The sequence below is a fragment of the Pseudomonas sp. S8 genome, assembly GCF_050473925.1.
In the GTDB taxonomy this organism is placed as follows: Bacteria; Pseudomonadota; Gammaproteobacteria; order Pseudomonadales; family Pseudomonadaceae; genus Aquipseudomonas; species Aquipseudomonas parakoreensis.
The window spans coordinates 3,912,172-4,139,254 of record NZ_JBFDVZ010000016.1 but is presented as its reverse complement, the minus strand read 5'-3'; the positions used below and the strand labels follow the sequence as shown (position 1 = coordinate 4,139,254).

At 60.7% G+C, this 227,083-nt stretch carries 209 protein-coding genes, 3 tRNA genes and 4 pseudogenes (2 of these 216 running past the window's edge); 127 read left to right on the top strand and 89 right to left on the bottom strand.

Translation table 11 applies throughout. From position 1 onward, the window contains the following. The 4 genes in view from AB1J88_RS19845 to AB1J88_RS19830 are tightly spaced (each overlapping or abutting the next) and all read left to right on the top strand, a layout consistent with a single transcriptional unit that may run on beyond the window. Nucleotides 1–734, top strand: partial view of a TolC family protein gene (locus tag AB1J88_RS19845; protein ID WP_430291796.1) — the end only. 784 nt of this gene lie to the left of the window's left edge; the window shows 734 of its 1,518 coding nt (coding positions 785–1,518); the start codon falls outside the window, past its left edge; it ends in the stop codon at nt 732–734. Continuing rightward, nucleotides 718–1,323 carry an adenylyl-sulfate kinase gene (gene cysC, locus AB1J88_RS19840; RefSeq protein WP_222017390.1) on the top strand — a complete coding sequence of 202 codons (606 nt, stop codon included), beginning with the start codon at nt 718–720 and terminating at the stop codon, nt 1,321–1,323. Before AB1J88_RS19845 ends, cysC begins: the two co-directional genes overlap by 17 nt. Next, nucleotides 1,320–2,105 (top strand): aspartyl/asparaginyl beta-hydroxylase domain-containing protein, encoded by a 786-nt coding sequence (locus tag AB1J88_RS19835; protein ID WP_198759188.1) that lies wholly within the window; start codon nt 1,320–1,322, stop codon nt 2,103–2,105. Before cysC ends, AB1J88_RS19835 begins: the two co-directional genes overlap by 4 nt. Then, nucleotides 2,093–3,037: a sulfotransferase family protein gene (locus tag AB1J88_RS19830; RefSeq protein ID WP_430292703.1), complete on the top strand. Its 945-nt coding sequence runs from the start codon at nt 2,093–2,095 to the stop codon at nt 3,035–3,037. Before AB1J88_RS19835 ends, AB1J88_RS19830 begins: the two co-directional genes overlap by 13 nt. A gap of 80 nt (nt 3,038–3,117) precedes the next feature. Here AB1J88_RS19830 and AB1J88_RS19825 read toward each other — a convergent pair whose 3' ends face one another. Together AB1J88_RS19825 and AB1J88_RS19820 are read right to left on the bottom strand one after the other, a co-directional pair. Then, complete coding sequence (locus tag AB1J88_RS19825) at nt 3,118–3,876, bottom strand: slipin family protein (RefSeq protein WP_041070974.1); 759 nt, start codon at nt 3,874–3,876, stop codon at nt 3,118–3,120. A 2-nt stretch (nt 3,877–3,878) separates the two neighbouring features. Next, the gene (locus tag AB1J88_RS19820; RefSeq protein WP_430291795.1) at nt 3,879–4,430 is read right to left on the bottom strand and encodes an NfeD family protein; all 552 of its coding nucleotides are present in this window, start codon (nt 4,428–4,430) and stop codon (nt 3,879–3,881) included. A 154-nt stretch (nt 4,431–4,584) separates the two neighbouring features. Between AB1J88_RS19820 and AB1J88_RS19815 the strand changes: the two genes are divergently transcribed. The 15 genes from AB1J88_RS19815 (at nt 4,585) to pgaD (ending at nt 20,359) form a co-directional block, all read left to right on the top strand. After that, the gene (locus AB1J88_RS19815; protein WP_041070977.1) at nt 4,585–5,046 is read left to right on the top strand and encodes an aminoacyl-tRNA deacylase; all 462 of its coding nucleotides are present in this window, start codon (nt 4,585–4,587) and stop codon (nt 5,044–5,046) included. Nucleotides 5,047–5,173: 127 nt separating this feature from the next. After that, a complete protein-coding gene (locus AB1J88_RS19810) occupies nt 5,174–5,419 on the top strand; it encodes a DUF2789 domain-containing protein (protein ID WP_108591740.1) in 246 nt (81 codons plus the stop codon). A gap of 82 nt (nt 5,420–5,501) precedes the next feature. Beyond that, on the top strand, nt 5,502–5,747 hold the full coding sequence (locus AB1J88_RS19805) for a type II toxin-antitoxin system Phd/YefM family antitoxin (RefSeq protein ID WP_222017386.1): 246 nt from the start codon (nt 5,502–5,504) through the stop codon (nt 5,745–5,747). Next, nucleotides 5,737–6,018 (top strand): type II toxin-antitoxin system RelE family toxin, encoded by a 282-nt coding sequence (locus AB1J88_RS19800; RefSeq protein ID WP_430291794.1) that lies wholly within the window; start codon nt 5,737–5,739, stop codon nt 6,016–6,018. The genes AB1J88_RS19805 and AB1J88_RS19800 overlap by 11 nt, the downstream gene beginning before the upstream one ends. Before the next feature lie 146 nt (nt 6,019–6,164). After that, on the top strand, nt 6,165–6,593 hold the full coding sequence (locus AB1J88_RS19795; RefSeq protein WP_047290742.1) for a MarR family winged helix-turn-helix transcriptional regulator: 429 nt from the start codon (nt 6,165–6,167) through the stop codon (nt 6,591–6,593). Next, nucleotides 6,590–8,653 (top strand): FUSC family protein, encoded by a 2,064-nt coding sequence (locus tag AB1J88_RS19790; protein WP_430291793.1) that lies wholly within the window; start codon nt 6,590–6,592, stop codon nt 8,651–8,653. Before AB1J88_RS19795 ends, AB1J88_RS19790 begins: the two co-directional genes overlap by 4 nt. Continuing rightward, a complete protein-coding gene (locus AB1J88_RS19785; protein WP_007957657.1) occupies nt 8,650–8,859 on the top strand; it encodes a DUF1656 domain-containing protein in 210 nt (69 codons plus the stop codon). Before AB1J88_RS19790 ends, AB1J88_RS19785 begins: the two co-directional genes overlap by 4 nt. After that, nucleotides 8,856–9,743 carry an efflux RND transporter periplasmic adaptor subunit gene (locus AB1J88_RS19780; protein ID WP_041070994.1) on the top strand — a complete coding sequence of 296 codons (888 nt, stop codon included), beginning with the start codon at nt 8,856–8,858 and terminating at the stop codon, nt 9,741–9,743. Before AB1J88_RS19785 ends, AB1J88_RS19780 begins: the two co-directional genes overlap by 4 nt. Beyond that, a complete protein-coding gene (locus AB1J88_RS19775; protein WP_222017379.1) occupies nt 9,740–11,182 on the top strand; it encodes an efflux transporter outer membrane subunit in 1,443 nt (480 codons plus the stop codon). Before AB1J88_RS19780 ends, AB1J88_RS19775 begins: the two co-directional genes overlap by 4 nt. A 93-nt stretch (nt 11,183–11,275) precedes the next feature. After that, entirely contained in the window at nt 11,276–11,911 is a 636-nt protein-coding gene (locus AB1J88_RS19770) for a hypothetical protein (RefSeq protein WP_047290746.1), read from the top strand. Between the two features lie 316 nt (nt 11,912–12,227). Then, the gene (locus AB1J88_RS19765; RefSeq protein ID WP_430291792.1) at nt 12,228–13,733 is read left to right on the top strand and encodes a YdgA family protein; all 1,506 of its coding nucleotides are present in this window, start codon (nt 12,228–12,230) and stop codon (nt 13,731–13,733) included. A 248-nt stretch (nt 13,734–13,981) separates the two neighbouring features. Continuing rightward, nucleotides 13,982–16,462 carry a poly-beta-1,6 N-acetyl-D-glucosamine export porin PgaA gene (gene pgaA, locus AB1J88_RS19760; RefSeq protein WP_430291791.1) on the top strand — a complete coding sequence of 827 codons (2,481 nt, stop codon included), beginning with the start codon at nt 13,982–13,984 and terminating at the stop codon, nt 16,460–16,462. 12 nt (nt 16,463–16,474) lie between these two features. Beyond that, nucleotides 16,475–18,472 (top strand): poly-beta-1,6-N-acetyl-D-glucosamine N-deacetylase PgaB, encoded by a 1,998-nt coding sequence (gene pgaB, locus AB1J88_RS19755; RefSeq protein ID WP_430291790.1) that lies wholly within the window; start codon nt 16,475–16,477, stop codon nt 18,470–18,472. Nucleotide 18,473: 1 nt separating this feature from the next. Continuing rightward, nucleotides 18,474–19,829: a poly-beta-1,6-N-acetyl-D-glucosamine synthase gene (pgaC, locus tag AB1J88_RS19750; protein ID WP_041071010.1), complete on the top strand. Its 1,356-nt coding sequence runs from the start codon at nt 18,474–18,476 to the stop codon at nt 19,827–19,829. Further along, a complete protein-coding gene (gene pgaD / locus AB1J88_RS19745) occupies nt 19,826–20,359 on the top strand; it encodes a poly-beta-1,6-N-acetyl-D-glucosamine biosynthesis protein PgaD (RefSeq protein WP_430291789.1) in 534 nt (177 codons plus the stop codon). The genes pgaC and pgaD overlap by 4 nt, the downstream gene beginning before the upstream one ends. Before the next feature lie 102 nt (nt 20,360–20,461). Here the strand turns inward: pgaD and AB1J88_RS19740 are convergent, their stop codons facing one another. Next, on the bottom strand, nt 20,462–21,985 hold the full coding sequence (locus tag AB1J88_RS19740; RefSeq protein ID WP_430291788.1) for an FAD-dependent oxidoreductase: 1,524 nt from the start codon (nt 21,983–21,985) through the stop codon (nt 20,462–20,464). A gap of 139 nt (nt 21,986–22,124) precedes the next feature. Here AB1J88_RS19740 and AB1J88_RS19735 point away from each other — a divergent pair, with 139 nt between their 5' ends. From AB1J88_RS19735 to AB1J88_RS19715, 5 genes are all read left to right on the top strand, one after another. After that, nucleotides 22,125–22,685, top strand: coding sequence for a YbhB/YbcL family Raf kinase inhibitor-like protein (locus AB1J88_RS19735; protein ID WP_041071019.1), 561 nt, complete (start codon nt 22,125–22,127; stop codon nt 22,683–22,685). An 89-nt stretch (nt 22,686–22,774) separates the two neighbouring features. Beyond that, nucleotides 22,775–24,460: a vWA domain-containing protein gene (locus AB1J88_RS19730; protein WP_430291787.1), complete on the top strand. Its 1,686-nt coding sequence runs from the start codon at nt 22,775–22,777 to the stop codon at nt 24,458–24,460. Nucleotides 24,461–24,489: 29 nt separating this feature from the next. Beyond that, the gene (locus AB1J88_RS19725) at nt 24,490–25,071 is read left to right on the top strand and encodes an RNA polymerase sigma factor (RefSeq protein ID WP_430292702.1); all 582 of its coding nucleotides are present in this window, start codon (nt 24,490–24,492) and stop codon (nt 25,069–25,071) included. Further along, on the top strand, nt 25,068–25,667 hold the full coding sequence (locus tag AB1J88_RS19720) for a hypothetical protein (RefSeq protein WP_430291786.1): 600 nt from the start codon (nt 25,068–25,070) through the stop codon (nt 25,665–25,667). Before AB1J88_RS19725 ends, AB1J88_RS19720 begins: the two co-directional genes overlap by 4 nt. Nucleotides 25,668–25,723: 56 nt before the next feature. Then, complete coding sequence (locus AB1J88_RS19715) at nt 25,724–25,972, top strand: hypothetical protein (protein ID WP_430291785.1); 249 nt, start codon at nt 25,724–25,726, stop codon at nt 25,970–25,972. A 75-nt stretch (nt 25,973–26,047) separates the two neighbouring features. On the opposite strand, the gene AB1J88_RS19710 is transcribed toward AB1J88_RS19715, so the two are convergent. Next, a tRNA-Arg gene (locus AB1J88_RS19710) sits at nt 26,048–26,124 on the bottom strand. Between the two features lie 443 nt (nt 26,125–26,567). Between AB1J88_RS19710 and gabD the strand changes: the two genes are divergently transcribed. From gabD to AB1J88_RS19695, 3 genes are all read left to right on the top strand, one after another. Beyond that, on the top strand, nt 26,568–28,010 hold the full coding sequence (gene gabD, locus AB1J88_RS19705; RefSeq protein WP_430291784.1) for an NADP-dependent succinate-semialdehyde dehydrogenase: 1,443 nt from the start codon (nt 26,568–26,570) through the stop codon (nt 28,008–28,010). A gap of 185 nt (nt 28,011–28,195) precedes the next feature. After that, entirely contained in the window at nt 28,196–29,476 is a 1,281-nt protein-coding gene (gene gabT, locus AB1J88_RS19700) for a 4-aminobutyrate--2-oxoglutarate transaminase (protein ID WP_108181327.1), read from the top strand. A 131-nt stretch (nt 29,477–29,607) separates the two neighbouring features. Further along, nucleotides 29,608–30,819 carry a response regulator gene (locus tag AB1J88_RS19695; protein WP_198760131.1) on the top strand — a complete coding sequence of 404 codons (1,212 nt, stop codon included), beginning with the start codon at nt 29,608–29,610 and terminating at the stop codon, nt 30,817–30,819. Between the two features lie 130 nt (nt 30,820–30,949). Here the strand turns inward: AB1J88_RS19695 and AB1J88_RS19690 are convergent, their stop codons facing one another. After that, nucleotides 30,950–31,939: a GGDEF domain-containing protein gene (locus AB1J88_RS19690; protein ID WP_430291782.1), complete on the bottom strand. Its 990-nt coding sequence runs from the start codon at nt 31,937–31,939 to the stop codon at nt 30,950–30,952. Between the two features lie 247 nt (nt 31,940–32,186). Further along, nucleotides 32,187–33,371: a delta-9 fatty acid desaturase DesA gene (desA, locus tag AB1J88_RS19685; protein WP_131670850.1), complete on the bottom strand. Its 1,185-nt coding sequence runs from the start codon at nt 33,369–33,371 to the stop codon at nt 32,187–32,189. 147 nt (nt 33,372–33,518) lie between these two features. On the opposite strand from desA, the gene dibA reads away from it, so the two are divergent. The 6 genes from dibA (at nt 33,519) to AB1J88_RS19655 (ending at nt 40,028) form a co-directional block, all read left to right on the top strand. Next, complete coding sequence (gene dibA / locus AB1J88_RS19680) at nt 33,519–35,438, top strand: phosphodiesterase DibA (RefSeq protein WP_430291781.1); 1,920 nt, start codon at nt 33,519–33,521, stop codon at nt 35,436–35,438. Between the two features lie 307 nt (nt 35,439–35,745). Further along, nucleotides 35,746–35,928, top strand: coding sequence for a sulfur starvation response protein OscA (gene oscA / locus AB1J88_RS19675; RefSeq protein ID WP_003220508.1), 183 nt, complete (start codon nt 35,746–35,748; stop codon nt 35,926–35,928). A 146-nt stretch (nt 35,929–36,074) separates the two neighbouring features. After that, nucleotides 36,075–37,088, top strand: coding sequence for a sulfate ABC transporter substrate-binding protein (locus tag AB1J88_RS19670; RefSeq protein WP_108181331.1), 1,014 nt, complete (start codon nt 36,075–36,077; stop codon nt 37,086–37,088). A 242-nt stretch (nt 37,089–37,330) separates the two neighbouring features. Continuing rightward, nucleotides 37,331–38,149 (top strand): sulfate ABC transporter permease subunit CysT, encoded by an 819-nt coding sequence (cysT, locus tag AB1J88_RS19665; RefSeq protein WP_027611147.1) that lies wholly within the window; start codon nt 37,331–37,333, stop codon nt 38,147–38,149. Nucleotides 38,150–38,162: 13 nt separating this feature from the next. Continuing rightward, a complete protein-coding gene (gene cysW / locus AB1J88_RS19660) occupies nt 38,163–39,035 on the top strand; it encodes a sulfate ABC transporter permease subunit CysW (RefSeq protein WP_007952817.1) in 873 nt (290 codons plus the stop codon). A gap of 3 nt (nt 39,036–39,038) precedes the next feature. Next, nucleotides 39,039–40,028, top strand: a complete 990-nt coding sequence (locus AB1J88_RS19655) for a sulfate/molybdate ABC transporter ATP-binding protein (RefSeq protein ID WP_430291780.1) — start codon at nt 39,039–39,041, stop codon at nt 40,026–40,028. 87 nt (nt 40,029–40,115) lie between these two features. Here AB1J88_RS19655 and AB1J88_RS19650 read toward each other — a convergent pair whose 3' ends face one another. Continuing rightward, a complete protein-coding gene (locus AB1J88_RS19650) occupies nt 40,116–40,643 on the bottom strand; it encodes a DUF962 domain-containing protein (RefSeq protein WP_430291779.1) in 528 nt (175 codons plus the stop codon). Between the two features lie 85 nt (nt 40,644–40,728). Between AB1J88_RS19650 and AB1J88_RS19645 the strand changes: the two genes are divergently transcribed. Further along, entirely contained in the window at nt 40,729–41,406 is a 678-nt protein-coding gene (locus AB1J88_RS19645) for a Crp/Fnr family transcriptional regulator (RefSeq protein ID WP_430291778.1), read from the top strand. Between the two features lie 171 nt (nt 41,407–41,577). Here AB1J88_RS19645 and uraH read toward each other — a convergent pair whose 3' ends face one another. Both uraH and AB1J88_RS19635 read right to left on the bottom strand, forming a co-directional pair. Continuing rightward, on the bottom strand, nt 41,578–41,988 hold the full coding sequence (gene uraH, locus AB1J88_RS19640) for a hydroxyisourate hydrolase (RefSeq protein WP_086794832.1): 411 nt from the start codon (nt 41,986–41,988) through the stop codon (nt 41,578–41,580). A gap of 11 nt (nt 41,989–41,999) precedes the next feature. Continuing rightward, nucleotides 42,000–42,491 (bottom strand): GlcG/HbpS family heme-binding protein, encoded by a 492-nt coding sequence (locus AB1J88_RS19635; protein ID WP_430291777.1) that lies wholly within the window; start codon nt 42,489–42,491, stop codon nt 42,000–42,002. Nucleotides 42,492–42,627: 136 nt separating this feature from the next. Here AB1J88_RS19635 and AB1J88_RS19630 point away from each other — a divergent pair, with 136 nt between their 5' ends. Together AB1J88_RS19630 and AB1J88_RS19625 are read left to right on the top strand one after the other, a co-directional pair. Next, nucleotides 42,628–43,308: a heavy metal response regulator transcription factor gene (locus AB1J88_RS19630; RefSeq protein ID WP_430291776.1), complete on the top strand. Its 681-nt coding sequence runs from the start codon at nt 42,628–42,630 to the stop codon at nt 43,306–43,308. Further along, complete coding sequence (locus AB1J88_RS19625) at nt 43,298–44,683, top strand: heavy metal sensor histidine kinase (protein WP_430291775.1); 1,386 nt, start codon at nt 43,298–43,300, stop codon at nt 44,681–44,683. Before AB1J88_RS19630 ends, AB1J88_RS19625 begins: the two co-directional genes overlap by 11 nt. Nucleotides 44,684–44,814: 131 nt before the next feature. On the opposite strand, the pseudogene AB1J88_RS19620 reads toward AB1J88_RS19625, so the two are convergent. Further along, nucleotides 44,815–45,827: pseudogene (locus tag AB1J88_RS19620) on the bottom strand (AraC family transcriptional regulator). A 100-nt stretch (nt 45,828–45,927) separates the two neighbouring features. On the opposite strand from AB1J88_RS19620, the gene AB1J88_RS19615 reads away from it, so the two are divergent. Beyond that, nucleotides 45,928–47,001 carry a fatty acid desaturase gene (locus AB1J88_RS19615; protein WP_430291774.1) on the top strand — a complete coding sequence of 358 codons (1,074 nt, stop codon included), beginning with the start codon at nt 45,928–45,930 and terminating at the stop codon, nt 46,999–47,001. A 130-nt stretch (nt 47,002–47,131) separates the two neighbouring features. Here AB1J88_RS19615 and AB1J88_RS19610 read toward each other — a convergent pair whose 3' ends face one another. The 3 genes from AB1J88_RS19610 to AB1J88_RS19600 are packed head-to-tail and all read right to left on the bottom strand — an operon-like array spanning nt 47,132 to nt 51,167. Beyond that, nucleotides 47,132–48,742, bottom strand: a complete 1,611-nt coding sequence (locus AB1J88_RS19610; protein ID WP_041071083.1) for an arylsulfatase — start codon at nt 48,740–48,742, stop codon at nt 47,132–47,134. 14 nt (nt 48,743–48,756) lie between these two features. After that, nucleotides 48,757–49,572, bottom strand: coding sequence for an ABC transporter ATP-binding protein (locus tag AB1J88_RS19605; protein WP_430291773.1), 816 nt, complete (start codon nt 49,570–49,572; stop codon nt 48,757–48,759). Beyond that, nucleotides 49,569–51,167 carry an ABC transporter permease gene (locus tag AB1J88_RS19600; protein ID WP_430291772.1) on the bottom strand — a complete coding sequence of 533 codons (1,599 nt, stop codon included), beginning with the start codon at nt 51,165–51,167 and terminating at the stop codon, nt 49,569–49,571. The genes AB1J88_RS19605 and AB1J88_RS19600 overlap by 4 nt, the downstream gene beginning before the upstream one ends. A 396-nt stretch (nt 51,168–51,563) precedes the next feature. Here AB1J88_RS19600 and AB1J88_RS19595 point away from each other — a divergent pair, with 396 nt between their 5' ends. Next, nucleotides 51,564–52,577, top strand: coding sequence for an ABC transporter substrate-binding protein (locus AB1J88_RS19595; protein ID WP_430291771.1), 1,014 nt, complete (start codon nt 51,564–51,566; stop codon nt 52,575–52,577). 77 nt (nt 52,578–52,654) lie between these two features. On the opposite strand, the gene AB1J88_RS19590 is transcribed toward AB1J88_RS19595, so the two are convergent. After that, nucleotides 52,655–53,575 (bottom strand): LysR family transcriptional regulator, encoded by a 921-nt coding sequence (locus AB1J88_RS19590; RefSeq protein ID WP_041071095.1) that lies wholly within the window; start codon nt 53,573–53,575, stop codon nt 52,655–52,657. Between the two features lie 181 nt (nt 53,576–53,756). Between AB1J88_RS19590 and AB1J88_RS19585 the strand changes: the two genes are divergently transcribed. After that, a complete protein-coding gene (locus AB1J88_RS19585) occupies nt 53,757–54,677 on the top strand; it encodes a TauD/TfdA dioxygenase family protein (RefSeq protein WP_430291770.1) in 921 nt (306 codons plus the stop codon). A gap of 107 nt (nt 54,678–54,784) precedes the next feature. Here AB1J88_RS19585 and AB1J88_RS19580 read toward each other — a convergent pair whose 3' ends face one another. Both AB1J88_RS19580 and AB1J88_RS19575 read right to left on the bottom strand, forming a co-directional pair. Then, nucleotides 54,785–56,401 (bottom strand): alkaline phosphatase family protein, encoded by a 1,617-nt coding sequence (locus AB1J88_RS19580; RefSeq protein WP_430291769.1) that lies wholly within the window; start codon nt 56,399–56,401, stop codon nt 54,785–54,787. A 213-nt stretch (nt 56,402–56,614) separates the two neighbouring features. After that, the gene (locus tag AB1J88_RS19575; protein ID WP_430291768.1) at nt 56,615–57,559 is read right to left on the bottom strand and encodes a LysR family transcriptional regulator; all 945 of its coding nucleotides are present in this window, start codon (nt 57,557–57,559) and stop codon (nt 56,615–56,617) included. A 165-nt stretch (nt 57,560–57,724) separates the two neighbouring features. Between AB1J88_RS19575 and AB1J88_RS19570 the strand changes: the two genes are divergently transcribed. The 3 genes from AB1J88_RS19570 to AB1J88_RS19560 all read left to right on the top strand — a co-directional run bounded on the left by AB1J88_RS19570 (nt 57,725) and on the right by AB1J88_RS19560 (nt 61,960). Continuing rightward, nucleotides 57,725–60,085: a TonB-dependent receptor gene (locus AB1J88_RS19570; protein WP_430291767.1), complete on the top strand. Its 2,361-nt coding sequence runs from the start codon at nt 57,725–57,727 to the stop codon at nt 60,083–60,085. Nucleotides 60,086–60,108: 23 nt separating this feature from the next. Continuing rightward, a complete protein-coding gene (locus AB1J88_RS19565; RefSeq protein WP_430291766.1) occupies nt 60,109–61,452 on the top strand; it encodes an aryl-sulfate sulfotransferase in 1,344 nt (447 codons plus the stop codon). 181 nt (nt 61,453–61,633) lie between these two features. Further along, nucleotides 61,634–61,960 (top strand): hypothetical protein, encoded by a 327-nt coding sequence (locus AB1J88_RS19560; RefSeq protein ID WP_003220553.1) that lies wholly within the window; start codon nt 61,634–61,636, stop codon nt 61,958–61,960. Here the strand turns inward: AB1J88_RS19560 and AB1J88_RS19555 are convergent. Then, nucleotides 61,950–62,177: a hypothetical protein gene (locus AB1J88_RS19555; protein ID WP_430291765.1), complete on the bottom strand. Its 228-nt coding sequence runs from the start codon at nt 62,175–62,177 to the stop codon at nt 61,950–61,952. The genes AB1J88_RS19560 and AB1J88_RS19555 overlap by 11 nt on opposite strands. A 160-nt stretch (nt 62,178–62,337) precedes the next feature. On the opposite strand from AB1J88_RS19555, the gene AB1J88_RS19550 reads away from it, so the two are divergent. The 10 genes from AB1J88_RS19550 (at nt 62,338) to AB1J88_RS19505 (ending at nt 70,726) form a co-directional block, all read left to right on the top strand. After that, nucleotides 62,338–63,153: an energy transducer TonB gene (locus AB1J88_RS19550; RefSeq protein ID WP_145595763.1), complete on the top strand. Its 816-nt coding sequence runs from the start codon at nt 62,338–62,340 to the stop codon at nt 63,151–63,153. A gap of 44 nt (nt 63,154–63,197) precedes the next feature. Beyond that, entirely contained in the window at nt 63,198–63,923 is a 726-nt protein-coding gene (locus AB1J88_RS19545) for a MotA/TolQ/ExbB proton channel family protein (protein ID WP_041071117.1), read from the top strand. 1 nt (nt 63,924) lies between these two features. Beyond that, nucleotides 63,925–64,326 carry an ExbD/TolR family protein gene (locus AB1J88_RS19540; protein WP_003220570.1) on the top strand — a complete coding sequence of 134 codons (402 nt, stop codon included), beginning with the start codon at nt 63,925–63,927 and terminating at the stop codon, nt 64,324–64,326. Nucleotides 64,327–64,597: 271 nt separating this feature from the next. Further along, on the top strand, nt 64,598–65,179 hold the full coding sequence (locus AB1J88_RS19535) for an alpha/beta hydrolase (protein WP_041071127.1): 582 nt from the start codon (nt 64,598–64,600) through the stop codon (nt 65,177–65,179). Between the two features lie 59 nt (nt 65,180–65,238). After that, the gene (locus AB1J88_RS19530; protein WP_430291764.1) at nt 65,239–66,159 is read left to right on the top strand and encodes a sigma 54-interacting transcriptional regulator; all 921 of its coding nucleotides are present in this window, start codon (nt 65,239–65,241) and stop codon (nt 66,157–66,159) included. A gap of 260 nt (nt 66,160–66,419) precedes the next feature. Beyond that, nucleotides 66,420–67,217: a MetQ/NlpA family ABC transporter substrate-binding protein gene (locus tag AB1J88_RS19525; RefSeq protein ID WP_041071133.1), complete on the top strand. Its 798-nt coding sequence runs from the start codon at nt 66,420–66,422 to the stop codon at nt 67,215–67,217. Between the two features lie 555 nt (nt 67,218–67,772). Next, nucleotides 67,773–68,438 carry an amino acid ABC transporter permease gene (locus AB1J88_RS19520; RefSeq protein ID WP_430291763.1) on the top strand — a complete coding sequence of 222 codons (666 nt, stop codon included), beginning with the start codon at nt 67,773–67,775 and terminating at the stop codon, nt 68,436–68,438. Next, complete coding sequence (locus tag AB1J88_RS19515; protein ID WP_024011159.1) at nt 68,419–69,078, top strand: amino acid ABC transporter permease; 660 nt, start codon at nt 68,419–68,421, stop codon at nt 69,076–69,078. Before AB1J88_RS19520 ends, AB1J88_RS19515 begins: the two co-directional genes overlap by 20 nt. Continuing rightward, nucleotides 69,075–69,857: an amino acid ABC transporter ATP-binding protein gene (locus AB1J88_RS19510; protein WP_430291762.1), complete on the top strand. Its 783-nt coding sequence runs from the start codon at nt 69,075–69,077 to the stop codon at nt 69,855–69,857. Before AB1J88_RS19515 ends, AB1J88_RS19510 begins: the two co-directional genes overlap by 4 nt. Beyond that, complete coding sequence (locus AB1J88_RS19505; protein WP_041071145.1) at nt 69,854–70,726, top strand: transporter substrate-binding domain-containing protein; 873 nt, start codon at nt 69,854–69,856, stop codon at nt 70,724–70,726. The genes AB1J88_RS19510 and AB1J88_RS19505 overlap by 4 nt, the downstream gene beginning before the upstream one ends. Nucleotides 70,727–70,845: 119 nt before the next feature. Here the strand turns inward: AB1J88_RS19505 and AB1J88_RS19500 are convergent, their stop codons facing one another. After that, nucleotides 70,846–72,042 carry an AAA family ATPase gene (locus AB1J88_RS19500; protein WP_430291761.1) on the bottom strand — a complete coding sequence of 399 codons (1,197 nt, stop codon included), beginning with the start codon at nt 72,040–72,042 and terminating at the stop codon, nt 70,846–70,848. 202 nt (nt 72,043–72,244) lie between these two features. On the opposite strand from AB1J88_RS19500, the gene AB1J88_RS19495 reads away from it, so the two are divergent. From AB1J88_RS19495 to AB1J88_RS19485, 3 genes are read left to right on the top strand one after another with little or no spacing between them, the layout of a single operon-like run. Continuing rightward, a complete protein-coding gene (locus AB1J88_RS19495; protein WP_430291760.1) occupies nt 72,245–73,348 on the top strand; it encodes an efflux RND transporter periplasmic adaptor subunit in 1,104 nt (367 codons plus the stop codon). Beyond that, on the top strand, nt 73,345–74,409 hold the full coding sequence (locus AB1J88_RS19490) for an efflux RND transporter periplasmic adaptor subunit (protein WP_430291759.1): 1,065 nt from the start codon (nt 73,345–73,347) through the stop codon (nt 74,407–74,409). The genes AB1J88_RS19495 and AB1J88_RS19490 overlap by 4 nt, the downstream gene beginning before the upstream one ends. Then, nucleotides 74,406–77,459 (top strand): efflux RND transporter permease subunit, encoded by a 3,054-nt coding sequence (locus tag AB1J88_RS19485; RefSeq protein ID WP_041071156.1) that lies wholly within the window; start codon nt 74,406–74,408, stop codon nt 77,457–77,459. Before AB1J88_RS19490 ends, AB1J88_RS19485 begins: the two co-directional genes overlap by 4 nt. 84 nt (nt 77,460–77,543) lie before the next feature. On the opposite strand, the gene AB1J88_RS19480 is transcribed toward AB1J88_RS19485, so the two are convergent. The 12 genes from AB1J88_RS19480 to AB1J88_RS19425 form a co-directional block, all read right to left on the bottom strand. Then, nucleotides 77,544–78,173: a class I SAM-dependent methyltransferase gene (locus AB1J88_RS19480; RefSeq protein WP_430291758.1), complete on the bottom strand. Its 630-nt coding sequence runs from the start codon at nt 78,171–78,173 to the stop codon at nt 77,544–77,546. A gap of 136 nt (nt 78,174–78,309) precedes the next feature. Continuing rightward, entirely contained in the window at nt 78,310–78,954 is a 645-nt protein-coding gene (locus tag AB1J88_RS19475; RefSeq protein ID WP_027611182.1) for a methionine ABC transporter permease, read from the bottom strand. After that, the gene (locus AB1J88_RS19470; RefSeq protein WP_430291757.1) at nt 78,944–80,065 is read right to left on the bottom strand and encodes a methionine ABC transporter ATP-binding protein; all 1,122 of its coding nucleotides are present in this window, start codon (nt 80,063–80,065) and stop codon (nt 78,944–78,946) included. Before AB1J88_RS19470 ends, AB1J88_RS19475 begins: the two co-directional genes overlap by 11 nt. Before the next feature lie 2 nt (nt 80,066–80,067). Then, nucleotides 80,068–80,877, bottom strand: coding sequence for a MetQ/NlpA family ABC transporter substrate-binding protein (locus AB1J88_RS19465; protein ID WP_041071164.1), 810 nt, complete (start codon nt 80,875–80,877; stop codon nt 80,068–80,070). A 126-nt stretch (nt 80,878–81,003) separates the two neighbouring features. Beyond that, entirely contained in the window at nt 81,004–82,356 is a 1,353-nt protein-coding gene (locus tag AB1J88_RS19460; protein WP_315438577.1) for an LLM class flavin-dependent oxidoreductase, read from the bottom strand. Beyond that, nucleotides 82,356–83,549: an SfnB family sulfur acquisition oxidoreductase gene (locus AB1J88_RS19455; RefSeq protein WP_222017311.1), complete on the bottom strand. Its 1,194-nt coding sequence runs from the start codon at nt 83,547–83,549 to the stop codon at nt 82,356–82,358. Before AB1J88_RS19455 ends, AB1J88_RS19460 begins: the two co-directional genes overlap by 1 nt. 36 nt (nt 83,550–83,585) lie before the next feature. Next, on the bottom strand, nt 83,586–84,827 hold the full coding sequence (locus tag AB1J88_RS19450) for an SfnB family sulfur acquisition oxidoreductase (RefSeq protein ID WP_430291756.1): 1,242 nt from the start codon (nt 84,825–84,827) through the stop codon (nt 83,586–83,588). Nucleotides 84,828–85,220: 393 nt separating this feature from the next. Beyond that, complete coding sequence (locus AB1J88_RS19445) at nt 85,221–85,985, bottom strand: hypothetical protein (RefSeq protein WP_430291755.1); 765 nt, start codon at nt 85,983–85,985, stop codon at nt 85,221–85,223. 469 nt (nt 85,986–86,454) lie between these two features. Further along, nucleotides 86,455–87,204 (bottom strand): L-cystine ABC transporter ATP-binding protein TcyN, encoded by a 750-nt coding sequence (tcyN, locus tag AB1J88_RS19440; RefSeq protein ID WP_047290800.1) that lies wholly within the window; start codon nt 87,202–87,204, stop codon nt 86,455–86,457. A gap of 3 nt (nt 87,205–87,207) precedes the next feature. Continuing rightward, nucleotides 87,208–87,873, bottom strand: coding sequence for a cystine ABC transporter permease (tcyL, locus tag AB1J88_RS19435; protein WP_003220607.1), 666 nt, complete (start codon nt 87,871–87,873; stop codon nt 87,208–87,210). Next, entirely contained in the window at nt 87,873–88,673 is an 801-nt protein-coding gene (gene tcyJ / locus AB1J88_RS19430) for a cystine ABC transporter substrate-binding protein (protein WP_041071182.1), read from the bottom strand. The genes tcyL and tcyJ overlap by 1 nt, the downstream gene beginning before the upstream one ends. A gap of 332 nt (nt 88,674–89,005) precedes the next feature. Continuing rightward, a complete protein-coding gene (locus AB1J88_RS19425) occupies nt 89,006–90,004 on the bottom strand; it encodes a D-cysteine desulfhydrase (RefSeq protein ID WP_430291754.1) in 999 nt (332 codons plus the stop codon). A gap of 186 nt (nt 90,005–90,190) precedes the next feature. Here AB1J88_RS19425 and epsC point away from each other — a divergent pair, with 186 nt between their 5' ends. Next, entirely contained in the window at nt 90,191–91,117 is a 927-nt protein-coding gene (gene epsC / locus AB1J88_RS19420) for a serine O-acetyltransferase EpsC (protein WP_041071188.1), read from the top strand. A 414-nt stretch (nt 91,118–91,531) separates the two neighbouring features. Next, nucleotides 91,532–93,493: a choline transporter BetT gene (gene betT / locus AB1J88_RS19415; RefSeq protein WP_430292701.1), complete on the top strand. Its 1,962-nt coding sequence runs from the start codon at nt 91,532–91,534 to the stop codon at nt 93,491–93,493. Between the two features lie 24 nt (nt 93,494–93,517). Here betT and AB1J88_RS19410 read toward each other — a convergent pair whose 3' ends face one another. Then, nucleotides 93,518–93,778, bottom strand: a complete 261-nt coding sequence (locus tag AB1J88_RS19410) for a hypothetical protein (RefSeq protein WP_003220613.1) — start codon at nt 93,776–93,778, stop codon at nt 93,518–93,520. A gap of 396 nt (nt 93,779–94,174) precedes the next feature. Here AB1J88_RS19410 and AB1J88_RS19405 point away from each other — a divergent pair, with 396 nt between their 5' ends. Together AB1J88_RS19405 and AB1J88_RS19400 are read left to right on the top strand one after the other, a co-directional pair. After that, entirely contained in the window at nt 94,175–94,357 is a 183-nt protein-coding gene (locus AB1J88_RS19405) for a type II toxin-antitoxin system HicA family toxin (protein ID WP_027611194.1), read from the top strand. After that, on the top strand, nt 94,354–94,818 hold the full coding sequence (locus AB1J88_RS19400) for a type II toxin-antitoxin system HicB family antitoxin (RefSeq protein ID WP_430291753.1): 465 nt from the start codon (nt 94,354–94,356) through the stop codon (nt 94,816–94,818). The genes AB1J88_RS19405 and AB1J88_RS19400 overlap by 4 nt, the downstream gene beginning before the upstream one ends. A 93-nt stretch (nt 94,819–94,911) precedes the next feature. Here AB1J88_RS19400 and AB1J88_RS19395 read toward each other — a convergent pair whose 3' ends face one another. Next, nucleotides 94,912–95,949, bottom strand: coding sequence for a LacI family DNA-binding transcriptional regulator (locus AB1J88_RS19395; protein ID WP_430291752.1), 1,038 nt, complete (start codon nt 95,947–95,949; stop codon nt 94,912–94,914). Between the two features lie 205 nt (nt 95,950–96,154). Between AB1J88_RS19395 and AB1J88_RS19390 the strand changes: the two genes are divergently transcribed. From AB1J88_RS19390 to mgrA, 3 genes are all read left to right on the top strand, one after another. Beyond that, complete coding sequence (locus tag AB1J88_RS19390) at nt 96,155–98,380, top strand: TonB-dependent receptor (protein ID WP_430289910.1); 2,226 nt, start codon at nt 96,155–96,157, stop codon at nt 98,378–98,380. A 1-nt stretch (nt 98,381) separates the two neighbouring features. Then, nucleotides 98,382–99,701, top strand: a complete 1,320-nt coding sequence (locus AB1J88_RS19385; RefSeq protein WP_430289909.1) for an LLM class flavin-dependent oxidoreductase — start codon at nt 98,382–98,384, stop codon at nt 99,699–99,701. Nucleotides 99,702–99,872: 171 nt separating this feature from the next. After that, nucleotides 99,873–100,910, top strand: a complete 1,038-nt coding sequence (mgrA, locus tag AB1J88_RS19380) for an L-glyceraldehyde 3-phosphate reductase (RefSeq protein ID WP_430289908.1) — start codon at nt 99,873–99,875, stop codon at nt 100,908–100,910. A 156-nt stretch (nt 100,911–101,066) separates the two neighbouring features. Here the strand turns inward: mgrA and tauD are convergent, their stop codons facing one another. The 7 genes and pseudogenes from tauD to AB1J88_RS19345 all read right to left on the bottom strand — a co-directional run bounded on the left by tauD (nt 101,067) and on the right by AB1J88_RS19345 (nt 109,484). Then, a complete protein-coding gene (gene tauD, locus AB1J88_RS19375; RefSeq protein WP_430289907.1) occupies nt 101,067–101,909 on the bottom strand; it encodes a taurine dioxygenase in 843 nt (280 codons plus the stop codon). Nucleotides 101,910–102,046: 137 nt separating this feature from the next. After that, nucleotides 102,047–102,880, bottom strand: a complete 834-nt coding sequence (tauC, locus tag AB1J88_RS19370; RefSeq protein WP_430289906.1) for a taurine ABC transporter permease TauC — start codon at nt 102,878–102,880, stop codon at nt 102,047–102,049. Further along, the gene (tauB, locus tag AB1J88_RS19365) at nt 102,877–103,671 is read right to left on the bottom strand and encodes a taurine ABC transporter ATP-binding subunit (protein WP_430289905.1); all 795 of its coding nucleotides are present in this window, start codon (nt 103,669–103,671) and stop codon (nt 102,877–102,879) included. The genes tauC and tauB overlap by 4 nt, the downstream gene beginning before the upstream one ends. 16 nt (nt 103,672–103,687) lie before the next feature. Then, nucleotides 103,688–104,665: a taurine ABC transporter substrate-binding protein gene (gene tauA / locus AB1J88_RS19360; RefSeq protein WP_430289904.1), complete on the bottom strand. Its 978-nt coding sequence runs from the start codon at nt 104,663–104,665 to the stop codon at nt 103,688–103,690. A 280-nt stretch (nt 104,666–104,945) separates the two neighbouring features. After that, nucleotides 104,946–106,530: pseudogene (gene gshA, locus AB1J88_RS19355) on the bottom strand (glutamate--cysteine ligase). Nucleotides 106,531–106,776: 246 nt separating this feature from the next. Further along, nucleotides 106,777–107,160 carry a PaaI family thioesterase gene (locus AB1J88_RS19350; RefSeq protein ID WP_086793980.1) on the bottom strand — a complete coding sequence of 128 codons (384 nt, stop codon included), beginning with the start codon at nt 107,158–107,160 and terminating at the stop codon, nt 106,777–106,779. Beyond that, a complete protein-coding gene (locus AB1J88_RS19345) occupies nt 107,160–109,484 on the bottom strand; it encodes a Tex family protein (RefSeq protein ID WP_086793978.1) in 2,325 nt (774 codons plus the stop codon). Before AB1J88_RS19345 ends, AB1J88_RS19350 begins: the two co-directional genes overlap by 1 nt. A 358-nt stretch (nt 109,485–109,842) precedes the next feature. Between AB1J88_RS19345 and ompR the strand changes: the two genes are divergently transcribed. Together ompR and AB1J88_RS19335 are read left to right on the top strand one after the other, a co-directional pair. Further along, complete coding sequence (gene ompR, locus AB1J88_RS19340) at nt 109,843–110,583, top strand: two-component system response regulator OmpR (protein ID WP_003220637.1); 741 nt, start codon at nt 109,843–109,845, stop codon at nt 110,581–110,583. Nucleotides 110,584–110,697: 114 nt separating this feature from the next. Then, nucleotides 110,698–112,011 (top strand): ATP-binding protein, encoded by a 1,314-nt coding sequence (locus AB1J88_RS19335; protein ID WP_027611205.1) that lies wholly within the window; start codon nt 110,698–110,700, stop codon nt 112,009–112,011. Nucleotides 112,012–112,141: 130 nt separating this feature from the next. On the opposite strand, the gene rimK is transcribed toward AB1J88_RS19335, so the two are convergent. Beyond that, complete coding sequence (rimK, locus tag AB1J88_RS19330; protein ID WP_007949201.1) at nt 112,142–113,047, bottom strand: 30S ribosomal protein S6--L-glutamate ligase; 906 nt, start codon at nt 113,045–113,047, stop codon at nt 112,142–112,144. Then, on the bottom strand, nt 113,044–113,505 hold the full coding sequence (locus tag AB1J88_RS19325) for an ATP-dependent zinc protease family protein (protein WP_174377334.1): 462 nt from the start codon (nt 113,503–113,505) through the stop codon (nt 113,044–113,046). Before AB1J88_RS19325 ends, rimK begins: the two co-directional genes overlap by 4 nt. A 234-nt stretch (nt 113,506–113,739) precedes the next feature. Here AB1J88_RS19325 and AB1J88_RS19320 point away from each other — a divergent pair, with 234 nt between their 5' ends. Then, on the top strand, nt 113,740–114,144 hold the full coding sequence (locus tag AB1J88_RS19320; protein ID WP_401281855.1) for an RNA-binding S4 domain-containing protein: 405 nt from the start codon (nt 113,740–113,742) through the stop codon (nt 114,142–114,144). 89 nt (nt 114,145–114,233) lie between these two features. Here the strand turns inward: AB1J88_RS19320 and AB1J88_RS19315 are convergent, their stop codons facing one another. Then, entirely contained in the window at nt 114,234–115,034 is an 801-nt protein-coding gene (locus AB1J88_RS19315; protein WP_430289903.1) for a phosphatase PAP2 family protein, read from the bottom strand. Nucleotides 115,035–115,137: 103 nt separating this feature from the next. On the opposite strand from AB1J88_RS19315, the gene hslO reads away from it, so the two are divergent. Both hslO and AB1J88_RS19305 read left to right on the top strand, forming a co-directional pair. Beyond that, nucleotides 115,138–116,040, top strand: a complete 903-nt coding sequence (gene hslO, locus AB1J88_RS19310; protein ID WP_041071252.1) for an Hsp33 family molecular chaperone HslO — start codon at nt 115,138–115,140, stop codon at nt 116,038–116,040. Nucleotides 116,041–116,221: 181 nt separating this feature from the next. Next, nucleotides 116,222–117,763 (top strand): phosphoenolpyruvate carboxykinase, encoded by a 1,542-nt coding sequence (locus AB1J88_RS19305; RefSeq protein WP_041071255.1) that lies wholly within the window; start codon nt 116,222–116,224, stop codon nt 117,761–117,763. A 149-nt stretch (nt 117,764–117,912) separates the two neighbouring features. On the opposite strand, the gene AB1J88_RS19300 is transcribed toward AB1J88_RS19305, so the two are convergent. Then, a complete protein-coding gene (locus AB1J88_RS19300) occupies nt 117,913–119,040 on the bottom strand; it encodes a hypothetical protein (RefSeq protein ID WP_430291751.1) in 1,128 nt (375 codons plus the stop codon). Between the two features lie 94 nt (nt 119,041–119,134). Then, nucleotides 119,135–119,422: a hypothetical protein gene (locus tag AB1J88_RS19295; RefSeq protein ID WP_108181383.1), complete on the bottom strand. Its 288-nt coding sequence runs from the start codon at nt 119,420–119,422 to the stop codon at nt 119,135–119,137. Between the two features lie 290 nt (nt 119,423–119,712). Between AB1J88_RS19295 and AB1J88_RS19290 the strand changes: the two genes are divergently transcribed. Next, nucleotides 119,713–120,216, top strand: a complete 504-nt coding sequence (locus AB1J88_RS19290; RefSeq protein ID WP_108181384.1) for a polysaccharide deacetylase — start codon at nt 119,713–119,715, stop codon at nt 120,214–120,216. A gap of 19 nt (nt 120,217–120,235) precedes the next feature. Here AB1J88_RS19290 and AB1J88_RS19285 read toward each other — a convergent pair whose 3' ends face one another. Beyond that, complete coding sequence (locus AB1J88_RS19285; protein WP_260687873.1) at nt 120,236–120,364, bottom strand: hypothetical protein; 129 nt, start codon at nt 120,362–120,364, stop codon at nt 120,236–120,238. 246 nt (nt 120,365–120,610) lie between these two features. Between AB1J88_RS19285 and AB1J88_RS19280 the strand changes: the two genes are divergently transcribed. The 3 genes from AB1J88_RS19280 (at nt 120,611) to AB1J88_RS19270 (ending at nt 124,407) form a co-directional block, all read left to right on the top strand. Next, the gene (locus tag AB1J88_RS19280; RefSeq protein ID WP_430291750.1) at nt 120,611–122,539 is read left to right on the top strand and encodes a RecQ family ATP-dependent DNA helicase; all 1,929 of its coding nucleotides are present in this window, start codon (nt 120,611–120,613) and stop codon (nt 122,537–122,539) included. A 148-nt stretch (nt 122,540–122,687) separates the two neighbouring features. Then, nucleotides 122,688–123,914, top strand: a complete 1,227-nt coding sequence (locus tag AB1J88_RS19275) for a 3-hydroxyacyl-CoA dehydrogenase NAD-binding domain-containing protein (RefSeq protein WP_430291749.1) — start codon at nt 122,688–122,690, stop codon at nt 123,912–123,914. A 61-nt stretch (nt 123,915–123,975) separates the two neighbouring features. Then, the gene (locus AB1J88_RS19270) at nt 123,976–124,407 is read left to right on the top strand and encodes an acyl-CoA thioesterase (RefSeq protein ID WP_430291748.1); all 432 of its coding nucleotides are present in this window, start codon (nt 123,976–123,978) and stop codon (nt 124,405–124,407) included. Nucleotides 124,408–124,471: 64 nt separating this feature from the next. On the opposite strand, the gene AB1J88_RS19265 is transcribed toward AB1J88_RS19270, so the two are convergent. The 3 genes from AB1J88_RS19265 to fdhD all read right to left on the bottom strand — a co-directional run bounded on the left by AB1J88_RS19265 (nt 124,472) and on the right by fdhD (nt 128,346). Next, nucleotides 124,472–124,951, bottom strand: a complete 480-nt coding sequence (locus AB1J88_RS19265) for a glycine zipper domain-containing protein (protein WP_041071273.1) — start codon at nt 124,949–124,951, stop codon at nt 124,472–124,474. 210 nt (nt 124,952–125,161) lie between these two features. Next, complete coding sequence (locus tag AB1J88_RS19260; RefSeq protein WP_430291747.1) at nt 125,162–127,510, bottom strand: FdhF/YdeP family oxidoreductase; 2,349 nt, start codon at nt 127,508–127,510, stop codon at nt 125,162–125,164. After that, nucleotides 127,507–128,346: a formate dehydrogenase accessory sulfurtransferase FdhD gene (gene fdhD, locus AB1J88_RS19255; RefSeq protein WP_430291746.1), complete on the bottom strand. Its 840-nt coding sequence runs from the start codon at nt 128,344–128,346 to the stop codon at nt 127,507–127,509. The genes AB1J88_RS19260 and fdhD overlap by 4 nt, the downstream gene beginning before the upstream one ends. Nucleotides 128,347–128,581: 235 nt before the next feature. Between fdhD and lysM the strand changes: the two genes are divergently transcribed. Then, nucleotides 128,582–129,022 (top strand): peptidoglycan-binding protein LysM, encoded by a 441-nt coding sequence (lysM, locus tag AB1J88_RS19250; protein ID WP_027611221.1) that lies wholly within the window; start codon nt 128,582–128,584, stop codon nt 129,020–129,022. 102 nt (nt 129,023–129,124) lie between these two features. Here the strand turns inward: lysM and yrfG are convergent, their stop codons facing one another. Further along, a complete protein-coding gene (gene yrfG, locus AB1J88_RS19245) occupies nt 129,125–129,787 on the bottom strand; it encodes a GMP/IMP nucleotidase (protein WP_430291745.1) in 663 nt (220 codons plus the stop codon). 88 nt (nt 129,788–129,875) lie between these two features. Here yrfG and nudE point away from each other — a divergent pair, with 88 nt between their 5' ends. Continuing rightward, nucleotides 129,876–130,442 (top strand): ADP compounds hydrolase NudE, encoded by a 567-nt coding sequence (gene nudE, locus AB1J88_RS19240; protein WP_041071285.1) that lies wholly within the window; start codon nt 129,876–129,878, stop codon nt 130,440–130,442. 11 nt (nt 130,443–130,453) lie between these two features. Beyond that, a complete protein-coding gene (gene cysQ / locus AB1J88_RS19235; protein WP_430291744.1) occupies nt 130,454–131,281 on the top strand; it encodes a 3'(2'),5'-bisphosphate nucleotidase CysQ in 828 nt (275 codons plus the stop codon). Nucleotides 131,282–131,367: 86 nt separating this feature from the next. Here the strand turns inward: cysQ and AB1J88_RS19230 are convergent, their stop codons facing one another. The 4 genes from AB1J88_RS19230 to rfbC are packed head-to-tail and all read right to left on the bottom strand — an operon-like array spanning nt 131,368 to nt 135,598. Beyond that, entirely contained in the window at nt 131,368–131,823 is a 456-nt protein-coding gene (locus tag AB1J88_RS19230; protein WP_041071291.1) for a thioesterase domain-containing protein, read from the bottom strand. Beyond that, nucleotides 131,820–133,205, bottom strand: coding sequence for a sigma-54-dependent transcriptional regulator (locus AB1J88_RS19225; protein WP_041071294.1), 1,386 nt, complete (start codon nt 133,203–133,205; stop codon nt 131,820–131,822). Before AB1J88_RS19225 ends, AB1J88_RS19230 begins: the two co-directional genes overlap by 4 nt. Further along, on the bottom strand, nt 133,202–135,010 hold the full coding sequence (locus AB1J88_RS19220; RefSeq protein WP_041071297.1) for a sensor histidine kinase: 1,809 nt from the start codon (nt 135,008–135,010) through the stop codon (nt 133,202–133,204). Before AB1J88_RS19220 ends, AB1J88_RS19225 begins: the two co-directional genes overlap by 4 nt. A gap of 42 nt (nt 135,011–135,052) precedes the next feature. Then, nucleotides 135,053–135,598, bottom strand: coding sequence for a dTDP-4-dehydrorhamnose 3,5-epimerase (rfbC, locus tag AB1J88_RS19215; protein ID WP_222017265.1), 546 nt, complete (start codon nt 135,596–135,598; stop codon nt 135,053–135,055). Nucleotides 135,599–135,744: 146 nt separating this feature from the next. Here rfbC and AB1J88_RS19210 point away from each other — a divergent pair, with 146 nt between their 5' ends. From AB1J88_RS19210 to AB1J88_RS19170, 9 genes are all read left to right on the top strand, one after another. Then, nucleotides 135,745–138,657 (top strand): aminotransferase, encoded by a 2,913-nt coding sequence (locus AB1J88_RS19210; RefSeq protein WP_430291743.1) that lies wholly within the window; start codon nt 135,745–135,747, stop codon nt 138,655–138,657. A gap of 228 nt (nt 138,658–138,885) precedes the next feature. Next, nucleotides 138,886–139,992, top strand: a complete 1,107-nt coding sequence (gene aguA, locus AB1J88_RS19205; RefSeq protein ID WP_047290833.1) for an agmatine deiminase — start codon at nt 138,886–138,888, stop codon at nt 139,990–139,992. 244 nt (nt 139,993–140,236) lie between these two features. Next, complete coding sequence (locus tag AB1J88_RS19200) at nt 140,237–140,449, top strand: hypothetical protein (RefSeq protein WP_041071305.1); 213 nt, start codon at nt 140,237–140,239, stop codon at nt 140,447–140,449. 237 nt (nt 140,450–140,686) lie between these two features. Beyond that, a complete protein-coding gene (locus AB1J88_RS19195) occupies nt 140,687–141,355 on the top strand; it encodes a DsbA family protein (RefSeq protein ID WP_430291742.1) in 669 nt (222 codons plus the stop codon). A 296-nt stretch (nt 141,356–141,651) separates the two neighbouring features. Further along, nucleotides 141,652–142,938 (top strand): OprD family porin, encoded by a 1,287-nt coding sequence (locus AB1J88_RS19190; protein WP_041071313.1) that lies wholly within the window; start codon nt 141,652–141,654, stop codon nt 142,936–142,938. Between the two features lie 230 nt (nt 142,939–143,168). After that, complete coding sequence (locus tag AB1J88_RS19185; protein ID WP_041071315.1) at nt 143,169–143,915, top strand: 2OG-Fe dioxygenase family protein; 747 nt, start codon at nt 143,169–143,171, stop codon at nt 143,913–143,915. Nucleotides 143,916–143,994: 79 nt separating this feature from the next. Further along, complete coding sequence (locus AB1J88_RS19180; protein ID WP_008080517.1) at nt 143,995–144,372, top strand: GNAT family N-acetyltransferase; 378 nt, start codon at nt 143,995–143,997, stop codon at nt 144,370–144,372. After that, on the top strand, nt 144,369–145,085 hold the full coding sequence (locus AB1J88_RS19175; protein WP_027611235.1) for an AzlC family ABC transporter permease: 717 nt from the start codon (nt 144,369–144,371) through the stop codon (nt 145,083–145,085). Before AB1J88_RS19180 ends, AB1J88_RS19175 begins: the two co-directional genes overlap by 4 nt. Further along, on the top strand, nt 145,064–145,381 hold the full coding sequence (locus tag AB1J88_RS19170) for an AzlD domain-containing protein (RefSeq protein WP_007952614.1): 318 nt from the start codon (nt 145,064–145,066) through the stop codon (nt 145,379–145,381). Before AB1J88_RS19175 ends, AB1J88_RS19170 begins: the two co-directional genes overlap by 22 nt. Here AB1J88_RS19170 and AB1J88_RS19165 read toward each other — a convergent pair. Further along, nucleotides 145,298–146,224, bottom strand: a complete 927-nt coding sequence (locus tag AB1J88_RS19165; RefSeq protein WP_007961685.1) for a LysR family transcriptional regulator — start codon at nt 146,222–146,224, stop codon at nt 145,298–145,300. The genes AB1J88_RS19170 and AB1J88_RS19165 overlap by 84 nt on opposite strands. A gap of 470 nt (nt 146,225–146,694) precedes the next feature. On the opposite strand from AB1J88_RS19165, the gene AB1J88_RS19160 reads away from it, so the two are divergent. The 4 genes from AB1J88_RS19160 (at nt 146,695) to AB1J88_RS19145 (ending at nt 148,489) form a co-directional block, all read left to right on the top strand. Further along, nucleotides 146,695–146,985 (top strand): type II toxin-antitoxin system RelB/DinJ family antitoxin, encoded by a 291-nt coding sequence (locus tag AB1J88_RS19160; RefSeq protein ID WP_430291741.1) that lies wholly within the window; start codon nt 146,695–146,697, stop codon nt 146,983–146,985. Next, nucleotides 146,951–147,265, top strand: coding sequence for a type II toxin-antitoxin system YafQ family toxin (locus AB1J88_RS19155; RefSeq protein WP_430291740.1), 315 nt, complete (start codon nt 146,951–146,953; stop codon nt 147,263–147,265). The genes AB1J88_RS19160 and AB1J88_RS19155 overlap by 35 nt, the downstream gene beginning before the upstream one ends. A 136-nt stretch (nt 147,266–147,401) precedes the next feature. Next, complete coding sequence (locus AB1J88_RS19150; protein ID WP_145595861.1) at nt 147,402–147,812, top strand: MbcA/ParS/Xre antitoxin family protein; 411 nt, start codon at nt 147,402–147,404, stop codon at nt 147,810–147,812. Next, entirely contained in the window at nt 147,809–148,489 is a 681-nt protein-coding gene (locus AB1J88_RS19145) for an RES family NAD+ phosphorylase (protein ID WP_430291739.1), read from the top strand. The genes AB1J88_RS19150 and AB1J88_RS19145 overlap by 4 nt, the downstream gene beginning before the upstream one ends. 51 nt (nt 148,490–148,540) lie before the next feature. On the opposite strand, the gene AB1J88_RS19140 is transcribed toward AB1J88_RS19145, so the two are convergent. After that, complete coding sequence (locus tag AB1J88_RS19140; RefSeq protein WP_115985254.1) at nt 148,541–148,816, bottom strand: DUF3077 domain-containing protein; 276 nt, start codon at nt 148,814–148,816, stop codon at nt 148,541–148,543. Between the two features lie 487 nt (nt 148,817–149,303). On the opposite strand from AB1J88_RS19140, the pseudogene AB1J88_RS19135 reads away from it, so the two are divergent. Beyond that, a pseudogene (locus AB1J88_RS19135) lies at nt 149,304–149,405 on the top strand (transcriptional regulator); the annotation flags it as partial. A gap of 128 nt (nt 149,406–149,533) precedes the next feature. Here the strand turns inward: AB1J88_RS19135 and AB1J88_RS19130 are convergent. The 7 genes from AB1J88_RS19130 to AB1J88_RS19100 form a co-directional block, all read right to left on the bottom strand. Next, entirely contained in the window at nt 149,534–150,523 is a 990-nt protein-coding gene (locus AB1J88_RS19130) for an Abi family protein (RefSeq protein WP_430291738.1), read from the bottom strand. Between the two features lie 270 nt (nt 150,524–150,793). Beyond that, a tRNA-Thr gene (locus AB1J88_RS19125) sits at nt 150,794–150,869 on the bottom strand. A 419-nt stretch (nt 150,870–151,288) separates the two neighbouring features. Next, a complete protein-coding gene (locus AB1J88_RS19120) occupies nt 151,289–152,524 on the bottom strand; it encodes a methyltransferase (RefSeq protein WP_430291737.1) in 1,236 nt (411 codons plus the stop codon). Further along, nucleotides 152,505–153,194: an ABC transporter permease gene (locus AB1J88_RS19115; protein ID WP_003220713.1), complete on the bottom strand. Its 690-nt coding sequence runs from the start codon at nt 153,192–153,194 to the stop codon at nt 152,505–152,507. Before AB1J88_RS19115 ends, AB1J88_RS19120 begins: the two co-directional genes overlap by 20 nt. Beyond that, entirely contained in the window at nt 153,191–153,886 is a 696-nt protein-coding gene (locus AB1J88_RS19110) for an ABC transporter permease (RefSeq protein ID WP_007961693.1), read from the bottom strand. The genes AB1J88_RS19115 and AB1J88_RS19110 overlap by 4 nt, the downstream gene beginning before the upstream one ends. 77 nt (nt 153,887–153,963) lie before the next feature. Next, complete coding sequence (locus AB1J88_RS19105; RefSeq protein WP_430291736.1) at nt 153,964–154,713, bottom strand: ABC transporter substrate-binding protein; 750 nt, start codon at nt 154,711–154,713, stop codon at nt 153,964–153,966. A 13-nt stretch (nt 154,714–154,726) separates the two neighbouring features. After that, the gene (locus AB1J88_RS19100; protein ID WP_174377159.1) at nt 154,727–155,500 is read right to left on the bottom strand and encodes an ABC transporter ATP-binding protein; all 774 of its coding nucleotides are present in this window, start codon (nt 155,498–155,500) and stop codon (nt 154,727–154,729) included. Between the two features lie 551 nt (nt 155,501–156,051). On the opposite strand from AB1J88_RS19100, the gene gabP reads away from it, so the two are divergent. Beyond that, nucleotides 156,052–157,443: a GABA permease gene (gene gabP / locus AB1J88_RS19095; protein WP_041071354.1), complete on the top strand. Its 1,392-nt coding sequence runs from the start codon at nt 156,052–156,054 to the stop codon at nt 157,441–157,443. Nucleotides 157,444–157,539: 96 nt separating this feature from the next. On the opposite strand, the gene AB1J88_RS19090 is transcribed toward gabP, so the two are convergent. From AB1J88_RS19090 to AB1J88_RS19075, 4 genes are read right to left on the bottom strand one after another with little or no spacing between them, the layout of a single operon-like run. After that, nucleotides 157,540–157,704, bottom strand: coding sequence for a hypothetical protein (locus tag AB1J88_RS19090; RefSeq protein ID WP_430291735.1), 165 nt, complete (start codon nt 157,702–157,704; stop codon nt 157,540–157,542). 44 nt (nt 157,705–157,748) lie between these two features. Continuing rightward, nucleotides 157,749–158,201, bottom strand: a complete 453-nt coding sequence (locus AB1J88_RS19085; RefSeq protein WP_003220723.1) for a hypothetical protein — start codon at nt 158,199–158,201, stop codon at nt 157,749–157,751. A gap of 6 nt (nt 158,202–158,207) precedes the next feature. Beyond that, a complete protein-coding gene (locus AB1J88_RS19080; protein ID WP_041071360.1) occupies nt 158,208–158,621 on the bottom strand; it encodes a hypothetical protein in 414 nt (137 codons plus the stop codon). Nucleotides 158,622–158,649: 28 nt separating this feature from the next. Next, nucleotides 158,650–159,600: an alpha/beta hydrolase family protein gene (locus AB1J88_RS19075; protein ID WP_430291733.1), complete on the bottom strand. Its 951-nt coding sequence runs from the start codon at nt 159,598–159,600 to the stop codon at nt 158,650–158,652. A gap of 243 nt (nt 159,601–159,843) precedes the next feature. Between AB1J88_RS19075 and AB1J88_RS19070 the strand changes: the two genes are divergently transcribed. Beyond that, nucleotides 159,844–160,284 carry a carboxypeptidase regulatory-like domain-containing protein gene (locus AB1J88_RS19070; protein WP_430291731.1) on the top strand — a complete coding sequence of 147 codons (441 nt, stop codon included), beginning with the start codon at nt 159,844–159,846 and terminating at the stop codon, nt 160,282–160,284. A 91-nt stretch (nt 160,285–160,375) separates the two neighbouring features. Here AB1J88_RS19070 and AB1J88_RS19065 read toward each other — a convergent pair whose 3' ends face one another. The 6 genes from AB1J88_RS19065 to AB1J88_RS19040 all read right to left on the bottom strand — a co-directional run bounded on the left by AB1J88_RS19065 (nt 160,376) and on the right by AB1J88_RS19040 (nt 165,113). Next, nucleotides 160,376–160,726 carry a hypothetical protein gene (locus AB1J88_RS19065; protein WP_430291729.1) on the bottom strand — a complete coding sequence of 117 codons (351 nt, stop codon included), beginning with the start codon at nt 160,724–160,726 and terminating at the stop codon, nt 160,376–160,378. 166 nt (nt 160,727–160,892) lie between these two features. Further along, nucleotides 160,893–160,968 (bottom strand) — tRNA-Phe (locus tag AB1J88_RS19060). A 103-nt stretch (nt 160,969–161,071) separates the two neighbouring features. Continuing rightward, nucleotides 161,072–161,344, bottom strand: coding sequence for an oxidative damage protection protein (locus AB1J88_RS19055; protein WP_008024947.1), 273 nt, complete (start codon nt 161,342–161,344; stop codon nt 161,072–161,074). Then, a complete protein-coding gene (mutY, locus tag AB1J88_RS19050) occupies nt 161,341–162,408 on the bottom strand; it encodes an A/G-specific adenine glycosylase (RefSeq protein WP_430291728.1) in 1,068 nt (355 codons plus the stop codon). The genes AB1J88_RS19055 and mutY overlap by 4 nt, the downstream gene beginning before the upstream one ends. Continuing rightward, a complete protein-coding gene (locus AB1J88_RS19045) occupies nt 162,405–164,630 on the bottom strand; it encodes an AsmA family protein (RefSeq protein ID WP_430291726.1) in 2,226 nt (741 codons plus the stop codon). The genes mutY and AB1J88_RS19045 overlap by 4 nt, the downstream gene beginning before the upstream one ends. 78 nt (nt 164,631–164,708) lie before the next feature. Further along, nucleotides 164,709–165,113, bottom strand: coding sequence for an acetyl-CoA sensor PanZ family protein (locus AB1J88_RS19040; RefSeq protein ID WP_430291725.1), 405 nt, complete (start codon nt 165,111–165,113; stop codon nt 164,709–164,711). A gap of 319 nt (nt 165,114–165,432) precedes the next feature. Here AB1J88_RS19040 and AB1J88_RS19035 point away from each other — a divergent pair, with 319 nt between their 5' ends. The 7 genes from AB1J88_RS19035 to AB1J88_RS19005 all read left to right on the top strand — a co-directional run bounded on the left by AB1J88_RS19035 (nt 165,433) and on the right by AB1J88_RS19005 (nt 171,250). Further along, on the top strand, nt 165,433–167,097 hold the full coding sequence (locus AB1J88_RS19035) for an OFA family MFS transporter (protein WP_041071385.1): 1,665 nt from the start codon (nt 165,433–165,435) through the stop codon (nt 167,095–167,097). A gap of 271 nt (nt 167,098–167,368) precedes the next feature. Further along, nucleotides 167,369–167,962: an imidazoleglycerol-phosphate dehydratase HisB gene (gene hisB / locus AB1J88_RS19030; RefSeq protein ID WP_007909204.1), complete on the top strand. Its 594-nt coding sequence runs from the start codon at nt 167,369–167,371 to the stop codon at nt 167,960–167,962. Next, nucleotides 167,962–168,600 carry an imidazole glycerol phosphate synthase subunit HisH gene (hisH, locus tag AB1J88_RS19025; protein ID WP_108181408.1) on the top strand — a complete coding sequence of 213 codons (639 nt, stop codon included), beginning with the start codon at nt 167,962–167,964 and terminating at the stop codon, nt 168,598–168,600. Before hisB ends, hisH begins: the two co-directional genes overlap by 1 nt. Beyond that, nucleotides 168,601–168,861, top strand: a complete 261-nt coding sequence (locus AB1J88_RS19020) for a DUF2164 domain-containing protein (RefSeq protein WP_007952545.1) — start codon at nt 168,601–168,603, stop codon at nt 168,859–168,861. Between the two features lie 42 nt (nt 168,862–168,903). Then, nucleotides 168,904–169,641, top strand: a complete 738-nt coding sequence (hisA, locus tag AB1J88_RS19015; protein ID WP_115988409.1) for a 1-(5-phosphoribosyl)-5-[(5-phosphoribosylamino)methylideneamino]imidazole-4-carboxamide isomerase — start codon at nt 168,904–168,906, stop codon at nt 169,639–169,641. Nucleotides 169,642–169,650: 9 nt separating this feature from the next. Beyond that, the gene (hisF, locus tag AB1J88_RS19010) at nt 169,651–170,421 is read left to right on the top strand and encodes an imidazole glycerol phosphate synthase subunit HisF (RefSeq protein WP_007909211.1); all 771 of its coding nucleotides are present in this window, start codon (nt 169,651–169,653) and stop codon (nt 170,419–170,421) included. Nucleotides 170,422–170,494: 73 nt separating this feature from the next. Continuing rightward, the gene (locus AB1J88_RS19005; RefSeq protein WP_430291722.1) at nt 170,495–171,250 is read left to right on the top strand and encodes a substrate-binding periplasmic protein; all 756 of its coding nucleotides are present in this window, start codon (nt 170,495–170,497) and stop codon (nt 171,248–171,250) included. On the opposite strand, the gene AB1J88_RS19000 is transcribed toward AB1J88_RS19005, so the two are convergent. From AB1J88_RS19000 to gpmI, 5 genes are all read right to left on the bottom strand, one after another. Then, entirely contained in the window at nt 171,231–172,526 is a 1,296-nt protein-coding gene (locus tag AB1J88_RS19000) for a Vps62-related protein (protein ID WP_430291721.1), read from the bottom strand. The genes AB1J88_RS19005 and AB1J88_RS19000 overlap by 20 nt on opposite strands. A gap of 113 nt (nt 172,527–172,639) precedes the next feature. Further along, complete coding sequence (locus tag AB1J88_RS18995; RefSeq protein WP_041071406.1) at nt 172,640–173,416, bottom strand: divergent polysaccharide deacetylase family protein; 777 nt, start codon at nt 173,414–173,416, stop codon at nt 172,640–172,642. A gap of 2 nt (nt 173,417–173,418) precedes the next feature. Then, nucleotides 173,419–174,738 (bottom strand): S41 family peptidase, encoded by a 1,320-nt coding sequence (locus tag AB1J88_RS18990; RefSeq protein ID WP_041071409.1) that lies wholly within the window; start codon nt 174,736–174,738, stop codon nt 173,419–173,421. Between the two features lie 31 nt (nt 174,739–174,769). Beyond that, nucleotides 174,770–176,056 carry a murein hydrolase activator EnvC family protein gene (locus tag AB1J88_RS18985; RefSeq protein ID WP_086793950.1) on the bottom strand — a complete coding sequence of 429 codons (1,287 nt, stop codon included), beginning with the start codon at nt 176,054–176,056 and terminating at the stop codon, nt 174,770–174,772. 252 nt (nt 176,057–176,308) lie between these two features. After that, nucleotides 176,309–177,835, bottom strand: coding sequence for a 2,3-bisphosphoglycerate-independent phosphoglycerate mutase (gpmI, locus tag AB1J88_RS18980; protein ID WP_222017157.1), 1,527 nt, complete (start codon nt 177,833–177,835; stop codon nt 176,309–176,311). 153 nt (nt 177,836–177,988) lie between these two features. Between gpmI and AB1J88_RS18975 the strand changes: the two genes are divergently transcribed. Genes AB1J88_RS18975 through secB form a run of 3 tightly spaced genes read left to right on the top strand, consistent with a single transcriptional unit; the run spans nt 177,989 to nt 179,201 of the window. After that, nucleotides 177,989–178,402, top strand: a complete 414-nt coding sequence (locus tag AB1J88_RS18975; RefSeq protein ID WP_041071418.1) for a rhodanese-like domain-containing protein — start codon at nt 177,989–177,991, stop codon at nt 178,400–178,402. A gap of 1 nt (nt 178,403) precedes the next feature. Further along, nucleotides 178,404–178,658: a glutaredoxin 3 gene (grxC, locus tag AB1J88_RS18970; RefSeq protein ID WP_041071421.1), complete on the top strand. Its 255-nt coding sequence runs from the start codon at nt 178,404–178,406 to the stop codon at nt 178,656–178,658. A 57-nt stretch (nt 178,659–178,715) separates the two neighbouring features. Further along, nucleotides 178,716–179,201: a protein-export chaperone SecB gene (gene secB / locus AB1J88_RS18965; RefSeq protein WP_025110924.1), complete on the top strand. Its 486-nt coding sequence runs from the start codon at nt 178,716–178,718 to the stop codon at nt 179,199–179,201. A gap of 173 nt (nt 179,202–179,374) precedes the next feature. On the opposite strand, the gene AB1J88_RS18960 is transcribed toward secB, so the two are convergent. Then, a complete protein-coding gene (locus tag AB1J88_RS18960; protein ID WP_041071426.1) occupies nt 179,375–179,830 on the bottom strand; it encodes a tRNA (cytidine(34)-2'-O)-methyltransferase in 456 nt (151 codons plus the stop codon). On the opposite strand from AB1J88_RS18960, the gene AB1J88_RS18955 reads away from it, so the two are divergent. After that, entirely contained in the window at nt 179,829–180,269 is a 441-nt protein-coding gene (locus AB1J88_RS18955) for a hypothetical protein (RefSeq protein WP_108181413.1), read from the top strand. The two genes, AB1J88_RS18960 and AB1J88_RS18955, sit on opposite strands and share 2 nt — an antisense overlap. Before the next feature lie 508 nt (nt 180,270–180,777). On the opposite strand, the gene ntrC is transcribed toward AB1J88_RS18955, so the two are convergent. The 5 genes from ntrC to glnA form a co-directional block, all read right to left on the bottom strand. Further along, entirely contained in the window at nt 180,778–182,214 is a 1,437-nt protein-coding gene (gene ntrC, locus AB1J88_RS18950; protein ID WP_007961729.1) for a nitrogen regulation protein NR(I), read from the bottom strand. Then, on the bottom strand, nt 182,211–183,296 hold the full coding sequence (gene glnL / locus AB1J88_RS18945) for a nitrogen regulation protein NR(II) (RefSeq protein WP_007961730.1): 1,086 nt from the start codon (nt 183,294–183,296) through the stop codon (nt 182,211–182,213). The genes ntrC and glnL overlap by 4 nt, the downstream gene beginning before the upstream one ends. A 231-nt stretch (nt 183,297–183,527) precedes the next feature. Continuing rightward, nucleotides 183,528–184,145, bottom strand: coding sequence for a DUF4124 domain-containing protein (locus tag AB1J88_RS18940; protein ID WP_430291717.1), 618 nt, complete (start codon nt 184,143–184,145; stop codon nt 183,528–183,530). Next, nucleotides 184,142–184,654 carry a DUF4124 domain-containing protein gene (locus tag AB1J88_RS18935; RefSeq protein ID WP_430291716.1) on the bottom strand — a complete coding sequence of 171 codons (513 nt, stop codon included), beginning with the start codon at nt 184,652–184,654 and terminating at the stop codon, nt 184,142–184,144. The genes AB1J88_RS18940 and AB1J88_RS18935 overlap by 4 nt, the downstream gene beginning before the upstream one ends. A gap of 230 nt (nt 184,655–184,884) precedes the next feature. After that, nucleotides 184,885–186,291, bottom strand: coding sequence for a glutamate--ammonia ligase (gene glnA / locus AB1J88_RS18930; RefSeq protein ID WP_003220788.1), 1,407 nt, complete (start codon nt 186,289–186,291; stop codon nt 184,885–184,887). 328 nt (nt 186,292–186,619) lie between these two features. Between glnA and thiI the strand changes: the two genes are divergently transcribed. Together thiI and typA are read left to right on the top strand one after the other, a co-directional pair. Then, nucleotides 186,620–188,074, top strand: a complete 1,455-nt coding sequence (gene thiI / locus AB1J88_RS18925; RefSeq protein WP_027611269.1) for a tRNA uracil 4-sulfurtransferase ThiI — start codon at nt 186,620–186,622, stop codon at nt 188,072–188,074. A 139-nt stretch (nt 188,075–188,213) separates the two neighbouring features. Beyond that, nucleotides 188,214–190,034, top strand: a complete 1,821-nt coding sequence (typA, locus tag AB1J88_RS18920; protein ID WP_007961739.1) for a translational GTPase TypA — start codon at nt 188,214–188,216, stop codon at nt 190,032–190,034. Between the two features lie 215 nt (nt 190,035–190,249). Here typA and AB1J88_RS18915 read toward each other — a convergent pair whose 3' ends face one another. After that, nucleotides 190,250–190,687: a YkgJ family cysteine cluster protein gene (locus AB1J88_RS18915; RefSeq protein WP_007961740.1), complete on the bottom strand. Its 438-nt coding sequence runs from the start codon at nt 190,685–190,687 to the stop codon at nt 190,250–190,252. A 259-nt stretch (nt 190,688–190,946) separates the two neighbouring features. Here AB1J88_RS18915 and AB1J88_RS18910 point away from each other — a divergent pair, with 259 nt between their 5' ends. From AB1J88_RS18910 to AB1J88_RS18890, 5 genes are all read left to right on the top strand, one after another. Then, nucleotides 190,947–193,397 carry a glycogen/starch/alpha-glucan phosphorylase gene (locus tag AB1J88_RS18910; RefSeq protein WP_108181416.1) on the top strand — a complete coding sequence of 817 codons (2,451 nt, stop codon included), beginning with the start codon at nt 190,947–190,949 and terminating at the stop codon, nt 193,395–193,397. 168 nt (nt 193,398–193,565) lie between these two features. After that, nucleotides 193,566–197,162: a DUF2339 domain-containing protein gene (locus AB1J88_RS18905; RefSeq protein ID WP_430291714.1), complete on the top strand. Its 3,597-nt coding sequence runs from the start codon at nt 193,566–193,568 to the stop codon at nt 197,160–197,162. Then, nucleotides 197,159–198,523 (top strand): DUF3999 domain-containing protein, encoded by a 1,365-nt coding sequence (locus tag AB1J88_RS18900; protein WP_430291713.1) that lies wholly within the window; start codon nt 197,159–197,161, stop codon nt 198,521–198,523. The genes AB1J88_RS18905 and AB1J88_RS18900 overlap by 4 nt, the downstream gene beginning before the upstream one ends. Before the next feature lie 340 nt (nt 198,524–198,863). Further along, nucleotides 198,864–199,874 (top strand): class 1 fructose-bisphosphatase, encoded by a 1,011-nt coding sequence (locus tag AB1J88_RS18895; RefSeq protein WP_003220797.1) that lies wholly within the window; start codon nt 198,864–198,866, stop codon nt 199,872–199,874. Between the two features lie 3 nt (nt 199,875–199,877). Then, nucleotides 199,878–200,480: a DUF924 family protein gene (locus AB1J88_RS18890; RefSeq protein WP_430291712.1), complete on the top strand. Its 603-nt coding sequence runs from the start codon at nt 199,878–199,880 to the stop codon at nt 200,478–200,480. Between the two features lie 10 nt (nt 200,481–200,490). Here AB1J88_RS18890 and AB1J88_RS18885 read toward each other — a convergent pair whose 3' ends face one another. The 4 genes and pseudogenes from AB1J88_RS18885 to AB1J88_RS18870 form a co-directional block, all read right to left on the bottom strand. Beyond that, complete coding sequence (locus tag AB1J88_RS18885) at nt 200,491–200,823, bottom strand: type II toxin-antitoxin system RelE/ParE family toxin (protein ID WP_131670914.1); 333 nt, start codon at nt 200,821–200,823, stop codon at nt 200,491–200,493. After that, nucleotides 200,820–201,092, bottom strand: coding sequence for a type II toxin-antitoxin system Phd/YefM family antitoxin (locus AB1J88_RS18880; protein WP_047290864.1), 273 nt, complete (start codon nt 201,090–201,092; stop codon nt 200,820–200,822). Before AB1J88_RS18880 ends, AB1J88_RS18885 begins: the two co-directional genes overlap by 4 nt. A gap of 205 nt (nt 201,093–201,297) precedes the next feature. Further along, on the bottom strand, nt 201,298–202,062 hold the full coding sequence (locus AB1J88_RS18875; RefSeq protein ID WP_371260421.1) for a methyl-accepting chemotaxis protein: 765 nt from the start codon (nt 202,060–202,062) through the stop codon (nt 201,298–201,300). Between the two features lie 93 nt (nt 202,063–202,155). Continuing rightward, a pseudogene (locus tag AB1J88_RS18870) lies at nt 202,156–203,178 on the bottom strand (cache domain-containing sensor histidine kinase); the annotation flags it as partial. 294 nt (nt 203,179–203,472) lie between these two features. Between AB1J88_RS18870 and AB1J88_RS18865 the strand changes: the two are divergent. Both AB1J88_RS18865 and AB1J88_RS18860 read left to right on the top strand, forming a co-directional pair. Then, nucleotides 203,473–203,727, top strand: coding sequence for a hypothetical protein (locus AB1J88_RS18865; RefSeq protein WP_003220802.1), 255 nt, complete (start codon nt 203,473–203,475; stop codon nt 203,725–203,727). 31 nt (nt 203,728–203,758) lie between these two features. After that, a complete protein-coding gene (locus tag AB1J88_RS18860) occupies nt 203,759–204,328 on the top strand; it encodes a lipocalin family protein (RefSeq protein WP_041071454.1) in 570 nt (189 codons plus the stop codon). 120 nt (nt 204,329–204,448) lie between these two features. On the opposite strand, the gene AB1J88_RS18855 is transcribed toward AB1J88_RS18860, so the two are convergent. Next, nucleotides 204,449–205,813: a formimidoylglutamate deiminase gene (locus AB1J88_RS18855; protein WP_430291711.1), complete on the bottom strand. Its 1,365-nt coding sequence runs from the start codon at nt 205,811–205,813 to the stop codon at nt 204,449–204,451. 188 nt (nt 205,814–206,001) lie between these two features. On the opposite strand from AB1J88_RS18855, the gene hutC reads away from it, so the two are divergent. The 17 genes from hutC to mdoH form a co-directional block, all read left to right on the top strand. Next, nucleotides 206,002–206,670, top strand: coding sequence for a histidine utilization repressor (gene hutC / locus AB1J88_RS18850; RefSeq protein ID WP_430292700.1), 669 nt, complete (start codon nt 206,002–206,004; stop codon nt 206,668–206,670). After that, nucleotides 206,667–207,239, top strand: a complete 573-nt coding sequence (locus AB1J88_RS18845) for a HutD/Ves family protein (RefSeq protein WP_430291710.1) — start codon at nt 206,667–206,669, stop codon at nt 207,237–207,239. The genes hutC and AB1J88_RS18845 overlap by 4 nt, the downstream gene beginning before the upstream one ends. Before the next feature lie 458 nt (nt 207,240–207,697). After that, on the top strand, nt 207,698–209,383 hold the full coding sequence (gene hutU, locus AB1J88_RS18840; protein ID WP_430291709.1) for a urocanate hydratase: 1,686 nt from the start codon (nt 207,698–207,700) through the stop codon (nt 209,381–209,383). A gap of 153 nt (nt 209,384–209,536) precedes the next feature. Continuing rightward, complete coding sequence (locus AB1J88_RS18835; RefSeq protein WP_430291707.1) at nt 209,537–211,009, top strand: purine-cytosine permease family protein; 1,473 nt, start codon at nt 209,537–209,539, stop codon at nt 211,007–211,009. Nucleotides 211,010–211,078: 69 nt separating this feature from the next. Further along, entirely contained in the window at nt 211,079–212,047 is a 969-nt protein-coding gene (locus AB1J88_RS18830) for an ABC transporter substrate-binding protein (protein WP_041071468.1), read from the top strand. An 83-nt stretch (nt 212,048–212,130) separates the two neighbouring features. After that, on the top strand, nt 212,131–212,982 hold the full coding sequence (locus tag AB1J88_RS18825) for an ABC transporter permease (protein ID WP_007949591.1): 852 nt from the start codon (nt 212,131–212,133) through the stop codon (nt 212,980–212,982). Next, the gene (locus AB1J88_RS18820) at nt 212,979–213,809 is read left to right on the top strand and encodes a quaternary amine ABC transporter ATP-binding protein (RefSeq protein WP_222017140.1); all 831 of its coding nucleotides are present in this window, start codon (nt 212,979–212,981) and stop codon (nt 213,807–213,809) included. Before AB1J88_RS18825 ends, AB1J88_RS18820 begins: the two co-directional genes overlap by 4 nt. Nucleotides 213,810–213,987: 178 nt before the next feature. Continuing rightward, nucleotides 213,988–215,511: a histidine ammonia-lyase gene (hutH, locus tag AB1J88_RS18815; protein ID WP_430291706.1), complete on the top strand. Its 1,524-nt coding sequence runs from the start codon at nt 213,988–213,990 to the stop codon at nt 215,509–215,511. Nucleotides 215,512–215,627: 116 nt separating this feature from the next. Next, a complete protein-coding gene (gene hutH, locus AB1J88_RS18810) occupies nt 215,628–217,160 on the top strand; it encodes a histidine ammonia-lyase (protein WP_086793939.1) in 1,533 nt (510 codons plus the stop codon). An 89-nt stretch (nt 217,161–217,249) separates the two neighbouring features. Then, nucleotides 217,250–218,455 (top strand): imidazolonepropionase, encoded by a 1,206-nt coding sequence (gene hutI, locus AB1J88_RS18805; RefSeq protein WP_041071479.1) that lies wholly within the window; start codon nt 217,250–217,252, stop codon nt 218,453–218,455. Nucleotides 218,456–218,465: 10 nt separating this feature from the next. After that, a complete protein-coding gene (gene hutG, locus AB1J88_RS18800) occupies nt 218,466–219,269 on the top strand; it encodes an N-formylglutamate deformylase (RefSeq protein WP_430291704.1) in 804 nt (267 codons plus the stop codon). A gap of 253 nt (nt 219,270–219,522) precedes the next feature. Then, nucleotides 219,523–220,470: a choline ABC transporter substrate-binding protein gene (locus tag AB1J88_RS18795; protein ID WP_222017133.1), complete on the top strand. Its 948-nt coding sequence runs from the start codon at nt 219,523–219,525 to the stop codon at nt 220,468–220,470. Continuing rightward, on the top strand, nt 220,470–221,387 hold the full coding sequence (locus AB1J88_RS18790) for an alpha/beta hydrolase (RefSeq protein WP_430291702.1): 918 nt from the start codon (nt 220,470–220,472) through the stop codon (nt 221,385–221,387). Before AB1J88_RS18795 ends, AB1J88_RS18790 begins: the two co-directional genes overlap by 1 nt. Nucleotides 221,388–221,491: 104 nt before the next feature. Then, on the top strand, nt 221,492–222,463 hold the full coding sequence (gene pip / locus AB1J88_RS18785) for a prolyl aminopeptidase (protein ID WP_003220824.1): 972 nt from the start codon (nt 221,492–221,494) through the stop codon (nt 222,461–222,463). Next, nucleotides 222,460–222,897 (top strand): D-aminoacyl-tRNA deacylase, encoded by a 438-nt coding sequence (gene dtd, locus AB1J88_RS18780; RefSeq protein ID WP_430291701.1) that lies wholly within the window; start codon nt 222,460–222,462, stop codon nt 222,895–222,897. Before pip ends, dtd begins: the two co-directional genes overlap by 4 nt. Before the next feature lie 307 nt (nt 222,898–223,204). After that, entirely contained in the window at nt 223,205–224,989 is a 1,785-nt protein-coding gene (locus tag AB1J88_RS18775; RefSeq protein WP_161794907.1) for a glucan biosynthesis protein G, read from the top strand. Next, nucleotides 224,982–227,083 carry the 5' portion of a glucans biosynthesis glucosyltransferase MdoH gene (gene mdoH / locus AB1J88_RS18770; protein WP_086793917.1) on the top strand. 469 nt of this gene lie beyond the right edge of the window, so 2,102 of the gene's 2,571 nt are visible here — the first part of the coding sequence; the start codon lies at nt 224,982–224,984; the stop codon falls past the right edge of the window. The genes AB1J88_RS18775 and mdoH overlap by 8 nt, the downstream gene beginning before the upstream one ends.

The following is a 227,083-nucleotide window of genomic DNA, read 5'->3' as shown; positions in this document are numbered from 1 at the left end:
ACCTGACGCTGGCCACTGACGACGGTTATCAGATCCCGGAACTCAAGGTCGATATTTCCAGACTGGAGCAGGAAGCCCTGACCAGCCGTCCGGAACTGCGCGAGCAGGATTACCAGACCCGGATCAGTGCTGCTGAAACCCGCAAGGCGATGTTGCGCATGTTGCCGGGCCTGGAGTTTTCTGCCGGCGGACACTACGACAGCAACTCGTTCCTGGTGAACGATCGCTGGGCCGACTATGGGGTGAAAGTCACCTGGAACCTGTTCAATGTGATCTCCGCCCCGGCGGCCATCGATGTGGCCAAGGCTGGCGAAGAAGTCGCCACCGCACGTCGTCAGGCGATGTCGATCGCGGTGCTGGCGCAGCTGTATGTGGCCAATGCCAACTATCAAGAGGCGCTGCGTCAGTTCAAGACCAACCAGCAACTGTCGGACATCGACGGGCAGATCGTCGGTCAGTTGCGCAATCGGCACCAGACCGCCGGCATCGGCGAGCTGGAGTTGATTCAGGGTGAACTGAACAACCTGCAAGCGGATCTGCGCCGCGACCTGTCGTATGCCGATCTGCGCAATGCCTATGGGCAGATTTTCGCCAGCGCCGGCCTCGATCCGCTTCCGGATCAAGTGCAATCCACCGCGGTGCAGTCGATCGCCACGGCCCTGGCAAACCGCGAATCGGCCTGGGCGTCGGGGGATATCTCGGTGCCGGTGGTGGCCCATGCCGGCGCCAAATAATCTGCAGGCGCCCGTCGCCAGCATCAGCCGCTCGCAACGCGAGGCCCGCAACGGCCATCGCGGTGCGGCGATTTTGCTCACCGGTCTGCCGGCGGCGGGCAAATCGACTCTGGCTCAGGCGTTGCACGCCGAGTTGTTTGTCCTTGGATTGCAGAGCGTGGTCCTCGATGGCGACGGTTTGCGGGTCGGGCTCAACCGCGATCTGGGGTTTGGCGACGCCGATCGTCTGGAGAACATTCGCCGGGCCAGTGAGCTGGCGGCATTGCTGGTGGAAAACGGGCAGATCGTGGTTCTGGCGATGATTGCGCCATTGCTGGAGCTGCGCGAGGTGTTCGCCCAGCGTTTGGGTGAGGACTATCGAGAAGTCTGGTGCAGTGCATCGCTGGCGGTGTGCGAGCAGCGGGATCCGAAGGGGCATTATGCCCGCGCAAGACGTGGCGAAATGGCCGGTTTCACGGGGGTGTCGGCGCCGTATGAGCCGCCCCTGCAGGCGTCGTTGATACTCGACACTGGCGTGCAATCGGTTGAGGCCAGTCTGGATCGGTTGCTGACCTGGCTCGGCGAGTCTGCGGTGTTACCCAAGGCATGAGCCGCCCGGTCTGTTCGCGTCTACCGGTGGCGGTGGATCTGCCGTTGCTGTTGCAGGCGCTGCAGGCGATTGCCGAAGAGGCATGGCGCGGCCACTTCAACACGGACTACTTCACGGGCGACTGGAGCGGCGTGGCGCTGATTTCGGCTGCCGATGCACTGAGTGAGTTAGCCCCAGGACGCGGTTTGCCGCTGCAGCGCACGCCATGGTTGCGTGATGAACGCTGGCAGCGGGGGTTGCGCGAGCTGGCGCTGGATATCGTCAGCGCACGCTTGCTGCGACTGGGGCCCGGCGGGCGAATTCATGAGCACCGTGATTACGATCTGGAGGGGCCGGACGCCGATCTGCGCCTGCACATTCCGTTGCTCAGCCCGCCCGCCGCAGACTTCTGGCTCGAGGGGCAGCGTGTGCCGATGACGGCGGGCGAGTGCTGGTTTCTCGATCTTGCTCGTGCGCATCGGGTGGATAACTTCGACACGTCGGCACGGATTCATCTGGTGCTCGATTGCCGACCCGGCGCCTGGCTTGCGCAGAAAATCGTCGAAGGTGTGAACGACACCCCCGCAACGCAACGGCCAGACTCGGCGTTGCAGCAATTCCAGCGATGGGTGGCGGGCGATGCCACGTTGGCGGCGACGTTGCAGGACATGACGGACCCCGAATTATTCATCGAGCGTACTCTTGAGCTGGCCGCCGAACACGGCTTGCCCTTCTCCCGGGAAGAGTTGCGTGCGGCGATGCGCCAAGGACGTCGGCAATGGAACGCGCAATGGAGCGGCTGAATTTCGACGGCTGGCTGCCGATCCGGGTATGGCCGGTTGCGGGGCTTTGGCAGGTCGATTGGTGCTGGTTCGGTGATAGACCTTTGCAGCAGCCGTTTTTTCGCGATGCGGTCGAGGACGCGTTGCGTTTGCCGTTCAATCAGGTCTTTCGGCGCCAGACGCCGCTGTCGGCGCTGACGCAGTGGCACAGGCAAAGCCCGGGACTGGCGCCGAGTGCCTTTATCCTGCACGCCTCGCGTTGCGGTTCGACATTGATCAGCCAGATGCTCGCGCGGCTCGATGACCACATCGTAGTCTCGGAGCCACCGCCGCTTGATGCGCTTTTGCGAGGTGAGCTACCCGAAACCGAGCGGCGGGCAGCGATCAGTGGACTGCTCTCGGCCTACGGTCAACGTCGACGCGGTATCGAGCAGCGACTGGTGATCAAGCTCGATGCCTGGAACATCGGCGAATGGCCGTTGTTGCAGGCATGCTTTCCCGACACGCCGTGGCTGTTCGTGTATCGCGATCCGCTGGAAATCGCCGTATCGCACGTGCGTCGTCCGGGGATGCACATGGTGCCGGGGATGCTTGGTGATTGTGTGCTCGACGATGGTTTGCCATTTACCGGCAGTGAAGACTTCATTGCACGACGACTTGGACACTTGCTGGCGTCGGCGTATCTGCACTGCCGCGAGGGTGACGGACTGCTGGTGAACTACAGCGAGTTGCCCGAGGCCATGGCCGGACGATTGGCGAAGTTTTTTCGTTTGAATGTCGAGCAGCGGCAGCAGGTGTTGGCGGCGACGATGCAGCATGCCAAGCAGCCGTCTCAGCGCTTTGTTGCCGATGGCGAAGACAAGCGTCGCGAGGCTTCGCCGTGGTTGCGCGAACGGGTTCGGCAATGTGCCCAGGATGCCTTTCTGAATCTTGAATTGCTGCGCAACGCATGAAAGATCGCAGCCTTCGGCAGCTCCTACAGGGTGTACGCATAACCGATGCAGGAGCTGCCGCAGGCTGCGATCTTTTGCTGTCAGGTTTTTCCCGACAGATCCGCCATCCCCTTGAGCAGCTCGATGGGTAGGGGAAAGACAATCGTCGAACTCTTGTCACCCGCAATCGAACTCAAGGTCTGCATGTAGCGTAACTGCATGGCGCCGGGTTGGCGGCCGAGCATTTCGGCGGCCTGCATGAGTTTTTCCGAGGCTTGCAGCTCGCCTTCGGCGTGGATCACCTTGGCCCGGCGTTCACGTTCGGCTTCGGCCTGTTTGGCGATGGCACGGACCATCGATTCGTTGAGGTCTACGTGCTTGATCTCGACGTTGGCGACCTTGATGCCCCAGGCGTCGGTCTGGGCGTCGAGCACTTGCTGGATATCGATATTCAGTTGCTCGCGTTCGGCCAGCAGTTCATCCAGCTCATGTTTGCCGAGCACCGCGCGCAGGGTGGTCTGCGCCAGTTGGCTGGTGGCCGAAAGAAAGTCTTCGACCTGAATGATCGCCTTCTGCGGGTCAAGCACGCGGAAGTACAGCACCGCATTGACCTTCACCGAGACGTTGTCGCGGGTGATCACATCCTGTGGCGGCACGTCGAGCACCACGGTGCGCAGATCGACCCGGACCATTTGCTGCACCACCGGTATCAACAGGATCAGCCCCGGCCCTTTGACCTGCCAGAAGCGCCCGAGCTGGAACACCACGCCGCGCTCGTACTCACGCAGGATGCGGAAGGTCGACCCGGCGAGGGCGATCACCAACAGCAGCAGTGCAACAAAACCGATTTGCAGACCCATGATCACTCTCCGTGTCGCACCGCGTCAGTCGCGGCGACTTTCAGCAATAAGCCCTTGCGCCCTACCACGCGCACCGATTGCCCGGTGTGCAAGGGTGTGGCGCTGTGCACTTGCCAGTGTTCACCCTGCAAATGCACCCAGCCGTTGTGGGCGTTTTCCGCTTGCACGGTGGTCACCGCCGTCACGCTGCCGACCAGCCCGGCGTCGCCGCTGACGGCGTGGCGCGGGCGGGTTTTCAGGGCGCGGATGATCAACGCGATCAGCAGCAGAGCGCTGAGCAGGCCGAGGCCGATGATCATCGGTACCGGCACCTCGGCGTTGCTCAGGATCAGCGCGCCGATGACGAACATGATGATCCCGCCAAGGCCGATGACCCCGTAGTTGGGCAGCGCGGCTTCGGCTATCAGAAAGGCAATGCCAAGGGTGATCAGCCACAGGCCGACCGCATTGACCGCCGTCAGCGGGACGTCAGCCGCGAGGGCCGGGCCGCTGGTCAGCAGTATCAGAAAAAACAGACAACATCGGCTGTTCACGTGACCCTCCGGGAGAGTCATGGGGGTGTTTCCTTAAGTCTAGTTGAGCCTGGCGCTGAATGAATTCTGCTCAATGAGCAGATGTGTCCAGTGAGCGGATTTCCCTTCGCCTGAGCCTCGCCGAACTAGACTCAGCAGAACAGGCACAACGTTCCGCGTGACACCGAGGTGCAGCATGCGTATGGCAAAAAAAGTGCAAAGCAGCCTGAACCGGGCGCATTGCGAATATGACATCGTGGCCCACCGCCACTCCGCCAGCAGTCTGGAAACCGCACGGGTTTCCGGGGTGCCCGCCGAGCGCGTGGCCAAGTCGGTGATTCTCGACGACCACCACGGGCATTACCTGATGGCCGTGCTGCCGGCCAGCCGGCACCTGGATTTGAGCAAAGTGCGCAGCCGCGGCGAATGGCAGATCACCCGGGAAAGCAACCTGGCGCACATCTTCGATGACTGCGAACGCGGCGCGGTGCCGCCGCTGGGTGATTCCTACGGCCTGGACATGGTCATCGACCCGCTGCTGACCCGGCAGAAAGACATCTACCTGGAAGCCGGCAACCACAACTACCTGCTGCACATGAGCATGCCCGAGTTTCTGAAAATGGTGCCGCATGCCGAGGTGCGGGAGTTGAGTCAGTAGGTTCTGTAGCGCTTTCGCGGACGCCTTCGCGAGCAAGCTCGCTCCCACAGGTTGAACGCGTTCTCCTGTGTGAGCGAGCCTGCTCGCGAATAATCTCCCACTCACCGCATTCTTGAAGGAGCCCCCCATGGAGCAGCCCACCCACAGCCTGCCGTCCCTGTTCAAGCAACTGGGCCTGGACAGCGACCCGACCAGCATTGACCAATTCATCGCCACCCATTCACCGCTCAAACCCGAGCTGCACCTGGCGGATGCGTTTTTCTGGAGCAAAAGTCAGGCGGATTTCTTGCGAGGCGAGATTCTTGATGATGCGGATTGGGCGGAGGTGGTGGATCAGCTGAACGTGCTGTTGCGCAAGGGGCGGGAGGGATGACCACTTGGCGGCTGAGCACATTTTCGGTTGTATGGAAGGTATAAATAGACCAATATCACGACCTCAATTGAGGTCTTTTATTATGCAAAGTGTTCTTGCCGATATGGCGGTCAGTGTTTCCGAATTGAAGAAAAATCCATCAGCAGTGCTGAGTGGCGCACATGGTGGTGCTGTGGCTGTGCTGAACCATAATCGCGTCATGGGTTACATGGTGCCAGCCGATGTTTACGAAGCCATGATGGAGCGGCTTGATGATTTGGAACTGGTCGAGATCGTCCGTTCCCGCAGTCATGAAACACCCATTTCGGTAAGCCTGGATGACCTATAAGCTCGAATTTCTGCCGTCTGCTCATAAGGAGTGGAACAAGCTGGGTCATACGTTGCGAGATCAATTCAAGAAAAAGCTCGCTGAAAGGTTATCGCTACCAAGGGTATCGGCTGATGCGCTTCATGGAATGCCTGATTGCTACAAAATCAAACTGAAGGCTTCTGGTTACCGTTTGGTCTATCAAGTGATAGATGAGCGAATCGTCGTTTCGGTAGTCACTGTGGGAAAACGCGAGCGCAGCAGTGTCTATGAGAAAGCCAAAAAACGCTGAGTCGTCCAGACCTCGGCGCTTTTTCTTCTCCCCTGACAACCTATTTGTTTCAAAACTTGACTGAAATTCCCCGCCAATGCGATATTGATAGTTAGCAAACTAACAGTGTGCATTTTCCCGTGGCGAATTCCCTCGACGCTCTCCAGATGAACATCAGCAGTGCCATGGTGGTGGCCGCCAGGCATTGGCGGAAGATCTGCCAGACCACGCTGGTCAACTATGGAATCTCCGAAGCCTGCGCCGTGCCGTTGTTGATGATCGGGCGGTTGGGCGAGGGCGTGCGTCAGGTGCAGGTGGCGCAGGCCGCCGGGATGGAAAGTCCGTCGCTAGTACGCCTGCTCGACCAGTTGTGCCACGCCGGCTACGTCTGCCGCACCGAAGATGCGCAGGATCGTCGGGCCAAGTGCCTGAGCCTGACCGACACCGGCCGTGAGCTGGTGCAAGCGGTGGAAAGCGAACTGGTGCGTCTGCGTCATGAAGTGCTCGAAGGCATCGACCAGAGTGATCTGGAGGCTACGCTTCGAGTACTGCGAGCTTTTGAGGCGGCCAATCCGCCTGTGGTGATCAATTCTTGAACGGTTTTTTCTCCGGCATTCCTCCGGCCCGCGACTGGTTCTACGGGGTCCGCACCTTTGCAGCGTCGATGATCGCGCTGTACATCGCCTTGCTCATGCAAATGCCGCGTCCGTATTGGGCGATGGCCACGGTGTACATCGTCTCCAGCCCGTTTCTCGGCCCGACCAGTTCCAAGGCGCTGTACCGCGCCATCGGCACCTTTCTCGGGGCGGCGGCGGCGGTGCTGTTCGTGCCGATGTTCGTGCAGAGCCCATATGTGCTGGTGGTGGTGATTGCCTTGTGGACGGGGATTTTGCTGTTCCTGTCGCTGCACCTGCGCACCGCCAATAACTACGCGCTGATGCTGGCCGGTTACACATTGCCGCTGATTGCCTTGCCGACCGTGGATAATCCGCTGGCGGTGTGGGACGTGGCGGAAGCGCGCACCGAAGAGATTTTTCTCGGCATCGCCGTGGCGGCGGTGGTCGGCGCGATGTTCTGGCCGCGGCGTCTGGCGCCGGTGTTCAACGACGCGGTGGGCAAATGGTTCGCCGACGCCACCACCTACAGCTTGAAGTTCCTCAGCCGTGACGTGCAGCCTGAACAGATCGCCGCGCTGCGCATGGCCATGGTCGCCAACTTCAACAGCCTCGAATTGATGATCGGCCAGTTGCCCCACGAAGGCGCCCGGCCGCAAACCGTGCGCAACACCAAGGAGCTGCGCGGGCGGATGATCCACCTCTTGCCGGTGATCGACGCTCTGGAAGACTCGCTCTACGCCCTCGAACGGCGTACCCCGGAACTGGTGGAAAAGTTTGCCCCGCTGCTGACCGCGACCCAGCAATGGCTCGGCCATAACGACGCCGATCTTGATCGGTGGCAGGCGCTCAAGGATCAACTCCAGGCCCTGCAGCCAAGCTGCGAGGCGCTGGAAGATCGCAAGCAGTTGCTGTTCTCCAACGCGATTTATCGCCTCGGTGAATTCATCGATCTGTGGCAAGACTGCCGCAGTCTGCAGGACGCGATTCTCTGCGAGCGCCAGGATAGCTGGCGTGCGGTTTACCGGCACTGGCGCCTCGGGCGGCTGACGCCGTTTCTCGACCGCGGGATGATGCTGTATTCGGTGGCCTCGACCATTCTGGCGATCATCGTCGCCTCGGTGCTGTGGATCCTGCTGGGTTGGCCGGACGGCGGCAGTGCGGTGATTCTGGCAGCGGTGGCGTGCAGTTTCTTCGCCTCAATGGACGACCCGGCGCCGCAGATCTACCGGTTCTTTTTCTGGACCGGGATGTCGGTACTGTTCGCCAGTCTCTATCTGTTCCTGATTCTGCCGAACCTGCACGATTTCCCGATGCTGGTACTGGCGTTTGCGGTTCCGTTCATTTGCGTCGGCACCCTGACGGTGCAGCCGCGTTTCTACCTCGGCATGCTCCTGACGCTGGTCAACACCTCGTCGTTCATCAGCATTCAGGGCGCGTATGACGCGGACTTTTTCGCCTTTGTGAACTCCAACCTGGCCGGCCCGATGGGTTTGCTGTTCGCGTTCATCTGGACCCTGATCGCCCGCCCGTTTGGCGTCGAGCTGGCCGCCAAACGTCTGACCCGTTTCAGCTGGAAGGACATCGTGCACATGACCGAGCCGGCCAACCTTGCCGAACATCGGCAGTTGGGCGTGCAGTTGCTCGACCGTCTGATGCAGCACTTGCCGCGTCTGGCCATGACCGGCCAGGACACCGGGATTGCCATGCGTGAAGTGCGTGTCGGGCTCAACCTGCTTGATCTGCTGGCCTACACCCCGCGGGTGGAGGGCGCGCCGAATGCCCTGCTGCAACAAGTGGTGGCCGAGGTCGGTGAGTATTTTCGCGCTTGCCTCAAGGCCGGCGAACGCTTGCCGGCACCGAGTCCCTTATTGATGACCATGGATCGCGCCCGCCGCGCCCTCAAAGGCCACGGCGACGAAGAAACCCGGCTAAACCTGTTGCATGCCCTGAGCGGTTTGCGCCTGGCGCTGTTGCCCGGCGTGGAATTTGTCAGCACCGGCGATGCCGAAGAACCGCTGCCCGATGGAGCGCCCCTATGATTGGTGATCTGGATATCAGCGGCATTTTCCTGCCGACCCTGCTGGTGTTGATGGGCATCACCTATGTGTTGTTTGTGCTGGTGCACGGCGTGCTCACGCGCCTGCACTTTTACCGTCTGGTCTGGCACCGGGCATTGTTCAACGTGGCCCTCTACGCCGTGATGCTGTACGGCGTGGACTCACTCAGTCGATACCTGATGACATGAAAAAACCGTTTCTGACTATCGGTCGCGTGGTCCTGACCCTGCTGATCGTGACTTTTGCCGTCGTCCTCGTCTGGCGCATGGTGATGTATTACATGTTTGCGCCATGGACCCGTGACGGCCACATTCGCGCTGACATTATTCAGATCGCCCCGGACGTGTCCGGGCTGATCCAGCAGGTCGAGGTCAAGGACAACCAGTTGATCAAACGCGGCCAAGTGCTGTTCAGCATCGACCAGGACCGCTTCAAACTGGCCCTGCGTCAGGCTAAAGCGGCGGTCGCCGATCGCGAAGAAACCCTGGCCCAGGCGCAGCGTGAAGCCAAGCGTAACCGTGGTCTGGGTAATCTGGTGCCGGCCGAACAGCTGGAAGAAAGCCAGTCGAAAGTTGCCCGCGCGCAATCGGCGCTGGCCGAAGCGCTGGTGACGGTGGACAGCGCGCAGCTCAATCTGGATCGCTCGGTGATCCGCAGCCCGGTGGACGGTTACGTCAACGACCGTGCGCCGCGTGTGCAGGAATTCGTCACCGCCGGGCGTCCGGTGTTGTCGGTGGTCGACAGCAACTCGTTCCACATCGACGGCTACTTCGAAGAAACCAAACTCGATGGCATTCATGTCGGGCAGTCGGTGGATATCCGTGTGATCGGCGACAAGGCCAGGCTGCGCGGGCATGTCGAAAGCATCGTCGCCGGTATCGAAGACCGCGACCGCACCAGCGGCAATAACCTGCTGCCGAACGTCAACCCGGCGTTCAGTTGGGTGCGGCTGGCGCAGCGGATTCCGGTGCGCATCGCCTTTGACGAGGTGCCGGAAGACTTCCGCATGATCGCCGGGCGGACCGCGACCGTGTCGATCATCGACGACAAAACGCAGGAGCCCGCGCAATGAACAGGGCCCTGATGATCGCCGGGTTGGGCCTGATGCTCTCGGCCTGTCAGATGGTCGGGCCGGACTATCACCTGCCCGCTGACGCGGCGGTGCAGCGCAAGGATTTTCAGGGCGAGCTGGCGGTGGACGGCAAACCAGTGGTGTCGGCGCCGGTGCCGGCGGACTGGTGGCGGCTGTATCAAGACCCGCGTCTGGATCAACTGGTACAGCAAGCCATGGCTTCCAATACGGATTTGCGCGTGGCGGCGGCCAACCTGTCGCGGGCGCGTGCCCAGGTCGATGAAGCCGAAGCGGCCGGCGGCTGGAGCGGCGGCGTGAAGATGGGCGCGCAGCGCTTGCAGGAATCCGGACAAGCATTCCTGCTGCCGGAAAAAGTCCCGGTGGCCAACGTCGCTGACATCGGTATCAGCGCGTCTTACCAGTTCGATCTGTGGGGCACGCTGCAACGCGGGATCGAAGCGGCGAAAGCCAACGCCGATGCCACGCAAGCGGCGGCCGACACCGCGCGCATCACCCTCGTCGCGGACGTGGTCCGTGCCTACACCCAAGTGTGCGCCGCCAACGAAGAACGGGAAATCGCTCAGCATTCCCTCGACCTGCAATCGCAGAGCACCACGCTGATCCAGCGCTTGCGCGATGCCGGGCGTGGTGACGAGACCCAGGTCACTCGTTCGCAAACCCAATTCAAATCCTTGCGGGCTGACCTGCCGCGCTACGAAGCGGCGCGTCAGGCCGGATTGTTCCGCCTGTCGATGCTGCTGGCCAAACCGCTCGACCAGTTGCCTGCCGGCACCGCGACCTGTGCCGAACTGCCGAAAATCGCCCAACAGTTGCCGGTGGGCGACGGTGCGACGCTGCTCAAACGTCGTCCCGATGTGCGGCAAGCCGAGCGTCGTCTGGCCGCCGCGACCGCCGGCATCGGCATTGCAACCGGTGAGCTCTACCCGGACATCAGCATCGGCGCGACCATCGGCACCGTCGGCATCGTTTCCGACCTTGGTGATCCGTCGACCAACCGCTGGGGCTTTGGCCCGTCGCTGAGCTGGAAGGTGCCGACCAACGGCGCCCGCGCACGGATCCGTGAGGCCGAAGCCAACACCCAGGGCGCGCTGGCGCATTTCGACGGCGTGGTGCTCAACGCCATCCGCGAAACCCAGACCGGTCTGGCCCAGTACAGCGCGCTGCTGCAACGCCGCGACGCCCTGGCCGATGCCGAGCAGTCGGCGAAACTGGCGGCGGACCAGACCCACCGCTTCTTCCAGGCCGGGCGCGAGTCGTTCCTCGCCGACCTGCAGGCGACCCGCACCTACACCGACGTCACTGCGCAACTGGCCGCCGCCAACACTCAGGTTGCCATGAGCCAGATCGATTTGTTCCTCGCCCTGGGTGGCGGCTGGGAAAGCGGACGAACGCAAGCCTCAAGCGCCAGCAAACCCTGAAGCCGTTGCTATGCTTTGAAGTGTTGAAAGGGTGCCCCGTGCAACGCACCCTTTCAGCGCACATCGCTAGCGCTGGTCTAGGGGAAACCAATAATGAAAAACCCTTACGCTCTCGGCTTCTGGTGCGCCCTGGTAGCGCTGGTGCTGCTGTCGGCCACCTATTTCTACGGCATCATGCTGGCCCATCAGATCGACAAGGCCATGGTCTTCCTCGACAGTGCCACGGCGTTGATCGCGGTGATGGCCATCGTCGTCGTGGCGTGGGCCTCGGTTCAGGTGCAGCGGGTCAAGAAACGCCAGTTGGAACAGGGCAAGACCCTGGTGCTGATCTGGGACACCAAAGTCGCCCTGCGCCGGGTCGAAACCGTGTTTGATCGCTACTTCTGGGGCAGCTACTGGCAACCGGGACGCACCTTCGCCGAAGTCATGGGCGAACTGACCGGCACCCCGCTGGAAAAAAGCCTCGAAGCCCTGAAAAAACAGTGCCTGGAACTCGACAAGCAGATTGCCGATGAAGGCTGGCACTGGCTCAACAATGCCCGCGAACTGTCGGATGTCGCCACGGCCATGGCCCGTGAGCGCTATCAACTGGATTTCTGCGATCCCCGGGCTGACGGGCCGGGCGGGGCGGTGATTGATCGCGACTTTGAAGTGCTGGTGTATACCTGGACGGCGCGGTTGAAGAGCTTTGATCATCAGCTCGATGAGATCGAGGTTCAGTATTCCTGATCTTCTGGGAGTCCTCTGGCCCCATCGCTGGCAAGCCAGCTCCCACAGTTTTTGTGGTGTTCTCGGATTTTGTGAACACAACCAATCCTGTGGGAGCTGGCTTGCCAGCGATAGCGTGCTCAAAAACACTGCAACTCTCCCCGCCTGTCAGCTGTCCACACTCCCCATAGACACTCTTTAACCTTTAAACATTGGGCCGCCTCGCGCTGCCAGTGCTAATCTCCACCGCTAATTTCAGCGGAGTCGAGCCGCGACCCGGTCACGGGTTCAGGGAAGACGACCACACTTTCAGCCACGGACATTGATCAGGTCATTCATGAATAAATCAGCAGGCGTGCTTCTCGGGATTGTTGTTGCCATCGGTGCGATCAGTGCCGGCGGGGCCTGGTATACCGGGACCAAGATCGAAGGCGTGCTGAACAACGCCGTCAGCAACGCCAACAAAGAGCTGCAGACCGCGATGGCCGGCTCCAATGGCAGCGCGTCGTTGGAGCTGGTGTCGCTGGAGCGCCACACCTTCACCAGCACCGCGCACTACCGCCTCAAGGGCGAAGGCGAGATGTTCGGTGACCAGCCGGTCGAGCTGCTGTTCGTCGATCACATCGAACACGGCCCGCTGCCGTTCTCGCGCCTGGTTTCGCTGAAGTGGCTGCCGGTCATGGCCACCAGCAATTACGAGCTGGAAAAGAGCCCGGCCACCGAAAAATGGTTTGCCGCCACCAAAGGCGCCGCGCCGCTCAAAGGTGTGACCAACATCGGCTACGACGAATCCACCACCAGCAGCCTGGAACTGCTGCCGCTGGAAACCGCGCTGGACGAACAGTCGAGCCTGAAGTTTTCCGGCCTGACCATGAACATCTCCGCCAGTGCCCAGGCGCAGAAGGTCAAGGCTGACGGCTACATGGACAGCCTGAAACTGGTCACCGTGGCGCAGGATCAGGCACCGGTGCAGGTCGAACTCAACGGTCTGACCCTGGCCAGCAACCTCAACAAGAGCAGCTACGGCTACTACACCGGGGAAAACACCCTGGAGCTGACCAGCAGCAAAACCACCTTCGGTCCCAAGCAGTCGGTGCTCGGCGTGAAGAACTTCGAAATGAAGAACCTCACCGAAGAGAGCGGCAGCAATGCCTCGGGCCGCGCTGATTACAAGGTGGGTGAAGTCACCCTCAACGACAAGAAAATCGGTTCGGCCAACATGGCCATGAGCCTGAAGAACCTCGACATCCCGTCGACGATGTCGCTGATGCAGATCTACCAGACCAAATTGCAGCCGTACGAGAAGGAAGCGGCGGCCGCTGCCGAGGCCGGTCTGCCGGCACCGGAACTGAACCTGACCGAAGCCGAGTCGGCACAGGTCAAGGCTGACCTGCAGAAACTGCTGGCCGCCAGCCCACAGATCGCGCTGGAAAACCTGTCGCTGAAAACCGCCAACGGTGAAAGCCGCGCCAGCCTGGTGATTGATCTGACCAAGCCGCAATCGATGGATCTGCCGCCGGATCAACTGGGCAAGCAATTGATCGCGCTGCTGGACCTGAACATTCAGGTGTCCAAGCCGATGCTGATCGATCTGCTCAGCGTGCAGGCGCAGCTCGACGGCCAGACTGACGCCAAAGCCATCGTCGATCAGGCCAGCGCCGGCGCCGACATGTTCTCCGGCATGGCAGTCGGTTCGCAGTTGGCGACCGTCGACGGCACCAATGTCGTGACCAAGCTGCATTACGCTGCCAATCAGGTGGAGTTCAACGGCCAGAAGATGACCGTCGAGCAGTTCGTCGGCTTCCTGATGAGCAAGTTCGCTGGCGTCACGCAAGTGCAGTAATCCTGCGCTCTAAATAGCAACGCCCGGCCTCTGGATTCGCGGACGCCGGGCGTTTTGCTGTCTGGCGTTCGGGTTTTGCACTGAGCCGGCGGCACGATTCTGAACAATTATTGTGTTCTGAATATTCGACTACGCTTGCATGCAAGACTGCCTGACTAAGCTTGGCTGGGTCTTTATTGGCTCAGCCTCCGTTACGAATGGGCAAGGGGGGCATTGCGACCCGGCTGGCCATGTAAGGATGCTGACGAATGCCGCGTATTGATGTGCCTGTTCTACATCGTGGTTTACGCCCGTTGTTTCGTGTTGCGCTGTGCAGCCAGTTGCTTTGGCCGGCACTGGCGTTTGCCGATACGCCCTATGATCAGATGGTGCGTGATGCCCGTGCCGGCCAGACCACGCCTGCGCTGAACGTGCTGCGCCAGGTGCCGCCGGGGCAGGCGACCACTGGCCAGATCAGCGATCACCTGCAGATCGCCAGTTGGGCCGGCCTCGATGCCGAAGTGGTGCAGGTCTATGAAACCCAGGGCCGTGACCGGGTGCTGCCGGTGCAGGCACTGACCGCCACCGCACGCGCCTATCGCAACCTCAAGCGTTGGGAGCAGGCGACCCAGGTCTACAACAAGGCCCTGGCGCTGGAGCCGGACAACGCTGACCTGCAATTGGGGCTGGCCCTGACTCAGGCTGACGCGGGCAAACCCGACGAAGCCGTGACCCGCGCCAAGGCGCTGGTGGCCGCCAAACCCGACGATCCATCGCGCCGCCTCGCCCTGGGCTATGCCCTGACCCGCGCCGGCAAGCAGTACGACGCGTTGTTTGAATACGATCAAGCGTTTATCCGTGCCGGCAGCAAGCCGGAAGTCGCCCGCGAATACGTGGTCGCCCTGCAAAAGGCGCGGCTGCCGGAACCGGCGCTGCGTCTGGCCAATCAACGTCCGGGGCTGATCGACCCGGTCACCTTGCGTCGACTCGAAGGTGATCTGGCCGCCGAACGCGTGCGTCTGGCCGAACTCGCCACCCGCAGTGAAAAAGAACGCTACGTGATCGCCGACCGCGCGCTGGCCGATTACGACAAACTGCTCGCCACCTGGACCCCGGATGCCAGCGCCCATGATGACGTGATTCGCTGGCGTATCGACCGCATGGGTGCACTCAAGGCCCGGGCGCGCACCGCCGACGTGATCAATGAATACCAGAAGCTGCAAAGCGAAGGCGTGAGGATTCCGACTTACGCCTTGCGCTGGGTCGCCGCGTCGTATCTGGATCAGCGCCAGCCAGAAGTCTCTACCGACCTGTATCGCCAGGTGTTGTCGGCCCCGGACGCCGATGTCGGTGATCGCCTCGAAGACACCACCGCGTTGTACTACTCGCTGCTGGAAAGCGACCGCGCCGATGAAGCGCGCAAACTCGCCGAGGATCTGGCCAAGACCCAGAAACCGCGCGTCGAACTCAAGGGCTTGCCGATCGGCAACCCCAATGATGAGTGGATGGACGCCCAGCAACTCGCGGCGCAGGCCGGCACCTACGGCTCCGACCTGCCGCACGGCGAAGAGCGCCTGCAGACACTGGTCGATCAGGCCCCGGGCAACATCGGCCTGCGCCTGGCGCAGGCCGATCTGTACCTGGCCCGGCAATGGCCACGCCGCGCGGAAAATCAGCTCAAGGAAACCGAGAGCATGGTCCCGCGCGACATGGGCCTGGAACTCGCTCAGGCGCGCACCGCGATGACCCTGCAGGAATGGCGGCAAATGGATGCGCTGACCGATGACGTGGTCGCGCGTTTTCCCGACAACCGTCAGGTGCAACGAGCGGCCCGCGAGCGCGAAGTGCACGACATGTCCGAACTGCGCGTCGAAGCCTATGGCGGCAAGGCCAACGGAGGCGGCGGCAGTGGTGCGGGCGCGGTCAGTGGCAGCCGCGATTTCGGCATCCAGAGCACGCTGTACAGCCCGCCGATCGATGAAGACTGGCGGGTGTTCGTCGGCGCCGGTTATGCCACCGGCGACTTCGCCGAAGGCACGGGCACCGACCGCTTCCAGCGTGTCGGTCTGGAGCGCCGTACCCGCGACATGAGCCTGGAAGCCGAGGTCTCCAACCACGATTACGGTTACGGCGCCAAACAGGGCGCGCGCATCGCGATTGCCCGCGACATCAACGATCACTGGCAGTACGGCGGCAGCTTCGCCTATCTGTCGGCCGAGACGCCGTTGCGGGCGCTCAACAGCGACATCAAGGCCAACGGCGGCAACGCGTTCATTCGCTGGCGCGCCAACGAAAGTCGCGAGTGGCGGCTGTCGGTCAGCCCGTCGCACTTCAGCGACGGCAACAACCGCGTCGAAGCCTTGCTCACCGGGCGCGAGGGCGTCTACAGCGCGCCGAACGTGCAGGTCGATGCCGGTCTGGAAGTCGGTACCAGTCACAACTCCAAGTCCGAGGATGTGCCGTACTTCAACCCGAAGGCGGACTTCAGCGTGATGCCGACGGTCAACGTCAACCATGTGCTCTACCACCGTTACGAAACCTCGTGGAGCCAGCAGTTTCAGGCCGGGGCGGGCACCTACAGCCAGCGTGACCACGGCACCGGCGGCATGGCGATGCTCGGCTACGGCCAGCGTTATGCCTGGAACGACGTGTTCGAGGTGGGCGGTTTGTTCAGTGTGATCAACCGGCCCTACGACGGTGATCGGGAGACCGATCTGCGTCTGCTCGTCGACCTCACTTTCCGCTTCTAGAAGAGTTTGAAGATGCCTTTGATGACGCGTTTCATCCTTCTGCTGGGAGTGCTGCTGATCAGCGCCTGCGCCCAGCAAGCCCCGGCTTTCGCGCCGCCGTCGCAACGTCCGGTGGCGGCCAATGAAAAACCCTGGCCGAAAAACCATGTGCTGGGCATTGCCTATCACGATATCGAAGACCGCGACCCCGATCAGGCCGTGGTGGCGGTGCGCACCGAGCGCATGATCGAGCAGCTCGCGTGGCTGCGCGAGAACGGCTACCAACCGGTCACCGTCGATCAGATCATGGCGGCGCGCAAGGGCGGCCCGGAACTGCCGGCCAAAGCGATCCTGCTCAGCTTCGACGATGGTTATTCAAGCTTCTACACCCGCGTGCTGCCGGTGCTGCGCGCCTACAACTGGCACGCTCTGCTGGCGCCGGTCGGCGTGTGGATCGACACGCCGCTCAATCAACCGGTGGATTTTGCCGGTGCACCCCGCGCACGCTCCGACTTCTTGACCTGGGATCAGGTGCGGGAAATCTCGCAGTCAGGGCTGGTGGAAATCGCCGCGCACACCGACGCCAGCCACAAAGGCATCCTCGCCAACCCGCAAGGCAACATGCAGCCGGCGGCGGCCACCCGACGCTACGATCCGCTCACCAAGCGCTATGAGTCCGAAGAACAGTTCCGCGCTCGAATCAGCAATGACGTGGCGACCATCTCGGAAAAAATCCGCAAAGTCACCGGCAAGAAACCGCGCATCTGGGTCTGGCCGTACGGCACGGCGGACGGCACATCGCTGGCCGTGATCGGCGAGCAGGGCTATGAAATGGCCCTGACCCTGGACGACGGTCTCGATGCCCTCGACAACCTGATGAGCAGCCCGCGCTTTCTGGTGGCCTCGGATCCTGACGGCGAGCATTTCGCCAACAGCATCGTCGGCGTGCAATCGGATTTCGCCATGCGTGTGGTGCACGTCGATCTGGACAACGTTTACGACCCAGACCCGGCGCAACAGGAAATCAACCTCGGCAAGCTGATCCAGCGCATGGCCGACATGGGTGCCAACACCGTGTTCCTGCAGGCCTTCGCCGATCCGAAGGGCGACGGACTGGTGCACTCGCTGTACTTCCCCAACCGTCACCTGCCGGTGCGCGCCGACATTTTCGACCGCGTTGCCTGGCAACTGCGCACTCGGGCGCACGTGAAAGTCTTCGCGTGGATGCCGGTGCTGAGTTTTGGCCTCGATGCGAAACTGCCGCGTGTCACGCGCTGGGATCCGAAGACCGGCACCACCTCGGTCGATCCGGGCCAGTATCAGCGCCTGTCGCCGTTCGATCCGCAAGTACGGCGGATCATCGGTGAAATCTACGAAGACGTGGCGCGCCTGACCTCGGTCGACGGCATTCTGTACCACGACGATGCGGTGCTCTCGGACTTCGAAGACGCCAGCCCCGAGGCTCTGAAAGCTTATGCCGCGCACGGCTTGCCCGGGTCAATCGCTGCGCTTCGAGATGATCCGGCGGCGATGCAGCGCTGGACGCGCTTCAAGAGTCAATACCTGATCGATTTCACCAATGAGCTGACCGCCAAGGTGCGTGCGATCCGTGGCCCGCAGGTGCTGACCGCACGCAACATCTTCGCCGAGCCGGTACTCAATCCTGAGAGCGAAGCCTGGTTTGCGCAGAACCTCGACGACTTCCTCGTGACCTACGACTGGACGGCGCCGATGGCCATGCCGCTGATGGAAAAACAGACCCAGGCGCAATCCGGCCCGTGGCTTGAAGAGCTGGTGGCGAAGATCAAACAGCGCCCCGGTGCACTGGATCGCACGGTGTTCGAGCTGCAGGCCCGCGACTGGACGAAAAAGGATCAGGCCGACATCGACGGTGCGCAACTGGCGGACTGGATGGGCCGGCTCAAGCGTCAGGGGGCGACCAGTTTCGGTTACTACCCGGACAACTTCCTCGACAACCTGCCGGACCTGAAAACCGTAAGGCCTGCGCTCTCCAACAAATGGAACCCATGACATGCTGGATAGACTGTTAGCCCTGCTTGTTCTGGCGCTCGTCCTCGGCGTGCCGCTGGGGTTGATCTTCCTGGTCACCGGGCAGTTCCTGATGGACTTCGTGTTCTTCTACCCGTTGTTCATGTCCGGCCTGTGGATTTCTGGCGGCCTGTATTTCTGGCTGCACTGGGAGCGTCACTGGCCATGGCAGGACGACACCCTGCCGCCGCCACTGGAAGGCGAGCCACTGATCTCCATCCTGATCCCTTGCTACAACGAAGGCGAAAACGCCGCCGATACCATTCACGCGGCGCTGGCCCAGCATTACCCGAACATCGAAGTCATCGCGATCAACGACGGTTCCAAGGACAACACCGCCGAAGTGCTCGACCGGCTCGCCCAGGAAGACCCACGCCTGCGGGTGCTGCATCTGGCGGAAAACCAGGGCAAGGCCGTGGCCCTGCGCATGGGCGCCATTGCCGCGCGCAGCGAATATCTGGTGTGCATCGACGGTGACGCGCTGCTGGCACCGAACACGGCGGCCTATCTGGTGGCGCCGATGCTCGACAACGCGCGCCTCGGCGCAGTGACCGGCAACCCGCGTATCCGTACACGTTCGACATTGGTCGGGCGGGTGCAGGTCGGCGAGTTCTCGTCGATCATCGGTCTGATCAAGCGCACGCAACGGGTGTTCGGGCGGATCTTCACCGTGTCCGGGGTGATCGTCGCGTTCCGCCGTACCGCGTTGAACCGGGTCGGCTACTGGAGCCCGGACATGATCACCGAAGACATCGACATCAGCTGGAAGCTGCAACTCGATCACTGGAGCATTTTTTACGAGCCGCGCGCGCTGTGCTGGATCCTGATGCCGGAAACCCTGCGTGGTCTGTGGAAGCAGCGCCTGCGCTGGGCCCAGGGCGGTGCCGAGGTGCTGTTCAAGAACATCCGCGGCATCTGGCAGTACCGCCATCGTTACCTGTGGCCGCTGCTGTTCGAGTATTGCCTTTCGACCGGTTGGGCCTTCACCTTTCTGCTGTCGGTAATCTTCTGGGCCGTTGGCAAGTTCGTGGTCATGCCGGAATCGATTGCCGTGCATCACCTGATGCCTCCGGCGTTCACCGGCCTGTTGCTGGCCTTCGTCTGTCTGGTGCAGTTCGCCGTCAGCATCATTATCGACCGGCGCTATGAGCCAGGTCTGGGCCGAACCATGTTCTGGGTGGTCTGGTATCCGATCGCTTTCTGGCTGGTCAGTCTGCTCACGACCTTGGTCAGCTTCCCCAAGGTCTTGTTTGGCCAACATCAGAAGCGTGCGCGCTGGGTCAGTCCTGATCGGGGCATCAAACCGGTCGGCGACGACGAAGAGGAGGTCATCAAATGAAAATCATCCGGACCCGCCAGCGACCGTTCCTGGTCGTGATCGACGTGATTCTCACCGTGCTGGCCTGGGTCGGCCTGCTGTTCCTGCTGATACGCGGGCTGTGGCCGCTGATCGAAACCCACGCGGGTGGGCCACGCATCGACAACTCGGCATTCGAGGCCCTGGGTACGTTGCAGATCTACCTGTGGGTGGCGCTGGTCAACGCGGTGATCCTGATTGGTTGGGCGCGTTACCAACAGCGCAAAAGCAGAAGCTTCGCCCAGCGTCGATTGCCGGCACCGGTGGTCGATGATGAAGGGCTGAGCAAGAGCTTCCGCCTGTGCGATGAGCGCTTGCAGAAACTGCGCACGCCGGGGGTGATGACCATCCACAACGATCAGGAAGGTGACATCAGCCATGTGGTGCTGAACTTTCGGCCACTGGAGCCGGCGGAATTGCCGCCACCGCTGGCGCCGCTGGAGCATCCGCGGGTGATCTTTCTGCACGCCGAGGATGACGATAATCGCGACCCGATGAATCGCCTCACCTGAAAGATGTCCCCCTGTAGGAGCTGCCGAAGGCTGCGATCTTTTAATCTTTAAAATCAAGATCAAAAGATCGCAGCCTTCGGCAGCTCCTACATTGTTCAGCATTCAGCAGCGAATCAGCTCCCAAGCTTCTTCCATCGCCAGTGGTTGTTTCATTCGCTCCGCGAGCATCGCCATGGCCCGCTCCTCCTCGCAGGCCACCGCGGCGACCACCACGCCGTTGTGGCCGAACAGGCCGATGAACGGCGGATGCTCGGGTTCGCCCCTGAACTCGATTTCATCCCACTGACTGGCATGGCCAAGGTAGTCGTAGTTCCTGCCGAAGTGCCAGGTCCAGAAAAACGGCACATCCAGATAATGCTCATCGGCGCCCAACATGTTGGCGGCAGCAATGCGTGCGTGCTGCTGGGCCAGGCGCCAGTGCTCGATGCGTTGCGGCTGGCCGCTCAGGGGGAACGTGGCGATATCGCCAATCGCCCACAGCCCGTCGCAAACACGCAGGCCGGCGTCGACTCGCAGTGACTGGTCTTTCTCCCTCGGCAGCGACGCAAAAGCCTCGGTGGTCGGATGCACGCCGACCCCGGCCAGCACCAGATCCGCCGAGACGCGCAAACCGTTGTCCAGCAGCACCGCTTCGACTTTGCCGTCGCCAATGATTTCCCGGACTTCGTGATCGGTGATGAATTTCACCCCGTGTTGTTCATGCAGCGCACGGATCGCTTTACCCACGGCTGTGCCGAATTGCGCGGCAAACGGAATGGCGTGGCGGGCGCTGACCGTCACGTCGAGCCCGAGCTGGCGCAGGGCCGAGGCGCATTCCAGGGCGATAAAGCTGTCGCCGATGATCAGCGCCCGCTGTTCGGGTTTGGCGGTGCGCATGATCTGTTCGGCCTGGGCTTTCGAACGCAGGACGAACACTTGCGGCAGATCAGCGCCGGGCAGTTGCAGCGGATTGGGCTCGCCGCCGGTGGCGAGCACCGCGGCGTCGTAACGCAGGGATTGGCCGTCGTGCAAATGCAGGGTTTTCGCTGAGGCGTCGAGGGCGGTGATTTCGCCTTGTCGGCGTTCGATGCGCTGCTCTTGATAAAAATCTTCATCGCGCAGCGGCGGGGTTTCCTGCGCCGATATTTCGCCGGCGAGGACAAATTTGCTCAGCACCGTGCGGTCGTAACCGGCTTCCGCTTCGCGGTCGAGCATGATGATCCGGCCACCGAAACCTTTCTCCCGCAGTGCCGCCGCACATGCCGTGCCCGCTGCACCTGCGCCGACAATCACGAAGGTGCGCGAATCATCGGCCGGCGGCGTGTGCCCATCCGGTAGCGGTTGATCATCGACCCAGACCTCATCGCCACGTAACTCCAGCGGATAACGCTTGAGGCTGTCGAGGGCCGGCGGCTCGCACAGCGCACCGTCTTCGACACGAAACGCGGCTTTGTGCCACGGGCAGATCAGGCGTCCGTTGCACAACGCGCCGTCAGCCAATGGCGCGCCGGCGTGTGGGCATTCGCCCTGAAACGCGCGCAGTTGGCCGTTAGCGCGCAACAGGACAATCTTGCGCTCGCCGATTTCGACTTGCAGGCCACGGTATTCGGGGACATCGGCGACACGGGCGACACGGTGCAGGCTCATGGTCGTGCTCCTGACAGGCATTTCTCTTACGAGTTTGCGCCGCAGTGCGAGGTTCAGCCAATTGCCACTGCCACGGCACGAACGGTACGGCTATAGTTTGCAGGCCGACGAAGGCCCAACTGCACAAGGTGCTCCCGGAATGACCCGATTGACCTCTCTCAACCCTTGGCTGGCGGCCGTTGCCGTCGCCCTTTGCGTGCAGTTTCCGGCGCAGGCGGCCGAGCGCTTTACCCTCGATATCCCCGGTGTCTCGGACAACCGCCTGTTCACCTCCGCCGCCGCGAGCGATGCGGCCGGTTGCGGTGGCAAGAACCAGTCTCCGGCACTGGCCTGGAACGCGGGGCCTGCCGGCACCCAGAGCTACGCGATCGTCATGCACGACCCGGACGGCCAGAAAGGGGCTGGCGTCGATCACTGGATTCATTACGGCATCAAAGCCACCACCCGGCAGATCCCGGCCGGTGTCGGCGCCAAATCCAGTCTCGAAGGCGTAGGCGGCACCAACAGCAAAGGCACCACCCATTACATCGGGCCATGCCCACCGGTTGGCGACAGCGCACACCACTACATCATTCAGATCTACGCCCTGGATCTGGCTCCGGATGCCTTGCCCGCCGGCCTGACCCGCGCCGAGCTGATGGACAAGATCAAAGGCCACGTACTGCGTAACAGCAGCGTGGTGCGGCGTTATCACCGCTAAAAAATTTTTTTGGCGGGGTTTAACCCGATCTGAAGGGGCTGCCCGTCTCAGTGGATGAATGGATCACTTTCATCCCGAGGTCAGCCCCCATGTCCCGCTCCCTGCCTTTTCTGCGACCCGTTGCTGTCGGTATGTTGTTGACCGTCGCCGGTTGCGGCGTGTCTTCCAATCCCGAATCGGCTGTTGTCCCGGCGCCGGCCCAGCCACAGGCGTCGATTCAGCATGAAGCGCTCAGCGTCGATGGCGCCATGGCCAAGCGCAGTGCGCGACCGGCGCCAATGGCGAGTTTCGCGGCGATGCCGGCCCCGGAAAGTTATCCACAAGGCTATCGCGACGAGCAGCGCGAGCAATATCAGGCGCTGGCCGATAATCCGATCCACAGCGTGGCCGAGGCCCCGGTCTCAACCTTCAGCGCCGACGTCGATACCGGCGCCTACGCTAACGTCCGGCGTCTGCTCAATCAGGGACGCCTGCCTCCGGAAGGTGCGGTGCGGCTGGAAGAGATGGTCAATTACTTTCCCTACAACGATGCGCAGCCCAGCGATGGCTCGCCCTTCGGCGTGACCACCGAACTGGCCGTCACCCCGTGGAATCAGCACACGCGCCTGCTGCGGATCGGCATCAAGGCCTCCGACCGGGCCGTGGCGGAACTGGCCCCGGCCAATCTGGTGTTTCTGGTGGACGTGTCCGGTTCGATGGATCGCCGCGAAGGCCTGCCGCTGGTCAAAAGCACGCTGAAACTGTTGGTTGATCAGTTACGCGAGCAGGACCGGGTGTCGCTGGTGGTGTATGCCGGCGAATCCCGCGTAGTGCTGGAGCCAACGTCTGGCCGGGAAAAAGCCAAAATTCGCACAGCCATCGAGCAATTGACCGCTGGCGGCTCAACTGCAGGTGCGTCGGGCATCGAACTGGCCTATCAAATGGCACAACAGGCGTTCATTCCCAAAGGCATCAACCGCATCCTGCTGGCCACTGATGGTGACTTCAACGTCGGCATCAGCGACTTCGACAGCCTCAAGCAAATGGCTGTGGATAAACGCAAAACCGGGATTTCCCTGACCACCCTGGGTTTCGGTGTGGATAACTACAATGAACACTTGATGGAACAGCTGGCCGACGCTGGCGACGGCAACTACGCCTATATCGATAACCTGCGCGAGGCGCGCAAGGTGTTGGTGGATCAGCTCGGTTCGACCCTTGCCGTGGTGGCGAAAAACGTCAAATTGCAGGTGGAGTTCAACCCGGCGCAGGTCAGTGAATATCGCCTGCTCGGCTACGAAAACCGTGCGCTTAAGCGTGAGGATTTCAGCAACGACAAGGTCGATGCCGGTGAAGTTGGCGCAGGACACACGGTGACCGCGCTGTATGAAATTGTCCCGGCAGGTGAGCAGGGCTGGCTGGAACCGCTGCGCTACGGTAAATCGGAAGCGGCGGTTTCGGCGAAAAACGGGGAATTGGCGATGCTGCGTGTCCGTTATCAACAGCCAGAAGGTGGGAAAAGTCTGCTGATCGAGCGGCCGATTACCGATCAAGTCGCACCGGCCAGTGACGATCTGCGTTTCGCAGCGGCGGTGGCGGCGTTTTCCCAGCAGCTCAAGGATGCTCGCTACACCGGCGACTTCAGCCTGAAAGACACCGAAGCGCTGGCCCGTGGCGCTCGCGGCGACGACCGCTTCGGTTTGCGCAACGAGTTCGTGCAACTGGTGGAACTGGCGCAAAGCCTGCGCAGCTCAACCGCATCGAATGCGATGCCCACTGAGCGACGGATCGAATAGTGAGCCGATTCAAAGGCTTCATCAGTCAGCTGTTTGCTACGCCAGACGGCCCGACCGCCAGCAGCGATGAAACGCTGCTGGCGCGTTATCGCGAAGGCGACGGCGCGGCGTTCGAGATTTTGTACGCCCGTCATCGGCAAAGTCTGTATCGCTTTTTGCTCGGGTTGAGCGGCAAACCGGAACTGGCTGACGAGGTGTTTCAGGACACTTGGCTGAGCCTGATCCGCAGCACCAGTCAGCCACAAGGACGGGCGACGTTTCGTACGTGGCTGTTCCAGATTGCACGCAATCGGCTGATCGATCACTGGCGCAAACACGGCGCATATCAGCCGCTGCACGACAGTTACGACGAACAACTGCACGCGGTCGGTGACGAGACCCACGATCCCGAGCAACTGCTGAACCTCAGCCGCGACAGCCAGCGCCTGGAAAGCGCCCTGCAAACCCTGCCCGCCGAGCAGCGCGAAGTGTTTCTGCTGCGCGCCCACGGTGACCTCGACCTGGCACAAATCGCCAGCCTCACCGAAACATCGCTGGAAACCGTCAAAAGCCGCTTGCGCTACGCCCAGCAAAAACTGCGTCGGCTGCTGGCCGAGGAGGTACTGACATGACTGACGCCCGCCAGACGCCGGAAGAGCAACTGCTCAAACATTATCGCGAGCAACACACCGGCGAGCCGTCAGAACAGCTCGATGCGCTGATTCTCGCCGCTGCGCACCGCGCAGCTCCGGCGCCCAAGCCAAGCCTGTGGCAACGCTGGTGGCACTTCTGCCAGAAACCGCGCTGGCAGGTCGCCTTCGCCAGCCTGGTCGGTGTGGCACTGATGCTGTCGCTGGTGCAACGTGCGCCCGAGCCGCCAGCGCAATTCGACTTCACCCCGGCCGCCAAACCGGCCGCGCCATTGGCGCGCAAGCAAGCGCCGGAAGCGCAGTCACTGGCCGCCCCGCCCGCTGCGGCCATGCCCGCACCGGCACCGATGATGGAAATGGCCGAGCCGATGCAAAGCGACGCGATCAGCGCCGACGAAGCCAGACTCAGCAAACGCGCCGCCGCCCCGGCCAACGGCCTGGATGAGCAACTGCGCGAAGTCCTGCGCCTGCGCGAGGCCGGCCAGTCGCAAGCCGCGGATGCGCTGTACAACAATCTGCACAAACGCTACCCCGGGGTGAACCTCGACCTGCGACTTGAGCGCATCCGCCAGAACTGACCGCTTGTTCACCCAGCCATTTGGCATTGCCCGGCAAAAACGCGCACTATCGAGCCATGGCTGAAGCGCTGGAGAACAAAGTGGCAGCAAAAATTGACCGCATCGCCCAACTCCTCAACTGCCCGCAGAAGGGCGAGGAGATGCGGCGCGCGATTACCGAGGCGCGCAAGGAGTTCCTGCTGAACCAGTCGGAAGACGACGTCGTGGAAGAAGACGAGGTTTTTGAGGAGGCTGCGGAAGAAGAGGAAGACGACGATTACGACGATTACGACGATTACGACGAGTTTGACTGGACGACGGAGTGACCGTCGTTGCATCTAACACCGCGCCCACAAAAAAGCCCCGGACCATCACAGTCCGGGGCTTTTCGTTTCAATTCATGGCGCACCAGGCGGGATTCGAACCCACGACCCCTGCCTTCGGAGGGCAGTACTCTATCCAGCTGAGCTACTGGTGCAGCGGGCGACATCATACCTAGGTCGGCTCGGGGCGTCCATGCCGGGTTTTGGCGGGTTTTGTCAGGGCGCGTGTCGGTGTGAAACGCTGCATTCCTTAAAGCTGTAACGTCCTGCAAAACCCTCGCTTGGCGCTTTTTCCCGGCTGATCTATGGTTTGGCTGCGGCCGGGGCTTTTTGCGCGTTGATCTGAAAAATCCAGCAAACGCAGGGTTTTTGTTCTTTTTTTCGAACGACCTATTGTCCTTTAACCCCTTTGCTCCTACGATCCGTTTGAGATTTCAAACGCTCTTTGACGGGGTGTGGAAGCGCAGGTGCGGTGAATAACGCACGATCACTGCGCCTCACCCGGTAGATGATTTCCCTGACGGCAGCCTTGCGAGGCGCCTTTCTACAATCATAATTTTGCTCCGCGCAGGCCGCGGTGCTGTTAAGGAAAGCCGACATGCAGCTTAAAGATACCCAGTTGTTCCGCCAGCAAGCCTTCATTGATGGCGCTTGGGTCGATGCGGACAACGGTCAGACGATCAAGGTCAACAACCCGGCCACCGGCGAAATTCTCGGCACCGTGCCGAAGATGGGCGCCGCCGAAACCCGCCGTGCCATCGAAGCCGCCGACAAGGCGCTGCCGGCCTGGCGTGCACTGACCGCCAAAGAGCGTGCCGGCAAGCTGCGTCGCTGGTTTGAACTGATGATCGAGAACCAGGACGACCTCGCTCGCCTGATGACTCTTGAGCAGGGCAAGCCGCTGGCCGAAGCCAAGGGCGAAATCGTTTACGCCGCGTCGTTCATCGAGTGGTTCGCCGAAGAAGCCAAGCGCATTTACGGTGATGTGATTCCGGGCCACCAGCCGGACAAGCGCCTGATCGTGATCAAGCAGCCGATCGGCGTGACCGCCGCGATCACTCCGTGGAACTTCCCGGCGGCGATGATCACCCGTAAGGCCGGCCCAGCGCTGGCCGCCGGTTGCACCATGGTGCTCAAGCCGGCTTCGCAAACTCCATTCTCCGCGTTCGCCCTGGCTGAACTGGCGCAGCGCGCCGGCATCCCTAAAGGCGTGTTCAGCGTGGTCTCCGGCAGTGCTGGCGACATCGGCAGCGAGTTGACCAGCAACCCGATCGTGCGCAAGCTGTCCTTTACCGGTTCGACCGAAATCGGCCGTCAGCTGATGTCGGAATGCGCCAAGGACATCAAGAAAGTATCGCTGGAACTGGGCGGCAACGCGCCGTTCATCGTGTTCGACGACGCGGACCTGGATAAGGCCGTCGAAGGCGCGATCATTTCCAAATACCGCAACAATGGCCAGACCTGCGTCTGCGCCAACCGTCTGTACATTCAGGATTCGGTCTACGACGCGTTCGCCGAGAAGCTGAAAGTCGCGGTGGCCAAGCTGAAGATCGGCAACGGTCTGGAAGAAGGCACCACCACGGGTCCGCTGATCGACGAAAAAGCCGTGGCCAAAGTGCAAGAGCACATTGCTGACGCCGTGGCCAAAGGCGCCATCGTGCTGGCCGGTGGCAAGCCGATGGAAGGCAACTTCTTCGAGCCGACCATTCTGACCAATGTGCCGAAAGACGCGGCTGTGGCCAAGGAAGAAACCTTCGGCCCGCTGGCGCCGCTGTTCCGCTTCAAAGACGAAGCCGAAGTGATCGCGATGTCGAACGACACCGAGTTCGGTCTGGCCTCCTACTTCTACGCCCGCGACCTGGGCCGCGTGTTCCGTGTGGCGGAAGCGCTGGAATACGGCATGGTCGGCGTCAACACCGGGTTGATCTCCAACGAAGTCGCGCCGTTCGGCGGCATCAAGGCGTCGGGCCTGGGCCGTGAAGGCTCCAAGTACGGCATCGAAGATTACCTGGAAATCAAATACCTCTGCCTGGGCATCTAAGCCGGGAAAGGGATCGCTGCAAACGCAAAGGGCACGAGAGCGCTGTCCCTTTGCGTCGTTTCAAACCGGAATTTTCTCTGCGGCCGGGAACGCCGTGGCAGTCGATCATCGCATGCTGTCACCGCCGATTCCTCCCGCTTAATCCTTGAACCACGCCGCCCGATGAGCGGTGAATGAGGACTGTAATGAGCAAGACTAACGCTGAACTGATGGCCCGTCGTACCGCAGCTGTTCCACGTGGTGTTGGCCAGATTCACCCGATCTTCGCCGAATCGGCGAAGAACGCTACCGTGACTGACGTTGAAGGTCGTGAGTTCATCGACTTCGCCGGCGGTATCGCGGTACTGAACACCGGCCACGTGCACCCGAAAATCATCGCCGCCGTGACCGAACAGCTGAACAAGCTGACCCACACCTGTTTCCAGGTGCTGGCCTACGAACCGTACGTAGAGCTGTGTGAAAAGATCAACGCCAAGGTGCCTGGTGATTTCGCCAAGAAAACCCTGCTGGTGACCACCGGTTCCGAAGCCGTGGAAAACGCCGTGAAGATCGCCCGTGCCGCCACTGGCCGTGCCGGCGTGATCGCCTTCACCGGCGCCTACCACGGTCGCACCATGATGACCTTGGGCCTGACCGGTAAGGTCGTGCCGTACTCGGCCGGCATGGGCCTGATGCCAGGCGGCATCTTCCGCGCGCTGTACCCGAACGAGCTGCACGGTGTGAGCATCGACGATTCGATCGCGTCCATCGAACGCATCTTCAAGAACGACGCCGAGCCGAAAGACATCGCCGCGATCATCATCGAACCGGTGCAGGGTGAAGGTGGTTTCTACGTCGCGCCGAAAGAGTTCATGAAGCGTCTGCGCGCCCTGTGCGACCAGCACGGCATCCTGCTGATCGCTGACGAAGTGCAGACCGGCGCTGGCCGTACCGGCACCTTTTTCGCTATGGAACAGATGGGCGTTGCGGCCGACCTGACCACCTTCGCCAAATCCATCGCTGGCGGCTTCCCGCTGGCCGGTGTCTGCGGCAAGGCCGAATACATGGACGCCATCGCTCCAGGCGGCCTGGGCGGCACCTACGCCGGTAGCCCGATCGCTTGCGCTGCGGCCCTGGCCGTGATGGAAGTGTTCGAAGAAGAACACCTGCTGGACCGCTGCAAGGCTGTCGGCGAGCGTCTGGTCACCGGCCTGAAGGCCATCCAGGCCAAATACCCGGCAGTGATCGGCGAAGTGCGTGCGCTGGGCGCGATGATCGCGATCGAGCTGTTCGAAAACGGCGACAGCCACAAGCCGAACGCGGCCGCCGTGGCATCGGTGGTGGCCAAGGCACGTGACAAGGGGCTGATCCTGCTGTCTTGCGGCACCTACGGCAACGTGCTGCGCGTTCTCGTACCGCTGACCTCGCCGGACGAGCAACTGGACAAAGGCCTGGCGATCATCGAAGAGTGCTTCTCGGAGCTGTAATTCCGGGCACTGTGTGATCGGATCGAGAAAAAACCCGCTTCGGCGGGTTTTTTTATGCCTCGGAAACCCTTTTGCGCTGTATCGAAGGGCCAGCATTGGCTAAGGTTCAGGCATTGCAAGGGAGAGCGCGCATGACCGCCGTTGATTTACCCGCCGTACCCCGAGTGCTGATTGCCGAGGCCGATCCGTGGTCTCGTGACCTGCTTAAACAAGTGTTGCTCAACGTGCGCTGTGATGCGCGGCTGGACTTGTGTGCCGATGGCCAGCAAGCCATGTCGTTACTCAGCGAAGTGCCTTATGACCTGGCCATTGTCGATTGGGAGTTGCCCGGTATCGATGGCTTGAGCGTGCTGCGCAGCGTGCGCCAGCGCAAACGCAATCCGCCGCTGCCGTTCATTCTGATGAGCAGTCGCAACGACAGCGCCAGCGTGCGCGAAGCCATCCCGTTGGCTCCGACGGCCTATCTGACCAAACCGCTGAACATGGAAACCCTGACCGAGCGGCTGCAGGGTTTGCTGCTGAACGCGGGTGAAGAGGTGTTCTGCGAAGTGCCGACGCTGGCGCCGGGCATGACCCTATCCGTGTTCCTCGAGCGGCGCCGCGAGCAGGCCGATGGCGCGCCGTTGATGACCGATGTGCAGGTGGCGGTCAAACGCAGCCTCAACCCCAATGGCCTCGACCTGAAACTGCTGGAAGAAGAGATCCGTACCGATCCGCAGATCACCGCCGTGCTGATCGCCGCCGCCAACAGCGCGGCGCAGCATCATGGCGCGGCGGTACAGACCCTGGGGCAGGCGCTGCATCGCCTCGGCACCGGGCAGAGCATGAACCTGATTCTCGGCCTGGCGCTCAAGCGCAGCGCCAAACTCAGCGACCCGTGCCTGGCGGATTACGCCGAGCGCTATTGGGGGCTGTCGCTGCACACTGCCGAATACGCCCGCACCCTGGCGCGCCTGCTCGACCTGGATCAGGAACGCTGCTATTGCGCCGGCATGCTGCATCGCCTTGGCGATCTGGCGCTGTTGCGCTGTCTACAGGAGTGGAAGCAGGCCGGCGGCGAGCTTGATGAGTGGGAGGAAGTCGGTGACGCGCTGGCGGAATTCGGCGCGGCTTACGGTTCGGCGTTGCGCACGCGCTGGCGCCTGCCGCTGGAGCTGCGCGAGTTGATTGCGTCGGTCTACCAGCTCGGAGGCGGGGTTTATTCCCGTGAGGCGCTGGTGATGAACATGGCGGCGCAAATGGCACGCCTGACCGAACATGAGGGCGTTGAGGAACTGGCAAAGAGTCGCACGGCGCGGCTGCTGAAGATCGGGTTGCCGGAACTGATGCGGATGCGTAAATAACCGGATTCACGAGCATCCCCCTCTAGGAGCTGCGGCACGCTGCGATCTTTTGATCTTGTCTTTTAAAGCAAAAATCAAAAGATCGCAGCGTGCCGCAGCTCCTACAGGGGAGGTAAATCGGAGGGTGGATTCAGCTTGAGATAATCCGGTTCTTGCCCTGCCGTTTGGCCTCGTACATCGCTGCGTCCGCCCGGGCGAACAGGCTGTCGAGGCTTTCATCATCGTCCCTGAGGCTGGTCAGTCCCTGGCTGACGGTGATGCCGAAGGTCTGGCCTTCGACATTGAAGACCATCCGCTGAATCTCCTGCTGCAGCCGCTCGGCCACTTGCATCGCCATGTCCGGTGCACAACCGGGGAACACGGCCGCGAATTCTTCTCCGCCGATACGTCCGAACAGATCACCCCGACGTAACGAGGTGCGCCCGCATTCGGCGATGCGTTGCAGCACGTTGTCGCCTTCCGGGTGGCCGTAGCTGTCGTTGATCTGCTTGAAGTCATCAATGTCCAGCAGCAGGAAGGCCAGTGGCGAACCGTGCAGGCGCGCGTCGTCGAATTCGCGGTTGGCGCATTCGAAGAAGTGGCGACGGTTGCTGCTTTGGGTCAGTACGTCGGTGGTGGCCAGCCGATGCAGTTCGGTTTCCATGCGCTTTTTGTCGGTGATGTCTTCGGCGATGCCGACGATGATCACCGGTTGCCCGGGCTCGTCCTGACGGTTGATGAAGCACTTGTCGCTGAGCCAGCGAACCTGGCCGTCGGCGGCGATTATCCGGTATTCGCGGTCTTCCACCGCGCCTTTGTGCAGCACTTCGGCCAGGCTGCGCTCGGCATAGTCGAGGTCGTCGGGGTAGATGCTGTCGCGCCATTGGTTGTAGTCAGCCAGCAATAGGCCTGCGGAACGACCGAAAATCCGCTCGTAGGCAGGGCTGACATAGAGCACCTGACGGGTTTCCCAATTGAACGCCCAGAGCACCGCGTTGACGCTCACCAGCAATGAACTGAACAGTTGTTCGCGCTCGCTCAGCCGGGCGACTTCGCCTTGGGCGTGCATCAGCGCCATCAGGGTTTGCGCGGCCTCGGGCCACTGCGCAAGGGATGAGTCTTGTTGATTGTTGTTGACCATCGGCACATTTCTCAAAGGGCGTGCCGCGATTTCGACAACGGCCACAGTACAGCCCGCCGGGATGGCGAAGTGTCTTTGAGATAGGGCTTTCGGTGCTAAGTTCCGCGCTTTTGTAGAGAGGAAGCTTGCTCCCGCCGGGCGGTAGAGATGACGCGTTTCAGCAATGAGAACGCGTCGACACATTTGCGGTAGCTGCGCTACCGATCGGGGATGAATCCCCTCGCCACAGGGGATTCATTCATGGCGGTCAGGCTGCGGCGGGGCGCAGCGAGTAGGTTTTCAGCTGGTCGGCGAATTCACGCAGGGACTGGATGCCGCTGGCTTCGGCCTCGTGCACCCATTCCTTGATGGCGGCGAGCATGTCGTGGCCATTGGCGCTGGTCTTGACCCAGATCTGCTGCAGGGCCAGGCGTTTTTCGTAAATGACCTTCAGCGCCTGGCTGTGCTCGAGCATGTTCTGGATGCGCAAGTGATGACGGTCTTCCAGCAGGCTGGTTTCCCGCGACAGCAGGCGTTTGGCGCGATGGAATTGATGGCGTACCGAATGATCGACCTTGTCCAGCTCCTGCTTGACCAGCGGGCCGATCACCAATTTGCGGTACTGGGCCATGATCTGGAAGCGGTTGTTGAGGATCGCCATGGCGGTGTCCATGTCCAGATGGCCCTTGCCTTCGACGCGGTGGGCAATCGGCGCCACACGCTGCACCTTGGCCAGTCTGAAGAAGCTGAAGACTTTGATCCACGCCCAGCCGAGGTCGAATTCCCACTTCTTCACCGACAGCTTGGCCGAGTTGGGGTAGGTGTGATGGTTGTTGTGCAGTTCTTCACCACCGATCAGGATGCCCCACGGCACCAGATTGGTCGCCGCGTCGCGGCATTCGAAGTTGCGGTAGCCGATGGCATGGCCCAGGCCGTTGACCACGCCGGCGGCCCAGACCGGGATCCACATCATCTGGATCGCCCAGATGGTGATGCCAATGGTGCCGAACAGCAGGAGGTCGATGATGCCCATGATCGCCACACCCAGCAGCGGATAGCGGCTGTAGAGATTGCGCTCGATCCAGTCTTCCGGGCAGTTCTTGCCATAGATGCGCAGGGTCTCCGGATTCTCGGCTTCGGCGCGATACAGCTCGGCGCCTTTGCGCAGCACGGTGGACAGACCCTTGATCACCGGGCTGTGCGGGTCATCTTCGGTTTCGCACTTGGCGTGGTGTTTGCGGTGGATGGCAGTCCACTCGCGGGTGTTCTGCGCCGTGGTCAGCCACAGCCAGAAGCGGAAAAAGTGTTTCAGGCCGGCATTCAGCTCAAGTGAGCGATGGGCCGAGTAACGGTGCAGATAGACCGTGACGGCGACAATTGTCACGTGGGTCATCAGCAGGGTGACCGCGACCAGTGACCAGGCCGACAAGCCAAGAAAACCTTCGTACCACATAGGCTATAGGGCCCTCGATAAAGATAAAAACAGCCGTTGCATTATCACCAAGCACACAGATAAAACCAGTCGCCCTTTCAGATAAGAGTCGCTGGATGTTTCTTGACCTATAATTCCAACCTTTTTTGTAGGGACATGGACAGCCGAATGCCTGCCACTTACCGCGATGCCCTGCGTGCAGCGCTGCTTTACCTCTTGCTTGCTGTTGTCTGGCTGCAGGGCACTGGTTACTTATTGAACAGTTTCTTTGATGAGTCTGTCGATCTGCAGCGATGGCAACTGATCAACGGTTACGTCTGGGCTGCCGTCAGCGCGTGCCTGATCTTCCTCGCGCGGGCCAGATTGTGCGAATTTCTCGGTATCGGTGCGCGGTTACGCGAGCGGCAGGCCGACCGTGAACGACTGCGCCAGGCCGCTGCGGTATTCGACTGCACCCGCGAGGGCGTGCTGGTGACCAACCGCGAGGGCCTGATCGTGCACGTCAACCGTGCGTTCATGGAAATCACCGGCTACCAGTACGAGGAAGTTCTCGGCCACCAGCCGAGCCTGTTCAAGTCCGGCCACCATCCGCCGGGCTTCTATCAGGCGATGTTCGCCACGCTGGAGAGCGAGGGCGAATGGAGCGGGGAGATCTGGAACCGGCGCAAGAGCGGCGAGATTTACCCGCAGTGGCAGACCATTCGCGTGATTCACGATGATCAGGGCCACCTCAGCCACTACGTGGCGGTGTTTTCCGACATCAGTGCGATCAAGGACTCTGAGCACGAACTCAAGCACCTCGCCCACCACGACCCGCTGACCGACCTGCCCAATCGCCTGTTGTTCAGCGACCGCGCCGCGCAGGCGCTGGCGTCGGCGCAGATCCACAAGCGCGGCTGCGCCTTGCTGATGATCGATCTGGACCACTTCAAGATGATCAACGACAGCCTCGGCCATAACGTCGGTGATCGCCTGCTCAAAGCCGTGGCGGCACGCCTGCAGGAACTGTTCGGCCCCGGGATTACGCTGGCGCGGCTAGGTGGTGACGAATTCGCGGTACTGGCGGAGAGTTGTCCGCAACTGGTTCAAGCCGCGGCGCTGGCCCAGCGCATTCTCGATGCGCTCAAGGAGCCGTTCGGCATCGACCGGCATGAGCTGTTCATCAACGCCAGCATCGGCATCAGCCTGTTCCCCAGCGACGCGTTGAGTGCCGATCAGTTGTTGCGCAATGCCGACGCCGCACTGTTCAAGGCCAAGAGCAGCGGGCGCAACGGTTACGCGTTGTACACCGAAGAGCTGACCGCGCACGCGCAGCAACGGGTCGAGATCGCTTTCGAGCTGCGCCGTGCGCTGGAGCAACAGGAACTGCGGGTCTACTACCAGCCGGTTCACGATTTGCGCAGCAGTCGCCTGATTGGCGTCGAAGCGCTGGTACGCTGGCAGCATCCGCAGCGCGGGCTGGTGTCGCCGGCGGAATTCATTCCGATTGCCGAGCGCACCGGGATGATTGCTGAAATCGACGCCTGGGTGATGCGCCAGGCGTGTTCGCAGATGTGCCAATGGCAGCAGGCCGGGGTCGTGCTGTCGTTCGTCGCGGTGAACGTGTCGTCGCGGTTGTTCGCCCGGCGTGAGCTGTACCAGCAGGTGGCGCAGGTGCTGCACGAGACCGGTCTGGATCCGGCCTTTCTGGAACTGGAAGTCACCGAGAGCGCGGTGATGGATGATCCGGAAGTGGCGCTGGAGCAGATGCATCATTTGCGTGAACTGGGGATTCGCCTGGCCATTGACGATTTCGGTACCGGCTACTCATCGCTGTTGCGGCTCAAGCGCCTGCCAGTGCAGAAGCTCAAGATCGATCAGGGTTTTGTCGCCGGGTTGCCCTGGGACGAGGACGACGCCGCGATCGTCCGGGTGATCATCGCGCTGGCCCGGAGCATGGGCATGCAGGTGCACGCCGAGGGGATCGAGCAGGCCGAGCAGGCGGCGTTTCTGCTGGAGCAGGAATGTGATCTGGGGCAGGGCTACTGGTTTGGGCGGCCAGTGCCGGCGGGGGAGATTGATTGGGCCAAAGCCCCTGTTATCGGTTAGCAGTCCTGTTATGGCGACACAAAACCTGTGGCGAGGGGATTTATCCCCGATGGGTCGCGCAGCGGCCCTGAAAAACAGGGACTGCTACGCAGTCCATCGGGGATGAATCCCCTCGCCACAGGGTTTCATACAGGCTTCAAACTCAGTGAACACCGCGCAAACCCTTGGCCTGTCAGATAATGTTTTCTAGTTATATAAACATTCTTAAATAGTCTTTTTAAGAATATCTGCGCCTCTCTTATATTGCTCCCACGCCGAACGCAGTGCCGCCCACTGCCAGGCATATCCCATTCAAAGGAGCAGCACCATGAGCGCATCCCTTCGCAGCGTTGACGGTCAGGACGAAACCACCATCTTGCGGGAAATCCAGAGCGCCCTGCGCGATCTGCGTTTCGGCGCGGTGGAGATCACTGTGCACAACGCCCAGGTCGTGCAGATCGAACGCAAAGAGAAGTTCCGTCTGCAGCAGCCGGGTAACAAACCGAGCTGATTTGAAGATCAAAAGATCGCAGCCTGCGGCAGCTCCTACAGGGGCCGTGTGTAGGAGCTGCCGCAGGCTGCGACCTTTGAACCGGCACCCCGATTTCCGAAATACATAAGAAAAAGCCACCACCAAGAATTCCAGGAGCTTTCACCATGTCGTCGATTCGCCGTTACGCTTTGGCCGCGCTGGCCAGCGCTGTGTTTGCCGGTTCCGCGGTTGCCAAGGATTACGAACTGCTCAATGTGTCGTACGACCCGACGCGCGAGCTGTATCAGGACTACAACGCCGAATTCATCAAGTTCTGGCAGAAAGATCACGCCGGCGACACCGTGAAAATCCAGCAATCCCATGGCGGATCTGGCAAGCAGGGCCGTGCGGTGATCGACGGTTTGCGCGCCGACGTGGTGACCCTGGCACTGGCCGGCGACATCGACGAAATCGCCAAGCTCGGCAAGACCCTGCCGGCCGACTGGCAGAAGCGCCTGCCCGAGGCGAGCACTCCATATACCTCGACCATCGTGTTCCTGGTGCGCAAGGGCAACCCGAAAGGCATCAAGGACTGGGGTGATCTGGTCAAGAATGACGTTTCGGTGATCACCCCGAACCCGAAAACCTCCGGCGGTGCGCGCTGGAACTTCCTCGCCGCGTGGGCCTATGGCCTGAAAGCCAACGGCGGCAGCGAAGAAAAAGCCAAAGAGTACGTGCAGACCCTGTTCAAGCACGTTCCGGTACTGGACACCGGCGCTCGTGGCTCGACCATCACCTTCGTCAACAACGGTCAGGGTGACGTGTTGCTGGCCTGGGAAAACGAAGCGTTCCTGGCGTTGAAAGAAGACGGCGGCGCTGACAAGTTCGACATCGTCGTGCCGTCGCTGTCGATTCTGGCCGAGCCACCGGTGGCGGTGGTCGACAAGAACGCCGAGAAAAAGGGCAACGAACAGATTGCCGAAGCTTACTTGAAGCACCTGTACAGCCCGGCCGGTCAGGAGATCGCCGCGAAGAACTTCTACCGTCCACGCGACAAGGACGTGGCGGCGAAGTACGCCCAGCAGTTCCCGAAACTGGAACTGGTGACCATCGACAAGGACTTCGGCGGCTGGAAATCCGCACAACCGAAGTTCTTCAACGACGGTGGCGTGTTCGACCAGATCTACCAGGCGCAGTAATCTGACCCACAATGAGCCTGAAGTTCAGGCACTTGAGATGTGGGAGTGAGCCTTTGTGGTGAGGGGATTCATCCCCGATGGGTTGCGCAGCAGCCCCAATGCCGACCTTTGCGGTGAATCAAATCTACCGCGAACTCTGGTTTTGCGACTGCTTCGCAGTCGGTCGGGGATAAATCCCCTCACCACAGGGCTTGCTCCCACATTGATGCGTTCAGCGGAATGCTTTTTAACCAAGGACTTTTATGTCGCGTCGTATCTCCCCCGTCATACCCGGCTTCGGGCTGACGCTGGGTTACACCTTGGTGTACCTCAGCCTGATTGTGCTTATCCCGCTGGCGGCGATGTTCGTCCACGCCGCCCAACTCACCTGGGATCAGTTCTGGACGATCATCACCGCGCCACGCGTACTGGCAGCCTTGAAGCTGAGCTTCGGCACCGCGCTGTGTGCGGCGATCATCAACGGCATCATCGGTACGCTATTGGCCTGGGTGCTGGTGCGCTACACCTTCCCCGGGCGCAAGGTGATCGACGCGATGATCGACCTGCCGTTCGCCCTGCCGACGGCGGTGGCCGGTATCGCCCTGACCGCGCTGTACACCCCGACCGGATTGGTCGGCCAGTTCGCCGCCGACCTCGGTTTCAAGATCGCTTACACCCCGTTGGGCATCACCCTGGCGCTGACTTTCGTGACGCTGCCGTTCGTGGTGCGCACGGTGCAGCCGGTACTGGCTGACATCCCGCGTGAAGTCGAAGAAGCTGCCGCTTGCCTCGGTGCGAAACCGTTGCAGGTGTTCCGCCATATCCTCCTGCCAGCGCTGTTGCCAGCGTGGCTGACCGGATTTGCCCTGGCCTTTGCCCGGGGTGTCGGCGAGTACGGTTCGGTGATTTTCATCGCCGGCAACATGCCGATGAAAACCGAAATCCTGCCGCTGCTGATCATGGTCAAACTTGACCAGTACGATTACACCGGCGCCACGTCCATCGGTGTGCTGATGCTGGTGGTTTCCTTCGTCCTGTTGCTGCTGATCAACCTGCTGCAGCGGCGCATCGAAACCCCATAAGGAGGCGCGAACCATGTCCCAATCGTCTATTGCGGCCGCGTCCTCGGCCAACGCTGCGCGGCGTGGCAGTGCCACTTCGCGCAGAATCCTGATCGGCCTTGGCTGGCTGATCTTTTTCCTGTTTCTGGTACTGCCGCTGTTCATCGTGGTGTCGCAGGGTTTGAAGAATGGCCTCGGCGCATTCTTCACCGCGATCTTTGAACCGGACGCCTTGTCGGCGCTGAAACTCACGGTGATCGCCGTGCTGATTTCGGTGCCGCTGAACCTGGTGTTCGGTGTTAGCGCCGCATGGTGCGTGAGCAAATATTCGTTCCGCGGCAAGAGCATGCTGGTGACGCTGATCGACCTGCCGTTCTCGGTGTCGCCGGTGATCGCCGGTCTGGTCTACGTGCTGATGTTCGGTGCGCAGGGCCTGTTCGGGCCGTGGCTGCAGGATCATGACATCCAGATCGTCTTCGCCCTGCCGGGCATTGTGCTGGCGACGATCTTCGTCACCGTGCCGTTCGTGGCCCGTGAGCTGATTCCGCTGATGCAGGAGCAGGGCACACAGGAAGAGGAGGCCGCGCGGCTGCTTGGCGCCAACGGCTGGCAGATGTTCTGGCACGTCACCGTCCCCAACATCAAATGGGGCCTGATCTATGGCGTGGTGTTGTGTACCGCGCGGGCCATGGGTGAGTTCGGTGCGGTGTCGGTGGTTTCCGGGCACATTCGCGGGGTGACCAACACCTTGCCGCTGCACGTCGAGATCCTCTACAACGAATACAACCACGTGGCCGCGTTCGCCGTGGCGAGCCTGTTGCTGATCCTGGCGCTCTTCATCCTGCTGCTCAAGCAGTGGAGCGAAAACCGTATCAACCGCCTGCGCGCCAGCGCCGCGGAGGAATAATTCATGTCGATCGAAGTGCGTAACGTCAGCAAGAATTTCAATGCGTTCAAGGCGCTGGACAACATCAGCCTGGACATCCACAGCGGTGAACTGGTGGCGCTGCTCGGCCCGTCCGGCTGCGGCAAGACCACCTTGCTGCGCATTATTGCCGGTCTGGAAACCCCGGATAACGGCAATATCGTATTCCACGGCGAAGACGTCTCCGGCCACGACGTGCGTGATCGCAACGTCGGTTTCGTGTTCCAGCACTACGCGCTGTTCCGGCACATGACGGTGTTCGACAACGTCGCGTTCGGCCTGCGCATGAAACCGAAAAACCAGCGCCCGAGCGAAAGCCAGATCGCGACCAAGGTCCACGAACTGCTGAACATGGTGCAACTGGACTGGTTGGCCGATCGCTACCCGGAGCAACTGTCCGGCGGCCAGCGTCAGCGTATCGCCCTGGCTCGTGCTCTGGCGGTGGAGCCGAAAGTGCTGCTGCTCGACGAACCGTTCGGCGCCCTCGACGCCAAGGTGCGCAAAGAGCTGCGTCGCTGGCTGGCGCGCCTGCACGAAGACATCAACCTGACTTCGGTATTCGTGACCCACGACCAGGAAGAAGCGATGGAAGTCGCCGATCGCATCGTGGTGATGAACAAAGGCGTGATCGAACAGATCGGCTCACCGGGTGACGTCTACGAAAACCCGGCCAGCGACTTCGTTTATCACTTCCTCGGCGACTCCAACCGCTTGTTGCTCAGCGACGACAACCACGTGCTGTTCCGTCCGCACGAAGTGTCGTTGTCCAGACATGAGCTGGAAGATCACCATGCCGCTGAAGTGCGTGATATTCGCCCATTGGGCGCGACCACGCGGGTGACGTTGAAGGTGGAAGGGCAGACGGATCTGATCGAGGCGGAAGTGGTGAAGGACCACGACAGCCTGATCGGACTGGCCAAGGGTGAAACCCTGTTCTTCAAGCCGAAGGTCTGGCAGAAAGTCGCCAGCCTCTAAAGTCAAAAGATCGCAGCCTTCGGCAGCTCCTACAGGGACATGCATTCCAATGTAGGAGCTGCCGCAGGCTGCGATCTTTCAAGCGGCCTAAGCCGCCGCTTTGCGATTCGGATTGACCCGCACCACCCCCGCCCGCGCCTCGATCTGCGCTTTCAACTCGTGGCGCATTCCCAGCAGGAACGCCACTTCGGCCACGACAAACAGCGGCCCGACAATTAACCCGCTGACATCATCGACAAACGCCGGTTTGCGCCCCTCGTAGTGGTGCCCGACAAACTGAATCACCCAGCCAATCACAAACATCGCCAGCCCGCTGCTCAGCCAGACCATGGTGCTCTGCTGCGCCAGCGCATGCCCGGCCCAGACCGACAGGCCCATCAACAGCGTCATCAGCACGCCGAGCTTCAGTTCCAGGCGCAGGTAGAACCACGCCGACGCCAGCGCCAGCAGGACCGCCGGAGAGATCCACAAGCCGCCCAGTGACCATTCTGGTCGCGACAACAATACCGCCACCGCCACCACGATCAGCGGAATGCCGATAAAGTGGCTGGCGATGTTGCGCGGGTCGCGGTGGTAGGCGGCGTATTGACTGAGATGGTCGACGAGGCTTTTCATTGTTGTTCCTCCTGTAGGGTGCGTGCAGCATGCCTCGGGTTCGGCGTTGGCTCTGTCAGGCAGGCGACAGTTGGGAGTGATCATGATGGATAAGCGTTCACGGCTGCTGACCGGGCAATGGTTCAGTCACCTGCCGACATCCTTTCAGGATAGTCTGCTGGCGGCGGGCCGGGAGCGGCGGCTGACGGCGGGGCAGCGCTTGTTCCAGCGCGGTGATCCGCCCTGCGGCCTGTACGCGGTGCTCGACGGCGCGATCCGTATCGGCGCGGTGAGCGAGCAGGGCAAGGAGGCGTTGCTGAGCCTGGTGGAGGCGCCGCACTGGTTCGGCGAAATCTGCCTGTTCGACGGTCAGCTACGCACTCACGATGCGTATGCAGTCGGGCCGTGCACGCTGCTGAATATCCCGCAGGCCACGCTGCTGAAAATCCTCGATGAACAGCCGGTTTACTGGCGCCATCTGGCATTGCTGATGAGCCACAAACTGCGCCTGACCTTCATCAATCTCGAACAGTTGAGCCTGCTGCCGGCCCCGGCTCGCCTGGCCCATCGCTTGCTGATGATCGCCGAGGGCTACGGCGAAATCGATGCGCCACGCCGGGTCCTGCAATTGCCTCAGGAACAACTGGCGTCGATGCTGTCGCTGTCACGCCAGACCACCAACCAGATCCTCAAGGATTTGCAGGGGCAGGGGATTATCGGGTTGGGGTATGGCGAGATCGAGATTCTCGATGCCAAGCGATTGCGCGCCGTCGCCACGCTCTAAAACTTCACACCGATCCATTTTAGGAGTGAGCCTCTGTGGTGAGGGGATTTATCCCCGATGGGTGGCGCAGCCGCCCCAAACCTGTGATGAAGTCCGGCGACTGCTGCGCAGTCGGTCGGGGATAAATCCCCTCACCACAAGGCTCACTCCTACAGGGTATTTGTGCGGTAGTCAGGAGCCGCGATAGGTCGAGAACCCATAAGGGCTGAGCAGCAGCGGGATGTGGTAGTGCTGGTCAGTCTGCTTCACCTGGAATATCACCGGGATCTCCGGGAAAAACGTCTCGCGCTTGTTCTTCTCGAAATACTCGCCGGTCTTGAACACCACCCGGTATTCGCCAGCCTCGAAAGGCTGTTTGGCCGGGAACAGTTCGGCGATGCGCCCCTGTTCGTTGGTGGTGCCCTGAGCCAGTGGCTGCCAGTTTTCGCCGACGTGTTTTTCCAGCGTCACATTGACGCCCGGCGAGGGCAGGCCGTTTTCCAGGTTGAGCACGTGCACGCTCAGTGGATTGCCGGCGGCCAACGCCAGGCTGGATAGGGCGCTCAGGCCGAGTGCGGCGAAGGTCATGCGCAGGGTGGTCATGGTCAGTCTCCTTATTGGGAACGGGTAAGGGTCAGGCCGGTCTTTTCGGCGGCCTTGATCGCACAGCTTTCGTCCTGCTCGCCGCCGCCGGAACCGGCCACGCCCATGGCGCCGACCAACTCATTGCCGGCGAACAACGGAATCCCGCCGCCGAGCAACAGCAGCTCGTCGAGGGTGTTGAGATTGGCGGTTTCCGGGTTGCTGCGGGCGCGCTCGGCGAACAGCCGGGTCGGGGTTTTCGTCGACAGCGCGGTGTAGGCCTTGCGCTGGCTGGCCGCGGTGTTGTGCGGGCCGATGCCGTCGCCGCGCAGGGTCACCAGCACGTTGCCGCCACGGTCGAGCACCGATACCGTCGCGGTGCAATGACTCAGCGCGGTGTCGGCCAGCAGGCGTGCGGTTTTCAGATCGAGGTCAGCGTGGCGAGGCAGTTCAGGGGCGGCGAAAGCGCTGGCGCTGAGGCCGAGGGCGAGGGCGAGGCTGGCTGCAAGGTATTTGAAGGTCATGGACAGGCTCCAAAAGCTAAGGTCGTCACCTTAATCGCCGGTCTTCGTCAGAACCCCGTCAGTCGGATTACAAGTTTGTAATGGGCAACGCCGTCGAAGGCGCCTAGCCTGTGTGCCTGATCAATCGAGGTGTGCCATGCGTTTGCTGGTCGTAGAAGATGAAGCCAAAACCGCGAATTTCCTGGCCAAGGGCCTGGGCGAGTCGGGTTTTGCCGTGGACGTGTCGCTCAATGGCCTCGATGGGCGCTATTTCATCGAGCAGCAGGCCTACGACCTGATCATCCTCGACGTGATGCTGCCGGGCCTCAATGGCTGGCAACTGCTGCAACTGATCCGCCAGCGCGGCGCCACGCCGGTGCTGTTCCTGACCGCCAAGGATGCCATTGAAGACCGCGTACGCGGCCTCGAACTCGGCGCCGACGACTATCTGCTAAAACCTTTCGCGTTCGCCGAATTGCTCGCGCGGGTGCGCACGCTGCTGCGGCGCGGGCCACTGCGCGAGGCCGAGTCCTACAGCATCGCCGATCTGGAAATCGACGTGCTGCGGCGTCGAGTCAGTCGCGGCGGTCAGCGCATTGCCCTGACCAACAAGGAATTTGCCTTGCTGCAATTGCTCGCCAGCCGTCAGGGCGAAGTGCTGTCGCGCACGCTGATCGCCTCGCAGGTGTGGAACCTGAATTTCGACAGCGACACCAACATGGTCGAAGTTGCAGTGCGCCGCTTGCGGGCCAAGGTCGATGATCCGTACATGCCGAAACTGATCCACACCGTGCGCGGCGTCGGCTATCAGCTGGAGGCGCCCGACGATGCGGTCTAGGTCGATCGCCTGGCGTCTGGCGCTGGCGTTCGCCGTGGTTTGCGCGTTGGTGTTGAGTGCGATCGGTGTGTTTCTCTACCGCTCGCTCGACTCGGAAATCGCCTACCGCGACGACCTCGCGTTGCTCGGCCGTCTGGAGCAGGTGCGCGCCTTGCTAGCCGACAGTGACAGCCTCGGCGCCTTGCAGGCGCGGCCACGTCTCTATCAGAACATGCTCGGTAACCTCGACAGCCTGCTGCTGGTGCGGCGCGCCGATGGCTCGAACGTGATTGCGATCAACCCGCGCCAGCGTGAGTTGCCGCCATTGAACGCAATCGCACGCGAGCAAACGCCGCAGCGTCGCGATGTGCTGACCTGGCAGGCGCCGGACGGCGCCGAGCTGGCGCTGTTGTCCGGTGAAGCCCAAGGCCCGAACGGCGAGCCGCTGACGGTGATCGCCGGCAAGGTGCTCACTGAACGGGAACAGATGCTCGCCAGTTATCGCTTGCGCCTGTACCTGGCCGTCGGGCTCGGTGCGTTGCTGGCGTTCGCGCTGGGGCTGGTGCTGCTGCGCCGTGGCCTGCAACCGTTGCGCCAGCTAAGCGCGGCGGTGCGCGGCATTGATCTGCGCAGCCTCGATCAGCGTCTGCCCGCCAGCGGCACCCCCGCCGAACTGCTCGAACCGGTGCAGGCGCTCAACGGCATGCTCGCGCGGCTGGACGACAGCGTGCAGCGGCTGTCGCAGTTTTCGGCCGATCTGGCCCATGAGATCCGCACGCCGTTGCACACCTTGCTCGCCAGCAACGGTCAGGCGCTGAACCATCCGCGCAGCACGGCGGAGTATCAGGAGCTGCTGGCCTCGAACATGGAAGAGTTCGAACGCCTCAAGCGCATGGCCGAAAACCTGATGTTCCTCGCCCGCGCCGAGCAGGCGGAGCGCGCGCTCGACTTGCAAACACTGGATCTGCATAACGTCGGCAGCGAGCTGTGCGATTACTTCGAAGCCTTGGCCGATGATCGTCAGTTGCGCCTGGAAAACCAGCTGCACGGCGAACTGTTGGCCGACCAGCAACTGCTGCAACGCGCCCTGGGTAACCTGCTGGCCAACGCGGTGCGCCACGCCGATGAAGGCTCGCTGATCAGCCTGGGCCGCCGTGATGAGGCGGGTGTGTGTTGGTTACAGGTACACAACCACGGCCCGGTGATTGCGCCAGAACATCTGGGCAAACTGTTCGACCGCTTCTATCGCGTCGACCCTTCACGGGCGCAGCCTGGAGATTCGGGTGGGCTGGGGCTGGCGATTGTGCAGTCGATCATGCAGTTGCATGGCGGGCGGGTGCGGGTGAGCAGTGATGCTGCAGGTACGGTGTTCGAGCTGGGTTTTGAGGTTGTCTGACGGGCGCCTTCGCGGGCAAGCCCGCTCCCACAGGTTATCGGGCGTACATGAGCTTTGAGTACGACACGGACACTGTGGGAGCGGGCTTGCCCGCGAAGAGTCCAGTAGGTTCAGCACACATTCCGGATCAATCAGCGCAACTGATCGCGAAACTGCCCCGGCGTCATTCCCGTCCAGCGTTTGAACGCGCGGCTGAAGCTGCTGGTGTCGGCAAACCCCAGCAGGTAACTGACCTCACTCAACGAACATTGCGGATCGCGCAGGTGCAGCAGCGCGAGGTTTTCGCGGCTTTCGTTGAGCAGCGTGTCGAAGCGACAGCCCTCATCCGCCAGGTGCCGTTGCAGGCTGCGCAGGCTCAGGTGCAGGGCCTGGGCGATGCGTTCGGCGCTGGGTTCGCCTTCGGGCAGTTGCTCTTCGATGGCGTCGCGCACCTTGCGCTCCCAGGTCAGCGGTTGGAGCTGAGCCAGGGTGCGCTTGAGCACCGCCTCGTTGTGTTCGGCCAGTTCCGGGTTGGCGTCGTCGAGGTGGCTGTCGAAGTCGGTAAGGGAGAACTCCAGGCGATCCTCGGCGCAGGAAAAATGCACCGGGGCGCGGAACACTTTGTGCCACTGATGTGCATCGGAGGGTTCCGGGCGGCGCAGGTAGACCGCCAGCGGCGCGTAATCGCGACCGAGGCGATTGCGGCAGGTGCGCACGTAGATCGCGGCAAACGCATCGATGGCTTCGAAGGCCGGCGCCGGATTGCCTGACGGAATTTTCAGACGAAACAGATAACGGTCGTCGCTGCGGCTCAGCTCCAGCTCCAGCGCATCGCTGACCACCGGGTGATAACGCACGATGCGCTCGAACACCTCACGCAGGCTGCCGCTGGCCACCAGCGCGTAACCGAGCGCATGGAACGTGGTCGGGCTGACGAACCGCGACACTCGCAGACCGATCGCCGGATCGCCGGATCGCCGCTGAACTGCACTGCCAGTTGCCACAGGCGCGTGGTGCCGGACAGCGGATAACGCGCATTCGGGTCGTCCATCAACTGCGGGTCGAGCCCGGCCTGTTGGCACAGGCCGAGACTGTCCAGCCCCAGCGCATCGAGTTGCTTGCGCAAGGCACGGGTCCAGCTGGCGAGCGAGGTCGGTTCCTTCATGCTGATTGGCGCTTCCGGTCAACAGGTTGGCGTTCACGGCTACCATCAATACAGCTTTCGCAAGGCAGGATGCGAACATCAATAACCAGAGGATGGAAGCATGGACCGTACTTCTGCAAGTCCCCAGCGACACAATGCTGCCCAGCGATCAGCGCATATTCGCGAAGTGGTGCTGGCCAAGGGCGTCGAGTTGCGTCAGCGCTACCCGATTTTGCAGCACCAGGACGCCCTCGGCGCGGGGATTCTGGCCTTTGCTCTGGCCGGGATGATCGGTTCGGCGACGCTGTACATCACTGGCCACATGGCATGGTGGGTGTGTCTGTTGCTCAACGCGTTTTTCGCTTCCCTGACCCACGAGCTGGAACACGACCTGATCCACAGCATGTATTTCCGCAAGCAGCGCGTGCCGCACAACCTGATGATGGGCCTGGTGTGGCTGGCGCGGCCGAGCACGATCAATCCGTGGATCCGTCGCCATCTGCACCTCAATCACCACAAGGTTTCCGGTACCGAAACCGATATGGAAGAGCGCGCAATCACCAACGGCGAACCGTGGGGTTTTGCGCGGCTGCTGATGGTCGGCGACAACGTGATGTCGGCGTTCATCCGCATGCTGCGGGCCAAGACCTGGGCACACAAATTCAGCATCATCAAACGTACCCTGAAGGTTTACGCGCCACTGGCGCTGGTGCATTGGGGCGCGTGGTACGTGTTCCTCGGCTTCCATGCGGCGAATGGCATCGCCTACCTCATGGGTTCGCCGATTGAATGGTCGGCGACCACGCTGTCGGTGATGCAGGTGATCGATATCGCGGCGGTGGTGATCATCGGCCCGAACGTGCTGCGCACCTTTTGCCTGCACTTCATCAGCTCGAACATGCATTACTACGGCGACATCGAGGCGGGCAACGTGCTGCAGCAATGCCAGGTGTTGAATCCCTGGTGGTTGTGGCCGCTGCAGGCGTTCTGCTTCAACTTTGGCAGCAGCCACGGGATTCATCATTTTGTGGTGAAGGAACCGTTTTACATCCGGCAGATGACCGTGCCGGTGGCGCACAAGGTGATGCGTGAGATGGGCGTGCGGTTCAATGATTTCGGCACGTTTGGGCGGGCTAACCGGTTTGTTCGGCGGGATGAGGTGGTGCAGGAAGAGGTGCGTGCTGCCCGGGCTTGATGGCTGAGTTTGAGGGCCGCATCGCTGGCAAGCCAGCTCCCACAGGTTTCAGCGTCATTCAAAGGATTTGTGAACGACATTGAACCTTGTGGGATGTGGCTTGCCAGCGATAGCGGTGGTTCTGGCCGTTTCAATCCGGCTGAAACGGCGAAGCACTGAGAATCACCCCAGTCTCCTCCACATATTTCTGCCAATGCCCGATCAAGGTGTTGAGCTTGTCCGGCTGACTCGACGCCAGATCATGAATCTCCCCCGGATCACTGCTCAAGTCATACAGCTGCCAGGTCGCCGGCCCCACCGGCCCGGGGATCCACACCGCCTTCCACGACCCTTGGCGAATCGCCCGGCGGCCAAACAATTCCCAGCCAGTGACGGTGTGCTCGTCATGCACCTGCGCCGTCTCGCCAGACAAAAAGCCCAGCCATGATTTGCCGCGCAGCGGCGCCACCGGTTTGCCGTGCCATTGCTTGCCCGGATGGCGCACGCCGGCCAGATCGAGAATCGTCGGGGTGATGTCCATCACCGTACCGAAACCGTGGCTGATCTGCCCTTTGATTGGCAATTGCGGATAGTGCAGCAGCGCTGGTACGCGAATCCCGCCTTCGGTGGTGAACGCCTTGAACAGCCGCGATGGCGCGGTCGCCACTTGCGCCCAGCTCGGCCCGTACCAGACATAGGAATTGGCACGACCGATGTTGTCGAGGCTGTTGTCGTAATGCTGGTTGAGGTACGTCAGCAGTTCCGGGCCGAACTTGGGGAACGCTTCCAGCAGCGCACCCTCGGCGCCGTTGTCGGACATGAACAGGATGAAGGTGTTGTCGAGTTGGCCCTGCTGGCGCAGGTAATCGACCACCCGGCCAATGTTCCAGTCCATGCGCTCGACCATCGCCGCGTAAACCTCCATGGCCCGCGCGGAAATCTGTCGTTGCTCAGCGCTCAGCGCAGCCCATTGCGCATTCAGTTGAATCAGCGGATGCGGCTCGACATCCGGCTCGATCAGGCCCAGCGCCTTGAGTTTTTCCAGGCGTTCCAGACGCAGGACTTCGGGACCGGCGTCATAGCGACCACGGTATTTTTCGACAATGTCAGCCGGTGCCTGCAACGGCCAGTGCGGTGCGGAGAATGGCAGATAAGCGAAGAATGGCCGGCTCTGATCGCGCTCCTTGAGGTACTGCAGCAGCTTGTCGCCGAAGGCGTCCGACGAGTAGAAATCCTTGGGCAGCTCATCGATAAAGGTGTCGTCTTCGATGTACAGCGCTGGCGTCGATTTCAGCAGGCCCGGGGTGTGTTCGTCGTAGGTCGGCTCGAAACCATAGTGGTTGGCCGCCCCCGGCAGCAGCGAGAACGAACGCTCGAACCCGCGCGCCTGCGGCGCCAGCTCAGCCGTCAGGCCGAGGTGCCATTTGCCGCTCATCAGGGTTTGATAGCCGGCCTCGCGCAGCAGCTCGGGCAGGGCGACGACGCGGTCGTTGAGATAGCCCTCGTAACCCGGTTTTCCGATCAACTCCGGGGTCAGCGCTTCGGCCATGGTGCCGATGCCGGCGATGTGGTGGTCGGTGCCGGTCAGCAGCATCGAGCGGGTTGGCGAGCAGGTTGGCGCGGTGTGGAAATCGGTCAGGCGCAGGCCGTTATTGGCCAGCGCATCAAGGTTCGGCGTGGCGATTTCGCCGCCGAAAGCGCCGATATCGGAGAAGCCGAGATCGTCGGCCAGAATCACCAGAAAGTTGGGGCGTTGCGGCATCGATACAGCTCCTCTCAATAGGCAATGAACGACAGCGGCAGATCGCGGATCTGCACCGGCAGGCTCGGTTGGTAATGGTCGTCACTGGTCAGTTCGTGCAGCAGTTCTTCACGCAACTGATGGAAGTCGAAACTGCTGCGCTGACGCGGGTGCGGCAGGGCGATGTCGACCACCTGCTTGATCCGTCCCGGACGCGGCTCCATCACCACCACACGGTCGGCGAGGAAGATCGCTTCCTCGACGTCGTGGGTGACCAGAATCGTGGTGATTTTCGCCCGGTCGCGGATCGCCAGCAGTTCGTCCTGCATCTGCTGGCGAGTCAGCGCATCGAGTGCGCCGAACGGTTCGTCGAGCAACAGAATCCGTGGGCTGGCGACCAGTCCGCGAGCAATCGCCACGCGCTGGGCCATGCCGCCGGAGAGCTGGTGCGGATAGGCACGGGTGAAATCGCGCAGGCCGACCAGCTCGATGAAATCGTTGATGCGCTGCTGCTTTTCGGCGGTGCTCAGCGGTTCGTTGACCAGGCCCAGACCGATGTTGTCGGCCACGGTCAGCCACGGGAACAAACGGTGTTCCTGAAACACGATGCCGCGCTCGCTACCGATGCCGCTGACGGCTTTGCCATCGACGCTGATCTGCCCGCGAAACTGCGTGTCGAGGCCTACCAGCAAGCGTAGCAAGGTGGATTTGCCGCAACCGCTGGACCCGACGATGGCGACAAATTCGCCCTCGGCGATGTCAAGGTTGAATTCACGAATCGCCTCCAGTTTGAAACCGTCGACGTCGAAGGATTTGCCTACGTGGGTGAAGCTGACAATCGGTGCGTTCATGCGTGTCTCCAGCGAGTGGCGCGAATTTCCAGGCGTTGGCCGATGAGGTTGAGCAGGGCGCCGGTGAGGCCGACCAGCAGCATCCCGGCCATGATCAGGTCCATGCGCAGCAGTTGTTGGGCGCCGATCATCTGGCTGCCGATGCCGCCGTTGGACGGCATGAAGTATTCGGCGCCGATGGTGCCGAGCCAGGCGTAGATCAGGCTCAGGCGCAGCCCGGCGAAAATCCCCGGCGCCGCACCCGGAAGCACCAGACGACGCAGGCGCTGGCCGAGGCCCAGGCGCAGCACCTGCGCGGCTTCGTTGAGTTGTGGCGAGAGGTTGGCGACGCTGCGCTGAGTGGCGATGAACAACGGAAAGAACGCGGCGAGGGCAACGAACACCCACTTCGCCAATTCACCCAATCCGAACCACGCGGTGAGCAGCGGCACCCAGGCGAAAATCGCGATTTGGCGGATGGCGGCGAGGGTCGGGCCGAGCAGTCGTTCGCTGGTGCGTGAAAGCCCCAGCAGCAAGCCGAGGGCGAAACCGAGTCCGCCGCCCAGTAGCAAGCCGCCAAGGGTACGACCGAGACTCAACGCCATGCCGCTGATCAGCGTGCCGTCGAGCAAGCCGTTTTTTGTTGTTTCCAGCACCGCGAACGGGCTGACCAGAATGTTCGCATCGACCCACTGCTGATCGCTCGCCACTTGCCACAAACCGATCAGGCTCAGCGGCAACAGCCACGGTTGCAGCCGCTGCCAGCCTTCATAGCGCGGGCCACTGCGGATTTCTGCGGTGGCCGGGTGCGGCCAGTGCACCAGTTTGCGGTCGAGAAAGCCGATACCGCGATCCATCGCCACGCCGAGCACACCGATGACCACGATGCACACGAACACGATGTCGAGCATGAACAGTTGCCGTGCCCAGACCATCAGGTATCCGATGCCTTCGCTGGACGCCAACAGCTCCACCGCCAGCAAGGACGTCCAGCCAGCGGCCAGGGCCAGGCGTACGCCGGCCATGAATGCTGGCAGTGCGGCGGGCAGCACCAGACGCCGGATCAGCAAGTACGACGGCAGGCGCAACACGGCGGCGGCTTCGCGCAGTTTCGGTTGCGCATCACGAACGCCGACCAAGGTGTGCAGGGTTACCGGCACCACGATGGCCTTGATCAGCACCACCAGTTTCAGCACTTCGCCGATGCCGAAAAACACCATGAACAGCGGAATCCACGCCAGCGTCGGCACCTGTGCCAGACCGGCGAAGGTCGGAAACACCAACCGTTCGAGACGCCGGCTGAAACCCAGTGCGGCGCCCAGCACCGCACCCACGCAGATGCCGGCCAGCAAGCCCCAGAGCAGCCGTTGCAGGCTGATCCACAAATGACTCCATAGCTCGCCCTGGGACAGCTCGACGGCGCTGTTCCACACCAGCGACGGCGCCGGCAAGATCTGCTCGCTCATCCATTGATTGCGCGCGGCCAGCCACCACAGAGCGAACAGGCTGATCGGCAGCAACCATGGCAAAAGGCGTTGGTTGAGACTTGGCCACACCCGTCGACTTTTCAGAGGTGGCGCGGGAAGCGGCAGGCTGAGCAGGGAATCACGGGCCATGGGTGACCTCCGTTGTCGGGTTGGATCGGGAGCAGGATCAAAAGATCGCAGCCTTCGGCAGCTCCTACAGGGGATGCGTTGGTGAATTCGCCCCTGTAGGAGCTGCCGAAGGCTGCGATCTCTAGCGGCATTAGCTAAGAACAAATCGTTATAAGTAAGATGAAAAACATTAGATTTGGAGATAAGTACCGCCATTTAAGGCCTGCAGCCCAACGCGCATCCAATGCATTCGAAGAATATTTTCGATGCTGTTAATGCATACGCCGCTGCAGCCCGCGTTGTTGCTTGCTTAGCGTTAATGGCTATAAAAATGTGCATTTATAGTATTTAAGCGAAGGTCACGCTTCGGCCTACTTTCGGCTCCTCAACGCCCGTCGTGATCAAGGAGCTACATCCATGACCCTTCCCTTCAAACGAGTTTTCAGTCTGTTTGCCATTCCGGCACTGGCGGGCCTGCTGGCGTTTACCGCACAGGCCGGCGAGCTCAAGGAAATCAGGATCGCTGTGCCTGACCTGAGCGCCGGCACCCAGCACAGCGGCGGCGGTGTGGTGGATGTGCTGCGTGATCGGCAGATCTTCGAAAAAGCCTTCGCCGATCAGGGCATCAAGATTCAATGGAGCTTCTTCAAGGGCGCCGGACCGGTGATCAACGAGGCGTTTGCCAACGGTCAGGTCGATCTGGCGTATCTGGGCGACCTGGCGGCGATCATCGGCAAGTCCAACGGCCTCGACACACGCTTGCTCAGCGCCAGTGCGCGCGGGGTGAAGCAATATCTGGGCGTGGTGCCGGGTTCGGGGATCAAGACCCTGCAGGATCTGAAAGGCAAGCGCGTGGCGATCTTCCGTGGCACCGCCACGCAGTTGTCGTTCGATGCGGCGCTGGCCAGTCAGGGCCTGAGCGAAAAGGATCTGAAGGTAATCAACCTCGACTTCAATGCAGCGGTCGCGGCATTGGCGGCTAAACAGATCGACGCATCGTGGGGCAGTTCAGGGCTGACGGCCCTGCAAGCCAAGGGGCTGGCGGAATTGCCGCTGAACACCAAGGATCTGGGTGGCGCCGGCAGTGTGCAGTCAGTGCTGGTGGGCACCGGCAAGTTTGTCGACGGGCACCCGGAAGTCGTCGCGAAACTGCTCAAGGCGCAGCAGCAGGCGGTGGATTGGCTGACCCAGGACAGCAACAAGGCTGCCTACGTGCAACTGGTGTCGGGGCTGGCAAGTTATCCATCGGTGATCCTGACCCAGGACCTGCAGGATCAGAAACTCAGCGAAGTGTTCCCATCGACGCTGGACCCGGTGTTCCTCGGCAAATTGCAGGACTCGGTGGATCTGGCGGCGCAGCAGAAACTGATCCGCAAACCGTTCAAGGTCAGCGATTGGGTGGCGCCTGAGTTGGCGGCGGCCAAGCTTTAAAATCACAAGATCGCAGCCTTCGGCAGCTCCTACAGGGGAATGCGTTCTCTGTAAGAGAGGCTGCGATCTTTTGATCTTCAAACCGCGACGCTGACTTCCTGCTTATCCACCGCCACCAACGTCTCGATCATCGCCCGCGCTGCGGGCGACAGGCGAAACCCAGTACGACTGACAATCCCGCAGCGCGCATTCATGCTCTCCAGATTCTGTGGCAGGTTGCGCCAGTGCAGCAGCGCCAGTGAGCCTTGGGCAATGTCTTCGACGAACGCCTCTTCCGTGCCCACGCCAATCGCATTGGATTGCAGCACCACTTTCACCAGCGCCGGGAAATGCTCGGTCTCGATGGTCGGCGAAAAATCGATCCGGCCGCTGAGATTCGCCAGCAGTTTGCGAATCCCTGGCGGGATCAGCGTGGTCGCCAGCGGGTAGTCGAACATGTCGTTGGTCGACAGGCTTTCCTTGGCCAGCAGCGGGTGCCCGGGCCGGCAGAAAAACACCCCGCGCTTGGGCGTCAGGGCCTGGGTCTGGAAGTTTGGATCGGCCTCGAAATGGCGGATGTCGGCGATGAAGAATTCGATCTCTTCGCGGCTCAGCGCGCGGCTGAGCTTTTCCCAGTTATCCACCTGAAAACAGGTGCGTACTTTCGGGTGCGCGTTGATGAATTGCGCCACCGCATCCGGCACCAGTTTCACCGCTGGCGCCGGGCCGCAACCAAAGTGCAGCTCTCCGGCATCAAGCTTGGTCATTTGCGTCACTTCGGCGCTGAGCAACGCCGCGCCCTGCACCAGAGTCAGGGCGTGTTGCAGCACCACCTGGCCTTCGGGGGTGGGGCGCAGATCCTTGTTGCCGCGATCCACCAGCACGCAGCCGAACTCTTGCTCCAGCCCTTGGATGCTGCGGCTGAACGCCGGTTGAGTGATACCCATTGCGTCCGCCGCACGGACAAAGCTGCGGTGTTCGTTGAGGGCGATGAAGTAGCGCAACTGGCGAAGATCCATATGCTTTCCCGGCATCCTAAAAATAGCTCGAAGGCATTTGCGACGAGGGTTGCTTGAGGTTTTAAATGCAAGCTCTTATTCCGTCAACGAAGCATGTGAATATCTATTAGATGTAAATGGAATATAGATAGAGCCATGTTTCGCTGTCGCCCAACCGCAAGCAGTCGATGAGGGTCTACCCATGAGCAATGCCGCACTCGCTGTAAAACCCGCTGTCCACGCGCTGGAAATCCATCCGGTGGCCGGTCGTATCGGCGCCGAGATTCGTGGCGTGCACCTGTCCGGAGAACTGGACGCCGCCACGGTTGAAGCCATTCAGCAGGCGCTGATCCAGTACAAGGTGGTGTTCTTCCGCGAGCAGACTCAACTCGACGATCAGCGCCAGGAAGCCTTCGCGCATCTGCTCGGCGAGCCCGTGGCGCATCCGACTGTACCGGTGCGCGAGGGCACGCGTTATCTGCTGGAGCTGGACGGAGCCGAGGGCCAGCGCGCCAACTCCTGGCACACCGACGTGACCTTCGTCGACGCCTACCCGAAAGCCTCGATCCTGCGCTCGGTGGTGGCCCCGGCCTTCGGTGGCGACACCTTGTGGGCCAACACCGCGACCGCCTACAACGAACTGCCGAGCGAGCTGCGCGAGCTGGCGGACAAACTGGTCGCCGTGCACAGCAACGAATACGACTACGCCGGGGCCAAGCCAGACGTGTCGCCGGAGAAGCTCGAGCGCTATCGCAAGATCTTTACCTCGACGGTCTACGAGACCGAGCACCCGGTGGTGCGTGTACACCCGATCAGCGGCGAGAAGAGCTTGTTGCTGGGGCACTTCGTCAAACGCATCAAGGGTTATTCGCAAGCCGATTCGGCGCACCTGTTCGGCTTGTTGCAGAGCCATGTGATTCGTCAGGAAAACACCGTGCGCTGGCGCTGGAAAGCGGGCGATGTGGCGATCTGGGACAACCGGTCGACGCAGCATTATGCGATTGATGATTACGGCACTCAGGATCGCATCGTGCGGCGAGTGACGCTCAAGGGTGAAGTGCCGGTTGGGGCTTCGGGGCAACGTAGTCAGACCATTAAAGGCGCGGATATCGTCGGCGTTTGATAAGGCTCCATCGCTGGCAAGCCAGCTCCCACAGAGATTGGTGTCGGACACAAAGGATGTGAACAACGCAAAACCTGTGGGAGCTGGCTTGCCAGCGATGCTTTTAACTACCACACACCGATTTGCACCACCTTCTCGGTCTCCGGCTCGCCATAGCGAAACCGCTGTCCGCGCAAATCGATCTCCTGATGACTGATCGTGGTCCGCCGCTTCAACCCGCGCACCCACTCGAACAGATACCCCGCATGCTCTTCGCGCACCGGCGCGTACGCCGGGTCGTCACCCAAATCGCGCAACTCCTGCGGATCATTCAACAGGTCAAACAGTTGCGGCCGGAAGCCGTCGTACGCCAGGTATTTCCAGCGCTCGCTGCGCACCATGGTCATGCGGCAGCGGTCGATCGGCTGGCCAAGTCGCTCGCGTGCCGGAGCCTGAAAGGCGTAGTCATATTCGCTGATGGCGTAGCGGCGCCAATCAGGTTTTTCGCCGTGCAACAGCGGGATCAGCGAGCGGCCCTCCAGCCGATGCTCGGCGCCCGGCAAACCCAGGGCCTGGAGAAACGTCGGCAATGCATCGATTGTCTCCGCCAGCCGCTCATCCACCGTGCCGCGAGTGATATCCGCCGCCGCACGGGGGTCGCGCACGATCAACGGCACGCCCACCGCTTGCTCGAGCAAAAACTCCTTCTCGCCCAGCCCGTGGTCGCCCAAAAAGTCGCCGTGATCGCTGGTGAACACGATCAGCGTGTCATCCCAACGTCCGTTGCTCTGCAGGTAATCGAACAGCCGCCCGAGCTGGTCATCCACTTGCTTGATCAGGCCCATGTAGGTGGGGATTACATTCAATCGTACTGAATCACGGGAGAAGTTGAGGCTTTCCTCATGCTGGCGAAACGCCGTGTATACGGGATGTTTGCTGGCTTCGGAGGGCGTCGCGCGGACCGCTTCGAGAATCGATTTCGTACTGTACAAGGCGTGGTATGGCGCCGGTACGATATAGGGCCAGTGCGGTTTGATGTAGGAGAGGTGTAAACACCAGGATTTCTCACCTTGCTCGGTGATGAAGTCGATGGCTCGATTTGTAGTGTAGACAGTCTCTGAGAACTGCTCGGGAATTCGCGCTGGCAAATGCGCATGACGCATCTGCCAGCCGCTGAGGATTTCGCCGTTCTCGCCTTCGGCGGCGTTGGCCCAGTCGTGCCAGGGATTGCGCCCGTCGAAACCCTGCTCGCGCAGGTAATGGGTGTAGGGCGCGGATTCGCGTTTGTCGTCGAACAGCGGGTCATCGGGGAAGATCCCGTCGTGGCGAAAGTACGGCTCGAAACCGACCTCGTTGAGCACCTCGGCCTGCGCGCTGTCCGGGTTGATCGCCAGACGCTGCAGGGCATCGACATTGGCCGTGGCGTGGGTTTTGCCGACCAGCGCAGTGCGAATGCCGTGCGGGCGCAGATAATCACCGATGGTCAGTTCTTCCAGCGGCAACGGCACGGCGTTCCATGCGACCTGATGGCTGCTGACGTAGCGTCCGGTGTAGGCCGACATCCGCGACGGCCCGCAGATCGTGCCCTGGGTGTAGGCGCGGCTGAAGCGCACGCCAGCGGCGGCCAGGCGATCGATGTTCGGCGTGTGCAGATGCGGATGGCCGTAGCAGGACAGGTAATCGCGGCGCAGTTGATCGCACATGATGTACAGCACGTTGCGCACGGGGTTTTGCGGGTTGGACATGGGGTTCACCGGTCAGAGAGACAGGCGAGGGTTTTCGCTTTCGGCGGGGGTGTTCGGCAAGTGCATTTGGGGAATGGGTTTTATGCAGTGGATGCATCGGTGACTGTTTCGGCACAATCGCTGGCAAGCCAGCTCCCACAGGATTTGCGCCAAGCCAATATGATGTGAACACCCGCAACTTGTGGGGGCTGGCAAGCCAGCGATAGCGGTAGCTCAGACAGCTAAATTTTCGAGTGAACAAACCTCCTCATCCACCGCATCAATCGCCTTGATCTGCTCAATCATCGCCTCAGCCAGCGGCGACAACCGATACCCCGCCCGACTGACAATCCCATAACGGGTGTACAGCTCCTCCAGGTCATCGGCCAAACCCTCGATCCGCAAACACACCAGCTCGCCCTTGGCCTGATGCAGTGCGTCGGAATACGCGCCAACAATGCCGATGGCATCCGAGCGCAGCACCACGCCGAGCAGGCTTGAGCTGTTTTCGCATTCGACATTGGGGGTGAAATCCGGGCGGCCGCTGAGGTCGACGATGACCTTGCGCAGGTTCGGCGGGCGGATGCTTACGGCCAGTGGATAACTCATCAGTTGCTCGGCCGAGACCCGTTCGAATGCCGCTAATGGATGCTCGGCGCGGCAGCAGAAATGCCATTTGCGCGGTCGCAAACGGTACGTCAGGTAATCCGGATCGGCTTCGAATTGCCGGGTGTCGGCGACGAAGAACTCGAACTCTTCGCTGAGCAGGCGTTTGCTCAGGCTCTGCCAGTCATCGACCTGAAATTGCACCCGCGCTTTCGGGTAGCGCCCGATGAACGCGCCGATCGCGCGCGGGATCAATCCGGCTGCCGGCGCCGGGCCGCAACCGAAGCGCAACTCGCCCGCCTCCAGCCCATTGAACTGACTGATCTCGTTGGCCATCTGCTGCGCGCCACTGACCAGTCGCCGCGCATGTTCGAGCAACACCTGACCCTGCTTGGTCGGCGGTAATTCCTTGCGCCCGCGATCAACCAACTGACAGCCGACGCTGTGCTCCAGCGCCTGAATGCTGCGGCTGAACGCCGACTGCGACAGGTTCACCGCCTGCGCGCCGGCGACGAAGCTGCGTTGTTCGGCGAGGGCGATGAAGTGTCGAAGTTGGCGCAAGTCGATATGCATTTTTCACATAAAAAATATCCGGGAAATGCATTGGATATGCATTAGGTCGACTCCTTATAAAGGCAATCTCTTATGCAGTAAATATTTGTAAATCCATAAATAAATAACTGAAAAGAATATGCAGCACTGAAGATGTCTGTGTGTTTTTTGACCAGGAGCCGCGCCATGAGTCCGTTGAACCTTGCGTCACCCTTAACGCCACGACGGCTCAAACGCCTGCCTCTGGCCCTGTTGCTGGCGGGGAGTGCCAGCTGGACTCAGGGTTACGCCGCGGACGCCGAAACACCGCCGCCGGCTCCCGCCGGCAAGCCCGCGGCCAACAGCTCGCAGCTGGAAACCGTGACCGTCACCACCCGCCGTCGCGAAGAAAGTTCGCAAGACGTGCCGACGCCGATGAGCGTGGTCAGCGGTCAGACGCTGGAGACGCAGCGGGTCTACCGGATTCAGGATTTGCAGCAACTGGTGCCGAGCGTCAACGTCGCCTACATGCACGCGCGTCAGTCCAGCGTGTCGATTCGTGGCCTGGGCAACAACCCGGCCAGCGACGGTCTGGAAGGCAGCGTCGGTCTGTACATCGACAACGTCTATCTGGGCCGTCCGGGTATGGCGGTGTTCGACCTGATGGACATCGAACAGCTCGAAGTCCTGCGCGGGCCGCAGGGCACGCTGTTCGGCAAGAACACCACCGCCGGGGTGATCAACATCAGTACCCGCGCGCCGACCTTTACCCCGGAACGTAGCATCGAAACCTCGGTTGGCGAGGACGGGTATTTCCAGACCAAGGGCACCATTTCCGGGCCGCTCAACGATCAACTGGCCGGACGTTTTTCGGCCTATCGCACCCGCAGCGACGGCGACATCAAGAACGAATACAACGGTCATGACCTGAACGGTGGCTCGCGCGATGGCTTCCGTGCGCAGTTGCTGTTCAAGCCCAACGAAGATTTCAATCTGCGCTGGATCGGCGATTACAACGAAGAGGACTCCAGCGCCGGCACCCGCGTGCTGTACAACACCGGACCGACCATCAACGGCGTCAACCTCTACCAATCGCGGGCCAATGCCGCCGGCGCGACGCTGGTCAACGGCTCGCACCGCAAGGTCAATCTGGACAACGACCAGCACGTCACCGTGCATCAGGGCGGCACGTCGGTGGAGGCCAACTGGACGCTGCCGAGCGATTTCACCCTGACCTCGATCAGCTCGTATCGCTTCTGGAATTTCACCCCGGCCAACGACGACGGTCTCAACGTCGCCGCGACTTACAACGCCGGGGTTTCTGTCGAAGATAAACAGTACTCGCAGGAATTTCGCCTCGCCTCGCCCAAGGGCGAGTTCTTCGATTACGTGGTCGGCGCGTACTACTTCGGCTCGGATCTGGACAACAAATCCTTTGCCTATTACGGCCCGCAGGCCGACATCTGGAACGGCACGCCACGCGGCGCGCTGGCCAGCGTCGGCAGCGTCGGCAACGGCCACATCAAGACCGACAGCTTCGCCCTGTTCGCCCAAGGCACCTGGCACCTCACCGAGCGCCTGGACTTCACTGCCGGCGTGCGTGGCACCTATGAAGAGAAGAACGCCTGGGTCACCCGCGATGCGCCGGTTGGTGGTGCCACGGTCACCGGCGCAGCGGCCACGGCACGCCGCGGACGGACTGGCGCCTACGACTCCGGCGATCTGAATCAGTACAGCTCCAGCCCGTCCGGACTGCTCAACCTCAGCTATCGCATCACCGATGACCTGCTCGGTTACGCCACGCTGTCCCACGGGGAAAAATCCGGTGGCGTGAACCTCGCGGTGGGTTCGGCGCCAACCGCCGGCGCCGACTCGCTGCTGATTGGCACCGAACGCGCCAACAACGCCGAACTCGGCTTCAAAAGCACGCTGTGGGACCGGCGTTTGCAGCTCAACGCCAACGTGTTCTGGACCCAAGTCAACGCCTACCAGACCAACGCCTACGACGACGTCAACCGCGTGCAATACCTGACCAACGCCGGTTCGGTGCGCTCACGCGGCGTCGAATTCGAAAGCACGGTGATCCCGTTGCGCGGCCTGACCCTGAACTTCAACGGCTCGTACAACGACGTCAGCTACCTCTCGTACAAAGATGCACCGTGCCCGCCGGAAGTCAGCCAGGCACCGGGCGCACCAGCCTCTTGCGACCTCAGCGGCCACCAAGTGGTCGGCGCGTCGAAATGGATCGGCAACGCCAACGGCAAATACGAATGGAATCTGGCCAACGGTCTGCAACCCTACGTCACCGGCAGTTACGCATTCCGCTCCAAAGCGGTGGGCACGGTCGAGGACTCCGATTACGGGCAGATCCCGAGCTACGCCGTGGTCAACCTGTCCACCGGTCTGCGTGGCGATTTCAATCAGGGCCAGTGGGACGTTTCGCTGTGGCTGAAGAACGCCTTCGACAAGACCTATTACACGACGCTGTGGACCGGCGGCAACGGCGGTTATGAAGGCCTGCTCGGTACGCCGCGCACCCTCGGCGTTACCGGTCGCTACGACTTCTGATCTGTCATTCAAGGAGCTGTATCATGTTGCCAGGCAAAACCGCTTTAGCCCTGTTGTTATCCGGCGCAGTCTCAAGCACCGGGGTGTTCGCCGCCCCCAGCGTGTACCCGACCGGCGTCACCCGCTATGACCCGAACAAAGCGTTCAACCAGTACGTGATCTTCAGTGGCGCCGACAAGCAGACCCACTTGATCGACATGAACGGCAACGAGGTGAAAACCTGGCCACAGGCGGGTTTCCCGTCGGCGATCATCGACCCGCAACTGGTCGGCGGCGCGCGCGGGCATGTGCTGTTGCAACTGAGTGACAAGGATCCGGGCAAGCTCGGCTCCGCCGGTAACGGTCTGGGCAATCAGAGCGTCGGTGAACTGGACTGGAGCGGCAAAGTCGTTTGGCAGTGGGGCGACAAGGCCCCTGACGGCGCAGCACAGCAACACCACGATCAGCGCCGGTTGAGCAACGGCAACACGGTGGTGCTGGCGAACAAGGTGCATAAGGTCAAAGGCTTCAAAGTGCCTGAGGTGATCGACGATGTGATCTATGAAGTCAGTCCTGACGGTGCGGTGAAATGGCAGTGGCTGGCCTCGGAGCACCTGAACGAATTCGGCTTCACCCCGGAGCAATTGAAACTGGTGCGCGCCAGTGATAATCCGGATTACTTGCACGTCAACAACCTCAGCGTGGTCGGGCCGAACAAGTGGTTCGATGCCGGCGACAAACGCTTCAATCCGGACAACCTGTTGCTCGATTCGCGCAACGCCAACTTCATTGCGATCATCGATAAGCACAGCGGCAAAGTGGTGTGGCGTCTCGGCCCGAACCTGCCGCTGATCAGCCCGAAAACCGCGCAGAAATTACCGCGTCCGGTGGATCAGTTCGTCGGTCAGCACGACGCGCACATCATCCCCGCCGGGCTCCCCGGTGCGGGCAATCTGCTGGTGTTCGATAACCAGGGTTCGGCGGGCTATCCAAACGTCCCCCTCGGGCTGATTTCCGGTTCGCGGGTGCTGGAAATCGACCCGCAGAAAAATCAAATCGTCTGGCAATACAGCGCAGCGAATTCGAAGCAGCCGGGTTGGGCCTTCTACAGTTCATTCATCAGCAGCGCGCGACGCTTGCCCAACGGCAATACGCTGATCGACGAAGGCATGAACGGGCGGTTTTTCCAGATCACGGCCAGCGGTGAAAACGTCTGGGAATATGTCAGCCCGTATCTGGGCAAGGCGCCGGGCAGTGATGCAATCAGCAACTGGGTCTATCGTGCGCTGCCTGTGAGTTATGACTGGGTGCCGGCGGGAACGCCGCGTTCGGAGACGGCAGTCCTGATGCCGGCTGTCGGTGTGCAACAAACCCAAGTCAGCCGTTAGTTATTAAGGTTCTTCCGATTCGAAATAAGTTATGAACGACATGAATAGTGCCTATAGCAATATCGTTGACAAGTACCGTGGACAATAAGTCAATGGACAACCATCCTGTGTGTCGTGAGTTTCCAGGAGGAAACTTGCTCTCATCGGAAGACACTTATCCAACGATAAAGGAAATCACGTTATGTCGAGCATTAATGGCAATTATGTAAACGCTAACGCTGGCGCCAAACTGACGATCACCGATGGTAACGATTCCAACGGCACCTTCAGCGGCAAGTTCAGCCAGAACGGCGTGAACTACGACATCGCCTACGGGCATTACCATTTCCAGAACAGTACCGGGCAGCCGACGATCATCACGTTCGCGGCGCTGAATGATGGCACTGGCTATCAGTCCTGGACGCTGTTCTCGCCGGACCACAACTATTCGAAAGTTCGTGCGGTGGGTTCGCGTACTAACTTTGATGGTGATGTTGTGGGGCTGGCAGGAGAGTTCATCAAGCAATAATTGTTCGGTCAATTAAACAGGCCGGGGCACGAAAGTGCTCCGGCCTTTTTGTTGGCGGAGTTTTATTGGCAACTATCGATTTTGTATTAGTTGTCCCATGAAACCGGGTCAGGCGAATTTGATGCGTTGCATGAATACCTTCAATGCCTGAAAAGCATGCGTTTTGCAGCGTAACGCTGCAGCCCTTGTGGCGCGCGGCTTTGGCGGAATTGATCAACTCGTATATTCCATAAAGGCCTATGCATAACATTAAAGATTACTTTCAGAGATAAGCGACAAACCCAATGATTCACCCATCGACTCGCCGTGGGGGATTCAACAAACGGCGGATCGGCTGTTGTGTAGAAAACGCAAAAAAGACCGCAGGGAGTGAATCAATGGGCAATGTCCAGACCGCCGCCAGTGCACAAGAGGTGCTGTGGCGCCAGGCACCGAGTGGCGAATTGGTCGATCTCGGCCGGCCCCATCGTGTGCCGTTGGGGCAGTTGCGTTTGCAACGCGCGCCCAAGGGCATTCTGAGCCGTCGTGAAGCGATCCTGCTCGGCGTGCTGGCGCTGTTGGTGCATGGTGCGGTGATCTACTGGATCAATCAGCATCCGACACCGGCATTGCCGATCGTGCCGCCGGAAATTCCGCCGATGACCATCGAGTTTTCGCGGCCGGCACCACCCGCGCCGCCCGTGGTTGAACCGCCGCCGCCCGCGCCGGTGGTCGAACCTCCGCCACCGGTTGAAGACGAGTTGGCGGTGAAGCCGCCACCGCCTAAACCGATCCCCAAACCCAAGCCGAAACCGGTGGTTAAGCCGGTGCCGAAGCCAGCACCCAAAGCCGTGGAGCAACCACCGGCGCCGCCGCAACCGGCCGCCCCGGTCGCTGCGCCAGCGCCACCTGCACCCGCGGCTCCGGCTCCGGTAACGCCGGCCTCGGCCAACGCCGCGTATTTGAAGAACCCGGCGCCGGAGTATCCATCGCTGGCCCAGCGTCGCGGCTGGGAAGGCACGGTATTGCTACGGGTGCACGTGTTGGCCAACGGCAAACCGGGCGAGATCCAGATTCAGAAAAGCAGTGGCCGGCAGCAGCTCGACGACGCAGCGCTCAACGCCGTCAAACAGTGGAGCTTCGTGCCGGCCAAGCAGGGTGATGTCGCCCAGGACGGCTGGGTCAGCGTGCCCATCGATTTCAAGATTCATTAAACCGAAACCTATTCGCGCTAAATGTTTACACGAGGGAACACATCATGACGTTACTGGCCTCTCCACTGGAATCCATCGAAAGTGCGGTGATCTGGCTGCTGGTGGTTTTTTCCGTTGCCACCTGGGGACTGGCGCTGCTCAAGGCTGTGCAGTTCGGTCGTCTGAAGGCGCAGGATCGCAAGTTTCATAAACGCTTCTGGGCGGCGTCGAGTCTCGACTCCGCCGCTGAGTTGAGCGAAACCCAACCCGGCGCTGCGGCCCGGGTGGCACAGGCCGGTTACGCGGCGATTCAGGTGGGTGAGGCGCCGCAGGCCAATGACCTGAGCCAGGCGATCAACCATCAGGATCGTCTCGAACGTGCCTTGCGCCAGCAGATCGTGCGCGAACGGCGTTCGCTGGAAACCGGTCTGGCGGTGGTCGCGAGTATTGGTAGTACGTCGCCGTTCATTGGTCTGTTCGGCACGGTGTGGGGAATCATGGAGGCGCTCAAAGGCATCAGCGCGGCAGGCTCGGCGAGCCTGGAAACCGTCGCCGGTCCGATCGGCGCGGCACTGGTTGCCACCGGTGTGGGGATCGCGGTCGCGGTGCCGGCGGTGCTGGTTTACAACTACTTTTTGCGGCGTCTGAAACTGACGGCGGCGGATCTGGATGACTTCGCCCACGACTTCTACAGCCTGGCGCAGAAGAGTGCGTTCCGCGTGTTGATCCACCCGACTGCAAACAAGGTGTCGGCACCGGGCAACGCGACAAAAGTGAAGGAGGCGTCCTGATATGGCCTTCTCCACGCAAGACAGCGACGAGGTGCTGAGCGAGATCAACGTGACGCCGCTGGTTGATGTGATGCTGGTGCTGCTGGTGGTGTTTATCGTCACCGCACCGCTGCTGACCAATGCGATCCCGATCAATTTGCCGAAGACCGAAGCCGTGGCGCCGGTCGAGCAGAAAGACCCGCTGGTGGTGAGCATTGACGGTGCCGGCAAACTGTTTATCAACAAGGATGAAATCCAGCCGGACCTGCTGGAATTCAACCTCAAGTCGGCCAAGGCGAAAGACCCGGAAGTCCGCGTGCAACTGCAGGCCGACGACGGGGTGAACTACGGCGAAGTGGCGCGGGCCATGGCTTCGATCGAGCGAGCGGGGATTACCAAATTGTCGGTGATCACCGCGCGGTAACAGGATTTACGTTTTTCCGGGGCCGTCTCCTTGGCAGGGTGCGGCCCTTTTTTTATCTCGCAAAAACTACCCCTGTAGGAGCTGCCGAAGGCTGCGATCTTTTGATTTTGATTTTAAGAACAAGCGCAAAAGATCGCAGCCTTCGGCAGCTCCTGCACAAAACAATTGATATTTCTTTTGAGTCTTAATAAATAGCTTCTTATTCCTTAACGAATATAAATCCCGTCCCTATACTCGATCAGGAACAGACACGACGCAGGAGAGCTCCCCCATGCGCAACGAATCAATCCGTTACCTGATTGTGCCGGGCTGGCAAGGATCGCCAGAAGATCATTGGCAAACTCATTGGCAGAACAGCCTGCCCAACAGCGCCCGGGTGGAGCAGGCCGACTGGCTGACGCCGCGCCGTGAAGACTGGGTCGCGGCGCTGGCCGAAGCGATTGCCGCCGACAGCACGCCAGTGATCCTGATTGCTCACAGCCTGGGTTGCGTCACCGTTGCGCATTGGGCGGCTACCGCGCCCGTGCAATACCTGCGGCAGGTGCGCGGGGCGTTGCTGGTCGCACCGGCGGATGTCGAGCGCCCGACTTGCGCACCGGCGCTGCGTAACTTCGCACCGATCCCGACTGACCTGCTGCCGTTCCCCAGTCAGGTCGTGGCCTCCGACAACGACGCCGCGGTCAGCGCGCCACGTGCGCTGGAGCTGGCGCGCGATTGGGGCGCCGAGGCGGGGATTCTCGCCGGGGCCGGGCACATCAACGTCAAGTCCGGGCACCAGCGCTGGGAGCAGGGTTTCGCTTACCTCTATCGCCTGCAAAACCGCCTGGAACACCACGCGCGGCGTCGCGCTTGAGTGGTATTTTTTCTTTTTGATCGCCCCCGTCTCCCGGCGGTTGTGGGCGGGAGTCTGCCATGAGTTTTGAAGCGTTCGGTCAGCCGTTGCTGACCTTTCCCGATGCGGAAAAAAGCCCCCTGAGCATCCGCGCCAAGGCGCTGGTCTTCGTTGATCCACGTTCGCGGCAACTGCGTGAAGAGCTGGAGCACCTGGCACCGCGGACAATCTCGGTATTGATCCGTGGCGAGACCGGTACCGGTAAAGAGTTGCTCGCGCGCCACATCCACCGCGCCAGTGATCGCAGCGGTCTGTTCGTCTCGGTCAACTGCGGCGCGATCAGCCCGACCTATGCCGATGCCGAACTGTTCGGCTATGCCGCCGGCAGTTACACCGGTTCGGCCAGCAGTCGTGCCGGCTGGTTCGGTTCGGCCAACGGCGGCACGTTGTATCTGGACGAGATTGGCGACTTGCCGCTGCCGATTCAGATCAAACTGCTCGCCGCCCTGGAAAATCATGAAGTCACCCGCGTCGGCGCCCATCAGCCAAGTCCGTTAGATGTGCGGCTGGTGGCGGCAACCAGCATCGATCTGGCGCAAGCGGTGGACGCGGGGAAATTCCACGAACGGCTCTATCACTACCTCAGCGAAGGTCAGCTGGAATTGCCGGCCCTGCGCGAGCGGATCGGCGACATCCTGTCGTTGGCCGAATACTTTCTCGGCATCTACAGCCAACGCCTTGATCTGCCGGTGCCGTTGATCAGCGAAGCCGCGCAGCACCTGCTGGAACGCCACAGCTGGCCGGGCAACACCCGCGAGCTGGAAAATGTCATTCACTTCGCGCTGCTGGTCAGCACTGGCGAGGAAATCCTCCCGGAGCACCTGAACCTGCCACAGACGCTGGTGCAGATCGAAAGCCAGATCAAACAAATCCTGGAAAATGGCACCGCCGCCGATCAGCAGGCGCTAAAGCAGTTACTGAAAAGCGCAGGCCTCGTGTAGGAGCTGCTGCAGGCTGCGATCTTTTGATCTTGCTTTCAGCGCTTTTAAACCATTGAAAATCAAAAGATCGCAGCCTGCGGCAGCGCCTGCATGTCTATCTCGCGTGTATGAACAAAATGGAATATCAACGTGAATAAACGTTATTGTCCGGGAATAAAAAATCCCGGTATTGTCCGCTTCACGCCAGAGATAGCACTTCACTGGCACACGTATTAATAGCCGTCGCCATTCGCGACCGTGATTCTCGATAAGGACACTGCATGAAAAAGGTTCTGTTGTTTACCGCATTGGCGGCTGCTCTGACTGCTTCCCTGGCCCAGGCCGGCGAGAAACTGGTGGTGGCGGCGACTCCGGTGCCGCACGCGGAAATTCTCGAGCTGATCAAACCGACCCTGGCCAAAGAAGGCGTGGATCTGGAAATCAAGGTCTTCACCGACTACGTGCAGCCGAACGTGCAGGTTGGCGAGAAGCGTCTGGATGCCAACTACTTCCAGACCAAGCCCTACCTGGACAGCTTCAATGCCGGCAAATACAAGGACGACAAGGCCAAGTACCTGGTGACCGTGCAAGGCGTGCACGTTGAACCGTTCGGTGGCTACTCGAGCAAGTACAAGAAACTGGCTGATCTGCCTGACGGCGCGACCATCGCGATCCCGAACGAAGGCAGCAACAGCGGCCGTGCCCTGATCCTGCTGCAGAAGGCGGGCCTGATCGAACTGAAAGATCCGAAAAACGCCTTGGCGACCCCTAAGGACATCGCCAAGAACCCGCACAACTTCAAGTTCAAGGAACTGGAATCGGCGCTGCTGCCACGTGTGCTGAAGGAAGTTGATCTGGACATGATCAACACCAACTACGCGCTGGAAGCCAAGCTGAACCCGACCAAGGATGCGCTGGTGATCGAAGGCGCTGACTCGCCTTACGTGAACTTCCTGGTCGCCCGTGAGGACAATAAGAACAGCGATGCTATCAAGAAACTGGCCGCTGCCCTGACCAGCCCTGAAGTCAAAGCGTTCATCGAGAAGAAGTACAACGGCGCGGTGCTGCCGGCGTTCTGATCCGCCGCTTGAACCACCCCTTCAAGGTATGAAAACGCCGATGGCCAGTGAGGGTCATCGGCGTTTTTGTGTGTGCTCGATTTATGGGACCGCCACAGGATCTAAAGCCAGAATCAAAAGATCGCAGCCTGCGGCAGCTTCTACAGGGGAAAGCGATCTTTTGATCTTGATGTGTGGTAACTCAGGCCACCTGAGCCTTCAACGCCCGGCGCAACGCCACGAGCAATTTCACGATGTCCTGCGGGTCCAGTCGCTGCGGCACTTTTACGTCCATGTTGTCTTCCTTGTAATGGTTTGGCCGGGGGAGTCTGGCCAAAAGCTGTTCGTCCTTGGAGGGCTTTCACGCAAAAAAGATCCTTCCTACAGCGCAAGGGAAAATAGCCTTCTTATTCCTTCCCGGCAAACCCACAGGGTAGTTTTTTGGGTGATATCAATATGCTTTAACAGTATTTAAATTCTTGTTTTTATACCTATAAAGTCAGCACCTGCCGGACAGTTACCCGCTGTCCATGGACTGCATGACCGTCGCTTACCGAGCGACGTCCAGGATGCTTCATGACTTTCGATTACGCATTTATCCTCAGTACCCTGCCGGCCTTTCTCAAGGCTGTGGGCGTGACGCTGCAAGTCGGGTTCATCGCCATCGGCACGTCGCTGCTGGTGGCGCTGCTCAACGCGACGATCCTGGTGTTCCGTACGCCTTACCTGCAACGCGCCGTCGGCCTGTATGTGGAGCTGGCGCGCAACACGCCGCTGCTGATTCAACTGTTCTTCGTCTACTTCGCCTTGCCGGCGCTGGGAATCAAGGTTTCCGGATTCTCCGCGGCGATTATCACCATGACTTTTCTCGGCGGCGCCTACCTCACCGAAGTGCTGCGCGCCGGTGTCGATGCGGTGCCGCAGGCGCAACTGGAGTCGGGCCGCTCCATCGGTCTGTCCCACGGCCAGTTGCTGCGCTACGTGATCCTGCCGCAAGCGGGGATTCTCAGCTTGCCGTCGCTGTTCGCCAATTTCATTTTCCTGCTCAAGGAAACCACCGTGGTCTCGGCGGTGGCGGTGCCGGAAATCCTCTACACCACCAAAAGCTACATCGCGCTTTACTACAAAACCTACGAAATGCTCGCCGTGCTGACGCTGATCTGCGTGCTGTTGTTCTTGCCGCTGTCGCTGTTGCTCAGCCGTCTGGAAAGGAGGCTCCAGCATGGCCAGTTCGGGTCTTGAACTGCTCTGGGTGTCGTTGCCGCAATTGGCAAAAGGCGCCGGGCAAACCTTGTCGATTTCGTTCCTGAGCATCGCCATCAGCACCATTGGCGGGGTGCTCTACGGCGTATTGCGCACGCTCAACGTGACGTGGCTGAATGCGATCCTGCGGATCTATCTGGAACTGTTCCGGGCGATTCCGGTGCTGGTCTGGCTGTACCTGCTGTTTTTCGGCTTGCCGATTTTCTTCGGACTGAGCCTGCCGAGCTTCTGGTGCGCGGTGCTGGTGCTATCGCTGTGGGGCGCCAGCGAGGTTGGCGAAGTGGCGCGCGGTGCGTTGCATTCATTGCCGCGCGGGCAGCGTGAAGCGGGGCTGTCGATCGGCCTCAATGCGGCGCAACTGTACGGCTATGTGCTGCTGCCGCAGGCGCTGAAACGCATGACGCCACCGACCATCAACGTCTACACACGGATCATCAAGACCAGTTCGCTGGCGGTGCTGATTGGCGTGGTCGATGTGATCAAGGTCGGCCAGCAGATCATCGAGCGCACCTACGAATCGGTGCTGATCTACGGCGCGCTGTTTCTGTTTTTCTTTTTCATCTGCTACCCGCTGTCGGCCGCCTCGCGCGTGCTGGAGCGGCGCTGGACGCAAGCATGAGCGCATTGATCGAGTTTCAGGGTTTCAACAAATTCTATGGCGAGCAGCAGGTGCTCAAGGGCATCGACCTGCAAGTGCGCAGCGGCGAAGTGATCGTCATCCTCGGCCCCAGCGGTTGTGGCAAAAGCACGTTGCTGCGTTGCCTCAACGGCCTGGAAGAAGCGCACAACGGCAGCCTGAAATTTGTCGGTCGTGAACTGTTGGACAAAGCCACCGACTGGCGCGAAGTGCGCCAACAAATCGGCATGGTGTTCCAGAGTTATCACCTGTTTCCGCACATGAGCGTGCTCGACAATTTATTGCTTGGCCCGCTCAAGGTGCAAAAGCGCCAGCGCCGTGAAGCGCAGCAGCAAGCCGAAGCGCTGCTCGAACGCGTGGGCCTGGCGGATAAACGCGATGCCTTCCCGCGCCAGCTCTCCGGTGGCCAGCAGCAACGCATCGCCATCGTCCGCTCGTTGTGCATGACCCCACGGGTCATGCTGTTCGATGAAGTCACCGCGGCCCTCGACCCGGAAATGGTCAAGGAAGTGCTGCAAGTGATTCAGGGCCTGGCCCGCGAGGGCATGACCCTGCTGATCGTCACCCACGAAATGGCCTTCGCCCGCGCAGTGGCCGACCGTATTGTGTTCATGGATGCCGGGCGCATCCTTGAGCAGAACCCGCCCGAGATTTTCTTTACGAACCCGCAAACCGCACGCGCGCAGCAGTTCCTGGAGAAGTTCTCCTTCGTTGCAACACTGCCAAAAACGAATCCGACAAAGGAACTGGAACCGCTATGAAAACTGCCGCTTTTTTACTGCCTCTGCTCAGCCTTGCCTTGCTTGCCGGTTGCAGCAAAACCGAAGAACCGCCGAAGCCGAAAGTCGCCAGCGAAAGCGCCGCGCCAGCCGGCTATCTGGACAAGATCAAGGCCCGCGACAAACTGATCGTCGGCGTGTTCACCGACAAGCCACCGTTCGGTTTCGTCGATGAGGCCGGGCGCTACGTCGGTTTCGACACCGACATCGGCCGGCGTTTCGCCAAGGATCTGCTCGGTGACGAGAACAAAGTCGAGTTTGTTGCCGTGGAGCCGGCGAGCCGCATTCCGTTCCTGCAGAGCGACAAGGTCGACCTGATCCTCGCCAACATGACCGTGACCCCGGAGCGCAAGGAGGCGGTGGAATTCACCAACCCGAACCTCAAGGTTGCGGTGCAGGCATTGGTGCCGCAAAGCAGTGCGGTGAAAAAACTGGATGACCTGGCCACCCGCACCACCATCGTGACCACCGGGACTACCGCCGATATCTGGCTGACCAAGAACCATCCGGACTGGAAACTGCTGAAGTTCGAGAAAAACTCCGAGTCGTTGCAAGCCCTGGCCAATGGCCGTGGCGATGCCTACGCGCAGGACAATCTGGTGCTGTTCAGCTGGGCCAAACAGAACCCGGGCTACCGTGTGCTGGAGGAAAAACTCGGCGCCGAAGCACCGATTGCCCCGGCGGTGAAGAAGGGCAATGTCGAGCTGCGTGACTGGGTGAACAGCGAACTGGCGAAGCTGGGTGAAGAGAAGTACCTGCTCAAGCTGTACGACCAATACGTGCGCAAAGAGCTGAGCGATGACACCCGGCCTGAGAGTGTGATTGTCGAGGGTGGCAAGTGGCAGGGTTGATTAATTAAGGCGCAAAAGATCGCAGCCTGCGGCAGCTCCTACACGGACAGCGCCTGTCGCCCTATCACGGCGCGACGCGAAACCTGTAGGAGCTGCCGCAGGCTGCGATCTTTTCGCTTTCAATCCGGCCAGTTCCACGCCGGCTCATCCAGTACCCGCTGCCCGACAATTCCGGTCTGGCCGAAGGTTTTCTCCAGCACGATGCAGTTGCACTCCGGATCTTCCTGCAACGCTGAAATCAACCGTCGTGCATGGGACACCACCCACACCTGACACTGTTCCGAAGCGCGAATGATCAAGCGCGCCAGCGCCGGCAAAAGATCCGGGTGCAGGCTGGTTTCCGGTTCGTTGAGCACCATCAATGACGGTGGTCGTGGCGTCAGCAATGCGGCAATCAGCAACAGATAACGCAACGTCCCGTCCGACAGCTCCGCCGCCGACAAGGGTCGCAGCAACCCCTCCTGGAAAAACTCGATGGCAAAGCGTCCACCGGCCAGCGGTGCGATGTTCAGCCGTGCGCCGGGAAACGCGTCGCTGATCGCCGCCTGCAAGGCCTCGGGGTCGCCGATTTCATTGATGGTCTGCAACGCGGCGGCCAGATCGCGGCCGTCGTGGTGCAGCACCGGCGTGCGCGTGCCCAGTTGCGGCTGGCGCACCGGGGCGTCGGCGTCGCTGCGAAAGTGATCGTAGAAGCGCCAGCGGCGGATGAACTCGCGCATCTGGAACACCTCTGGCGAACTGCGCAGGCTGCCGATTTGATCGAACAGGCTGTCGAAATTCGGTGTGTGCTGCGCCAGCACGTCCCAGCTGCGGGCTTCGCGGGCGCGGATCATCGCACCGTTGCGATCCACCAGCAGGCTCGCCGGGCGATAGAGCGGGCCGGCCCAGATGCATTCGCGCTTGATCTGCGGATCGAGGCTGAAACGCGAGGGGCTGGGCTGAGTGTCTCCCGGCAATATGAAGTGGCCGTTGGAGTCGGGCAGGCCGAGGCTGATGGAGTAGCTGAAATCCTCCCCGGCAAACCCCAGGCGCAGCCGTTTGACGCCCTGACGCACGGTCGGCTCGACCGCCACTTCGCCGCTGCGCATGCGTCGGCTGATGGTTTCCGGCCCGGCCCAGAACGTCGAGTCCAGCCCGCCCTCGCGGGCCAGTGCATTGACCACGCCACCCTGAGCGGTCTCCGCCAGCAGGCGCAAGGCGCGGTAGAGATTGGACTTGCCGCTGCCGTTGGGGCCGGTGATCAGATTCAGCCGGCCCAGCGGAATCACCAGTTTGTTGATCGAGCGGTAATTGGCCACCGCGAGGGTCTTGAGCATGAAAATCCTTCTCTTGAGGCGACCATTGTAGGAGCTGCCGAAGGCTGCGATCTTTTGATCTTGCTTTTGTAAAGTCAAAAGATCGCAGCCTGCGGCAGCTCCTACAGGGGAAATAAAGAGATCACGCAGGCGAACGTTGAACCCTGTTCTAAGCTCACAGTCGTATCGTCACTTGCACGTTCGTACACAGGAAGGAGTCTGCATGGCGAGTCCCGGATTGAAAACAGTTGTCGTGCTGAGCCTGTTCACGTTGTTGACCGCTTGCGGCAAGAAAGAAGCCCCGGCGGAGTACCTGCCACGGGTCTTTGTGCAAGAGGTCAAACCCGCCGATTACGCGGCTGCCGTGACCCTGACCGGCGATGTGCAGGCCCGGGTGCAGACCGAACTGTCGTTCCGGGTCGGTGGCAAGATCATCCAGCGCATGGTGGATGTCGGCGACCGGGTCAGCGCCAGGCAAGTGCTGGCCAAACTCGATCCCAAGGATTTGCAGACCAACGTCGATTCCGCTCAGGCCCAGGTCATCGCCGAGCAGGCACGGGTCAAACAGAGCGCGGCGGCGTTCGTGCGTCAGCAGAAACTGTTGCCCAAGGGTTACACCAGCCAGAGCGAATTCGACTCCGCCCAAGCCGCTTTGCGCAGCAGCCAGAGCGCCCTGAGCGCGGCGCAGGCGCAACTGGCCAATGCCAAGGATCAACTCAGTTACACCTCGCTGATCGCTGACGCCCCCGGCATTATTACCGAGCGCCAGGCTGAAGTCGGCCAGGTGGTCCAGGCGACCGCGCCGATTTTCAAACTGGCCCGCGATGGCGATCGCGACGCGGTGTTCAACGTCTACGAATCGCTGCTGGCCGAACGTCCTGCCGATCGCTCGATTGTCGTCAGCCTGCTCGATAATCCCGCGATCAAGACCACCGGCACGGTGCGCGAAATCACTCCGGCAGTGTCGGCGCAGTCTGGCACGGTACAAGTCAAAGTCACCCTCGACAGCCTGCCGCAGGGCATGCAGCTCGGCTCGGTGGTCAGCGCCACGGCCAAGGGCAGCGGCAAGTCGGCGGTGGAATTGCCATGGTCGGCGCTGACCAAAAACATCAGCGATCCGGCCGTGTGGATGGTTGACGACAAGGGCGAGGCGCAGTTGCACAACGTCACTGTCAGCCGCTACCTGATCGGCAAGGTGATCATCAGCGACGGTCTCAAAGGCGGGGAAAAAGTCATTGTCGCGGGTGGGCAGTTGTTGCATCCCGGAATGAAAGTCGAGATCGCCGAAAACACCTACAAGGATCTGCAACCGGGAGCACAGCCATGAAGCGTCTCGGGTTGTTATCCATCAGTGTGTTGCTGGCCGCCTGCTCGAAAAGCGAGCCGCCTTCGGAGCCGGTACGGCCTGTGCTGTCGATCAAGGTACAGGCGCTGAACGAGGAAACCCTCGGGCGTTTCGCCGGCAGCATTCAGGCGCGTTACGAGAGCAACACCGGTTTCCGCGTCGGTGGACGTATTGCCAGCCGTAACGTCGATGTCGGCACCGAGGTGCAAAAGGGTACGTTGCTCGCCACGCTCGACCCCTCCGATCAACAGAACCAGTTGCGTTCGGCCCAGGGTGATCTGGCCAAGGTGCAGGCGCAACTGATCAACGCCCAGGCCAATGCCCGGCGTCAGCAGGCGCTGTTTGATCGTGGGGTGGGCGCGCAGGCACAACTGGACATCGCCATCACCGATCTGAAAACCACCCAGGCCTCGCTCGATCAGGCCCGGGCGGCGGTCGATCAGAGCAAGGATCAGCTCGGCTACACCGAGCTGCGCGCCGACCACAAAGCCGTGGTCACCGCATGGAATGCCGAAGCCGGCCAAGTGGTGACCGCCGGCCAGCAAGTGGTGACTCTGGCGCAACCGGACATCAAGGAAGCGGTGATCGACCTGCCGGACACACTGGTTGATCAGATCCCCGCCGACGTGGTGTTTCTGGTGGCCGGGCAACTCGACCCGAGCATCAATACCACCGCGACCATTCGCGAGATCGAACCGCAGGCTCAAAGCGCCACGCGCACCCGCCGCGCGCGGCTGACCCTGGCCAGCACCCCGGAGGGGTTTCGCCTCGGTACGGCGATCAGCGTGACCCTCAGTTCGGCGATCAAGCCGCGTATCGAGTTGCCTGCCACTGCCCTGCAGGAAGCCGATGGCAAGACCCGCATCTGGGTGGTCGACACCTCCAGCAAAACCGTCGCGCCCCGTGACGTCAGCGTGATCAGCCGTACCGACGGCACCGTGGTGCTGGCCGACGGCGTCAAATCTGGCGAGCGCGTGGTCAGCGCAGGCGTCAACAGTCTTAAACCCGGACAAGCCGTGAAACTCGACGAGGACAGTCAATGAAAGGCTCTTTCAATCTCTCCGAATGGGCCCTCAAGCATCAGTCGTTCGTCTGGTACCTGATGTTCGTCGCGTTGCTGATGGGGGTGTTCTCTTACTTCAATCTGGGGCGTGAAGAAGACCCTTCGTTCACCATCAAGACCATGGTCATCCAGACCAAATGGCCGGGCGCGACCCAAGAGGAAACCCTCAAGCAGGTCACCGACCGCATCGAGAAAAAACTCGAGGAGCTCGATTCACTCGACTACGTGAAAAGTTACACGCGCCCCGGTGAATCGACGGTCTACGTGTACCTGCGCGACACCACCAGCGCCAAGGACATTCCGGAAATCTGGTACCAGGTGCGCAAGAAGATCGATGACATTCGCGGACAGTTTCCCCAAGGGATTCAGGGGCCCGGATTCAACGATGAGTTCGGTGACGTCTACGGCTCGGTCTACGCGTTTACCGCCGACGGCCTGACCATGCGCCAGTTGCGCGACTACGTGGAACAGGCCCGCGCCGAGATCCGCAACGTGCCGGGTCTGGGCAAGATCGAGATGATCGGCCAGCAGGACGAAGTGATTTACCTGAACTTCTCCACCCGCAAGCTCGCGGCATTGGGCATCGATCAGCGTCAGGTGGTGCAGAGCCTGCAATCGCAGAACGCCGTGACTCCGGCGGGTGTGATCGAGGCCGGGCCCGAGCGTATCTCGGTGCGTACTTCAGGGCAGTTCGCCTCGGAGAAGGATCTGGCCGAGGTCAATCTCAAACTCAATGAGCGCTTCTATCGTCTGGCCGATATCGCCGACATCAGTCGCGGTTATGTTGACCCGGCCACGCCGGAATTCCGTTTCGACGGCAAGCCGGCAATCGGTCTGGCGATTGCCATGCAGAAGGGCGGCAACGTTCAGGAATTCGGCAAGGCGTTGCACCAGCGGATCGACCAGATCACCGCTGATCTGCCGGTTGGCGTCGGCGTCCATACGGTGTCCGATCAGGCCGTGGTGGTGGAAGAGGCGGTTGGTGGCTTCACCAGCGCGCTGTTCGAAGCGGTGATCATCGTGCTGGTGGTCAGCTTCATCAGTCTTGGTGTGCGCGCCGGGCTGGTGGTGGCGTGCTCGATTCCGCTGGTGCTGGCGATGGTGTTTGTGTTCATGGAATACAGCGGTATCACCATGCAGCGGATTTCCCTCGGCGCGCTGATCATCGCCCTCGGGCTGCTGGTGGACGACGCGATGATCACCGTGGAGATGATGGTCACGCGTCTGGAAATGGGCGAGACCAAAGAGCAGGCGGCTACGTTTGCCTACACCTCGACGGCGTTCCCGATGCTCACCGGTACGCTGGTGACCGTTGCCGGCTTCGTGCCGATCGGCCTCAACGCCAGCTCCGCCGGTGAGTACACCTTCACCCTGTTTGCGGTGATCGCGGTGGCAATGCTGGTGTCGTGGATCGTCGCGGTGCTGTTCGCACCGGTAATCGGCGTGCACATCCTCAGCACCAATGTGAAACCTCACGAGGGCGAGCCGGGACGCATTGGTCGGGCATTCAACCACGGTTTGCTGTGGTCGATGCGCAACCGCTGGTGGGCGATCGGCATCACCGTGTTGTGCTTCGTGCTGGCGGTGTTCTGCATGCGCTTTGTGCAAAATCAGTTCTTCCCGTCCTCCGATCGCCCGGAAATCCTCGTCGATCTGAACCTGCCGCAAAACGCCTCGATCGACGAAACCCGCAAGGCCGTGGACAAGCTCGAAGCCACGCTCAAGGGCGACCCGGACATCGTGCGCTGGAGCACTTACATCGGTCAGGGCGCGATCCGTTTCTACTTGCCGCTCGACCAGCAATTGCAGAACCCGTACTACGCGCAACTGGTGATCGTCAGCAAAGACTTCGAGGCCCGCGAAGCCCTCAGCCAACGCTTGCGTGAACGCTTGCACAAGGATTTCGTCGGCATCGGCAGTTACGTGCAGGCGCTGGAAATGGGCCCGCCGGTGGGGCGCCCGATCCAGTATCGGGTCAGCGGCAAGGACATCGATCAGGTGCGCAAGCACGCCATTGATCTGGCGACCGAGCTGGACAAGAACGAACACATCGGCGAGATCATTTACGACTGGAACGAGCCGGGCAAAGTGCTGCGCATCGACATTGCCCAGGACAAGGCGCGTCAGCTCGGGCTGTCCTCGGAAGACGTGGCGAAGCTGATGAATAGCATCGTCAGCGGCTCGCCACTGACCCAGGTCGATGACGATATCTACCTGATCAACGTCGTCGGCCGCGCGGTGGATTCCGAACGCGGCACCCCGGAAACCCTGCAGAACCTGCAGATCGTCACACCCAACGGCACGTCGATTCCGCTATTGGCCTTTGCCACCGTGCGGTATGAGCTGGAGCAACCGCTGGTGTGGCGTCGTGACCGTCTGCCGACCATCACCATCAAGGCCTCGGTGCGCGACGAGATCCAGCCGACCGACCTGGTGAAACTGCTCAAGCCGTCGATTGATGCTTTCGCTGAAAAACTCCCGGTCGGCTACAAAGTCGCCACGGGCGGTACGGTCGAGGAAAGCGGCAAGGCCCAGGGACCGATCGCCAAGGTGCTGCCGTTGATGCTGTTTTTGATGGCGACCTTCCTGATGATCCAGTTGCACAGCGTGCAGAAGATGTTCCTGGTGGCAAGTGTCGCGCCGCTGGGTCTGATCGGTGTGGTGCTGGCGCTGGTGCCGACCGGTACGCCGATGGGCTTCGTGGCGATCCTGGGGATCCTTGCACTGATCGGTATCATCATCCGCAACTCGGTGATTCTGGTGACGCAGATCGATGAGTTCGAGCAGAAGGGCTATACGCCGTGGGATGCGGTAGTGGAAGCGACCGAGCACCGGCGTCGGCCGATCCTGCTGACGGCTGCGGCGGCGAGCATGGGCATGATTCCGATTGCCCGGGAAGTGTTCTGGGGGCCGATGGCCTACGCGATGATTGGCGGGATCGTGGTTGCGACGTTGCTGACCCTGCTGTTTCTGCCGGCGTTGTATGTGGCCTGGTACAAGATTCGCGAGCCGAAGAAAGAGACCGCATAAGGCAAAAGCAAAAGATCGCAGCCTGCGGCAGCGCCTACAGGAAATCCCATGCAGGCGCTGCTGCAGGTTGCGATCTTTTGATCTTCAGCCAACCCTCCGCCAGACACTCGCCAGCCAAGGCTGCTGCTCGCGCGGCAATCCCGCCGGCCGGTAGTAATGCTCAAGCTCGACAAACCCCGCCGCCGTCAGCAACCCGCGCCACGCGTCCAAGTCGTGATATGAGCCGTAGCGTGGCCCATTCCAGCCCTCGCGGTTATCCCCGCGAGGATTGGAACTGAACAACACCCCGCCCGGTTTCAGCGTGCCATGCAGCTGCTTGAGTACTCGCGGCAACTCCTGCAACGGCACATGAAACAGCACCGCGTTGGCGAAGATGCCGTCGAAGTGCTCGGCCGGCAGATCGAGTTTCAGAAAGTCCTGCTGCCAGACCTCGCAATCGCTGTCTTCGCGGGCCATGCGCGCAAATTCCTCTGAGCCATCGAGACCGACCGCGACATGGCCCATGCGGGTGAACGTCTGCAAATCACGGCCGGGGCCGCAGCCGAAATCGAGCAGGGTGAACGGCGCAGTGCCGTGGATATGCCGTAGCAGCGCGTCGATGTTCTGGCTGACATCGTGATCGCGGGTGCCTTCGCGGAAGTCTTCGGCCACCGAGTTGTAGTGGCCGAGGGTGGTGGCGGTGATCTGTTCCAGATCGGTGGGAGTCTGTTTCATGGGGCGGACTGTTTGGGGGAATTGAGCAGACTATAAGCGCTTTCGCGCTTTAAAAGATCGCAGCCTTCGGCAGCTCCTACAGAAGATCGCATTCCCCTGTAGGAGCTGCCGAAGGCTGCGATCTTTTGATCTTGCTTCAGCGCTTGTTCAGACCTCTGGCGAGGCGATCGCCCCCGAGCTGAATCACCGCCACCAACGCCACCAGCAACACAATCACCGTCAGCATGATCTGGCTGTCGAAACGTTGATAACCGTAGCGGTAAGCGATATCGCCCAAACCGCCGGCACCAATCGCCCCGGCCATGGCTGACGAGTTGATCATCGTCACCAGCGTAATCGTGAACCCGCCGACGATCCCCGGCAGCGCTTCCGGCAACAGCACATGCCAGACGATGTGCCAGCGCCGGCAGCCCATGGCTTGCGCCGCCTCGATCAAGCCGTGATCGACCTCACGCAGACTCACTTCGGCAATCCGCGCAAAGAACGGCGTCGCGGCGATGGTCAGCGGCACCACCGCCGCCCACACACCGTACGTGGTGCCGACAATCAGCCGGGTGAACGGAATCAGCGCGACCATCAGAATCAGAAACGGGATCGAGCGGAACAGATTCACGAACGCGCCCAGCGCCCGGTTGAGCAGCGGCGCCTGATAGATCCCGCCCTTGTCGCTGGTGACCAGAATCACCGCCATCGGGATCCCCACCAGCAACGCGATCAGCGACGACACGCCGACCATCAGAAAGGTGTCAATGAAACCCTGGAGCAAGCGATCAAACCACATAACCCGATACCTCCACCCGTTGCGCCCACTGCCCGGCGCGCTCGCGCAACTGTTCGGCGCTCAAGGATGAGCCGCTGACCGCCAGCAACAGTTGTCCCAGCGCATGCCCCTGAATCCGTTCGACGCCGCCCTGCAGCCATTTCACGCGTCCGCCGAGGGCGGCAAACAACGCGGCCAGATCCGGCTCGTCGTTGGCACTGCCAGTGAACTGCAAACGCAATACCACCGTCGCGCCCGGGGAGGGCGGCTGGGCATGCAGGCGACTCTGCAGTTCTTCCGGCAGTGCGTGCTGCAGCGGCGCGAGCAAGGTCTGACTGACCTCGTGTTGCGGATTGCCGAACACTTCCCAGACCGGGCCTTGCTCGACGATTCGCCCGTGTTCCAGGACCACCACGCGGTCGCAGATTTCGCGGATCACCGCCATTTCGTGAGTGATCAGCACAATGGTCAGGCCCAGGCGCTGATTGATCTCGCGCAGCAGGCCGAGGATCGACTGAGTGGTCTCGGGATCGAGCGCCGAAGTGGCTTCGTCGCACAGCAGAATGTCCGGGTCATGCACCAATGCGCGGGCGATGCCGACACGCTGTTTCTGCCCGCCGGAAAGCTGCGCCGGGTAAGCCTTGTGCTTGGCTTGCAGGCCGACCAGTTCGAGCAGTTCACGCACCTTCTGCTCGCGTTGCGCCTTCGGCACGCCCGCGACTTTCAGCGGCAGTTCGACGTTCTGCCACACGGTTTTGGCCGACATCAGGTTGAAGTGCTGGAAGATCATGCCGATCCTTCGGCGCAGCGCGACCAGGCGATCCTCATCGAACTCGCCGATGTCGACCTGGTCGATCAGCACCCGTCCCGCAGTCGGTTGTTCCAGACGATTGATCGTGCGGATCAGCGACGATTTGCCGGCGCCGCTGCGGCCGATGATGCCGAACACCTCGCCGCGCTGGATCGCCAGGTCGATGCCTTGCAGGGCCGCCACCGGGCCTTGCCGACCCGCGTAGGTTTTACCCAGGCCGATGAAGCGCACGTGGGCACGATTCAGCTCGGGATGCAGTTCGGTTTTTTCAGCATGTTTTGGCTCTGGAATCTCCAGTCGCCGTTGGATCGCGGCGGTCATGTTCAGCTTTCCCAACCGGCCTGATACAGCTTGCCGTGAGCCTTATCCAGCGCAGCTCGAACGGCCGGCGAGTGCTGGTAGATGTCGACGAATTTGATCAGGCGCGGGTCGTCCTTGCTCTTCGGCTGGATGACGAACTGGATCACGTATTCCTTGTGGTCGAGACCGTCGAACAGCAGCGCTGAGCCTGCGTCAAAAGTCTTCGCCAGACGAATATAGGCCGGGTAGCCCTGAACCAGATCGGCGTCATCGTAGGCGCGCACCAGTTGCACGGCTTCGACTTGGAGGATCTTGATCTTCTTCGGGTTGGCGACGATGTCGTCTTCGGTGGCCTTGTAGCCGACTCCAGGTTTGAGGGTGATCAGACCGGCCTTGGCCAGCAGTTGCAGACCGCGACCGCTGTTGATCGGGTCGTTGGCGATGGCGACGCTGGCGCCTTCAGGCAACTCGTCGAAGCTTTTGTATTTTTTCGAATAGAGGCCGACGTTGTTGATGATCCCCGGGGCGAACGGCACCAGGTCAAAACCGGAGGCCGCCTTGGCGTTTTCGAGGAACGGGATGTGCTGGAAGTAGTTCACGTCGATGTCGCCGGCGGCGAGGCTGACGTTCGGTGCGATCCAGTCGGTGAACTCCACCAGCTCGACTTTCAGGCCTTGTCTGGAGGCTTCCTCGACGGCGGCTTCCAGCGGAATCGCGAAGGCGGCGGTGGTGCCGATTTTAAGGGGTGCATCGGCGGCGAACACCGCCGAGCTGAACAGGCCGAAGGCCAGGGCCAGTGCTTTGACTGGGTGGGACAGGAATTTCTGGGTCATGGTGATTTTTCCAGTCAGTGCATGAATTTTGTGGTGTCTGGTCGGGCCTCATCGCTGGCAAGCCAGCTCCCACAGGTTTTGTGAACGCCACAGACCCTTGTGGGAGCTGGCTTGCCAGCGATGCTTTTAGCGGCGGTACGAAGATCCGGTATGTTGCTCAGGTAACTGCGCCCCTGCGTGAAACAGTTTTTCGCGCAAGCTGCCGCTGTCATACGCAGTCTTGTACGACCCGCGCCGCTGCAACTCCGGAATCACCAGCTCGATGAAATCGACATAGCTTTCCGGGGTCACGATGCGCGTCAGGTTGAAGCCGTCGAGACCGGTTTCAGCGATCCACGCTTCCAGTTCATCGGCCACTTGCTCGGGCGAGCCGACCACGGTGATGTAGCGGCCACCGAGGGCGTGCTGGTCGAGCAACTTGCGCCGAGTCCAGTCGTTGTTCTGCAGGTTCTTGGTCGCGGACTGGATGGCATTGCTCTTGACGTACTGGATCGGCTCGTCGATTTCGTATTGGGAAAAATCGATGCCGGTGGACGCCGAGAAGTGCGCCACACCGGCCTCGGCACTGGCATGACTCAAGTACTCGGCGTGCTTGGCCCACGCGGCTGCTTCGGTGGCGCCGACGATCACGTTGAGGCCCATGAACACCTTGATGTCTTCGGGATTGCGTCCGGCTTCGACGGCGCTGGCGCGGACCTTGTCCACCTGCACTTTGGTCGATGGCTTGTTCTGGCCGCTGATGAACACGCACTCGGCGTGACGCCCGGCGAACAGCAATCCACGATCGGAACTGCCAGCCTGGAACAGCACAGGCGTGCGCTGCGGCGACGGCTCGCAGAGGTGATAACCCTCGACTTGATAGAATTCGCCGTGGTGCTCGACCTTGTGCACCTTCTCCGGCTGGGCGTAGATGCGCTGCACGCGGTCATTGAGTACCGCACCGTTTTCCCAACTGCCCTCCCAGAGTTTGTAGAGCACTTCGAGGTACTCGTCGGCCTGATCGTAGCGACGGTCATGCTCGACCTGTTCGCGCAGGCCCATGGCCTTGGCGGCGCTGTCGAGGTAACCGGTGACGATGTTCCAGCCGACCCGACCGCGGCTCAGATGATCGAGCGTGGACATGCGGCGGGCGAACAGATAGGGCGGTTCATAGGTGAGGTTGGCGGTGAGGCCGAAACCGAGATTTTTCGTCACCGCAGCCATGGCCGACACCAGCAGCAGAGGATCGTTGACCGGCAACTGGATCGACTCTTTCAGCGTGACGTCCACCGAGTTCTGGTAGACGTCGTACACGCCGACGATGTCGGCGATGAACAGTCCGTCAAACAGCCCGCGCTCCAGCAACTGCGCCAGTTCGGTCCAGTATTCGATGGTGTTGTAGCGGGTCGAGGTGTCGCGCGGGTGTGTCCACAAACCGTGGTTGATGTGGCCAATGCAGTTCATGTTGAACGCATTGAGCAGAATCTTTTTCTTGCTCATCAAATGGTGCCCCGCAGTGGCGGCTTTTCATCGTTGAGGTAGTAATTGCCCACCGCGTGATACTTCCAGCGCACCGGGTCGTGCAGGGTGTGCACCCGAGCATTGCGCCAGTGACGGTCGAGGCCGTGTTCGATCAGGGTCGCCTGGCTACCGGCCAGTTCGAACAGGGTGCTGCCGGCCGCCAGCGAGATTTCAGTGCTGATCGCCCGCGCTTCGGCGACGGCAATCGAGGCAGCAGCGACGGTTTCGGCGTTGGTCTCGGCCTGGGCTTTGTCGAGGGATTCGCCGGCGCGTTCCAGCAGTGCTTCAGTGGCGTGCAGACGAATGCTCAAGTGGCCGAAGCTCTTCAGGGTCAGCGGGTCTTCGGTGGCCTTGTCATTACCGGAGTCGATCCACGGCCGGGTTTTGCTGCGCACGAAGTGCAGGGCATCTTCGTAAGCGGCGCGAGCGATGCCAGTGTCGATGGCGGCGTGAAGGATCTGTGCCAGCGGGCCGACCGTGGTTGGACGCTCGAAGGCGCTCTGGAACGGGATCACGTCGTCGGCGGCAACGTAGACGTCTTCGAACACCACCGAACCACTGCCGGTGGTGCGCTGGCCGAAACCGCTCCAGTCGTCGATCACCGTCAGGCCTTTGCTGTCACGCGGGACGAAGGCCAGTTGCTGCACGCCATTTTCATCGACCACGGAGGTCGGGATACGCTGCGCGTAGATCGCGCCGGTCGCATAAAACTTGCGCCCGTTGATGCGATAGCCGTTGCCGTCACGCTCGAGGCGGGTGACGCGGTCGTGGGCGGTTTTGGTACCGAGTTCCGCCAGGGCGTTGCCGAAGCGCTGGCCGGCCAGCACCTCGGCGTACAGCCGCTGTTTCTGCTCGTGGCTGCCGTTAACGCGCAGCACTTCGAGGGCGTAGAAATGGTTCTGCGGAATCTGCCCAAGAGAGCCGTCAGCCTGAGCGATCAGGGCGATGACTTTGGCCAGGGTCACGTTGGACACACCGGCGCCGCCATACTCCTTGGGCACGCTGATGCCCCACAGGCCAGAGCGGGAAAATACGTCGAGCTCCGGCAGTGGCAGGCGGCGTTCACGGTCGCGCACGGCACTGTCGCGTTTGAAATCTTCGGCCAGATCGCTGGCGACGATCAGGGCTTGCTCATCGCTGGTGATGACCGCGACGGGGTGGGAAAAAGTCATGGTTCTCTCCAATGCCTTTGAGAAAGTGTGCGGTCGTCAGATCCAGGAATGGCGGGCCGGCAAAGTACCGTTCAGGCGATAGGCGCCAACCGCGTGATATTTCCAGCGCACCGGATCGTGCAGGGTGTGCACCCGGGCGTTGCGCCAGTGGCGGTCGAGGTTGAATTCGGCGAGGGTCGCGCGGCTGCCGGCCAGTTCGAAAAGCTTCTCGCTGGCGAGCAAGGAAATCTCGGTAGTCAGCACTTTGGCTTCGGCCACCGCAATCGAAGCGCGGGCGGCGGACTCGGCGGTGAGCGGTGCGGCGTGCACCTGATCCAGCACTTGCCCGGCCTTGCGCAACAATGCCTCGGCGGCGTGCAGTTCGATTTTCAGTTTGCCGATGTCGGCGATCACGTAGAGGTCATCGCTGGCGCGCTCGGCCTTGGCGTCGATCCAGGGCCGCGCGCGGGTTTTGACGAATTCAATGGCATCGTCGATGGCGCCACGGGCAATGCCGGCGTCGATGGCTGCCTGAATCAGCTGCGACACGGCGCCTTGGGTGTTTGGCTTCTCGTTGATCTTCCAGTTGTCGACCACCAGGCTCGACTCAACCCGCACGTTGTTCAGCACAATCGTGCCGCTGGCGGTGGTGCGCTGACCGAAGCCCGACCAGTCATCAACAATGCGCAGGCCCGGGGTGCCACGACGGACGAAGGCCAGCACCTGCTTGCCGTCGTCATTGAGCGCCTTGACCGCCACCCAGTGCGCGAACAGCGCGCCGGTGGAATAAAACTTCTGGCCGTTGATCACGTAGTCATCGCCGTCGGCGGTGATGCGCGCTTTCAATTCCAGGGTGTTTTTGGTGCCGCGCTCAGGGCCGGCGTTGCCGATGCGCCAGCCTTCCAGAACACTCTGGAACAGCTGTTTTTTCTGCGCCTCGGTGGCGCTGCCGAGCACCAGATTGATGATGCCGAACTGGTTCTGCGGGATCTGTCCCAGCGCCGGGTCGGCCGCGGAAATGATCGCGAACACCTCGGCCAACGTGACAAACGAAACCTGTGGGCCGCCGTATTCATGGGGGATGGCAATGCTGCCCAGACCGCTGCGGGTGAACTGTTCGATTTCCGACCACGGCAGCTTGCGCTGGCGGTCGCGCCTGGCGGCCTGCACGCGGGCGACTTGCGCCAGCTCATGGGCGGCCTTGATGGCTTGGGTGTCGTTGCGCAAGACCTGCGCGGGCAACAACAACGGGGCGATGTCCAGATCCGACTGGACGTTTGCATCGGCCAGACTGGACATCAGTGCCGCTCCCTGGCTGCACGCAATGCCCTGGCGATCTGCACTGGGGTGATTGTGTTCCGGACCATACTACCTACCTCACATCTCATGAAAAACGCCGCAAAAGTGCGGCGAACGAAAGAATGTCCGGTGGTCCGGTTCATATACCCTAAGCGTGTATAAATATTAAATAAACTAACTTTTAGGAATATGTATAGAAGGGGCGGTGGTCGGGTTGGTTAACAGTCTCTCAGCCGTGGCAATACAACCTGTGGTGAGGGGATTTATCCCCGACAGGCCGCGCAGCGGCCCTTTCTGAATCATAAAAAATGGGACTGCTTCGCAGTCCGTCGGGGCGGTACGACTTCCCTGGATCCCCTCACTACAAAGCCCCATGAGTACAGGAATGCGGCATCAATCCTTGGTCGATTCAGCGGCCTTCAGATCCTGGCGCAGCGGCACCTTCAGATAAGGATTCACGCAACCGATCTTCAGCGTCCGTGGCGGTGCCCAGCGTGAGTTGTTGCCGACCCAGTCGATGACGCAGTAGGTCACGTCGAGGCGCAGATCCTCACCGCCCTCGACGATCACTGCCGGTGGCACCCAGACCTGAATCGGCAGGCCGACATCGGCAGCGGTGATTCGGGCCAGATCCATGCGCACATCGCCCCAGCGCAAGGTGATGGCGTCGTCCTCGGCCATGTTCAGGTAGGGTTCGATGGTCAGGGGCACACCGCGTTTGATCTGATTGGGGTTCACGCCCTGGCGGCGGATGGTATCGGGTACCGCGACCGGCGCCAGTTGCTGATTCTCGTCACCGCACAACGCCGAAGGCTGGCCGCCTGGGCAGTCGAGCTTGACTTGAACCCGGGTTGCCGCCGACAGCGCCGGTCCCTGCCCGATTTGCATGACCCGATAGTGAATCCGTGCGGTACCGCTGGCGATGAAGCTCTCCGGCACTCGCAGACTGACCGATGTGCCGAGGTCTTCACTGGTCAGGACGCGTGAGGCGACGTAGCAGTTGTTCCAGAACAGTTCGATCAGATCGCCGGCGTCCATACCGGGGTACGGCAGAACATCGATCAGCAGATGCGCGGCCGCGGCCAGGTTGACGGCGTTTTTCTGCGCGGCTGCCAGGTGTGGGGCTGCCAGTTCGGGGGTATGCGAAGTGCGGATCATCGGGCTCTCTCCTTGAAATCTTGCGGCGAATTCCGTTTCTTGAAAAAACAAAAGGCGTGATGAATCGGTTATGCAGCCTGAACTTTTGTTCAGACTGAGTGCGAATTGATTCAACTAGTGGGTGCCGGTTGACGACTAGATAAGAGTGTGCGGGAAAGAGTGTCAATAGAGTGTATTAGTTAATCCGTGAATTACCGATTAATCAGAAGATTCCTACGTTGTGCAGTCACGCTGCCTAGCCGCAATGGCGAATGGAACTACGGTTTTTTGGCAGTTTTTATTGTTTTAGTGCAGGCGAGTTTGGATCGTTTCGCAGGCAAAGAGATGCGCAACGGATTAAGCCCAACGGCTGCAGAACATGTATGTATTGTTTTGACAGGTTTTAGAATGGAGGGGCTTAGATGTCTGTGTAGGCGGGAAAAGTATAACTTCCATCCGTGGAAGTTAATGACTCCAGACAATAAGCTTCTCAGGCGTGATTCAGAAACTTGCTGAGAAACTGTTTGGTGCGCTCTTCTTTCGGGTTGGCAAACAAGGCTTTGGCTTCGCCTTGCTCGACGATCACGCCCTTGTCAAAAAACACCACACGGTTGGCCACATCGCGGGCGAACCCCATTTCGTGAGTGACGATGACCATGGTGCGTTTTTCTTCAGCCAGACCACGAATGGTCGCCAACACTTCGCCGACCAGTTCCGGGTCGAGCGCCGAGGTCGGTTCGTCGAACAGGATCACTTCCGGTTCCATCGCCAGCGCCCGGGCAATCGCCACGCGCTGTTGCTGACCGCCGGAGAGACGACGCGGATACGCATCTTCCTTGCCGGCCAGACCGACCTTGGCCAACAGCTTCATGCCCAGGGCAACGGCTTGTTCGCGCGGCATCTTCTTGACCACGATCGGCCCTTCGATGACGTTTTCCAGGGCGGTGCGGTGCGGGAACAGGTTGAAGTTCTGGAACACGAAACCTACGTGCTGGCGCAGGTTGCGCACCAGGCTTTGTTGCTGGCTCAGAGGACGGCGGGTATCGATCTCGATATCGCCGACCTTGATCCGGCCGCTGGTGGGCTCTTCAAGGAAATTCAGGCAGCGCAGGAACGTGGTTTTACCCGAACCGCTGGGGCCGATGATGGCCACGACCTCGCCTTCCTTTACTTCAAGATCGATGCCTTTGAGCACCTCTTGACCCTTGAACTGCTTTGTCAGTTTTTCCACGACAATCATGGGTCAGGACTCCTGGTCGTGCCGATTGGCCCGCTCTTCCAACTTGTTCTGCAGGTGCGAGAGCACCGTGGCCAGAATCCAGTAGATCAGCGCGGCGGCAAGATACATGGTGAAGACTTCGAAAGTCCGGGCGGTAATCAGTTGCGCCTGGCGGAACAGTTCCGGCACCTGAATGGTGGCGGCCAGTGCCGTGTCCTTGACCAGCGAAATGAAGCTGTTGCCCAACGGCGGCAGCGCCGTGCGCATGGCCTGCGGCAGGATGGCCCGGCGCAGGGTTTGCGCACGGGTCATGCCGATGCTGGCAGCGGCCTCCCATTGACCACGTTCGATCGAACCGATCGCCGCGCGGAGGATTTCACAGGCGTAGGCGGCCATGTTCAGCGAGAAGCCGATCAGCGCCGCCGGCAGCGGATCCAGTTCCAGACCCAGTTGCGGCAAGCCGTAATAGATCACGAACAGTTGCACCAGCAACGGCGTGCCGCGGAAGAACGACACGTAGATGCGGGCAATCCAGCTCACCAGTTTGAAGCGCGACAGGCGCATCAAGGCCAGGCCGAAGCCCAGCAGCAAGCCGAAGAACATGCCGCCCAGGCTGAGGATAACCGTGTAGTACGCGCCCTTGAGCAGAAAGGGCGCGGAGTCCAGTGCGAGTTGGAAAGCTTCTTCCATTATTTGGTGACGTCAGCGTTGAAGTATTTCTTCGACAGCTTCTCAAGGGTACCGTCGGCACGCAGCTCGTCGAGGGCTTTGTTCACCGCAGCCAGCAGCTCAGGCTCGCCTTTGCGCAGGGCGATACCGGATTCCTGACGGGAGAACGCTTCACCGGCAGCCACGGTTTTCGGGGCTTTCTTGGCGTATTCCAGTGCGGCCAGACGGTCGATCAAAATGGCGTCGGTGCGGCCGTTGTTCAGGTCGGCGAACTTGGTCGGATCATCGTCGTAGGTGCGCACGTCAGCGCCCGGCACGTTGGCGCGAACCCATTGTTCGTAGTTGGTGCCCAAGCCGACACCGACTTTCTTGCCAGACAGGTCGGCAGCGGTCTTGATGTTCAACTTGGCTTCCTTGTCCTTCAGCACCAGCGCCTGGATCCCGGAAACGGTGTACGGCTCGGAGAAGTCATATTTCTTCTTGCGCTCGTCGGAGATGGTCACTTGGTTGACCACGACGTCCAGACGCTTGGATTCCAGCGCGGCGAGGATACCGTCCCACTTGGTCGGCTGAATCTTGGCTTTCACGCCGAGTTTCTGCGCCAGGGCTTCGGAGAGCTCGACTTCGAAACCGGACAGTTTGCCGTCGGCGTCAACGAAGCTGAACGGTGGGTAAGTGCCTTCCAGGCCGACGTTGATGACGCCTTTGTCCTTGATCTGTTGCAGCTGCTCACCGGCGGTTGCCTGGCCGATCAGGCCGGCGCTCAGTGCAAGGCCCAGCGAACCTACCAGCAGAGTGCGACGTAGTGCGGAAAAATTCATGACAAGCCCCTGTGTTTTCTTATGGAAGACGCTTAAGGAAAGTTGGCGAATCCGGGAGTTCAACGACTGCGTTATCGTGCCCTAAAGCAGCTTATGCGTCTTGCCCGAAATTCGCCTGCGGCGAGACTATAAGATGTCTGCTTTAGACTTGAAAATACTTAATGATCTTTCTGTTATTCCAATTTCGAATATATGTGATTAATTGTGGCGAGGGGATTTATCCCCGATGGGGCGCGAAGCGGCCCTCTCTTCTGACTTGAAGAGCAGGGGACTGCTGCGCAGTCCAACGGGGATAAATCCCCTCACCACAGAAATTCTTGCAGCAGGGAGGATCAGCTTGTCAGCGAATCCTTGTAGGCAAACAACGCCGGCGCCCCACCGGTATGCAGGAAGATGATCGGGCCCTCGTCGAAACGCTGGCGGCCGATCCCGTCGAGCAACCCGGCCATGGCCTTGCCGGTATACACCGGGTCGAGCAACACCGCGTCCTGACTGGCCAACAGCTTCACCGCCGCCAGTGTTCCGGCATTCGGCTCGCCGTAACGCGGACCGAAGTATTCGTCCCACAACGCGACCTTGAAGTTCACTGGCAATTTCACACCCAGCAGCTCCGCCGTGCGTTCGGCCAGACCCTGCACTTTCGGGCGCTGATCTTCTTCGCTGCGCGAGACGGTCACGCCGATCACCGGCAATTGCGGCAGCGCTTCGCTCAACGCCAGCGCCAGACCACTGTGGGTCCCGGCGCTGCCCGAGGCCAGCACCACGGCGGCGAATTCCAGGCCGGTGTCCTTGATCTGCTCGGCCAGTTCCAGACCGGCACGCACGTAGCCCAATGCACCGAGAGCATTGGAGCCACCGATCGGCACCAGATACGGTTTCTTGCCATTGCTGCGCAGGCGCACGGCGAGTGCGGCGAGTTGTTCGTCGGCGTTGTCGAGGTTGTCCACCAACTCGACCTTGGTGTCGAACAGATCGAGCAGCAGGCGGTTGCCGTTGCCGGTGTAGTTGCTGTCGTCGGTGCCCAGCGGATTCTCCAGCAACGCCACGCAACCCAGGCCGAGTCTGGCCGCCAATGCGGCGGTCTGGCGTACGTGATTCGATTGCAAGGCGCCGGCGGTGATCAGCGTGTCGGCGCCCTGAGCGAGGGCATCGGCGGCGAGGTATTCGAGTTTGCGCAGCTTGTTGCCGCCCATGGCCAGCGGCGTCAGGTCATCGCGTTTGATGTACACATCGCGACCCAGCCAGGCGGACAGGCGTTCGAGTTTTTCCAGAGGCGTCGGTTGGCCGAGCAGGTCGAGACGGTTAAAGCGATCCAGCTGTTGTTTGATCATGAGCCCGTACTGGCGGAGGAAGATGACAGGACTATAGGCAGGCCGTTTTAACGGGGCAACCGTGAATTGCTTATAGCCAAATGTGCTTAGGCCAGCACTATCGGTTCTTAATTCGTCCTTGCGGGCATGTCGTAAAGTAGTCGCCGTTGACGCGGCCAGACCGGCCGCCTGTGAGGAGTCTTTACCGTGAGTGAGCGTTCCAGCCATTGGCAATTGCAGACCATCGTCAGCCAACTGCGTACCGCGCGGGATCAGTGGCGTACCCAGAATGGCCGGGCCAGTGGCGAGCAGGGTGGTCGCGAGTTGCCGTCCCGCGCGGCGATGGCCGAGATTCTCGAGGCGCTGTGTGGTGCGTTGTTCCCGATGCGGCTGGGACCGGTGGATCTGCGTGAGGAAAGCGAAGACTTCTATGTCGGCCACACCCTCGATACCGCGTTGAATGCCTTGCTGGCGCAGGCGCGGCTGGAATTGCGGTATGTCGCCCGGCACAGCGCGCAAGGCGATGCTGATGTCGAAGCGCAGGCGATCCGCATCATTCAGGACTTCGCCCTGGCCTTGCCGGGCCTGCGCAGCCTGCTCGATACCGACGTGCTGGCGGCCTATCACGGTGACCCGGCGGCACGCAGCGTCGATGAGGTGCTGTTGTGCTATCCGGGGATTCTGGCGGTGATTCACCATCGTCTGGCGCACCATCTGTATCGTGCCGGGTTGCCGTTGCTGGCGCGGATCAGCGCGGAAATTGCGCACTCGGCCACCGGCATCGACATCCATCCGGGCGCGCAGATCGGCCGCAGTTTCTTCATCGACCACGGCACCGGTGTGGTGATCGGCGAGACCGCGATCATCGGCGAGCGGGTGCGGATTTATCAGGCCGTGACCTTGGGCGCCAAGCGCTTCCCGGCCGATGAAGACGGGCAGTTGCAGAAGGGCCATCCACGCCATCCGATTGTCGAGGATGATGTGGTGATTTATGCCGGAGCGACGATTCTGGGGCGGATCACCATCGGCCAGGGTTCGACCATTGGCGGCAATGTCTGGCTGACCCGCAGTGTGCCGGCGGGGAGCAACCTGACCCAGGCCAATCTGCAGCATGATGACGGGACGCAGAAGTAAGATTTCCAGTTCGTTTGTGGAGAGGGAGCTTGCTCCCGCAGGACTCCCAATTGCGACTGACGCCGGATTGGGACTGCTGCGCAGTCCAGCGGGAGCAAGCTCCCTCGCCACAATTTTCGCATCGAACCAGGTTGATGGCATTCAGCCAATTCTCCATTGAACGAATCCCTTCAAACCCGCGTCATACCCCTCCTTGGGCTGCTGTACGAAAACTACCGCCTGGCCCCGCGATTAGTCCTTACCACCCTATCCATGTTTAACTTGAACGTTCATTCAAGTTAAACCGGTGGTTCGCTGCCCGCTCACAACAGGAGGCTTGCCTTTGCTGAGTCCGATCATTTCAGCCACGATTCAACCCCTCGAGGTGCACGTTTCATGAGTGCATCGTCTACCCCCGCCAGCGGTCTGGTACGCATGAATCCGCCGGTGTTCTACTTCGCCGCGACGGTGATTCTGCTGTTTGGTCTGGTTGTCATCGCCATGCCGGAGCAGGCAGGAGCCTGGTTGCTGGCTGCGCAAAACTGGGCGGCCAATACGGTCGGCTGGTACTACATGCTTGCGATGACGCTGTATCTGGTCTTCGTGGTGGTCACCGCGTTATCGGGCTACGGCAAGATCAAACTCGGTGCCGACCACGACGAACCCGAGTTCAGTTACCTGTCCTGGGCCGGCATGCTGTTCGCCGCCGGGATCAGCATCACGCTGTTCTTCTTCTGCGTGTCCGAACCGCTGACCCACATGCTGCAACCGCCGCAAGGCGAGGCCGGCACTGCCGATGCGGCGCGGCAGGCGATGCAGATTCTGTTTCTGCACTGGGGCCTGCATGGCTGGGGCGTGTTCGCCTTTGTCGGCATGGCGCTGGCCTATTTCGCCTACCGGCATAACCTGCCGCTGGCCTTGCGTTCGGCGCTGTACCCGCTGATCGGCAAGCGCATCAACGGCCCCATCGGTTACGCGGTAGACGGCTTCGGCATTATCGCTACGGTGTTCGGCCTGGGTGCCGACATGGGTTTTGGTGTGCTGCACCTCAACTCGGGTCTGGACTACCTGTTCGGCATCGCCCACACCCAATGGATTCAGGTCGGCCTGATCACGCTGATGATGGGCGCGGCGATCATCGTCGCCGTCTCCGGTGTGGACAAGGGCGTGCGAGTGATGTCCGACATCAACATGTTGCTGGCCTGTGCGCTGCTGCTGTTCGTGTTGTTCGCCGGTCCCACCCAGCATCTGCTCAACACCCTGATCCAGAACCTCGGCGACTACCTCGGCGCGTTGCCGATGAAGAGTTTCGACCTCTACGCCTACGACAAACCAAGCGACTGGCTCGGCGGCTGGACCGTGTTCTACTGGGCCTGGTGGATCGCATGGTCGCCGTTCGTGGGCCTGTTCATCGCGCGGATTTCCCGTGGCCGCACCATCCGCGAATTCGTCTTCGGCGTGCTACTGATTCCGCTCGGTTTCACCCTGGCGTGGATGTCGATCTTCGGCAACAGCGCCATCGATCAGGTGCTCAACCACGGTATGTCGGCGCTGGGCATGTCGGCCCTCAACAACCCGTCGATGAGTCTTTATCTGCTGCTGGAAACCTACCCGTGGAGCAAAACCGTCATCGCGGTGACGGTGTTCATCAGCTTCGTGTTCTTCGTCACTTCTGCCGATTCCGGCACCGTGGTGCTTTCGACCTTGTCGGCGAAGGGCGGCAATCCGGACGAAGACGGGCCGAAATGGCTGCGCGTGTTCTGGGGCGCGATGACCGCGCTGGTGACCAGTGCGCTGCTGTTCTCCGGCAGCATCGACGCGCTGAAATCGGCGGTGGTGCTGACCTCGTTGCCGTTCTCGATGATTTTGCTGCTGATGATGTGGGGCCTGCACAAGGCGTTCTATCTGGAGTCGCAGAAGCAGATCGCGCAGTTGCATTCGCTGGCACCGGTCTCCGGTTCGCGGCGTGGCACGGGCGGCTGGCGCCAGCGTCTGAGTCAGGCGGTGCACTTCCCGTCGCGCGACGAGGTGTACCGCTTCATGGACACCACGGTGCGTCCGGCGATTGAGGAAGTGACGGCGGTCTTCGTCGAGAAAGGCTTGAACGTGGTCACCCAGCCGGATCCGGCGCACGACAACATCAGCCTGGAAATCGGCCACGGTGAGCAGCATCCGTTCATCTACCAAGTGCAGATGCGCGGCTACTTCACACCGTCGTTTGCCCGGGGTGGCATGGGTTCCAAGCAACTCAACAACCGCCGCTACTACCGCGCTGAAGTGCACTTGAGCGAGGGCAGTCAGGACTACGATCTGGTCGGCTACACCAAGGAACAGATCATCAACGACATCCTCGACCAGTACGAACGCCACATGCAGTTCCTGCATCTGGTGCGTTGATCGGCAACTGAGCGCCGGGACGTTTCACGACTCGGCGCTCAGTACCATGAACAACACCATCGCCGCCATCGGCACCCCGAACACTGCGCTGCCCACCGCGATCTCCGAACCCAGCGGTTGCCCGGCATGCACCACCCCCACCGCACCATTGATCACCGTCAACGCCAGCCACAGCGCGGCGAAGCTGTAGGCCAACGTCTGCCGGCTGAAACCGACGCGCTCGCCGATGTAGAGCATCAGGGCGAGCAGGACGAGGCCGAAGAAGATGATGATGGCGGTGTGCATGGGTGTACCTGCGAGTTATGCGTTGCTTGATCGGACGCCTTCGCGGGCAAGCCCGCTCCCACAGTGATCTCGGTCATTCACAGATTCTGCGTACAACCAAAGTCCTGTGGGAGCGGGCTTGCCCGCGAAGGAGCCACCTCGGTGTCATTAAGAGCATAGCCACGTCAGCCCGCATCAATACAAGCCAACCATTCTCGATCAGACACATTTCGCGACGCATTCAAATGTATCTGGACGGCAAGGCCCTTTCTCGCTGGCTCGCGCCTGCCGTTGGTCGAACCAATTACCGAGCGTTTGTTCACCCAGCTAATATTTCTCAGAGTGTGTATCGTGTGTATAAATCGGTTGCTTACGCCCTGAAGTGACCTGCTCTTGCTGTCGAACAGGGCGAAGGAAATGCGTAGTCGGGAAATGATCAGGATGATCGAGGAGGATGGTTGGTATCTGGTTGCAGTGAAGGGTAGTCACCATCAGTACAAGCATCCGCGCAAGCCGGGTCGGGTGACGATCAAGCATCCGGATTCAGACCTTCCCAAAGGGACGATCAACAGCATTTTGAAACAGGCGGGGTTGAAATGAAGCCCGTTATTGGAAGTGAAAGTCCTTTTATGGACACGTCAGACGAAGGATTCACGTTTATGAAATTCCCGGTTGTTTTGCACAAGGATGCCGACTCGGACTACGGAGTGATTGTCCCGGATGTACCGGGGTGCTTCTCCGCAGGTACCACGGTAGCCGAAGCTTTTGAAAACACTCAGGAGGCTCTGGCCCTGCACTATGAGGGGCTGGTGGCTGATGGTGCACCGTTGCCTCGAGTTCGGGACATTGATGCACATCTCGACAACCCGGATTATGCGGGTGGAATCTGGGGTGTCGTCGACTTTGATATCACACCCTATTTCGGCAAGTCGGTACGCTTCAACGCCACGTTGCCCGAGCAACTGCTGGAGCGTATAGATCAAACAGTCAGGCGTGATCAACGCTACAGTTCCCGCTCCGGATTTCTGGCCGCCGCTGCGTTACGCGAATTGTCGGCATAACCTGTAGGAGCTGCCGCAGGCTGCGATCTTTCGCTTTTAAAAGCCAGAATCAAAAGATCGCAGCCTGCGGCAGCTCCTACAGAAGCATGTTCGTCAGGTGCTCTCGCGCTCGATCATTTGGCACTGCAACAGATTCAGCCGCTGCACATCATCGCTCGGCAGCACCCCAAGGCTTTCCAATACCCGCGTTGCCGCCAGCACGCCGATCTCCAGTGCCGGTGGCTTGATCGTGCTCAGGCTCGGCAACAGCATCTCGGCGAACGGGTAATCGCCGAAGCCGAGCACGGCGCAGTCTTCGGGAATTCTGAGGCCGGCGCGTTGCCCGGCGAGCAGGCCGCCGGCGGCGAGGTTGTCGTTGGCGAAGATGATCGCGTCTGGGCGCGGAGCGGCGTTCATCAGCGCTTCCATCGCTTGCTTGCCGGCTTCGAACGGCGCGCGGTCGGCGTCGGGGGCGAATACCCAAGGCTCAAGGCCGAACTCGCGCACGGTGGCGGCATAACCGTCGCGACGTTCGAGGGCGCTGAGGTCACCGAGTGCGCTGTTCTGCACGAAGGCGATGCGGCGATAGCCTTTGTCATGCAGATAACGCGCAGCGCTCACGCCGACTTCATAGTGCGAAAAGCCAATCTGCATCGGCTCGCGATCCGGCTGGTAATCCCAGGTTTCGATCACCGGAATATCCGCTTCGGCGATCATCTTTTCCGTGCCCGAACTATGGAAATGACTGGTCAGCACCAACGCGGCCGGCGACCAGCCAAGAAATGCGCGTACGGCGTTTTCTTCCTGTTCGGTGCTGAAGTAACTCGACGCCAGCAGCAGCTGATAACCGTGGCGGCTGAGGGTGTCGCTGAAGCCCTGAATGGTGTTGGCAAAAATCGGCCCGGAGATGTTCGGAATCACCATGCCGACGATTTTCCCTCGCGCCGAGGCCAGGCCACCGGCCACCAGATTCGGCACATAACCCAGCTCGGCCACTACCGCTGCAATGCGCTCGCGACGTTCCGGCGAGACGGTTTCCGGCTGATTGAAATAGCGCGACACGGTAATCGCCGAGACGCCAGCCTCGCGCGCCACTGCATTCAGGGTCACGCGTCCGGCGCCACGGCGTTTGCGAGGCTTTTCCTGGCTCAAGTCTCGATCCTTCTTAAAAACAAAAACGCATATAAAAGTAATTTTTCAGTATTGGACGCTCTATGCCGAGCTTGCCAATACTGGCGATGTTAGCGCTAACAAAGCGCATTGTCTGCTACTCGCTCGAGCGAATGCCCAAGACACCGATTCAGGCGCTGTCGTCGCAGAACGGCAGCGGTTCAGGGCCAATTTCGAGCGGGCAACCATGCACAACACTCCTGGGGCGACACACAAACTGGCGCAATCGATTCGCGCCGCTGGCTGGATCTTTACCGGGCTGGCGGCGTTGCCGCTGCCCACGGCTTTCGCCGCCGACAGCAGCGAACAAGAGCCGACCCTCAAGTCCGTCACGGTGACCGCTACCCGCCGCGAAGAGTCGCTGCAAAAAGTGCCGGTGGCAGTGTCGGTGATCGATGGTGAACAACTGGAGCGCGACAACCGTAACGGCGTGGCAAGCATCGTCCAGCAAGTGCCGTCGCTGAATTTCCGCACTGGGGCGTCGAACAAGGACACCTCGTTGTTTGTGCGGGGCGTCGGCACGATTTCCACCTCGCCCGGCGTCGAGCCAACGGTGGCCACGGTGATCGATGGCGTGGTCTATGCGCGTCCCGGTCAATCGACGCTCGACCTGCTGGATCTGGAGCGCGTCGAAGTGCTGCGTGGCCCGCAAGGTACGCTGTTCGGCAAGAACGCCTCGGCCGGTGTGCTCAACATCACCAGCAAGGCGCCGACCAACGAGACCCACGGCTACATCGACCAGTCGTACTACAGCGGTAACGAAAGCCGCACCCGCTTCGGCATTGGCGGCAGCCTGATTCCGGACACGCTCAAGGGGTCGATCAGCACCCTATTCGGCACGTACGACGGCAACGTCGATAACCAGCACAACGGCCAGGAGGTCAACGGCTACAACCATCGCGGGGTGCGCGGCAAACTCGAATTCACCCCGAACGACGACGTCACCTTCACCTTGATTGCCGACTACATGCAGTCCCACGACGACGGCCCCAACGGCGTGATCAGCAAGTCGCTGACCCCGGCCTTCGCCAACGCGCTGGGCCCGGTCTACGCCAGCAGCCACAACCGCGACATCAACACCGACACCCGCAGCCATGTCGAGGATACCAACAAGGGCCTGTCCGGCCAGCTCGACTGGCAACTGGGTGATTACACCCTGACGTCGATTACCGCGTGGCGTGGCTGGGACAATACGCAGTATCAGGACGGCGATCGGCTGAGCACGATCACGGCAGCGTTCCCCGGCACCGCCGACAAGGGCGATCTGGCCTTCGACCAGTACTCGCAGGAGCTGCGCCTGGCTTCGCCGAAAGGTGAGTTCCTCGAATACGTCGGCGGCCTGTTCTACATGCACGGCAAGGATGACGAGACCTATCAGCGCACCTTGACCACCACCACGCGCACCGACCGTGGCGTCGCCGATTACAGCACCACCAGCGACAGCTACGCGGCGTTCGGCGAAGCCACACTGAACTTCACCTCGGACTTTCGCGGCATCGCCGGCCTGCGCTACACCCACGATGATCTGGAATACGAACACCGCCGCGTCTCGACCTCGGCGAACACGGTCATCGGCATTCAACCGGCCACCAGCAGTTCCGGTTCGGTGGACGAGGACGGCTGGTCCGGTCGGCTCGGCGTGCAGTACGACCTCAGCGATGCAGTCACCACGTACCTGACCTATTCACGCGGCTACAAAGGCCCGGCCTACAACGTGTTCTTCAACATGCAGCCGCGTGACACCGAAGCGCTGAAACCGGAAACCTCCAATACCTGGGAGGCGGGAATCAAGGCCACCAGCTGGAACAACCGGCTGACCACCAACCTCGCGGTGTTCCACAGCGATTACGACAACTACCAGGCGAACTTTTTCGACACGGTCGCCGGGCAAGTGGTGACGCGCCTGATCAACGCCGGCAGCGTCAGCACCGAAGGCGTCGAACTCGATTACGCCTTGCAGGCGACCCAGCAACTGAAGTTCTCCGGTGCGCTGGCCTACACCCGTGCGCGCATCGACCAGTTCAGCTGCCCGGTGGGCGCGGCGGCGTCGTGCAACGTCAATGGCAAACCGCTGCCGTTCAGTCCGGACTGGAAAAGCTACGTGCGCGCCGACTACAGCATCCCGCTGGACAACGGCCTCGATATCGAACTCGGCACCGACTACAGCTGGCAGAGCGAAGTGCAGTACGACATCAGCCAGAACGCCGACACCAAACAAGGCGCTTACGGCATCTGGAACGCCAGCGTCGCGCTCGCCGATTACAGCAACGGCTGGCGTGTGGCGCTGCTGGGCAAGAACCTCGCCGACAAGTCCTACTCACCGTTGCTGGCCAACGGCGGCAGCTACATCTACCGCGCCGTGCCACGGGATGACGAGCGCTACTTCGGCGTGCAACTGCGCAAGGATTTCTGAGATGAGCAGACAGCTGAAACTTGGCGCCTTTCTCATGGCCACCGGGCACCACGTCGCCGCGTGGCGGCACCCGCAGGTACCGGCCAATGCCGGTCTGGATTTCGCCCACTACAAGCGTCTGGCGCAGCTTGCCGAGGCGGCGAAGTTCGACACGCTGTTCGTCGCCGACAGCGTCGCCGCGCCGACCCAGGACATCGCCAGCCGCATGGCGCGCTCGGATCACTTCGAACCGCTGACCTTGCTCTCGGCCCTGAGCGCGGTGACCGAGCACATCGGCCTGATCGCCACGGCGACCACCAGCTACAACGAGCCGTACCACGTGGCGCGCAAATTCGCCTCGCTCGATCATCTGTCGGGCGGCCGCGCCGGGTGGAATCTGGTGACCTCGGACAACGCTGCCGAGGCACTGAACTTTGGTCGCGATGAGCACATCGGCCACGCCGAGCGCTACAGCCGCGCCCGGGAGTTTCATCAGGTGGTCAGCGGGCTGTGGGACAGTTGGGAGGATGATGCGTTTGTCCGCGACAAGGCCAGTGGCGCCTATTACGACCCGTCGAAGCTTCACGTGCTGGATCACGTCGGTGAACACTTTCGGGTGAAAGGCCCGCTGAACGTCGCACGCTCGCCACAGGGACAACCGGTGATCGTGCAGGCCGGCTCGTCCGAAACCGGGCGTGAGCTGGCGGCACAAACTGCTGAAGTGGTGTTCACCGCGCAGACTTCACTGGCTGGCGCGCAGGCGTTCTACGCCGACCTCAAGGGACGTCTGGCCAAGTACGGACGCAGTGCCGATTCGCTGAAAATCATGCCGGGAGTGTTTGTCGTCGTCGGGCAGACAGAAGCCGAAGCGCAGGAAAAATGTGAAACGTTTCAGCAATTGGTCGAACCGGAGGTTGGCGTCGCCTTGCTTGGGCGTATGCTGGGCAACTTCGACTTGTCGAAGTACCCGCTGGACGGACCGCTACCGGATTTGCCACTGACCGACAGCGGCCAGCAGAGCCGGCAGAAACTGCTCACTGAGCTGGCGGGGCGGGAGCATCTGACCCTCGCCGAATTGGGCCGCAGGATTGCCGGTGGACGCGGGCATTACAGCCTGGTGGGCACGCCGACGCAGATCGCCGATCACTTGCAGGCGTGGTTCGAACGAGGCGCGGCGGATGGCTTCAACGTGCTGGTGCCGCACCTGCCGGGCGGTCTCGAAGACTTCGCCCATGGTGTGGTCCCGGAACTGCAGCGGCGCGGGCTGTTCAGAACCGAGTATGAGGGCCGGACGTTGCGCGACAACCTGGGCCTGGCCCGACCGCAAAACAGATTTGTGTAAACACCCTGTGGTGAGGGGATTTATCCCCGATGGAGGGCGTAGCCGTCCCAAAAATTCGCCACAGAGAACGCAGATTCTAGGGCGGCTTCGCCGCCCATCGGGGATAAATCCCCTCACCACAAAGTTGGGATTCACCCTCAAATTGCTGTTAATCAAACAAGAGAGGATTCGATGACGTACTCCGCTGCCGAAAACCGCTACGACTCCATCCCTTACCGCCGCGTCGGCCGCAGCGGTCTGGTGCTGCCGGCGCTGTCGCTGGGCCTGTGGCACAACTTCGGCGACAGCACGCCGATCGACACCCAGCGCGCCCTGCTGCGCACCGCGTTCGACCTGGGCATCAACCACTTCGACCTGGCCAACAACTACGGTCCGCCATACGGCAGCGCCGAAATCAATTTCGGTCGCCTGCTGCGCGAAGATTTCAAGCCGTACCGCGATGAGCTGATCATCTCGAGCAAGGCCGGTTGGGACATGTGGCCCGGCCCGTATGGTCAGGGCGGCGGCTCGCGCAAATACGTGCTGGCCAGCCTCGACCAGAGCCTGCAGCGCCTCGGTCTGGACTATGTGGATATCTTCTATTCGCACCGCTTCGACCCGGACACCCCGCTGGAAGAAACCGCCAGCGCCCTCGCCACCGCCGTGCAGCAGGGCAAGGCGTTGTACATTGGCATCTCGTCGTACTCCGGGGTGAAAACCCGCGAGATCGCTGCGCTGCTCAAGGAATGGAAAGTGCCGCTGCTGATTCATCAGCCGGCGTACAACCTGCTCAATCGCTGGGTGGAAAAAGACCTGCTCGACACCACCGAAGAACTCGGCACTGGTGTGATCGCGTTCACGCCGTTGGCCCAAGGTCTGCTGACCGACAAATACCTCAATGGCGTGCCGGCGGATGCGCGGGTCAATCGTCCGGGCGGTGGTTCGCTGCAGGCGTCGCACTTGTCCGAGGCCAACATTGCGCACGTGCGTGCGTTGAACGAGATCGCCAAACGTCGCGGCCAGAGCCTGGCGCAACTGGCACTGGCCTGGACCCTGCGTGATCCACGGGTGACCTCGGCGCTGATCGGCGCGAGCCGGCCGGAGCAGATCATCGAGAACGTCGGGGCGTTGAAGAATCTGAGCTTCAGTGCTGAGGAACTGGCGGAGATCGACCGCTTTGCCCAGGAGGGCGGGATCAATCTGTGGGAGAAGCCGTCGACCGCTGAATAAGTGACTGGCGCCGAATTATTCGGCGCCTGCTCTGACGCTTTCGCGGGCAAGCCCGCTCCCACAGGGTTCCAGTCGTACACAAAGTCTGTGAACGGTGCTGTACCTGTGGGAGCGGGCTTGCGAAGGGGCCAGTTCAGGCAATGAGGAAATCGGGCCTCATTTGAAGAACGGCACATCCCCCAACACCGTCGCCCGCTGCATCACCCGCCGCGCCGGACGGTAATCATCCACCGCGTAATGCTGGGTCACGCGGTTATCCCAGAACGCAATGTCATCCTTCTGCCAGCGCCAGCGAATGGTGAATTCGGGCCGCGTTGCATGAGCGAACAGGAATTTCAGAATCGCTTCGCTCTCGGTGTCCGACAGTTCGTTGATCTTCGAGGTGAAGCCTTCGTTGATGAACAACGAACGGCGTCCGCTCACCGGGTGAGTGCGGATCACTGGATGTGACAACGGTGGGTTCTTGCGTCGTGCCTCTTCCCACTGTGCCAGGGCTTCCGGCGTGTTGCCGTAGCGCTCCAGCGGAAACGAGCGGGTGAAATCGTGAGTTGCAGTCAACCCTTCGAGCAAGGTTTTCATCGGCGCCGACAGCGCTTCATAGGCGGCAATCCCGCTGGCCCACAACGTATCGCCGCCGAACTCCGGCAGCAGCTTGGCGCTGAGTACCGCGCCCATCGCCGGGGTCGGCAGGAAGGTCACGTCGGTGTGCCAGATCGCGTTGTCGCGCACGTCGGTGACGGCGGTGTCGAGGATCAGCACCTCGGGCTGCTCCGGCACGTTCGGGTAGATCGGATGGATGTGCAGGTCGCCAAAGTACGCCGCGAAACGCGCCTGTTGCGAAGGCTCGATCGGCTGGTTGCGGAAGAACAGCACCTGGTACTTGAGCAGCGCCTGCTCGATGGCATTGCGCTGTTCCAGGTTCAACGGCTGGCTGACGTCGACGCCGCTGATCTGCGCGCCGAGGGCCGAGCTTAAGGGGGTGATGGTCAGGCTGCTCATGATGGTTCTCTTCAATTCCGGGTAACCGCGCCCCTGTAGGAGCTGCCGCAGGCTGCGATCTTTTGATTTGTTTTTTAAAAGCCGATCAAAAGATCGCAGCCTTCGGCAGCTCCTGCACGGGAGGATTCACAAATGCTTTAGTGGGTTTGGCCGTGCCACGGCACCAGTTTGCGCTGCAGGGCGCGCAGGCCCATTTCCATGGCGAAGGCAATCAGGGCGATCACCAGAATCCCCAGCACCACCACATCGGTGACCAGAAATTGCGCGGCCGACTGCACCATGAAACCCAAACCGCTGGTGGCGGCGATCAGTTCGGCGGCGACCAGGGTCGACCAGCCAACGCCCAGACCGATGCGCACACCGGTCAGAATATCTGGCAGGGCGCTGGGCAAAATCACATGGCGGATCAACTGTGCGCGGGTCGCACCGAGCGACTGAGCAGCGCGCAGTTTCGCCGGGTCAACGGTGCGCACGCCGGTCGCGGTGGCAATGGCAATCGGCGCGAAAATCGCCAGGTAGATCAGCAGCACTTTCGACAACTCGCCGATGCCGCACCAGATCACGATCAGCGGCAGATACGCCAGCGGCGGAATCGGCCGATAGAACTCGATCAGCGGGTCAAGCACACCACGGGCAATACGGTTGGCGCCGATGGCGATGCCCACCGGCACTGCGGTCAGAATCGCGAAGCCGAGGCCCAGACCGATACGGCTCAGGCTCGCGCCCAGGTGCTGCCACAGGGTCGAATCCATGTAACCAGTGGTCGCCAGCAACCAGCCTTTTTGCAGCACGGCGGACGGTGGCGGCAGGAACAGCGGTTCGATCAAGCCGGTGGCAGTCACGGCCCACCAGATCACCAGCAAGGCGAACAGGGTCAGCAGGCTGATCCAGCGGGTGCTGAGGCTGCGCCGGATTGGAATTGCCACCGACGGGGTTTTCACAGCGGGGGCGGAAACGTCGTAACTGCTCATGCGCGCTCCTGCCGTTGCACGGCGCTGCGTTGCGAGAACACTCTGCTCAAAACGTGCTCGCGGGTTTCGATAAAACGCGGGTCGGATTTGATCGCTCGCGCCGACTCACCGGCGGCGTAGCGTTGGCCGAAATCCAGATGCAGACGCTCGACGATCTGCCCCGGATTCGGCGCCAGCAGAATCAGGTCAGTGGCGAGGAATACCGCTTCTTCGATGTCGTGGGTAATCAGGAACACCGGTTTGGCGGTGCGCTGCCAGACTTGCAGCAACAGCTCCTGCATCTGCTCGCGGGTGAACGCATCGAGGGCGCCGAAGGGCTCGTCCATCAGTAGCACACGCGGGTCGGCGGCGAGGGCGCGGGCCAGGCCGACGCGCTGTTTCTGGCCGCCCGAGAGCTGCCAGATACGGCGGTGTTCAAAACCTGAGAGATCAACCAGCGCAAGCATTTCCCGGGCGATCTTTTCGCGCTTGTCCTTGGCGACGCCGGCCAGCTCCAGACCGAACGCGACGTTGGCCAACACATCCTGCCAGGGCAGCAGGGCGTCATCCTGGAACACCACGCCGCGTTCGGCGCTCGGGCCTTTGACCGGCACGCCGTCGAGGGTGATACGCCCGGCGCTGGGTTCGACGAAGCCGGCAATCAGGTTCAACAGCGAGGTCTTGCCACTGCCGGACGGGCCGAGGGCGACCAGCAATTGCTGAGGCCCGAGGGTCAGGGAAATGTCCGCCAGCACCGGTTCCGGGCTGCCCGGGTACTGTGCGCTGATGCGCTCCAGCTGTAGCAAGGCCATCGCAGTCAACTCCCGATCAATTGGTGATGTATTTGGCGCTGACGTACGGCGCGTAGTCCGGCAGTACGGCTTCGACCTTGCCTTGTTCCTTGAGGAACGCGGCGGTGTCGGTGATGGCTTGGGTGGTCGGCGCGCCGAGGCTGATCACCTGATCAGCCGCCAGCGGGTAGACGTTGCCCTGCAGCAGCAATGGAATGTCGCTGGCCTTGGCGCCGGAAAGCTTCACCAGCTTGTCGACGTGGGACTGGTCGGCGAGCCAGGCTTTGGGATCCTTGCGGTAATCGGCGTAGGCGTCGAGGGTGACCTTGGCGAACGCGGTGACGATTTCCGGGTGTTTCTCGGCGAAGTCTTTGCGCACGATCCAGGCATCGAAGGTCGGCGCGCCGAACTTGGCCAGTTCGCCGGAGGTGATCAGCACTTTGCCGTTTTCCTTGGCCACACCGAGGGCCGGATCCCACACGTAAGTGGCGTCGATATCACCGCGTTTCCACGCGGCGATGATCGCTGGCGGGGCGAGGTTGAGCACGGTGACTTTCGACGGATCGATGTTCCAGTGTTTCAGCGCGGCGAGCAGGCTGTAGTGACCGGTGGACACGAACGGCACGGCGATTTTCTTGCCGATCAGATCCTGTGGGGTCTTGATCCCGGAACCGTCGCGGGCGACCAGTGCTTCGGCGGCGCCGATCTGGGTGGCGATGAGGAAAGTTTCCACCGGGACTTTGCGGGTGATCGCAGCGGTCAACGGGCTGGAACCGAGGTAGCCGATCTGCACATCACCCGAAGCAATGGCGGCGATGATGTCGGCGCCGTTGTCGAACTTGCGCCAGCTGATGTCGGCTTTGGTGGCTTTCTCGTAGGTGCCATCGGCCTGGGCGACTTTCGCCGGGTCGACGGTGGTCTGGTAAGCGACGGTGAGGTCGGCGGCCTGCGCCAGAAAGCTCGCAGCAGCCAGAGAGGCCACGGCCAGCAGGCGAAGCGGGAAATTCAGTTTCATGGGGAGTGCTCCAAATCAGGCGACCGACGATCGGCGTGAAAGGAGACTAAATGATCTAAGAAACTAAAAATAAATAACTTTTTAGACTTAGCTTATGAGCGGAAAAATCTAAGCGGAGGGATTGCTGGTGAGGCCATTGTGGCGAGGGAGCTTGCTCCCGCTGGAGTCCGGAGGACTCCCATATCAATTCATCACGGTGCTGCTGATGCACCGGGGGACTGAGATTGCGACTGCTGCGCAGCCGAGCGGGAGCAAGCTCCCTCGCCACAGGGAATAGTGGTTAGTTACTGATCGCCAGAATGCTCGCCTGATACGACCCGACAAACACATCGAAATCACCGACCTCGTTCTGCTCCAGCTCCGCCTGTTGCGCCAGCGACGAGCGCGCCAGTTCCTCGAACTTCGCCTGCTCATCCGCCGTCAACGGCTCGCGGCGGAAGAACTCGGCATGCGCCTGGCTCTGACGCAGGGAGAATTGCGCAAAGCTTTCCTTGTGCTCGGCCATCGCGGCCAGCACCTGCGCCGACGGGGTCAGGGACGGGTCGCTGACTTTGGCCAGTTGCGCATCCAGCGCCTTGCTATGCGTGTCGCCGCCGTGGCTTTGATCAAGCAACGCCGCCAGCGGTGCGATTTTTTCCAGCAGCTCGGCTGCCCAAACCTTCAGCTCGACCGCTTCGCCGTCACGCTGCAACTGCAGGCCCGGACGCCGGCCTTCCTTGACCACGCTGAGGAAGTTCGAAGTGGCATTGCCGCACGAAGTGTTGGTCAGCAGCGGACTGTCGTTCAGCGCGCAATACAGCAGGAACGCGTCGAGGAAGCGCGATTCGGTGACGTCGATGCCCATCGGCAGGAACGGGTTGATGTCCAGGCAACGCACTTCGACGTACTGAATGCCGCGGGCCATCAGGGCCTGGATCGGCCGCTCGCCGGTATAGGTCACGCGTTTCGGGCGGATGTTGGAGTAGTACTCGTTTTCGATCTGCAAGATGTTGGTGTTCAGTTGAACCCACTCGCCATCCTTGTGTGTGCCGACCTCCACATACGGCGGATACGGCGTGGCCACAGCTTTGCGCAGGCTGTCGGTGTAGCTCGCCAGGTCGTTGTAGCACGGCGTCAGGCCAGCCTGGGCGTTGCTCTGGTAACCGAGGTCGCTCATGCGCAGGCTGGTGGCGTACGGCAGGTACAGCGTGTCCGGGTCCAGTTGTTCCAACTGATGCGAACGGCCGCGCAGGAAGCCTGCGTCCAGCGCTGGCGAAGCACCGAACAGGTACATCAGCAGCCAGCTGTAGCGGCGGAAGTTACGGATCAGCGCGATGTACGACGACGACTGGAAATCGCGGTCGGTGCCGACGAAACCTTCGGCTTCGCGCAGCAGCGGCCAGAGCTTTTCCGGCAGGGAAAAGTTGTAGTGAATCCCGGCGATGCACTGCATGGTCTTGCCGTACCGCAGGGCCAGGCCCTTGCGGTAGACGTATTTGAGCTGACCGATGTTGGAGGTGCCGTAATAGGCGATCGGGATGTCTTCCTCGGCCGGCAACGGGCACGGCATCGACGGACTCCACAGGTACTCGTTGCCGAGCTTGCTGTAGGCAAAGCGATGAATCTTGTCCAGGCTCGCCAGCGTATCGGCCGGATCGGGCAGGGCGGGGGTGATGAATTCCAGCAGCGACTCGGAATAGTCGGTGGTGATCTGTTCATTGGTCAGCGCGGAACCCAAGGCTTCCGGGTGCGGCGTTTGCGCCAGACGACCTTCACTGGTCACAGCGCAGGCATTCACGTTCGATACCGTGGAGGCACTGTTCGAGCAGAGAGAGGTTGGCGCGCTCGCCGAGCAGAGCCAGGCGGCGGTTGAGAAGTTCGCTCAATTTGGATTCCTTCACGCGTCAGTCGCCCCAATATGGGGGTGGGCAGGACGGTCTACAAGGGTGAAGTTGAAACTGGCGTTTTCGCCTGGTTTTCTAGCCGGTCAGCCACACACATAAACTGTAGGAGCTGCCGCAGGCTGCGATCTTTTGATTTTGTTTTTCAATAGCAAGATCAAAAGATCGCAGCCTGCGGCAGCTCCTACAGGATTCATTGCGCCGAAATTAACTCAAAATGATGAACAACATCTACAGGACTGCGAACGTGCCTTGCGCTTTTGCGACCAGTTTGTCGCCCTGCATCACGTCGGCCTCGACCACCAGCGTGCGGCGGCCCGGGTGGATCACCCGCGCCGTGCACAGCACCTCGCCGTCGGATACGGCGCGGATATAGTTGATCTTGCACTCGATGGTCGCGCTCTGCTGATCGAAGCCGTGGGTGCTGGAACAGGCCAGCCCCATGGCGATATCGACCAGACTGAACAGCGCGCCACCGTGCAATTTGCCGCCGCGATTGCGCAGTTGCGGTTCCAGCACCAGGGCGACTTGCGCCACCCCGGTTTCCAGGCTGTGCAGGCGGCAGCCCAACAGCTTGAAAAACGCGCTCTCGACGAGCCCGGCCGGAATCTCCATCAGCGTTTCTTCAACTGCTTGGCGTTGGCGAACAGCGAAGCCATGGCGTTGTTCACCGGTGCGGCTGTGGCCGTTTCCTTGCGTGGCGCGTTGTTGGACGACTGGCGCGGTGCCGAGCCCGGACGCGAACCACGGGCACCGTCGATTTTCTCGCCCGGGGTGTCGCTCATGCGCATCGACAGGCCGACGCGTTTGCGCGGGATGTCGACTTCCATGACCTTCACTTTCACCACGTCACCGGCCTTCACCGCTTCGCGTGGGTCCTTGATGAACTTCTCCGACAACGCCGAGATGTGCACCAGACCGTCCTGATGCACGCCGATGTCGACGAACGCGCCGAACGCGGTCACGTTGGTGACGACGCCTTCGAGGATCATCCCCAGTTGCAGGTCTTTCAGGTCTTCGACGCCTTCCTGGAACTCGGCGGTCTTGAACTCCGGACGCGGGTCGCGACCCGGTTTTTCCAGTTCTTGCAGAATGTCGGTGACGGTGGGCAGACCGAAGGTCTCGTCGGTGAACTTCTTCGGGTCCAGACGCTTGAGGAACGCGGCGTCGCCGATCAGCGAGCGAATGTCGCGGTCGGTTTCAGCGGCGATGCGCTGTACCAGTGGATAGGCTTCCGGGTGAACGGCCGAGGAATCCAACGGGTTGTCGCCGTTCATCACGCGCAGGAAGCCTGCGGCCTGTTCGAAGGTTTTCTCGCCCAGACGCGCAACTTTCTTCAGCGCTGCACGGGTCTTGAACGCGCCGTGCTCGTCACGGTGAGCGACGATGTTCTGCGCCAGGGTCGCGTTGAGGCCGGAAATCCGCGCCAGCAAGGCCACCGAGGCGGTGTTTACATCGACGCCGACGGCGTTTACGCAGTCCTCGACCACCGCATCCAGACCACGCGCCAGTTTCAGCTGCGAGACGTCGTGCTGGTACTGGCCGACACCGATGGATTTCGGATCGATCTTCACCAGTTCGGCCAGTGGATCCTGCAGACGACGGGCGATGGACACCGCGCCACGGATCGACACGTCCAGATCCGGGAATTCCTTGGCAGCCAGTTCCGACGCCGAGTACACCGATGCACCGGCCTCGGAGACCATGACCTTGGTCATCTTCATTGCTGGGTATTTTTTGATCAGCTCGATCGCCAGTTTGTCGGTTTCGCGGCTGGCGGTGCCGTTGCCGATGGCGATCAGGTCAACCGAGTGCTTGGCGCACAGGGCGGCCAGAATGGCGATGGTCTGATCCCACTTGTTGTGCGGCACGTGCGGGTACACCGTGGCGTGATCGAGCAGCTTGCCGGTGGAGTCGACTACCGCGACTTTGCAGCCGGTACGCAGGCCCGGGTCGAGGCCCAGGGTGGCGCGCGGGCCGGCCGGCGCGGCCAGCAGCAGGTCGTGCAGGTTGTGGGCGAAGACGTTGATCGCCTCGGTTTCGGCACCGTCGCGCAGCTCGCCGAGAAGGTCGGTTTCGAGGTGGGTGTAGAGCTTGACCTTCCAGGTCCAGCGCACCACTTCACCGAGCCATTTGTCGGCCGGGCGGTTCTGATTCTGGATGCCGAATTGCTGGCCGATCATGCCTTCGCACGGGTGCATGGTGCCCGGCAGCTCGTCGCCGACTTTCAGCGCGGAGCTGAGGATGCCTTCGTTGCGGCCACGGAAAATCGCGAGTGCGCGGTGCGACGGCATGCTTTTCAGCGGCTCGTCGTGTTCGAAGTAGTCGCGGAACTTGGCGCCTTCTTCTTCCTTGCCAGCGATCACGCGGGCGCTGATGGTCGCTTCCTGCTTGAGGAAGTTACGCAGCTTCTCCAGCAGACTGGCGTCTTCGGCGAAGCGCTCCATCAGGATGTACTTGGCGCCTTCCAGCGCAGCTTTCACGTCGGCTACGCCTTTCTCGGCGTCGACGAAGCGTGCGGCTTCGGTTTCTGGCGATAGATTCGGGTCGTTGAACAGGCCGTCGGCCAGCTCGCCGAGGCCGGCTTCCAGGGCAATCTGGCCCTTGGTTCGGCGCTTCTGCTTGTACGGCAGGTACAAGTCTTCGAGGCGGGTCTTGGTGTCGGCGAGTTTGATGTCGCGCTCGAGGGCGGGGGTGAGTTTGCCCTGCTCCTGGATGCTGGCGAGGATGCTGATGCGCCGTTCGTCGAGTTCTCGCAGGTAGCGCAGACGCTCTTCCAGATGACGCAGCTGGGTGTCATCGAGGCTGCCGGTGACTTCTTTCCGGTAACGGGCGATGAAGGGAACGGTAGAGCCTTCATCGAGTAGCGCGACGGCCGCTTCGACCTGTTGCGGGCGTACGCCGAGTTCCTCGGCGATGCGGCTGTTGATGCTGTCCATAAAACCACCTGACATAGTGTGAAAGCAGGCTCGCAGGCACGGAAATAAAGGCCCGGAGTCTGGTTGAGCGGCTAGAAAATTGCCGCTGCCTGGGTCAAAAGGCTCCCCATTGACCCGTGAAATCGAACAATTACTGCGGCCACCGGTAAAAAAGCCCGGCCACCTGCGGTAACGATTCAGACGTTGCCTGGCACAAAACGCCGCGCATTATAACCAGCGTTCTGTCATTCGGGGGTGTAGCAGTCTGTAGGCACAAACCCCGGTTTTCTGGCAGTGAAGGAAAAATCTGCTAACAATGCACACGGTGCGTATAACGGCAGCTACGCCATAATGCGCGCCGAGCTAAAAGGAGCATCCAATGAGCAGCACTGCAAACAATGCTGAAGGCGAAAAAATTCTTATTGTTGACGACGATCCAGGGCTGAGCAGCCTGCTGGAACGCTTTTTCGTCAGCAAGGGCTACCGCGCCCGTGCCGTACCGAACACCGAGCAAATGGACCGTCTGCTGTCGCGTGAAGTGTTCAATCTGGTCGTCCTCGACCTGATGCTGCCGGGCGAAGACGGCCTGACCGCGTGCCGTCGCCTGCGGGCGGCGAACAATCAGATTCCGATTATCATGCTCACCGCCAAGGGCGATGAGATGAGCCGCATCAAGGGCCTGGAACTGGGCGCCGATGACTACCTGGCCAAGCCGTTCAACCCGGACGAGCTGATGGCTCGGGTCAAAGCGGTTCTGCGGCGTCAGGCCGCACCGGTGCCGGGCGCACCGGGCAGTGAAGACGAAAATGTCACCTTCGGTGATTACGTGCTGTCGCTGGCGACCCGCGAGCTGAAACGTGGCGAAGAAGTGCACATGCTCACCACCGGTGAGTTTGCGGTACTCAAGGCGCTGGTAATGAACGCGCGTCAGCCGCTGACCCGCGACAAACTGATGAACCTGGCCCGTGGTCGCGAGTGGGATGCCCTTGAGCGTTCCATCGATGTGCAGATCTCCCGTCTGCGCCGGATGATCGAACCGGATCCGTCGAAACCGCGCTACATCCAGACGGTCTGGGGCGTGGGCTACGTGTTCGTACCGGATGGCGCCGCTACCAAGTGATCGGCGATTTGTAGGAGCGGGTCTGCGCAGACCGGGTTGATCGACCCTCTACGCAGACTCGCAATCCGCAATATGCGAGCATGGCTCGCTCCTGCAAGTGTGTAACGGTTATCGATGAAAACCCCCGTCTGGTTCCCCCAAAGTTTTTTCTCCCGCACCCTTTGGCTGGTGCTCATCGTCGTGCTGTTTTCCAAGGCGCTGACCCTGGTTTATCTGTTGATGAACGAGGACGTGCTGGTGGATCGCCAATACAGCCACGGCGTCGCCCTGACGCTGCGTGCCTATTGGGCGGCCGATGAAGAAAACCGCGCGAAGATCGCCGATGCCGCGACGCTGATCCGGGTGGTCGGCGCCGGTGTGCCGGAGGGCGAACAGCACTGGCCGTACAGTGAAATTTATCAGCGGCAGATGCAGGCGGAGCTGGGCGCCGATACCGAAGTGCGTTTGCGCATGCACTCGCCGCCGGCGCTGTGGGTGCGTGCACCGAGTCTGGGTGATGGCTGGCTGAAAGTGCCGCTGTACCCGCATCCATTACGCGGCCAGAAAATCTGGAACGTGCTCGGCTGGTTCCTCGCCATCGGTTTGTTATCGACCGCGTCGGCATGGATTTTCGTCAGTCAGCTCAACCAGCCGTTGAAACGCCTGGTGTATGCCGCCCGACAACTCGGTCAGGGCCGCAGCGTGCGTCTGCCGATCAGCGATACACCGAGCGAGATGACCGAGGTGTATCGCGCCTTCAACCAGATGGCCGAAGACGTCGAACAGGCCGGGCGCGAGCGCGAGCTGATGCTGGCCGGGGTGTCCCATGACTTGCGTACGCCGCTGACCCGTTTGCGGCTGTCGCTGGAGCTGATGGGCGATCGCAATGACCTGACTGACGACATGGTCCGCGATATCGAAGACATGGACGCGATTCTCGACCAGTTCCTCGCGTTCATTCGTGACGGTCGTGACGAGTCGGTGGAAGAAGTGGACCTGAGCGATCTGGTGCGTGAGGTGGCCGCACCCTATAACCAGAGCGAAGAAAAAGTACGCTTGCGACTGGAACCGATCCAGCCGTTTCCACTGCGCCGGGTGTCGATGAAACGCCTGCTGAACAACCTGATCGGCAACGCCCTGAACCATGCCGGTAGTGGCGTCGAGGTCGCGGCTTATGTGTCTGGCGATACCAGCGCGCCGTACGTGGTGTTGAGCGTGATGGACCGTGGCGCGGGGATTGATCCGTCAGAGCTTGAGGCGATCTTCAACCCGTTCACCCGTGGCGACCGTGCCCGGGGTGGCAAAGGCACCGGGTTGGGGTTGGCAATTGTGAAGCGGATTGCTTCGATGCATGGCGGCAATGTCGAACTGCGCAACCGCTCCGGGGGCGGGCTGGAAGCGCGGGTAAGGTTGCCGTTGGGGTTGATGTTGCCGCGGGATGCGGTCTAACAGTCGGGATGTTCAGCGGGGTTGATGGCCCCTTCGCGAGCAAGCTCGCTCCCACAGGGGAACGCATTCCAAAATGTGGGAGCGGGCTTGCCCGCGAAGGCGGCCTGTCAGCCGCCACATTTCAAACGGATCAACCCTTGCCCTTTGTCCGGGTCATGTTCGGCCCGCCATTCTTCTCAAGGTGTTCGATGATGATCCCCGCCACGTTCTTGCCGGTGGTGGTCTCGATGCCTTCCAGGCCCGGCGACGAGTTCACTTCCATCACCAATGGCCCGTGGTTCGAACGCAAGATATCCACACCCGCCACCGCCAGGCCCATGACCTTGGCCGCACGCAACGCGGTCATGCGTTCTTCCGGGGTGATCTTGATCAGGCTGGCGCTGCCGCCACGGTGCAGGTTGGAGCGGAACTCGCCCGGTTTGGCCTGACGTTTCATGGCAGCGATCACCTTGTCGCCGACCACGAAACAGCGGATATCCGCACCGCCGGCTTCCTTGATGTATTCCTGAACCATGATGTTCTGCTTCAGGCCCATGAACGCCTCGATCACCGATTCGGCTGCGGTTGCGGTTTCGCACAGCACCACACCGATGCCTTGAGTGCCTTCCAGCACCTTGATCACCAGCGGCGCGCCGTTGACCATGTCGATCAGGTCGGGAATGTCGTCCGGCGAGTGAGCGAAGCCGGTGACCGGCAGGCCGATGCCGCGACGCGACAGCAGTTGCAGCGAACGCAATTTGTCTCGCGAGCGGGCGATGGCCACCGATTCGTTGAGCGGAAACACCCCCATCATTTCGAACTGGCGCAACACGGCGCAACCGTAGAACGTTACCGACGCCCCGATTCGCGGAATCACCGCGTCGAAGCCTTCCAGCGGTTTGCCGCGATAGTGGATCTGCGGCTTGTGGCTGGCAATGTTCATGTAGGCGCGCAAGGTGTCGATCACGACCATTTCATGCCCGCGCTCGGTGCCGGCTTCGACCAGGCGACGGGTGGAATACAGACGCGGATTCCGCGACAGCACAGCGATCTTCATGCAACACCTGTGGAGGAGGTAGATACCGGGAACACCGGCTTGTCTTGTACATATTTGATGCCCGGATTGACCACCAGCTGGCCGTCGATCAAGGCTTTGGACCCGAGCAACAGGCGATAGCGCATGGACTTGCGGCAGGCGAGGGTGAACTCGACCTGCCAGACCCGATCACCGAGGGCCAGGGTGGTGCTGATCACATAGCGCACCTGCGCCTGGCCGTTGGAGCTTTTGATGGTTTTGCGCGTCACCAGCGGTGCTTCGCAACGCCGATGACGCAACTGCACCACCGTGCCCAGATGCGCGGTGAAACGCACCCACTTCTCGCCATCGCGTTCGAACGGTTCAATGTCGGTGGCGTGCAGGCTGGAGGTGCTGGCGCCGGTGTCGATTTTCGCCCGCAGGCCCGCGACTCCCAGATCCGGGAGCGCCACCCACTCGCGCAGACCGACAACGGTCAAATGGTCAAATGTCTTCAAAAAAATGCTCAACCGTGGCAACCGCTCAGCCCGCAAGGGCCGGATTCGCGGTATTCACGCAGAATAAGGGTTAAAAGGCGACAGATTTCTACGGCCCGGATCGCCGACGCCTCAAGCGGGTGTCGGCTGGTGCGCATTGTAATCCGCGGCGGCGTCATTCATGGCACGACAGAAACGGTAGTACAGTTCATCAATATTTCAGAATGAGGAAATTCCATGGCACAAAAAAGCGAAGAGGACGACAAGGTCCGTCTCGACAAGTGGTTGTGGGCGGCGCGCTTTTATAAAACCCGGGCCCTGGCCAAAGCAGCCATCGAAAGTGGCAAGGTGCACTGCCGAGGGGAGCGCTGCAAGCCTGGCAAAGAGCCACGCATTGGCGATGAATTCGAGATTCGTACCGGTTTTGAAGAGCGCACGGTGAGGGTCGACGCCTTGTCGATCGTACGTCGTGGCGCACCCGAGGCGCAGACGCTGTATACCGAGACCGAGGCGAGCATTGCCAAGCGTGAAGCGGCAGCGGCGATGCGCAAGGCCGGAGCGTTAGGTGTGAGTACCGACGGCAAGCCGAGCAAGAAGCAGCGGCGGGATCTGTTCAAATTTCGTGGCAGCAGCCACGAATAAAAAGATCGCAGCCTGCGGCAGATCCTACATGGGAATACATTTTCCTGTAGGAGCTGCCGCAGGCTGCGATCTTTTCAGCATTCAACCCATTAACGGGCAGACACCACACTCATCCGCGAAACCACCGGCAGCTTGCCCAGCAGATTGAAAACCGGCGCAGTGACCTTCAGCCAGAAGTTGGCGGCGTGATAAGCGAACGGTGTGTAGTAACCCCAGCCCAACGCCCACACCGCCAGCAGCATGCCGCCGATGTAATCATCCTGGCCCCAGTGCGCGCCGGCCACCAGACGCGGCAGCATGAACAGCAGCGCCAGGCCCCAGACCGTGAGGAACTGGCCGATCGAGCGGCTGAACACGCCCATGAACAGTGCCCAGATCAGCAACACCGAAGCGTGGTCACCGGGGAAGCTCTGACTTGAGCGATCCTTCAGTTCCCAGGCTTTTTCCAGGTGCGGGAAGTAATCACTCAGGTGCACCGCGCCTTCCAGCACCATCGATGGACTGCTGTGCTGCCAGTCCATGTAGTCGGCGAATTTGGAAAACAGCGCGCGAATCACCACCATCAACAGCAGAATCGAGAAAAAACCGAAAAAGGCGCGACGTACATCAATCGCCTTGAACACCCAGTCACCCTTGATCAGCAGCGTCAGCAGAATCAGACCTACAACGATGTCGAACGGGCGCAGACTTGCAATTGCCCAGATGTGGAGCCATATGGGGTTGCTGGCCAGTGGTGCATTGAGTGAGCGAAACAGCCACTCGTCGAAAATCACACACAGCATCTGGCCCGTAGGCCATAACCAGAAAGCCAGTAGCGCCAACGGCACCACGTTACACAGAACCAGCCGGCCGAGGTTCCACCTTGATTGGAACAAACCCGGATTGTTCATAAAATGCCTCCCGTGGCTGAACATTCGCACCAAATGGGTGCGGAGAAGCGCGGGATTTTCATCTTTTGTAACCATTTTGTCATCAATTCAGATACCCAGACCTATGACTGATCTCCCGGATACCGATTACACCCAACGCTTCATCTTCGATGACAGCGACACTCGCGGCGAGCTGGTTGCGCTGGAACGCAGCTACGCCGAAGTCCTCGCCAAGCACCCGTACCCGGAGCCGGTCGCGCAATTGCTGGGCGAATTGATGGCGGCCGCTTCGTTGCTGGTGGGCACCCTGAAATTCGACGGCTTGCTGATTCTGCAGGCGCGCTCCGAAGGCCCGATTCCGCTGCTGATGATCGAATGCTCCAGCGAGCGCGAGATCCGTGGTCTGGCGCGTTATAACGCCGAGCAGATCGCCCCGGATGCGACCCTTGCCGACCTGATGCCGGGCGGTGACCTGACCCTGACCGTCGACCCGACGATCGGCCAGCGTTACCAGGGTATCGTCGACCTCGACGGTGAAACCCTGTCGGAATGCTTCACCAATTATTTCGTCATGTCTCAGCAGGTTGGCACCCGCTTCAAGCTGTTCGCCGACGGCCGTCGTGCCCGCGGCATGCTGCTGCAGCAACTGCCGGCCGACCGCCTGAAAGACGAAGAAGAGCGCGCCGCCAGCTGGCAGCACATCACCGCGCTGGCCAGCACTCTGAGCGCCGATGAATTGCTCAGCCTGGACAACGAAACCGTCCTGCATCGCCTCTACCACGAAGAGCAGGTGCGCCTGTTCGATGTGCAAAACCTGCGCTTCCGTTGCAGCTGCTCGCGGGAACGCTCGGGTAATGCGCTGGTCAGCCTGGGTCTGGAAGACGCGCAGGCACTGGTGGCCGAACGCGGTGGCGAAGTCGAGATCGATTGCCAGTTCTGCAACCAGCGTTACCTGTTCGATGCGGCCGATATTGCTCAATTGTTCGCTGGTGCGGGCGTCGACACGCCGTCAGATACCCGGCACTAAAACGGTTCAGCGCAGGTAAATTCACTGCGTAACGACGGAATTTCGCCGTTACGACGGGAGGACCCTACTCTTTTTGGGCTTTTCTGGCATAATCCGGCCCACTTTTTTCGCGGTAGTAGTGCACGACTTTCTACTACAAAACGTTTGGAGCACACTCGGCCACTGGCCGACGGGGAACCTCATGACGCAAGCCAATAACGCCGTGTACACCGATCTGAGTGTTGATGATCTGGTAAAAGAAGCCCTGCAACGCGGTGAGGGCGAGCTTGCCGATACCGGCGCTCTGGTTGTTCGCACCGGTCACCGCACCGGCCGTTCGCCAGTCGATCGTTTCATCGTTGAAGAGCCTTCCACCCAGGCCGCTATCGCCTGGGGCCCGATCAACCGCAAGTTCCCGGCCGACAAGTTCGACGCGCTGTGGGCTCGTGTCGAGGCGTTCAACAACGCGCAAGAGCACTTTGTTTCCCACGTGCATGTAGGCGCGGCTGAAGATCACTACCTTGCCGTGAAAATGACCACCCAGACTGCCTGGCAGAACCTGTTCGGTCGTTGCCTGTTCATCAACCCGGCCCAGTACAACCCGGCCGGTCGTGAAGAGTGGCAAGTGCTCAACGTGGCCAACTTCGAGTGCGTGCCTGAGCGTGACGGCACCAACTCCGACGGTTGCGTGATCATCAACTTCGCGCAGAAGAAAGTGCTGATTGCCGGCATGCGTTACGCCGGTGAGATGAAGAAAGCCATGTTCTCCGTGCAGAACTTCCTGCTGCCGGCCGCTGACGTGCTGCCAATGCACTGCGCTGCCAACATCGGCGAAGAAGGCGATGTGACCCTGTTCTTCGGTCTGTCGGGCACCGGTAAAACCACCCTGTCGGCCGATGAAAGCCGTTACCTGATCGGTGACGACGAACACGGCTGGGGCGAAGGCGTTGTCTTCAACATCGAAGGCGGCTGCTACGCCAAGTGCATCGACCTGTCCGAGAAGAACGAACCGGTCATCTGGAAAGCCATCAAGCACGGCGCAGTCCTGGAAAACGTGGTCATCGACGATGCCAAGCACGCCGACTACGCCGATGTCAGCCTGACCCAGAACAGCCGCGCAGCCTACCCGCTGGAGCACGTTGCCAAGCGTTCCGCGAAGAACCTGGGCGGCGAGCCAAACGCGGTGATCTTCCTGACCTGCGACCTGACCGGCGTGCTGCCGCCAGTGTCGATCCTCAACGAAGAGCAAGCGGCCTACCACTTCCTGTCCGGCTACACCGCGTTGGTGGGCTCGACTGAAATGGGTTCGGGCAGCGGCATCAAGTCGACCTTCTCCACCTGCTTCGGCGCACCGTTCTTCCCGCGTCCGGCTGGTGAATACGCAGAACTGTTGATCAAGCGCATCCGCGGCTTCGGCTCCAAGGTCTACCTGGTCAACACCGGCTGGACCGGCGGTGGCTACGGCGTCGGCAAACGCTTCAACATCCCGACCACCCGTGCCGTGATCGCCGCGATCCAGAGCGGCGCACTGATCGGTGCCGCCACCGAGCACCTGGACACCATCAACCTCGACGTGCCACTGGCCGTACCGGGCGTTGAAACCAACCTGCTCAACCCACGCAACACCTGGGCTGACAAAGCTGCCTACGACGAAGCGGCCAAGGCCCTGGCCGGTCTGTTCATCGAGAACTTCAAAAAGTTCGAAGTGAGCGACGCGATCAAGGCGGCGGGTCCTAAGTTGTAAGAGTGGTTTGTTGTGAACTGAAAAGCCGCCTCTAGGGGCGGCTTTTTTGTGGGTCATGGCTTAGCTGTTGTTATCGGTTTAACTGCCATTATTCCCGCAGAATTTTGCTGTAGATTTTTCGCGTTACGCCGATCACCACCCCACCGGCCTCAACGGATATGCCGGTATGCCGCCAAGTCCAGCACGCTGGTGGTCAATCCACTATCCGGCGCGTAGATCCCGCCCTTCACCGACGAGAAAGGCAAACCTCTGCTGCCCAGCGAAACGTAGCGTTCGCCTTGGTCCAGTTCGGTGAACCAGGTGTAGGAGTACTTTTCCATGGCCTTGTATTTCGCGGCGTCCCTGACCATCGCATCGCCGCATTGCTTCAGGGCGGCATCGCTCAGGTTCAGGGAGTTGGTCAGCGGGGTGCCCCAACGCTTGAGGCAGGTTTCGGCGAAGTGACGCACGAATTGGCCGGGTTCGGCGAGGACCTTCGGGCCGGCGTTGCCGTCAGCGGCAGCGTTGCCGACCAGGGTGGCGTGGCGGCCGGGGATCGGGAAGATATGCGTGCGCGTACCGGTAGCCGTTTGCGGGATAACGCAGCTGAAACCTTTCGAACGCTCGTCGCGGGCATAGAAGCCAACGTATTCTTTGACGTTGCTGTTGAGTTTGACCCGATGTTCCTGGAAGTTGCCGATACCGGGCACCGGATCAATGGCGAGGATCTTCACCGGAATGCTTTTCAAAGCACTGTCATTGAACATGGCGTTGGCCAGCATATGGCAACTTATACCGCCTCGACTCCAGCCGACCAGGTTGACCTGAGTGGGAATAATGCCATCCTTGCGGAACGTTTTAATGATTTGCTCCTGCAACTTCTGCTGGGTCACGCTGCGTTCTCCGTAGTTGTATTTACGCCAAAACCAGGAGCCTTCGATTTTTACATCTTCAATGGGAATACCGGCCGCTTTGAGACGGTTGTATTCCGCTTCGGTCAGTTGTTGGCGTTGCCAGTCGCACTTGCCTTTGATGATGTTCATTGCGTGCAGCACGTTTTCCTCCCAGCCCTTGCCGAACAACGTGCCGCTGAGACCGTAGTCGGCAGATTTGGTGAACAGCTCATCGGCCTGCAGGTTACTGGAGCCGGGGCCGTCGACGACAATCCATTCGGCGAACTCGCGGCCCGCGTGGTGCGAAGCGAGAGTGGACACCAACTCGCCGTTCCAATAGTTGTTGTTGCTGGTGTCGAACTTGGTGGAACCCGTGCCGCAAAAGAAAATAGTCAATGTGCTCATCATGTTACTCTTGAATGAATTAAGAGCAAGCAGGCTAGTTTTTTATATTGCGGATATGAAGTGGTTAGTTGTTGCGTTGTTTGTGCGTGTGATTTTATAAAGCGTTTGCAAGTTGAAGTTTTGCTACTTCCAGAAGTTCGCAGCCGTCTTGGGTCAATAAATACAGGGCGTTGACGATGTTCGGGATGTCTTTGACATCGGCCTGTTTGAAACACAAACAGTAAAGAGTCTCCAGCAAATCGCTGGCGGCACGCAGGCGTTGATGCGCAGCGTCGAGCAGTTCGCCGTGGCTGGCTTGGGTATCTATGGTCAGCACCGGATGATCGCCGTCGGTGCTTTTGAGCGGGCGATAACGATTGGCCAGCGGGTTATGCATGTTCATGTTCAGACGTGTCCTGTACGAAGTCGCTCCAGTGGTTGCAGCCGCGCCGGCCACTATAGAAGTGCGTGGCAAGGGGTCACAAGACCGCCGTGATGGACGGAGTTCGTAGGGGTTTTTCCGAGACTCGGGCAATTGCCCTACAAGGTTTTGCAGCTTTTTCGAGGTAAAACCCTTAGCGCAGAAATTTCCCACGGGATTCACAGGCGTTTCTTGAGAATCCTCTGTATGGTGCGCGCCAGAAACTGTAGGACGTTTCCAAACGTCCGATGCGCGCTTAAAGGGAATTGAGTATGCGGTGGCTACGAATAGCCTCGATTTTATTGCTGGGGACCATGGGTTGTCGCTTGGCCGTAGCTGCTGATGCCGGCAACGGCTGGGTGTTTGTCGATCTGCAACGCACCGGCTGGCCCGACGCGCTGTCCAGCCAGGCCCGCATCGATACTGCTTCACGTGCCGAAGTGTTGATGTTCGCCAAAGTCCTGTTGGCGAGTGAAACGCTGGATGCTGGCGCACTGCAACGGCAACTGGATGTGCCGCATGTGCGGCTCAAACCGATCCGGCAGGTGCGCGAGGGACTGTGGGAGCGTTTGCTGGGCATTTATCGCAACGCCAGTCAGGACTGTGGCGAACAGCTGTTCTGTGCACGAGTGCGCAGTGTGGCGGACCTGCGACAACTGGCGGCGGCGTTTACCGGCGATATCAGTCCGGCCCATGCACAGTGGGCGAGCAAGAGCCAGGGTGTGCATGAACAGGAACTGAATGCGCAACTTCGGGTGGCCGTGCTGCGTCCCTAGCCTGTCGTTGCGACGAGACCTAGGTGACTACGTGATCTGCAGTGGCGCGCATGGCGAGGGGCGGAATGTCATCGGGGAGTTGCATGCATCCGCCCAGCAACAGCGATGCGAGCGTCAGGGTGAGGAGCAGTTTCAGTCTGTCGGACATGTTTATTCCTTGAGTTGACCCACGGGTGTCGGCCGTCCTGGCACGACGCTCGTTTCGTGGATGCGGCGCACGTTACCTGCCTTGCGGTCAGGCCGGCGAGAGGCAAATTGTTTCCTTTGTTTGATCCGGTGGGATCCGCCCCGGCGCTGTATCATCCCGTATCGAATTGACCCCCGACCTTTTCTCGACTCGCTGTGATCGCCCGCTAGGCTGTTGGCATCACAGCGGTCAACGGAGTGACAGCGCATGCACCACACCCTGGAACAGGTTTTCGGTTATCCACAGTTTCGACCCGGGCAGGAAGCGGCAATCAGCGCTGTATTGGCCGGGCGCTCGGCGGCGGCGATTTTCCCCACCGGGTCCGGCAAGTCACTGTGCTATCAAGTGCCGGCGCTGTTGCTGCCGCATCTGACCCTGGTGGTGTCGCCGCTGTTGGCGTTGATGCAGGATCAACTGGCATTCCTCAAACGTCACGGTATCAGTGCCGGCAGCATCGATTCGGCGCAAAGTCGCGATGATGCCAATGACGTGATGGCCCGCGCCCGTTCGGGTGAATTGAAGATTCTGATGATTTCGGTGGAGCGCCTGAAGAACGAGCGTTTCCGCAACTTTTTGCAGCAGGTGCCGATCTCGTTGCTGGTGATTGATGAAGCGCACTGTATTTCGGAATGGGGCCACAACTTCCGCCCCGACTATCTGAAGCTGCCGGACTATCAGCGCCAGTTCAACATCCCGCAAACCCTGCTGCTGACGGCCACGGCGACGCCGAAAGTTGTCGCCGACATGCAGGCCAGATTCGCCATCGCCGCTGCTGATGTGGTGACCACCGGTTTCTATCGACCCAACCTCAATCTGCTGGTGGAACCGGTACGCGGCGAGGACAAACGCCGGCGCCTGGTGGAGTGGATGAGCGAGCGTCCAGGCCAGCCGAGCATTGTCTACGTGACGCTGCAGAAAACTGCCGAACACATCGCCGAGCATCTGGGGCGCAACGGCATACAGGCCCAGGCCTATCACGCCGGTTTGCCCAATGATCAGCGCGAGGCGATTCAGAAGGAATTCATGGCCGGGCAGTCCAATTGCATCGTCGCAACCATTGCCTTTGGTATGGGGATCGACAAGAGCGACATCCGCAACGTGGTGCATTTCGATTTGCCGAAATCCATCGAAAACTACAGTCAGGAAATCGGTCGCGCCGGACGCGACGGGCAGCCGTCGGATTGCCTGGTGCTGGCCAACCGCGACAGCCTCAACGTGCTGGAAAACTTCGTCTACGGCGATACCCCGGAGCGTGAAGGGATTCGTTGTGTGCTGGAAGAAATGCAGGCTGCCGCAGCCGAAGGGCAGTGGGAGTTTCTGCTCGGGCCGCTGGCCGATCAGAGCAACATTCGCGCGTTGCCGCTGAAAACTTTACTGGTGCAAATGGAGCTGCGCGGTTTGATCGCGCCGCGCTATGCCTATTACGCCGAATACCGTTTCAAATACCTGCTGGAGCCGGACGCCCTGCTTGAGCGTTTCGACGGTGAGCGCAGGGATTTCGTCGCGGCCATCATCCACACCTCCAGTCGCGCACGCACCTGGGCCACGGTGAATTTCGAAGCGATGTACACGCAGTATTCGGCTGAGCGCAACCGGGTGGTGAAGGCGCTGGATTACTTTCAGGAGAAGGGCTGGGTCGAGCTTGAGAGCAAGCAGATGACCGAGGTCTACACCGTGCTGCACAGTGATTTCGACAGCGCTGTTTTGAGCGCCGAATTGCATGCGTATTTCACCCGACATGAACAGACTGAAATAGTGCGGATTCACGCCATGCTCGATCTGTTCGGCACTGAGCGCTGCCTGGGCCATCGCCTGGCCGAACACTTCGGCGATCACAACGCCCCCGAGCGATGCGGGCACTGTTCGGTGTGCCACGGTGATGTCGCGCGCCTTCCGGCGCCTCCCGAGTTGCCAGCGCTTGTGGATAAAAACTTCGCGACGCTGTGCGGTGATTTTATCCACAGGCACGAACAGCACACTGGCAGTTTGCCGACGGCGGAGAGCCTGACGCGATTTCTGTGCGGGATCAGTGTGCCGTTGTTCACCAGGTTAAAGGCACGGACGATTTCGGGGTATGCGGCGCTGGAGGAGTATCCGTACGCCGAGGTTCGCAGTTGGGCTCAAGAACATCTCTGATATGTCGGTAGCTCCTGCAGTGTGCGATTTCAGGGCGATTGGGGTTTATCCATGCGCTGAATGTCGCTCATCACGGTAATAAACTTCAAAAACGTCCGGTGCGTGACTATGGTGAAGGCTGTCTTTGGATCGCCAACAAGAGAACAACATGAGCCAGACATCCTTCGATATTCAGCAAGCTGCCGTGATCGGCGCGGGCACCATGGGCCGCGGCATTGTCATGTGCCTGGCCAATGCTGGCATCGCCGTGCAGTGGGTCGATAACAATCCACAGATGCTTGAGCAGGCACTGGCGACGGTGGCCGACACCTATGCACACAATGTGCGTCAGGGCCGGATCGATCAGGTCGAAGCCGACGCACGCCTTGCCCGGATCAGCGCGGCGGCGGATTACCCGGCGATTCGCAATGTCGATCTGGTGATCGAAGCGGTATACGAAAACCTTGAACTCAAGCAGAAGATCTTTCGCGAGCTGGATGGCCTGCTCAAGCCTGAGGCGTTGTTGGCGAGTAACACTTCGGCGCTGGATATCGACGCGATTGCTGCTGCGACTCGACGTCCGTCGCAAGTGCTCGGCCTGCATTTCTTCAGCCCCGCGCACATCATGAAACTGCTGGAAATCGTCCGTGGGGCACAGACTTCGCCGCTTGCACTGGAAGCGGCGCTGGCGCTGGGCAAGCGCATGGGCAAGGTCAGTGTGGTGTCGGGCAACTGCCACGGCTTTATCGGCAATCGCATGCTGCATCCGTACGTGCTGGAGGCGCGCAAGATGCTGCTCGAGGGCGCTTATCCACAACAGGTGGACGCGGCGCTGCAGGGGTTCGGTTTCGCCATGGGGCCGTTCCGCATGTATGACGTCGTCGGCATTGATCTGGAGTGGCGTGCGCGCGAGCTGGCCGGCAAGGGGCAGGATGCGCCAGAAGTTCAGGTGGACAACCGCTTGTGCGAGATGGGCCGCTTCGGGCAGAAATCCGGCAATGGTTATTATCACTATGAGCCGGGCAGTCGACAGGCCGAGCCTGATCCCGAAGTCGATGCACTGGTGCTGCGGGTCAGCGAAGAGCTGGGCTTCCAGCGCCGCGCGATCGGTCCGGAGGAGATTCTGGAGCGTTGCCTGCTGGCGCTGGTCAACGAGGGCGCAAAGATTCTTCAGGAAGGCATTGCCGGGTCGGCCCATGACATTGATCTGGTGTACCTGAACGGCTACGGATTCCCGGCCGACAAGGGCGGTCCGATGGCCTGGGCGGATCAGCAGGGGCTGGCGGACATTCATCAGCGCTTGCTGGCACTGCAAACGCGGCAGGGTGATCAGTGGCAACCGGCGCGCTTGATTGGCGAGCTGGCGGCTCAGGGCAAGGGGTTTGCCGAACGCTGATTGCTAGAGCCACCAAGGTTTCGCCTTTAGACTGCTCGCAAAACTTCCTGGATCAATGCTGATGTCCAACCCGATGCCACAACGCTCCGATTACCCGCATTTCCAGCCGGTCACCACGCGCTGGCACGACAACGACGTCTACGGGCATGTGAATAACGTCACCTATTACAGCTTCTTCGACACTGCAGTGAATACCTACCTGATCCAGGTCGGCGGCCTGGATATTCATGACGGCGAGGTGGTGGGGTTTGTGGTCAGTTCGGCCTGTGACTACTTTGCCTCGATCGCTTTTCCGGACTTGATCGAGATCGGTCTGCGGGTCGGCAAGCTGGGCAACAGTTCGGTGCAATACGAACTGGCGGTGTTCAAGGTCGGTGAAACTGAGGCCTGTGCGGCGGGGCGTTTCGTCCATGTATTCGTGGAACGAACGAGCAATCAGCCGGTGTCGATTCCAGGCAGATTGCGTCAAGCGCTGGAGCGTCTGGTGGTTTGAACCAGAGCAAAAAAAATCGCAGCCCTTGGGCTGCGATTTTTGCTTTCCCGCTTAACGCAACGGATTAGTCGCGATAGTAGCGGTGATGTTTGCGGTGACCATAAGCGTGGCCACGGCCAGGATGACGGTCGCGGTAGTAGCGACGGTCGTCGCGGCCGCGATCGTAATGACGATCATCGTCACGGCTTTCGTTACCCATGTAGTTGCCCAGCGCGCCACCGGCGCCGCCACCTGCTGCGGCGCCGATCAGGCTGCCGGTGGTGCCGCCCATGCTGCGGCCGACCACGTTACCGCCGGCTGCGCCCAGCGCACCACCAATGGCTGCTTCGCCACGGCTGTGCTTGTTGGCGCCGACCGCGCTACCACCCGCGCCGCCCAGGGCTGCGCCAATGGTTGAACCTGTATTGCCGCCTAAAGACTGACCGACGACCGAGCCAAGAACCCCGCCCAATGCGCCGCCCACACCTGCTTCGGTGGTGCCTCCGGCAGAAGCGAAGCCACTGACCAGGCCAAGGGACAACAAGAGAATCGAGGAGAACTTCATAGAGGAGCCTCAAAGGGATGACGGCGCGATCCTGAGGCTCTGTACCAAGACTGACAATCGAAATCCGACGAATAACACGACCTGTATACAATTCTGCAAGTTGCTGTTTTGTATGCGGAACTTAAGCGATTTTCGCCGGTCTTTAGCTACTTCGGACAGGCCGTTTTTATGCAAAAGCGGCCTTTTTTGTGGGCGCAGAAAAGTTTTGTATCAGGCCGACTTGGCCATGATCAAACCCGTCTCGATCGCCGCCTCAAGGCGGATCGCAATGAACTTCGACGTCGGCGTATGGCTGCCATCGCCGGTGCTCTCCAGCGGCACCAGCGGATTCACTTCCGGATAGTAAGCCGCCGCCTGACCCGCCGGAATATCAAACGCCAGCAAGGTAAAGCCCTTCACCCGACGTTCACGGCCATCGTCCCACAGCGACACGATGTCGGCCTTCTGTCCCGGGCGAAAGCCCAGACGAATGATGTCGGCCTCGTTGGCGAACAGCACATCGCGCTGGCCCTTGACCCCACGATAACGGTCGTCGAGGCCATAGATGGTGGTGTTGTACTGATCGTGGGAGCGCATCGATTGCAGGATCAGGTCCGGCAGTTGCCCGGTGGCGCGGGTGCGTTCGTGCACCAGATCCTTGGGCAGCCGGTTGGCGCGGAAATTGGCCCGGCCCGACGGGGTGTTCCACTTGCGTGCGCCAGCACTGTTGCCGAGGTAGAACCCACCTGGATTCTTGACCTTCTCGTTGAAGTCCTTGAAGCCCGGAATGGTATCGGCGATCAGGTCGCGGATGCGCCCGTAATCGGCCACCAGCCAGTTCCAGTCCACCGGTTTGCTGCCCAGCGTGGCCGCGGCGATCCCGGCAATGATCGCCGGTTCCGAGCGCATCTGGTTCGACAGCGGCTGCAACTGACCATTTGAGGCGTGGACCATGCTGAACGAGTCTTCCACGGTGACTGCCTGCGGGCCTTCGGTCTGGATGTCGATGTCGGTGCGGCCGAGGCACGGCAGGATCAGCGCGTCCTTACCGTGGGCCAGGTGGCTGCGGTTGAGCTTGGTGCTGATCTGCACCGTGAGGTCGCAGTTGCTCAGCGCCGCGAAGGTGCGCGGGCTGTCCGGCGTGGCCTGGGCGAAGTTGCCGCCCAGACCGATGAAGACCTTGGCGCGGCCCTCGGCCATGGCGTGGATCGCCTCGACCACGTTGTGCCCGTTGTCACGCGGCACCTTGAACTGGAAACGCCGCTCAAGAGCGTCGAGGAATGCCACCGGTGGGCGCTCGTTGATGCCCATGGTGCGGTCGCCCTGCACGTTACTGTGACCGCGCACCGGGCACAGGCCGGCACCGGGTTTGCCGACGTTGCCGCGCAGCAGCATCAGGTTGGCGATTTCCTGGATGGTCGGCACCGAGTGACGATGCTGGGTGATACCCATCGCCCAGCACATGATCACGTTCTTGCCTTTGGCGTACATGCGCGCCGCTTGTTCGATTTCCACAAGGGTCAGGCCGGACTGCGCGACGATCTGCTCCCACGGCGTGTCATCCACCACGCCGAGATACTCCAGCACGTTGGTGCTGTGGGCATTGAGGAAGTCGTGATCGAACACTGCAGGTTCACCGGCCTTCTGCGCATCGCGTTCCCACTGCAAGAGGAATTTGGCCATGCCGCGCAGTACCGCCATGTCGCCGCCCAGTGCCGGACGGAAGTACGCGGTGTTGGTCGGTTTGTCGCCATTGGTGAGCATTTCCAGCGGATGCTGTGGATGCTGGAAACGTTCCAGGCCGCGCTCTTTCAGCGGGTTGATGCACACCACTTGTGCGCCGCGCTTCACGGCTTCGCGCAGCGGTTCGAGCATCCGTGGGTGGTTGGTGCCGGGGTTCTGGCCCCAGACGAAAATCGCATCGGCGTGTTCGAAGTCGTCGAAAGTGACCGTGCCTTTACCGACGCCAACGCTCTGCGCCAACGCCACACCGCTGGCCTCGTGGCACATGTTCGAGCAGTCGGGGAAGTTGTTGGTGCCGTAGGCACGCACGAACAGTTGATACAGGTACGCCGCTTCGTTGCTGGCGCGGCCCGAGGTGTAGAACTCGGCTTGATCCGGACTCGACAACGCTTGCAGGTGCTTGCCGATCAGAGCGAAGGCGTCGTCCCAGGCGATCGGCTTGTAGCGGTCGGTCTGCGCATCGTAGACCATCGGCTCGGTCAGGCGGCCCTGGTATTCAAGCCAATAGTCGCTCTGCTCCAGCAACGAAGTGACGCTGTGTTTGGCGAAGAACTTGCCGTCCACTCGACGCTTGGTCGCTTCCCAGTTCACCGCTTTGGCGCCGTTCTCGCAGAACTTGACCATGCCGCTTTCCGGCGAATCGCCCCAGGCACAGCCCGGGCAGTCGAAGCCGCCGTTCTGGTTGGTCTTGAGCATCATGCGCAGGTTTTTCAGCGCGTTGTCGCTGGTCAACCAGGCCTGAGCCACACTGATCAGTGCACCCCAGCCGCCGGCAGGGCCCTTGTAAGGCTTGTAGCGCGGGACAGGTTTCTGGTCGGCTTGATGATGTTGGCTCACGCTTGGTTCTCCATCGCTGGGCTGTAGACCCGCGGCGCATTCTTCTGCGGCAGGTGGATGAGATTGAGGTTGTGGCGGCGGGCCCATTGCACGGCAAGGCCCGTGGGCGCGGACAGGCTGACCAGCGTCTGGATCCCGGCGCGCAACACTTTCTGGATCAATTCGAGACTGCACCGGCTGGTGACAATCGCCAGGCCGCCGTCGGTGCAAATCTTCTGGCGGATCAGCCCGCCAATCAGCTTGTCGAGTGCGTTGTGCCGACCGATGTCTTCACGGCCCAGCAGCAATTCATTGCTGGCGTTCATGAACACCGCGGCGTGTACCGCACCACAGTGCTGGCCGAGGGGCTGGAACGCACCGATGCGCTGGCGCAGACCGTCGAGCCATGCGGCGGGCGGCAGCGGTGCGCCGGGCAGGACTTGCAGATCGGGCAGGGCCTGCTCGACAGCTTCAACGCCGCACAGACCGCAGCCGCTGGTGCCGGCCAGCTGTCGGCGCTGTTGTTTGAGGTTCCAGAACGCGCGGTTGGCGATCGTCACTTGCGCGTATTGCGCCGAGCCGGCGCCGGTCAGTTGCAGGTCATAAATGTCGCTGGCGTCTGCGATGATGCCGCTGCCGAGGCTGAAACCGACGATGAAATCTTCCAGATCCGTCGGCGTCACCAGCATCACCGCCTGACTGATGCCGTTGTAGGCGATCGCCAATGCGACTTCCTCGGCGAGCGCGGTGCTGGCCGATTCCACAAGGGGCAGATCGCTGTAACTGTAGGTCTGGCTGGCGGCGGGCGCGGGCGTTTGAAGTGCAGGCGCCGCGCAAGTTGGGCGCTTGGCGTTCATGGCATCACCGACGGATTGATCAACGCTAAGACTAGGCGCGGCAACTTGTCGCGTCTAATCGCTACTGTCGATCTATTGATAGACGCCGTCGATCAGGCAATGGGCCGCGATCTGCGGGACGCGCGCCAGCCGCTTGAGCCAGCGGCGGAGCCGGGTCATTGGTCGGGCTGGAACCGGGTTCGGCAAACGTGGTCTAGGCTTGGACGTCTGGAATCCAAATCAAGGAGTGTGTGCCATGAGTCTGTTGAGCTTTGTGAAAGAGGCCGGTGAGAAACTGATCGATCTGCTGACCCCTGGTAATGCCAATGCCAGCGAGCAGTTGAAGGAACACATCAGCAAGGTCGGGCTGGGCAATCCGAATGTTCAGGCAACCGTGGATGGCGACAAGGTCACGGTGACCGGTGAGGTAGCGAGCCAGGAAGAGAAGGAAAAAATTCTGCTGGCGGTGGGTAACATCGAAGGCGTGGGCAGTGTTGATGATCAGATCACGGTGACAGGGCCGGTTGTGGCTGCGGCACGTTTTGTCGTAGTGAAGAAGGGCGACACCCTCAGCGCGATTTCCCTGGCGGTGTATGGCAACGCCAACCAGTACAACAAGATCTTTGAGGCCAACAAACCAATGCTCAAGGACGTGAACAAAATCTACCCGGGCCAGACCCTGCGTATCCCCGAGTAATACAACATCCTGTAGGAGCTGCCGAAGGCTGCGATCTTTTGATCTTGTTTTTTAAACAATCAAAGTCAAAAGATCGCAGCCTTCGGCAGCTCCTACAGGAAATCAGAGTCCCTGGATCAAATCGCGGTAATCTTCAACTGCCGCAAACTCGGCCGTGTCCTTCGGCCCCTTGCGACTGTCCGGCTCTTTCACCGCCAACAAATGCGTCACACCAAATTCCCGTGCACTGCGCAGAATCGGCAACGTATCGTCAATGAACAGACTGCGCGCCGGATCAAAATCGATATCCGCCTGCAAGGCATCCCAGAACTGCGGGTTCTCTTTGGGATAACCGTAATCGTGTGAGCTGATCAGCCGTTCGAAATACGGCGCCAGTTCGACCCGCTCCAGTTTCAGCGACAGTGAATCGCGATGCGCGTTGGTGATCATGATCACCCGTTTGCCGGCCTCTTTGATCGCCTGCAGGAAGGTATCGGCATCCGGACGCAGCGCGATCAGGTGCGCGGTCTCCAGTTTCAGTTCACGTACCGAGAGCTTCAGTTCGGCACTCCAGAAATCCAGGCAGTACCACTGCAGCTGTCCGGCATGGCGCTCGAACAGCGGCTGCAGTTCCATGTCGGCCATGGCCCGGCTCACTCCGTGCAGATCGGCGTAGCGTTGTGGCAGGTGTTCCAGCCAGAAGTGGTTGTCGAAGTGCAGGTCCAGCAACGTACCGTCCATGTCCAGCAGGACGGTATCGATGTCAGACCACGGTAAAGAAGGCATGGCAACGTCTCAAGCGGTAGAAAGATATCCGACACAAACAATCGGGAAAGCCGCGTTATAGTAGCGCGTTCACGCCAAGGAGCTTTGCATGCGCCAGAAACCCACTGTACTCGCCCGCGAGATTGTCGCCACCAGTCGCCTGTTTTGCGTCGAAGAACTGAAGCTGCGTTTTTCCAATGGCGTGGAACGCACCTACGAGCGTCTGGTCGGCAAAGGCGCGGGCTATGGCGCAGTGATGATCGTGGCAATGCTCGACAGTGAACATGCGGTGCTGGTCGAGGAGTACTGCGGCGGCACTGATGAATACGAATTGTCCTTGCCCAAAGGCTTGATCGAGCCGGGTGAGGATGTGCTGGCCGCGGCCGAGCGCGAGCTCAAGGAAGAGGCCGGTTATGGCGCTCGTCAGTTGGAGCATCTGACCGAGTTGTCGCTGTCGCCCGGTTACATGAGCCAGAAGATTCAGGTGGTGCTGGCCACCGACCTGTATGAAGAGCGATTGGAAGGCGACGAGCCCGAGCCGATGCGGGTCGACAAGGTCAACCTGCGTGAACTGGCGGCACTGGCGCAAAATCCGCAATTTTCCGAAGGCCGCGCCTTGGCGGCGTTGTACCTGACCCGCGATCTGCTGGGACAGCGCGGGTATTTTCAGTCATGAGTGAGATATCGATGAAGTTTCCCCATCCGTTAATGGCGCCGGTGGTGACGTTGGCCTTGCAGGCTGGCGAGGCGATTCTGCCGTTCTGGCGCACGGGCGTGGAGGTTTCCGCGAAGTCCGATGATTCACCAGTGACCGCAGCGGACATGGCCGCGCACCACGTGATCGTCGCCGGGCTGACCGCACTGGACTCCAGTATTCCGATTCTGTCCGAAGAAGATGCCAGCATCCCGCAGAGCGTGCGCGCCGGGTGGCAGCGCTGGTGGTTGGTGGATCCGCTGGATGGCACCAAGGAGTTCATCAGCGGCAGCGAAGAATTCACCGTCAACATCGCCCTGATCGAAAACGGGCGGGTGGTGTTTGGCGTGGTGTCGATGCCGACCAATGGCCGCTTCTATGTCGGCGGTGCCGGTCTCGGCGCGTGGCGTGGGGACAAGGGTGGTTCACCGGTGGCGATTCAGGTGCGTGACGCGCTCGCGCCCGGTGAAGCGTTTACCGTGGTGGCAAGCCGTCGCCACTCCAGTGCGGAGCAGGAACGTCTGCTCGCCGGTTTGAGCGCCAGCCTGGGCGAGTTGCAACTGGCAAACATCGGCAGTTCGCTGAAGTTTTGTCTGTTGGCTGAAGGGGCGGCGGATTGTTATCCGCGATTGGCGCCGACGTCGCAGTGGGACACCGCGGCGGCGCAGGGCGTGCTCGAAGGTGCAGGCGGCGAGGTGCTGGATCTGCAGGGCGACGCGTTCTGTTATCCGGCGCGGGAATCGCTGCTCAATGAGTTCTTTCTGGCGTTGCCGGCGAAAGCGGCTTGGCGCGCGAGATTGTTGGAGCTGGCCCGCTCATAAGATCAAAAGATCGCAGCCTGCGGCAGCTCCTACAGAGGATTTCGCACCTCCCCTGCAGGAGCTGCCGAAGGCTGCGATCTTTTGCTTCAGCGGTGCAGAACGTATTGCCCGCGAAACGTCACTGCATCCTCATCACTGCCGGTGTTGACGATTCGCGTATCGAGCGTCAACCGTGCGCGTCCATAGCGCTGATACATCGCCAGAAACTTCTTCCAGACCGCCGCCTGCGGGGCGGGGCAAATGGCCGTGGCGTCGCCGGTTACCGGCAACGGATAGCTGATCTGCCCTTCCTGAATCACGATGTGCCCGTCCTCAATGCCTTCTTCCTTCAGGCGCAGGTGCAGCCAGCCCCAACCCGCCAGCACCGCACCGCAGTAGAGACTGCCGCCGAACATGGTGCTCTTGTGATTGACGTTCGGCTCCAGCGGCAAGTGCAGGCTCAACTGCTGCTCGTGCCAGCCGAGGACCTTGAGGCCCATCTCGCGGGTCAGGGGAATGTCGTGATGCAGCACCGATTCCAGATAGCGACTGTCGCGGCTCATTCGGCTTCGTCTCCATGGGCGTTACTGTCGGCGAAATTCAAGCCGTGCTTGCGCAGTTTGTCGTGCAGGGTCTTGCGCGGAATGCCCAGGGCTTCGGCGAGGCTGCGCACCGAACTGTGGGAGCGCGCCAGTTCGGCGGCAATCAACGATTTCTCGAAGTTTTCCACTTGCTCGCTCAGGCCGCCACTGATGACTTCCACGGCGGTGCCGCCGCCTTCACTTCCACTGTTATCCAGCGCCAGTTCAAGACCGAGGGCGAAACGCTCGGCGGCGTTCTGCAGTTCGCGCACATTGCCGGGCCAGGTGTGGCGCAACAGCAAGGCGCGTTGCGCCGGTTGCAGTTCGTGCGGCGGCAGACCATGGCGGGCGCTGGCTTCGTCGGCGTAATGCTGGAACAGCACCAGCGCATCTTCGCCGCGTTCGCGCAGTGGCGGAATGCGCAGCGGCGCCACGTTCAGACGGTAATACAAGTCGGCGCGGAAGCGTCCTTGATCGGCGGCTTGCCGCAGGTCTTCCTTGGTCGCGGCGATGACGCGGATGTCCAGCGGGATCAACTGATTGCCACCCAGACGTTCGACCACACGCTCTTGCAGCATGCGCAGCAGTTTCACCTGCACGTCCATGCTCATGCTTTCGATTTCATCGAGGAACAGTGTGCCGCCGTTGGCGAATTCGAACTTGCCGATCCGGCGTTTCTGCGCGCCGGTAAACGCGCCTGGCTCATGCCCGAACAGCTCACTTTCGACCACCGATTCGGCCAGCGCCCCGGCGTTGATCGCCACGAACGGGCCGTTGCGCCGGCTCGACAAATCGTGCAGCGCACGGGCCACGACCTCTTTGCCGGCGCCGGTTTCACCGAGAATCAGCACGTCGGCTTTGGTCGCCGCCAGTGCGCCGATCTGCTCGCGCAGGCGCAGCATCGGCGCCGAATGGCCGACCAGTCGCGCGCTCAATTCGTTACGGTCGCTGAGGGCCAGACGCAGGCTGCGGTTGTCCAGCACCAGCCGGCGCAGGGCCAGGGCGCGGCGCACGCTGTCGAGCAGGGCATCGCTGGCGAACGGTTTTTCCAGAAAGTCATAGGCGCCGGCCCGCATCGCCTGCACTGCCAGCGGCACGTCGCCGTGGCCGGTGATCAGCAGCACCGGCAGCTCCGGATCCTGAGCGTGCAATTCGCTCAACAGTTCCAGGCCGTCCATGCCCGGCATGCGGATGTCGCTGACCACCACACCGGGCCAGTCACGCTCCAGTTGCGCGGCGAGACCTTTGGCCTCGGACAACGGGAGGATTTTCAGCCCGGCCAGGTCCAGGGTCTGGCCCAGGGCCTGACGCAGGTGCGGATCGTCGTCGATCAACACCACCTGAATGCGATTGTCGATGGTCATGCACTTCGATCCTCGGACGGTTGCAGGCTGACCCCGGGTGCGCCGGCGCGCAGCCGCAGGGTGATCAAGGCGCCACCTTGCTTGTGGTTGGCGAACGACAGTTCACCACCGAAGGCGCGCATCAGGGTTTCACAGATCGCCAGCCCCAGACCAAGGCCCTGAGTGCGGGTCTTGGTGGTGTAGAAGGGCTCGCTGGCGCGGCCGAGGGCTTCCATGCAAAAGCCCGGGCCGTTGTCGCGAATGTACAGATTGACGCCTTCGGCCGTGGATTCGGCACTCAGCCACAGTTTGCGCGGCGGGCCTTTTTCGGTCAGCGCATCGAGGGCGTTGGCCAGCAGATTGCCGAGCACCTGGCGCAGTCGGGTTTCGCCGGCCTCGACCCACAGGGTGGCGGCGGGCAGGTCGCGGATCAGCTCGACTTCCATGCTGCGGCGCCGTTTGGCCAGCAATGCCAATGCATCATCCAGCGCCGGTTGCAGGGCGACGCTTTCCGGAGCATGGCGGTCGCGGCGGGCGAAGGCACGCAGGTGGGCGATGATCGAGGCCATGCGCCCGGTCAGTTCGCTGATCAGTTTGAGGTTGCCACGGGCATCTTCGGTGCGTTGGTGATCAAGCAGCACTTCGGCGTTTTCCGCGTAGCTGCGGATCGCTGCCAGCGGTTGGTTGAGCTCGTGGCTAATGCTCGCCGACATCGTGCCCAGTGCCGAGAGTTTGCCGGCCTGGACCAGGTCGTCCTGGGCCCGTACCAGCTCCTGCTGAGCCTGTTCGCGCTCCAGCACTTCCTGCTTGAGGCGCCGGTTGAGGCCTTCCAGATCGCTGGTCCGCTCGGCCACCCGGCCTTCGAGTTCACGGCGGGCCTTGGCTTCGAAGGCAATACGTTCCAGGTAATGTCGACGGCGCTGCATCATCAAACCGAGCAGGAGCATCACCACCAACAGCGTGGCGCCACCGATGGCGACAACGGTGCGCACCGGACGATCGATCAGCGTGCGCGGGGCAAGGATGCTGACGCTCCAGCCGGTTTCGGCGATGTTCACGGTCTGCGTCAACCAGGCGTTTTCGCTGAGGTTCAGCGGACGCGGCTCGCGGGTCGGATAGGGCAGGATCGCGGTGATCGCCGAGCGTTCGGTGTCGCTCAATGTCCGGGTCGAACGAAAACGCCACTCCGGGCGCGAGGTGAGGATGACCACGCCGTTATGGTCGGTCACCAACAGTTGTTCCGGGGTTTTGCCCCACAGGCTTTCGGTGTGATCGAGGTCGACCTTGATCACCAGCACACCGATGATTTTTTCGCCGTTGCGCACGGCGGCGGCGAAGAAATAACCGCGTTTGGCCGACGTAGTGCCGAGGCCGAAGAAGCGTCCCAGACGCCCAGCCATGGCCTCGCTGAAATACGGACGGAAAGCGAAATTGCGCCCCACGAAGCTGTCATGTTTGTCCCAGTTCGACGCCGCCAGGGTCTGGCCGCTGGTGTCCATCAGGTACATGACTTCTGCGCCAGTCTGTGCGGCGATGTTTTTCAGCAGGCGATTGGCGTTGCCCTGGGTGACGCCGTCGTCCGGTGCGCCGAGTACGGCGCGCAGGGCCGGCAAGTCGCCGAGGATCTGCGGCAACACTTCATAGCGGTGCAGGGTGCCCAGCAGGTTGGCGACGTAGAGGTCGAGGGTCTGGCGGTTTTGTCCGGCCAGTTCACTGCGGTAATAGCGCTCGGCCAGATGCTCCAGCGGCCACAGCAGCGGCGCCAGACACAGGGCCAGCAGGGCGAGGCTGCGCCAGCGGGGTCTGCGGGGAAGGGTAGGTTTCATGAGCCGAATGCGCCTGTAGTGACAGGCGCATTATGCCTAGGCTCAGGCGAAGACGTCAGCGTCCTTGAGCAGCGCGCCGACCTGATCCTTGGCCGACAGCTTCGGCGCTTCGTCCAATTGCCAGTCGATGCCCAGCGCGGGGTCGTCCCAGCGAATGCTGCGCTCGGACGATGGATCATAGTAGTTGGTGGTTTTGTAGAGGAATTCGGCGAATTCGCTCAGTACCACGAAACCATGGGCAAAACCTTCCGGGATCCACAGTTGACGGTGGTTTTCAGCCGACAGGCGTACGGCAACCCATTTGCCGAAGTGCGGCGAGCTGCGGCGAATGTCCACCGCCACATCAAGCACTTCGCCGGCAGTGACCCGAACCAGTTTGCCTTGAGTGTTCTGCAGTTGGTAATGCAGTCCGCGCAGCACGCCTTTCTGTGAGCGTGAGTGGTTGTCTTGCACGAACTGAGTGTCCAGACCGGTCGCCTCCTGGAACGCCTTGGCGTTGAAACTCTCGTAGAAGAAGCCGCGCTCGTCACCAAATACCTTGGGTTCGATGATCAGAACACCGGGCAGATCGGTGGTGATTACATTCATGAGGTTTTTCCAGATAGGTGTGAATGGCCGACATTCTTGCGCAAAGTGCCGGCGGATGCGAGCGCTTGAATATCTCCGGTCGGGGGTTGCGCATCGTCTGTAGCAATGGCGATATAGGCGCCTAATAAAATTTCAGGGGTCGTCCCATGCCGCTTGCCACGTTGATTCATCGCGCCAGTTTGCCCAGCCCACAGGTCTCTGAGGCGCAGGCCCGGCAGTGGTTGGCGGAGCATTACGGGCTCAGCGGCACGTTACAGGCGCTGGGCAGTCAGCAGGATCTGAACTATCGGGTCGACAGTGAGCGTGGGCGCTTTGTCCTGAAAATCTGCCGCGGCGACTATGCACTGGTCGAGTTGCAGGCTCAGCATGCAGGCCTCAAGTACCTTGCCGAACACTCGTCAGTGCACGTACCCCGGGTGATCCCGGCCGGCAATGGCGCGGATCTGCTGTCGCTGGACTCCGATGGCGAGCCGGTGCACGTGCGGTTGCTGGACTACATCGAAGGTCAGCCACTGACGCATCTTGATCACTTGGGCCACGACGTGGTGGCCGGTTTCGGTCGGCTGTGTGGCGAGATGGATCTGGCCCTGGCCGGCTTCGAGCACCCGGGCCTGCAGCGCACGCTGCAATGGGACGCGCGCCATGCCAGTGCGCTGATCAGCCACCTGCTGCCGGTGATCAAGGATGAACGCCAGCGCGCGCTGATCGCGGGCGCCGCCGAGCAGGCCGAACGTCGCTTGCAGCCGCTGCAGGACAAGCTGCCGGTGCAGGCGATCCACATGGACATCACCGACGATAATGCCGTCTGGCAACGCGATGCCAAGCGTCATTGGCAATTGCAGGGCGTGATCGACTTCGGTGATCTGGTGCGCACCTGGCGCATCACTGACCTGTCGGTGACGTGCGCGGCGCTGCTGCACCATGCCGGCGGCGATCCGTTTGTGATTCTGCCAGCGGTGCAGGCTTATCACGCGGTCAATCCGCTGCAACATGAAGAATTGCTGGCGTTGTGGCCGTTGATCGTGGCGCGGGCGGCGGTGCTGGTGCTCAGTGGTGAGCAACAGGTCAGCATCGATCCGGGCAACACCTACAGCCGCGACAACCTTGAACATGAGTGGGAAATCTTCCACGTAGCGACTTCGGTGCCGCTGGCGCTGATGGAGGCGGCGATTCTCACGGCGGTCGGCCAGCCGCTGCCGGCCATTGGCGGTGAAGGTTTCGCGCCGCTGCTGCCGGAACTGGTCGGGCGGGAGTTTGCGCTGATCGATCTTGGCGTCCTGAGTCCGCACTTCGAAGCGGGCAACTGGGAGCAACCGGGCATCGATCAACGGTTGCTGACCGAAGCCGCTGCCGCGCATGGTCTGGCGGCGAGCCGTTACGGACAATATCGCCTGTCGCAGACGCGACCGGACAGTGCGGTCGAGCCCCAGACGTTCCCGCTGCACGTTGAGTTGCGCGTGCCGCAGGGTTCGGCGGTTGAAGCGCCGTTTGCCGGTGTGCTGCATCACGCGGCGGACGGTGTGCTGCAACTCGACGGACCCCAGCTCAGCGTGCGCCTGTGGGGTGTGAGCGCCTCGCTGCACAGTGGCGCGGCGCTGGTCAAAGGTCAGGTGCTGGGGTCGGTCGATGGCCCGTTGAAGGTGCAGTTGAGCCGCGTTGCGTCGCTGGATGCGCCGTTGTTCTGCAGCCCTTCGCGCGCGGTCGCGTGGCAGGCGTTGTGTCCTTCGCCAGCCACGCTGCTGGGGCTGGCCTGCGATGCCGAACCGGAGCTGGACGCCAAAACCCTGCTCGAACGACGTGACGCCAGTTTCGCCCGCACGCAAAAACATTATTACGTCGATCCACCGCGCATCGAGCGTGGCTGGCGCAATCACCTGATCGACATGCAGGGTCGCTCCTACCTCGACATGCTCAACAACGTCGCGGTGCTTGGCCATGGTCATCCGCGCATGGCGCAGGTGGCGGCGCGGCAGTGGTCGCTGCTCAACACCAACTCGCGTTTCAACTATGCGGCGGTGGCGGAGTTTTCCGAACGCTTGCTGAAACTGGCGCCGGAAGGCATGGACCGGGTGTTTCTGGTCAACAGCGGCAGTGAGGCCAACGACTTGGCGATCCGGCTGGCGTGGGCCTACAGCGGCGGCCGCGACATGGTCAGCGTGCTGGAGGCCTATCACGGCTGGACGGTCGGCGCCGATGCGGTGTCGACGTCGGTTGCCGACAACCTGCGAGCGCTGGAAAGCCGTCCGGACTGGGTACATCCGGTGACTGCGCCGAACCTCTATCGTGGCGAATTCCGTGGCCTGGATTCTGCGCCGGATTATGTACGCAGCGTCGAAACGCAACTGGCGCATATCGCCGCGCAGGAGCGCCAATTGGCCGGTTTCATCTGTGAACCGGTGTACGGCAACGCCGGCGGAATTTCCCTGCCGCCCGGTTATCTGAAACAGGTCTATGCGCTGGTGCGGGCCCAGGGCGGGGTGTGCATCGCCGATGAGGTGCAGGTCGGATATGGGCGCATGGGTCACTTTTTCTGGGGCTTCGAAGAGCAAGGCGTGGTGCCGGACATCATCTGCATGGCCAAGGGCATGGGCAACGGTCAGCCGCTGGGCGCGGTGATCACGCGTCGGGAAATCGCCGAGGCACTGGAAGCTGAAGGTTATTTCTTCTCGTCGGCCGGCGGCAGTCCGGTGAGCTGCCAGATCGGCATGGCGGTGCTGGATGTGATGGAAGAAGAAAAGCTCTGGGAAAACGCCCGGGTGGTGGGCGGGCATTTCAAGGCGCGCCTGGAAGCCTTGATCGATAAACATCCGCTGGTGGGCGCGGTGCATGGTTCCGGGTTCTATCTGGGGGTGGAGCTGATCCGCAACCGCGAGACGCTGGAGCCGGCCACCGAGGAGACCACGCTGTTGTGCGATCGCCTGCGCGAGCTGGGGATCTTCATGCAGCCGACCGGGGATGACCTGAACATTCTCAAGATCAAACCGCCGATGGTCACCTCGCGGCGCAGTGTGGATTTCTTTGTCGACATGCTGGATCGGGTGCTCGAGGAAGGCCTCTAAACCAGACCCTTCTAGGAGCTGTCGCGGGCTGCGATCTTTTGATCTGGCTCTTCAAAATCAAAAGATCGCAGCCTGCGGCAGCTCCTACAGAGATTCAGATTTATATCGATAATAGTTGTTTTATTTTAGATGTCTGGATGTCTGTTGGCTTTTAATGCCGATATTTATCGGTTATAAAGTCGCCATTGCTTCGCAACCCCCTCGACGGTTCCCTGGAGTCCTGATCCGATGACCACCTTGAAAAGTACCCCGCGTGACGATGGCTTCTACATGCCGGCCGAGTGGGCGCCGCAGACCCAGACCTGGATGATCTGGCCCGAGCGTCCGGACAACTGGCGCCTGGGTGGCAAGCCGGCGCAAGCCGCGCATGCGGCCGTGGCCAAAGCCATCGCGCGGTTTGAACCGGTGACGGTCGCGGTGTCGGCCGGTCAGTACGAGAACGCTCGTGCACGCCTCGATGTACCGAATATTCGGGTGGTCGAGATGTCCAGCGATGACGCCTGGGTGCGTGACAGCGGCCCGACCTTCGTCATCAACAACAGCGGCGAAGTGCGCGGTGTGAACTGGGATTTCAATGCTTGGGGCGGGTTTGAAGGCGGTCTGTATTCGCCGTGGAACCGTGATTCGCAGGTCGGTGGCAAGATCCTCGAAATCGAGCGCAGCCCGCGTTATCGCACCGAAGGTTTTGTGCTGGAAGGCGGTTCGATTCACGTCGACGGTGAAGGCACGCTGATCACCACCGAAGAGTGCCTGCTCAACCACAACCGCAATCCGCATCTGGGTCGCGAAGAGATCGAAGCGGTGCTGCGTGACAATCTGTCGGTGGATAAGATCATCTGGTTGCCGGATGGCCTGTTCAACGACGAAACCGACGGCCATGTGGATAACTTCTGCTGCTACGTGCGCCCGGGCGAAGTATTGCTGGCGTGGACCGACGATCCGCAGGATCCGAATTACCCGCGCTGCCAGGCCGCAATGAACGTGCTGCAAAGCAGCACCGATGCCAAGGGCCGCCCATTCACGGTGCACAAGATGCCAATTCCAGGGCCGCTGTACGCGACTGAAGAAGAGTGCGCCGGTGTCGATCCGGTGGACGGTACCCAGGAGCGCAACCCTTCCGTGCGCCTGGCCGGTTCCTACGTGAACTTCCTGATCGTCAACGGTGGCATCATCGCGCCGAGCTTCGACGATCCGATGGACGCGCCTGCGCGGGAAATCCTGCAGAAGCTGTTCCCGCAGCACGAAGTGGTGATGGTGCCGGGCCGCGAATTGTTACTGGGCGGCGGCAATATCCACTGCCTTACCCAACAGCAGCCAGCCCCGCACAAAGAGTGAGTTGAGACGTAACAGCCTGAGTTGATTAATAAATCACCCGGGCTGCAAGTTTTTTGCGATGGGTGCGAATAAGCCCGCGGTCCTGCTGGACCGCGGGCTTCTTTGTATCCGCCTGTCGACAAATCGGAAACCTTGGCATAGCTCTTGTATCGGATACCGCGCACTAGGGAGGGGGGGAACTTCAACAGTTCTGTCATATACCTTGGATAACTTAGCCGCTCACGAACGGGGAGAGAGCGCTGAAATGAACGCCGAAGTGAACGTAATCAGCGAGCGGAATTTGCATCCCATGGCCGTAAACGGCGAATCGCTCCAGATTGTCGCGCACTTTTTGAAGTCCAATGGAACGCGTCAGATCAGGGAACCTGATCCGCGCCGGATGATGATTGAGCGCTATCCCGCTGACCTGTTCAGCGAGGCCGAACTGGAAGCGTTGTGGGCTGTGATGCAAGGATAAGAAAAACAACAAGGATTGGTAAAAGCGCTGCCGGGATGGCGGCGCTTTTTTATGCGCGCTGGAAAACCATGGCGAACATTGAACCTGTGGGAGGGGGCTTGAAGCGGTAGCCGAACAAGGCAACCCATTCGACCGATTCGCGAAACAGTCTGAGAGCCATTCCGGCGTTTTTCCCCAATGCCCGCAGGGATAATCTGCCGCCATCGATTTTCCCCGTTTGGTTGCCGGAGTTCTCTCATGATCCTTCACTACATTTACGATCCATTGTGCGGCTGGTGCTACGGCGCCAAACCGCTGGTGCAAGCGGCGCAGCAAGTGCTGCCGGTCGTTGCCCATGCGGGCGGAATGATGAGCGGCGCGAATCGCCAGCGTGTTTCGCCGCAACTGCGCGATTACGTCATGCCCCACGACCGGCGCATTGCCGAATACACCGGTCAGCCGTTTGGCGAAGCGTATTTCGAAGGTCTGTTGCGTGATCACTCGGCGGTGTTCGATTCAACGCCACCCATCGCTGCGGTCATGGCGGCAGAGTCCATCGACGGTCGCGGTTTGCAGATGCTCGGGTGTTTGCAGACCGCTCATTACGTAGAGGGGCGGCGGATTGCCGATGAGTCTGTACTGTTCGATGTCGCGGCGCAGATGGGTTACGTACAGACAACTTTCGTGACGGTGTTTAAGTCCGTTGATCCCCAGGCGCAGGTAAAAGCCAGTCGCGCGTTGCTGGCCCGACTCGGCGGCCAGGGCTTTCCGACATTGGCGCTGGAGCAGGACGGGCAATTCACCTTGATCGACATCAGCCCGTGGTTAGGTAAACCGAAGGCCTTTGCTGATTGGTTAGGGCAAGCGGTTGTGGCCGATGAGCCGGCTCAATCCCCCGCTCTATGCGATCTCGATGGCTGCGCGTAATCGCGCCGGATTCACTGGTTAAGCGCATTTCCGAGCAATGCGCTATCGCAAAATTTACGATTCTTAGACGATTTTTACCTATTTAAAGACGATTCTTGAAATTGACACATTATTGAGGGCGCGGCTACGATTCGGCCCAACGCCTGTGGCCAACCGCCATGACTCAAAAATAATAAAAGGGCCCGACACGGTTTTACCGTGGGCGGGTCTTTTTGTTTCGGGGTGAAAAAAGAGTGCAATAGCGCCGTTTCAGCCGTTCGACACAGCGCGTTTCAACCCGTAATAAGGAAAACAAAATGTTGAACAAGCGAATCAGCCTGATCGCACTGGGGATGTTGAGTGCCACACAGGCCATGGCTGACGGCCAGGCCGAGTCCAAGGGTTTTGTAGAAGACAGCAGCCTCAAAGTGCTGCTGCGCAATGCCTACATCAACCGTGATTACAAAGACGGCAACGCGGACAAGTCCGAGTGGGGCCAAGCGGCTATCGGTACGTTCTCGTCCGGCTTCACCCAAGGCACCATCGGCGTGGGTGTCGATGCTTTCGGCCTGTACGCCCTGAACCTGGAACGCAGCGAAGATCGCAGCGGTGCTGGCGGCATCGACTTCTTCAAACGTGGCGACAGCGGCAAGCCTGCCAACGACCTGTCCAAGGGCGGCGCTGCGGTCAAATTCCGTCTGTCCAACACCGTGCTGACCTACGGTGACCAGATGCCGGCCTTGCCGGTGCTGAACTATGACAATTCGCGTCTGCTGCCGGAAAGCTACACCGGTACCTTGATCACTTCCAAAGAGATCAAAGGCCTGCAACTGGACGCCGGTCGTTTCACTGCCGAGTCGCGCAAAAGCGCTGAAGGCCGTGACAGCGGTGGTCTGAAGGCGATCAACGTGTTGGGCGGCAGCTATCAGTTCACCGAACAATTCAAGGCGGCGCTGTACGCTTCCGACGTCGAAGACGTGCTGAAGAAGCAATACGTGAACGCCAACTACGTGTTCCCGATCGACAAGGATCAGTCCCTGACCCTGGACTTCAACGGCTATCGCACCAAGCTGGACGATTCCTACGTCCGCGAAAGTGGCGCTACCGGTGATGACAACAAGATCTGGAGCCTGGCAGCAACGTTCGCCACCGGCCCGCACTCGTTCACCGTGGCGCATCAGCGCTCCACCGGCGACAGCAACCTGGGCTATGCCTACGGCGGCTATCAGAAAGAGCAAGGTCGTGTCGGTGACGGTGGCAACACCATTTACCTGGCCAACTCCTACTGGTCGGACTTCAACGCAGAAGACGAGCGCAGCTGGCAGTTGGGCTACGGCCTGGACTTCGGCGCATTCGGCGTACCGGGTCTGAGTTACAACTTCGCTTATGTGCGTGGCGACAACATCACCACCTCCACCAGCGAAGGCGGCACCGAGCGCGAGATTTTCAACCAGGTCAAATACGTCGTACAAAGTGGTCCGGCGAAAGACTTGAGCGTGAAATTGCGCAGCTCGATCCTGCGCGTGTCGCAGAAATCCAGCGAGTACAACGTCAGCGGCAACGAGCTGCGTGTATTCGTGGACTACCCGATCAACATCTTCTGATGAACGATCCGGTGTAAGAAACATGAGAAAACCCCGACTGGCTCGGGGTTTTTTTTCGAGGTCTTTTCTGCGAAAACCGGAAAAACCCGTGTTTTTGTCACGTAAAAGTGGTTTTCAAGCGCCTTCAAGTACCGTTTCAAACAGGGCTTTAAATGCCTGAAATTCTTTCTCATGGACGCAAATTCTCCACCTAATAGATTAGGCCGCTCAACGCAGCGGAGAATTTGGTAATGATCGTTTTGAACAGAGAAGTGGGCGAATCGCTACGGCGCGACAAATATGTCAACGTCCAGGGTGGTGACTTCAATCTCTACGGTCATTTTGCCGACTTCGTCAGACTGACCAAAAGTTGGGAAAACATGGAGCCTGACAGTTACTACGGTCAGGCCGAAGCCGGCATGCGTTACCGTCGTTACAGCGACTTTGAATACAACCCGAAAACACGTGAGCTCAAGCAGCTCGAGCATCGCGCCTACGTGCAGTCGAAGGAGAACAACGCCTATGTGGGCGGTGTTGTGCGGCATTTTCAGGACTTCTCCGATGAAGTGATCACTTCGCCGGTGATGCGCAGCCTGATCGACACCGATTTTGAAGTGTACAAAAGCGTGCTGCCGGAAGAACTGCACGATGAAATCTGGCAGTGCCAGATCCATCAGATCCGCATCGAGATCAAACCCGGCAAGCAACTGGAAATCACCCCGGAAGGGATTCACTGCGACGGTTATCCGTTCAGCGGCGTGCACTTCTGGGGACGCAACAATGTCGAGGGTGCCGAGAGTCGTCTTTACGATATCCACGAGCATCAATTGGCGTCGACCACCTACCAGGAAATTCTCGACACCACTTACTTCCTTGACCGCGACATGCGCCACTACGTGACCCCCGCGCGCAACCCTCATACGCATGCCATGGCGTACCGGCAGATTCTGGCGATTTCCTTCTCGCGGCCCGGGACCGCTTTCGACATTGTTCGCTAATCAGATCACCCCAATCGACGGCGTTGAGTGCTCGACGCCGGTGGTGCTGCGACGTGCCACCGCCAAGGACGCGCAGCGCATGGAGCGCTTCTTCCGCCAGTTCGACGAAGTGTCGTTCTGCGAATGGCAGGACGCCAAATGCCTGCGCGGCGTGTTGATCCAGAAGACCACCACGGCCTATTTGGCCTTCGATGTCGCTGGCGAGATCGTCGGTGCGGTGCTCGGCGGCATGCTTGGTAGTCGCGGCACCATCAACCACTTGGCGGTCAGCCCACGCTATCGCAGCCAGGGCGTCGGCCAGCGGCTGGTGGAAGCGGCGTCGTCCGACATGAAACGGGTCGGTGTATTACGGATGTTTCTGTTCGTCGACGATGCTAACCTCGCGGGCAAGCGATTCTGGACTGCCCAGGGTTTTTGCGAACCCCACGGCGAGCGGACATTTGAGAGGGATCTATGAATGAAACGTCCGGCAGTGCGCCGCTGATGGCTGCCCATCAGCCATCGCGCACGTTTGCCGAAGCCAGCCCGGTGGTGGCCGGTTACTTTACGGTGTCATTCGTGTTCGGGCTGATGGCGGTCAATGCCGGGCTGCCGATGTGGCTGCCGGTGGCGATGTGTTTGTTCGTCTACGCCGGCGCTTCGCAATTCGCCGCGCTGGCGCTGATCTCCAGCGGTGCTTCGCTGACCACCATCGTATTGACCACCTTCCTGATCAATGCGCGGCACATGCTGATGTCGGTGTACATGGCCAAGGCCCTGCGCGCATTGGGCCTGAGCCGCATGGAACGCTGGGCCTACGCCGGTGGACTGACCGACGAATCCTTCGCGTTTCACAGCGTCAAATTGGGCACCGGCGCGCCGGTCAACATCCGTTACCTGATCGGCTTCAACCTGTTCTGCCACACCTCATGGGTGCTGGGAGGATTGTTGGGCGCCGTCTGCGCGCAATATGCATCGCACCTGATCAAATATCAGCTCGACTACGCACTGACCGCGATGATGCTCTACGTGCTGGTGTCGCTGTGCAACACCCGCAACAAACTCATCGCCGCCGCGGCTGCCGTCGTTTGCATGGGCGCGCTGAGCCTGGTCGGCACTTCGCCATTCAACGTATTCATCGCCACGTTTGTGGGCTGCGGAGTGGGTGTATGCCTGACCAAACGTTCCTGATCCTGGTGGTCGCGCTGATGATGGCCGTGACCTTCCTGCCACGCGCGCTGCCGCTGCAAGTCAACACCGAGCACTGGCCGCCATTCGTTGCGCGGGCGCTGGAATACCTGCCGGTGGCGATCGTCGCTGCGATCAGCCTGACACCCTTGTTGATCAAGGATCAGCACATACAGCTCGATCGCCCGGAATTTTATGCAGCCATTCCGACGTTGTTATGTGCGTATTTCAGCAAAAACCTCTTTCTCAGTGTGGCGGTTGGGACGGCTGCGTACATTGCGCTCGGCTCGTTCATGTAGCGGCAGATCGACCACGTCGTTCAGGGCCTGGCCTGACAGGTTAGGGTTGTTCACCGCCAGACGCACTTCGAGAAAATCCTCGAAACCGGGGAATATCGTCAGGCCGTTCTTTTGCGCGGCCTCACGCGACACCATGCCGACTGCGTCCATCTGCGTGATCAACGACAGCGTCAGGGTCTCGCTGCAGGAATAAACCATGCGCTGACCGTTCTCGTGATTGCCCAGTCCGGCGTCGAGAAAACGCAGGAAGCTGTGGGAATACGGACAATCTTCCGCAGGACGCACCTGAAACTTGTTGCCCAGCAACGTCAGTGGATCGTTTTCCTGCCCGCAATGGGCACCGACCACCTGCACCTGCACATCCGGCAAAACAATGCTCGGCAAACCCGGCCGCTGCGGGCCGATCAGCACCGCGAGGTCAAAGTCCTCATTCTTCAGCTTGCTGAGGTTTTCCATCGACTCGGCGTAGCTGAATTCCATCTGGTAATCGGGAAACACCTCAATCAGGCGTCCGATCATTCGCCGGTTGAAGTCAGACGACAACGTGTTGTTCAACGCAACCTTCAATGTGCGCTGGCCGGGTACCTTAAGCGCCTCGACCTTTTCTTCCATCTGTCGCGTGGCAATCAGCACTTTGTCCATGTAGGGCGTCAGCTCCGTGCCTTGCGGCGTCAGCGTCAGCCCTTTGTTGGAACGTCGAAACAAGCGGAAACCGAACTGCTCTTCGACCTTGTTCAACTGCGCGGCCAGGGCCTGCACAGTCAGGCACGAATGCTCGGCTGCGGCCGACAACGAGCCGGTCTGCACGATGCGCATGAGGTTGCGTAAGGTTCTGCTATCCATGGGTAATGCCCTCTGAAGTGGGCTGGGTATTGTTGTTTACGAGACTGCCGGTCCGGCGTCATATGCCGGCTATATTCCAGCACCTGAGCATAGTTGTCGCGGGTTTAGTAGCGAATTGATGTCCCTGCCGATGGCTGGAAGCTGACACAGGATCGGGATTTTTGATGACGTGGGGGTGATTGGGGTCAAGAAAAGTGCGTGGTTTTGGTGCGTGGGACGATTTTTTTCGAAGAGAAACAGGTTACATCTTCCGGGGTTTTTCCCTGCGTTACGCGCAGATAGGTCTCAGGAAAAGTAACGATTCAGCTGATAGCACCTACCTTGTCAAAGGAGTTGAAATGGTCGTCTGGCATGCGAGCCATGGCGGTAGATAACCACCTATCAACTTCGCGTTGACCGACGAAGATCCCTCCGACAACAATGCAGAGGTAGCGCTTATGTAGCTACAAAATCACGATGAGGTAATGGAAATGGCTGCACTACTGAAAACTACCGATGTGCGCTGCCGCATTGATGAGGATTTGAAAGCGCGTGCCACTGAAGTCTTGAACGCTTGCGGGCTGAGCATTAGCGACGCCATGCGACTTTTTCTGCGGCAGGTTGTTGCCACTCAGGGGCTTCCCTTCGATGTGCGAGTTCCATCAGAGAAAACGGCCCGCGCAATGATGGAAGCGCGAGAAATCCGTCAGCGTTTCGACTCGATAGACGACATGCTGAGGACTGCTGATGGCGAAACCGGAGAAAACACAAAAACGCGCTGATCGGCCTAAACAGTGTGCACAGACTTCTGAATTCAAGAAGTCTTGGGATCGTTATAACCGCGCCGGAAGGCGAGACATGAACGACGTCCGGAAGGTGATGGCGATGTTGTTTTTGGGGCAGCAGTTACCGGCAGAGTATCTGGATCATGCGCTGACTGGAGATTGGTCTGGATTCCGCGAGTGTCATATCGGTGGCGATTTTCTGATGGTTTACGAGAACACACGCCCAGACCTGATCACGTTTGTGGATTTAGGGAGCCATTCAGAATTGTTTAAATAGCACAGAAATACATCAGCCGGCTTAACTCCGGCTTCTGTGCGTTTGATCGTTACGATTGTTCGTTTGTGTATAAAAATTCTAAAGAACTACAGTTATGTACTAGTCTTCTGCTAAGACAAAAAATCAGGAGGCGTCTATGCCTACCTCATCCCCAGCCCTCACCCCACGCGAACAACTCGACGTCCCCGAGGCCGGGCGCGTCGCGCTGAAGTTTTTCTTCAATCTCATGGAGCGCTGGGGCTGCAGCGCCGAGCAGCAGCGCACGCTGCTGGGCGGCGTCGGCAACACCACGTTCTACAAATACAAACACCTGCCGCCAAACATTCGCCTACCGCACGACACGCTGGAGCGCATCTCGTATCTGATGGGCATTCACAAGGCCTTGAGCATCATCTTCAGCAACAGCCACGAGCGCGCTTATACGTGGGTCAGCAGCCCCAATACGGCTGCGCCATTCAATGGCCGGACCGCGCTGGATTACATGCTGGCGGGGAGGGTGGTCGACATCGCCGACGTACGCCGCTACCTCGACGGGGTGCGCGGTTGAAGGCCCCGCCGCTGGCTGAGCCGCAATGGCCCAAGGCCTACCGGATCGTCAACAGCAGCTTCCCGCCGATTGCGTTGTTCGAAGACGTGCTCGACCCCGAAGACCTGGAAGTCGCCTACGCGCTGGAAGCACTGACCAATGATCGCCTGATCGAACAGGCCGGCGTCCTCGCCCGCGTGCGCCCCGAAGACCGGCTCGCCGGCCCCGGTTCAACCCCGGTGATGGCGGCGTTTACCCACATCGGCAAAAGCAGCCGCTTCACCGATGGCACCTTCGGCGTCTACTACGCCGCCAGCAGCCAGGCCGCGGCCATCGCCGAAACCTGCTATCACCAGGAACGTTTCCTCGCGGCCACCCACGAAGCGGATCTTGAGTTGACCATGCGGACTTACGTCAATCGGGTGGTTAAGCCGCTGCACGATGTCCGTGATGGTTTTGCACATTTGCATCAACCCGATCCGGAAGCCTATGGCCCGTCACAGGCGTTTGCCCGACAACTGCGCGAGTCTGAATCGTGGGGAATGCTCTACAACAGCGTGCGTTTGCCGGGCCACGAATGTGTCGCTGCGTTCCGGCCGCCAGCGGTGTCGATTCCGAAGCAGGGCAAGCATTTGCGGTATGTGTGGAGTGCGAGTCAACGCAGGATTTCGTTTGTGTTTGAGATCAGTCAGGTGTGAATCGCATGAAGCCCTCGCGGTATGGCGAGGGCCTCTTATTGGTGGTTAACGTCAATGGCTTGCTGTTGGCGCATCCAGCACTTTCACCACATCGTCGATCAGCGCCTTGCTCAACTCCTGCAGATACTGCGAGGCATAAGCGTGAAGGTCGGGATCGCGAGAAACTGTGGAGTCGGCGGTCAGCAGCTTGGAGATGTGAAGCAAGTGTGAGGCGTGCGAGAGAGCGGCCATCACTGGAACACCACGATTGGTACGGAACAGCGCTTGATTGGCCTGGAAGGAAAAGTGCGTAAGGCCTGGGGTTTTCAAATCAAGGTAGTCGGTCATTTCGCTTCACCTGCCCTGCGTAAGGCGTGGCGTGAGGTGACCGGTGTGGCAGCGCGACGGATTACGGATGGATCAATGGCATTCATTTGTGAACTCCCTGTATCAAATGAGAGCCGCCATTTTCGTTCTCAGGCGAAAGGGTGGCAGCTATGCGCAGGCTGAGAAACCGGAGATACAGGAACCCGGCAGACCCGAAGGTCTCCCACGCACAGCCGCCATTGCACGTGGATGTGGGCACAAAAAAGCGCTGGCAGTCGTGAGGTGGGGCGTTGGTGCGCCTGTATCTTACTCGGGTTCTCAGGCCCGGTTGCTGAATTGGCAGCGACGGGATTAACGGTAGCTTTGCGTGGGGCGTATTGGCAACGGTGGCTAGTGGTGGCTTCTCGTTACAACAGATTTCTCAAGGCTTCGCGCCAGCATTTCGTCGAACTGCTCCCATAAGCGTTTATGGATTGTTTATACGGCGGGGCCGTCTCGTGCGCATTTTGACGGCTCGATTTGGTTGCTCATTGCCTACGCCAAGGCAAAGCTCGACAACTTGCCTGTAGCCCTTAAGCAACTGAAGGAGGAAATCAGCGATGGTCGATGAACTGGAGCAATTCCAGCAGGACTTGCGGGAATCTGTACGTCAGATGAAGGCTTGAAAGGTGTTAGGCAAAACGCTCTCTCTTGCCACTTCTCCGCGCGCAATGGCCAAAGCAAGAATGCTGGCGTCTCTTACTCCAAACACCATTGCGGCTGACGTTTCCAGTCGTCTGGAAACCCCATAAGTCTCAAATACCCCTGCTCTCTCTGGTCCAACATTTCAGCCAATTGAAACTTCCACTGGCTGTCTGGACTGAGCAAATCGGTTAGATACGCCAGCATCGTCAGCACAATATATAGCCGCTGCTTAGGCTGAGGCCGGTCGCCAGGCGCGTTTTGGATGACCCATTCCTTAGGTAAGGATGGTCGAATCGAGAGTTCCCGGTTCCAAAGTCGTGAGTGGTGGGCGCAGCAGTTTCGGATGAAGGTCAGGGTGTGTAGCCAGGAGGCCAATACCTCGAAGGGCAGATTGAATCTGCTCGCGATCGCTTTTTTGTCGACGCTTTTGCCTATGGCATTGAATAGGGTGGACACCGTTCCAAGGCTCAGTTCTTCCAGAACAGCCCAGGCGGGTGGCAACTCGGGATGGGAATAGGTCGATCCGTAGAATCGAAAATAGTTATCGCGTGTGCGATTTTCAATTCGCTGCTGCTGGATCTGATCTGCTCGGCTGCTCTTTTTTATACGATCAATCTCATGTCCAAGTTTGTTGCGTTCCTTGCTCAGTTGATCTTGCAGGGGCCGCAATAAATCCGAATGTGAGTATGACGAGGAGAAGATTGACGCTTCAGCTATCCAGTCAGGCCCGTACTTAGGGCACATGTGGTTGCTGATAGTCGCTCGTATGGCGACTTCGACACGTTCGATAGCATCCATGGTAATGCGTCGCAACGAGCCGTCGAAACGATAGATGTCGACGACTGCTTTCAGAGTGCTACCAGGCTTGAAGGTGTGTTCAGGGTTCGTTTCCTGAAAAGGGCGCATATAGGGGCTCAGGCGAAACAGCGTGACCACTTCCAGGAAACGCATGGCGCGGTCGTCGTTTGCGACTTGCAGGCCTCGTTGCTTTAGCAGTTCCAATTGCTGTTCTACGCTGAGGGCCGGCTTGTCGAAGGGCCTCATGTAGTTTTCTCCGGGCAAAAAAAACCCGCACGATTTGAGCTTGCTGACTGGGTCAACCTAGGCTTGGCGGGTGTGTTGGGGTGCATTATAGGTAGGTGCGAGAGGCCGTCAATGTTGGGCTGATGTGAAATTGTAACGGCTTGAAGCACGGGGGGACGGAGTTTGAGATAAGGGGCCGCAGGTCTGGTCGCAGCAATGTGGAAACCTCTGCGGAGTCCAAACACCAGAAACAACAAAGCCCCTGCATTTCTGCAGGGGCTTTGTTTTGTATGGTGCCGGCACCAGGAGTCGAACCCGGGACCTACTGATTACAAGTCAGTTGCTCTACCAACTGAGCTATACCGGCGTGTGGGCGACGATTATAGCGATTGGGTGGGTTCTGTAAACCCCTGAATTCAGACTATTTTTACGCACGCGCTGTATCAGGCGCGGCATGGGCTGTGTCGCTGGGTTTTAAGCCGTAAAATCTGGCTGTTCGACGTCAATCCAGCATGAGAGTGATGGCAGGATTTTTGCGCTGTTCAAGCACCCATTTAACCCTTTTATGTCCTTTTGATTGGAAGCTTATGCACAACGGATCGGCGCGACCTTGCCGTTGCAGGGGATTTTGTGGACACGTTCTCATTTTGTGTGCAAAGCCCTGTTTTACAGGTTTTTTATCAATATGAACAAAAAATGACCAATGCTGTTTTTGTCATGCAATGGCCGTGGATATTGGATCCACGGGGAAACCATCAACAGAGTTATCCACAGGCTGTAAAGATTTTAAGCGCGTTCGGCCAGCAGCAGAAAATTACGCGGCGTCAGCGAGCTGTCGCAGAAGGTGCCGAGTCGTACGACGTACCCCTGTTCGGCGAGGAAAATGGCTCGATCAAGAATCAGCCAAAGCTCCAGCGGTCGTCGGAACAGTCCGCGCAGTAATTCCAGGTTGCGAACTTCGGCCAATTGCTGCCAACCGGCAGCTTCCAGTGCCTGCCAGTTCGGCGTGCCGATTGTGGATAACTCCTTCAATGCAGCCAGATCGCGGCAGTAATCGGCGAAGGTTTTGTCCAGCCAGGCGCTGGGCAGGGACGGGGTAGGCAGGTATTCGTCTACTTCACGCACTTGCCGTTGCAGCAAATCGAAAGCCAGGCGCCGGGCCATGGAGGTGTCGCGCTGACGTCGGACTCTTGCACCGGCGGTGACGGTTTCGCTCATGGGCAGCGCCAGATCTTCGAGCGAGAGCTGTAGGGCGGATCGCAAACCCGCTGAGGACAATGCGTGGTACTCGCTGCGATTGATCCTGTTGTAGCAGCACGGCGCGATAGCCATCCTCTGACATCCGGCAGCGCTCGCCAGTTGCATCAAGCGCACATGCAGATCGCCGCAGGCGTGCAGGGCGACCGGGGTGTGGTGAGCGCTCAACACGTTCGCCGCGTCTGCGGCCAGCACATCCTGCTCGACATGCAGGGCATGCAAATGATGGCGCTGACTCAGAGCCTGACCGCTGGCGACCAGCGCCGGATCGTATTCAACACAGGTCAGCTGTTGCCCGGCGCTCAACAGGCGCCGGCCCAAATGCCCTTTGCCGGAACACCAGTCCAGCCAATGCGTTGGCGGCGAGGCGAAAGACAAACGGCTGCCGAACGCTTCAATCTGCTGCCACTTGCGTCCCGGCACGTCGACATTCAATCGATGGCCTGCAGTTTCCAGCGCATGTCCCGGCAACTCACCCACTGCGCTCAGCTCAGCCGACAACGCCGCCAAAGAGGCGAACGGCTCCGGGGCGTCGACGAGATCGGCAGGATGGTTGTGCGCCCGCTCTGCATCTTCCAGTGACCGTCTGCGTAGCCAGGAAGACAATTGCGGGTAGGCCGTTTCCCACGGGAGCGAAAGATGAGTGAACGGACGAGGTTTCCACAGCGCCTGATGCGCCGTAAGAAAAGCATCCAGCGCGGTGAAGCGGGCGAGTAGGGCCTCGCCCGTCAGCACGTGGGAAGTTTCAACGCCCTTGGCAGGCATCGACGCGCAGCCAGCGCTCCAGCAGCTTGAAGCCGCGCACCAGCACGTAGGACATCAGCAGATAGAACACGCCGGCGGCGAAGAAGATTTCCACCGGCAGGTAGGTGCGGGCGATGATCGTGCGGGCCATGCCGGTCAGTTCCAGCAGAGTCACGGTGCTCGCCAGTGCGCTGGCCTTGAGCATCAGGATCACTTCGTTGCTGTAGGCCGGCAGGCCGATGCGCGCTGCACGCGGCAGCATGATGTAGAACATCGCCTTGGGCTTGGACATGCCCAGTGCTCGCGCCGCTTCGATTTCGCCCGGCGGAATCGCCTGGATCGCGCCGCGCAGGATCTCCGCGATGTACGCCGCCGTGTGCAGGGTCATGGTCGCGGTGGTACACCAGAACGGATCGCGCAGGTACGGCCACAGCGCGCTGCTGCGCACCGCATCGAACTGCGCCAGGCCGTAGTAGACGAGGAACAGTTGCACCAGCAGCGGCGTGCCACGGAAAAAGAAGATGTAGGCGTAGGGCAAGGCGCGCACGTACCACAGCTTCGACGAGCGGGCGATGCCCAGCGGAATCGCCAGCAGCAGGCCGGCAATCACGGCAATCGCCACCAGCTCCAAGGTCAGGGTCGCGCCCTGCGCCAGTTTCGGCAGCCACTTGATGATCACTTCCCAGTTCATGAAGCGCTCCTCGCAAAGCCGCGAGCGGCGCGTTTTTCCAGGAAGTGCATGCCGGTCATCGCCAGCACCGTCAGGCCGAGGTACATGACTGCGGCCACCAGATAGAAGGTGAACGGTTGTTTCGACACGGTCACGCCGATTTGCGCGTGACGCATGATTTCTTCCAGACCGATGACTGACACCAGCGCGGTGTCTTTCATCAGGATCATGAACAGGTTGCCCAGGCCGGGCAGGGCGATGCGCCACATCTGCGGCATGATCAACTTGGTGAAGATCCGCCATTTCGATAGGCCCAGCGCCACACCGGCTTCACGGTGGCCTTTGGGAATGGCGAGGATCGCGCCGCGGAACACTTCCGTGGCGTAGGCGCCGAAGCACAGACCCAGCGCGATTACGCCAGCGGCAAAGGCGCTGAGTTGCAGGTCGGGGTTACCGAAAAACTCACCGAGGCTGCGCATCAGGTTGACCGTACCGAAGTAGATCAACAGCACCCAGAGCAATTCCGGGACGCCACGCACCAGGGTCGAATAAGTGCCGCCAAGCCACTGCAGCGGCTTGTACGGGGAAGTCTTGGCCAAGGCGCCGAGCAGACCGAGTACCAGTCCCAGGCACAGGGCCGTCAGCGCCAGTTTGACGGTCATCAGTGCACCGGCGGCGAGGGCCGGGCCGAATCCGTAGAGGTCGATAATCATGGATTTCTTTTCAAATCGCGGCAGGCAAGGCCGGGAGCCGGCGCCGTCGGTGGATGGCGCCGGTCCCGCAGGTCAGATCAATAGATGCTGAACGGGAAATACTTGTCGTTGATCTTCTTGTAGGTACCGTCGGCGACGATTTCCTTCAGCGCGGCGTTCAGCTTCTCGCGCAGCGGGTCACCTTTGCGCACGGCGATGCCGATTTTGTCGCTTTCCACGACCGGGTCGCCTTTGAACTCGTAGGCCTTGCCTGCATCGGTTTTCAGCCAGTCGTAGTTGGCGTACTTGTCGGCGAGGATGGCGTCGACACGACCGGAGGTCAGGTCCAGGTAGGCGTTTTCCTGGGTGTCGTAGAGTTTGACTTCAATATCGCTACCGTAAGTGTCCTCAAGCCAGGTGCCGGCGAGGGTGGCGCGCTGGGTGCCGATGATCTTGCCTTTGAGTGCGTCCTTGTCGGTTTTGAAATCGACGTTTTTCGGCGCGATGAACTGCAGCTTGTTCGAGTAGTACGGGTCGGTGAAGTCCACCGCGCCCTTGCGCTCTTCGGTGATCGACAGCGAGGACACCAGGAAGTCGAACTTCTTGGCGTTCAGCGCCGGGATGATGCCGTCCCAGTCGGAGGTGACCACCGAGCACTCGACTTTCATCTTGGCGCACAGGGCGTCACCGATGTCTTTGTCGAAGCCGACCACGTTGCCGCTGGCGTCTTTGTTGTTGAACGGCGGGTAAGCCGCTTCGATGCCCATCTTCAGGGTCTCGGCCATGGCCCCGGCGCTGAACGCGAGGGTGACGGCGGCAGCCAGGAAGAGCTTTTTAAAATTCTGCATGCATGTTGCTCCGTTAGCGGTTGCTGGACATGAATTGTTTGCAGCGCGCCGAAAGCGGGTTTTCGAACACCTGCTGAGGCGATCCTTGCTCTTCCACCAGCCCCTGGTGGAGGAACACCACTTCGCTGGAGACCTGACGGGCAAAGCTCATTTCGTGGGTCACCAACAGCATGGTGCGGCCTTCTTCGGCCAGTGCGCGGATGACACTAAGTACTTCCTGAACCATTTCCGGGTCAAGGGCGGAGGTGGGCTCGTCAAACAGAATCACCTTCGGCTGCATCGCCAGCGTGCGGGCAATCGCGGCGCGTTGTTGCTGACCACCGGACAATTGCGACGGATAGGCGTGGCGCTTGTCGGCGATGCCGACCTTGGCCAGCAGCGCTTCGGCGACCTCGATCGCCTCGGCCTTGCTCTGGCCGAGCACGCGGCGCGGGGCTTCGATGATGTTGTCGAGCACGCTCATGTGCGGCCACAGATTAAAGTTTTGAAACACAAAACCAATCTCGGAACGCAGGCGGTTGATCTGTTTGCCATCCGCAGCAACCAGTTCGCCATTCTTGGCGGGCTTGAGCTTGAGTTCTTCACCGGCCACCAGAATCTGACCCTGGTGCGGGTTTTCCAACAGGTTGATGCAACGCAGGAACGTGGACTTGCCGGAACCGGAGGAACCGAGGATCGAGATCACATCGCCGTCGCGGGCGGTCAGCGAGATGCCTTTGAGCACCTCAAGCTGTCCGTAGCGTTTGTGCAAGTTGCGGATTTCAAGCGCGGGCGTGGCCTCAGCCATGTGCGTTCCTCATATATGTTGCGCTCCTGCTGTTGGCGGGCCTTCCTGGCGAGGCGGCCAAGCTAGCATAGCGTTTCAATGGCAGCCAACAGCGCTACGGGCGGTAAGCGGATGGCGTGTGGCGGGTTGTCGCATCGGCACAGCAGACTGTCGCCCCATCAACAACCGAACGGGTGTTTGAACGTGCAGGCCCGTGGGTGTTGCGTAAAAAAAGGCGCGATGTTGCCAGCTTTGGCGGGGTGTTGGAAGCGCTATCCGGCCGAACGTTCCTGATTCGCCCTTTTATTGTGCATCCCACACTTTTTCAGTGTGTTTCTGGTGCGCCTGTTCGCTTGAAAAGTGAGTCGCAGGGTAACGCTCTGGCGAATTGCCATTAATTTTAAGGACTTGCGATGACTGTCCGGTCGCGTTCAAAGCCGCGGGCCAGAAGAGTTTGAAACATTTTGGCGCATTTATTGCGTGCAGAATCTGGAACGCCCTGTTGGTTTCTTTTTACGAGAAGGAAACCAGGCAGGTCGGACGCAATCGCTTTCCTCGCAAAGGTAGTTTCGATGAGCAGTACCCCAAGCTCCAATGGCCTCGAACAGGGGCTCAAACCGCGTCATGTGACCATGTTGTCGATCGCCGGTGTTATCGGCGCCGGTCTGTTCGTTGGCTCCGGCCACGCCATCGCTGCCGCCGGCCCTGCCGTGCTGCTGGCTTACGCCGCCGCCGGTACCCTGGTGGTGCTGGTGATGCGCATGCTCGGTGAAATGGCTGTCGCTTCGCCCGACACCGGCTCTTTCTCGACGTATGCCGACCGTGCCATCGGGCACTGGGCCGGCTTCACCATCGGCTGGTTGTACTGGTGGTTCTGGGTATTGGTGATTCCATTGGAAGCCAACGCTGCCGCGACCATCCTGCACGCCTGGTTTCCGAGTGTGGAGATCTGGGCCTTTGCCTTGGTCATCACCATGTTGCTCACGGTGACCAACCTGTTCAGCGTGAAAAACTACGGTGAGTTCGAATTCTGGTTTGCCCTGATCAAAGTCCTGGCGATCATCGGCTTCATCATCCTCGGCCTCGCGGCGATCTTCGGTTTCCTGCCGAACAGTCAGGTCAGCGGCGTTTCGCACTTGTTCGACTCCGGCGGCTTCCTGCCAAACGGCATGGGTGCGGTATTGGGCGCCATCCTGACCACCATGTTCTCGTTCATGGGAACCGAAATCGTGACCATCGCGGCTGCGGAATCGAAGAACCCGGGCAAGCAGATTTCCAAGGCCACCAACTCGGTGATCTGGCGGATCGGCCTGTTCTACCTCGTCTCGATCTTCATCGTTGTGGCCCTGGTGCCGTGGAACGATCCGACGCTGGCCAACCTCGGTTCTTACCAGACCGTGCTTGAGCGCATGGGCATTCCGAACGCGAAAATGATCGTCGACATCGTGGTGCTGGTCGCGGTCACCAGTTGCCTGAACTCGGCGCTGTATACCTCGTCGCGCATGCTGTTCTCCCTCGGCAAGCGCGGCGATGCACCGGCGATGTCGACTCGGGTCAACAAAAGCGGCACGCCTTACTGGGCCGTCATGCTGTCGACCGGCGCGGCGTTCCTCTGCACCTTCGCCAACTATGTGGCCCCGGCTGCCGTGTTCGAATTCCTGCTGGCCAGCTCCGGCGCCATCGCGCTGCTGGTGTACCTGGTGATCGCGTTCTCGCAACTGCGCATGCGTAAACAACGCATGGCCCGCGGCGAGAAAATCGTCTTCAGCATGTGGCTGTTCCCGGGCCTGACCTACGCGGTGATCATCTTCATCGTCGCGGCCCTGACCATCATGCTGTTCCAGGAAGCCCACCGCGTGGAAATCCTCGCAACCGGCCTGCTGAGCCTCATGGTAGTTGCCGCCGGCCTGCTGGTGGCGCGCCGCCGCAAGCTGGAAAACCGTGGTGCGGTGGTGCTGAACTGATCCGCAACGCGTAATGCAAAACGGCCGCTGTCAGTGATGACGAGCGGCCGTTTTTGTTTGTGCTGCAGGTGGCGAAACATCGCCACATATCCGTAATCAGCTTTGTTCTCGCAAGAGCATAAAGTCTGAGCTGCCTTTCTCTTCGTCGAACCATTTATCCCAAGTTGTTTCCTTGGGAGTTTTAACGGTTTTGCTTTGGAGGGGCGCAGCTGAGTCTTCTGATTTCGGCAATTGTCCGTCCTTGCATGCTGTCTTCTTCACCTGACCTCCTTTTTTGACCGTGCGTGAATGTCAGGTGCAAAAAGTTACTCGGCTTTGGGGGCGCTGTCCTCCAGCGACTTGCCGTAAGTATCCAGCGCAATCCCGAAATCGGTGATGAACTGTGGCTCGGTCAGCCAGGCCTGGGCGGTTTCGATGTCCATGCCGTCGGCCCACATGCGGTAGTCGATCAGCATGTCGGCGGCTAGGTGAGTGGCGGCCATGCCTTCGTTCTCGGCGTTTTCCATGTCCAGCAGTTCTGGATGGTCAACGATGATGAACGCCAGTTCGCGCAGCAGGGTCAGCAGCATTTCGTTGCGACTGACGGCTTCGGCGTCGCGCATTTTGCTGAACATCGCCAGGGTGTATTCCGGGATCGGCTCGTCCAGATGCCCGAGGTTGTCGTCCTGGTCCAGCGGCTTACGGCCGACCATGCGGATGTGCTTGGCTTTGGCCTTGGCGCGTTTGGCGCGTTTCTGTTGCTTGTTCAGGGATGCCATGGGAACTCAGTTCTTCTGTTGGGTGTGTGCGGCGATCGCGTCGGACGCCGCCACATAGTCGGCCTGGAAGGCCGGGGATTCGATCCACGCCAGGGCGCCGGCTTCGTCGGTTTCTTGCGACCACTGGCGATACTCGATCAGCGCGGCGAGGATGAAATCCATCGCGCCTTCTTCGCCTTCCTGCTCGTAGACCAGCTCCAGCAGCGGGTCTTCGAGGAATGCGCTGCACATGGCTTGCTGGCTGATCTTCTCGGCGTCGATCATTTTCTTGAACAGCTCGGTCAGGTCCACCGACTCGAAGTCGATACGGTCATCGTTCGGGTCCAGTTCGAGCGGCGCCTCGGCGCGTTTGGTGCGGTTCTGCTTGGCCTTGGTTTTGGCCCGGGCGGCGCGTTTTTGCTGCTTGTTGGCGGAGGCCATGGTGTGTTCCGTCGTGCGTGGGAAGGGCTCAGCTGCGCGGCACTGTCCGCCCGGGTGTGTCGGGGGGCAGTTCGCCGGTTTGCAGCCAGGTCAGAGCGATGGGCCATAGTGTGGCTTGGTATGCGCTACGAAAAAAGGCGAAATGTCCGACTTGCTGTTCGCCGATGTCCTGCGGCTCGATGCGCAAGTGGGTTTTGTGCGCATGGCTGAAGTAGTCGAGCAGGCGTTCGATGGCGGGGACGGTGCCGTACGGGTCGTCGCTGATGCTGATCGCCAAGGTCTGTGCGCGGACGTTGGCGAAGGGCAGGTGGCCGGTTGTCTTCAGCAGTCGGCGGCCGCTCGGACGCTGCTCGTAGCGCGCGGCAGGCGTGCTCCAGTCACGTACGACGCCTGCTGGTGTGTCCTCCAGCCAGCCGAGGCGTTTGCCCGGGAAATAGCCACAGAGGCGCGTCAGCATTGGCATCAGCAAATGCCATTTACCAAACATGCGCCAGCGCTGTGCCGGCGCATAGTCGCGCCAGTAAGCGAACTGCGCGCCGACCGTCACCAGCCGACGAATGACCTGCCCGGACTCGCCCAGTCCCGCCGCGCAACCGCCGAAGCTATGGCCGACCACATCGATTGGCTGGCCGGGAAATTCCCGTTGCGCGCGTTTGAGCATCGCCTCGAAATCCAGCGCGCCCCAGTCGGTCCATGAAGCCTCAAGGCCTCTCAGGGTTGCCGGACGCGACTCGCCGATGCCTCGGTAGTCGTAGGTGATCACGTCGAAGCCGTTGTCGACCAGGTAATCGGCGAAGCGTGAATAGTGTCGGCAGCGTACCGAGGTGGCGGCGTTGATGATGACTACCGGGCGTTGCGCATCGGGCAGGGCGTGACGCCAGGTGAAGCCGCCGAGCATAAAGCCATCGGCGGCAGCTTCTTTGAAAGGTTCGCTCACGGTTGCTGTGTCGGGCGTAAACGCGGGACTGCGTGAATTCATATGGACCTGGCCTTGGCGAAGACGGATCGAGAATGAGCTTCAACGCCGGCCTGCGCAATCACTCGGAACGCAGTGCGCTCCGGATTGAAGGTTAGCGACTCTGTAAATTCGAGCCGCAGTGCGTCTCGAATTAGTCCCTTTCGCACCCTGGCCAAGTGCCAATCATTCTAAAACACGTGCTTCCTTGGCCGGATCAAATAAGGAGTAACGGTTGGGCTCTACAAGAGCCCGGGAGTTGTCATCATGAAACGCGTTCTTTCATTCCTGCTGCCCATCGCGGCGGTGGCTGCATTGGCTTTTCCGGCGATGTTGCAGGCGGCCAATCTCGACCCGATCGACAGTGCCGGTGTGCAAGTCCAGCAACAACAGCAAAACGGCATCAACTACCTGTCCGGCGGGATCGGCCTGGACGAGTCAAAAGCCATTCAGCAAACCCCCGGCTACAACCTTCATATGACCTACTCGGTCGGCATGCAAAACGAGTACGCCGCCAACGTCGACGTGACGATTGAAAAAGCCTCAGGACAAACCGTGCTGACCCTCAATCAGGCAGGGCCGCTGGTGTATGTGCAGTTGCCGCCAGGCAAATACATTGTGCGGGCCACGCTCAATGGCCAGGAGCGGCGCGACGTGACTGACGTTGGCAGCGGCACGGCGCGCAATCTGGTGTTTCACTGGAGTTGAGGTGGTCAATGGATGATGCACTGGCAACACATCAGGCGCGGTACAGTCCCGCGCCTGATGTGTTGGACCGCTCCGGCATTTTCTGAAAGTGTCACTGCCGCGTGCGCTTGGCCTTCTGCTTGTCACCGGGCTCGCGCGCCATTCGGTGAATCCACAATCCAATCCAGCCGACGGCTATCAGGAACAGAGTGCCGACGCACTGCGACATGATCTCGAACCAGAACATTCGGGGTTGCTGCGCCAGGGTGTAGGTATGGCGTGGGCCGGATCGGTTCCAGGTGGTGAGGGAGCCGCTCATCAAACTGTGGATGATCAGATAAGTCGACGCGGCGATGAGGAAGGCGATCAGTATGCCGACCAGTATCATCAGCCAGAATGCAATCCGGCTCTGGCGATAGGGTGGTGGATGGGGCAGGGGCACGCGGGTTCTTTTCTGGTTCATCGAGCGGATGACCCTCTTCCATAAGGTGCGGCCAAAGTAGCGCGGATCGCCTTTGTTCGAAACCCGTCGCGCATTTGCGCAGCCCAGAAAAAAGGATGAAATGAGCCGCCATCAAATCGCAGGCATAAAAAAACCCTGAATCTTGCGATTCAGGGTTTTCGGTATTTGGTGCCCAGAGACGGAATCGAACCGCCGACACGGGGATTTTCAATCCCCTGCTCTACCGACTGAGCTATCTGGGCAACGGGGCGCATTAAAAGGGTTTTTCGGATTTACGTCAACGACTTTTTTAAAATTTCTTAAATTAATTCCGTCGCTTACGATCCGACCCCCGATTTTGCAGGTTTACTCTGCAGGCGGAACGTAACCTTCGGCCTTGGCGTATTCCTCGCCGGAGAAGTACTTGTCCATTTCGCCCTGAAGATATTTGCGGTCTTCGGCATTCATCATGTTCAGGCGCTTTTCGTTGATCAGCAGGGTCTGGTGTTTCTGCCAGTCAGCCCAGGCCTTGGCCGAGACGTGGTCAAAAATGTCCTGACCTTTGGCGCCCGGGAAAGGAGCGCGTTCCAGCGCGGGCAATTCTTCTTTGTACTTGCGGCACATGATGGTGCGGGTCATGACGACTCTCCTGCGTTCAATACGGCGGCCGCGCGCTCGAGCAAGGTTTTGACCGGGGCGGCAAGGCCCAGGCGCGGCGGGGTGGCGAGGTTATACCAGAGCCAGTCGGCCTCGGCCACGTGATGGGTGGCGTCCTGTACCTGAACCAGCCAGGGTTCGATGGACAGCTGGAAGTGACTGAAGGTGTGAACGAGGCTTGGCAGTGCCTGCTGCTCACCCATGGTCAGCGAGTGCTGGTCGACCAGATGTTGCAGGTCTTCAAGAGCTTCGAGTTCCGGCAAGCTCCACAAACCGCCCCACAGACCGCTGGAGGGGCGGCGATAAAGCAGAATCGCGCCGTCGCCATTGGCGAGCATCGGCATCAGCGTGCGTTTTTGCGGGATCGCTTTGCGCGGTTTGGGGATCGGGTAGCGTGTTTCCAGGCCGAGCATGTGCGCCTCGCAGCCCTTTTCCAGTGGACACAGCAGGCAGCTCGGTTTGCTGCGCGTGCACAACGTGGCGCCGAGATCCATCATCGCCTGGGTGTAGGCATTGACCCGATCATGCGGCGTGAAACGCTCTGCGTTGGCCCACAGCTGTTTGGCGACCTTCGGTTCACCCGGGTAACCCTCTTGCGCAGTAAAACGCGCCAGGACGCGTTTAACGTTGCCATCGAGGATCGGCGCGCGCAGGCCCATGCTGATGCTGGCAATGGCCCCGGCGGTGGACAGGCCGATCCCCGGCAGATCCGTGAGCTTTTCGACGTCCCGCGGAAATTCACCGCCGTACTGGCTGACGACGATCTTTGCGGTCTTCTGCAAATTGCGCGCGCGGGTGTAGTAACCCAGCCCCGTCCACAGATGCAGCACTTCGTCCTCCGGCGCTTCGGCCAATGCTTGTACCGTCGGCAGTGCGGTCATGAAGCGGTCGAAGTAATTGAGCACGGTGCTGACCTGGGTCTGCTGCAACATGATCTCCGACACCCACACCCGGTACGGATTGATGTCTTGCTGCCAAGGCAAATCGTGGCGGCCGTGGCGGTCGAACCATTCCAGCACCGCCGTGGAAAACTGCTCCGCTCTCATCGCTTGAACAGCCCCTTCAATGCGTTTTTCAATTCCGGGCTGACCTTGTCGCCGAGTTTTTCATCGATCTTCTCGCTGAGTTTGTCGCCGGCCATTTTGGTCGCGACCTGGCCGAGACGTTCGTTGTCCACACGGCAGGCCTTGGCGCCCAGCTCCAGCGGACCACGGCAGCGCAGCGGCCACTCGATGCCGACGAACTTCTCGCCGACCTGACAGGCCGGGTCCGGCATCGCGCTGGTGTCGCCTTCGACGATGATGCCGACGCGGTAATCCATGCCCAGCACGCGCAGGTCGATGTCGCCGTCGCCGTTGACGGTCATGCCGGGGATGCGCACCTTCAGGTCCGGGTTGCTGGCCACGCCGTTGCGCAAGGTCAGGTTGCCCTTGAGTTCCTGGAACGGTGTGTCCTTGCCCCGCGGCTCGCCGCTGAGGGTTTTGCGGTTAAGCGTGGCGATGCCTTTGCACAGTTGCTGTTCAAGGTTGGCGTTGAGCAGCACGCCGTTGTTGATCACGAAACTGGCGTTGCCATTGAGGGTTTCGATCAGCGCCTGCTGGCTGTTGCCGCTGCCGGTGAGACTGCTGGTCAGTGTGACCAGGCCTTTGACTGGCGGGTTCTTGCCCTGGCTTTCGAGGATTTTCTCCACCGGCACGCGGTTGATCCGGGTTTGCAGATTCAACACTGGCGCGCTCGGGCGCGCATCGAGGGTGCCCTTGGCTTCGAAGTCGCCGTTGTACAGCCCGCCGCGCAGGTTTTCCAGGGTCAGCAGGCCGCCCTGGCCGGTGGCTTTGAGCGCGGCGTTCTGGATCGGCAGTTTATCGAGGGTCAGTTGGCCGAAGCTCAGATCGGCATCAACGTCGAGTTTGGCCAGGCGCTCGACCGGCAACAGGCGCTCAGTGCTCCAGGCGCTTTTACTCGGTTTGTCCGGCAGCGGTGTGCTGCCGGCACCGGCCATGGCATCGGCTTCGGTACTGGCAACTTCGGCCTGACGCACTTGCGTGGCGTTTTTGGCTTTTTCCGATTTCGGCGGCAGGTAGCGGTCGACGTCGAACGTGTCAGCCTTGAGGATCGCCCGCAGCGACTGCTTGGCGAAGTCCTCAACGGCAATGCGTCCGCTGAAGCTGCTGTCGTCGAGTTTCAGGTTGATATTGTCGAAGGCAACGCTGCTGGGCGTGGCGGCCACGCGGCTGACCAGCTCGACCTTGCTCAGGCTGCCAGGCGCCATCGCTGGCAGTGTCTGGCCGATGCTGTCGACGAACTTGGCCAGATCGAACTGGGCGATGGAGATGCCGCCAGTGATCTGCGGAGTCTTGTCGAGGTCGTTGGCTTTCAGCTCACCCAAGGCGCGCAACTGGTTGGCAGATATCTTGATCCCGGTCCATTCGGCGACGTTCGCTGCCTTGTCCAGCAAGACCTGCCCTTGGGCGGAGAAGGTCATGGCCTTGCCCTGCAGTGGATCGCCAGTCAGCTCGCCGGACAACTTCATGTCTTCGAACTTGTAGCGTTGCAATGCACGCTCGATGCGCAGCTCGCCATTGAGTTCGGTACGCACGCGCAGCACAGGCTGATTGGTGCTGAGGAACGCCGTGGCTTTCAGCGGAATGTTGGTCGAGTCGTGTACCGCACCGGTGCTCAGCTGGATGCTTTCGGCGCTGTACTGTTTGCCGGTCTGTTCATCGTTGTATTCAACCCGGGCGTTGTTGACGGTCAGGCTGTCGATGTCGAGGCGGATCGGCTGCGGCGGTTTTTCCGGCTGGGCGGTGGCCTCTGCGACAGGCGGGCTGGCTGGCGCAGGGCTGCCGGCAGGCACGGCAGGAGGCGGCAGTTTGCCGATGTCTTCCCAGTTGCCGTGGCCGTTCTTGTCGCGCTTCAGGCGCAGGTTCAGGCCTTCGACACGTACATCGCTCATCTGCACTTCGCGGCGCAACAGCGGCAGCACGCGCACAGACAGGCCGAGCATCTGCAGGTCGGCATACGGTTCGGTCGGATTGATCAGGGTGGCAATGCTGGCTTCATGCAGTTCCAGGCCGAGCCACGGGAACAGGCTCCAGCCGATATCGCCATTGAGCGTCAGCTCGATGTGGGCCTTGTCGCGGGCTATCTGGCGGATCTCGTCTTTGTAGTCGTTGGGATCAAACAGGTGGGTCAGGGCGAAGCCCGCCGCCACAATGATCAGCAACAGCCCGAGAAGTACCAGACCCAGGATTTTGCCGAACGCTTTCATGGGCGAGTCCTTGTAGTTAGTCGAATTCGTAATTTAGCCGGGGAGTATAGCGCTGCATCCGCCCGGTTCGGGGCGCTGTCATGTCGCGATGACGTCCAGCGGCACTTGCAATTTGGTGGCCAGCGCCTGGGTTTCAAGGTGTCCGGCCGGTGCCAGCAGGCGCAGTTGCGCACCCGCTTGCGACGCCATTTTCTGCGCTTGGTTCACCAGCCGCTCGGCTACTCCACGGCGCCGAGTGACTTTTCGTACACATAAATGTGAGAGATACCAGACGCTGTCGTGCCTTGTCAGGCGCGCCGCGCCGAGCAATCGATCATTGAAACGTCCTGTAATCAAAGCGCCGTCAGCCAGGCTGCGTTCAATCAACTGGGTGTCCCCGGAGTACGGCTCGAACAGCCATGGCGGGGCGTCACGATAGATCTTCTGCAGATCCTGTTGATCCTGGTAATTGGCGTCTTCAAGCATTTGAACGATGACAGGCATGATTTTCCCGTTTATGAGGCTCTATGTAGGAGCTGCCGCAGGCTGCGATCTTTTGATGTTGGCGATTTCAAAACAGATCAAAAGATCGCAGCGTTCCGCAGCTCCTGCAGGGGACGAGATCAGATGACATGAAAAAGGTGATATCAGTTTGGTTTTTCTGTCACGTGCAAATGGTAACCTTCGCCGGTTCGTCCGTCCTTCTGCGACTTAACGTCGCGCCTTCAAGGAGCTTCACCCGAAAAAACGGTCATGCCGGCGTGCATAAAGGCCGAGGGTGAGCAGTGGCTGGCGAACCATACTAATAATTGGGGGATACACAATGAGCACGAGCATCACGGCGGACGGCCTTCGCGCCGACCAGCCTGCGTTCCTGTCCAAGGAACGCATTATCGCCAAGCCCGGTTTCAACCGTTGGCTGGTTCCACCGGCCGCTCTGGCCATCCACCTGTGCATCGGCATGGCCTACGGTTTCTCGGTGTTCTGGCTGCCGCTGTCCAAGGCATTGGGCGTCACCGCGCCCGTGGCTTGCGCGCCGGACATGAGCTTCATGGCTCAGGTCTTCTCTTCGCAATGCGACTGGCCGATCTCCATGCTCGGCTGGATCTACACCTTGTTCTTCATCTTCCTCGGCTGCTCGGCCGCGATCTGGGGTGGCTGGCTGGAACACGCCGGGCCACGCAAGGCTGGTGTTGTGTCGGCATTGTGCTGGTGCGGCGGTCTGCTGATCTCGGCACTGGGGATTTATACCCACCAGATCTGGCTGATGTGGATCGGCTCCGGCGTGATCGGCGGTATCGGTCTGGGCCTGGGCTATATCTCGCCGGTCTCGACCCTGATCAAGTGGTTCCCGGACAAGCGCGGCATGGCGACCGGCATGGCGATCATGGGCTTCGGCGGCGGTGCGATGGTGGGTGCACCGTTGGCGACTGCGCTGATGAGCCACTTCGCTTCGCCTGCCGGTGTCGGCGTCTGGCAGAGCTTCGTGGCCATGGCCGCGATCTACTTCGTGTTCATGATCGGTGGCGCGTTGGCCTACCGCGTGCCGCCAACCGGGTGGAAGCCTGAAGGCTGGACCGCTCCGGCGAAAAAAGCCTCGAACTCGATGATCACTCACCGTCACGTCCACGTGAATGTAGCGTGGAAAACCCCGCAATTCCGTCTGGTGTGGCTGGTGCTGTGCCTGAACGTGTCGGCCGGTATCGGCATCCTCGGCATGGCCTCGCCACTGCTGCAGGAAGTGTTCGGGGGCAAGCTGCTGGGCGTTGACGTGCCGTTCGGTCAACTGGACGCCGGGCAACTGGCTTCGATTGCCGCGATCGCTGCCGGCTTCACCGGCCTGCTGAGCCTGTTCAACATCGGTGGCCGCTTCTTCTGGGCCTCGTTCTCGGACTACCTGGGTCGCAAAAACACTTACTTCGTGTTCTTCGCCCTCGGTTTCGCCCTGTACGCGCTGATCCCGAACATGGGTCATCTGGGCAACGTTGCGCTGTTCGTGGCGGCGTTCTGCATCATCCTGTCGATGTACGGCGGTGGTTTTGCGACCGTTCCGGCGTATCTGGCCGACCTGTTCGGTACGCAAATGGTCGGCGCGATCCACGGTCGCCTGCTGACTGCCTGGGCCGCCGCCGGCGTGCTCGGTCCGGTGTTGGTGAACTACCTGCGTGAGTATCAGTTGAGCATCGGCGTTGAACGCGCGGCTGCTTACGACATCACCCTGTACATCCTCGCCGGCCTGCTGGTGCTGGGCTTCCTCTGCAACCTGCTGGTGCGTCCGGTGGCCGACAAGTACTTCATGACCGACGCCGAACTGGCCGCCGAACAGGCGCTGGGCCACGACAAAGGTGCTGATGCAAGCACTGTGCTGGAGTGGAAAGCCGCGCCAGGCAGCAAGCCGCTGGCAATCGCCGCGTGGCTGGTGGTGGGCATTCCGTTGGCGTGGGGTGTGTGGGTGACCCTGCAGAAGACGGCGGTACTGTTTCACTAAGTAATGGGTAAAACGCAGTACCCCTGTGGGAGCGAGCCTGCTCGCGAAGACGGACTGTCAGTTGCCATAAGTGTTGGCTGACTCACCGCATTCGCGAGCAGGCTCGCTCCCACATTTGTTTTCGGGGTGGCTGTAATGGCTTGTATGGACATGTCTACCCGCGACAGCCGGGGCTTCTGTCCGTCAGGCATATCACGTCGCGTGTTTCTGTTTCGGCCCCGCGTGCCTATAATGGCTGCCTTTTTCGCCCAATGATTTTGCGGAGCTGGTGATGGCCGAACGTAAGGCGTCTGTCGAGCGCGACACTCTGGAAACCCAGATCAAAGCCTCGATCAACCTTGATGGCACCGGAAAGGCCCGATTCGATATCGGTGTTCCTTTTCTTGAGCACATGCTGGATCAGATCGCCCGTCACGGGTTGATCGACCTGGATATTGAATGCAAGGGCGATCTGCATATTGACGACCACCATACCGTGGAAGACGTCGGTATCACCCTCGGCCAGGCCTTCGCCAAAGCCATCGGCGACAAGAAAGGCATCCGTCGCTACGGTCACGCCTACGTGCCGCTCGATGAAGCGCTGTCGCGCGTGGTGATCGACTTCTCCGGCCGCCCGGGCCTGCAGATGCACGTGCCGTACACCCGCGCCACCGTGGGCGGCTTCGACGTCGACCTGTTCCAGGAATTCTTCCAGGGCTTCGTCAACCACGCACTGGTCAGCCTGCACATTGACAACCTGCGCGGCACCAACACCCACCACCAGATCGAAACCGTGTTCAAGGCATTCGGTCGCGCGCTGCGCATGGCCGTCGAGCTGGATGAGCGCATGGCCGGGCAAATGCCATCGACCAAAGGCGTTCTGTAATGCAGACGGTTGCAGTTATCGACTACGGCATGGGCAATCTGCACTCGGTGGCCAAGGCCCTCGAGCACGTCGGCGCTGGCAAGGTGCTGATCACCAGCGATGCGGACGTGATCCGTGAAGCCGACCGCGTGGTATTCCCGGGCGTTGGCGCGATTCGCGACTGCATGGCGGAAATCCGTCGTCTCGGGTTCGATTCGCTGGTACGTGAAGTCAGTCAGGATCGTCCGTTCCTCGGCATCTGCGTCGGCATGCAAGCTCTGCTCGACAGCAGCGAAGAGAACGACGGTGTCGACTGCATCGGCCTGTTCCCGGGCGCGGTGAAGTTCTTCGGCAAAGACCTGCATGAAGACGGCGAGCATCTGAAAGTCCCGCACATGGGCTGGAACGAGGTGCAGCAGAAGGTCAGCCACCCGCTGTGGCACGACATTCCGGACATGGCGCGTTTCTACTTCGTGCACAGCTACTACATCGCTGCCGCCAATGCGCGGCAGGTAGTCGGCAGCGGTCATTACGGTCTCGATTTCGCTGCCGCGCTGGCCGAGGGCTCGCGTTTCGCCGTGCAATTCCACCCGGAGAAGAGCCATACCCATGGCCTGCAATTGCTGCAGAACTTCGCCGCGTGGGACGGTCGCTGGTAAATGGCCGCCAAGAAGTCCAAACCGCCGATCCTGACCCTCACTCCCGAACAGGAGAGCGAGGCCAACCGCAAGATCCAGCGGTTCATGGAGGATCGGTTCGAACTTGACCTGGGGTCGTTCGAGGCGGCGGAAATTCTTGAGCTGTTTACCCGCGAAATTGCTCCGCACTATTACAACAGGGCGATTTTCGATGTGCAGACCCACCTCAAAGAGCGGTTTGAAAGCATCGAAAGCGACCTGTGGGCGCTCGAGAAAAACTGATTTCCGAGCCAAGCTGAACATTCAAATTTGAAGGTTTGCCAGATGCTGATTATTCCCGCTATCGATCTTAAAGACGGTGCCTGCGTACGTCTGCGCCAGGGCCGCATGGAAGATTCCACAGTGTTCTCCGAGGACCCGGTGAGCATGGCTGCCAAGTGGGTGGAGGGCGGTTGCCGCCGTCTGCATCTGGTCGATCTGAACGGCGCATTCGAAGGTCAGCCGGTCAACGGTGAAGTGGTCACCGCGATCGCCAAGCGCTATCCGAACCTGCCGATCCAGATCGGCGGCGGTATCCGCTCGCTGGAAACCATCGAGCATTACGTCAAGGCGGGCGTGAGCTACGTGATCATCGGCACCAAAGCCGTTAAAGATCCGGCGTTCGTCGCTGAGGCCTGCCGCGCGTTCCCGGGCAAGATCATTGTTGGCCTGGATGCCAAAGACGGGTTCGTCGCCACCGACGGCTGGGCGGAAATCAGCACCGTGCAGGTCATCGACCTGGCCAAGCAGTTTGAAGCCGACGGTGTGTCCTCGATCGTTTATACCGACATCGCCAAAGACGGCATGATGCAGGGCTGCAACGTACCGTTCACCGCTGCGCTGGCTGCTGCGACGAAGATCCCGGTGATTGCCTCCGGCGGTATCCACAATCTGGGTGACATCAAGTCGCTGCTCGACGCCAAGGCGCCGGGCATCATTGGCGCAATCACTGGCCGGGCGATCTACGAAGGCACCCTCGACGTCGCCGAAGCGCAAGCTTTCTGCGATTCGTACCAAGGCTGAGGACTGACCATGGCGCTGGCCAAACGCATCATCCCTTGCCTGGACGTTGACAACGGCCGGGTCGTCAAAGGTGTGAAGTTCGAGAACATCCGCGATGCCGGCGACCCGGTGGAAATCGCCCGTCGTTATGACGAGCAGGGTGCCGACGAGATTACCTTCCTCGACATCACCGCCAGCGTCGATGGCCGCGACACCACGCTGCATACCGTCGAGCGCATGGCCAGCCAGGTGTTCATTCCGCTGACCGTCGGCGGCGGCGTGCGCACCGTGCAGGACATCCGCAACCTGCTCAATGCCGGTGCGGACAAGGTCTCGATCAATACCGCGGCGGTGTTTAACCCGGAGTTCGTTGGCGAAGCGGCGCAGCATTTCGGCTCGCAGTGCATCGTCGTCGCCATCGACGCGAAGAAAGTTTCCGGCCCGGGAGAAACCCCGCGCTGGGAAATCTTCACCCACGGCGGGCGCAAGCCGACCGGTCTCGATGCAGTCGAGTGGGCGAAGAAGATGGAAGGCCTGGGTGCCGGTGAGATCCTGCTGACCAGCATGGATCAGGACGGCATGAAAAACGGCTTCGACCTTGGCGTGACTCGCGCGATCAGCGATGCGCTGGGCATTCCGGTGATCGCTTCCGGCGGCGTCGGCAATCTGCAGCATCTGGCCGACGGCATCCTCGAAGGCCACGCCAGCGCGGTGCTGGCGGCGAGTATTTTCCACTTCGGCGAATACACCGTGCAGGAAGCGAAAGCGTACATGGCCAAACGCGGCATTGTGATGCGCTAAACCGTACAGGCCAGTGGACAGCATGGCGTACCCAAGGCACTCTTGGGCACGCCATGGATTCCGGTAGCCCGACATGATCAAACGCCTGCTTCTTGTTCTCGCCAGTGCTTCTGTGTTGTTGCTCAACACGGCGCGGGCCGAAAACAGTCCCGACACCGATCTGGTGCTCCTCACCGAAAACTTTCCGCCCTACAACATGGCGAAAGACGGCAAGAATTTCGCCAAGGGCGAGAACATCAACGGCATTGCCGCCGACATCGTGCGTGAAATGTTCAAGCGCGCCGGGCTCACCTACAGCCTGACGCTGCGCTTTCCCTGGGAGCGGGTCTACAAACTGGCACTGGAAAATCCCGGTTACGGTGCTTTCGTGATGGCGCGCCTGCCGGATCGCGAAAACCTGTTCAAATGGGTCGGCCCGATCGGTCCGGACGACTGGATCATGTTGGCCAGGGCCGACAGCAAAATCACCCTCGACACCCTCAACGATGCGCGCAAATACAGGATCGGTGCCTACAAAGGCGATGCGATTGCCGAGACGCTGGCCAAGCAGGGCTTGAAGCCTTCGGTCGTTTTGCGCGATCAGGACAACGCGAAAAAACTGGTCAACGGCCAGATCGACCTGTGGGCCACCGGTGATCCTGCCGGACGTTATCTGGCGCGGCAGGACGGGGTCACCGGTCTCAAGACCGTATTGCGCTTCAACAGCGCCGAGTTGTACCTGGCGCTGAACAAGGACGTTTCGGATGCAACGGTCGCCAGGCTGCAGGCGGCGCTGGATCAGATGCGCAAGGACGGTGTGGTCGACGAGATCATGGGGCGCTATCTGTAGCTGTCGGCAACGCCTTGTCCGCGGCTTCATGGATGCATTCGTGCGGCGGATACTGCAGCAGTTCCAGGCTCTCGTACTGGGTGTAGCCGAGGTTGATGCCGGCTTGCGAGCCGTCTGCACGAAGCAGCTCGTAGAAACTCTCCTGCTGATAAGCCGCGACGAATTTGCCTTTGCCGGCCATGGCGAGGACGTTGCTGATGAACGGTGTCAGCCAGCCGCTGGTTGAGGTTTCGCAGTGCGTGAACTGGCTGTCGAGTCTCGCCGAGAATGGCAGTGACGGATGGACGTCGCCCTTCGTTGCCCAGGCGCTCACAAAACTGATGGCGGTAACCTGGGTGAACAGGCGCAGCACCTTCGGATTCTGCAGCCGTTGCGCAGTCCACTTGAATGCCCGCGCCTTGTCGCCCGTGTTGTGTCCGCTCCCGACCAGATAATACTGGTCGGTTCTTTCCAGGCGATAAAAGGGCGTGGTGCGTAATTGTTCGAGCGATGACAGGTCATCCTTGACCACGAACCACGGAAGTTCCACCACTTGAGCGAGGGTGGCCGCTCCGTTGGTTTGCGGAGCGTCCGCTGCGCGGAGCGCCGGCAACACTGGCGATGATTTGATCAGCGGCGCGATCTGCATCCGCAAGGCAAAGACACTGACATCGGCCTGTGGTCGGTTGAAGCTGTCTGCCGCAATGAAGGTGCCCGGCGCGAAGTGAATGTCTCCCGGCGGTGCGCTGGGCGGTGTGACGCTCCAGGCACTGAAACTCTGCCGTGCACCGCTGCCCTTGTCGCTCCAGAGCATATTGCCGACCGTTGAAGCGATCACCAGGTCGGCCCTGACGCAGCGCACGCTACTGAGCAGTGGCTTGTCGTCGCCGCTGGAGCAAACCTGGCCCAAGGCAACGTAGCCGGCCGGGGGCAGCGGTCGCCAGACCGTGCAGTTGGTTTTGGCGCCCGAGCCGGTATCTCTCCAGACTTGTTCAAAGTCGAGGGGCGCACTGAGGGCTTTGGCTTTTGTCGGGTCGGTCTCGCGCTCGCTGACAACGGCCACGACGTGTTTTGCGTTGATGTTGTCGTGGCTGCCCACCACGACATCGCCTAAAGGAAAGTAGCCCGGCAGCATCTCGGGAGAGGGCGTCGGGCGCCAAAAGCTCCCGGGTGCCGCTTTCGATCCGCTGCTGTCCCAGATTCGCTGGAAATCAGTCGTGAAGTTGATCAGCAGATTGTCCAGCGTGATCGGTTTTGCCTGTTGCGGGACGCCTGCGTCCTTGTTTTCGGTATTCATAATCAGCCCTGATAGTGAAAGACGACTCGGGAAGAGTCGTCACAGTTGCAGGGCTCACTATCCGGCCATGGGCGGGCCGTTTGGCGGTAATTATGTATAGCGGGCGAGGCTGTTCAACGGTAGACGCCGTCCTTGCCATGGGCGGCGGTGGCGCGATTGCTGCGCACGCTGATCATCTGCTTGATGTCGATCCACTCGATGCCTTGTGCCTTGAGCTTCGGCAATTCACGTTCCAGGACTGCCAGGGTCTGCGGATACGGGTGACCGATCATCACCGCTGACCCCTGCTTGCGCGCCAGGCTGATGGCGGTCTGCAGTTGGGTGAAGATGGCGGCTTCGGTGCGCTCGTCATCAAGGAACACATCCCGCGAGACACTCGCCAGATCGATCTTCTGCGCCTGCTGCGCTGCGACGGTCTGGGCGCTGGTGCGGCTGTCGACGAAGAATTTGTGCCGGCGCTGCAACTCACCCATCAGCCACGCCATTGCCACCGGCTGGGCGGTCATGCGACTGCCCATGTGGTTGTTGATGCCCGCCGTGTAGGGGACCATCTTGAAGGCAGCGTCGAGGCGCTTTTGCAGTTCCTCGAGCGGCAGTTCGGGATGCCAGGCGTACGGGCCGGTGGCCGGGTCCATGGGCATGTGCAGAATCACGATCTTGCCGGCGCGATGGGCTTCGCGGGCGAATTCGGTAGCGTGCGGCGTGTCGGGCATGATCGCTGTTGTCACCGGGCCGGGCAGGGCCAGCACGCGGCGATCCCGGGGCAGGTTCTGCCCCAGGTCGTCGATGATCAGCGTCAGGTAGGCTTTTGGCGGGGTGGTTCTGGCAGGTTCTGCGTGAGCAGCACCCGCCAGACAGCACAGCAGGACGAAGAAGAAACGCAACGACATCCTCAACGGCCGGACGTGATGCTCAGCCCTTTGAGCAGGCTCAGCGCCTGGGCCAACTGGTAATCGTCATCCTGCGGCATGGCCTTGGCCTTGGCGCCGGAACCGGTCGGCTTGTCCGCGCCGCCGTTGCCGTTGCCCAGGTGACCTTGCAGGTCGGCTTCCTTGAAGTAGTCGCCGTCGGCTTCGTTGGTGATCTTGGCCTTGCGCACTTCGATGTCCGGGACGATGCCCTGGGCCTGGATCGAGCGACCGTTCGGCGTGAAGTACAGCGCCGTGGTGATCTTCAGTGCGCGGTCGTTGTTCAGCGGCAGCACGGTCTGCACCGAGCCTTTGCCGAAACTGGTGGTGCCCATGACCACGGCGCGTTTCTGGTCCTGCAGGGCGCCGGCGACAATTTCCGAGGCCGAGGCGCTGCCACCGTTGATCAACACGACCATTGGCACCGCTTCGCTTTCATCCTTGCCGGTGGCGGAGAAGCGCAGTTCGGAGTTGGCGATCCGGCCTTTGGTGTAAACGATCAGGCCTTTCTTGATGAAGTGGTCGACCACTTCCACGGCGGCCTGCAACACGCCGCCCGGGTTGTTGCGCAGGTCGAGGATGATGCCGTTGAGCTTCTTGCCGTTGTCCTTGCGCAACTTGGCCAGAGCCTTGGAGACTTCTTCGCCGGTCTTGACCTGGAACTGGGTGATGCGGATGTAGCCGTAGCCCGACTCCAGCAGTTGCGCCTTGACGCTCTTCACTTGAATCACGGCGCGGGCCAGAGTCACGTCGAACGGCGTACCGCCATCGCGCACCAGGGTCAGGGTGATTTTCTGGCCGATCTTGCCGCGCATCTTGTCCACGGCTTCGGTCATGGTCTGGCCACGGGTCGGCTGGCCGTTGATCTTGACGATGAAGTCTCCGGCCTGAATGCCGGCCTTCGACGCCGGGGTGTCGTCGATCGGCGAGACGACCTTGATGAAACCGTCTTCGGAGCCGACTTCGATGCCCAGGCCGCCGAATTCGCCGCTGGTGCTTTCCTGCAATTCGGTGAAGTCTTCAGGGCCGAGATAGGCGGAGTGCGGATCGAGGTTGCTGAGCATGCCTTTGATCGCGTTTTCCAGCAGGGTCTTGTCGTCCACCGGCTCGACATAGGCGGCCTTGATCCGATCCATTACCTCGGCAAAGGTGCGCAACTCTTCCAGCGGCAACGGTGCCTTGGCGGTCGCGGCAGTGCCTGCCGGAGCGACGGCCGGGGCCGGTTGAGCGGCGAACGCCAGAGGCGCGCCGATCACCAGAGCGATCGTCAGGGCCAGCGAGGTAAGGCGGGACAAATGCAGCATGTCGAACGAACTCCTGAATTAGGCGACGCGCTTATCCTTGCGCGTGACACCATTGCGCCGGATCACTCGGGTGACCCTGCTGACGAATTGCGAAATACAGCGCTGGTGTGTCCTGACCGCCACTGTTACCCACAGTGGAGATCGACTCACCGGCTTTTACCACGTCACCGGCCGACTTGAGCAGCGTCTGGTTGTGACCGTAAAGACTCAGATAACCATTGCCGTGATCGAGGATCACCAGCAGCCCGGCACCGCGCAACCAGTCGGCGAACACCACGCGCCCGCCGTGTACGGCATGCACCTGGCTGCCGGCGGCGGCGCTGATCATCACGCCATCCCACTTGGTGCGGGCATCGTCGCCACGGCTTTCGCCGAAGCGTGCCAGCAATCGACCATCAACCGGCCACGGAAGTTTTCCCCGGGTTGCAGCAAAAGGGCCACCGAAGGTCTCGCCGCTGCTGGACACCAGGGCGCCGGGGGTTGATCTGGCGGGTTTTCGTGGGGCGTCGCTGGTGTCAGCCTGCGCCTCACGCAAACGCTTTTTTTCCGCTTCCTGCTGGGCGATCAGCGCTTTCTGCCGCGCTTCTTCTGCCTCACGGGCCTGACGGGCCAGGGTTTCTTCAATGGTTTTAAGGACTTTAGACAGGTCTGCCTGATCCTGCTCGCGGGCGGCCAGTTTCTGGTCGCGGGCTTTCACGTCATCGTTGAGCTTGGCGAGGACTTGCTGGCGCTCCTTGCGGACTTTTTCCAGCTCGTCGCGCTGGCTGTCGAGGCTGCTTTTCTGCACCAGCAATTGCGCCTGCTGCGTGGCGATGTCTTTTTCGACATTGGCCAGTTGGCGCAGGGTTTCGTTGAAGTTCTTCAACTGCTCCAGGCGGGCCTGGCTCAGGTAATCGTAATAGGTGAGGGTGCGGGCGAATTTCTCGGGATTCTGCTGGTTGAGCAGCAGCTTGAGGTATTCCTGACGGCCGTTCTGATAGGCCGCGCGGGCCTGGATGGCGATCAGTCGCTGCTGTTCAGTGCGCGCGCTCTGGAGTTTTTTTTTCTCCGCATCGAGTCGCTGCAGCTCGGATTCGCTCTTCTTCAGCTCTTTCTGCAGGGCATCGACCTGCTTCTCGAGCTTGCCCATTTCGGTTTCGGTGCCTTTGAGCTCTTTCTGCACCCCGGATTTTTCTTCCTGCAGCTTGCCCAGCAGCTTTTTCAGCTCGGCAATGTCCTGACGCGTGGCATCCAACTGCTGTTGGGTTTGCGCGCGCTCGTCAGCGAAGGCCGGTTGGAGCAGGCAGGTCAGAGCGAGGGCGATCAGGACGCGGAGCATAGAGGCGGGCGGCACCAGGGTAATGGACGGCCTAGTATGCCCGCCCGGGGCTGCAAAAAAAACGCCCAATTGGGCTTGTGTGATAACTGGAGCGGCGCAGAGGCCCATTTCCATTTCGAAAACCCCATAAACCACTGTGGGAGCTGGCTTGCCAGCGATGGCGTCTGCACCTTCAACATAGCTGTTGGCTGTCAGATTGCTATCGCTGGCAAGCCAGCTCCCACAGGGTTTGGCGGTGTTTGATCTGGCGAATTACACCAGAATCGACGTACCCGTCATCTCCGCCGGTTTTTCCAGGCCCAGCAGCATCAGCATGGTCGGAGCCACGTCCGCCAGTACGCCGCCGTCACGGACCTTGAGGTCACGCTTGCCGACATAAATGAACGGCACAGGCTCGGTGGTGTGCGCGGTATGCGCCTGGTGGGTTTCTTCATCGGCCATTTTTTCGACGTTGCCGTGGTCAGCGGTGATCAGCGCTTCGCCGCCGACTTTTTCCAGCGCCTCGACGATGCGCCCGACGCAGGTGTCCAGGCATTCCACGGCTTTCACCGCAGCGTCGAACACGCCGCTGTGGCCGACCATGTCGCCGTTGGCGTAGTTGACCACGATCACGTCGTAACGCTGGTGTTCGATGGCGTCGACGATGCGGTCAGTCACTTCCGGTGCACTCATTTCCGGCTGCAGGTCGTAGGTGGCGACTTTCGGCGACGGGATGAGGATGCGCTCTTCACCCGGGAACGGTTCTTCACGGCCGCCGGAGAAGAAGAAGGTCACGTGCGCGTATTTTTCGGTTTCGGCGATGCGCAGCTGAGTCTTGCCGTTTTTTGCCAGGTAGTCGCCAAGCACGTTTTCCAGACTGCCCGGAGCAAAGGCTGCAGGGGCCGGAATGCTGGCGGCATATTGGGTCAGGCCCACGTACTGCACTTTTGGCTGGCGCGCGCGCTCGAATTCCTTGAAATCATCTTCGACGAACACGCGGCTCAGCTCGCGGGCGCGGTCGGCGCGGAAGTTCATGAACACCACGGCGTCGCCGTCTTCGACCTTGACCGGCTCGCCGATGGTGGTGGCTTTGACGAATTCGTCGCTCTCGCCACGGGCGTAGGCGGCGTCGAGGCCTTCCTGAGCGGTGGCGGCGTTGAATTCGGCGTTGCCGTCGACGATCAGGTTGTAGGCCTGAGATACGCGGTCCCAACGGTTGTCACGGTCCATCGCGAAGTAGCGACCGATGAGGCTGGCTATGCGGCCCTTGCCGAGCGCCTGGAAGGTCGCGTCGAGCAGTTCGATTGAGGACGCGGCGCTTTTCGGTGGCGTGTCGCGGCCATCAAGAAAGGCGTGCAGGTAGATTTTTTCGGCGCCGCGCTTGAACGCCAGCTCGGCCATGGCGATCAAGTGATCCTGGTGGCTGTGCACGCCGCCATCGGACAGCAGGCCCATGAAGTGCACGGCGTTGCCGGCGGCCACGGCTTTATCCACAGCGGCGCAGATGGTCGGGTTCTCGAAAAACTCACCGTCGCGGATCGCTTTGGTCACGCGCGTGAAGTCCTGATACACCACGCGCCCGGCGCCGAGGTTCATGTGGCCGACTTCAGAGTTGCCCATCTGGCCGTCCGGCAGACCAACGTCCATGCCGCTGCCCGAGATCAGGCCGTTCGGCACCGTGGCCCACAGGCGATCGAGCACTGGCTTCTTCGCCGCATACACGGCATTGGATTCGTGGCTGTCACTGTGACCGAAGCCGTCGAGAATCATCAGGACCAAAGGTTTAGGCGTGGTAGTCATGGAATCCACTCGTGGCTAATAAAGAAGAGGGCGATGGAAAAGGGAGTGGCAGTTTAAAGCGAAGTTCCTGCGGCGTCACCGCCGGACGGGGTTTGGCCCACCATAGTGGCTGTGTATACTGGCCGACATTTTAACGCCCTGGAACCTCCTTCGATGGTTGCTCACCTGATTGAATTTGCCACTAACCACTACATTCTTGTCGGTATCTTCGTCGTACTGCTGGCTCTGCTGCTGGCGCACACGATGCAGGGCGGCGGTAAAAGCCTGAGCACTGGCGAGCTGACCGCACTGGTCAACAAGGACGCAGGCGTGGTGGTGGACATCCGTCCGGCGAAAGATTACGCCGCCGGTCATATCGTTGGCGCGATCAACATTCCTCAAGACAAGCTGGCTGCGCGTGCCGGTGAGCTGGAAAAGCACAAGGCCAAGACCATCATTCTGGTGGACGCCCTGGGCCAGACCGCTGGTACCCACGCTCGCGAGCTGATGAAATCCGGCTTCACCGCCGCCAAGCTGTCCGGCGGGATCTCCAGCTGGAAAGGCGACAACCTGCCGCTGGTGAAGTGATATGAGCGAAGTCATCGTCTACTCCAGCGACTACTGCCCTTACTGCATGCGAGCCAAGCAATTGCTCGCGAACAAAGGTGTGGCCTTCGAAGAGATCAAGGTCGATGGCAAGCCGCAGATTCGTGCTGCCATGAGCCAGAAGGCCGGACGCACGTCCGTGCCGCAGATCTGGATCGGCGACAAGCACATCGGCGGTTGTGATGATTTGTATGCCCTGGAGCGCGCCGGCAAGCTCGACGCGCTGCTCAAGGCCTGAACGGCTGCACCCACGTACAGCAATCCCTAAAAGACCCAAGATCAGAAAGGATCTGAGATGACTGACCAACAGAACACTGCAGCCAGCGAAGAAGAAACCGCACCGCAATTCTCCTTGCAGCGCATCTACGTACGCGATCTGTCCTTCGAAGCCCCGAAAAGCCCGGCGATCTTCCGCCAGCAGTGGGACCCTACCGTCGGTCTGGACCTGAATACCCGTCAGAAAGAACTGGAAGGCGATTTCTACGAAGTCGTGCTGACCCTGTCCGTGACCGTGAAAAACGGCGACGAAGTGGCCTTCATCGCTGAAGTGCAGCAGGCCGGTATCTTCCTGATCAAGAACCTGGACGCGGCTTCTATGAGCCACACCCTGGGTGCGTTCTGCCCGAACATCCTGTTCCCGTATGCTCGCGAAACCCTGGACAGCCTGGTGACCCGCGGTTCGTTCCCGGCCCTGATGCTGGCGCCAGTGAACTTCGACGCCCTGTACGCGCAAGAGCTGCAGCGCATGCAGGCTGCGGGCGAGACGCCGACTGTTCAATAAGCGGTTTGAGCGACAACGAAAAAAGCGCCGTAACGGGCGCTTTTTTCTTGGGTTGGAATACAGACTTCATGACTTCATGTAGGAGCTGCCGAAGGCTGCGATCTTTTGATCTTGTTGTTAAAAATCGAGATCAAAAGATCGCAGCCTTCGGCAGCTCCTACAGGATCGGGTGGTTATTTGAAGTCGTTCTGCCGCCACGCTTCGTACACGGCCACCGCCACGGTGTTGGACAGGTTCAGGCTACGGCAGCCTTCACGCATCGGCAGGCGCAGGCGCTGTTCGGCGGGCAGGGCGTCCAGCACTTCCGGCGGCAGGCCACGGCTTTCCGGGCCGAAGATGAACGCATCGCCCGGGACGAACGCGGCATCGTGAAACGGCCGCGAGCCCTTGGTGGTGAACGCGAACAACCGTGGGTGGCCGAGGCTCTCCAGGCAACTGGCGAGGTCGGCGTGGCGCTGCAGCGTGGCATATTCGTGGTAGTCGAGACCGGCCCGGCGCAAGCGCTTGTCGTCCATCTCGAAACCCAACGGTTCGATCAAATGCAGGTGGCAGCCACTGTTGGCGCACAGCCTGATAACGTTGCCGGTGTTCGGCGGAATTTCTGGTTGAAAAAGGATGACGTGAAACATGCACGGCTCCGAAGGTAAAGATGACGCGCATTCTACGCCGCCAGCCGACCCGCGTTCGAAACTATTCCCGCGGGTGATCGGTTCGCTGGCGATTTTCGGCTTGATGGTCGGTTTGATGATCGGCCGCCTGACCACGCCGGACCCCAGCGTGCTGCAGCAGGTCGACGTGACCGCTGACGGCCTGGTGGTGTGGTTCAACAATGAGCCGAAGCTGCACGGCGAGATCATCGACGGTACCGTGGCTTTGTTGTTTCAGGCTGAAGGCCGGGCGCAGAAGGGCCAGCTCAAACTCAATGGCAAGGATGTGAACTGGCGTACGCGAGTGAGTGACGGTGGGCTGTTGTTGACAGTGCTGGCGGCGCGGCCGCTGCAAGGGGAATGGGCCGGGAGCAAGGTCGATGACCGCTGGCGGCTGGAGATCCATCTCCGGGAGCAATAAAAGCGGGAATCCCCGGCCTGCCTGTACCAGGGTTCCCAAAACGGGGTGGACTTCGCTGAGAGCGTCGGTCCGGTGTAAAGAGGGAACCCCCGACCTGCCTGTACCAAGGATCCCAAAAGGGTGGGTTCGCCGCGTTGCGGTTTGAACCCGGTGTAAAGAGGGGAATCCCCGGCCTGCCTGTACCAAGGCCCCCGAAACGGGTGGTGAATCGAATCACCTGTGAGGGATGTTGCAGGCGGCGTGCCAGTTTTAGTATTTCGAAACAGAAAAAAGCTTCAGATGCGAGAAAGCCCCGTAAATCGGGGCTTTGATGCTTCTGCGTGGCTGGAGCTTTGAACCTGCTTGGTGTTTTTTTGATCAGTAACTTATGCCCAATTGCGGTTCGCCGTGCCTTGTGGCGGTGCACACAAAAAAAGATCGCAGCCTTCGGCAGCTCCTACAGGGATATGCGTTCTCTGCAGGAGTTGCCGAAGGCTGCGATCTTTTCGCGGAGGATTAGAGGAGGGGCTTAACCCTCATCCCCCTCATCATCATCCCCACCGTCCACTTTCATCCCCAATTCCTTGATCTTGCGGGTCAGGGTATTACGCCCCCAACCGAGCAATACCGCCGCATCACGCCGGCGTCCGGCCGTGTGCTTCAGCGCGGTCTCGATCATGATCCGTTCGAACGCCGGCACTGCACTGTCGAGCAGGCTCGACTGGCCACGGGCCAAGGCTTGATCGGCCCACTGACGCAGCGCCTGCTCCCAGTTGGTCACCGGTGCCGAATCCTGCGGCAGGCTCAGCAGTTCCGGTGGCAGGTCACTGATGTGCACTTCGCGACCGGAGGCCATCACGGTGATCCAGCGGCAGGTGTTCTCCAGCTGCCGCACGTTGCCCGGCCATGGCAGGTTCTTCAGGTATTCCTCGGTCTCGCTCTTGAGCAGCTTCGGCTCCACCGCCAGTTCTTGCGCGGCGCGGCTGAGGAAGTGTTTGGCCAGGGTCGGGATGTCTTCGCGACGGTCCGACAGGCGCGGAATGTGGATGCGGATCACGTTGAGGCGGTGGAACAAGTCCTCACGGAATTTGCCAGCGTGCACCAGGGTTTCCAGGTTCTGGTGGGTCGCGGCAATGATCCGCACGTCGACCTTGACCGGGACATGGCCGCCGACGCGATAGAACTCGCCGTCGGCCAGCACCCGCAGCAAACGGGTCTGAGTATCGGCCGGCATGTCGCCGATTTCGTCGAGGAACAGCGTGCCGCCGTCCGCCTGTTCGAAACGTCCACGGCGCAGGTTGGCCGCGCCGGTGAACGCGCCTTTCTCGTGGCCGAACAGCTCGGATTCCATCAGGTCCTTGGGGATCGCCGCCATGTTCAGCGCGATGAACGGCGAGGCCGCGCGCGGGCTGTGGCGGTGCAGGGCGTGGGCCACCAGTTCTTTACCAGTACCGGATTCGCCGTTGATCAACACCGTGATGTTGGAGTGGCTCAAGCGGCCGATGGCGCGAAACACTTCCTGCATCGCCGGTGCTTCACCGATGATTTCCGGGGTGCGGGTCAGCGCGGGTACCACTTCCAGGCCTTGCTGTTCCTGCGCATGCTGATTGGCGCGCTTGACCAGCGACACCGCCTCGTCAACGTCGAACGGCTTGGGCAGGTACTCGAACGCGCCGCCCTGATAGGAGGCGACGGCGCTGTCCAGGTCGGAGTGAGCGGTCATGATGATGACCGGCAACCGTGGGTGCTGTTCGCGGATGCGCGCCAGCAGATCGAGGCCACTGGCGCCCGGCATGCGGATGTCGGAAATGATCACATCAGGCTGCTGACGGGCCAGACGACTCATCACGCCATCGGCGCTGTCGAAGCTCTGCGTGGTCATGCCTTCCTGCTGCAAGGCTTTTTCCAGAACCCAACGGATAGAACGGTCGTCATCGACGATCCACACGGTTTCACTACGGCTCATGTCGATGTGGCTCCTTGTTCCAGTGGCAGAAAGATCGAGAACGTGGTGTGGCCGGGGTGGCTGTCACACTCGATCAGGCCCTGGTGCTGGCTGATGATGTTCTGGGTGATGGCCAGGCCCAGCCCGGTACCGTCCGGGCGGCCGCTGACCATGGGAAAGAAGATGGTTTCCTGGAGTTCCGCCGGGATCCCCGGGCCGTTGTCGATGATCTCGATCTTGGTCACCAGGCGATGGCGGACGTGGCCGATGGTGAACTGGCGCATGGTCCGGGTGCGCAGGCTGATGCGCCCCAGCCGCAGCTCGTTCTGGCTGCTGATCGCCTGCATCGCGTTGCGCACGATGTTCAGCACGGCCTGAATCATTTGTTCGCGGTCGATCAATACGTCGGGAATGCTCGGGTCGTAGTCGCGCACCAAGGTGATGCAGCCCTGGCTTTCCGCCTCGACCAGTTGGCAGACGCGTTCGAGCACTTCGTGGACGTTGCACAGCGCCAGCGATGGCAGCTTGTTCGAGCCGAGCATGCGGTCGACCAGATTACGCAGGCGGTCGGCCTCTTCAATGATCACGTTGGTGTAGTCGCGCAGGCTGTCTTCCGGCAGTTCGCGGGCCAGCAATTGCGCGGCGCCACGGATGCCGCCGAGCGGATTCTTGATCTCATGGGCCAGGCCGCGCACCAGCATTTTGCTGGTTTCCTGTTTGGACAACTGCGCCTCTTCCTTGGTGATCCGCAGCAGGCGGTCACGCGGGTGCACTTCCAGCAGGAGCATGGTTGCGCCGTTGCTGAGGATCGGCGTCACCGCGTAGTCCACGGTCAGGGTCTGGCCGGTGAGGGCGGTGAGCATCGCTTCGCGCTTGGTGAACGGGTGTGCCTGTTCGACCGCCTGACGCAGCGAGTTGAGCGCTTCGGTGGACTCGGTGAACAACTCGCTGATGAACTGCCCATGGCTGCGCTGGCCGCTGATGGCCAGCAGCATCTCGGCCGCCGGGTTCATGTACTCAAGGCGCAATTCCGCGTCGAGCAGGATGGTAGCGGTGGTCAGGTTGTCGAGCAGCAAACGGTGGATTGCGTCGCTAATAGTCATCGGAGCCTCTTTTGGGGGCGGAGCGTGCGCAAGAAGCAGGCGTCGTTAAACGGAAAATGCAAAAACCAAACCAAGGCTCCGAAAAGAAGCGTTCGTCCCCTGAAACAGGCGTTTGACGCTCGTTTGCGTGGCGCTCCACACACGTCAGCGGGAAGTTTCGAACCAAAATGGGTTGCAATGTGAGTACGGTGCAGTCTTATGCACCAATATAGTGCGCAAAGCTGAACAGCGTTAGAAGAAGCGCAGGAAGGGATTTTTTTCTTCGGCGGGTTTGTCTTTCAATGGGCATTCCGGGCGCACGCCGTAGTCCTCGCTGACGCAGGGTTTGACCTGGCGTTTCTGTGCCAGCGAGATGCGCAGCATGTGGAACGGCTGGTTGGCGGTGCGTTCGACGGTGCGACCCTGCTCATCGAGGATTTCCACTGACAGGTTATGGGTGCCGCGATCAATGTTGCTCAGCGGGAAAACAGGACTCAGGCCCGGCTCGCCAGTGGCTTGTCCGTCCAGCAGCAGGCGATAGCGATGGCCCTGCTGCAAACCGGGTTCACTGGTGACGCTGACGATCACCTCGCCCGCGCTGCTGCGAAGGGTCGCGTCCGGCTCGGGGATCAGGATGCGCAGCATGTCGTAGTGGAACAGCGGTTGTTCCGCGACCTTTTTCGCGGTGCTGATCGGTGCTGCAGCCGTGGGGTTGGCCGACATGCGATTGCTGGTCGCGATAGGTACGCGCTTGGCGTTGCCGCGCGGCTGATCGGTGTAGACGCGATTACCCTGCGCATCGACGTAGGTGAAGACCTCCGCCGAAACGGGCAGGGCCAACAGCCACAGGATCAGCCAGAAAATCCTCATGGCTTGTGCACCCGCTGCACGGTGAACACCACCGTTGGGCTCTGCTGGATGATCGCTTCGCCGTCGATCACCTGCACCGCGAGACGATGCTCGCCACGATCAACATTCACCAGTTGCAGGATCGGCACGTTGCTCGGCTGGCCGTAAGGCGCGTCGTCCAGCATCAGCCTCAATTGGTGCGGCGCCTGCAAACGCGGCTTGATCAATACACTGACGGTGAAGGTGCCGTTATTGGCGCGCAGCGCTTCTTCGCTGGGCAGGCCGGTCAGTTCCAGCACCTCGTAGGCGCTGCGTGCAGGTGGTCGATTGTCGGTGCTGGTAGGCGTCGCTGAGCTCGATGCTTGCGGCTCGACGCTGTTAAGCGGTGGCAACTCAAGCGGTTGCGCCTTGACGCCGTCCGGCGAGTGATCGCTGTAGACCGTGTTGCCGTTGGCGTCGGTGTACTTGTAGATCTGCGCGGCGGCGGGCAGGGCGATCAGCAGCAGGATGTAGAGAAAGGTGCGACCCATGAAATCGACCGGGAAAGAAAGCGATTGGGTGCAGCATAGGCCAGGGTGGGCGACAAGCCCAAGCCGTTAACAAATGGTATTGAAAAGCCAAGTCAAAAGATCGCAGCCTTCGGCGGCTCCTGCGCCGATCCTGTAGGAGCTGCCGAAGGCTGCGATCTCTTGATCTTCAATAAAAAAGGCCTCCCGAAGGAGGCCTCTTTTGTCACGCCGCGTAGCGCAGCGCTACCGGATCAGCAGCTGTAGTACAGCTCATATTCCAGTGGATGTACGAAGGTACGTACCTTGATTTCTTCTTCGGATTTCAGCGCGATGTAAGCGTCGATGAAGTCGTCGGAGAATACGCCGCCCTTGGTCAGGAACGCACGGCCCTTGTCCAGCTCTTCCAGGGCTTCTTTCAGGCTGCCGCAAACTTGTGGGATCTCTTTCGCCTCTTCAGGCGGCAGGTCGTACAGGTTTTTGTCAGCGGCATCGCCTGGGTGGATCTTGTTCTGGATACCGTCCAGACCGGCCATCAGCAGTGCTGCGAAAGCCAGGTACGGGTTGGCAGCCGGATCCGGGAAACGAGCTTCGATACGACGGCCGCGTGGGCTGTTGACGTAAGGAATACGGATCGAGGCGGAACGGTTGCGAGCCGAGTAGGCCAGCATCACCGGCGCTTCGAAACCTGGCACCAGACGCTTGTAGGAGTTGGTGGCCGGGTTGGTGAAGCCGTTCAGGGCCTTACCGTGCTTGATGATGCCGCCGATGAAGTACAGGGCGGTTTCGGACAGGCCGGCATAGCCTTCGCCAGCGAAGGTGTTCTTGCCGTCTTTGGCGATGGACATGTGCACATGCATGCCCGAGCCGTTGTCGCCGTACAGTGGCTTCGGCATGAAGGTCGCAGTGCGGCCGTAAGCGTCGGCAACGTTGTGGACAACGTATTTCAGAGTCTGAACTTCGTCAGCTTTCTTCACCAGGGTGTTGAACTTGACACCGATTTCGTTCTGACCGGCAGTCGCCACTTCGTGGTGGTGAACTTCAACGGTCTGGCCCATTTCTTCCAGTGCGTTGCACATGGCAGTACGGATTTCGTGGTCGTGGTCGAACGGCGGAACCGGGAAATAGCCGCCTTTGATACCAGGACGGTGGCCTTTGTTGCCGCCTTCGATGTCCTGGTCGGACATCCACGAGCCTTGTTCGGAGTAGATCTTGAACATCGAGCCGGAGATGTCCGACTTGAACTTCACTTCGTCGAAGATGAAGAATTCTGGTTCTGGGCCAGCGAAGACGGTGTCACCGATACCGGTGGTCTTCAGGTATTCCTCGGCACGGTGAGCGATGGCGCGCGGGTCGCGATCGTAACCCTGCATGGTCGACGGTTCGATGATGTCGCAAACCAGGATCAGGGTTGCGTCTTCGGTGAACGGGTCGAGAACGGCAGTATCGTCGTCCGGCAGCAGGATCATGTCGGAGGCTTCGATGCCTTTCCAGCCAGCGATGGAGGAACCGTCGAACATCTTGCCGACTTCGAAGAAGTCGTCTTCCAGCGCATCGCGAGCCGGCATGGTCACGTGGTGCTGAGTGCCTTTGGTGTCCGTGAAGCGCAGATCAATCCACTTGACGTCATGATCTTTGATGAGTTGAACCGACTTCGACATAGTGTCCTCCGGGTGGCTTAGGGCTTGGTAGTGGATGCCCTTAATTTGGGTGATGCCGGCGCAGATACTCTGCCAAGGCAACCTGCCTCACAAGGGAGCAAATTGCATGCCAGTGCCCCAGCATGGGTTTTTTGCCCCAATTTCACGCTTTCAAAGCAAGAAAGCGCCATAAAGGCGAAATTATCGCCCCTTAATGTAGCGCTTCAAATCAGAAATGACCCGTTTTGGTGCAAGTGAAACCTTCTGCATATTAACTGGTTAAACCTTGAGCAATTTCCGCTATAATCCGCGCCCCCCTTTTTCGGCTGGCCCTGCGCGCGCTGTTTTCATGAAACTAATCGTAAAAGTCTTCCCCGAGATCACCATCAAAAGCCGCCCTGTCCGGATGCGTTTCATCCGCCAGCTGGCCAAGAACATCCGCGCCGTGCTCCGCGATCTGGACCCGGCCGTGGTGGTGAACGGTGTGTGGGACAATCTCGAGCTGGAAACCCGCGTTACCGACCCCAAAGCCTTGAAAGAGATGGGCGAGCGCCTCACTTGTACTCCCGGCGTCGCGCACTTTCTGCAGATCGACGAATACCCGCTGGGCGACTTCGACGACATCACCGAGAAGTGCAAACAGCACTACGGCGATGTGCTGGCCGGGAAGATTTTCTCGGTGCGCTGCAAACGTGCAGGCAAGCATCCGTTCAGCTCGATGGACGTCGAAAAATACGTCGGCAGCAAGCTGCGTCGTGAGTGCGGTGCGGCCGGAATCGACCTCAAAGACCCGGAAATCGAAGTTCGCATTGAAGTTCGCGACCAACGGTTGTTTGTCATCCACAGCCAGCACAACGGCATCGGCGGTTACCCGCTCGGCGCCCTGGAGCAGACGCTGGTATTGATGTCCGGCGGCTTTGACTCGACGGTTGCCGCGTACCAGATCATGCGCCGCGGCCTGATGGCGCATTTCTGCTTCTTCAATCTGGGCGGACGTGCCCACGAATTGGGCGTGATGGAAGTCGCGCATTTCATCTGGAAGAAGTACGGCAGCTCGCAACGCGTGCTATTTGTCAGTGTTCCGTTCGAAGAAGTGTTGGGCGAAATTCTCGGCAAAGTCGATAACAGTCATATGGGCGTCGTATTGAAGCGTATGATGTTGCGCGCATCGTCGGCCATCGCCGACCGGCTGCACATCGACGCGCTGGTCACCGGCGAAGCGATTTCCCAGGTATCGAGCCAGACGCTGCCGAACCTGTCGGTGATCGACTGCGTGACCGACAAACTGGTCCTGCGCCCGCTGATCGTCGCGCACAAGCAGGACATTATCGACACGGCCAACGAGATCGGCACCGCCGATTTCGCCCGGCACATGCCGGAGTACTGCGGGGTCATCTCGGTCAATCCGAAGACCGCCGCCAAGCGCCACCGTGTTGAGCACGAAGAGAAAGAATTCGACATGGCGGTCCTCGAGCGCGCGCTCGAAAACGCCAAACTGGTGCCGATCGATCGAGTGATCGACGAATTGGGCCAGGACTTGCAGATCGAAGAAGTCGGCGAAGCGCTGGCCGGTCAGATCGTCATCGACATCCGTCACCCGGATGCGGCCGAGGATGACCCGCTGGAACTCGCCGGCATAGAAGTACAGACGATGCCGTTCTACGCAGTGAACGCTCGTTTCAAGGAGCTGGATCCGACTCGCCAGTACCTGCTGTATTGCGACAAAGGCGTGATGAGTCGCCTGCATGCTCACCATTTGCTCAGTGAGGGGCATGCCAATGTGCGCGTTTATCGACCGAGCTAAGTGCCCGGGGCTGTTTGCCTGTGGCCTGCGTCACCGGCCCCCCGACACCGCCGTCAAGCTGTAACGGCCATGCCGGACACTACTGTTAATCGCTGCCAAGACTTGTCAGCAAACCGAATCCTCTGATCGAGATACACAAGTGATCGAAAATCTACGTAACATCGCCATCATTGCCCACGTTGACCATGGTAAGACCACCCTGGTAGACAAACTCCTGCGTCAATCCGGCACCCTGGAGCGCAACGAGCTCAACGACGAGCGCGTGATGGACTCCAACGACCAGGAAAAAGAGCGCGGTATTACCATCCTGGCGAAAAACACCGCCATCAACTGGAACGGCTACCACATCAACATCGTGGACACCCCGGGCCACGCCGACTTCGGCGGCGAAGTAGAACGCGTAATGTCGATGGTTGACTCCGTTCTGCTGCTGGTTGACGCTCAAGACGGCCCTATGCCGCAAACCCGTTTCGTGACCAAGAAGGCGTTCGAAGCCGGCCTGCGTCCAATCGTGGTGATCAACAAGGTTGACCGTCCAGGCGCGCGTCCGGACTGGGTTCTGGATCAGATCTTCGACCTGTTCGACAACCTCGGTGCGACCGAAGAACAACTGGACTTCCAGGTTGTTTACGCTTCGGCCCTGAACGGCATCGCCGGTCTGGACCACACCGCCATGGGCGAAGACATGACTGCGCTGTACCAGGCAGTGGTCGACCACGTTCCGCCTCCGGCCGTTGACCGTGACGGTCCGTTCCAGATGCAGATCTCCGCTCTGGACTACAACAGCTTCCTGGGTGTTATCGGTGTTGGCCGTATCGCTCGTGGTCGCGTCAAGCCGAACACCCCGGTTGTCGCGATCAGCGCCGACGGCAAGCGCCGCAACGGTCGTATCCTGAAGCTGATGGGTCACCACGGTCTGCACCGCATTGACGTTGAAGAAGCAGCAGCCGGCGACATCGTCTGCATCAGCGGCTTCGACGAGCTGTTCATCTCCGACACCCTGTGCGACATCAACACCGTCGAGGCGATGAAGCCGCTGACCGTTGACGAGCCGACCGTTTCCATGACCTTCCAGGTAAACGACTCGCCATTCTGCGGTAAAGAAGGCAAGTTCGTGACCTCCCGTAACATCAAGGATCGTCTGGACAAAGAGCTGCTGTACAACGTTGCACTGCGCGTTGAAGAAGGCGACTCGGCTGACAAGTTCAAGGTTTCCGGCCGTGGTGAGCTGCACCTCTCGGTACTGATCGAAACCATGCGTCGCGAAGGCTTCGAGCTGGCCCTGGGCCGTCCTGAAGTGATCATCCGTGAAGTTGACGGCGTGAAGCAGGAACCGTTCGAAAACGTCACCATCGACATCCCTGAAGAATCCCAGGGCAAGGTCATGGAAGAGATGGGTCTGCGTAAAGGCGACCTGAGCAACATGGTGCCGGATGGCAAGGGCCGTGTTCGTCTGGAATACAACATCCCTGCTCGCGGTCTGATCGGTTTCCGTAACCAGTTCCTGACCCTGACCAACGGTGCTGGCATCCTGACCTCGATCTTCGACCGTTACGCGCCAGTGAAGTCGGGCCACATGTCCGGCCGTCAGAACGGCGTTCTGGTTTCGGTTGAAACCGGCAAGGCACTGACCTACTCGCTGGAAACCCTGCAGGCTCGTGGCAAGCTGTTCGTAGAACACGGCCAGGAGATCTACAACGGTCAGATCGTTGGTCAGAACAGCCGCGACAACGACCTGGGTGTGAACCCAACCAAAGGCAAGAAGCTCGACAACATGCGTGCTTCGGGTAAAGACGAAACCATCGCTCTGGTACCACCTGTTCGCTTCACTCTGGAACAGGCTCTGGAATACATCCAGGAAGACGAGCTGTGCGAAGTTACTCCTAAGTCCATCCGTCTTCGCAAGAAGATCCTGGACGAAAGCGAGCGTACCCGCGCTGCCAAGAAAGCCAAGGCGTAATTCAGCCCGAGCTTGAAAAAACGCCCCCGGTCGCGAGACCGGGGGCGTTTTTGTTTGTCTGGGGTTTACGCGTTGTTTGTGCTGGCCTCATCGCTGGCAAGCCAGCTCCCACAGGGTTTTGCGTCGCACATGAATCTTGTGTACGACAACAATCAATGTGGGAGCTGGCTTGCCAGCGATGGCGGCCGGACAGGCGCCGAAAATTTCAGGAAAGGTCAGAACTTCTCGATCGACCGCGAATTCTGCACCCGCTCGACTTCTTTCGGCTTGTACGCGCAATACCCCGGCCGTGGGCCGATTTTCGGGTGGTTACGGCAGGTGTCCGGGCGCTTGTCATAAATGGTGCACAGGCGGCTTTTACGATCCAGGTAGTAGCAATCGTTGTTGCTCATGCGCTGCAGGGTGAAGATCCCCGACTTCTGGTTGAAGCGCTCGACCAGCCCTTCCTTTTGCAGGCGCTTGGCGATGTTCTTCGGCGGATCACCCAGTTCGAACTCGTCGACCACGCCGATGCGTACCAGGTCCTTGATCTTGACCTCGACCGGCAGGGTGCAGCAGCTGGAGACACAAGAGCCGCACATCGGGGCCGAATATTTGGCCCACGTATCGAGGCGGTCGATCTCGGCGGCGGCAATCAGGTTGGGCTTCATCATCGGGGGTTACCAGGCGTGTGTGCATCAGGGCGCGCGATCATACCGGGACTGGTGGATTTTTGAACAACCTTTCGCCAGATTTTTGCAAACGCCGTGTAAATGCCATTCAGTCCGGCACGGCCCCTGCATTCATTAGCCCACTCGCCAAGGTAATGCCGGGCTATCTCACCGTCTTCGGAAAAACTGCCGAACCTGCGCCTCTACCGTCGGTCAGACCGTCTAGGCTCAGACAATTCCCCGCTCGCTCGAGGTCCTATCGATGACTCAAGAACCACTAGTTCGCGAAGCAGAGGTGGCCGCATTCCGCGATGCCGTCCTGACCAAGCTCACCTATGCGGTGGGCAAAGACCCGGATCACGCCTTTGACCATGACTGGTTCGAAGCCATTGCCCTGGCGGCACGCGACCACATGGTCGAACACTGGATGGACCACACCCGGCAGATCTACCGCAAAGGCCAGAAACGGGTGTATTACCTCTCGCTGGAATTTCTCATCGGTCGTTTGCTCTACGACAGCCTGAGCAATCTCGGCCTGCTCGACGTCGCCCGTGAAGCGCTGACCGAACTGGGCGTCGATCTCGAACGCATCCGCCTGCTGGAACCTGACGCGGCACTCGGCAACGGCGGCCTCGGACGTCTGGCGGCGTGCTTCATGGAAAGCATGTCGACCCTCGGCATTGCCGGGCACGGCTACGGCATTCGTTATGAACACGGGTTGTTCCGCCAAGCCATCGTCGATGGCTGGCAGCAGGAGCAGACCGAACACTGGCTGGATTTCGGCAACCCGTGGGAATTCGAGCGTCCGGAAGTGGTGTACACCATCGGCTTCGGCGGCAGCGTCGAAACCGTCACCGATGCCAGTGGCAAGACCAAACAGGTCTGGTCGCCGGCAGAAACCGTACGGGCGATTGCCTACGACACGCCGGTGGTCGGCTGGCGTGGGGCGAGCGTCAACACCTTGCGCCTGTGGCGTGCCCGCGCCATGGAAGACTTGCACCTTGAGCGCTTCAACGCCGGTGACCACTTGGGCGCGGTGGCTGAGGTAGCCCGCGCCGAAAGTATTTCCCGGGTGCTTTACCCGGCGGACAGCACCGAAGCGGGCCAGGAACTGCGCCTGCGTCAGGAATATTTCTTCGTCGCGGCTTCGCTGCAGGATTTGCTGCGTCGCCATCGCAACATGCACACCTCGGTGCTGACCCTGGGCGATCACGCAGCAATTCAGCTCAACGACACCCACCCCTCGATTGCCGTCGCTGAACTGATGCGGCAACTGGTCGACGTCTACGACGTGGCCTGGGATGCGGCGTGGCAAGTCACCGTCGACACGCTGTCGTACACCAACCACACGCTGTTGCCCGAGGCACTGGAGACCTGGCCGGTCGGCCTGATGGAGCGCATGCTGCCGCGGCACATGCAGATCATTTACCTGATCAACGCGCAGCACATCGACTCGCTGCGCGCCAAGGGCATTCATGATTTCGACGTGCTGCGCGCGGTGTCGCTGATCGAAGAAGACAACGGTCGTCGGGTGCGCATGGGCAACCTTGCATTCCTTGGTTCGCACAGCGTCAATGGCGTTTCCGGTCTGCACACGCAATTGATGCGCAAGACCGTGTTCGCCGAACTGCACAAGCTCTACCCGGAGCGGATCAACAACAAAACCAACGGCATCACTTTCCGCCGCTGGTTGTTCCAGGCCAACTCCGAACTGACCTCGATGCTGGTCGATGCACTCGGCCCGCAGGTGCTGGATAACCCGGAAGAGCGCTTGCTCGACCTCGAACCGTTCGCCGAGCAACCCGCCTTCCGCAAAGCCTTCGCCGAACAGCGCCTGCACAGCAAGAAAGCGTTGGCCTATCTGATTCACGAGCGGTTGGGGATTGCGGTCAACCCGGCGGCAATGTTCGACGTGCAGGTCAAACGGATCCACGAATACAAGCGCCAGTTGCTCAACCTGATGCACACCGTGGCGCTGTATCAGGCAATCCGCGCCGAGCCTGAAGTCGACTGGGTACCTCGGGTGAAAATCTTCGCCGGTAAAGCGGCGGCCAGTTATCACCAGGCCAAACTGATCATCAAGCTGACCAACGACATCGCCCGTGTAGTGAACAACGACCCGACCGTGCGTGGTTTGCTGAAGGTGGTGTTCCTGCCCAACTACAACGTTAGCCTCGCCGAGAGCATCATTCCGGCGGCGGATTTGTCCGAGCAGATTTCCACGGCCGGGTTCGAAGCGTCGGGCACCAGTAACATGAAGTTCGGTCTCAACGGCGCACTGACCATCGGTACCCTCGACGGTGCCAACGTGGAAATGTGCGAGCGCATCGGCGCCGAGCACATGTTCATCTTCGGCCTCAGCGCGCAGCAGGTTGAAGCGCGCAAACAGAACCACGAGTTCAGCGCCGCGCCGGACATCGCCGCGTCGCATCGTTTGAGCGACGTGCTGCAAGCGATCCGCAGTGGCGTGTTCTCGCCGGATGACACGTCGCGCTATACCGGGCTGATTGATTCGCTGGTGGACTACGACCGCTTCCTGGTCTGCGCCGACTTCGATTCCTACTGGGAAGCACAGAAACGCGTCGATGCGCACTGGCACGACGCCAACAACTGGTGGCGCTCGGCAGTGCTCAACACGGCGCGGATGGGCTGGTTTTCGTCCGACCGGACGATTCGCGAGTACGCCACGGATATCTGGAAGGCACTGGAGTAACTTTTCGCTGGGCTCGATATAATCGGCGCGCCGGAAAAGATCGCAGCCTTCGGCAGCTCCTACACAGGTGTTCACATAACCCTGTAGGAGCTGCCGAAGGCTGCGATCTTTTTGGATCAGGCTGCGCTAATCTTCCCGGATTGGCCTTTGCGCTTAGGGATATCGACCATGCAATGGATGTTTATGTTGATCGGGCTGCTGCTCGGCTGGCTGCTCGATGAGTCGTTCAGTGCCGCGCTATTGGGGGCGCTGCTCGGGCTGGCGATCGGGCAAACGCTGCGCCTTGCCCGGCTTGGCTCGCAGGCCACCGAACAACAGCGCCAACTGGAGCAGGCCAAAGTCGCCTTGCAGGCTGTCGAGCAGCGACTGTTCCTGCTTGAAGGTGCCGGCGTGCGCACTACGCCGCCGAGCATGGCGCCGACTCCGGACGCTGCCGTCGACCCCGTCATCGCTGCCGAACAAGCATCCGCCGCCACCCCTGAGCTGGTCTGGGAACTGCCACCCGAACTCGAACCGATTTCTGCCGTTGCCAGCGAAACCCGTCAGCCGCTGCCGGCCGATGTCTGGCGTCTGGACGCCGTCACCGACGAGCCTGCAGTCCCCACACAACCGGCCGAACCCCGTGGCCCGAACCTGATCGAGCGCGGCATCCGTGCTGCGCGCAACTGGCTGTTCGGCGGCAACACGGTGTTGCGGGTCGGTGTGGTGCTGTTGTTTTTCGGTCTGGCGTTCCTGCTGCGCTATGCCACCGAAGGCATGGTGGTGCCGATCGAATTGCGTTATGCCGGCGTCGCGGCGGCGGCGTTGGCCCTGCTGGCGTTGGGCTGGTGGTTGCGTCGGCGCAACAGCAGCTATGCGCTGATACTGCAGGGCACCGGGATCGCGGTGCTGTACCTGACGGTGTTTGCGGCGATGCGTCTGCATCCGTTGCTCGATCCGTCAGCCGCGCTGGGGTTGCTGGTGGCGGTCACGGTGTTTTCGGCCATTCTCGCCATCACCCAAGATGCGCTGGGATTGGCGGCGGCTGCAGCATTGGGCGGTTTCGCCGCGCCGATCCTGACCTCGACCGGTGCCGGCAACCACGTCGCGCTGTTCAGCTATTTCGCGTTGCTCAATGCCGGCATTCTCGCCATCGCCTGGTTCAAGGCCTGGCGCCTGCTGAACCTGATCGGATTCGTTGGTACGTTCGGCATCGGTTTCGCCTGGGGGCTGCGTTCGTATGCGCCCGAGTTGCTGTGGAGCACCGAACCGTTTCTGATTCTGTTCTTCCTGATGTACCTGGCCATCGGCCTGCTGTTTGCCCGGCGCAAGTTGCTCGACATGCCCGATGCGCCGGCAGACGGCGACCGCGAGGCGCTGCTGCACTGGTCGGCGCGCAAGGGCGACTACGTTGACGGCACGATGCTGTTCGGGCCGCCGCTCGTGGGCTTCGGTCTGCAGTTTGCGCTGGTGCAGCACCTGGAGTTCGCCGCCGCGTTCAGCGCGCTCGCACTGGGCGTGATCTACATGGGTCTGGCCCGGGTGTTGATGGGCGGTCGCGCCTTGCTGCTGGGTGAAACCTGTCTGGCGCTGGGGGTGATTTTCGCCAGTCTGGCGATCCCGCTAGGCCTCGATGCACGCTGGACCTCAGCAGCGTGGGCAGTGGAGGGCGCGGGGATTTTCTGGCTCGGCCTGCGTCAGCAGCGGCCGTTCGCCCGAGCGTTTGCCCTGTTGCTGCAACTGGGTTCGGCGCTGGCGTTCCTCAGTCAGCTGCGGGTCGGCGAAAGCAGCCTGCTCGACGGCGCACCGTTGGGCGCGTTGATGCTCGGCCTCGCGCTGCTGTTCAGTTTCTATCAATTGCGCAAAGCCTCGGCGGAGCAGGCTTCGCTGTGGGAGCGCCAGGGTTTGCCGGTGCTGGCGGCGCTGGGCCTGACCTTCCTGTATTTGCTGGCGCCGTTGTTTTTCTTTGTTCAGGCGACAGCGATCAGTTGGGCGTTGGCCGGACTGGTGACCTTGTTTGTCGGCCTGCGCCTGCAATCGCGTACGTTCCTGTTCACCGCGTTCGCCGTGCAGTTGCTGGGTGGTGCGTTGTTCCTGCTTCGGCTGCAAAGCGCGGGCGAGGATTCGGCGGCGGTGTTCAGCGCCGGGTGGAGCGGGTTGCTCAGCGCATCGCTGATCGGTCTGGCGTTGATCGCCGGGATGTTACTGGCGGCACGGGACGAGATGGTGCGCGGCGATGTGCGGCTGCTACGCGGGTTGTCGGTGGTGTTGCTGGCGGGGTTGGTGCTGATCAATCTGGCGGTGCTGTTCGTGCTGCCGTGGCAAACCGCGAGTGCGGTGTGGGCGGCCAGCGGCTTGCTGATCATCTGGCTGAGCCTGTACCTCAAGCAGCGCGTGAGTTTTGTTTTCGGCCTGTTGTTGCAGTTGATCGGCGGCGCGGCGTTCTTGTTGGCCGGCCCCGAGTTGTTCGGGCCGCTGTCCAGCGAAGGCCTGCGGCCGCTGGCTCATGGCAGCTTCTGGACGCCGTTGGTGCTGGGGTTGGCCGCGCTGGTCGGTGCCTGGCGTTTGCAACTGGGCAATCATGCCTCGGCGTTCGATGCGCTGAGCTTGCAGCGCCTGTCCGAAGTGCTGCTGGTGTGGGGCGCCGGTTGGTGGGCGTTGGCGTGGGTCAGCGAGGTGCTGCGTTTTGCGCCGTTGAATGTGCAGGCGACGCTGTTGCTGCTAATTGCCGCGCTGAGTGTGGTGCTGTGGACATTGTTGTCGCTGCGCCTGAAATGGCCGGCGCTGGGCCTGCTCTGCACCTTGCTGATTCCGGCGGCGGGGCTGGTGCTGCTGGCGGCTTGGCATGCGCGTTATCATCCGGCGGCGAACTTCGGCTGGCTGGCATGGGGGCTGGTGTTCGTCGTGCACTTCTTCAGCTTGCGGCGTCTGGCGCCGATGTTGCCGGCACGGGCCTTGAGCACGGCGCATGTGCTGGGTTGCTGGCTGCTGATCGGCGTACTGGCGCTGGAATTGCGCTACGGCTTGCTGCTGTTGTCCGAGCAATACAACGCCTGGCGCTGGCTCGGCTGGGCGATCCTGCCGAGCCTGTATCTGTTGCTGGCGGCGGCTCCACGCAACTGGCCTTGGCCGGTGGCCGCGTTCCCGCGCGAATATCGTTTGTATGCCGCTGCGCCGTTGGCAGTGCTGATGCTGGCGTGGTTCTGGCTGGCCAACGGCTTCAGCGACGGCAATGCCGAACCGCTGCCGTACGTACCGCTGATCAACCCGCTGGAATTGGGCCTGCTGTTCGCCTTGTTCGGGGTGTACGTTTGGTCGCGTCATGCGGTGACGCAGTTTGCCCTGCGCAAGGATTACGCCGAGTACGCCACACAACTGGTCGCCGGGGTTTCGCTGTTCGCTTTCTGCACCGCGCTGGTGACCCGCGCTGCGCACCATTGGGCGGGCATTCCGTTCGAGCTGGATCTTTTGCTTGAGTCGATGCTGGTGCAGGCCGGGTTGTCCATCGTCTGGACCCTGATGGCGCTGGGTCTGATGATCGGCGGACATCTGCGCCATCGTCGCGAAGTGTGGCTGATCGGCGCGGCGCTGATTGCGCTGGTGGTGGCCAAACTGATTTTTGTCGAATTGAGCAACCGTGGCGGCCTCGCCCGGATCGTCTCGTTTATCGGCGTCGGCGTGTTGCTGCTGGTGGTGGGCTACTTTGCACCGCTGCCACCGAAACGTGTCGAAGCCGAACCGGTGGCGGACAAACCCGTGCCGGATACCGAAGGAGTTTCATCTTGAGTCGCATGCTGAATCTGGGGTGGTTGGCGTTGGGCGTGGTGATGGTTGCCGGCGCGCAGGAAAAACCGGCGGACTTCGCCACGCAGGTGCCGCTGACGGTGAGCGGCAACGGCCCTTGGTATCGCCTCGATCTGCCGCTGAGCGCGCAATTGCAGGCACGCCAGACCGATCTCAGCGACCTGCGCGTATTCAACGCTGCTGGCGAGCCGCAGGCCTACGCCCTGGCCCGGGAATCGGCGCAGACCCGCGACGACGGGCAGTTGCATGAGGTGAAGTGGTTCCCGCTGTACAACGCCGCCGACGCCAGCGAGCGCGCGCCGAACGTACGCGTGCAATCGACCACCACCGGCACACTGGTGGAAGTGCAGCCGTCGACGCAACTGGAGGCCGGCGAAGAGGTGCTGCGCGGCTGGCTGCTCGATGCCAGCGCGATCAAGGCGCCGCTGCAGCAACTGATCCTCGACTGGACAAGCGAACGCGACGGTTTCCAGCGCTTCAGCATCGAGGCCAGTGATGACTTGCAGCATTGGCAGGCGTGGGGCGAAGGGCAGGTGGCGCGCCTGACGTTTTCCGACGAGCGCATCGAACAGCATGAGGTGACGCTGCCGGGGCAATCGGCGCGCTATCTGCGTCTGCTGTGGGAGGCGTCCACCTCGGCACCCATCCTCACTGCAGTGCAATTGAAAAGCAGTGATCCACGCAACGTGCCGCTGCCGTTGGTCTGGTCGCAAGCGTTGACGGGCAACAGCACCCAATCCGGTGAGTACACCTGGCAGTTGCCGATGGGGCTGAATGTCGAGCGGGTGCAGGTCGAGTTGAAACAACCGAACAGTCTGGCGCCGGTCACCCTCGCGGGCCGCCGCGAAAGCAGCCTGCCGTGGCAGCCCCTGAGCAACGGTTTGCTGTATCGCCTGACCCAGAACGGTCAGGACGTGGTGCAGAACGAATTGCAGTTGTACGGGCAAACCGTGCAGCAATTGAAACTGAGCGTGGATGAGCGCGGCGGAGGTCTGGGCGAGCAGGCACCGAGCCTGAAATACGCGGTGCGGGCGACGCAGGTGATTTTCCTCGCGCGTGGTGACGGACCGTACAGCCTGGCGCTGGGCAATCCGACGGTGAAAACCGCGAATCTGCCGCTGAGCACGCTGATTCCGGATTTCAAACCGCAGAAGCTCGCGACGCTGGGCAAGGCGACGGTGCAGGGCGACGTGATCCCCACGCCGACCGCCCCGGCCACTACAGCGGCGGTGGCCGAAACCAACTGGAAGAAAATCGGCTTGTGGGCGGTGTTGCTGGTGAGTGTGGTGTTCCTCGGGGTGATGGCGGCGAGTCTGTTGCGCAAGCCACCGACCCATTCCTGAGAATGGCTGGCGCTGCGCGCCATTCGCTGGCAAGCCAGCTCCCACAGGTTATTTGGTGTACACAAAACAGGTGAACGGCCGAAGTCCTGGTGGGAGCTGGCTTGCCAGCGATGACGGCCGATCAATCAACAAAAATCCTCAAACTGTCGCTATCAACCCAGCCACCACCCGTCCCGAACCGGACTACGCTCAATTCGATGCCTGAACTCTCTCGACCCGATCACGTCTGATACAAGCAATTGCGCCCCAATGCACGTTACCGGGCGTCATCGCTCGCTAGGTTTTCAGACTCCCTGTAAACTGCGCGGGTTTTTAGCCCCCCATTCCACCGGAGCCGTCCATGTCCCGCGTTACCCTGAGTCGCTATTTGATTGAGCAGACCCGCAGCAATAACACTCCTGCCGATCTGCGCTTCCTGATCGAAGTGGTGGCGCGTGCCTGCAAAGAGATCAGCCACGCCGTGTCCAAAGGCGCCCTGGGCGGTGTTCTGGGCAGCATGGGCACTGAAAACGTCCAAGGCGAAGTGCAGAAGAAGCTCGACGTGCTGTCGAACGAGATCCTGCTCGAAGCCAACGAATGGGGCGGTCACCTGGCCGGCATGGCGTCCGAAGAAATGGACAATGCCTACCAGATCCCGGGCAAATACCCGAAAGGCGCCTACCTGCTGGTGTTCGACCCACTGGACGGCTCGTCGAACATCGACATCAACGCTCCGGTCGGCACCATCTTCTCGGTACTGCGTTGCCCGAACGAATACCTGAGCCAGAACGAAGCGCTGAACGAGAAAGCGTTCCTGCAGCCAGGCACCCAGCAGGTTGCCGCCGGTTACGCGATCTACGGCCCGCAGACCATGCTGGTTCTGACCCTGGGCGACGGCGTCAAAGGCTTCACCCTCGACCGCGAAATGGGCAGCTTCGTGCTGACCCATGAAGACATCACCATTCCTGAAACCACCCAGGAATTCGCGATCAACATGTCCAACCAGCGCCACTGGGAAGCCCCGGTGCAACGTTACGTCAGCGAACTGCTGGCCGGCGAAGAAGGCCCGCTGAAGAAGAACTACAACATGCGCTGGGTCGCGGCGATGGTGGCTGACGTGCACCGCATCCTGACCCGTGGTGGTCTGTTCATGTACCCACGCGACAGCCGTGAGCCATCCAAACCGGGCAAACTGCGTCTGATGTACGAAGCCAACCCGATGTCGTTCCTGGTGGAACAGGCCGGCGGCGCGTCCACCGACGGTCACCAGCGCATCCTCGACATTCAGCCCGAAGGCCTGCACCAGCGCGTAGCGGTGTTCCTCGGCTCGAAAGAAGAAGTCGCCCGCGCCACGGCTTACCACAAGGAATAAGCCGTGAACGCGCCCTGGCAGCCGCTGCTCGACTGGTGGTTCGGACACGCCGAATCACCGCGCGAGATATCGGCTGACAAGGGCAAGTTGTGGTTCGGCAAGAAAGACAGTCAAGACCTCGAAGCGCGTGAGCGTTTCGGGGTCTTTGTCGATCAGGCCCTCGCTGGTGAATTGACCGAGTGGACGCAACGTCCCGAGGGTTGGCTGGCGCTGGTGCTGCTGCTCGATCAACTGCCACGCATGATCTTTCGCGATACACCCAAAGCCTTTTCCGGTGATCTGCGCGCGCAGAAACTTGTCGCGCAGGGCATTGCGGCGGATTTCGACCGGCAACTGAAGCCGATTCAGCGGGTATTCATTTATCTGGTGTTCGAACACTGCGAAAACCTCGCGGTGCAGAACGAAGCCGTTTCGCGTTTTATCGATCTGGTAGCTGAACAGCCGGAAGCCGAGCGGGCGGTGTTTGCCGATAACCTGGACTATGCCGAGCGGCATCAGAAGGTGATTGCACGGTTTGGCCGGTTTCCGCATCGCAATGCGGTGTTGGGGCGGGAGTCGACGGCTGAGGAGTTGGCGTTTCTCAGTCAGCCTGGGTCACGGTTCTGATTTGTTGAATTCAAGGATTGCCGTTCAACAGTCTCTTCATCAAAAGTGAAGGCAGGCTTTTTCTTGAGTCGGCAATGATATGAACGAAGACGGTTTTTTCCCTGACTTCATAAATGACTCGGTTCATCCCGGAAATGATTTGTCGGTATTGACCAAGATTGAGCTTCTCGATTTCCTCGGGGATTGAACCGGAATAAGGAAGGTCTGCGAGACCAAGAATGGCGATCTTGAGATCAGCGTAGGTACTCTGCCACGTCTGACTCGAGAACTGTTTGATAAGGTAGGTACGGAGTTCTTTGAGATCTGTTTGTGCGGACTGAAGAATAACGACCTTTAAACTCATTGATGGTCGGCCCTGTCCAAGTCCGCGAAAACGTCCTCAGCGTCTCGATACTTGCCTTCCTCAATCTCCCGATTGCCCATTGCCAATAGCTTCAGCAAAGCCATTGTGTCTTCCTGCTCCTCAAAGCTTTTCACGTCCATAACTACAAGCTTGGCTTCACCATTTTGGGTAATGACCAATGGCTCACGGCTTTCAGTGATCGACTTGACGATCTCCGCTGTATGACTTTTGAGGTAGCTGATCGGTTTGATTTGCGATGAAAGCTTCATGTTTGATTCTCGCCCAAATTGAATAGGACTGAGTTTAGTCTTAATTCAGTCCATCGTCAGTGCGAGCTGACCAGCGTATTTCAACTCAAAGTTCAATCGTCGCTAACGCCGTCATCGCCAGCAGGCGGCCTCGTACAGGGGATATGTGTCGTTCATAAATACCTGTGGGAGCGAGCCTGCTCGCGAAGACGCCAGTGGCCGCGCCTTAGATCCTGAAGCTGCCTACCAGCTGCTTCAAGCGCGCCGCTTGCTGCTCCAGATCCGAACACGCGCGCAAGGTTGCCTGCAAGTTCTCGACACCTTCCTGATTCAGCGTGTTGATCTCGTTGATGTCGACGTTGATCGACTCGACCACCGCGGTCTGCTCCTCTGTCGCGGTAGCCACCGACTGGTTCATGCCGTCGATCTCGCCGATGCGCTGGGTCACGCTGCCCAGGCGTTCGCCGGCCTGGTTGGCGATGCCGACGCTGCTTTCGCTCTCGCGCTGGCTCTCGGTCATGATGCTCACCGCCTGACGCGCGCCGACTTGCAGTTCTTCGATCATCTTCTGCACTTGCTGCGCCGAATCCTGAGTGCGGTGGGCGAGGTTGCGCACCTCGTCAGCGACCACGGCGAAACCACGGCCAGCCTCACCGGCGCGGGCCGCTTCGATGGCAGCGTTTAGCGCCAGCAGGTTGGTCTGCTGCGAGATGCTGGTGATCACTTCCAGAATCTGCCCGATGTTCACCGTGTTGCTATTGAGGGTTTCGATGTTGCCGCAGGAGTCGCTGATTTTTGCCGACAACTGCTGCATCGCGTGAATGGTTTTATCCACAACCTGCTGACCGTCGACCGCCAGGCTGCGCGCATCGCTGGAGTGCTGCGAGGCGAGGGCGGCGTTCTGGGCGATTTCCTGGGCGGCAGCGCCGAGCTGGTTGATCGCCGCGGCCACGCTGTTGGTGCGGCTGGCTTGCTGGTCGGAGTTGTACATCGACGAGTTCGAGGCCGCGACCACACGCAGGGCGACTTCGTTGACCTGGCCGGTGGCCGAGGACACTTCGCGGATCGAGGTGTGAATACGCTCGACGAAGCGGTTGAACGACAGACCCAGCGCGCCGAACTCGTCGTGGCCGTGGATCACCAGACGCTTGGTCAGGTCGCCTTCACCTTCGGCGATGTCATGCATGGCGCGGCCCATGGTCAGCAGCGGTTGCATCAGCACGCGGATCAGCATGCCGAGCAGGGCGATGATGATCACCACGGCAATGACCATGGCGATCAGCGCCGAGGTGCGGAATTCGCTGAGCATCGAGAATGCGGTGTCCTTGTCCAGCACCAGCGCCACGTACCAGTCAGCCGATGGCACGCCGTTGACGCGGGTGAACGAAATCAGTTGGGTCTTGCCGTCGAATTCGACTTCTTTCAGGCCCGGGCTGACTTTCGGCGCACCGTTCGGATAAGCCTCGGCGAGGGTTTTCAGCACCAGTTTGCTGTCCGGGTGAATCAGGATCTTGCCATCGGCGCTGACGATGAACGCATGGCCGTGGCCACCAAAGTTGAGCGAGTTGATGATCGCGCTGACGCTGGTCAGGTCGATGTCCGCGCCGGCCACACCGATCATCTGGCCCTGACGCTGCACCGGGGTGGCGACGGTGATCACCAGTTTGCCCGACGAGGCGGCGATGTAGGGTTCGGTGACGATGGTCTGTTGGGCGCTGTTGGCTGCCTTGTACCAGCCACGGGCGCGCGGGTCGTAGTCCGGCGCGCGGTTGCCGGCGGGTACCGAGAACATCACGCCGTCAGCGCCGCCGAAATAGCTGAGCTGGAAATTGCCGGTGTAGGCGGGCAGGTCGATGATGCGCTTGAGGCTGGCCGGGGCACTGCCGTCGGCGGCGACCTGCTGCGACAGCGATTGCAGCAACTGGATGCGGCTTTCCAGCCAAGTCTGGATGTTGCTGGTGGTCAGGCTGCCCAGCTCCTGCATCGAGGCTTCGGTGCTGCTGCTCAGGGCTTCGCGTTGTCGATAGTCGTTGAACAAAATGAAACAGGCGAACGCAACGGCCACCACGAGGGCGGCAGCCAACAAGATCTTGTGGCTGAATTTCATGTTTCTGGTCATCGAATGAACTACCGCGAAGGGGCTGGTCGAGAAAGGGCGGCAATTTGCCACACTCGGGGGCATTGCGCTGCTCTTATTTCGACTGCTGTGCGCCAAAGATTAGGCGTCTTTGGTGAAATGCGACGAAATGCTCAATAGCCGCAGAAAGTGTCTGATTTTCCGATAAATGCCAGACGAGCGGAGCGATAAATAGCCATTTCTGAAGGGAACCAGATGAGGGTTTTCTCTTCTAAGCTTCTGGTTGGCACCATGCCATCCCCCTTCCGCTCCAGGAGTTACTTCATGTCGCTGCGATCTATCGCCCTTCTGACTTTTTGCGTGCTGTTGGCCGCGTGCAGCAAGGTCAATCAGGAAAACTATTCCAAGCTTTCGGCCGGCATGGCCAAAGCCGAAGTTGAGACGCTGCTCGGCAAACCCACCGACTGTTCGGGTGCGCTCGGCATGTCCAGTTGCACCTGGGGCGACAAAAACAGCTTTATCAGCGTGCAGTACGCCGGTGACAAAGTGCTGATGTTTTCTGGCCAAGGCCTGAAGTAAACCGGGGCCAAGCGCCCACGGGAGAAAAATAATGAAGCGGTTATTGTTCGTCCTTTTTGCCGGCCTGGTACTGGCCGGCTGCGCCACTCACGGTGAAGATCCGCTGGCGCCCAAGACGGCTCACAGTGTCAACCTCAAGCGTTATCAGGGTACTTGGTACGAACTGGCGCGACTGCCGATGTACTTCCAGCGCAACTGCGCGCAATCCGAAGCCCATTATTCGCTCAGGCCGGACGGCAACGTCGACGTGCTCAATCGTTGCCTGACCGCCGACTGGCAATGGGAAGAAGCCAAAGGCAAGGCTTATCCACAGGTGCCGGGCAAGACCGACAAGCTGTGGGTCGAATTCGATACCTGGTTCTCGCGCTTGATTCCGGGAGTGGCGAAAGGCGAATACTGGGTGTTGTACGTCAGCGACGACTACAAGACCGCCATCGTCGGCGACCCGAGCCGCAAGTACATGTGGTTGTTGTCCCGCACGCCGACCGTCAACGGTGTGGTGCGTGAGGAGTTGCTGAGCAAGGCGCGTCAGCAAGGTTACGACACCACGCGACTGATCTGGCGAGCGTCGGATCGGCAGATGGCGAAGACTTCGAATTAAAGACCACCACCAATCAAATGTGGGAGCGAGCCTGCTCGCGAAGAGGGTGTGTCAGTTAACGAAAATGTTGCTGATACACCCTCTTCGCGAGCAGGCTCGCTCCCACATTTTTGTTTTGTGTCAGCCTAAAAGTTCGCGCAGAACCTGGGTGAAGGCGCGTGCGCTTTCCTCTTCGACTGCATGCCGGCCATCGCGCACCACCCACTGGCCATTGACCAATACATCGCGCACCTGTCGGTCACCGCCAGCGAACAACCAGCGATTCAAAATCCCGTCACCACTGGCCGTGGCCAGATACGGATCATTGCCATCGAGCACGATCCAGTCGGCACGCTTGCCGACTTCCAGCGCGCCAATCGGCTGCCCCAACGCCTGCGTCCCGCCGTCCAGCGCCGCGTCATACAGCGTGCGCCCGACCATCGGCTGATCCGCCCCATACAAACGGTTGCGCCGCTGGTCGCGCAGACGCTGGCCGTATTCCAGCCAACGCAATTCCTCGACCACGCTGAGCGACACATGGCTGTCGGAACCGATGCCCATGCGTCCGCCCTGGGCGAGGAAATCCACCGCCGGGAAAATCCCGTCGCCCAGATTCGCTTCAGTGGTCAGGCACAGGCCGGCGATGGCGCGACTTTTGGCCATCAGCGTGACTTCCTCGGGATTGGCGTGGGTGGCGTGAACCAGGCACCAGCGCTGATCGACTTCGGTGTTTTCATAGAGCCATTGCAGCGGCCGACGACCGCTCCAGCTCAGGCAGTCATCGACTTCCTTCTGCTGTTCGGCGATGTGGATGTGCACCGGGCACTGCTTGTCGCTAGCCGCCAGCACTTCGCTGATCTGTTGCGGGGTGACCGCGCGCAATGAGTGGAAGCACAGCCCCAGCGATTGCGCTTTTTGCTGAGCCAGCAGCGGCTGCAGGCGCGCTTGCAGGTTCAGATAGTTTTCGGTGCTGTTGATAAAGCGGCGCTGCCCGTCATTGGGCGTTTGGCCGCCGAATCCGGAATGGCTGTAAAGCACCGGCAATAGGGTCAGACCGATGCCGCTGTCGCTCGCTGCCTGGCTGATGCGCAGTGCCAGCTCGGCCGGATCGGCATACGGCTGACCGTTGTTGTCGTGGTGCACATAGTGGAATTCAGCAACCGAGGTGTAACCGGCCTTGAGCATTTCGATGTACAGCTGACGGGCAATCACGCCGAGCTGCTCCGGGCTGATTTTTCCGACGAGGCGATACATCAGGTCGCGCCAGGTCCAGAAGCTGTCGTTGGGATTGCCAGCCACTTCGGCCAGTCCCGCCATCGCGCGTTGGAAGGCATGGGAATGCAGATTGGGCATGCCCGGCAGCAGCGGACCGCTCAGCCGCTCGGCGCCATCTGCGGTGGAATCGGCCTGGATTCGGGTCAGCATGCCATCGGCACTGACTTCGAAACGTACATGGTTGGCCCATCCGTTAGGCAGCAGCGCGCGTTCGGCAAAGAAGGCGGACATGGTTCAGCACCCCATCGTGTGTTATTTGTATATACATATACAGACGTTTGCCTGCCCGGTAAACTCCGGCAAGCTAGCAACCTTCATCCAATGAACAGGGATCCACCGTGCCGACTCCGCCTCCAGTCTCCCCGTTGGCCGCGAACCTGGGCGACAGTCCGGCGCCCTTGTACGCCCGCGTCAAACAGATGATCACCCAGCAGATCGACAGCGGTAACTGGCCACCGCACTACCGCGTGCCGTCGGAGAGCGAACTGGTCAGCCAGCTCGGTTTCAGCCGCATGACCATCAACCGCGCGCTGCGCGAAATGACCGCCGACGGCCTGCTGGTGCGCATGCAAGGTGTCGGCACGTTTGTCGCCGAACCGAAGAGCCAGTCTGCGCTGTTCGAAGTGCACAACATCGCCGACGAAATCGCCTCCCGTGGCCATCGCCACACCTGTCAGGTGATCACCCTCGAAGAAGAGGCCGCCGGCTCCGAGCGCGCGTTGGCGCTGGACATGCGCGAAGGGCAGAAGGTCTTCCATTCGCTGATCGTGCATTACGAAAACGACATTCCGGTGCAAATCGAAGACCGTTTCGTCAACGCGCTGGTCGCTCCGGAATACCTCAAGCAGGATTTCACCCTGCAAACCCCTTACGCCTATCTCAACCAGGTCGCGCCGTTGACAGAAGGCGAGCACGTGGTCGAAGCGATCCTCGCCGAGCCGTCCGAGTGCAAGTTGCTGCAGATCGAGAAAGACGAGCCGTGCCTGTTGATCCGTCGTCGTACGTGGTCGGGCCGTCAGCCGGTGACGGCGGCGCGCCTGATTCATCCCGGTTCTCGTCATCGTCTGGAAGGACGCTTTCATAAATGAGCAGTGAAGTGAAAGTTTTACGCGCCGAAGGTTACCCGCGCATGCCGTGGAAAAACGGCGGCGGCAGCACCGAAGAGATCACCCGTGACGCCGGTGCTGGCCTGGATGGTTTTGGCTGGCGTCTGTCGATTGCCGACATTGCCGAGTCGGGCGGTTTCTCGACCTTTGCCGGTTACCAGCGAGTTATCACCGTGTTGCAGGGTGACGGCATGACCTTGTGCGTCGATGGTGATGACACGCGTCCATTGTTACCGCTGGACCCGTTTGCATTCAGCGGCGAAAGCCAAGTGTCCTGCACCTTGCTCGGCGGTGCGATACGCGACTTCAACCTGATTTACGCACCGCAGCGTTACCACGCGCGGTTGCAGTGGCTGGACGGTGAACAGCGGTTTTTCAGCTCGGCCTCGACGGTGCTGGTGTTCAGTGTCAGCGAGCTGCTGCAAGTGCGGGTCGGTGACAGCACTGCGCAACTGGCCCGACATGATTGCCTGCAACTGGACGGTAACATCGGTCTGGTTGAAGTCGCGGTCAATGCCGCGTGCTGCGTGATCGAGCTGACGGCACGCTGATCCAACTCTGGTAACACTCCTGTGGTGAGGGGATTTATCCCCGATGGCGGCGCAGCAGACCTTTTGGGACCGCTACGCGCTCCATCGGGGATAAATCCCCTCACCACAATTGCATTTCAATTCCTGTTTCCCTCAGCGCACCAACTTGTTACCGAACGCCCCAGCGTGGCGCAAAGCCACGGGTTCGTAACGATCTTCCGCGACCTCAATTCTCCCCCGCAAAAAATTTCATCCGCGCCACAACCCTTGTTTCCAGCGCTCTGTAGCCCTGTTCGCGATTTTTCTTGAACGGCTCTTCAGTGAGTTGGCCGCTTGATTGCATATGCTTGTATGTACAAGTAAAGACGTATGCGTATAAGTCCGCAGCGTCCACTGATTCGCTTGTCGCGCATTGAGGCGCACAGGCTGCTTGCCCACTGCCAGGGTTGGTTTGAATTGATCGCTGAGGAGTCTTTTTCGTGACTGACACAAAACCTACTAAGTACCGTGACGTCGAGATCCGCGCTGCACGCGGCAACAAGCTGACCGCCAAGAGCTGGCTGACCGAAGCGCCGCTGCGCATGCTGATGAACAACCTCGATCCGGAAGTGGCCGAGAACCCGAAAGAGCTGGTGGTCTACGGTGGTATCGGTCGCGCTGCGCGTAACTGGGAGTGCTACGACAAGATCGTCGAGAGCCTGACCCACCTGAATGACGACGAAACCCTGCTGGTGCAATCCGGCAAACCGGTCGGCGTGTTCAAGACTCACAGCAACGCCCCGCGCGTACTGATCGCCAACTCCAACCTGGTGCCGCACTGGGCGAGCTGGGAACACTTCAACGAACTCGACGCCAAAGGCCTGGCCATGTACGGCCAGATGACCGCCGGCAGCTGGATCTACATCGGCAGCCAGGGCATCGTTCAGGGCACCTACGAAACCTTCGTCGAAGCCGGTCGTCAGCACTACAACGACAACCTCAAAGGCAAGTGGGTCCTGACCGCCGGTCTGGGCGGCATGGGCGGTGCTCAGCCGCTGGCTGCAACTCTGGCTGGCGCCTGCTCGCTGAACATCGAATGCCAGCAGGTGAGCATCGATTTCCGCCTGAAAAGCCGTTATGTCGACGAGCAAGCCAAAGACCTCGACGACGCCTTGGCGCGCATCGCCAAATACACCGCCGAAGGCAAAGCGATCTCCATCGCCCTGCTGGGTAACGCCGCAGAAATCCTTCCGGAACTGGTCAAGCGCGGCGTGCGTCCGGACATGGTCACCGACCAGACCAGTGCCCACGACCCACTGAATGGCTACCTGCCGGCGGGCTGGACCTGGGAAGAGTACCGCGCCCGCGCCAAGACCGAGCCGGCTGCCGTGATCAAAGCCGCCAAGCAATCGATGGCGGTCCACGTCAAAGCGATGCTGGCGTTCCAGAAGCAAGGCATCCCGACCTTCGACTACGGCAACAACATCCGTCAGATGGCGCAGGAAGAAGGCGTGGAAAACGCGTTCGACTTCCCGGGCTTCGTCCCGGCCTACATTCGTCCACTGTTCTGCCGTGGCATCGGCCCGTTCCGTTGGGCGGCGCTGTCGGGTGATCCGCAGGACATCTTCAAGACCGACGCCAAAGTCAAAGAGCTGATCCCGGACGACGCCCACCTGCACAACTGGCTGGACATGGCCCGCGAGCGCATCAGCTTCCAGGGTCTGCCGGCACGTATCTGCTGGGTCGGCCTGGGCCTGCGTGCCAAGCTCGGTCTGGCGTTCAACGAAATGGTGCGCAGCGGCGAGCTGTCGGCACCGATTGTGATCGGTCGCGACCACCTCGACTCCGGCTCGGTCGCCAGCCCGAACCGCGAAACCGAATCGATGCAGGACGGTTCCGACGCCGTGTCCGACTGGCCACTGCTCAATGCGCTGCTGAACACCGCGAGCGGCGCGACCTGGGTCTCACTGCACCACGGTGGTGGCGTGGGCATGGGCTTCTCGCAGCACTCGGGCATGGTGATCGTCTGCGACGGGACTGACGAAGCGGCCGAGCGTATTGCGCGCGTGCTGCACAACGACCCGGCCACTGGCGTCATGCGTCACGCCGATGCTGGTTACCAGATCGCCATCGACTGCGCGAAGGAGCAGGGGCTGAACCTGCCGATGATTACCGGCGGCAAGTAACACAGATTCCTGTGGGAGCTGGCTTGCCAGCGATAGCGGTGGCACTGCCGGAATAGATGTTGAAGGTGCCGACGTCTTCGCTGGCAAGCCAGCTCCCACAAGGGTTCGAGTAGGCCCGAGAGAACAATCAAAACAATCCACAGAGGTTGAATCATGGCTGTAACCCCCGATCGTGCAGGCAACAAACCGTTGATCGAAAGGCGTTCGATCGACTACATCCCGGAAGCGGAAAGACACGGTCGTCTGTTGAGCCAGTTCACCCTGTGGATGGGTGCGAATCTGCAAATCACCGCGATTGTTACCGGGGCCCTGGCCGTGGTGCTGGGCGGTGATGTGTTCTGGTCGTTGATCGGTCTGTTGATCGGTCAACTGCTCGGCGGCGGCGTGATGGCGCTGCACGCGGCGCAAGGGCCGAAGCTTGGCTTGCCGCAGATGATTTCCAGCCGGGTGCAGTTCGGCGTGTATGGCGCGGCGATCCCGATCGTGCTGGTGTGCCTGATGTACCTGGGCTTTACCGCCACCGGCACCGTGCTGTCCGGTCAGGCGCTGGGGCAGTTGTTCGGGGTCAGCGACACCGTCGGCATCCTGCTGTTCGCCAGTGTCATCGTGGTGGTCACCGTGCTCGGTTATCGGGTGATCCACTGGATCGGGCGTGTCGCCAGCGTCATTGGCGTGATTGCCTTTGTGTATCTGTTCAGCCGCCTGCTGAGTCAGGTGGATGTGGGCGCCCTGTTGCAGATCCGTCACTTCAGTTGGAGCAGCTTCTTGCTGGCAGTGTCGCTCGCGGCGTCCTGGCAGATCGCCTTCGGCCCGTATGTGGCGGACTATTCGCGTTACTTGCCGAGCAAGGTTTCCTCGGTGAAAACCTTCTTTGCCGCTGGCGCAGGTTCGGTCATCGGCGCGCAGGTGGCGATGGTCCTCGGCGTGTTCGCCGCGGCGTCGGCCAACGGCCAGTTCGCCGGGCATGAAGTGGCCTACATCGTCGGGTTGGGCGGCACCGGTGCCACGGCGGCGCTGCTGTACTTCAGCATCGCCTTCGGCAAGGTCACCATCTCGACGTTGAACTCGTACGGCAGTTTCATGTGCATCGCCACGATCATCAGCGGCTTCCGTGGGCACCTGACGGTCTCGCGCCTGCAGCGTCTGGTGTTCGTGCTGGTGATTGTCGGTGCGGCGACCCTGATCGCACTGCTTGGCCAGCACTCGTTCCTCGGTGCGTTCAAGTCGTTCATCCTGTTTCTGCTGGCGTTCTTCACGCCATGGAGCGCGATCAACCTGGTCGACTACTACTGCATCACTCGTGAACGCTATGACGTACCGGCGCTGGCCGATCCGAATGGTCGCTACGGCCGCTGGAATCTGCTCGGGATCAGCGTCTATGTGTTCGGTGTGCTGGTGCAGCTGCCGTTCATCTCCACCAAGTTCTACACCGGCCCGCTGGTGGCTGCCCTCGGTGACGTGGATATTTCCTGGATCATCGGCCTGGTGCTGCCTGCCGCGCTGTATTACCTGTGCGCGAAAAAATGGCACGGCTCGGTGCCTGATCAGCTGATTTTGCCGCTCGAGCAGAACAGTGTTGTACCACCTGAAAAAAGTGGGGCCGGGCGCGCTGCGGCGCAGGCCTGATTGGACGTGGACAGGGCTGGATGCCTCTTGACTGCCGTAAGCCAATTCATGATTAGGAGCGTCGCAATAATGAAATCGAACAAGACCCTGCTCACCACACTGCTGTCCATGGGCCTGCTGGCCAGTGCCGGCGCCACCCAGGCTGCCGGCTGGTGCGAGTCCGGCAAACCGGTGAAATTCGCCGGCCTGAACTGGGAAAGCGGCATGTTGCTGACCGACGTGCTGCAAGTGGTGCTGGAGAAAGGTTACGACTGCAAGACCGACAGCCTGCCGGGCAACTCCATCACCATGGAGAACGCCTTGAGCAGCAACGACATTCAAGTGTTCGCCGAAGAGTGGGTCGGCCGCAGCGAAGTCTGGAACAAGGCTGAGAAGGCCGGCAAAGTCGTCGGTGTCGGCGCCCCGATTGTCGGCGCTATCGAAGGCTGGTACGTGCCGCGCTACGTGATCGAAGGCGATGCCAAACGCAAGATCGAGGCAAAAGCCCCGGACCTGAAAAACATTGCCGATCTGGGCAAATACGCGACGATTTTCAAGGACGCCGAAGAACCGTCCAAGGGCCGTTTCTACAACTGCCCGGCGGGCTGGACCTGTGAGCTGGACAACAGCGAAATGCTCAAGAGCTACGGCCTGGAAAACAGCTACACCAACTTCCGTCCGGGCACCGGCCCGGCGCTGGATGCGGCGGTGCTGTCGAGCTACAAGCGTGGCGAGCCGATCCTGTTCTACTACTGGTCGCCAACCCCGCTGATGGGCCAGATCGACGCGGTCAAACTTGAAGAAAAACCGGGCGTCGACAAGAGCGTGAGCATCAAGGTCGGTCTGTCGAAAACCTTCCACGAACAGGCGCCGGAACTGGTGGCCGTGCTGGAGAAGGTCAATCTGCCGATCGATCTGCTGAACCAGAACCTGGGCCGCATGGCGAAGGAACGTATCGAGTCGCCAAAACTGGCGAAAATCTTCCTCAAGGAACATCCTGAGGTCTGGCACGCGTGGGTCAGTGACGACGCAGCCAAGAAAATCGACGCGGCGCTGTAGGTCGATACCTCCCGGTCAACCGTGAGGCTGGCCGGGAGATATGCCGTCATCGCTTGATTGAGATTTCTGATTGAGAGCCGCTTATGTTTCCCGAAAGCTTTACCTTTTCCATCGCCGACTGGGTCAACGGTTGGGTCGATTCGCTGGTCACCAATTATGGTGATGTGTTCCGCCACATCTCGGACACGCTGCTGTGGGCCATCGTCAACCTCGAAGGCCTGCTGCGTGCCGCGCCGTGGTGGTTGATGCTGGCGATCGTTGGCGTCGTCGCCTGGCACGCCACGCGTAAAGTCGTGACCACCGCCGTCATCGTCGGTCTGCTGTTCCTGGTGGGCGCTGTCGGCCTGTGGGACAAACTCATGCAGACGCTGGCGCTGATGATGGTCGCGACGATCATTTCGGTGCTGATCGGCATTCCGCTGGGGATTCTCTCGGCGCGCAGCAATCGCCTGCGTTCGGTGCTGATGCCGCTGCTCGACATCATGCAGACCATGCCCAGCTTCGTGTACCTGATTCCGGTGCTGATGCTGTTCGGTCTGGGCAAGGTCCCGGCGATTTTCGCCACGGTGATCTATGCCGCGCCGCCGTTGATCCGCCTGACCGATCTGGGCATTCGCCAGGTCGATGGTGAAGTGATGGAGGCGATCAACGCCTTCGGTGCCAACCGCTGGCAGCAACTGTTCGGTGTGCAACTGCCGCTGGCCCTGCCGAGCATCATGGCCGGGATCAACCAGACCACCATGATGGCCCTGTCGATGGTGGTAATCGCCTCGATGATCGGCGCCCGTGGCCTGGGTGAAGACGTACTGGTGGGCATTCAGACCCTCAACGTCGGACGCGGCCTCGAAGCCGGTCTGGCGATCGTGATTCTCGCAGTGGTCATCGACCGCATTACTCAGGCGTACGGTCGGCCACGGCATGAGGTGAGCAAATGAACAACGCAACCGTGAGCAAGATCGAAGTCAAAAACGTCTTCAAGATTTTCGGCAACCGCGCCAAGGACGCACTGGCGATGGTCGGCCAGGGCAAGACCAAGGATCAGGTGCTGAACGAAACCGGTTGTGTGGTCGGGGTCAATGACCTGTCGCTGAGCATCGGCACTGGCGAGATCTTCGTGATCATGGGCCTGTCCGGTTCCGGCAAATCGACGCTGGTGCGCCACTTCAATCGCCTGATCGACCCCACCAGCGGCGCGATCCTGGTCGACGGCGTGGACATCCTGCAATACGACATGGAAGCGCTGCGCGAATTTCGCCGGCACAAGATCAGCATGGTGTTCCAGAGCTTCGGTCTGCTGCCGCACAAGACCGTGCAGGAGAACGTCGCCTACGGTCTGAAAGTGCGCGGCGAGAGCAAGCAGATGTGCGCCGAACGTGCGCTGCACTGGATCAACACCGTGGGCCTCAAAGGCTACGAAAACAAATACCCGCATCAGCTCTCCGGCGGCATGCGTCAGCGTGTCGGCCTGGCCCGCGCGCTGGCGGCGGACACCGACATCATCCTGATGGACGAAGCGTTCAGTGCGCTCGATCCGCTGATCCGCGCCGAGATGCAGGACCAGTTGCTGGAGCTGCAAAAGACCCTGCACAAGACCATCGTCTTCATCACCCACGACCTCGACGAGGCCGTGCGCATCGGCAACCGCATCGCGATTCTCAAGGACGGCCGCCTGATTCAGGTCGGCACGCCAAGAGAGATCCTGCATTCGCCAGCGGATGAGTATGTCGACCGGTTCGTGCAGCGGCGGGCGGCAGTAGTCTGAAATGGATTGCCTTTGTGGCGAGGGGATTTATCCCCGATGGGTGGCGAAGCCGCCCCCAGACATGGCATGCGGTGCACCTGAAACATCCTGGCTGCAGGTTTTGGGGCTGCTGCGCATCCCATCGGGGATAAATCCCCTCGCCACAGGGTGTATCAACAGAATTGGTATGAGGTTTTAGATGTCCCAGGCTGAAAAAATCATCATCACCGGCAACCCCCTGCACTGGCAGGACGTGGTCGCCGTCGCCCGTCATGGCGCAAAACTGGAGCTGTCGGGCGAAACCTGGGCGCGCATCGAAAACGCTCAGGGCATCGTCCAGCGCATCGTCGAAAGCGGCGAGCGTGCTTATGGCGTCAATACCGGCCTGGGTGGTTTGTCCAATGTCTCGCTGAAGGACGAACAACTCAGCCAGCTCTCGCGCAACACCTTGCTCAGTCACGCCTGTGGTGTCGGCCCGGTGCTGCCCGATGAGCAGACCCGCGCGATCCTCTGCGCCGCAATCCACAACTACAGCCACGGCAAATCCGGCATTCACCGGCGGGTGGTCGAAGCGTTGCTGGCGCTGCTCAATCGCGGCATCACCCCGCAGGTTCCGTCGCAAGGTTCGGTGGGTTACCTGACGCACATGGCGCACATCGGCATCGCGCTGCTGGGCGTGGGCAATGTCAGCTATCGCGGGCAAATCATCTCGGCGCAGCAGGCGTTGGCCGAAGAAGGCCTGCAACCGGTGCAGCTCGGCGCAAAGGACGGTTTGTGCCTGGTCAACGGCACGCCGTGCATGACCGGCCTCAGCTGCCTGGCGATTGCCGATGCGACGCGACTGGTGCAATGGGCCGACGTGATCGGCGCCATGAGCTTCGAAGCCCAGCGCGGCCAGATCGCCGCGTTCGACGCCGAGATCATCGCGCTCAAATCGCACCCGGGCATGCAGCAGGTCGGGAGCAATCTGCGTGCGTTACTCGATGGCAGTGAAGTGATCGCGACCAGCAAAGGCATTCGCACTCAGGATGCGCTGAGCATCCGCTCGATCCCGCAGGTGCACGGCGCAGCGCGCGATCAACTGGAACATGCGATCAGGCAGGTGGAAGCCGAACTCAATGGCTGCACCGATAACCCGTTGCTGCTGGGCACGCCGGACAACTTCCGGGTGATGTCGCAGGCTAACCCGCACGGCCAGTCAGTGGCGATGGCAGCGGATCTGCTGGCGATTGCCATGGCCGAAATCGGCTCGATTGCCGAGCGTCGCCTCGATCGCCTGGTCAACCCGCATGTCAGCGGTCTGCCGGCGTTTCTGGTGGCCAATCCGGGGGTGAACTCCGGGATGATGATCGTGCAATACGTCGCCGCCTCGCTGTGTGCCGAGAACCGCCAACTGGCGCAACCGGCGGTGCTCGACAACTACGTCACCTCGGGCCTGCAGGAAGACCACTTGAGCATGGGCACCAGCGCTGCGCTGAAGCTGCACCGTGCCCTGGAAAACTGCACGCAGATCCTCGCCATCGAGTACCTGCTGGCGGCGCAGGCCTTTGAATTTCTCAAGGCGCAGCGCTTTGGCGCGGGCACCGACCGGGCGTGGCGCCTGCTGCGTGAAACCGTCCCGGCCTACGATCAGGATCGCTGGCTGGCGCCGGACATCGCTGCCGCCGCAAGCGTTCTGAAGCACCCGGATTCGCTGCACAACGTATTACCGAATCTGCACTGACAATACCCATACCAGCGTGCCAAGGCGTGGATCGTCCACAAGACGAGAAACGACGGATAACGGAATGCTCCGGAGCGACTGGTAGTTAATAACAATGCCTAAACAGGAGCATTTAAATGACTGCGCTGAACCTGATTCCCGGCCAATTGAGCCTGGCCCAACTGCGTGACGTTTATCAGCAACCGGTCAAGCTGACCCTCGACCACAGCGCCTCCGCGCAGATCGAGGCCAGCGTTGCGTGTGTCGAGCAGATCCTCGCCGAGAATCGCACCGCCTACGGCATCAACACCGGTTTCGGCCTGCTGGCCTCGACCCGGATCGCCAGCGAAGACCTGGAAAACCTCCAGCGTTCGCTGGTGCTGTCGCATGCGGCCGGCGTCGGCCAGCCGATCAGCGATGAGCTGGTGCGGCTGATCATGGTGCTCAAGGTCAACAGCCTCAGCCGTGGTTTCTCCGGGATCCGCCGCGTGGTGATCGACGCGCTGATCGCGCTGATCAACGCCGAGGTGTATCCGCACATTCCGCTCAAAGGTTCGGTCGGCGCATCCGGTGACCTCGCGCCGCTGGCGCACATGTCGCTGGTGCTGCTGGGCGAAGGCAAGGCGCGTTACAAAGGCGAGTGGATGGAAGCCACCGAAGCGCTGAAAGTCGCCGGTCTGACCCCGCTGACGCTGGCGGCGAAAGAAGGTCTTGCGCTGCTCAACGGCACTCAGGTGTCCACTGCATTTGCCCTGCGCGGTCTTTTTGAAGGTGAAGACCTGTTTGCCGGTGCGCTGGCAATCGGCGGTCTGACGGTGGAAGCGGTGCTCGGTTCGCGCTCGCCGTTCGATGCACGTATTCACGCCGCTCGCGGTCAGAAAGGTCAGATTGATGCTGCAGCCGCGTATCGCGATCTGCTCGGTGAGCGCAGTGAAGTCTCCGACTCGCACCAGAACTGCGAGAAGGTTCAAGACCCGTACTCGCTGCGTTGCCAGCCACAGGTCATGGGCGCTTGCCTGACCCAGTTCCGTCAGGCCGCCGATGTGCTGGTGGTCGAAGCCAACGCCGTCTCCGACAACCCGTTGGTGTTCGCCGCTGAAGGCGATGTGATTTCCGGCGGTAACTTCCACGCCGAGCCGGTGGCCATGGCCGCCGACAACATGGCCCTGGCCATTGCTGAAATCGGCTCGCTGAGCGAACGCCGTATCTCGCTGATGATGGACAAGCACATGTCGCAACTGCCGCCGTTCCTGGTGGCCAATGGCGGCGTCAACTCGGGCTTCATGATCGCTCAGGTGACCGCCGCGGCACTGGCCAGCGAGAACAAGGCGCTGGCCCATCCGCATTCGGTCGACAGCCTGCCGACCTCGGCCAACCAGGAAGACCACGTGTCGATGGCCCCGGCCGCCGGCAAGCGCCTGTGGGAAATGGCCGAAAACACCCGCGGGATTCTCGCGGTGGAATGGCTGGCGGCGGTGCAGGGGCTGGACCTGCGCAATGGTCTGAAGACCTCGGCCAAGCTGGAACAGGCGCGGGCGATTCTGCGCCGCGAAGTGCCGTTCTATGAGAAGGATCGCTTCTTTGCGCCGGACATCAATGCGGCGACCGAGTTGTTGGCTTCGCGGTGTCTGACCGAGCTGGTTCCAGCCAGGCTGCTGCCGAGCCTGTAAGGCCCTCATCGCTGGCAAGCCAGCTCCCACAAATACCTGTGGGAGCTGGCTTGCCAGCGATACGATTTTGAACAAGACGAGGACTTGGGATGAAAACCCTCTGGCAACACTGCCACGTCGCAACCATGGCGCAAGGCGTCTACTCGATCATCGAGGATGCGGCCATCGTGACGTCCGGTGCGCACATCGAGTGGATCGGCCCGCGCAATCAATTGCCCTCTGGCGAATACCCGGCGGTCAACGACCTGCAAGGCGCGTGGGTCACCCCCGGCCTGATCGACTGTCATACTCACACGGTGTTCGGTGGCAACCGCAGCGGCGAATTCGAGAAACGCCTGCAAGGCGTCAGCTACGCCGAGATCGCGGCGCAGGGCGGCGGTATCGCCAGCACTGTGCGCGCCACCCGTGAAGCGAGCGAAGACGAGCTGTTCGCCAGCGCCGCCAAGCGTTTGAAAAGCCTGATGCGCGACGGCGTGACCACGGTCGAGATGAAGTCCGGCTACGGTCTGGATCTGGCCAGCGAACGCAAGATCCTGCGGGTCATTCGCCGGCTCGCCGCGCAACTGCCGATCAGCGTGCGCAGCACCTGTCTGGCCGCCCACGCCTTGCCGCCGGAGTACCAGGATCGCGCTGACGACTACATCGAGCACATCTGCGCCGAGATGCTTCCCGCTTTGGCCGCCGAAGGTCTGGTCGACGCCGTGGATGCGTTCTGCGAGTACCTGGCGTTCTCGCCGGAGCAGGTCGAGCGGGTATTCATCACCGCGCAAAAGCTTGGTCTGCCGGTAAAGCTGCATGCCGAACAATTGTCGTCGCTGCATGGCTCCAGCCTGGCCGCGCGCTATAAGGCGTTGTCCGCCGATCATCTGGAGTTCATGGATGAAGACGACGCCATCGCCATGGCCAAAGCCGACACCGTCGCCGTGCTGTTGCCGGGCGCGTTCTATTTCCTTCGCGAAACCCGGTTGCCACCGATGGACGCCCTGCGCAAGCACAAGGTCAAGATCGCCATCGCCAGTGACCTCAACCCCGGCACCTCGCCGGCGCTGTCGTTGCGCCTGATGCTGAACATGGCTTGCACCTGCTTCCGTATGACTCCGGAAGAAGCCTTGGCCGGTGCGACCATCCATGCCGCACAAGCGCTGGGCATGGCTGACACCCATGGCTCGCTTGAAGTCGGCAAGGTCGCGGACTTTGTCGCCTGGCAGATCGACCGCCCGGCGGACCTGGCCTATTGGCTCGGGGGCGATCTGGACAAACGCGTCGTGCGTCACGGCGTTGAATCAAGTCTGTAGGAGAGCGGTTGTGGATAAGGTTCTGAACTTCAAACAAGGTCGCGTGCCGCTGCTGATCAGCATGCCTCACGCTGGCGTACGTCTGACCCCGGCGGTCGAGGCCGGATTGATCCCGGACGCGAAAAGCCTGCCGGACACCGACTGGCACATTCCGCAGCTTTACGATTTTGCCGAGGCGTTGGGCGCCAGCACGTTGGCCGCCGAGTACTCGCGGTTTGTCATCGACCTGAACCGCCCGTCCGACGACAAACCGCTGTACGCCGGCGCCACCACCGGGCTGTACCCGGCGACGCTGTTCGATGGCATTCCGTTGTTCCGCGAAGGGCTCGAGCCCTCCAAAGCCGAGCGGGCGACCTATCTGGAACAGATCTGGACGCCCTATCACCGCACCCTGCAGCAAGAGCTGGCGCGGCTGAAGGCTGAATTCGGCTATGCGCTGCTGTTCGACGCGCACTCGATCCGCTCGGTCATCCCGCACCTGTTCGACGGCAAACTGCCGGACTTCAACCTCGGCACCTTCAACGGCGCCAGTTGCGATCCACAATTGGCGACGCAACTGGAAGCCATCTGCGCCCGTCACGATCATTACAGCCACGTGCTCAACGGACGCTTCAAGGGCGGCCACATCACCCGCCATTACGGCAACCCGGCCGAGCACATCCACGCCGTGCAACTGGAGCTGTGTCAGAGCACCTACATGGAAGAGTTCGAACCGTTCCGCTACCGCGCCGATCTGGCGGAGCCGACGCGGGTGGTGCTCAAGGCGTTGCTGCAGGGTTTGCTCGCCTGGGGCGAGAGCCACTACCCATCCTGAACACAGACCCACACCCCCTGTGAGAGCGAGCTTGCTCGCGAAAGCATCGTGTCAGTCGATTATGAGGTGACTGATTCACCGCATTCGCGAGCAAGCTCGCTCCCACGAGGGGGCGGTGGTCCGTCCGGGTCGCCGCTGTGCAAAACACAGTCGCCACCGTTCATCTTTCCCTCTCGTCGCCTGCGTAATGTTGCGGCCACGGTGCACCAGACACCGACCTGACAATAATCCGCTGCCGCACGAGAACCCCCGAATGAAAAAGCTCTTCACTCGTTGTGCGTTAATCCTCACTGGCAGCGCGCTGTTCAGCGCTGGCGTCATGGCCAATGACGACGCCTCCTGCAAAACCGTGCGCATGGGCGTGGTCAACTGGACCGACGTGATCGCCACCAGCGGCATGGCCGATGTGTTGCTCAATGGTCTCGGCTACGACAGCAAGCAGACCAGCGCGGTGCAGCAGATCATCTTTGCCGGCATTCGCGACAAGCGTCTGGACATCTTCCTCGGCTACTGGAAACCGGCAATGGACAACAACATTGCGCCCTTCCTCGCTGCCAACCAGGTCAAAGTCCTGGACAAGCCGAGTCTGGCGGATGCTCAGGCGACGCTGGCGGTGCCGGATTACGTGGCGGCGGCCGGGTTGAAAACCTTCGCCGACATCGCGAAGTTCAAGGATCAATTGGGCGGCAAGATCTACGGCATCGAGCCGGGTAGTGGGGCCAACACCACCATCAAGAGCATGATCGAGACCAACCACTTCGGTCTGAAGGATTTCAAGATCATCGAGTCCGGTGAGGCAGGCATGCTCGCCGCTGTGCAACGCGCGGTGAATCGCAAGGAGTTTGTGGTGTTCGTCGGCTGGACCCCGCACCCGATGAACATCAACATGAAGATCACCTACCTGACCGGCAGCGAAGACGTCTACGGCCCCAACGAAGGCGCCGCCACCGTGTCCACCGTGACCGCGCCGGATTACGCCGAACGCTGCCCGAACGTCCATCGCCTGCTGCAAAACCTGACATTCACTGCCGCCCAGGAAAGCCAGCTGATGGTACCGATCATGGCACGCAAGACGCCGCAGGACGTGGCAAAGAACTGGCTGCGTGAACACCCCGAGGATCTGCAGCGCTGGCTGGCCGGGGTCAGCAGTTTCGATGGCAAGGATGGCGTGGGCGCGGTTCAGGCCAGTCTGAAAAACTGATGAGCCATTATCCGCTGACGCCGGCCATGGCGGCCTTCGTTACCCGAACTGAAAGTTTCGTCAGTGATGACAGCAGTCTCGCAGGACTGCGCCAGGCCTATGACGCCATGTGTCGGGTCTTCACCCCTGAACGGCCCGCAGGGCTGGAGGTCGTCGACTTCCAGTTGAGCGGCGTACCGGTGCGCTCCTATCGGCCGCCGCTCAAGCCACCGGCCAGCGGCTGGCCTTGCGTGTTGTACTTGCATGGTGGTGGTTGGGTCGTCGGTGGGCTCGACTCGCACGACTTCATCTGTTTCGAACTGGCCATGGCGCTGGGTGCGATGGTGGTGGCGGTGGATTATCGGCTGGCGCCAGAACATCCATACCCGGCGGGGTTCGAGGATTGCCTGAGTGTCTGGCGCGCGTTGCGCAGCGGGCCGTTCTGGTTTGACCCGCAGAAACTGCTGGTAGCCGGCGACAGCGCCGGTGGCAATCTCGCCGCCGCGTTGTGCCTGGCGTTGCGCGATGCCGGCGAGGCGATGCCGGCGGCTCAAGTGCTGATCTATCCCGGCCTTGGCGGTGACGACCGGTTGCCGTCACGCAGCGAATGCGCCGATGCACCGTTGCTCGGCAGCCATGATGTGCACAGCTATCACGCGTTATACCTGCGCGGCAGCCCTCGGCCGGAGGCTTATGCCATGCCGCTGCTCGCTGACGATTTCAGTGGATTGCCGCCAGCCTGGATCGCCGTGGCGCAATTCGATCCGCTGCGCGACGACGGCGTGCGCTACGCCGAACGACTGGCCAGCGCCGGCACAGACGCTTCGCTCTATTACGGCGAAGGGCTGGTGCACGGTTGTTTGCGTGCGCGAGGTCAGGTCGCCGAGGTCGACCGGCTCTACGAAAACCTGTTGAGGTTCATGGCTGACAAATTGTGACTGCGTGCGGGCATGCTCATTGATGTAAATCGGGTTTATGATGCCGGACGGCAGAATAATAGAAGTCCCCCCAGGGATGACCTCGACCCCTTACGGAGCACGCAATGCAGACATTGTTTCCGCAGATCAAACCCCATGCCCGGCACGATCTGGCTGTCGATGACACCCACACGCTGTACGTCGACGAAAGCGGTTCTCCGGAAGGCTTGCCGGTGGTGTTCATCCACGGTGGTCCAGGCGCCGGTTGCGACGCGCAGAGCCGTCGCTATTTCGACCCGAACCTGTATCGCATTGTCACCTTCGACCAGCGCGGCTGCGGACGCTCCACCCCCCACGCCAGCCTGGAAAACAACACCACCTGGGATCTGGTCGCCGACCTCGAGCGTATCCGCAAGCACTTGGGCATCGACAAATGGGTGCTGTTTGGCGGTTCGTGGGGCTCGACCCTGGCGCTGGCCTACGCACAAACCCATCCGGAGCGTGTTCACGGTCTGATCCTGCGTGGGATCTTTCTCTGCCGTCCGCAGGAAATCGAGTGGTTCTATCAGGCCGGTGCCAGCCGTCTGTTTCCCGATTACTGGCAGGACTACATCGCGCCGATCCCGCTGGACGAGCGCGACGATCTGCTCAGCGCTTTCCACAAGCGCCTGGTCGGTAACGATCAGATCGCCCAGATGCACGCGGCCAAGGCCTGGTCGACATGGGAAGGGCGCACCGCGACCCTGCGGCCGAACCCGCTGGTGGTCGACCGTTTCTCCGAGCCGCAGCGCGCCCTGTCGATCGCGCGGATCGAATGCCACTACTTCACCAACAATGCGTTCCTCGAGCCGAACCAACTGATCCGCGACATGGGCAAGATCGCTCATCTGCCGGGGGTGATCATTCACGGTCGCTACGACGTGATCTGCCCGCTGGACAACGCCTGGGAATTGCATCAGGCCTGGCCGAACAGCGAGCTGCAGGTGATTCGCGATGCTGGCCACGCCGCCTCCGAGCCAGGCATTACCGACGCGCTGGTGCGTGCCGCGAGCAACATGGCCCGCCGCCTGCTCGACCTGCCGCCAGAAGAAGCATGAAAGGGCTTCTGCAGCGCGTGCGCGGTGCGCGGGTCGAAGTCGCGGGAGAAATAGTCGGCGCGGTGGATCAGGGTTTGCTGGTGCTGGTGGCGGTCGAACCCGACGACACCCGTGCCAGTGCCGACAAACTTCTGCATAAGCTGCTTAACTATCGGGTATTCAGTGACGCCGAGGGCAAGATGAATCTGTCCCTGGCGGATGTGGGCGGCGGGTTGCTGCTGGTCTCTCAGTTCACCTTGGCTGCCGACACCAAGAGCGGGTTGCGTCCGAGTTTCTCGACCGCGGCCCCTCCGGCATTGGGCGAGGAATTGTTCGACTATCTATTCGGCAAAGCGAAACAGATGCATGGCACTGTGGCATCAGGTAGATTCGGCGCGGATATGCAGGTGCACCTGGTCAACGATGGCCCGGTCACCTTCCTGTTACAGACATGAAAGCGCTTGAAACATCTTTTCAAGGGCTTTTCGACTGAAAACAGGCGTTTTTCGCGATAAATACTTTGTTACCCCTGATGCGTTGTCACGCGGGCTACTAGATAATCGCGCGCTATGGGGATCAGCGTTCGTTGGTCCATTTTTGACTTAGGTAGAGACTTGTCTGGATCCGATTGGGGAATCATTTTGCCCCAGCGGAGTCGGAACAATGCTCGCCAACCTGGCATATAGATAGCTGGCCGTTGGTTTTTTGATCTGTTTTCGGCGAGGGTTGCTCGTGATTGTTAGTCCCTGTAATGCAGCAAAAATGTCTGCCAAACGCATGCGAAGTGCCCTGGTAGCGGGTTCGGCGCTCCTGTGCCTGCTCAGCGCCGGCCAGCTTTGGGCGTTCAATCTTGACGATGTATCAGCCAAGGCTAAAGAGCTCGCCGGGCAGAAGTTCGAAGCCCCGCGCAGCAACCTGCCGAACGAATTCCGCGACATGAAATTCGCGGACTATCAGAAAATCCGCTTCCTCACCGAAAAGGCTGAGTGGGCCGATCAGAAGACCCCGTTCAAGCTGTCCTTCTATCACCAGGGCATGCACTTCGATACGCCGGTGAAAATCAACGAAATCACGGCGAACACCGTCGAAGAGATCAAATACGATCCGACCCGCTTCGATTTCGGCGACCTCAAGTTCGATCCGAAGGCCACCGAGCAGCTGGGCTACGCCGGTTTCCGTGTGCTGTACCCGATCAACAAGGCCGACAAACAAGACGAAATCATGACCATGCTTGGCGCGAGTTACTTCCGCGTCGTCGGCAAGGGTCACACCTACGGTCTGTCGGCCCGTGGTCTGGCGATCGACACCGCGCTGCCGTCGGGCGAAGAGTTTCCGCGTTTCCGCGAGTTCTGGATTCAGCAGCCGAAGCCGGGCGACAAGCATCTGGTGATCTTCGCCCTGCTTGATTCGCCGCGCGCCACCGGTGCCTATCGGCTGATCCTGCGTCCGGGCAGCGACACCATTGTCGACGTCAAGGCGCAGATGTTCCTGCGTGACAAGGTCGGCAAACTGGGCATCGCGCCGTTGACCAGCATGTTCCTGTTCGGCGCCAACCAGCCGTCGAAAGTCCTCAACTACCGTCGTGAGCTGCACGACTCCAGCGGTCTGTCGATCCATGCCGGCAACGGCGAGTGGATCTGGCGTCCGCTGAACAACCCGAAACACCTGGCCGTGAGCAACTTCAGCGTCGAGAACCCGCGTGGTTTCGGTCTGCTGCAGCGTGGCCGCGACTTCAGCCACTACGAAGACCTCGACGACCGCTACGACAAGCGCCCAAGCGCCTGGATCGAGCCGAAGGGCGAGTGGGGCAAGGGCACCGTTGATCTGGTAGAGATTCCGACCGCCGACGAAACCAACGACAACATCGTTGCGTTCTGGAGCCCGGAAACCATGCCGGAGCCGGGCAAGCCGCTGGACTTCGCCTACCGCCTGCACTGGACCATGGACGAAGCGGCGATTCACGCCCCCGACAGCGCCTGGGTCAAGCAGACCCTGCGTTCGACCGGTGACGTCAAGCAGTCGAACCTGATCCGTCAGCCGGACGGCAGCGTTGCCTACCTGGTCGACTTCGAAGGTCCATCGCTGGCAGCCCTGGCGCCGGATGCCGACGTACGCAGTCAGGTCAGCGTTGGCGATAACGCCGAGCTGGTCGAGAACAGCGTGCGCTACAACCCGGAAACCAAGGGCTGGCGCCTGACCCTGCGGATGAAGATCAAGGACGCGAGCAAGTCCACCGAGATGCGTGCTGCCCTGGTCCAGCCAGTGGTCACCGCTGATCTGGCCAAATCTTCGGTACCGGCGTCGAATTCGTCGGTGGCCAAGGCTGACAAGATCGCCGCCAAGCAACAAGAGAAGGAAGACAAGGAAGCCAAGGCCGCTGAAGCCAAACAGGCCGACGCCAAGCCCGCCGCAGATGCCAAGGACAAGGCCAACAAAGACGCCAAGCAGCCAGCGGCTGCGAACGCGGCCCCAGCCACACCGGAATCGGCACCGACTGAAGAAGTCCTGACCGAGACCTGGAGCTATCAGTTGCCTGCCGATGAGTAACTCTCAAGTACAGCCAGAAACTCTGTCGGAGTATCTGGCGCATCTGCCGATGACCGACGAGCAGCGCGCGGAACTCGCGGGCTGCCAGTCTTTCAGCGAACTGCACCAGCGCCTGTCGTCGCCAACGTTCGACGCCCCTGCCGAAGCCGCCCAGGCTTCGGTGGGCAAGCGCCTGACCCTGAGCACCGCCGAGGAACTGGAAGAGGCGGAAATGCTGGTGCTCGACGCCAGCGGCCGGGTCGCCATGAAGGCGACGCCGCCCATTCACCGGACCAAAGTCGTGCCGGAACCCTGGCGCACCAATATTCTGGTGCGTGGCTGGCGCCGTCTGACCGGTCGCACCAACCCGCCGCAGCCGCCAAAAGATGCGAATGTGTTGCCGGCCGCGCGCTGGCGCACCGTCGGTTCGATCCGTCGCTACATTCTGTTGCTGCTGATGCTCGGTCAGACCATCGTCGCCGGCTGGTACATGAAAGGCATCATGCCGTACCAGGGCTGGTCGTTTGTCGATCTTGAAGAGGTCCTGCACCAGCCGCTGCTGCAAACCGCCACGCAAGTGCTGCCGTATGCGCTGCAAACCAGCATCCTGATTCTGTTCGGGATTCTGTTCTGCTGGGTGTCGGCCGGCTTCTGGACGGCGCTGATGGGCTTCCTTGAGTTGCTCACCGGTCACGACAAATACCGTATCTCCGGCAAAAGCGCTGGCAACGAGCCGATTCCGAAGGACGCCCGTACTGCGCTGGTGATGCCGATCTGCAACGAAGACGTGCCCCGGGTATTCGCCGGTCTGCGCGCCACCTTCGAATCGGTCGCGGCCACCGGTGATCTGGATCGCTTCGACTTCTTCGTCCTCAGCGACAGTAACGACACCGATATCTGCGTCGCCGAGCAACAGGCCTGGCTGGACGTCTGCCGCGAAGCCAAGGGCTTCGGCAAGATATTCTATCGCCGCCGTCGCCGTCGTGTGAAACGCAAGAGCGGCAACCTCGACGACTTCTGCCGTCGTTGGGGCGGTGACTACAAGTACATGGTCGTGCTCGACGCCGACTCGGTGATGAGCGGCGAGTGTCTGACCAGTCTGGTACGCCTGATGGAAGCCACGCCGGACGCCGGGATCATCCAGACCGCGCCACGGGCGTCGGGCATGGACACGCTGTATGCGCGCATGCAGCAGTTCGCCACCCGCGTGTACGGTCCGCTGTTTACCGCCGGTCTGCACTTCTGGCAGTTGGGTGAATCCCACTACTGGGGTCACAACGCGATCATCCGCATGAAGCCGTTCATCGACCACTGCGCCCTGGCGCCGTTGCCGGGCAAAGGTGCGTTCTCCGGGGCGATCCTGTCTCACGACTTCGTTGAAGCCGCGCTGATGCGTCGTGCCGGTTGGGGCGTGTGGATTGCCTACGATCTGCCGGGCAGCTACGAAGAACTGCCGCCAAACCTGCTCGACGAGCTCAAGCGTGACCGTCGCTGGTGCCACGGCAACCTGATGAACTTCCGCCTGTTCCTGGTCAAGGGCATGCACCCGGTGCACCGTGCGGTGTTCCTGACTGGCGTGATGTCGTACCTGTCGGCGCCGTTGTGGTTCTTCTTCCTGGTGCTGTCGACCGCGCTGCTGGCGGTGAACACGCTGATGGAGCCGCAGTACTTCCTTGAACCGCGTCAGCTTTATCCGCTGTGGCCGCAATGGCACCCGGACAAGGCGATCGCGCTGTTCTCGACGACCATTGTGCTGCTGTTCCTGCCGAAACTGCTGAGCATCATCCTGATCTGGGCCAAGGGCGCGAAAGAGTTCGGTGGCAAGTTCAAGGTGACCCTGTCGATGCTGCTGGAGATGCTGTTCTCCATGCTGCTGGCACCGGTGCGGATGATTTTCCACACCCGTTTCGTCCTGGCCGCGTTCCTCGGCTGGGCCGCGACCTGGAACTCGCCGCAGCGTGACGACGACTCCACGCCATGGAGCGAGGCGGTCAAGCGCCACGGTCCGCAGACCTTGCTGGGTTTCTGCTGGGCGCTGCTGGTGATCTGGCTGAACCCGAGCTTCCTGTGGTGGCTGGTGCCGATCGTCGGTTCGCTGATGCTGTCGATTCCGGT

Coding starts and splice junctions, on each gene's coding strand:
- cysC (WP_222017390.1), top strand. CDS start 718: ATGCCGGCGCCAAATAATCTGCAGGCGCCCGTCGCCAGCATCAGCCGC.
- AB1J88_RS19835 (WP_198759188.1), top strand. CDS start 1,320: ATGAGCCGCCCGGTCTGTTCGCGTCTACCGGTGGCGGTGGATCTGCCG.
- AB1J88_RS19830 (WP_430292703.1), top strand. CDS start 2,093: ATGGAGCGGCTGAATTTCGACGGCTGGCTGCCGATCCGGGTATGGCCG.
- AB1J88_RS19825 (WP_041070974.1), bottom strand. CDS start 3,876: ATGGGTCTGCAAATCGGTTTTGTTGCACTGCTGCTGTTGGTGATCGCC.
- AB1J88_RS19820 (WP_430291795.1), bottom strand. CDS start 4,430: ATGACTCTCCCGGAGGGTCACGTGAACAGCCGATGTTGTCTGTTTTTT.
- AB1J88_RS19815 (WP_041070977.1), top strand. CDS start 4,585: ATGCGTATGGCAAAAAAAGTGCAAAGCAGCCTGAACCGGGCGCATTGC.
- AB1J88_RS19810 (WP_108591740.1), top strand. CDS start 5,174: ATGGAGCAGCCCACCCACAGCCTGCCGTCCCTGTTCAAGCAACTGGGC.
- AB1J88_RS19805 (WP_222017386.1), top strand. CDS start 5,502: ATGCAAAGTGTTCTTGCCGATATGGCGGTCAGTGTTTCCGAATTGAAG.
- AB1J88_RS19800 (WP_430291794.1), top strand. CDS start 5,737: ATGACCTATAAGCTCGAATTTCTGCCGTCTGCTCATAAGGAGTGGAAC.
- AB1J88_RS19795 (WP_047290742.1), top strand. CDS start 6,165: ATGAACATCAGCAGTGCCATGGTGGTGGCCGCCAGGCATTGGCGGAAG.
- AB1J88_RS19785 (WP_007957657.1), top strand. CDS start 8,650: ATGATTGGTGATCTGGATATCAGCGGCATTTTCCTGCCGACCCTGCTG.
- AB1J88_RS19780 (WP_041070994.1), top strand. CDS start 8,856: ATGAAAAAACCGTTTCTGACTATCGGTCGCGTGGTCCTGACCCTGCTG.
- AB1J88_RS19775 (WP_222017379.1), top strand. CDS start 9,740: ATGAACAGGGCCCTGATGATCGCCGGGTTGGGCCTGATGCTCTCGGCC.
- AB1J88_RS19770 (WP_047290746.1), top strand. CDS start 11,276: ATGAAAAACCCTTACGCTCTCGGCTTCTGGTGCGCCCTGGTAGCGCTG.
- AB1J88_RS19765 (WP_430291792.1), top strand. CDS start 12,228: ATGAATAAATCAGCAGGCGTGCTTCTCGGGATTGTTGTTGCCATCGGT.
- pgaA (WP_430291791.1), top strand. CDS start 13,982: ATGCCGCGTATTGATGTGCCTGTTCTACATCGTGGTTTACGCCCGTTG.
- pgaB (WP_430291790.1), top strand. CDS start 16,475: ATGCCTTTGATGACGCGTTTCATCCTTCTGCTGGGAGTGCTGCTGATC.
- pgaC (WP_041071010.1), top strand. CDS start 18,474: ATGCTGGATAGACTGTTAGCCCTGCTTGTTCTGGCGCTCGTCCTCGGC.
- pgaD (WP_430291789.1), top strand. CDS start 19,826: ATGAAAATCATCCGGACCCGCCAGCGACCGTTCCTGGTCGTGATCGAC.
- AB1J88_RS19740 (WP_430291788.1), bottom strand. CDS start 21,985: ATGAGCCTGCACCGTGTCGCCCGTGTCGCCGATGTCCCCGAATACCGT.
- AB1J88_RS19735 (WP_041071019.1), top strand. CDS start 22,125: ATGACCCGATTGACCTCTCTCAACCCTTGGCTGGCGGCCGTTGCCGTC.
- AB1J88_RS19730 (WP_430291787.1), top strand. CDS start 22,775: ATGTCCCGCTCCCTGCCTTTTCTGCGACCCGTTGCTGTCGGTATGTTG.
- AB1J88_RS19720 (WP_430291786.1), top strand. CDS start 25,068: ATGACTGACGCCCGCCAGACGCCGGAAGAGCAACTGCTCAAACATTAT.
- AB1J88_RS19715 (WP_430291785.1), top strand. CDS start 25,724: ATGGCTGAAGCGCTGGAGAACAAAGTGGCAGCAAAAATTGACCGCATC.
- gabD (WP_430291784.1), top strand. CDS start 26,568: ATGCAGCTTAAAGATACCCAGTTGTTCCGCCAGCAAGCCTTCATTGAT.
- gabT (WP_108181327.1), top strand. CDS start 28,196: ATGAGCAAGACTAACGCTGAACTGATGGCCCGTCGTACCGCAGCTGTT.
- AB1J88_RS19695 (WP_198760131.1), top strand. CDS start 29,608: ATGACCGCCGTTGATTTACCCGCCGTACCCCGAGTGCTGATTGCCGAG.
- AB1J88_RS19690 (WP_430291782.1), bottom strand. CDS start 31,939: ATGGTCAACAACAATCAACAAGACTCATCCCTTGCGCAGTGGCCCGAG.
- desA (WP_131670850.1), bottom strand. CDS start 33,371: ATGTGGTACGAAGGTTTTCTTGGCTTGTCGGCCTGGTCACTGGTCGCG.
- dibA (WP_430291781.1), top strand. CDS start 33,519: ATGCCTGCCACTTACCGCGATGCCCTGCGTGCAGCGCTGCTTTACCTC.
- oscA (WP_003220508.1), top strand. CDS start 35,746: ATGAGCGCATCCCTTCGCAGCGTTGACGGTCAGGACGAAACCACCATC.
- AB1J88_RS19670 (WP_108181331.1), top strand. CDS start 36,075: ATGTCGTCGATTCGCCGTTACGCTTTGGCCGCGCTGGCCAGCGCTGTG.
- cysT (WP_027611147.1), top strand. CDS start 37,331: ATGTCGCGTCGTATCTCCCCCGTCATACCCGGCTTCGGGCTGACGCTG.
- cysW (WP_007952817.1), top strand. CDS start 38,163: ATGTCCCAATCGTCTATTGCGGCCGCGTCCTCGGCCAACGCTGCGCGG.
- AB1J88_RS19655 (WP_430291780.1), top strand. CDS start 39,039: ATGTCGATCGAAGTGCGTAACGTCAGCAAGAATTTCAATGCGTTCAAG.
- AB1J88_RS19650 (WP_430291779.1), bottom strand. CDS start 40,643: ATGAAAAGCCTCGTCGACCATCTCAGTCAATACGCCGCCTACCACCGC.
- AB1J88_RS19645 (WP_430291778.1), top strand. CDS start 40,729: ATGGATAAGCGTTCACGGCTGCTGACCGGGCAATGGTTCAGTCACCTG.
- uraH (WP_086794832.1), bottom strand. CDS start 41,988: ATGACCACCCTGCGCATGACCTTCGCCGCACTCGGCCTGAGCGCCCTA.
- AB1J88_RS19635 (WP_430291777.1), bottom strand. CDS start 42,491: ATGACCTTCAAATACCTTGCAGCCAGCCTCGCCCTCGCCCTCGGCCTC.
- AB1J88_RS19630 (WP_430291776.1), top strand. CDS start 42,628: ATGCGTTTGCTGGTCGTAGAAGATGAAGCCAAAACCGCGAATTTCCTG.
- AB1J88_RS19625 (WP_430291775.1), top strand. CDS start 43,298: ATGCGGTCTAGGTCGATCGCCTGGCGTCTGGCGCTGGCGTTCGCCGTG.
- AB1J88_RS19615 (WP_430291774.1), top strand. CDS start 45,928: ATGGACCGTACTTCTGCAAGTCCCCAGCGACACAATGCTGCCCAGCGA.
- AB1J88_RS19610 (WP_041071083.1), bottom strand. CDS start 48,742: ATGCCGCAACGCCCCAACTTTCTGGTGATTCTGGCCGACGATCTCGGC.
- AB1J88_RS19605 (WP_430291773.1), bottom strand. CDS start 49,572: ATGAACGCACCGATTGTCAGCTTCACCCACGTAGGCAAATCCTTCGAC.
- AB1J88_RS19600 (WP_430291772.1), bottom strand. CDS start 51,167: ATGGCCCGTGATTCCCTGCTCAGCCTGCCGCTTCCCGCGCCACCTCTG.
- AB1J88_RS19595 (WP_430291771.1), top strand. CDS start 51,564: ATGACCCTTCCCTTCAAACGAGTTTTCAGTCTGTTTGCCATTCCGGCA.
- AB1J88_RS19590 (WP_041071095.1), bottom strand. CDS start 53,575: ATGGATCTTCGCCAGTTGCGCTACTTCATCGCCCTCAACGAACACCGC.
- AB1J88_RS19585 (WP_430291770.1), top strand. CDS start 53,757: ATGAGCAATGCCGCACTCGCTGTAAAACCCGCTGTCCACGCGCTGGAA.
- AB1J88_RS19580 (WP_430291769.1), bottom strand. CDS start 56,401: ATGTCCAACCCGCAAAACCCCGTGCGCAACGTGCTGTACATCATGTGC.
- AB1J88_RS19575 (WP_430291768.1), bottom strand. CDS start 57,559: ATGCATATCGACTTGCGCCAACTTCGACACTTCATCGCCCTCGCCGAA.
- AB1J88_RS19570 (WP_430291767.1), top strand. CDS start 57,725: ATGAGTCCGTTGAACCTTGCGTCACCCTTAACGCCACGACGGCTCAAA.
- AB1J88_RS19565 (WP_430291766.1), top strand. CDS start 60,109: ATGTTGCCAGGCAAAACCGCTTTAGCCCTGTTGTTATCCGGCGCAGTC.
- AB1J88_RS19560 (WP_003220553.1), top strand. CDS start 61,634: ATGTCGAGCATTAATGGCAATTATGTAAACGCTAACGCTGGCGCCAAA.
- AB1J88_RS19550 (WP_145595763.1), top strand. CDS start 62,338: ATGGGCAATGTCCAGACCGCCGCCAGTGCACAAGAGGTGCTGTGGCGC.
- AB1J88_RS19545 (WP_041071117.1), top strand. CDS start 63,198: ATGACGTTACTGGCCTCTCCACTGGAATCCATCGAAAGTGCGGTGATC.
- AB1J88_RS19540 (WP_003220570.1), top strand. CDS start 63,925: ATGGCCTTCTCCACGCAAGACAGCGACGAGGTGCTGAGCGAGATCAAC.
- AB1J88_RS19535 (WP_041071127.1), top strand. CDS start 64,598: ATGCGCAACGAATCAATCCGTTACCTGATTGTGCCGGGCTGGCAAGGA.
- AB1J88_RS19530 (WP_430291764.1), top strand. CDS start 65,239: ATGAGTTTTGAAGCGTTCGGTCAGCCGTTGCTGACCTTTCCCGATGCG.
- AB1J88_RS19525 (WP_041071133.1), top strand. CDS start 66,420: ATGAAAAAGGTTCTGTTGTTTACCGCATTGGCGGCTGCTCTGACTGCT.
- AB1J88_RS19520 (WP_430291763.1), top strand. CDS start 67,773: ATGACTTTCGATTACGCATTTATCCTCAGTACCCTGCCGGCCTTTCTC.
- AB1J88_RS19515 (WP_024011159.1), top strand. CDS start 68,419: ATGGCCAGTTCGGGTCTTGAACTGCTCTGGGTGTCGTTGCCGCAATTG.
- AB1J88_RS19510 (WP_430291762.1), top strand. CDS start 69,075: ATGAGCGCATTGATCGAGTTTCAGGGTTTCAACAAATTCTATGGCGAG.
- AB1J88_RS19505 (WP_041071145.1), top strand. CDS start 69,854: ATGAAAACTGCCGCTTTTTTACTGCCTCTGCTCAGCCTTGCCTTGCTT.
- AB1J88_RS19500 (WP_430291761.1), bottom strand. CDS start 72,042: ATGCTCAAGACCCTCGCGGTGGCCAATTACCGCTCGATCAACAAACTG.
- AB1J88_RS19495 (WP_430291760.1), top strand. CDS start 72,245: ATGGCGAGTCCCGGATTGAAAACAGTTGTCGTGCTGAGCCTGTTCACG.
- AB1J88_RS19490 (WP_430291759.1), top strand. CDS start 73,345: ATGAAGCGTCTCGGGTTGTTATCCATCAGTGTGTTGCTGGCCGCCTGC.
- AB1J88_RS19485 (WP_041071156.1), top strand. CDS start 74,406: ATGAAAGGCTCTTTCAATCTCTCCGAATGGGCCCTCAAGCATCAGTCG.
- AB1J88_RS19480 (WP_430291758.1), bottom strand. CDS start 78,173: ATGAAACAGACTCCCACCGATCTGGAACAGATCACCGCCACCACCCTC.
- AB1J88_RS19475 (WP_027611182.1), bottom strand. CDS start 78,954: ATGTGGTTTGATCGCTTGCTCCAGGGTTTCATTGACACCTTTCTGATG.
- AB1J88_RS19470 (WP_430291757.1), bottom strand. CDS start 80,065: ATGACCGCCGCGATCCAACGGCGACTGGAGATTCCAGAGCCAAAACAT.
- AB1J88_RS19465 (WP_041071164.1), bottom strand. CDS start 80,877: ATGACCCAGAAATTCCTGTCCCACCCAGTCAAAGCACTGGCCCTGGCC.
- AB1J88_RS19460 (WP_315438577.1), bottom strand. CDS start 82,356: ATGAGCAAGAAAAAGATTCTGCTCAATGCGTTCAACATGAACTGCATT.
- AB1J88_RS19455 (WP_222017311.1), bottom strand. CDS start 83,549: ATGACTTTTTCCCACCCCGTCGCGGTCATCACCAGCGATGAGCAAGCC.
- AB1J88_RS19450 (WP_430291756.1), bottom strand. CDS start 84,827: ATGTCCAGTCTGGCCGATGCAAACGTCCAGTCGGATCTGGACATCGCC.
- AB1J88_RS19445 (WP_430291755.1), bottom strand. CDS start 85,985: ATGATCCGCACTTCGCATACCCCCGAACTGGCAGCCCCACACCTGGCA.
- tcyN (WP_047290800.1), bottom strand. CDS start 87,204: ATGATTGTCGTGGAAAAACTGACAAAGCAGTTCAAGGGTCAAGAGGTG.
- tcyL (WP_003220607.1), bottom strand. CDS start 87,873: ATGGAAGAAGCTTTCCAACTCGCACTGGACTCCGCGCCCTTTCTGCTC.
- tcyJ (WP_041071182.1), bottom strand. CDS start 88,673: ATGAATTTTTCCGCACTACGTCGCACTCTGCTGGTAGGTTCGCTGGGC.
- AB1J88_RS19425 (WP_430291754.1), bottom strand. CDS start 90,004: ATGATCAAACAACAGCTGGATCGCTTTAACCGTCTCGACCTGCTCGGC.
- betT (WP_430292701.1), top strand. CDS start 91,532: ATGAATCCGCCGGTGTTCTACTTCGCCGCGACGGTGATTCTGCTGTTT.
- AB1J88_RS19410 (WP_003220613.1), bottom strand. CDS start 93,778: ATGCACACCGCCATCATCATCTTCTTCGGCCTCGTCCTGCTCGCCCTG.
- AB1J88_RS19405 (WP_027611194.1), top strand. CDS start 94,175: ATGCGTAGTCGGGAAATGATCAGGATGATCGAGGAGGATGGTTGGTAT.
- AB1J88_RS19400 (WP_430291753.1), top strand. CDS start 94,354: ATGAAGCCCGTTATTGGAAGTGAAAGTCCTTTTATGGACACGTCAGAC.
- AB1J88_RS19390 (WP_430289910.1), top strand. CDS start 96,155: ATGCACAACACTCCTGGGGCGACACACAAACTGGCGCAATCGATTCGC.
- AB1J88_RS19385 (WP_430289909.1), top strand. CDS start 98,382: ATGAGCAGACAGCTGAAACTTGGCGCCTTTCTCATGGCCACCGGGCAC.
- mgrA (WP_430289908.1), top strand. CDS start 99,873: ATGACGTACTCCGCTGCCGAAAACCGCTACGACTCCATCCCTTACCGC.
- tauD (WP_430289907.1), bottom strand. CDS start 101,909: ATGAGCAGCCTGACCATCACCCCCTTAAGCTCGGCCCTCGGCGCGCAG.
- tauC (WP_430289906.1), bottom strand. CDS start 102,880: ATGAGCAGTTACGACGTTTCCGCCCCCGCTGTGAAAACCCCGTCGGTG.
- tauB (WP_430289905.1), bottom strand. CDS start 103,671: ATGGCCTTGCTACAGCTGGAGCGCATCAGCGCACAGTACCCGGGCAGC.
- tauA (WP_430289904.1), bottom strand. CDS start 104,665: ATGAAACTGAATTTCCCGCTTCGCCTGCTGGCCGTGGCCTCTCTGGCT.
- AB1J88_RS19350 (WP_086793980.1), bottom strand. CDS start 107,160: ATGGAGATTCCGGCCGGGCTCGTCGAGAGCGCGTTTTTCAAGCTGTTG.
- AB1J88_RS19345 (WP_086793978.1), bottom strand. CDS start 109,484: ATGGACAGCATCAACAGCCGCATCGCCGAGGAACTCGGCGTACGCCCG.
- ompR (WP_003220637.1), top strand. CDS start 109,843: ATGAGCAGCACTGCAAACAATGCTGAAGGCGAAAAAATTCTTATTGTT.
- AB1J88_RS19335 (WP_027611205.1), top strand. CDS start 110,698: ATGAAAACCCCCGTCTGGTTCCCCCAAAGTTTTTTCTCCCGCACCCTT.
- rimK (WP_007949201.1), bottom strand. CDS start 113,047: ATGAAGATCGCTGTGCTGTCGCGGAATCCGCGTCTGTATTCCACCCGT.
- AB1J88_RS19320 (WP_401281855.1), top strand. CDS start 113,740: ATGGCACAAAAAAGCGAAGAGGACGACAAGGTCCGTCTCGACAAGTGG.
- AB1J88_RS19315 (WP_430289903.1), bottom strand. CDS start 115,034: ATGAACAATCCGGGTTTGTTCCAATCAAGGTGGAACCTCGGCCGGCTG.
- hslO (WP_041071252.1), top strand. CDS start 115,138: ATGACTGATCTCCCGGATACCGATTACACCCAACGCTTCATCTTCGAT.
- AB1J88_RS19305 (WP_041071255.1), top strand. CDS start 116,222: ATGACGCAAGCCAATAACGCCGTGTACACCGATCTGAGTGTTGATGAT.
- AB1J88_RS19300 (WP_430291751.1), bottom strand. CDS start 119,040: ATGAGCACATTGACTATTTTCTTTTGCGGCACGGGTTCCACCAAGTTC.
- AB1J88_RS19295 (WP_108181383.1), bottom strand. CDS start 119,422: ATGAACATGCATAACCCGCTGGCCAATCGTTATCGCCCGCTCAAAAGC.
- AB1J88_RS19290 (WP_108181384.1), top strand. CDS start 119,713: ATGCGGTGGCTACGAATAGCCTCGATTTTATTGCTGGGGACCATGGGT.
- AB1J88_RS19285 (WP_260687873.1), bottom strand. CDS start 120,364: ATGTCCGACAGACTGAAACTGCTCCTCACCCTGACGCTCGCATCGCTG.
- AB1J88_RS19280 (WP_430291750.1), top strand. CDS start 120,611: ATGCACCACACCCTGGAACAGGTTTTCGGTTATCCACAGTTTCGACCC.
- AB1J88_RS19275 (WP_430291749.1), top strand. CDS start 122,688: ATGAGCCAGACATCCTTCGATATTCAGCAAGCTGCCGTGATCGGCGCG.
- AB1J88_RS19270 (WP_430291748.1), top strand. CDS start 123,976: ATGTCCAACCCGATGCCACAACGCTCCGATTACCCGCATTTCCAGCCG.
- AB1J88_RS19265 (WP_041071273.1), bottom strand. CDS start 124,951: ATGAAGTTCTCCTCGATTCTCTTGTTGTCCCTTGGCCTGGTCAGTGGC.
- fdhD (WP_430291746.1), bottom strand. CDS start 128,346: ATGAACGCCAAGCGCCCAACTTGCGCGGCGCCTGCACTTCAAACGCCC.
- lysM (WP_027611221.1), top strand. CDS start 128,582: ATGAGTCTGTTGAGCTTTGTGAAAGAGGCCGGTGAGAAACTGATCGAT.
- yrfG (WP_430291745.1), bottom strand. CDS start 129,787: ATGCCTTCTTTACCGTGGTCTGACATCGATACCGTCCTGCTGGACATG.
- nudE (WP_041071285.1), top strand. CDS start 129,876: ATGCGCCAGAAACCCACTGTACTCGCCCGCGAGATTGTCGCCACCAGT.
- cysQ (WP_430291744.1), top strand. CDS start 130,454: ATGAAGTTTCCCCATCCGTTAATGGCGCCGGTGGTGACGTTGGCCTTG.
- AB1J88_RS19230 (WP_041071291.1), bottom strand. CDS start 131,823: ATGAGCCGCGACAGTCGCTATCTGGAATCGGTGCTGCATCACGACATT.
- AB1J88_RS19225 (WP_041071294.1), bottom strand. CDS start 133,205: ATGACCATCGACAATCGCATTCAGGTGGTGTTGATCGACGACGATCCG.
- AB1J88_RS19220 (WP_041071297.1), bottom strand. CDS start 135,010: ATGAAACCTACCCTTCCCCGCAGACCCCGCTGGCGCAGCCTCGCCCTG.
- rfbC (WP_222017265.1), bottom strand. CDS start 135,598: ATGAATGTAATCACCACCGATCTGCCCGGTGTTCTGATCATCGAACCC.
- AB1J88_RS19210 (WP_430291743.1), top strand. CDS start 135,745: ATGCCGCTTGCCACGTTGATTCATCGCGCCAGTTTGCCCAGCCCACAG.
- aguA (WP_047290833.1), top strand. CDS start 138,886: ATGACCACCTTGAAAAGTACCCCGCGTGACGATGGCTTCTACATGCCG.
- AB1J88_RS19200 (WP_041071305.1), top strand. CDS start 140,237: ATGAACGCCGAAGTGAACGTAATCAGCGAGCGGAATTTGCATCCCATG.
- AB1J88_RS19195 (WP_430291742.1), top strand. CDS start 140,687: ATGATCCTTCACTACATTTACGATCCATTGTGCGGCTGGTGCTACGGC.
- AB1J88_RS19190 (WP_041071313.1), top strand. CDS start 141,652: ATGTTGAACAAGCGAATCAGCCTGATCGCACTGGGGATGTTGAGTGCC.
- AB1J88_RS19185 (WP_041071315.1), top strand. CDS start 143,169: ATGATCGTTTTGAACAGAGAAGTGGGCGAATCGCTACGGCGCGACAAA.
- AB1J88_RS19180 (WP_008080517.1), top strand. CDS start 143,995: ATGGAGCGCTTCTTCCGCCAGTTCGACGAAGTGTCGTTCTGCGAATGG.
- AB1J88_RS19175 (WP_027611235.1), top strand. CDS start 144,369: ATGAATGAAACGTCCGGCAGTGCGCCGCTGATGGCTGCCCATCAGCCA.
- AB1J88_RS19170 (WP_007952614.1), top strand. CDS start 145,064: ATGCCTGACCAAACGTTCCTGATCCTGGTGGTCGCGCTGATGATGGCC.
- AB1J88_RS19165 (WP_007961685.1), bottom strand. CDS start 146,224: ATGGATAGCAGAACCTTACGCAACCTCATGCGCATCGTGCAGACCGGC.
- AB1J88_RS19160 (WP_430291741.1), top strand. CDS start 146,695: ATGGCTGCACTACTGAAAACTACCGATGTGCGCTGCCGCATTGATGAG.
- AB1J88_RS19155 (WP_430291740.1), top strand. CDS start 146,951: ATGGCGAAACCGGAGAAAACACAAAAACGCGCTGATCGGCCTAAACAG.
- AB1J88_RS19150 (WP_145595861.1), top strand. CDS start 147,402: ATGCCTACCTCATCCCCAGCCCTCACCCCACGCGAACAACTCGACGTC.
- AB1J88_RS19140 (WP_115985254.1), bottom strand. CDS start 148,816: ATGACCGACTACCTTGATTTGAAAACCCCAGGCCTTACGCACTTTTCC.
- AB1J88_RS19130 (WP_430291738.1), bottom strand. CDS start 150,523: ATGAGGCCCTTCGACAAGCCGGCCCTCAGCGTAGAACAGCAATTGGAA.
- AB1J88_RS19120 (WP_430291737.1), bottom strand. CDS start 152,524: ATGCCTGCCAAGGGCGTTGAAACTTCCCACGTGCTGACGGGCGAGGCC.
- AB1J88_RS19115 (WP_003220713.1), bottom strand. CDS start 153,194: ATGAACTGGGAAGTGATCATCAAGTGGCTGCCGAAACTGGCGCAGGGC.
- AB1J88_RS19110 (WP_007961693.1), bottom strand. CDS start 153,886: ATGATTATCGACCTCTACGGATTCGGCCCGGCCCTCGCCGCCGGTGCA.
- AB1J88_RS19105 (WP_430291736.1), bottom strand. CDS start 154,713: ATGCAGAATTTTAAAAAGCTCTTCCTGGCTGCCGCCGTCACCCTCGCG.
- AB1J88_RS19100 (WP_174377159.1), bottom strand. CDS start 155,500: ATGGCTGAGGCCACGCCCGCGCTTGAAATCCGCAACTTGCACAAACGC.
- gabP (WP_041071354.1), top strand. CDS start 156,052: ATGAGCAGTACCCCAAGCTCCAATGGCCTCGAACAGGGGCTCAAACCG.
- AB1J88_RS19085 (WP_003220723.1), bottom strand. CDS start 158,201: ATGGCATCCCTGAACAAGCAACAGAAACGCGCCAAACGCGCCAAGGCC.
- AB1J88_RS19080 (WP_041071360.1), bottom strand. CDS start 158,621: ATGGCCTCCGCCAACAAGCAGCAAAAACGCGCCGCCCGGGCCAAAACC.
- AB1J88_RS19075 (WP_430291733.1), bottom strand. CDS start 159,600: ATGAATTCACGCAGTCCCGCGTTTACGCCCGACACAGCAACCGTGAGC.
- AB1J88_RS19070 (WP_430291731.1), top strand. CDS start 159,844: ATGAAACGCGTTCTTTCATTCCTGCTGCCCATCGCGGCGGTGGCTGCA.
- AB1J88_RS19065 (WP_430291729.1), bottom strand. CDS start 160,726: ATGAACCAGAAAAGAACCCGCGTGCCCCTGCCCCATCCACCACCCTAT.
- AB1J88_RS19055 (WP_008024947.1), bottom strand. CDS start 161,344: ATGACCCGCACCATCATGTGCCGCAAGTACAAAGAAGAATTGCCCGCG.
- mutY (WP_430291728.1), bottom strand. CDS start 162,408: ATGAGAGCGGAGCAGTTTTCCACGGCGGTGCTGGAATGGTTCGACCGC.
- AB1J88_RS19045 (WP_430291726.1), bottom strand. CDS start 164,630: ATGAAAGCGTTCGGCAAAATCCTGGGTCTGGTACTTCTCGGGCTGTTG.
- AB1J88_RS19040 (WP_430291725.1), bottom strand. CDS start 165,113: ATGCCTGTCATCGTTCAAATGCTTGAAGACGCCAATTACCAGGATCAA.
- AB1J88_RS19035 (WP_041071385.1), top strand. CDS start 165,433: ATGAGCACGAGCATCACGGCGGACGGCCTTCGCGCCGACCAGCCTGCG.
- hisB (WP_007909204.1), top strand. CDS start 167,369: ATGGCCGAACGTAAGGCGTCTGTCGAGCGCGACACTCTGGAAACCCAG.
- hisH (WP_108181408.1), top strand. CDS start 167,962: ATGCAGACGGTTGCAGTTATCGACTACGGCATGGGCAATCTGCACTCG.
- AB1J88_RS19020 (WP_007952545.1), top strand. CDS start 168,601: ATGGCCGCCAAGAAGTCCAAACCGCCGATCCTGACCCTCACTCCCGAA.
- hisA (WP_115988409.1), top strand. CDS start 168,904: ATGCTGATTATTCCCGCTATCGATCTTAAAGACGGTGCCTGCGTACGT.
- hisF (WP_007909211.1), top strand. CDS start 169,651: ATGGCGCTGGCCAAACGCATCATCCCTTGCCTGGACGTTGACAACGGC.
- AB1J88_RS19005 (WP_430291722.1), top strand. CDS start 170,495: ATGATCAAACGCCTGCTTCTTGTTCTCGCCAGTGCTTCTGTGTTGTTG.
- AB1J88_RS19000 (WP_430291721.1), bottom strand. CDS start 172,526: ATGAATACCGAAAACAAGGACGCAGGCGTCCCGCAACAGGCAAAACCG.
- AB1J88_RS18995 (WP_041071406.1), bottom strand. CDS start 173,416: ATGTCGTTGCGTTTCTTCTTCGTCCTGCTGTGCTGTCTGGCGGGTGCT.
- AB1J88_RS18990 (WP_041071409.1), bottom strand. CDS start 174,738: ATGCTGCATTTGTCCCGCCTTACCTCGCTGGCCCTGACGATCGCTCTG.
- AB1J88_RS18985 (WP_086793950.1), bottom strand. CDS start 176,056: ATGCTCCGCGTCCTGATCGCCCTCGCTCTGACCTGCCTGCTCCAACCG.
- gpmI (WP_222017157.1), bottom strand. CDS start 177,835: ATGACTACCACGCCTAAACCTTTGGTCCTGATGATTCTCGACGGCTTC.
- AB1J88_RS18975 (WP_041071418.1), top strand. CDS start 177,989: ATGGTTGCTCACCTGATTGAATTTGCCACTAACCACTACATTCTTGTC.
- grxC (WP_041071421.1), top strand. CDS start 178,404: ATGAGCGAAGTCATCGTCTACTCCAGCGACTACTGCCCTTACTGCATG.
- secB (WP_025110924.1), top strand. CDS start 178,716: ATGACTGACCAACAGAACACTGCAGCCAGCGAAGAAGAAACCGCACCG.
- AB1J88_RS18955 (WP_108181413.1), top strand. CDS start 179,829: ATGCACGGCTCCGAAGGTAAAGATGACGCGCATTCTACGCCGCCAGCC.
- AB1J88_RS18960 (WP_041071426.1), bottom strand. CDS start 179,830: ATGTTTCACGTCATCCTTTTTCAACCAGAAATTCCGCCGAACACCGGC.
- ntrC (WP_007961729.1), bottom strand. CDS start 182,214: ATGAGCCGTAGTGAAACCGTGTGGATCGTCGATGACGACCGTTCTATC.
- glnL (WP_007961730.1), bottom strand. CDS start 183,296: ATGACTATTAGCGACGCAATCCACCGTTTGCTGCTCGACAACCTGACC.
- AB1J88_RS18940 (WP_430291717.1), bottom strand. CDS start 184,145: ATGAGGATTTTCTGGCTGATCCTGTGGCTGTTGGCCCTGCCCGTTTCG.
- AB1J88_RS18935 (WP_430291716.1), bottom strand. CDS start 184,654: ATGGGTCGCACCTTTCTCTACATCCTGCTGCTGATCGCCCTGCCCGCC.
- glnA (WP_003220788.1), bottom strand. CDS start 186,291: ATGTCGAAGTCGGTTCAACTCATCAAAGATCATGACGTCAAGTGGATT.
- thiI (WP_027611269.1), top strand. CDS start 186,620: ATGAAACTAATCGTAAAAGTCTTCCCCGAGATCACCATCAAAAGCCGC.
- AB1J88_RS18915 (WP_007961740.1), bottom strand. CDS start 190,687: ATGATGAAGCCCAACCTGATTGCCGCCGCCGAGATCGACCGCCTCGAT.
- AB1J88_RS18910 (WP_108181416.1), top strand. CDS start 190,947: ATGACTCAAGAACCACTAGTTCGCGAAGCAGAGGTGGCCGCATTCCGC.
- AB1J88_RS18905 (WP_430291714.1), top strand. CDS start 193,566: ATGCAATGGATGTTTATGTTGATCGGGCTGCTGCTCGGCTGGCTGCTC.
- AB1J88_RS18895 (WP_003220797.1), top strand. CDS start 198,864: ATGTCCCGCGTTACCCTGAGTCGCTATTTGATTGAGCAGACCCGCAGC.
- AB1J88_RS18885 (WP_131670914.1), bottom strand. CDS start 200,823: ATGAGTTTAAAGGTCGTTATTCTTCAGTCCGCACAAACAGATCTCAAA.
- AB1J88_RS18880 (WP_047290864.1), bottom strand. CDS start 201,092: ATGAAGCTTTCATCGCAAATCAAACCGATCAGCTACCTCAAAAGTCAT.
- AB1J88_RS18875 (WP_371260421.1), bottom strand. CDS start 202,062: ATGTACAACTCCGACCAGCAAGCCAGCCGCACCAACAGCGTGGCCGCG.
- AB1J88_RS18865 (WP_003220802.1), top strand. CDS start 203,473: ATGTCGCTGCGATCTATCGCCCTTCTGACTTTTTGCGTGCTGTTGGCC.
- AB1J88_RS18860 (WP_041071454.1), top strand. CDS start 203,759: ATGAAGCGGTTATTGTTCGTCCTTTTTGCCGGCCTGGTACTGGCCGGC.
- AB1J88_RS18855 (WP_430291711.1), bottom strand. CDS start 205,813: ATGTCCGCCTTCTTTGCCGAACGCGCGCTGCTGCCTAACGGATGGGCC.
- hutC (WP_430292700.1), top strand. CDS start 206,002: ATGATCACCCAGCAGATCGACAGCGGTAACTGGCCACCGCACTACCGC.
- AB1J88_RS18845 (WP_430291710.1), top strand. CDS start 206,667: ATGAGCAGTGAAGTGAAAGTTTTACGCGCCGAAGGTTACCCGCGCATG.
- AB1J88_RS18835 (WP_430291707.1), top strand. CDS start 209,537: ATGGCTGTAACCCCCGATCGTGCAGGCAACAAACCGTTGATCGAAAGG.
- AB1J88_RS18830 (WP_041071468.1), top strand. CDS start 211,079: ATGAAATCGAACAAGACCCTGCTCACCACACTGCTGTCCATGGGCCTG.
- AB1J88_RS18825 (WP_007949591.1), top strand. CDS start 212,131: ATGTTTCCCGAAAGCTTTACCTTTTCCATCGCCGACTGGGTCAACGGT.
- AB1J88_RS18820 (WP_222017140.1), top strand. CDS start 212,979: ATGAACAACGCAACCGTGAGCAAGATCGAAGTCAAAAACGTCTTCAAG.
- hutH (WP_430291706.1), top strand. CDS start 213,988: ATGTCCCAGGCTGAAAAAATCATCATCACCGGCAACCCCCTGCACTGG.
- hutH (WP_086793939.1), top strand. CDS start 215,628: ATGACTGCGCTGAACCTGATTCCCGGCCAATTGAGCCTGGCCCAACTG.
- hutI (WP_041071479.1), top strand. CDS start 217,250: ATGAAAACCCTCTGGCAACACTGCCACGTCGCAACCATGGCGCAAGGC.
- AB1J88_RS18795 (WP_222017133.1), top strand. CDS start 219,523: ATGAAAAAGCTCTTCACTCGTTGTGCGTTAATCCTCACTGGCAGCGCG.
- AB1J88_RS18790 (WP_430291702.1), top strand. CDS start 220,470: ATGAGCCATTATCCGCTGACGCCGGCCATGGCGGCCTTCGTTACCCGA.
- pip (WP_003220824.1), top strand. CDS start 221,492: ATGCAGACATTGTTTCCGCAGATCAAACCCCATGCCCGGCACGATCTG.
- dtd (WP_430291701.1), top strand. CDS start 222,460: ATGAAAGGGCTTCTGCAGCGCGTGCGCGGTGCGCGGGTCGAAGTCGCG.
- AB1J88_RS18775 (WP_161794907.1), top strand. CDS start 223,205: ATGTCTGCCAAACGCATGCGAAGTGCCCTGGTAGCGGGTTCGGCGCTC.